This window comes from Bradyrhizobium sp. SZCCHNS3002 (assembly GCF_032377435.1).
Classification (GTDB): Bacteria; Pseudomonadota; Alphaproteobacteria; order Rhizobiales; family Xanthobacteraceae; genus Bradyrhizobium.
Genome location: NZ_JAUHHY010000006.1, coordinates 112,008 through 338,993 on the forward strand (window position 1 = coordinate 112,008; position 226,986 = coordinate 338,993).

Genomic DNA, 226,986 nt, shown 5'->3' on the forward strand with positions numbered 1-226,986 from the left:
TCAACAGTTCTCCTCGACGATCACGAACGCAAGACGTGTCATGCACGACCTTCGGTCGCTGCGGCGCTCCAATAATTCGTTCGCTTTATAAGAAATTTTACTCTACTGCGTCCATCCTGCTTCGCCACAAGGGCGTATCGCGATCGTCACGACACGTGAGGCGGGGAGGCGATGGTCCTACTCACGCCCAGGCCGGAGATATCGCAGCAGCGCGGGTTCGTTCACGCCGGAACCGTCAGCGCCATCGCGGACACGGCTGCAGGCTATGCGGCGCTCAGCATGATGCCCGCGGACCGCGCAGTTCCAACCACCGAGTTCAAGATCGATCTGGTGGCTCCAGCCGTGGGCCAGCGCATCGTCGCCGAGGGCAGGGTTGTCAAATCAGGCCGGACGCTGACGCTCGCCCAGAGCGAGGTTTTCGCCGAGAGCGGCGGCGAACGGCGGCTCGTTGCTCTCCTGACGGCAACCCTCATGGCTATTGAGGGGCGAGACGAGAACTGTGCTCGCAAGATCAGTAGCGCGCGATGGTGCCGGCAATCTCCTGGCCTGAGGAGTATGACGAGATCAAGCGCCAAACCGTCGTGCATGGAGTGTTGGGATGACAACTGAGACCGCGGAGTCCCGCAATCATATGGAACGCCTTTGCGTTCTAACCATTGAGCTGGATCAAAGATAGGGTAGCAATACTAGTGCACGCTAAAATTGAATAGTGACCTGAGTTGTCAGGGAGGCTCCTGCATGGACTTTTCCCTCAAGTCATTTAGCAAACACTGCCGGCTCGCAATAGCGACCCTGGCCTTCGTCGCGCTGCAGTTCCTCCAGCAGCCTGCGGCTCGGGCAGATTCGGGCGAGTATGCTCGCGTTGGCGGGTGGTCAATCAGATACGACGAGACCGAAGAGATAAACGCCTGCTACGCAGGAATCGCCTTTGCAGACGGTACAACCTTATTAGTAACGTTGGCTGTGAGTGATAAAGAATCCGCTTGGTCCCTGGCGTTTGCGAATCCTAAATGGGACGGGGCGCTGGGAAAGCGAAACAAGATCCATCTTTTCATAACGACTACGAGTGAATGGGAGGGAAATTTCGAGGTTTCCGAGAGAGTCATAATGGTTAAGCAACTCAGTGAGGAATTTGTCCAGAGTGTTGCTGATGCGCGGTCAATCTCAATAAAGAACGAAAGTAAGCAGTCAATCGCAATCGTAAGTATGCAGGACTCTGCCAACGCGATCAATGCGATTCGGCGGTGCGTGCATGATCATCCACGAAAGAGCGCCCCGACCAGTGGGTGGTCGCTAGGATACGATCAACAAGCAGGTATCTGTATTGCAAAGGCGACGTTCACGGATGGAACGGCCGTTGGCCTGGGATTCGTTCAAGCTGCTCGAGAGGATGAAAGAGGATTTGGGCTGTTAGTGATCAATCCAAAGTGGAGGGATCTGACCGCGAACAAGACCCAGATTCGTCTTCAACTTGTCACGACGAGGGAGTTCGACGCGACTTTTGACGTCTCAGATGGTGTCCTGAGCGTCGGTCCGCTCAAGGACGAGTTCATGGCAAGTGTGATTACGGCGGGCTTTCTGGGGATTCGGACTGATGCCGGGCAAAGTCTTGCTCTGCTCAACATGCAAGACGCCATCAGTATAGTGAGGTCGATCAAGCAGTGCGTAGAAGATCATCGGTCGCGAGCCAAGCCAAGCGAAGTTTCCGTGATAACGGGAACGGGATTTTTTGTCGCCCGCGGGGTGATCGTTACGGCCAATCACGTTGTGAGCGGCTGCACGAGCCCGATCAAGGTTCGCTATGCCGACAGAGCAGAGTATGCGGCTACGGTGTATGGTCAGGATGATGCGAATGATCTGGCTTTGCTGAGGACCGATATGGGCAATGCCGCTGTTGCTTCGTTCAGCCTCCAGGCGCGTCTTGGAGACAGGGTTGCTGCATTCGGATTTCCGCTTGCAGGCTTGCTCCCGAGCGTTGGCAATTTCACGACTGGGGACGTTACGGCGTTGACCGGCCTAGGGAACGATACGAGGTTCTTGCAGACCTCCGCTCCCGTGCAAAGTGGCAATAGCGGTGGACCGTTGCTCGACATGTCGGGGCGTGTTGTCGGAATCGTGGATAGCAAATTAAATGCATTGGCCATGATGAAGGCTGGAAGGGACATTCCAGAACTAATAAACTTCGCGATTGTATCGCAGATTGTCGTCAATTTCCTCAATCGTCGGGGAGTCTCTCCGGAGATCTCGGCAGCGACGAAAAGTGCTCAGGAGTTGTCATCGGCAGACGTCGCAGAGATTGGTCAGAAGATCAGCGTTCAAGTGTTTTGTTTAGGTAGAACGGATATCTCAGGTTCGGAAAAATAGGGGTGCACCATGCGATCTACAGGACAGTGTTTCGCTGTGGCAGTTGCAACGGTTGCGATGGTTGCCGCTTGTTGGGCTCAAGATGCGGGCAAGTCCGATTTTGCCATGTCATGTGCTCCTTGCCATGGAGCCGATGGTAAGGGGGGCGGACCGGTGAGCACGCAGCTGAAATCGGTTCCGTCCGATCTTACGGCGATTGCCAAGAAGAATAATGGAGTGTTTCCGGTTAGTAGTACCTACGAAGTGATCGATGGCAGGCAGGCAATCCTGGCGCATGGTACGCGAGATATGCCCATTTGGGGGTATCGGTATCGGCCAAGTCAAGCGACGCAGTTGAGCTCTGGAGCCGATGCATCGTCATTTGATCCGGACAGTATTGCGAGAGCGCGAATTCTTGCCATAATAGACTATCTTAATCGGATTCAGGAAAAGTAGAAGTTGCCGACTGGGCAACTATGCCGCTCACTTTGTCGATTGGGGTGGGGCGGGCCACGATCTGTGACGGCAGGAAGTGGACTTCAGGAAACGCTGCAGGCTTCCGATTTTACAGATAGTGGCTATGTCCTTCGCGGGATGGGATGTGGCAGCTGTATGGCGTTGCTCGCAGCTGGCGGTATGGAGCAAACTCTGACCGCCGAGAAGAAATGGCTTTCGCTTTACCAGAAAATGTGCTCTACTGCGTCCATCCTGCTTCGCCACGAGGGGCGTATCGCGATCGTCACGACACGTGAGGCGGGGAGGCGATGGCCGCTTGCCTGCCGCAGCGTGCTTGCACGCGGACGAACGGCAGCTTGCGGACGTGAAGTCGTGTGGTCCTGGCGCCGCGACGCTGGCGCCAAGCTTTCGGGCGATGATCCCGGGGGCGACGGTGGCTAAAGAGCCGTACACCGGGGAGATCACGATATAAGCGTGAAGACCATCGCGCGGGGAATGCCGGGATGTCTCGGCTGAACCTGTGGTTCCTGCCGCCTGCATTTTTTTCGCAGGCGGGCCATGGGGGCGGCCAGCTCCCGGCATTCCCTGCGCCCTCGTGTTTCGCGAGGGTTCGTCGATCCCATCAGCCCGGGCGCGCCGCGTCGCGGGATCGCACCGATGCGCGACTCATGGCCCATCCGGAGGGCGCGACGCGGGCAACGAGCGTGAGAGATAACGACTCGCGGGAGCGGATAGGCGATCGGCTCCAGTGGCGGTTTGCCCAGCGCGCGGGTGCTCGCGCCGCAGCCGGATTTGATCTACACGGGGGCGTTTACGATGGACCATTCATGACGTCTCGCGTGCACCGGCGCAAGGGACAATCCGGAGTTGCATATGTCGCCCAGCCAAGCATCGCCCCTGACACTCGTTGCGGAAACGGCCGAGATCCTGACCTCGCTCGGCGTTGCGCCGGAGCGGCTGCGCGGCGGGACGCGCGCCGCCCGTTCGCCCGTGACCGGCGAGGTGCTGGCCCATGTGCATGACGACAGCAGGGCGGACGCGACCGCGGTGATCGCGCGCGCGCATGCCGCGTTCCTGCAGTGGCGACTCAAGCCGGCGCCGAAGCGCGGCGAGCTGGTGCGGCTGTTCGGCGAGGAGCTGCGCGCCCACAAGGCCGCGCTCGGCCGCCTGGTCTCGATCGAGGCCGGCAAGATCGTCTCCGAAGGGCTCGGCGAGGTCCAGGAGATGATCGACATCTGCGACTTCGCCGTCGGCCTGTCGCGCCAGCTCTATGGCCTGACCATCGCGACCGAGCGCGCCGAGCACCGCATGATGGAGACCTGGCATCCCCTGGGGGTCACCGGCGTGATCTCGGCGTTCAACTTTCCGGTGGCGGTGTGGGCCTGGAATGCGGCGGTTGCGCTGGTGTGCGGCAACAGCGTCGTCTGGAAGCCGTCGGAGAAGACGCCGCTGACCGCGCTCGCGACCGACGCGCTGCTGGCGCGCGCGCTGCAGCGTTATCGCCGCGAGGGCGGCGAGGCCCCGGAGGGGCTCGCAGGCCTGCTGCTCGGCGGCCGCGCGGTGGGCGAGATGCTGGTCGACGATGCCAGGGTGCCGCTGGTGTCGGCGACCGGATCGACGGCCATGGGGCGCGTCGTCGGCGCCTGCCTTGCCGGCCGCTTTGCCCGCGCCATCCTCGAGCTCGGCGGCAACAATGCCGCGATCGTCACGCCCACCGCCGACCTCGATCTCACCTTGCGCGCGGTGGCGTTCGCGGCGATGGGCACCGCGGGCCAGCGCTGCACCAGCCTGCGTCGCCTGTTCGTGCATGCCGACGTCTACGCCCAGCTCGTGCCGCGGCTGAAGCAGGCCTATGCCTCGGTGGCGATCGGCAATCCGCTGGAGCAGGGCACCCTGATCGGACCGCTGATCGACCGCGGCGCCTATGACGCCATGCAGGATGCGCTGAGCGCCGCGCGGGATCACGGCGGCCGTGTGTTCGGCGGCGAGCGCGTCGCGGTCGGCGGCTGCGCGGAGGCCTATTACGTGCGGCCGGCGCTGGTCGAGATCGACGCACAATGCGGCCCGGTCGAGCGCGAGACGTTTGCGCCGATTCTCTACGTGATGCCGTATCGCGATCTCGATGCCGCGATCGAGCTGCACAATGCGGTGCCGCAGGGGTTGTCGTCGTCGATCTTCACCAATGATCTGCGCGAGGCCGAACTGTTCGTGTCGTCGCGCGGCTCCGATTGCGGCATCGCCAACGTCAATATTGGCCCCTCGGGCGCCGAGATCGGCGGCGCGTTCGGCGGTGAGAAGGAGACCGGCGGCGGCCGCGAGTCCGGCTCGGATTCATGGAAGGCCTATATGCGCCGGGCCACCAACACCGTGAACTACGGCCGCAGCCTGCCGCTGGCGCAGGGCGTCAGGTTCGACCTCGGCTGATCGACGTGATGGGTCTTCCTCATCGGCGGAACCGCTTCGATGTGTCGTGCGTTGCGCGCTGACAAGGAGATGCACCATGGCAGTGAAGAAGAAGACATCCACCGCGAAGTCAGCTACCGCAACATCCGGGCGCGGACGCAAGCAGGATCGCGCCCGCGTCGCGGGCGGACAGGACTACGAAGTCCGCTACGAAGCCAAGAAGAGCGGCCGCTCGGCGTCCGCGGTGAAGAAGGCGGTCAAGAAGGTCGGCAACAGCCGCAACAAGGTCGAGCGCAAGCTGACGCGCAAGTGACGTCAATGCTGCTTCGGCCGCTGCGGCGGCCGAAGCGATCCCCTCGCCCAGCCGAGCGCCTTGGGCGAGTGCAGCGGATCGGGCCCGTCGCAGGTTGGACAAACAAGCTGGCGACGTTCGCCCTTGCCCTCGCGCACCGCGAGCGCGCGACCGCAGGTCGGGCACGGCTTGCGCAGCAGCCATGGGACCGGATGCTTCGGCATGATGGCGTCTCCCGGTGGAGGCCTCAGGCTAGGGCATCTTGGGGTAGCCGCGGAATCACTTATTTGAATCGCGGCGGATCTTCCGGCTCTCCGTGCCGTGAACAATCAGGACAGGTGTCGCCGGTCGCAGCCAGGACGTCCTCGATGGCCGCGAGCGCGTCCGAACTGCACAGCCCGGGTGGTGGATCGTCGCGTGCGACGCAAAGCGCCCGCGCCAGCGCTTCCGGGTCGCCGCGTTCGCGCATCCAGCCGTGCCGTTCGCATTCGACGATCGCGCCGGCCTCGCGCAGGGTGGCGACCGCCCAGCGCTCGAGACGCTGGCTCGCGGAGCGGTGTGTGACGGCAGTCGGCATCGGCCATTCTCTCCCGCCGGGAGAATCCATGAATCGGCGGGCGTTTCCAGGCCCGGCCTGCAGAGCAGGGATTCCAAAATGGAGGGACTGGCTGGCCGCGGATTATTCGGCAGCCCGGCTTGAGATCGCCGCGGCCTGGGGCCATCCTTGATGGAGCTCGCGTGAAACGGATGCAGGCAGGAATGCAGATCAGGGCCAACGAGGATTTGCTGCTCATCATCGATGTGCAGAACGATTTTTGTCCCGGCGGTGCGCTCGCCGTGGCCGACGGCGATGCCGTGGTGCCGGTGATCAACCGGCTGAGCCGGATGTTCGATCACGTCGTCCTGACCCAGGACTGGCACCCGGCGGGACACAGCTCGTTCGCCTCGAGCCACCCGGGCAAGGCGCCGTTCGAAAGCGTCACGATGCCCTACGGGCCGCAGACCCTGTGGCCGGACCACTGCATCCAGGGCACGCCGGGCGCCGCCTTCCATGCCGATCTTGCGACCGACAAGGCGCAGCTCATCATCCGCAAGGGCTTTCGCGCCGCGATCGATTCCTACTCGGCGTTCTTCGAGAACGACAAGACCACGCCCACGGGCCTCGCCGGATATCTGCGCGAGCGCGGCCTGAAACGGGTTTTCCTGGTCGGTCTCGCCACCGATTTCTGCGTGCATTATTCGGCGGTCGATGCGCGGCGGCTCGGCTTTGCGGCCATCATCGTCGACAACGCCTGCCGGGGCATCGACCTCGGCGGCTCGATGGCGGCGGCCAAGGCGCAGGGCGCGGAGGCCGGGGTCGAGCGGATCGCCGAGCTGGCGTGATGATCGTGGACTACGCCGCCGCGCCGATGGTCGGCTCGGCGATGGCTCCGGCGACGCGGACGCGGACGCGGAGCGCGTTGCCGGGGAGGTAGGCGATCGGCATGTCCTCGACATCGACCGTCTTGAGCGTGTCGCGGTCGGCGCCGGCCTGCACGGCGCGCACCTCGGCGATGGCCCGCGCCGCCGCGATGGCCTCGTCGCGGGTCATGTCGCGGAAGACCTGGTCGGCCTCGCCGGAGACCTGGGCGATGGCGGCGCCGACCGCATTGGCGCAGTCGCCATGGTCGACGCGGACGATGGTGGAGATGCCGGCGAGGCGCTCCGGCACCAGGAAGGCGCCGCCGCCGACCGCGAGCAGCGGCACGTCGCCCGCCTCGGTCTTCATGCGGTCGATGTCGCCTTCGAGCTTGCGGTGGGCGTCGGCGAGCGCGGCGTCGATCAGGCTTTTCGGCAGATGCGCGACGCGCGATCTGTCGCCGATGTCGATCAGCCCCGCTGCGACCGCGATGTCGGTCGCGGTGAGCTGGTCGCCGCCGAACACCAGCGCGTCGGATGTCAGCCGGTATCCGACGCTGAGCGGGCCGACACGGACCGGATCCTGCGTGACGTGGCTGCCGCCGCCGAGCCCGATCGAGAGCAGATCGGGCATGCGAAACAGCGTGCGGACGCCGCCGACCTCGACGACGGCGTTGGCCTCGCGCGGAAAGCCGTGGCGGAGCTGGCCGATGTCGCTGGTGGTGCCGCCGACGTCGACGACCATGGCGTCGTCGAGGCCGGACAGATACGCGGCGCCCCGCATGGAGTTGGTGGCGCCGGAGGCGAAGCTCATGACCGGGAAGGCGGTCGCGATCTCCGCCTGCATCACGGTGCCGTCGTTCTGCGTCAGGAACAGCGGCGCATCGATGCCGGACTCCGCGATCGCCTTGCGGAAGGCGGCGACCGTCGTGACCGCGAGGTCGTGCAGCGCGGCGTTGAGCAAAGCGGCGTTCTCGCGCTCGAGCAGTCCGATGCGGCCGAGGTCGTGCGAGAGCGTGACGGCCACATCAGGGCAGATCTCGGCGAGGATCTCGCGCGCGATGTTCTCACAGCTCGGATCGAGCGGTGAGAACGACGAGGCGACCGCGACCGCGCGCAGGCCCTTGGCCTTGATCGCGCGCGCGGCGGCCCTCAGGCCGTTGGTGTCGAGCGGCATGAAGGGGCGGCCGTCATAGTCATGGCCGCCTTCGAGCATGAAGGTCTTGCCGCTGACCAGCGCGGCGAGGTCGCCCGGCCAGTCGCAGAACGGCGGCAGCGAGGCGGAGGCCGGCATTCCGATGCGGATCGCGCCGATCTTCTGCAGGTGCCGCCGCTGCACCACCGCATTGATGAAATGCGTGGTGCCGATCACGACCGCATCGACCGGTACGGCCGCTGCGGGATTTTCTCGCAGCGCCTTCAGCGCCGCGAGGATGCCGGAGGTCACGTCGGCGGTGGTCGCAGCCTTGACGGAGTGAACGACCTTGTCGTCGGCAATCAAGACCGCGTCGGTGTTGGTGCCACCGACGTCAATGCCAATCCGCTTCATTCACTATGCTCCAGGGGGCGCAAACAGCGACCGGAAATCGAGGTCATAACCGAAGGCGCGGGGGCCGACGAATTCGAGCCCGCGCGGGCTGGTCAATACGGCGGGCGCGGGCAGCGCGATCACGGTGACGCGCTGGCCGTAGCGCACCGTCTCCGTGCCGATGCCGTGGCCGTTGACGCTGTCGAGCACGCAGATCAGGTCCGGCGACATCGCGATGGCTTCGCCATCGCGCCAGGCCACGATCCACTCGTTCTGGAACGACAGCTTCAGGCGCGTGCCGCGGTCATCGTCGCTGCCCTCCACGACGGCAGAGCCGCGCAAGAAACCTTCGGTGGTGCGGCGCTCGACGTCGACGATCTTGCCGCTGAACAGCCGCTGGCCACCCTCGCAATCGAGGATCGCGGCGATCGGATCCTGGTGGCTCCGGTTGGCGGCCTCGACCGCGCGGCCGATCGTGATGGCCTTGGTGGTCGTGAAATGGATGCCCCAGTCCTTGACCTCGCGGCCCGTGCGCGGCGCCTTGCTGGTCGAGGCGATCGAGCCCATCTCGACGCAGATCTTGCGGCTGGCGCGCTCCATCCACTTCCAGCTCGGCACCTTGGTCACGACGGCCTCGATGCCGCGCGGATCGTAGAGCGTGCAGGGATACGGCTTGAGGTCGCCGATCGCAACCGACGTCATCTGCGCCTCGGGAAAGGCGCGGCCCATGCAGTCGGCGTCGACTACGGGGATGTTCAGATGTGCTGCCGCCATCAGCGCCTGCATGCCATTGCCGCCGCCGATCTCGACCGACATCACGGCGCGAAATGTGATGCCGTTGAGCTCCTCCTGCATGCGCACCGCACGCGCAATGCTGCGGCTGTCGGCGAGCCGTTCCTGCCCGACCAAGGGGGCGCCCATGTTGGAGACCACGGCGACCCAGTCGTCGTCGGCAAGATCGAGCGGCGACATCATCTGCACGCGATGTCCCTCGGCATAGAGCCGACGCAGGTTGAGCAGGCCGAGATAGGGACTGCCGCCGCCGCCGGTGCCGAGGATCCAGGCGCCGACCGCGAGCGCCTCGATGTCGTCGAGGCCGATCGTCTTCAATTCCACCCCGCTCACGACAACAGTTCCTCGACAATGCGGGCGGCTGCGGCGATCGACAGGATCACGGGCCCGGAATAATGGCGGCGGACGCGGGCCTTGTTGGCGCTGGTGTAGCTCATGCAGTCGAGCACGACGAGGTCGGGCTGCTTGGCCGCCATCGCGCGCGCCGCGGCGTCGACGGCTGCGTCATCGGAGCCCGGTTGCAGCGTGACGCCGACCACCTCGACGTGATCACGCTGCCATTTGCCGGCGATCAGCGCGGTCTGCTCGGCCAGCGGCGAGAACACGCCGAGCCGGCCCCTCGGCAGCACGGCTTCCACCATCTTGTGCAGCACTGCCGAGGGCAGGATCACGAGCCCTTCTGGCGCGAGGTTGGGAAACTTGCCCGTGCAGGCCAGCATCGCGACGTCGATGCCGTCCTGCCGAAATTTCGCGAGCTGTGCATTGGCCCGGCCCTCGACCGCCTTCTTGCTGATGCGCACGTTGTCACCGTTCGGCAGCAAGGTGAACAGCGCATCGGCGCCGTCGACCGGCGGGATGCGATCGATCTCGCCGCGGCTCATGCCGTCGAGCGCGCCGCGCAATTCGATGGTCGTGCCGGGAGACAGCACGGCTGCGATCTCGGCTTCCATCGCGGGGCGCGGGCTCTGGCCGATGACGACGACGCCCATGCGCCGTTGCGAAGGGCGATCCGCCACATCGAGGGAAGGGGACGGGAGTATGACGTTCACAATATCAATCCTCGAGAATGACGAGATCGGTCGGCCGCCAGCCGAGCGCGACGGCTTGGCCGGGTGCGTGGAGTGGACCGGCTCCTGAATTCGGCTGCTGAGCCAGCACCCGCTCGCCACCGTCCAGGACGATGCGGTAGAGGACGGCACCGCCAAGGAAGTTCGTGCTCTCGACCGTACCGCGTGCGGACGTGCCCTTGCTCTCGGCATCGACCGGGCCGGCTGGCGACACCATGATCTTCTCCGGCCGCAAGGCGACCGACAGAACCTCGCCACCGGCCGTTGCGGACACATCCGGCAGGGCCAGCACCAGGCCGTTGCCGACCGCGATTCCGGTCCCGTGGTCCAGCGTCACGCGCTGGCCGCGGAAGATATTGGTGTCGCCGATGAAGTCGGCGACGAAGCGGGTTCGCGGCTGGTCGTAGATCTCGACCGGTGTGCCGATCTGCTCGACGCGGCCGGCGTTCATCACCGCGATGCGGTCGGACATCGCCAGCGCCTCCTCCTGGTCGTGGGTGACGAAGACGAGGGTGAGGCCGAGAGTCTTCTGCAGTTGCTTGAGCTCGAACTGCATCTGCTGGCGCAGCTTCTTGTCGAGCGCGCCGAGCGGCTCGTCACAGAGCAGCACGCGCGGCGAGATGACGATGGCGCGGGCGAGCGCGACGCGCTGCTGCTGGCCGCCCGACAATTGTGCCGGCCTGCGGTCCTCCATGCCGGACAGCTCGACCATCGCCAGCGCGGCCGTGACCTTGGACGCGATCGTGGCCTTGTCGGTCTTGCGCATGCGCAGGCCGAAGGCGACGTTCTCCGCCACCGTCCGGTGCGGAAACAGCGCATAGTTCTGGAACACCATCGCCATGTCGCGCCTGTGCGCGGGGACATGGGTGATGTCGGCGCCGTCGACGCGGATCTCGCCGGTGCTGGGGCTGTCGAAGCCCGCGATCATGCGCAGCGTGGTGGTCTTGCCGCAGCCGGACGGGCCGAGCAGCGAGAAGAACTCGCCCGGACGGATGTCCATGGCGACCGCGTCGACGGCGCGTAAGCCGCCGTCATAGACCTTGCTGACGCTGGCGATCTCGATGCTTGCGCTCATGCGCGGAAGATCCGGTTGACCCGGCTGTCGATCGCGTCCTTCTGCGCGTTGTACCACTTCCAGTCGACCTGGATCAGCTTGCTGACCTTTTCCGGAGTGGTCAGCAGCTTGGCGTCGTACTTGGCGTCGAGCTTCACCTTCTTGTTGGCCGGCGAGTACCAGACGGTCTCGGCGAGGCGCTTTTGGACCTCGGGGCGCAGCATGTAGTTCACATAGGCGTTGGCGAGCTCCTTCATCTTGCTGCCGGGTGTGATGCTCAGCACCTGCTCCAGCGACAGCACGCCCTCGCTCGGGGTGACGAAGTCGATCGGCTGGTTTTGTCCGTCATAGCGGTAGATGCCGGAGTCGTGGATCACGCCGAGGCCGACCTCGCCGGACAGGAACAGCTTCTCCATCGCGCCGGTGAAGTCGACGAGCTTGATCGGCTTCAGCTTCTCGAGCCCCGCATAGGCCGCGTCGAGATCGGTCTGCCCCTTTCCGTAGAGAGTGCCGCACATCATCAGGAAAGCCTGTCCCAGGCTGTTGACAGGGATCACATAGCCGCCGCGCACGCCGTTGTACTTCGCGTCCCACAGCTCCTTCCAGGACGTGACGTTGGCGTAGCCCTTGTCGGTGCGCATGCCCAAGCCAATGGCGCTGGTGAAGATGCAGACACCGACGATCTTGTCGCTGACCGCGTAGGGGTAGACGTCGGCCATGTTCGGCGCCAGCTTGGGGTCGACCTTCGGCTCGACGAGGCCCATCTCGACCGCTGCCCACTGCTCGTTGGAGTTGGTGTGCAGCACGTCGTAGATCGGCGCGGAGCGCGAGCTCGCCTGCAGCTTCGGCAGGAACGGCAGCGCAGTGTCGGTCCTGAGCTTGCACTTGAACTCGCTTTCGAAGGCGGGGCCGATCTCGGCCTTCATGACGTCGCCCCATTTGCCGCCCCAGCCGGTGATGTTCAGCACGGGCTCCTCGGCGCGCGCGACGTAAGGCGCCGCGACGACGCCTGCACCAAGCGCAGCAGCCGAAGTCAGCAGGCGCCGGCGGCTCATGGGGAAGCGACGCGATGAGTCGGTCATGTCCGGAATCTCCCTTAGAGTTTGACGTAGGAGCGCAGGCCAACGGTGCGGTCGAGCGCGATGACGACGATGAAGGCGAGCAGGATCGAGACCACCGAGGCCGCGCCGATGGTGCCGTCGAGATCGAACTTCAGATAGTTGAACAGCGTGATCGGCAAGGTCTCGCTGCCCGGCGCGACCAGGAACAGCGACACCGGGAACTGGTCGAACGAGACGATGAAGGCAAAGATCGCGCCTGCCAGAACGCCGGGCTTCACCAGCGGCAGCGTGATCTCGAAGAAGGTCCGGGTGGGGCTGGCGCCGAGATTCTGCGCGGCTTCCTCCAGCCTGACATCGAAATTATGCAACACGGCGAGGGTGGTGCGCACGACGTAGGGAATCGTCACCAGCGTATGGCCGGCGACAAGGCCCCACAACGGGCGCCCGACATCGAGCAGCACATAGGACTGGAACAGTGCAAGACCGGTCAGGATCGCAGGCAGCATCAGGGGCGACAGCATGGTCGCCACGATCAGGCGAGAGCCCGGAAGGTTGCCGCGCGCGACCGCCAGCGCGGCCGACGCGCCGAGCACGGTGGCCGCGACCGTGGTCATCGCTGCGACCTCGATGCTCAAGAGCAGCGCGTGCATGAAGTCGCGCGAGGCGAAGAATTTCTCGAACCAGCGCAAGGAGACGCCGACCGGTGGAAACTGGATGAAGGGCGTCGGATTCAGCGCGAACACGATCACGATCGCGATCGGCGCCAGGAGGAAGGCGAGGATGGCGCTGTTGGCGGCGAGATAGAGCCTGCGGCCCCACCGGAGCGGCGTCGTGCTGCGACGGGCAGGTGCCGCCCCCAGATCGATCGGCGCAGCAAGCGGCGGCTGCGATCCTGGAGCAAGGCTCGTCATCTGCGCCCTCATTGCAGCTCGCGCTGGCCCGAGACGAGGCCGAGCAGGTGATTATACGCGATGACGAGCGAGAGCGAAATGACGAGCAGTACCATGCCGAGCGCAGCCGCGAAGCCGACGTTGAAGTTGGCGGAGATCTGCTGGTAGATCAGGATCGGCAGGGTCATGACCTGGAAGCCGCCGAGCAGGATCGGGGTCACATAGGCGCTGATCGCGAGCGCGAACACGAGCAGCGACCCGGCGAGGATGCCGGGCAGGCTGAGCGGCAGGGTGACTTCGAGAAAAGCGCGCCATGGGCTGGCGCCGAGATTCTCCGCCGCCTGCTCCAGCCGTTCGTCGATGCGGCCGATCACGCCGGTCAGCGTCAGCACCATGAACGGCACATAGATGTGGACGAGGCCGATGACGATGCCGGTCTCATTGTACATCAGCTGCAACGGCCTGGTGACCAGCCCGAGCGAGGTCAGGATCTGGTTGATGACACCCTTGTCGGACAGCAGCGTCATCCAGGCGAAGGTACGCACCACGATGCCGGTCAGCATCGGCGCCAGCACGGCCATCAGCAGCAGCGCGTGGCCGGTGCGGCTCTTGATCCGCGCCATCCAATGCGCGAGCGGATAGCCGATCATGAGCGCGGCCAGGGTCGTCCAGAGGCCGATCCGGATCGTGGTCCAGATCACCTCGAGATAGTAGCCGTCATCGCCCATGCGGGCATAGTGCCTGGCGGTGAGGGCGACGTTCGGCATGACCACGGGGTTGCCGGTCAGGACGCTCATCACCGCCATCAATCCGATCGGCAGGAAGAAGAACAGCGCAAAAAGCAGCGCGCTCGGCAGGATCAACAGCGCCAGGCTGTTGACGCGCGGCGCGCTGCTGCTCGTCATCAGGAGGCCAGTCCGGCCAATTGCTCGATGGTCTGGCCAAGCGGATCGCCGGTCATGCGCCGCAGCTTTGCGGCCATGCTGCCGAGCTCGCGACGGACATTGGCACGCTCGATCTCGGTGGTGGCCTGGACCGAGTAGGAGACGGCGATGCCGATCAGCTCACCGCTCTCGCCGCTCGCCAGCGCAAAGCCCTGCGAGCCGACGCCCTCGATGGCCTCGTCGGCGGCGTCCGAGATACCGGTCCGGCGGATCTCGTTCAGCCGCGCCATCAGCTCGGTAAAGTTCTGCGGCGAGTTGGCCGGGACCTTCGGATAGTCGAGCGGCACGCGCGCCCGGATCTCCTGGTCCGACAGACGCGCCAGCATGGCGCGGCCGTTCGAGGTGATGATGGCCGGCGTGCGCTGGCCCGGCGGGTTGACGACGCGCAGCGGGTTGGAGCCGGGCACGATGCGCAGCACCACCTGCTGATAGCCGTCGAGCACGGCGATGTAGCCGGTGTGTCCGGTGCGCGCGCAGACATCACGCAGCTCGCGCTCGGCGGTGGCGATCAGGTCGTCATGGGCCCGGTGCAGCCGCCCGAGCTCGAAGGTGAGCAGGCCCGGCCGGTAGCGGCGGCTGTGCGGATCCTGCTCGAGCAGGCCGCAATCGCGCAGCGAGCGGAGCAGGCGTGAGGTCGAGCTCTTCGGCTTGCCGGTCAGGACCTGGACGTCGGCAAAGGAGAGGTCGGGCCGCGCGGTCGAGAAGCAGCGCAGGATGTCGATGGCGTTGGTCAGGGCGCTCATGATGATACCGTTTGTTCCATTTTTTGGAACGTAGTCCCGAATTCTAGAAGCGGCAGGGCGACTGCCGCAAGGCGAAATTACTGGCAAGCAGGTGCCCGAATGCGCGTCAGGGTGGTGGGCGGGGCGCCGGGCGCTGAAGGAGCATGCTCGGCCTCACTGCACCGCGGCCGACCTGATGCGACCGATGACGGCGTCCACGTCCGTCCAGGCCGGCTTGTCCGGGGCGAATTGCTGACGGAGATAGGAGACGAGTTCGGCAAGCTGGACGTCGCTGAGATGGTCCTTGAACGCCGGCATGTAGCCGAGATCGGACGAGGCCGGCTTCATGATCCCGTGCAGGATCACCTGGATCAGGTTGTCGGGTGTGGCGCTGTGCAGGTTGCTGTTCAGCGCCAGCGAGGGCCGGCTGCCGAACAGCGGCAGGCCGCCGATCTCGTGACAGACCGCGCAGGCGCCGAGATAGAGCCGGGCGGCCGGAGATGCCGCCGAGGTCACCCTGGTGCGCGCCTCCAACTCCGCTGCCGTCGCCTCCAGCTTCGCTGCCTCGGGCGAGGGCGTCTGGAAGGAGGCGAGATAGACCGCCATGGCCCGAATGTCTGCGTCGGGCAGCGTCGCGAGATCCTTCACGATCGGCGCCATCGGACCGGCGGCCACGCCATGGAGGCGCGACTGACCGGAGCGGAGATAGGTGTAGAACTCGTCCTCGGTCCACGGGATCGGGGCAGTCGAGAGCGCGGTCAGCGCGGGGGCTTCCCAGCCCTCCGCGAAGCCGCCAGCCAGATATGCGTTGCGCTGCTCGGCACCGAGCGCATTGCGCGGCGAATGACAGGCGCTGCAATGGCCGAGGCTTTCGACGAGATAGAAGCCGCGATTCCACTGCTCCGATTGGGTTGGGTCAGGCCTGAACGGCTGGGTGTCATGAAACAGCGCGTTCCATCCGGCGATCAGCGGCCGCAGGTTGAACGGGAAGCGCAGCGCGTTGTCGGGCGCCTGCTGTCTCACCGGCGCCTCTGCCATCAGGTAGGCGTAGAGCGCCTGCAGGTCGGCCTCATCGGTTCGCGCGAAATGCGTGTAGGGAAACGCCGGATAGAGCTGCCGGCCGTCGCGATGCACGCCCTCGCGCATGGCGCGCTCGAAGGCGGGATAGGACCAAGCGCCGATGCCGGTCTCGACGTCGGGCGTGATGTTGGTGCTGAACAGCGTGCCGAACGGCGTCTCCAGCGCACGGCCGCCGGCATTGATCAGGCCGCCATCCGCGGTGTGACAAACCGCGCAATTGCCGAGCGCCGCGAGCGCCTCGCCGCGCGCGATCGTCGCGGCGGAATAGACCGAGGGATCGGGGCGTGTGATCGGTGCGATGGCACGCCAGGGCAACACGGCGGTGGCGACGCCGATCGCCGCGGCGCAGGCCGCGACGGCGCTGGCGATCACGCCGCCCCGCCTGGCAAAGGGCTTGAGCCATGTCGTCGCCGGTCTTTCGGGGGCGGGCAGCGACTGCGGCGCCGGCGTCTCGACCTGTTCGCCGCGCAGCCCTTTCAGAATGCGCTCCGGCGTGAATGGCGGCTCGCGGAAGCGGACGCCGGTGGCGTCGTAGATCGCATTGGCGATCGCAGCGGCGCTCGGCACGGACGCGGACTCGCCGACGCCGAGCGGCGGCTGATCCGGTCTCGGCAGCATCAGCACGTCGATCTCAGGCAAATCGGGGAAGGTGATGATCGGATACGCACCCCATTCCCGGGCCGCGACCTTGCCGCGCGAAAACGGAATCTCCTCCATCAGCGCCCGGCTGGTGGATTGGATGACGTTGCCTTCGATCTGGTGGCGTACGCCGTCCGGATTGATCATCAGGCCGGAGTCCTGGCCTGCGATGACCCGCGTGACGCTGACGTCGCCGGTCGTCGTATTCACCGCGACATCGGCGATCCACGCCGACCAAGCCGCGCCGTAGCCGGGAAACTTGCTGTGGACGTAGAGCGCATAGGCGAAGCCGCGGCCATGGACGACGCCGTTCTCGGGCGTCTTCTCTTCCCTCACGGGGCGCGGCGTCCAGCCGGCGCGTTCGGCCACGGCGTTCACGAGATCACGCGCGCGCTCGTCCTTCAGATAGCGCAGCCGGTATTCGATCGGGTCGACGCCAGCCTCCGCCGCGAGCTCGTCGATATAGGACTCATGCGCGAAGGTGTTGGGCAGCGCCGAGACGCCGCGGATCCAGGACGCACGCACGATCGGCGGCATGTCATGCGCAGTGACGCGCATGTGGTCGTAGTCGTAAGGCGGGATCGCGGTGCGATCGCCCATCTCGAACACCGCAGGCTCCGGCGCGATGCGGCCGGTCAGCAGCAGCGCCAGCGTCGGCGCGCCGTTCGACGGATAGCGCGTGGCGAACTCATAGGCCGCAACCGAGCCATCGGCATTGAGGCCGCCATTGACGTCCATCAGCTGTGCGGTGCCCTTGGGCTCCCACAGATGCTCCTGCTCGCGCGACAATTGCACCCGCACCGGACGGCCGACCGCGCGCGATAGCAGCAGCGCATCGGCGGTGACATCGTCGGCGCAGTTGCGGCCATAGCAGCCGGCGGCCTCCAGCCGGATCAGCTCGATGTGATCCTCGGGACAGTCGATCAGCTTGGCGAGATCGCCGCGCAGGATGTGCGGATTCTGCGTGCCGGAATAAATGCGGGTCTGCCCGTCGCGATAGTCGGCCACCGCGCAGGACGGCCCGATCGAGCCGTGCATCTGGTAGGGCCAGAGATAGGTCCGCCGCATCGGCTTGGCGGCGCCGGCGATGGCGGCATCGACATCGCCCTTGTCGAGCAGCCGACGCGGCTCGGACGGATTGGCGCGCAGCGCGTTCTCGACATCGTCGAGGTCGCGCAAGCTCGGCACCGGCTTCCAATTCGCCTGGAGCCGCTCGGCGGCGAGGATCGCGTTCTCCTCGCGCTCGGCGACGACGCCGATGAAGTCGCCGATGACGACGACGTCAACCAGGCCCGGTACGTCGCGCACCGACTCCCTGTCGACGCCAAGAAGGCTGGTGCCGATGAAGGGGCCGGCATCGACACCGGCATAGGGTGGACGCACGACGCGGCCATGCAGCATGCCGGGGACGCGAACGTCATGGACATAAGTGAGTTCACCGGCCGCCTTTGCCGGCAGATCGACGCGCGGCACCGACCGGCCGACGACCTGATAGTCGTTCACCGACTTGACGACGATATCGTCGGCGAGGGCGAGGCGGAACGTCTCATCGCCGATCAGCTCGCCATAGCTGAGGACGCGGTTGTCGGGACCGCGGACCAGTCCGTCCTCGACCCTCAAATCCACGACGTCGAGGTCGAGTTGCGCTGCCGCCCGCGCCAGGAGGAAGGCGCGGGCCTGCGCCGCAGCCTTGCGCAGCGGCACGGCGGTGATCTGAATTGTCTCGCTGGCGATGGTCGCGCCCTGATTCGGCACGACCGCGGTGTCCCCGAGCACGACCACGACACGGGCGAAGGAGACATCCAGCTCTTCCGCGACGATCTGTCCCAGCGCGGTTCGGATGCCGGTGCCGAGATCGACATGGCCGTTGAAGGCGGAGACCTCGCCTGCGGCCGTGATCCGGATGAAGGTTTCGAACCGGCCATCGTTGCCGGCGATGGGACGTTCGACGACCAGCCAGCCGCGAGGCGTGTCGGCGTCCTTGGTGAGGCGATCGTTCATCAGTCCAGCGCCTCGAGCGTGTGGCCGGCCGCGCGCATCGCCGCGCGGAGGATCTCGACATGGGCACCGCAGCGGCAGAGATTGTAGCGCAGCGCCTGCTTGATCTCGTCGCGTGACGGATCGGGCTTGATCGCCAGCAGCGCCTTGGTCGTCATGATCATGCCGTTGAGGCAGTAGCCGCATTGCGCGGCCTGCTCGGCGATGAAGGCCTGCTGCACCGGATCGGGCGCCTCGCGCGAGCCCAGCCCTTCAAGCGTGGTGACGTCGCGGCCGATGCAGCCTTCCACCGGAATGACGCAGGAGCGGGCGGCACGGCCGTCGATCAGCACGGTGCAGGCGCCGCATTCACCGAGGCCGCAGCCGTATTTCGGACCGTTCAGAGCGAGGTCGTTGCGCAGCACATGAAGCAGGGGCGTGTCCGGCGCGGCCGCAACGTCATGCGCCCGTCCGTTCACGGTCAGCCGAATCGTTGCTGGCGTCATGCCCTTCTGCCGTCCGCTGTGCTATCGTTAACGAGGATGCGATGGTGATCGCTCCGAGCGTATCGTTTGTGTACTAACATGCAAGTGCCACGTTTTGCGCTGCAGCGTGTGCACGATTTGTCGTCATTGTGCAGGGCAAACTGATCGTTTATCCGGCAATCGTGCTTTTCGTTCGCGGTGGCGCTTGACAGTCGGCGGAGGGGCGCGACATCATTCGTATACGAACGAATTGCCGCGGCGTGCGGACGGTTGCCGTCAACTCCGCTTCAAGATGGGCTTCTCTGCATGGTGACTGAGACGGCGAGCGAAGGTGCAGGGGACAAGATCCGCTGCGATGCCTGTCCGGTGATGTGCTACATCAAGCCGGGCGCGGCTGGCGCCTGCGACCGCTATGCCAATCAGGACGGTGTGCTGGTGCGCGTCGATCCGCATATCCTGCTGGAGCGCACGGTGTCGCATGGCGGCAAGCTGGTGCCGTTCCAGGCGAGCGGCGACTGGGACGGCAAGATCGTGCATCAGCCGGAGCTGTTCGTCACCGCGATCGGCGCCGGCACCACCTATCCCGACTACAAGCCCGCGCCGTTCATCGTGTCCTCGCAGGTCGAGGGCGTCGACATGGTCACGGTCGTGACCGAGGGCATCTTCAGCTATTGCGGCGTCAAGGTGAAGATCGACACCGATCGCTATCTCGGCCCGGAAGCGGCGACGGTGCGGGTCGACAGCGAAGCGGTCGGTCACGTCACGACCAGCGAATACGGCTCGCAGATGCTCTCGCTCGGCGGCGTGCATCATCTCACCGGCGGCTCCAAGAAGGAGGGGCGCGTCACCTGCGACGCGCTGATGGACCTCAGCAACCGCAAGGCCGTCGAGCTCGTCGTCGACGGCGGCTCCAGCGTGATCGTGCAGGCGGGGCAGCCGCCTGTTGTCAACGGCGTCAAGGAAGAGCGCATGCGCGTCGGCTGCGGCTCGGCCACGATCGGCATGTTCGCCAAGCAATGGCAGGGCAAGGTCGACGAGGTCGTCGTGGTCGATGATCACATCACCGGCGTGCTGTCGGAGCACCAGGCCGGCAAGCTGCTCGACATTGCCGCGACCGGCATCAAGATGAAGGGACGGCGCTCCACGCCGGGCCGCTACTTCCAGGTGGCGCAGCCCGGAACCGGCTGGGGCGGCACCGACATCTCCGATCCGCTGTCGATTCTCGGGCCGTTCGATGCGAAGACGGCGAAGCCTGGCACGACGCTGCTGATGGTGTCCACGACGGGCGAACATGCCGGCTACTACGTGCTCGACGAGTCGCTCAAGCCGGTGCAGCGCGAGATGCCGCCGGAGCTGCAGTTCTCGGTCGAGCGCATCCAGGAGAACTGCGAGCCGGCACTGTGCACCGTGCTGTTCATGGCCGGTGCCGGCGGCTCGCTGCGCGCGGGCGTCACCGACAATCCGGTGCGGCTGACGCGGTCGGTCAAGGATACGCTGACGCGGGTCACGAGCGGCGGTGCGCCGGTCTATGTCTGGCCGGGCGGCGGCATCACCTACATGGTCGACGTGACCCAGATGCCGGCCGGCGCCTTCGGCTATGTGCCGACGCCGGCGATCGTCGCACCGATCGAGTTCACGTTGAGGCTATCGGACTACGCGGCGCTCGGTGGGCACATGGACTACGTCCAGCCGCTCACGTCGCTCAAGGATGTCAGCAAGGACATTCGTCAGCTGCCGTGGCCGGGCGCATGACCCGGCAGCCACAGATCGCCTTGTTGCCCGAGCGGCGGCTGCATCTGCAGGACGGCCCGATCGATCTGATCATCGGCGCCGACGCCGCCGATGGCGATGTTCGCGCGGCCTATCGTGCGGCGGCCGAGCGTTTCACGGGTCTCTTGGACGAGCTGTGTGCGGAACTGTCCGATCTGCGCAAGGGAGCCGATCACGATCGTTGCCCATTGAAAGGCGTCGTTGCGCGGCGGATGCATGCGGCCGTGTCGCCGTTCGCGCGCGAGATGTTCATCACGCCGATGGCCGCGGTCGCGGGCAGCGTCGCCGAGGAGATTCTCGGCGCCATGCGCGGCGCGGCGAAGCTGACGCGGGCCTATGTCAACAATGGCGGTGACATCGCACTCCATCTGCGGGATGCCGCCACGTTCAGCGTCGGGCTGATGGACCGTCCCGACGGCGCAGGCGTGATGCGCAGGATGACGCTTCGTGCTGCCGATGCGATCGGCGGCGTCGCCACATCGGGCCGCCACGGCCGCAGCTTCTCGCTGGGCATTGCCGACGCGGTGACGGTGCTCGCGCGCAGCGCGGCGCAGGCCGATGCGGCGGCGACGGTGATCGGCAACGCCGTTGACCTTCCGGGTCATCCGGCCGTGCTTCGCCGACCCGCCTGCGAGCTGCAGCCGGACAGCGATCTCGGTGACCGCCTCGTCACATGCGAGGTCGGAGATCTCGGTGATGCCGAGATTGCCCAAGCGCTGGCCGTGGGCGAGCATCGTGCGCAGTCGCTGCTCTCGGCCGGCCTGATCGAAGGCGCCGTACTGCAGCTCCGCGGCAACATTCGCGTTGTCGGTCCGCGCGCGATCGAGATCGTTCGTCGGCCGCAGTTGCGGGCGGCGGCGGCGTGAGGTTTGATGCATGATGTGCAGGAACACGAAGGGTCGACGATGAGCGCCGTCATCAGAAAGATCGTGACCGTGGTCGAGGAAGTCCATCAGGAGATGGGCCGGACCGTGTCGCCGCCGACGCGGCGCGCGGCGGCAGTGGCGGTGATCGAGAATCCGTTTGCCGGCCGCTATGTCGAGGACCTCACGCCGCTGATCGCGATCGGCGAGGAGCTCGGCGAGATGCTCGCCAAGCGCGCCGTGGCCGCGCTCGGCATCGAGGGGCCGGCGGCGCACAGCTACGGCAAGGCCGCGGCCGTCGGCAGCGACGGCGAGCTGGAGCATGCCGCCGCGATCCTGCATCCGAAAATGGGCGCGCCGGTGCGCAAGGTGCTCGGCAAGGGCGCGGCGCTGATCCCGTCATCGAAAAAGCGCGGCGGCGTCGGTTGCACGCTCGACATCCCGCTCGGGCACAAGGACGCCGCGTTCGTGCGCAGCCATTTCGACGGCATGGAGGTGCAGATCAACGACGCGCCACGCGCCAACGAGATCATGGTCGCGCTCGCGGTCACCGACAGCGGGCGTCCCTTGCCAAGGGTCGGCGGGCTCACGGTCGCCGAGATCAAGGGCGACGACGGTCTAAGATAATTCAAATCAAAATTGGAGGCTGAAGGGATGCGACGGAGAACGATGCTTGCGGCAGGCCTGGGCCTTGCCGTTGCCGGATTGACGGGCACGGCGCGTGCCGAGGACGTCATCAAGATCGGCGAGATCAACAGCTACTCGCTGTTGCCGGCGTTTACCGAGCCCTACCGCAAGGGCTGGCAGCTCGCGGTCGAGGAGGTCAACGCGGCCGGCGGCATCAACGGCAAGAAGCTCGTCGTCGTCTCCAAGGACGACAGCGGCAAGCCGGCCGACGCGCAGACCGCTGCCAATGAGCTGGTGTCGAGCGAGAACGTGGCGATGCTCGCCGGCACGTTCCTGTCGAACATCGGTCTGGCCGTCAGCGACTTCGCCAACCAAAAGAAGGTGTTCTTCCTGGCGGCCGAGCCGCTGACCGACGCCATCACCTGGGCCAAGGGCAACAAATACACCTTCCGCCTTCGTCCGTCGAACTACATGCAGGCGGCAATGCTGGTGGAGGAGGCCGCGAAGCTTCCCGCCAAGCGCTGGGCCACCATCGCGCCGAACTACGAATACGGCCAGTCGGCCGTCGCCGTGTTCAAGAAGCTGCTCTCCGAGAAGCGCCCGGACATCCAGTGGGTCGACGAGCAGTGGCCGCCGCAGGGCAAGATCGACGCCGGTCCGGTGGTGCAGGCCGTCGCCGCCGCCAACCCGGAGGCGATCCTCAACGTCACCTTCGGCGCCGATCTCGTCAAGCTGGTCCGCGAAGGCAACACCCGCGGCCTGTTCAAGGACCGCAAGGTCGTCAGCTTCCTGACGGGCGAGCCGGAATATCTCGATCCGCTCAAGGAGGAGACGCCCGAGGGCTGGATCGTCACCGGCTATCCCTGGTATTCGATCAAGACGCCCGAGCACGACGCGTTCCTGAAGGCCTACCAGGCCAAGTACAACGACTATCCGCGGCTCGGCTCGATCGTCGGCTACCAGACCATCAAGTCGGCGGCCGCCATCCTCGCCAAGGCCGGCTCGACCGATACCGACAAGCTGATCGCCGCGGCCGAGGGACTGTCCGTTCCGTCGCCCTTCGGCGAGATCACCTTCCGCAAGATCGACCACCAGTCGACGCTCGGCGCTTATGTTGGCAAGACCGCGCTGAAGGACGGCAAGGGCATCATGGTCGACACCGTCTATCGCAAGGGCTCGGACTATCTGCCGAGCGATGCCGAAGTTTCCAAGCTCCGTCCGAAGGACTGAGTGAGGTCTTCCTGCCTCCTCCTCCCGCGGAGGAGAGCGGGCGGGGTGAGGGCGCGCGACGCCTGATCTACAGGTTCAGGCCGAGATCCCTCACCCCACGCTTGCTCGCCGGCTCATTGACAGGGCACACGAGCTCGAACGCGGCTCATTCGATACAGACGATCTCCTGACGCGGACCGCCCATGGCCTTCTATTTCGTCCAGTTCCTGACCGGCCTTGCCAGCGCAGCCTCGCTGTTCCTGGTGGCGTCGGGACTGTCGATCATCTTCGGCGTGACCCGCATCGTCAATTTCGCCCATGGCGCGTTCTACATGCTCGGCGCCTATGTGGCGTTCTCGCTCACGGAGCGGCTGTCTGGCTCGCTCGGCTTCTGGGGCGGCATCGTCGTGGCGGCGCTCGCGGTCGCGGCCATCGGCGTCCTCGTCGAGATCGTGCTGCTGCGCCGGATCTATCACGCGCCGGAGCTGTTCCAGCTGCTCGCGACCTTCGGCCTGACCCTGATGGTCGAAGATCTCGTGGTGCTGATCTGGGGACCGGACGATCTGGTCGGCCGCCGTGCACCTGGCCTCAAGGGGGCGGTCGACTTCTTCGGTCAGAACATCCCGAGCTACGACCTGTTCCTGATCGCGCTCGGTCCGATCGTGCTCGGGGTGCTGTGGCTGCTGTTCCAGCGCACCCGCTGGGGCATTCTGGTGCGCGCGGCGACGCAGGACCGCGACATGGTCGCGGCGCTCGGCGTCAATCAGAAATGGCTGTTCACCTCGGTGTTCGCGGTCGGCGTCTTCCTCGCCGCGCTCGGCGGCGCGCTGCAGATCCCGCGCGACGCGGTCCATCACGCGATGGACCTGCGCATCATCGTCGAGGTGTTCGTGGTCGTCGTGATCGGCGGCCTCGGCAGCATCCTCGGCGCGTTCGTTGCCGCCGTGCTGGTGTCGGAGCTCAATGCTTTCGGCATTCTCATCTTCCCCACGATCTCGCTGATCCTCGTGTTCCTGGTGATGGCCGTCGTGCTGGTCGTGCGGCCCTGGGGCCTGTTCGGCAAGAAGGAGGCGCCGGCGCGCCGCACGCCGGGCCTGACCGTCATTCCGTGGCGCCCGCTGAGCTCGGTCGAGCGGCTGGCCTCTCTCGTCGCGCTGGCGCTGGCGGCGATGCTGCCCTTCATCGCCGGCAACTACGCGCTGACCGTCGGCGCCGAGATCGCGATCTTCGTGATCTTCGCGGCGTCCCTGCATTTCCTGATGGCGGTCGGCGGCCTCGCCTCCTTCGGCCACGCTGCCTATTTCGGTTTGGGCGCTTACGGCGTCGCCTTCCTTGCCAAGATGGCGGGACTGCCGATGATCGCCTGCCTCTTGCTGGGGCCGCTGCTCGGCGCGCTCGGTGCGGCCGTGTTCGGCGCCTTCGCCGTCCAGCTTTCCGGCGTGTATTTCGCGATGCTCACCTTGGCCTTTGCGCAAATCGTGTGGTCGATCGCGTTCCAATGGGTCGCGGTCACCGGTGGTGATAACGGCATTCTCGGGCTCTGGCCGGAGAAATGGGCGGCGTCGCCGTCGCATTTCTACTGGCTCGCGCTTGGCGTCTCCGCCTTCGTTGTCGGCGTGCTGCGCCTGATCACCTTCTCGCCGTTCGGCTATGCCCTGCGCGGCATGCGGGACTCGCCGTTGCGCAGCGAGTCCATCGGCATCAACGGCAAGCGCATCCAGTGGACGGCCTTCATCATCGCCGGCACCACGGCCGGCATCGGCGGCGCCCTGTTCGCCTATCTCAAGGGCAGCGTGTTTCCGGACAACATGGGCATCTCGCTCTCGGTCGATGCGCTGGTCATGGTGCTGCTGGGCGGCGTGGAGACGGTGCCCGGCGCAATCTTCGGCGCCATCGTCTACAAGGCGCTCAACATCTGGCTGGTCAGCCAGACCGACTGGTCGAAGCTCGTGCTCGGCATCTTCATCGTGCTGATCGTGGTGGTGTTCCCGAAAGGTATCGTGGGTGTGGTCGAAACCGTCATGCATCGGCGTCGCGCACTGGCCCCCAAGGGCGCTTCGCTGTCGGCCAAGATGGAGGGCGCGCAATGAGCCCCAGCGTGTCGCTGCTCTCGGTCGAAGGCCTGTCGAAATCCTATGGCGGCATTCACGCCGTCCGCAACGTGTCGTTCACGCTGCGGGCCGGCGAGATCCTGGCGCTGATCGGCCCGAACGGCGCGGGGAAAAGCACCTGCTTCGACATGCTCAACGGCCAGAACGTGCCGGACAGCGGCCGCATCACGGTGATGGGGCAGGAGACCACGGGGCACAGGCCGCGCGAGGTCTGGCGGCTCGGGGTCGGCCGCACCTTCCAGATCACCGCGACCTATCCGACCATGACCGTGCGCGAGAACATCCAGGTCGCCCTGGTCTCGCATCATCACCGTCTGTTCGATTTCTGGAGCCCGATGATTTCAATCGAGCGCGGCGAGGCCGATCGCCTGCTCGATCTCGTCGGCATGGCCGGCTATGCCGAGCGTCCGTGCGGCGAGCTCGCCTATGGCGACCTCAAGCGGCTGGAGCTCGCGATCGCGCTGGCCAACCAACCGAAGCTCCTGCTGATGGACGAGCCGACCGCCGGCATGGCGCCGCGCGAGCGTGTCGAGCTGATGCGGCTGACGGCTGGAATCGCGCGCGAGCAGTCGATCGGCGTCCTTTTCACGGAGCACGACATGGACGTGGTGTTCGAGCATGCGGACCGCATTCTCGTGCTCAATCGCGGCAGCCTCATTGCCGAGGGATCGCCAGCCGAGGTGCGCGCCAACCGGGAGGTGCAGGCGATCTATCTCGGCGAAGGCCTGCTCTATGATGCCGATCATCGCGAGGGAGCGCCGGCATGAAGCTGTCCGTCGCCAATCTCAACAGCCACTATGGTCCGGCGCATATCCTGTTCGACATCGGCCTCGAGGTCGGCGAGGGCGAGGTGGTGGCGCTGCTCGGGCGCAACGGCGCCGGCAAGTCGACGACCTTCCGGTCGATCGTCGGCCTGGTCGAGCTGCGCGAGGGCCAGATCATGTTCGAGGGGCAGGACATCTCGTCGGCGCCCACCCATGAGATCGTCCGCGCCGGCCTCGGCTACGTTCCGGAGGAGCGCCGCATCTTCACCGAGCTGACGGTGGAGGAAAACCTGGAGGTCGGGCGGCAGAAGCCGCGGCCGAATGCGCCGCAATGGACGCGTGAGAAACTCTATCAGTTGTTTCCCAATCTCGGCGAGATGAAGAACCGCCCGGGCGGCCGCATGAGCGGCGGCGAACAGCAGATGCTCACCATCGCCCGTACACTGATGGGCAATCCGTCGCTGGTGCTGCTCGACGAGCCCTCGGAAGGCCTGTCGCCGAAGATCGTCGAGCAGATGGTCGATGCGATCCTGACCATGAAGAAGGAAGGCGTCTCGCTGGTCGTCTCCGAGCAGAACCTGCATTTCGCCAAGCTGATCTCGGACCGAGCCTACATCATCGAGCGCGGCCGCATCTGCTTCTCCGGCACCATGACCGAGCTCGACGCGCGGCCCGACATCCGCGACGCGCATCTGTCGATCTGAGGCGAGGGAAGATATGGCCAAGAGTCCCCCGCCGAAGCGATCGGCGAAAGCCACGACGAAGACTGCGCCGAGGCCGCAGGCAAAGCCCGCTGCGAAGGCCACGGCCAAGGCGGCGAAATCAAACTACGTGCTCGACGATCAGATCGGCTTCATCCTGCGCCAGGTCTGGCAGCGCCACACCATGATCTTCGCCCGCGACATCGGCAGCAACCTGACGCCGACGCAATGGGCGGCCATGTCGAAGCTGGTCGAGACCGGACCGTGCTCGCAGAACCAGCTGGGACGGTTCACGGCGATGGACGTCGCGACGATCAAGGGCGTGATCGACCGGCTGACCGCACGCGGTCTCACCGAGACCAGCCCGGATCCGCAGGATGGCCGCCGGCTACTGGTGAGCCTGACCCGCGCGGGTCAGCAGCTCGCGGAGAAGACCGCGCCGCTGGCGCTCGCGATCTCCAAGGAGACCTTGGCGCCGCTGGATGCGAGAGAGCGCGAGAGCTTGCTGTCGCTGCTGAGCCGGCTGAAATAGCTGTTGCAAACCGCCCGCGTAGGGTGGGCAAAGCGAAGCGTGCCCACCATTCTCACCGAGAGCGCATCTGCACATGATGGGCACGCGCCGCCTGGCGGCGTCGCTTTGCCCACCCTACTTGTTTGCTCAGTCGCTATGAGCGCAGCCCGATACAGCACCCTCTCCCCTTGTGGGAGAGGGCATCTCCGGTCCATCCACATTCGCGATTGGGTGAGGAGTATCTCTCGGCGAGCGAGACTCGCGGAGAGATACCCCCATTGGCGCTAACTTACCATTTTGCTGCCGGAAATGGATGATTCCTCGGTCGAGTGACTGACGAATCGCTTTCGAACGCCGAATGGCTGCGCACTATCGCTCGGTTGGGCGGCGCTGACCTGCTTGAGTATGAGGCTCGGGAATTTGGGGCTTTCAAACGAGCCCGCAAGGTCGAATGTGCCGTGGATCAGCTGCGGCTGGTGCTCGCGTATTGTTGGGGGACGCGCGGGCTGCGATTGACCGCCGCATGGGCTGAGGCGATGGGACTTGCCTCATTGTCGAATGTCGCGCTTCTCAAGCGGCTACGCAACTCGGCGGATTGGCTCGAACAACTGGTCAGCCGGCTGCTCGTTGGGAGCGCAGGTGAGACCTGCCTGGCCGCGGCGAAAGGCCGACCGGTCCGTCTTGTGGATGCCACGGCGGTGGCAAAAGCCGGCCGCAATGATCGCGAATCCGGCGGCGTATGGCGGATACATTCAGCCTTCGATCTGGCGAGCGAACGCTTCACCGCCTTCGAACTGACGGATGAGAGCGAGGGCGAGGTCATCGATCGCGCCGGTGTCGTGCCGGGCGAAATTCGCGTCGGCGATCGTGCCTATCTGCAGCCCGATCGGGTCGCCAAGGTGCTTGCTGAAAGCGCTGATATCGTAGTGCGCGCCAAATGGAATGGCGCTCGTTGGCTCGACGCCGACGCGAACCGTCTCGATCTCATTGCTCTGCTAAAAAAGTCGCGTGGCAAGGGACTGGTTGATCGGCCCGTCTGGATCAAGGCTTCGGCGAAAGAGCCTATCGCATTACGTCTGGTGGCGATCCGAAAGCCGAAGCAGGCGCGCGATGCCACGATCGAAAAGATCACGCGCCGGGCACGAGACATGGGCCGCAAGCTGCAGCCCGAGACGTTGGTCGCGGCCGAATGGGTCATCATCATCACCTCGCTCGATCGCGATGAATATCCACTTCCAGCAATCAGCAGCCTCTATCGATTGCGGTGGCGCATCGAGATCGCCTTCAAGCATCTCAAGAGCAGTATCGGCCTCGCGCGACCACCGGGCGAGGATCCCAGGAGTGCGAGAGCGCACATCCTCTGTCATCTTCTGCTGGCGCTGCTGACCGAGCCGCTCATCGCGGAACATCTCGGGGACTCTCCCCGCCGGGAGGCCGCGTGAAGAACGGCGTCTGGCGCCTATTGCGCTTGATCGTCGAGGCCCTCGTCGACGCCGTCATCCCCAAACCCGACGTGCAAACGTTGCGGGCCGCTGCGCGGAACATTCAACGCCATCTCCAAGAGCCGCCAAGAAAACGAGAATACCAAGCGTTAATTTAGTAAGTTAGCGCCAATGGAGATACCCCTCACCCGACCGAGATTTCTGCTCCGTCCTGCATGCCCTCTCCCACAAGGGGAGAGGGCGCATTCACGAACACTGCGCTCGCAATGACGAAGCTTGTGGCAACTACTTCGCCACGATCTCCGGAATTTTCGTCGCCGGCGGCGTGTTGCGGCTGCGCTGGGTGCGGACGATGCCGTCGATGATGGTCATCCCGATGCCGGGGAGGTCGCCGAGCTGGACGCTGTCGAGCAGGGTCTTGGCCGGCGAGTGCTGCGCCTTGTCCATGATGACGAAGTCGGCGGAGCGGCCGACCTCGATCAGGCCGCAATCGAGCTCGCGCATCCGCGCGGTGTTGCCGGTGGCGAAGCAGAACGCGATCTCGGCCGGGACATCGCCGAGCGAGGACAAGAGCGAGACCATGCGCAGGATCCCGAGCGGCTGCACGCCGGAGCCGGCCGGCGCGTCGGTGCCGAGGATGACGCGGTGGAGATCGTTCATCTCGCGCGCGGTGCGCAAGGTGAACAGCGCCGAGCGCTCGTTGCCGTTGTGCACCAGCTCGAGCCCCGCCTTGCAGCCCTCGCAGATGCAGCGGATCTGATCGTCGGGCAGCGCGGTGTGGCCGCCATTGATGTGTCCGATGACGTCGGTGCCGGCCTCCAGCACGACGTCCTTGTCGATCAGGCCGGAGCCGGGGATCGACGGACCGCCGGTGTGAATGGTGCTCTGGATGCCGTATTTGCGCGCCCAGCCGACCATCTTGCGCGCGGTCGGGCCGTCCTTGACGCCGCCGAGGCCGACCTCGCCGAGCAGCTTGACGCCGGCGGCGGCGAGCTCCTTGAAGTCGTCCTCGACCATCTCGCATTCGATCACTGGCGCGCCGGCATGCACCTTCACGCCGCCGGGACGGAGCGTCCAGAATGCGCGCTGCGCGAAGATCGCCATCGCCTTCAGGCCGACGACGTCGCGCGGCCGGCCGGGCATGTGCACCTCGCCGGCGGAGATCATCGTGGTGACGCCACCATGCAGATAGGAATCGATCCAGTTGCTCTGGTTCTGCCGCGGCGTCCAGTCGCCGGCGACCGGATGAACATGGCTGTCGATCAGGCCTGGCGCCACCGTCGTGCCATGGGCATCGACGATGGTCGTCGCGCCTTCGGTGTCGACGTCCTTGAAGCGGCCGATTCCCGTGATCTTGCCGTTCTCGGCGACGATCGTGTCGGCATCCAGGATGGGCCGTTCCAGGGCACCGGACAGCATGAGGCCGATGTTGCGGATGACCAGCTTGCTGGGACCGGTTGCTTGCGGCGCGTCATGGGCCATCGGGATATCCTTCTCTCCTGGCAAAGCATTTGCGGCAGTTTGCGCCTGCACGCGGCGCAGCATCAAGCCGGTTTCGGTCATTCGTACACGAATGATCAGGTCCGGCAAGCGGCGGCCTGCACGAAGATTTGGCGCGGGTTGCCTACCCTTCGGACACCGCGCGGGCCCTATGAACGCGGCGATATCCTCGGCTTCGGCCGCGTGTTCGACATCCCCGTCCCCTGTGCTTGTGGCGGTGGTCTCCGCGCTGGTGATGAACCGCACCCTGGACGTTGCTGCCGCGATCCGGCATCACCTCGTGTGATCTCTTTGCGACGAGGGTGACGGCAGATGAGCGACGACCTTCACACGATCGGCGCGGGCGGCATCACCGCCTCGGTCAAGGCTGATGGCGCCGAGCTGTGCTCGCTGAAGACGGCCGGGGGCCTGGAGTTGCTCTGGCAGGCCGGAGGCGCCTGGCCGCGCCATGCGCCATGGCTGTTTCCAATCGTCGGCCGACTCAAGAATGACCAGCTCCACCACCGCGGCCAGACCTATCCGATGACCCAGCACGGCTTCGCCCGCGACCTGCGTTTCACCTGGCTGGAGCGCGGGGCCGAGTCGTGCGTGTTGCAACTGACCGACGACGAGACGACGCGGGTGCGCTATCCGTTCGCCTTCCGTCTCACGGTGAGCTACCGGATCGCCGTTGACGCGCTGGACGTGGCGGTCGAGATCGCCAACCCCGGTGCGGAGATGCTGCCCGCCTCGTTCGGCGGCCATCCCGCCTTCAACTGGCCGCTGCTCCCCGGCCAGCCGAAGGAGAGCTATCGGCTGATTTTTGCAGAGCCTGAGCTGGCGCCGATCCGCCGTCTGACCGGCGGTTTGCTGCGCGAGCGGCCGGAGCCCTCACCGATCGAGGGGCGCGTTCTCCCGTTGAGCGAACGTCTGTTCGACGATGATGCCGTGATCCTCGATCAGCCGGCCAGCCGTTCGGTTCGCCTCGTCGGAACCAGGGGACCGGCGCTTGAGTTAGCCTGGGATAATTTTCGTCAGCTTGGAATCTGGTCGAAGCCCGGCGGCGTGCCGTTCCTGTGCATCGAGCCGTGGCGCGGTTTCGCTAGTCCGCTCAATTTCGACGGCGAGTTCGCGGCCAAGCCCGGCGTCATGCATATCGCGCCGGGCGTCGCCGAGAGGCTACGCTGCCGCATCAGAATCGATTCCTCGAATTAGTATGACTTATCTCGCGAGCGCCCGTTTGCGTGCACAGCGGTAACCGTGATCAGCAGTTTTGGGCCTGGAAATGACGGCGCCGTGACCTACATGAGAGACGAGCGCGGAACTTTGGCTATGATGCGTCGAACGACCGGCGGTTGGCGGGCGCTTTCTCCGAACTGATAACGGTCGATCATCGAACATGATGCGTGGCGCGAACTCAGGCGCTCGCAGCCGGTTCTTGCAGCCGTGCGCCTTTGCCGTCAGCGGGCGCGCGGAGATCTCATGGCAGGGGCGCGCGTAAGTGGGCGTTACGCGGGGGAACGGGAGGATGGGATGGTGTTGAGAGCTGTTGTCGGCACGATTACGTGCGCCGTGTTGCTCGCAGCGACCGATGCTGTGGCAGGGGCCTATCAGCCGGGTGACTTCCTCAAGCTCGATTTGTCGAAGGCCGTGTTGTCGCCGGAGCCGCTCGGCCCCGAGGCGCATTTCGAACCTGTGCCCATCGAAGCCAAAACAGACCGACCTGCGGTCGCGGTCCGTTCTGCTGTTGACCCCGACGTCAGTTCCGGCATCCCGCGCGCCGTCGCCACCCGGCGGACTCATGGCACGAGGACGGCCGAGCGGCCCCGCGGCGCCGCCCGCACCAAGCTCGTCCATCGGCGCGGCAATCCGCTCGACGCGCAGGCGATGGATACGCGCATTCAGACCTGGCCGTGCCGGCCTGGCAGCGGCGGCATCTGCAACTGGCGCTGATCGGCGGGTCTACCCGCGCGCCTGTTGCGTCCAGGAACCTCGCTCCCGACATCTTGATCGAGGTGGATGCCGGCTTGCTTGAACTCGCAAGCGGAGCGAAGGCAAGCTGAGCACTTCCCGCCAAGGTCTTGATGTTTCGAGGCTGCCGCCGGCGCTCGCTGGCGAGCGGCTCGCGCGATTCCAGGAGATTTCATGAACGCCATCGACACCCAGGGTATCCGCCTGCCCAAGCTCGGGCTCGGCACCTTTCGCATGCAGGGCACCGTCTGCCGCGAGGCCGTCGAGAGCGCGCTTGCGCTCGGGTACCGCCACATCGACACCGCCGAGATGTACGCCAATGAGGACGCGATCGGTGCTGCACTTGCGGCGACCAATCTGCCGCGCGCCGAATTGCATGTCACCACCAAGGTCTGGCCGGAGAACCTCGCGCCGGATGCGATCCGCCGTGCCTTCGACACGAGCCTCAAGAAGCTCCGGCTGGAGTTCGTCGATCTCTATCTCATCCACTGGCCGGCCAAGGGGATGAACCTGCCCGCCGCCCTGGAGACGCTGCTGAAGCTGAAGGAGGAGGGGCGCACGCGCGCGATCGGCGTCGCCAACTTCACCGTCGCGCTGCTGAAGCAGGCGGTCGAGGAGATCCAAGCACCTGTCGCCTGCAATCAGGTCGAATATCATGTGATGCTCGACCAGTCGAAGCTGATGGCCTACATGGCGGGCCGCTCGATTCCCCTGGTGGCCTATTGCCCGCTGGCGCAGGGACGGGCCGCCGCCGACGAGACGCTTGGGGCCATCGGCAGGAAGCATGGCGCCAGCGCCGCCCAGGTCGCGCTGAAATGGCTGTTGGACCAGGATGGGGTGGCGGCGATCCCCAAGGCAGCGCGCCCGGAAAGTCAGCGTGCGAACTGGGATGCGATGAAGCTTCAACTCGACGATGAGGATCGCGCCACCATCGCGTCCCTCCCGAAGGACAAGCGCTTCGTCAATCCGGCCTTTGCGCCGGACTGGGACCGCTGACGACCACGCGAAGCCCTGCAAGAACGGGCGTCAGAACGAACGCCACAGAAAATGGCCCCTTGCGGGGCCATTGCTGTGTCGAAGTTGCAGATCAGTCGCGCCGGATGATCACGGTGCGATCGTGATGGCGGTGGAAGGGCCGGACATAACGGTGAGGCCGGTACTCACGATGCATGCGGTATTCGGCGCGGGACCGATCCCAGCCGTGGTGGTAGTGATGGCCGCCACGCTTGATGACCACGGTCTCGGCATTGGCGATCGACGGTGCCGCGAGCGCGACGACCGCCAGGGAAGCGAGCGCGAGAGCGATTTTCTTCATGTTGTCCTCCAGAATGAAAGTGCGGGATCAACTTGAAGTGTGAAAGAACGTTCCGCAGGAACTTCCACGAAGTTGCTGAATGCACGTTCAGATTTGGTCTTCAAGCTCGCGGGCGAATCGCGGCGCCCCCTCGAGCCCGCCGCGTCAGTCGCATTTCCTGAGCGCTGGCGTCGGCTTGCCGTTGGCAACGAAGCGGCCGTCACGAATGGTGTAGCTGTCGTCCTCGCCGCGATTGAACACGGAGCGGATGTTGCCGTCGGCGGTCCGGGTGATCCCGTTCTCTCGCGTCTGGCGCGCTTTGGGCAGCACGATCGAGAGCACCAGCGTCTGGTCCGCCTCGACGCGTGCGCTCGCCACCTGGTTGACGTCGGACGGATCGTGGTCACGACGATAGATCAGGTGACGATCGTCAGTGACTTCGTAGGAGATGATGGCGCCGCGGCCCTTGACCGGCGGTGCGCTGCAGTCGGCGGCCCAGGTTCCGATCAGGCCCCAGGTCCGGGCGACCTCGACGGTGTCGTCGGCCCGGGCGGCAGACGCTGATGATGCGCAGAGGACGATTGCGATGAGAGGGCGGGAGATCGAAATCATGCGGTCTCGCGGGGATGACTGCCGTGACATCTTAATGCACTGCGTCAACGGCGCAACGACAGACCTGCGCCGAGATCGTTGGCACAAAGTCTCATTCTTTCCGGGCCGGCCTTGCTGGCGAGGGGGACAAGGCGCATGCTCCCCGCAACTACAAACAAGCGTGGGGAGGCTGACCATGTCTGCGCTGTCGCGCCGCAAATTCCTGCTGTCGTCCGGAGCGGCCGCCATGGCCGCGCTATCGGGTCCCGCCGGCGCCGCGATGGGGCCGGCCGACAAGTTCGATCTGGTGATCAAGGGCGGCGACGTGATCGATCCCAGCCAGTCGCTCCGAGGCAGGCGCGACATCGGGATCCGCTGGGGCGTCGTCGAAGCGGTCGAGCCCGAGATACCGGCCGAGCGGGCGCTGCGGTCGATCGACGCCAACGGCCGGCTGGTGACGCCGAGCCTGATCGATCTCCACAGTCACGTCTACCCCTATGGTTCGGCGATCGGGATTCCCCCGGACGAACTGGTGCAATTCCAGGGCACCACGACGGTCGTCTCGGCCGGCGACGCCGGTGTGAACAATCTGGCGGCGCTGCGCCGCTTCATCACCGCCCAGTCGCGGGCACGCATCTACGCCTTCGTCCACATCGCCAACAACGGCCTGTCGGCGTTCCCGGTGGCCGAGCTCTACAACATCGACAACGCGCAGGTCGACGCCTGCGCCATGGCGCTGGCGGAGAACCCGGACTTCCTGCTCGGGGTCAAGGTGCGGATGTCGGAGAACGTGATCTTCAAGCACGGGATCGAGCCGCTGAAGCGTGCCATCAAGGCCTGCGAGCTGTGCGGCTGGCCGGCGCGGATGATGGTGCATATCGGTGGCGTCGAGACCGGCGAGCTGATGTCACAGATCCTGGACCTGCTGCGCCCCGGCGACATCCTGACCCATGCCTATTCCGGCGCGCCGAATATGGGCGGCGCCTTCACCAACATCGTCCAGGACGGCAAGCTGCTGCCCGCGGCGCTCGCCGCCAAGCAGCGCGGCGTGCTGTTCGATGTCGGCCACGGCGGCGGCAGCTTCGATTTCACCGTGGCCGAAGTCGCAATCCCCGGCGGCTGCGGCCCGGACACGATCTCCTCCGACATCCATGTGTTCTCCGGCAACAGTCCGGGCATGCCGTTCCTGCCCAACGTGATGGCGAAATTCATCGCGATGGGATTTTCGTTGGAGCAGGTGGTGAGCATGGCCACCTCTGTGCCGGCCAAGATCATCAACCGTGCGCCGAAGATCGGCACGTTGCAGGTAGGCGCGCCGGCCGACGTTGCAATCATGGACCTGGTCGAGGGGCCCGTCAGCTTCGTCGATACCCGCGGCAACAAGCGCGACGGCAAGCTGCAGCTCAAGCCGGTGCAGACGGTGATCAATGGCGTGCCGTTCGGGCGGCCCTATCAGTCGCCCTTTTCGGTGCGGTGAGCGGCGCGCAAATCACTCGATCGCGCGCGTCCGCTCTACATTGGACGAGCGGAGCGGCACGCCGAACTCCTCCCGGCAGACATCGGCGAGCACTGCGATGCCCTCGCGGATCTCCTGATGCGAGGGGCTGGCGAAGCACAGCCGCAGGCGGCTCCGCGCATGCGCGGCGTCGGTGGACCATTCCGGTCCCGGATTGATCGAGACGCCGCGTTTGAGCGCTGCCTGTGACAGCTTCATCGCGTCAACCTGATCCGGCAGCTTGACCCAGAGGAAGATCCCGCCCTTGGGTGGCGCGAACTCGGCGGAGGTGCCGAACTCCGCGTTGAGCGCCTCGATCAGGGTGTCCAGCTTGGCGCGCAGGCCCCGCACCAACTGCGGCACGTGGGTCGCGAAATGCGGTCTGCAATATTCCGCCAGCACCATCTGTTCCAGCGCGCCCGAGCCGGCATCGGTCTTGAGGGCCAGCAGCACCGACATGATCTCCCAGGGCGCGACCAGGAAGCCGACCCGCAGCGCGGGCGCGACCGATTTCGAGAATGAGCCGAGGTGGATCACACCGCCATGATCGGACATGCCGTGGATCGCGCGGGGCCGTTTGCCCTCCCAGATCAGGTCGGCGTAGCAGTCGTCCTCGAACACCGGTACGCCATAGGCGCGCGACAGCCACAGCAGCTCGGCCCGCCGGCTTTCCGGCATGATGGTGCCGGTCGGGTTCTGCACCGTCGGAATGGTATAGATGTATTTCGGCCGGATGCCGCGGTCCTTGAGATCGGCCAGCACCGTCGCCAGCGCATCGGTTCGCATGCCGTCCCGGTCGAGCGGGATGCCGATGACCTTGACGCCCAGTCGCGCCAGCCGCGTCAGCGTGCCCTGGTAATTGTCCTGCTCGACCAGCACGGTGTCGCCGCGCGTGAGCAGCGCCTGGTTGACGAGGTCGAGGCCCTGCAGCGAGCCGGACAGGATCATGATGTCGTCGGCGCGCGCCGACATGCCCGCGTCCCGCGTCAGCTTGGCGGCAAGAAAGTCCCGCAGCGGCCGGTAGCCTTGAGGCCCATGCGCGAGGCCGTAGGTGGCGAGCGCGCGTCCCTCGCGGGCGAGCACGGCGTCGGCAGCCGCGCGCAAGCCCTCCACGGGCACGGCGTCGGCGTCGTTGTTGCCACCGACGAAGCTGTATTTTGCGAGTCCCGTCCAGCGCGCGGCCGGCGTGGGCAGGCCGGGGCTGAGGAGGGGTGCAAAATCGAATGCGGCCATGAGGCGCGGCTCCCTTGTTCTCGATTTGAGGCGACTTTAAACAGATACCAGGGCGCTTGTCCTGGCAGGGCAGGTCCTTTTCCCGGGGAAGGCGACCTTCGCGCGGCGATTCCGCCGCTCTGGCGCGCGCCTGCGATCCCGGCTAAAGCAGCCCGGAAAAGCAGCGAGACTTGCAATGGCCGACTCGATCCAGGAAGTTCTGTACGCCTTCGCCAAGGGCGAGATGGTCGTCGTGACCGATGACGACGACCGCGAGGGCGAGGGCGATCTCATTGTCGCCGCCTCGCTCTGCACGCCCGACAAGATGGCGTTCATCATTCGCCATACCTCCGGCATCGTCTGCGCGCCGATCACGGCCGACGACGCGCGGCGGCTGCGGCTCGACCCGATGGTCGCGCACAATGATTCCAATCACACCACGGCGTTCACCGTCTCGATCGACTACAAGCCGGACGGTGGCACCGGAATCTCGGCCGAGGAGCGTGCCTCCTGCTGTCGCGCGCTCGCCAATCCCAATGCCGGCGCCAATGATTTTGCGCGGCCCGGCCATATCTTCCCGCTGATCGCGCGCGACGGCGGCGTGCTGCTGCGCTCGGGCCACACCGAGGCGGCGGTCGATCTCTGCAAGCTCTCGGGGCTGCCGCCGGTCGGCGTCATCTCCGAGTTGATGAACGATGACGGCACGGTCATGAAGGGCGAGCAGGTCGTTCGTTTCGCCGCGGCCCACAATCTCAAGCATGTCACCATCGCCGATCTCATCTCCTACCGGCAGGCGCGCGAGAAGCTGATCGAGCGGGTGTCGACGTTCACGACCGACAGCCCGATCGGGCCGCTGCAGGGCTTCGCCTACCGCTCGCCGTTCGATCCGATCACCCACGCCGCGTTCGTCTACAACGGCATCGGCGACGGCAAGAATGTGCTGACGCGGCTGCACAAGCCCAACATCGTGAAGGATCTGATCGCGGGCCCGCAGCGTATCCAGGCGGTGCTGCAGCACTTCAAGCAGGCCGGTCGCGGCGTGCTGATCTATCTGCGCGACGGCGCGGCCGGCGTTCCCGTCGAGCCGGTCGAAGAGCCGCATACCGCGGAGGCCGATCGCCATCGGCAGTGGCGCGAGGTCGGCGTCGGTGCGCAGATCCTGCGTGATCTCGGCGTGACCTCGATCCGGAACCTGACGTCGTCAGCGCATGACTACAAGGGCCTGTCGGGTTTCGGCATCGAGATCGTCGCCAACGAGCGGCTTGAAGGCTGAACTTCCAGGATTTAACCTCTAGACTGCTGCGACCCGTGCGCAGCGAGACGCGAAAGGACCATTCATGAGCGCGCGCCCTCAGGCAAAGGACAAGCCGGCCCAGTCGAGCTTCCAGTGGGACGATCCCTTCCTGCTGGACGAGCAGTTGACCGAGGACGAGCGCATGGTGCGTGACACCGCGCGCGCCTATGCCCAGGACAAGCTGCTGCCGCGCGTGACCAAGGCCTATCTCGACGAGAAGACCGATCGCGAGATCTTCAACGAGATGGGCGAGCTCGGCCTGATCGGCATCACCTTGCCGGAGGAATATGGCTGCGCCAATGCGAGCTACGTCGCCTATGGCCTCGTGGCACGCGAGATCGAGCGCGTCGATTCCGGCTACCGCTCGATGAACTCGGTGCAGTCCTCGCTGGTGATGTATCCGATCTACGCCTATGGCGACGAGAGCCAGCGCAAGAAGTACCTGCCGAAGCTCGCCAGCGGCGAATGGGTCGGCTGTTTCGGCCTCACCGAGCCGGATGCCGGCTCCGATCCGGCCGGCATGAAGACCCGCGCCGAGAAGGTCGCCGACGGCTACCGCCTGACCGGCAGCAAGATGTGGATCTCGAACGCGCCGATCGCCGACGTGTTCGTGGTGTGGGCGAAGTCGGCCGCGCATGACAACCAGATCCGTGGCTTCATCCTCGAGAAGGGCATGAAGGGGCTGTCGGCGCCGAAGATCGGCGGCAAGCTCTCGTTGCGTGCCTCGATCACCGGCGAGGTCGTGATGGACGGCGTGGTGGTGCCGGAGAGCGCGCTGCTGCCCAACGTGTCCGGCCTGAAAGGGCCGTTCGGCTGCCTCAATCGCGCCCGCTACGGCATCTCCTGGGGCGTGCTCGGCGCCGCCGAGGACTGCATGCATCGCGCCCGCCAGTACACGCTCGACCGCAAGCAGTTCGGCCGTCCGCTGGCCGCCACGCAACTGGTGCAGAAGAAGCTTGCGGACATGGAGACGGAGATCGCGCTTGGCCTGCAGGCAAGCTTGCGCGTCGGCCGGCTGATGGACGAGGGCAAGATGGCCCCGGAGATGATCTCGATCGTCAAGCGCAACAATTGCGGCAAGGCGCTCGACATCGCCCGCGTCGCCCGCGACATGCACGGCGGCAACGGCATTTCGATCGAGTATCAGGTGATGCGCCACGTCGCCAACCTCGAGACGGTCAATACCTACGAGGGCACGCACGACGTCCACGCGCTGATCCTCGGCCGCGCCATCACCGGCATCCAGGCGTTCTTCTAATCAGGCGTTCTTCTAATTCGCCTGGTCGATCTTGGGGACGGGCCCTGAGTCCTCAACTGTCATCGTCCGCGCAAGCGGACGATCCAGTATGCCGAGACGAGAGTGATCAGCCGATATGCCAGGGCGTACCGGATGCCCCGCCTGCGCGGGGCATGACGCCGGAGGAAGCGGGCCATTCAAGCGCCCGCGCAGAGTTAAGGGCAGCAGATGGCCGAGGAAGACGTCCCATTCAACCGCAACTTCCCGCTTGCAGCTGGAGTCGTCGAGGAGGTGCGTCCGGGCATTCGCCGCGTCCTCTGCAACAATCCGAGCCCGTTCACCTTCACCGGTACCGTCAGCTACATCGTGGGCACCGGTAACGTCGCGATCATCGATCCGGGTCCGGACAACGAGGCCCATGCGCAGGCGCTGCTCGATGCCGTCAGAGGCGAGACCGTCACGCACATCCTGGTGACGCACACCCACCGCGATCACTCGCCGAACACCGGCCGGCTCAAGGCCGCGACCGGCGCCACCGTCTATGCCGAGGGCCCGCATCGCGCGTCGCGGCCGCGCTACGAGAGCGAGAAGCACAGCCCGGAATCCGGCGTCGATCGGGACTTCGCGCCCGATGTCACCGTTGCCGATGGTGACGTGATCGAGGGGCAGGGCTGGCAGCTCGAGGCGCTGGCGACACCCGGTCATACCGCCAACCATCTCGCCTTCGCCTGGGGCGCGCGTAGCACCACCTTCGTCGGCGATCACGTGATGGGCTGGGCCACCTCGATCGTGGCGCCGCCCGACGGTTCGATGGTCGACTACATGGCTTCGCTGGAGCGGCTCGCCGCGCGGCCCGAGGAGCTGTATTTCTCAGGCCACGGACCGGAAATTCCGGAGGGACCGCGCTACACGCGCTTCCTGATGCGCCATCGCCAGGCGCGCGAAGCCTCGATCCTGCATCGCCTCGCCAAGGGCGAGGCCGACATCCCGACCATGGTGCGCGCGATCTATATCGGCATCGATCCGCGGCTCACCACGGCGGCCGGCTATTCCGTGCTGGCGCATCTGGAAGACCTCGTCGCCCGCGGCGTGGTCGCGACGGAAGGCGATCCGGTGATCGGCGGGACGTATCGGCTGGTATAGCGAACAGGGAGGAGCGAATAGCGAGCAGGGCAAGAGCGCGAGCGGGGACCGATTTCATTCCCTATTCGCTCCTCCCTCTTCGCAATTCGCCTCTCACTTCTTCACCGTCTTCGCATTCCCCTTCGCCGCCATGGGCGGCGGCGTCACCTTCTTCACCGGCTTCTGCGCCTCGGCCTCGCCGGCGCTGGAGAGATCCTCGATCAGCTTGGTCACGCGCGCGGCGTTGCTGCCGATATCTGACTCGAAATAGCGCGAGGCGGAGCGGACGTCGACGCGGGAATCCTCGCCGTCGGGCTGGATCCGGATCGAGATGTCCTCGCGAAAGCCCATGATCGGCGTGCGTGCGACCGCCTCGATGCGGCCGACGCGGCGCGGCGGCTGCGGCGCGCGCTCGTCGACCACGAACCATTTGCGCCGGTTGACCAGCTTCAGCGCGATCGCATAGGCACGATCGGGCGGCAGCTCGATCTGCACCGGCTCGATGTCCGGATAGAATTTCTGCTGCTGCTCGGCTGAATACAGCCCGGCATACACGGCCGTGTTGGTGCCGTCGCCGTTGCGCAGCGGCGCCAAGGCCTCGAAGCGCGGCGGATCGATCGGGTCGGTGGTGATGTCGTAGATCTTCGGCAGCTTGCGGTACTGGAGCGCGAGGTAGGCCGGATAGGCCAGCACCACGGCATCGATCATGAAGGCGAGCAGGATCCGGCTCATGCCGCGGCTGCCGTTGCGCCAGATCGCGACGAAGGCCGCGAGCCCGAGCAGGATCGACAGCACGGCAAGCCCCAGCGCTCCGAAGAACGTCGCCAGCGCCGGCTTCATCTCCAGAAAATCGAAGCGCAGGATCAGGATCGAGACCAGCACGGCGACGACCGAGAACACCGCCAGATTGCGGGTCCAGGTCGCGAGGCTGGAGATGGGCTCCGACAGATAGGGGGCGTGAAACCTGCGTGCCATCGTGTCAGGAACTGCCGGGTTGGGCCGCTGCCTGCGTTGCGCCGGGCGGCCGGGTCATCCGTGTGAGACCACGCGGAGGGGCTAAATTCAAGAGGGGTCTGGCCCGGAGAGGGCGGTTGATCCGTTGACTGCGTCAGGCGCTTGGGATGGGGCGGGCGCGCAAGGCCGTCAGCATCAATAGGATGGTTGCGACGGAGAATGCCGCGCCGGTCGCGAACGTCGCCTGCGACCCATAGGCTTGCCACAGCCATCCCGCCAGCAGGCTCGCGACCAGCAGCGCAGCGCCGGTCACAAGGTTGAACAGGCCGAACGCGGTGCCGCGCAGGTCCGGCGGGGCGGTATCGGCGACCATCGCCGACAACAGCCCCTGCGACAGCCCGAGGTAGAGGCCCCACAGCGCGACGCCGATCGCGGTGCCGATCAGGCCGGGCACGAAGGCCAGCGTCAGGTCGGCGGCTGTCAGCACCCCGAGGCCGCAGGTCAGCACGTTGTTGCGGCCGATGCGGTCGGAGAGGATGCCGGCGGGCATGGCGACGCCGGCATAGATCAGGTTCATCAGCACGTAGACCAACGGGATGAGGGAGAGAGCGAGGCCGTCGGCCTGCGCCTTGAGCACCAGGAACGCCTCGCTGAAGCGGGCCAACGCGAACACCGCGCCGATGGCGACCACGATCCAGTAGGCTGATGGCAGCCGGCGCAGCTCGCGCGCATGGACCGGCCAGCCGGGGTGCGGCGCAGGCGCTGTCTCCACCGGCTCGCGCACGCCGAACAGGATCAGCAGCACGGCAAGCGTGGCCGGCAGCGCCGACCACCAGAACACCGCCCGGAAGTCGTTGGCATAGAGCGCCATCAGCGCCACTGCGAGGAGGGGACCGGCAAAGGCGCCGATCGTGTCGAGCGCCTGGCGCAGGCCGTAGCTCGCGCCGCGGATGCCTTCCGGCGTGACGTCGGCGATCAGTGCGTCGCGCGGCGCCTCGCGGATGCCCTTGCCGATGCGGTCGACGAAGCGCGCGGCGAGGATCTGCCAGGATGTGCCGGCGAGCGGAAACACCGGCTTGGTCAATGCCGCCAGCCCATAGCCGATTGCGACCAGCAGCTTGCGCTTTCCGATGCGGTCGGACAGTGCGCCGGAGAACACCTTGGTGATTGCGGCGGTAGCCTCGGACACGCCTTCGATCAGGCCAATGGTCACCGTGGAGGCGCCGACCACGGTGGCGAGGAAGACCGGCAGCAGCGCGTGGATCAGCTCCGAGGAGATGTCCATCAGCAGCGATACCAGCCCGAGCGTCAGCACCGTCGACGGTACGTCGCGCCATGTCGTGGAAGCCGGGACGCGCGCTCTTGAACCCATGCCCATCTTCTAGATGCGGCCGAGACTGCCATCTTGCGCCACGTCAAAGCCGCAGCGGCACAAGCGCCACGGCCCCGCCGAAAGGGAGGGGCCGCGGCTTCCTTGGTCAGGCTGCGCCGGATGCTCAGTGCCCATGCACCAGCGGGCAGGCCGAGTCGGCGAGCTTGCCGAACGCCTCCTCGCCCGACATCGTCTGGATCAGCTTGTAGTAGTCCCAGGGGTACTTCGACTCCTCCGGCTTCTTGACCTGCATGATGTACATCTCGTGCTCCATCAGGCCGTCGGCGCGGATCTTGCCGTTCGACGTGAACATGTCGTCGATCTTCATCTTGCGCAGCTGGTCCATGACCTTGTCGGAGTCGGTGGTGCCGGCCGCCTTCACGGCGTTGAGATAGGTCGTCGTCGCCGAGTAGTAGGCGGCCTGGTTCATGGTCGGCTCGCGCTTGGTCTTTTCGAAGTAGCGCTTGGCGAAGGCGCGGGTCTTGTCGTTGAGATCCCAATACCAGCCGGTGGTGAGATAGAGACCTTGCGCGGTCTTCAGGCCGAGACTGTGGATGTCGCTGATGAAGGCGAGCAGCGCCGCCGGCTTCATCGTCTTGGCGATGCCGAATTCATCCGCGGCCTTGATCGAGTTCGTGAAGTCGTTGCCGGCATTGGCGAGGCCCAGAACCTGCGCGCCCGAGCCCTGCGCCTGCAGCAGATAGCTGGAGAAGTCCGAGGTCGAGAGCGGCACGCGGACCGCTCCGACCACCTTGCCGCCATTGGCCTCGACCACCTTGGACGCGGCTTCCTGCAACTGGGTGCCGAAGGCGTAGTCGGCGGTCAGGAAGAACCAGCTCTTGCCGCCCTGGCTGACCATGGTCTTGGCGGTGCCGTTGGCGAGCGACGTCGTATCGTAGGCGTAGTGGACGGTGTAGGGCGTGCAATCCTTGCCCGTCAGCGAGGCGCCGGCGGCACCGATCGCGATGAACGGTATTTTCTTCTCCTTGGCGGCGGTGGCCATCGCGAGGCTGACCCCCGTGTTGGAGCCGCCGAGGATCATGGTGACGCCGTCGCGATCGGCCCACTCGCGCAATTTCTGGGCGCCGACGTCCGGCTTGTTCTGATGATCGCTCTCCATGAACTCGATCTTGTTGCCGAGCACGCTGCCGCCGAAATCCTCGATCGCCATCTTTGCAGCCTCGACGCCGCCCGGCCCGATCACGTCGGCATAGAGCCCGGACATGTCGTCGATGTCGCCGATCACGACCTTGTTGCCGGCGGCATGAGCGGCCGTGGCGACCAGTGATGCTCCCAGCAGCCAGGGCAGCAGGCGGATTGATTTTCGCATGGTGGCGTTCCCTCGTTTTTTATGGTGCCGGACCTTAGGAACCCGCCCATGGGCTTCCTATTCGCCTTTGGTCGAGGCGAGGGCGATGGAACTTTTTGCGCGGAACGCAAACGGCCCCAGCGGGGGGCGCAGGGGCCGTGAGTCTCGCGCGGAACGGGAGTTGTTGCTAAGCTGCGGCGTTGGGGAAGCGGTAGCTCTTGAACTGGTCGCGCAGCGCGGTCTTCAGGATCTTGCCCGTTGCCGTGTGCGGAATGCCGTCGACGAAGGCGACGTCATCGGGCATCCACCATTTGGCGATCTTGCCCTCCATGTATTTCAGGATGTCCTCGCGCGTCGTCGTCTGGCCGGGCTTCAATTGCACGATCAGCAGCGGGCGCTCATCCCATTTCGGATGATAGACGCCGATGACGGCAGCCTCGGCGACCGCGGGATGGCCGACCGCGAGATTCTCCAGGTCGATCGAGGAGATCCATTCGCCGCCGGACTTGATGACGTCCTTGGAGCGGTCGGTGATGCGCATGTAGCCATGCTCGTCGACGGTTGCGACGTCGCCGGTGTCGAAGAAGCCTTCATCGTCGAGGATGTTGCTGTCGACCTTGTAGTAGGCCTTCGACACCGCGGGCCCGGACACCTTGAGCCGGCCGAAGGTCTTGCCGTCCCACGGCAACTCGGTGCCGGCATCGTCGGTGATCTTCATCTCGACGCCGAACGGCGGGAAGCCCTGGGTCTGCAGCACGTCGAGCTTGGCGTCGCCGTCGGCGGCGAGGAACGGCGGCTTCAGGGTGGCGAGCGTGCCGATCGGGCTCATCTCGGTCATGCCCCAGGCATGGCGCACGCCGATACCCATGTCGAGGAAGGCCTGGATCATCGAGCGCGGCATCGCCGAGCCGCCGCACACCACCATCTTCAGATGCGGCAGTTTGAGGTTATGCGCCTGCATGTGCTGCAGCAGCATCAGCCACACCGTCGGCACGCCGGCGGTGTAGGTCACCTTCTCGGTGTCGAGCAGCTCGTAGACGGACGCGCCGTCGAGCTTGGGGCCGGGCATCACCAGCTTGGTGCCCATCGAGGGAGCGGAGAAGGCAATGCCCCAGCTGTTGGCATGGAACAGCGGAACCACCGGAAGCATTGTGTCTGCTGCGGACGTACCGAGTGAATCCCGGCTATTGGCCATCAACGCATGCAGCACGTTGGACCGATGCGAATACAGCACACCTTTCGGATCGCCCGTGGTGCCGGACGTGTAGCACATCGCGGCCGCGGTGTTCTCGTCGAAGGTGCCCCAGGCGAAGTCGCCGTCGGCCTCGCCGATCCACGATTCGTAGGCGACGGCGTTCTTGAGCGTCGTCTGCGGCATGTGCGCGGCGTCGGTCAGCACGATGTAGCGCTCGACGCTCGGCAGCTTGTCGGCGAGCTTCTCGAGGATTGGCACGAACGTCAGATCGGTGATGACGATGCGGTCCTGGGCATGGTTGATGATCCAGCCGATCTGCTCGGGAAACAGGCGCGGATTGACCGTGTGACAGATCGCGCCGACTCCCATGATGCCGTACCAGACCTCGAGATGACGGCCGGTATTCCAGGCGATCGTGGCGACGCGGTCGCCCAGCTTGATGCCGTCGCGCGTCAGCTTCTGCGAGACCTTGAGAGCGCGGTCGTGGATTTGCCGATAGGTGGTGCGAACGATGGGGCCCTCGACCGAGCGGGTCACGACCTCCTGGGAGCCGTGGATTGTCGCCGCATGCTCGATGATCCGGTGACAAAGCAGGGGCCAGTCTTGCATCAAACCAAGCATCAGGTCGTTCCTCCGGTATTCGCTTGCAGCGAGGGTCTTTTGGTCTCTTTGGTCAATTTTAGCGCGCGCCGCACCCGACGCAAATGGGCTTGTGATGGCCACGACGTCGCGCCGGGCGTGATGGTTAGCGCTGTGGCCGTGGCGATCGCATTGAGCTGGCTCATGGCGGCGCCGGCGGCGGCCGCGAAATCGGCGCACCGCAGCCCGCCCACGGCCGCCGAGGCCGCAGCGAAGCTGGCCGACGGTGTTGCCAAGGTGCCGCTTCCGCAGCCGCGGCCTGCCGATGCGCCGGCGCGGGCAGCGGCCAAGGGGGAGGATGCCGCTCCGCGCGACGCGGCCAGCGCCGGTCCAAAGGTGGATGCCCAAGCCCCGCCGCCGCCTTCGGCCTGCAGGCTGGCCCTGACCGAAGCGGTCGCGATCGCGCCATCGATTCCGCCGATCAAGGGGCCCGGGGGCTGCGGCGGCGAGGACCTGGTGCGGCTGGAGGCGGTGGTGCTGCCTGACAAGCGCAGGGTGGCGCTGACGCCTGCGGCGACCATGCGTTGTCCGATGGCGACCGCGGTCGTCAACTGGGTGCGCAACGATGTGGCGCCGCTGGCCGAACGGCTCGGCAGCGCGGTCACTGCGCTCGACAATTTCGATTCCTATCAGTGCCGCGGCCGCAACAATGTCAGCGGCGCGCAGCTATCGGAGCACGGCCGTGCCAATGCGCTGGACGTCCACGGCTTCAAGCTGGCCGACGGCCGCATGATCGATCTCACCGACCGAAATCAGCCGCGCGATTTGCGCGAGTCCGTGCTGCACGCGGTCTGCACCCATTTCTCCACGGTGCTCGGCCCCGATTCGGATTGGTACCACGAGGATCACATTCATCTCGACCTGATCGAACGCCGCAACAACTACCGCATCTGCCAATGGGACGTGCTCGACCCGCTGCCGAAGGTCGCGCCCCTGATGCCCGCCGCCAGGCCCGACGACGCGCCGTCACGCGAGACCGCGCAGGCTGGCACCGAAAATGTCCGGAAGACCGCGAGCACCGACGCCGAACACAACAGCAGCGGTCGCGCCGGTACCGACGAGAAGGCCGAGCCGCCGGCCACCGCGCAGAGCCCTTCTGCTGACGACCGCTCCGGACGGGCCGATACGGAAGCGCAGCCTCCGGCCGCAAAGCCCGCCGGAACGGTCCGCAATCGGCAGACCGCGTCGAAGTCTGCGCCTGAACAGCAAAAGTCCGGACGCGTCGCCGCAGAGACGCGCGCGCCGACCGTAGCGTCCGACAAGGCACGGAATACAGCCGGGCGGGACCAGCGCGCCCTGAACAGCTCAAGTGGGGAACGGGCTTCGCCATCGAAGCCGGCTCCACGGAAGCGCCATCACGGCCGGCGTGGCTGGGATCCGTTCCGCGGATTGTTCTAGCCCCAAACAAAAAGGCGCCGGGTGACCGGCGCCTTGGAAAGGCTGCTAAACGCGCTTCTCGGCTTTTGAATATCGTACCGGCTTCAGCCGGGGCTCACTGCATCGCAGCGAAGGTGCCGCCGCCCTGCAGCGCCATCTGCGGCTTGTAGGGCGAATCACCCTTCTTCGGATCCAGCACCACGACGATGGTGCCGACCTTCACCCGGTTATAGAGGTCGATCGCATCTTCGTTCGTCAGGCGAATGCAGCCCGAGGAGATCGAGGCGCCGATATATTCCGGCTGGTTGGTGCCGTGGATGCGGAACAGCGTGTCCTTGCCGTTGGCATAGAGGTACATCGCGCGCGAGCCCATCGGATTGTCGGGACCCGGCGCGACGAAGGTCGGAACGCCCAGGCGCTCGATCTCGCCCTTGGTCGGATGCCAGGCCGGCCATTCGGTCATGGCGCCGACCTTCGCGATGCCCGACCACGCCATCGCCTCTTCGCCGACGGTGATGCCGTAGCGAATCGCCTTGCCGCCATCGAGGACGTAATAGAGGTAGTGGCTGTCGGAATCGACGACGATCGAGCCCGGGGCTTCCTTGCGGTGATACTCGACGATCGCGCGCCGATAGGGCTCGGCCACCGGCGTGTTGGTGTAGCGGATCTTCGCGAGAAGCTCCTTGTCCTTCGGCTTGAAGGCCTGCGTGTTGGTCGCCTCGTACGTCGTGGCCTGCATGCAGCCCGACAGCATCAGGCCGGCGGCCAGGAGTCCGAGTTTCACCTTCAGCGACATGTCACCAATTCCAATTGACAGCTGACGTTGCAATGGTACGGCCGCGCCACTGCAGCGCGATTCCACATGTCCCATTATCGTCAAAATCGTTCTCAATTCCAGCCGATACACGCACAGGTCACGCTGCAGCGCCGCGATTGTTGCTTTTTTGCCGCAAAAATGCGGGCAGTCATCCACAGCTGTGCTCCGAATGGCACGATCGTCTCTCCGCCGGGGCGTTACCCTTGAGACCATGGCCTTCGCGAGAAAGCCCATGGACCGGGCTCGCAAGCTGCGTCACAAGGCGGCAGCATCCCGCCGCTACGTCCCCGAAAATTCACGTTTCGCGATTCGGAGTTTTGTCCATGTTCTCGGTGTTCGTTCCGTCCGAAGCCGCGCTGAAGAAGCTGGCGATCACCGATCCCGCGGCTCTGCCCGACAATGCGGTCTGGGTCGACCTCGTGAACCCGAGCAGCGCCGAGGACCGGGCCGTGGAAAAGCTGGCCGGGATCGCGGTGCCGACCCGCGAGGACATGCAGGAGATCGAGATCTCGAGCCGTCTCTACATCGAGAACGGGGCCCGCTACATGACGGCCACGCTGATGTGTCACTCGGACTCCGATATGCCGAGGACCACGGCAGTCACCTTCATCCTGGCGGGCCACCGCCTGGTGACGGTGCGTTACGACCAGCCGCGCCCGTTCGCGGTGGTGGAGGCCAAGCTCGCCCGCAACTGTGCGCCCGGGATCACCGGCGAGATGGTGCTGATGGAGCTGCTCGACGCCGTGATCGACCGCTGCGCCGACATTCTCGAGAAGGTCGGGGCTGATATCGATCAGGTCAGCCACGAGATCTTCGAGCCGAACAATGAGCGTCACGGACACGCCAAGCAATATTCGCAGATTCTGATCGCGATCGGGCGCAAGGGCGACCTGACCTCGAAGGTGCGTGAGAGCCTGGTGTCGATCGGCCGCCTCGTCACCTTCCTGTCTGCGGTGGTCGAAGGCGTGAAGTGGTCGAAGGACATGCGCGAGCAGCTCAAGACCATGCAGCGCGACGTCGCCTCGCTGACCGACCACGCGTCCTACCTCGCGAGCAAGATCACCTTCGTGCTGGATGCGATGCTCGGCGTCGTCAACCTCGAGCAGAACAACATCATCAAGCTGTTCTCGGTGATGGCGGTGGTCCTGATGCCGCCGACCTTGATCGCATCGATCTACGGCATGAACTTCAAGATGATGCCGGAGCTCGAATGGGTGCACGGCTATCCGATGGCGTTGGTGCTGATGCTGATCTGTGCGATCGTGCCGTACTACATCTTCAAATTGAAGAAGTGGCTGTAGCGCAGCCGAGCTGGAATCGCCGGCCGCCCCAGGCCGCTCGCCCGCGCGAAGGCTGCGGCAAAGCGCCATCCGCAGCGCCTCATTCGTGCCCCGTTGTTAGCTGCGTGGGCGACATGTTCGTTGGTCGCGTGCCGCCGACTGATAGTCGCTATGCACTGCAAGTGTCACAAGCGGCAACGTGCAACGCATAACAGAAATACTTGTTAGGCCAGCCGCAACGCCGCTGCAAAGCCGCCCCAATTCCTCAGGTAAAATTTGACGGGAACCCTGAACGTTTGATCGAAACTTCTCTGCGATAAATCTGCTCGTGAGCATGACCGACTACGAGCGTCTCGGCGCGTGGCATGCAAGGCAGAGCTCGAGGGCGCGTTCATCGCGCCTTATCCAAGAGGCGGCAATGGTTGAGAAACGCATAACGGCATCGAACAACGTGATCGAGCTGGCCAACTATCAACGCAGCCGCGCCGACATCGTCGTGGCCCATGCGCTGTCGCCGCGCACCTGCCGCTATTGCGGCGCCGAGCTCGATGACGACGAGCGCGAGGATGATTGCTCCAGCGCCCTCAACGTCGAGTCCGACCGCCTGCGCTGGCGCGCCGCGCAGATCCTTCGTGGCCTGGTGTGCGAAGGCTGAACGACTGTTCTCGGCCGAGCGGTATCCCGGCAATGCCGCCCGAAAGTCCACGATCGGAAATTCAGCAGCCGATGTCATCCCTTGAACAGCGCTCCCTCCGGGAGCGCTGTTTTGTTTGTGGCGGCCGAATCGATCTTCGGAAACGGTGTTAATCGCCGCTTCGCACGGCCATCTGGAACTTGCCGCGCGCGGCAATCCGCCGTGAACCAAACCGGAGACGGGCAGGCCCCTCCGCGGCGACGGTCTCAGACGTGCTGGCCGCCGTTGATATGGATCTCGGCGCCGTTCACGTAGGAGCTGGTCTCGGTGCACAGCACGTAGATGATCTTGGCGACCTCGTCGGGCGTGCCGAGGCGCTGCATCGGGATCTGCTCCTGCACGATCTTCTCGGTGCCGGGCGACAGGATCGAGGTATCGATCTCGCCCGGCGCGATCGAGTTGACGCGGACGCCGACCCGGCCGAAATCCGACGCCATCTCGCGGGTCAGGGCCGCCAGCGCCGCCTTGGAGGTCGCGTAGGCCGCGCCGGCGAAGGGATGCACGCGCGAGCCGGCGATCGAGGTGACGTTGACGACGGAGCCCTTGGCCGCCTTCAGCTCCTTGATCAGGCCGCGCGCCATCATGATCGGCGCGAAGAAGTTGACGCGGAAGACGTGATTCCAGGTGTCGAGGTCGGTGTCGACGGTGCCGAGCCGGGCGCCGCCGGCGCCCTTCGGCGAGATCGCGGCGTTGTTCACCAGCGCATGCAGCTCGCCACTGTCCATGCGCTGTTTGACCTCCTCGATCGCCCGCAGCGTGTCCTCGGGATCGGCAAGGTCGACCTGGATGTGGTCTTCGGGACCTGCGCCCCACGGACATTCCTCGGGGAAGGGATGCCGCGAGCAGGTGATGACGCGCCAGCCGGCGGAGGAGAATCGGATGACGGTGGCATGACCGATGCCGCGGCTGGCGCCGGTCAGCAGCATCGTGCGCCGCGGCTGGTTCGAAGGAGTCGGCATGAACTGGGTCTCTCACGATCCCGGACGGATCAACTTACCACAATGGTTGCAGGTGCGGCGCTCGATTCACGCACGCGCGGGCGATTCGTCCGACAAGGCATCAGACGCCGGCAGCCGGGCGCTAGCGCGCTCGGCGATGTCTCACGGATACATCCGCACCTTGGTCCACGGCTGGTCGGCGGCGTCGCGGCGGAATTCGATGCGGTCGTGCAGGCGGAACGGCCGGTCGTGCCAGAACTCCATGCTGATGGGCGCGATGCGCCAGCCGCTCCATCCCGGCGGCCGCGGCACCTCGCCGATGATGTATTGCGTGGCGACCTTGGCGATCGCCTGCTCGAACGCGAACCGGCTCTCCAGCGGCTGCGACTGCTTGCTGGCCCAGGCGCCGAGCTGCGCCTGCTTCGGCCGGGTCGCGAAATAGGCGTCGGCCTCCTCGTCGCTCACCGGCGTCACGAGGCCGCGGATGCGGACCTGGCGGCGCAGCGACTTCCAGTGAAACAGCAGCGCGGCCTTCGGATTGGCGGCGAGCTCACGGCCCTTCTGGCTGGCCTTGTGGCTGTAGAAGACGAAGCCGTCCTGGTCATAGCCCTTCATCAGCACCATGCGCACGTCGGGCAACCCGCTATCGTCGACCGTCGCCAGCGCCATCGCATTCGGATCGTTGGGCTCGCTCTTGCTGGCCTCCGCAAACCAGTCGGCAAACAGCGCAAACGGCTCGCCGGCCTGGGTAAAATCGGCCGATGTACCGGATGTTAAGGTTGTCTGGTGTTTGATGCTCGTGGGGTCGGTCATGTCTTTGGGGAGTCCGAGTTTTGCGTTCACCCGCGGCCAAGCGCGCGCAAGTCCATCCGGGTCCGGTCCTATATAGGGCATCGGTCCGACTTGGCCTATCCGCGATCGGTCATGCCGGCACCGCTTTGACACTCATTCTAATCGGCCTGTCCGGCGGCGGCTGCAGCCTGTCTCGCCCTGAAACGGCCTTTGCCAAGATGGACGATGCGGAGATCACCGGCGCGGTCAGCCCGCCGCCCGAGCGCGAGCCGACCGAAGCCGATCTCGCTTTTGCCCGCAACGCCGCGTCGGACGTGCTGACCAGGGGGAGCAAGGATTCCAGCCAGCCCTGGCAGAATCCGCAGACCGGCGCTCGCGGCTCGGTGACGCCGATCGCCAAGTCCTACACGGCCGACAACGGCCGCACGTGCCGCGATTTCCTCGCGAGCTACGTCAACGGCAAGACGGAGCGCTGGCTGCAGGGCTCGGCGTGCCGTATCGAGCGTGGGCGCTGGGACATCCAGACGCTCAAACCCTGGCAGCAAAGCTAGCCGGGACCATCAGGAACCCGTTGCAAAAATACAACGGACTCCCCAGATGAAATGCAAAGCGGGCGGGGAGCCCATAGGTTAGTATCTGACTTTCTGTAAGGAGACGTGACGGATGCGCGACCCCTATGAGGTCTTGGGGGTGCCGCGAAGCGCCAGCGCTGCGGCCATCAAGAGCGCCTATCGCAAGCTCGCCAAGAAGCACCACCCCGACAGCAACAAGGATGATCCGAAGGCATCGGCGCGGTTTGCCGAGATCAATTCGGCCAACGAGATCCTGGGCGACGAGGAGAAGCGCAAGCAGTTCGATCGCGGCGAGATCGACGCCGAAGGCAAGCCGCGCTTCCAGGGCTTCCCTGGCGGCGGCGCCGGCCGCGGCGGGCCGGGGGGCGGATTCGAGAATTATACCTTCCGCAGCGGCGGCGGGCCGGGTGGCGGCTTTGGCGGTGGCGGATTCGAGGACATCCTGAACAGCATGTTCGGCGGCGCTGGCCCGCGCGGTGCACGTGGCGGCGGCGGCTCGTTCGAGTTCGACACCGGCGGCGTCGGCCTCGACCTCGATCTGAAGGTTGCGATGTCGGTCTCGCTCGAGGAGTCCGTGAAGGGCGGCGAGAAGCGCGTTCGGCTGCCGTCGGGCAAGGAGCTCAACGTCAAGGTCCCCGCTGGCGTCACCGCCGGCCAGCAGATCAGGCTGAAGGGGCAGGGCGAGAGCGCGCCCGGACACCGGCCAGGTGATCTCCTGATCACGATCCAGATCGCGCCGCATCCGTTCTTCAAGGTCGAGGGCAGCGACCTCAGGCTCGATCTGCCGATCACGCTTTACGAGGCGGTCCTGGGCGCCAAGGTGAGGGCGCCGACGCTCGGCAGCGCGGTCGAGCTGTCGATCCCGAAGAACACCTCCAGCGGCCGCACCTTCCGGCTCAAGGGCAAGGGCCTGCCCAAGAGCGATGGCTCGGTCGGCGATCTGTTCGTCACCACCCGGATCGTGCTGCCCGACGGCAACGATGCCGAGCTCGAAGCCCTGATGACCAAATGGCGCGACCGCCATCCCTACAATCCGCGCAGCAACCTCTCCTGAGGTTGCGCGTTGTAGGTCACTCGGCTTAAAGTTGAGGGGGCGAGCTGGAAAGCTGAGAGAAAAAGTGCGGCCTCGAAAGGGGGACCAGCGCGGTACAAAACCCCGATCGAGGCCGCTTCCGTGTCGATCGGCGGATCGAACACTCCTCATTTTTTCGTGAACATTTGGCGCTATATTGAGACGTGCCGGTGACCTGATTCCAGATTTCCGGTGACCGAATTGCGGCGCCGACCTTGGCGTGTCTCCCGCCCGGGCGAGGCGGGGATCGGTACGCTTTCGCGCAGCGTTTGCGGCCATCCTGCAAACGCTTCTGATCACGGCCGTAATCGCGCCGAGGCCGGCACCTCGCGAAATCGGGCAATGGTCCGCCGCTAGCCGCCCGCCCGTTCGGACTGGTCATAAACAAGGCGCGCGACCTGGGTGAGACGCGTCCGGTCGCTGCTGCCACTGACGACGTAGCTGACGCCGCGCTCCGCCCAGGACAGTGCAGCGGTGTTGCCCTGCGCCGTATAGCGCATCTCGGCCGCCTCGATCCCGACCTTGGTCGCATACACTGTGAAGCGCTCGCCGGAGGTGCTCTCGTACATCAGGAAGGACGCCGGACCGGTCGGCCCCGGCAGCAGCCGGCCGCCGACGAGCTTCAGTCCGGTGGTTTCCAGCTCCGGCGCCTGCACGGTGCGGCCGCAGCGCCGCGTCAGCCATTGCTGCAGATGGGCCTTCTCGTCGCCGGGGACCTCAACCGGATGGCGCACCTCCACGACGTAGAGTCGGTGCGCATCGAGCGCCTCGCCGGCGAGGGCCTGCAGCGGCGACGGCGAGGACGCAGCGCCACGCGCGACCCAGCCGACCGCGCCGCCGGCCGCGAAGGCCGCCACGCTTGCCGCCATGGCTGCGACGACCCAGCGCCGCGGCCGGCGCTCCAGACCGTCGAGGTCGAGCCGCGGCGGCACCGGCTCGTTGACGATCGAATCGTAGCGGGCATGGAGCGCCTCAGCCAAGCTGCGCCAGGATTGCACGCGCTCGGCGTCCGCCGGATGCGCGGCCAGCCAGCGCTCGACGTCGCTGCGGCGCTCGGCCGGCAGCTCGTTGTCGACGTAGGCGTGCAGCTCGTCTTCGGTGACGGGAATGGTCGGCTCGGTCATCATCGGGATCTCGTTGCAATCGAGCGGCTGCGGCGATGCGCGGTCGCTGCAGGCTTGGGCAGCCGAACATGGCAGGGCGGCTTTTGTGCAGTGGTCATTTCACCCTCCGCAGCGCCGGCCGCTCGCCCTCGAGCACGGCACGGACATGGGCGCGGGCGCGGGCGAGGCGGGACATCACGGTGCCGATCGGGACACCCTGGATGTCGGCGACCTCGCGGTAGCTCATGCCTTCGAGCACGACGAGGAGAAGCGCCGCGCGCTGCTCCTCCACCAGGGTCGCCAGCGCGCGCTCGATGTCCCGGCCCTCGGCCTCAGTGCCGCTGGCGTCGGCATTGTCGTCCTGGAGCGGCATGAAGTGAGGTCGCCGTGCCAGGGAGCGCCGGCGGTTCTTGTTCAGATTGGTCAGGATCGTGTACAGCCAGCTCCTGATGTCGCCGCCCAGGAACAGCCGTTCCGAGCGCAGCGCCCGCACCAGCGTGTCCTGGACCAGCTCGTCGGCCGCGTCCATGTCGCGCGCCAACGCCCGGGCATAACGGCGCAGTGCCGGAATCATGGTCTCGACGCTCTGGCGGAACGCATTCATGGACTGCCCTGCGGCTGTTCGCTGCGATGACAAGGGCGCAGGCCGCAGCCGGCGCCTTGCAAAGATCATAACCCCGCGATCTCAGGCCTATTCCAGCCGGGCAAGCTGGCTGGGCGTTTGCCACAGAGCGGGCGGAATGGGGCTGTACCGGGCCAGACCGGTGGTGTACGTCCAGTCCTCAGAGCATGATGCGCTTCCACGGAAACGCATGATGCTCATCTCCTTGTTTGAGCATGATCTTTCGGAAAACCGGTTTCCACTTTTCCGGATCATGCTCTCATAATCAGTTCGATGGGAAGCCGCATGGCGCAGATTTCAGGTTTGATGCAGGGCAAGCGCGGGGTGGTCCTCGGCGTGGCCAACAACCGCTCGATCGCCTGGGGCATTGCCAAGGCCGCGCGCGCGGCCGGCGCGGAGATCGCGTTGACCTACCAGGGCGACGCGCTGAAGAAGCGCGTCGAGCCGCTGGCGGCTGAGCTCGGCGGCCTCGTGCTCGGCCATTGCGACGTCACCGATCCATCGACCATCGATGCCGTGTTCGACGTGCTCAAGGAGAAGTGGGGCAAGATCGACTTCGTCGTCCACGCCATCGCCTTCTCCGACAAGGACCAGCTCGACGGCCGCTACATCGAGACCACGCAGGACAATTTCTCCAAGAGCATGCTGATCAGCTGCTACTCGCTGACCGCGATCGCGCAGCGCGCCGAGAAGCTGATGACCGACGGCGGCTCGATCATCACCCTGACCTATTACGGCGCCGAGAAGTGGATGCCGCACTACAATGTGATGGGCGTCGCCAAGGCCGCGCTGGAAGCCAGCGTGCGCTATCTCGCCGCCGATCTCGGCGAGAAGAGCATCCGCGTCAACGCGATCTCGGCCGGCCCGATCAAGACGCTGGCCGCGTCGGGCATCGGCGACTTCCGCTATATCCTGAAGTGGAACGAATACAACGCGCCGCTGCGCCGGACCGTGACCATCGACGAGGTCGGCGACAGCGCGCTGTATCTCTTGTCCGACCTGTCGCGCGGCGTCACCGGCGAGGTGCATCACGTCGATTCCGGCTATCATGTCGTCGGCATGAAGCGGCCCGAGGCGCCCGACATCTCGCTCAGCAATTCCGTCGGCGCCAAGGACTAACGTCAACACGCGATGCCACGGCCCACGATCTACTACATCCGCCACGGCGAGACGGAATGGAATGCGCTCGGCCGGCTGCAGGGCACGCAGGACATTCCGCTGAACGCGCTCGGGCGGGTGCAGGCGGTCCAGGCCGGCAACCTCCTGGCCGAGCTCGCTGCGCGCAACGGCCATGATGCGGCGCGCCTGCCCTACGTCGCGAGCCCGCTCAGCCGCGCCCGCGCGACCATGGAGCTGGTGCGTGAGACCCTGGGGCTGCCAGCCGAGGGCTATGCGCTCGATGCCCGGCTGCGCGAGATCGGCTACGGCAAATGGGAAGGGGCGACGCTGCCGGAAATGCAGGCGGCCGATCCCGCCTTCTATGCCCGGCGGCTGACCGACAAATGGTCGCTGGCGCCCGAGGGCGGCGAGACCTATGCCGACGTCGAGCGCCGCGTGCGCGACTGGTACGATGGGCTGTCTGGCGATATCGTGGCGGTCGCCCATGGCGGCACGGCGCGGGCGCTGATGGTCGCGCTGGGCTTCGAGACGCCGCACGGCGCCGTCGACCTGCCGATCCAGCAGGGCGCGGTCTATGTGTTCGGCGAGAACGGCTTCGAGAAGTACAGTTAGTTTGTCCCCGTCATTCCGGGGCGCGTCGTGAGAGGCGAAACCGGAATCTCGAGAGTCCGGGTCTGGTCCTTCGGACCGTCCCGGAATGACGGTTTTTCCGATTGGGTGATCAGCTCATGTCCTTCAACACCTTCGGCCACATGTTCCGCGTCACCACCTTCGGCGAGAGCCATGGCGTGGCCATCGGCTGCGTGGTCGACGGCTGTCCGCCGCGGATCCCGCTGCAAGCGGAGGAGATCCAGCGTGATCTCGACCGCCGCCGTCCCGGCCAGTCGCGCTTCACCACCCAGCGCCAGGAGCCGGACCAGGTGAAGATCCTGTCCGGCGTGATGGCCGATCCAGACACGGGAGCGCAGGTCACCACCGGCACGCCGATCGCGCTCCTGATCGAGAACACCGATCAGCGCTCCAAGGACTATTCCGGGATCAAGGACAAGTTTCGTCCCGGCCATGCCGACTTCACCTACGAGGCCAAATACGGCCTGCGCGACTATCGCGGCGGCGGCCGGTCCTCCGCGCGCGAGACCGCGACGCGCGTTGCGGCCGGCGCGATCGCGCGCAAGGTCCTGCCCGACGTGAAGGTGCGCGGCGCGCTGGTGCAGATGGGGCCGCACAAGATCGACCGCGGCAACTGGGACTGGGACGAGGTCGCGCGCAATCCCTTCTTCTGCCCCGACAAGGACAAGGCAGCGTTCTTCGAGGACTATCTCGACGGCATCAGGAAGTCCGGCTCGTCGATCGGCGCCGTGCTCGAGATCGTCGCCGAGGGCGTGCCGGCGGGACTTGGCGCGCCGCTCTACGGCAAGCTCGATGCCGATCTCGCCGCGGCGATGATGAGCATCAACGCCGTGAAGGGGGTCGAGATCGGCGCCGGCTTCGGTGCGGCCGAGCTGACCGGCGAGGAGAATGCCGACGAGATGCGCTCGGCCAATGACGGCACGCGCTTCCTCTCCAACAATGCCGGGGGCATTCTCGGCGGCATCGCCACGGGACAGCCGATCGTGCTGCGCTTCGCGGTCAAGCCGACCTCGTCGATCCTCACCCCGCGCCAAACCGTCGACCGCTCAGGCCAGGAGACCGAGATCCTGACCAAGGGCCGTCACGACCCCTGCGTCGGCATCCGCGCGGTTCCCGTCGGCGAGGCGATGATGGCTTGCGTGCTCGCCGATCACCTGCTGCGCCATCGCGGCCAGGTGGGGTAGGTTAATCGTTCTCGCCGTACACATACGACGCCTTCAGCCCGAAGGTCACGATCGAGAGCGTGACCCACAGCCGCAGCATCGCGAACGAGAAGATGAACACGAAGAACACCAGGTTCTTGGCGAACTGACTGGCCTCGGTCTGCCCGAACGTCCAGATCAGGCCACGGACGGCATTCTGGCTGTGGCCCAGTCCGATGTTGACCAGGCCCAGCACCAGCACGGCTGTCCCGAGCCATAGCCCGCGCCGGGCGAACTCACCGAGTGCGGGGAAGAACGCGGTCCGGCCATTGTTGCGCTCGGCCTGCAGGATCATCAGCAGCACCAGCGCTGCGATGAATGCGCTCCAGAACCGGCCGAGATGCGTGAACTGGTCGAAGGCCATGCCATCCAGTCCGGCCATCAGATGGGGGCTCTGTCCCGCATAGGGCGTGAACACCAGGGCTAGCGCAGCCGCGATCATCAGCAAGGCGATCCGCCATAGCACGGCCAGGGACAATCGAAGCTGGTCGGTGACGCTCAGCTCGCCGAGGTTCGTCTGGCCGCCGCTTGCCTCGATACAGCGCTGCGCCGTGACGATGAAGGCGTGCAGCACGGCGACCGCGGCCACGACCAGAGCGGGCAGGCTGGCCGGTCCGCCGGCAAACGCGATCACCCGCATTGCCGCGGCGAGGATGAGCCATGGCAGCGCCGGCAGTAGCCGCAACGGTCCGAACGAGGTCTGAGGAACAATGGTGGATGATACGCTGCGGGGGGTCTCTCTCATCGTGTCAGGATACCGCGCGGAGCTGAATGGCCTTCCTCGCAAATGGCTAAAATTGCCGCCACGCCGCGTGCGTCTCGCTGTCTCCATGAGCTGTCACGAAGAGCCTCACCAAGGGCCATCACGACCCCTGCGTCGGCAATCCGCACGGGCCCGGTGGGCGAGGCGATGATGGCCTGCGTGCTCGCCGATCATCTGCTGCGCCATCGCGGCCAGGTCGGTTGGTCGCGCAAGGAGTACCTGTTTACTGTTGTCACGTCCGTCGCTTAATCTCAGCCCATGGACACTTCCAAGCTGCGGGACATCAAGGACTGGCTGGTCGATGGTGCGCGCTCCGCGGCGACGCCGAGCCAGATGATGTCCGAATGCTGCGAGCGCCTGGTCGGGCTCGGCATCCCGTTGTGGCGCGTCGGCGTGTTCGTCCGCACCCTTCATCCCGATATCGCCGGCCGCAGCTTCATCTGGCGCCAGGGCGCCGAGGTCGAGATGGGCACGGTCGATTTCGGTTTCGAGAGCACCCCGGCCTACACGGACAGTCCGCTCGCGCTCGTGTTCGAGCATGGCAGGGAGTTCGGGGCCGATCCTCGCCATCCGCAGGCGGAGCGTTTTCCGATCCTGATGGATCTGCGTGCCGAGGGCGTGACCGACTATCTCGCCTTGCCGATGACCTTCATCGATCGCGCGGTCCATGCCTCGAGCTGGACCACCAAATCTCCAAGAGGCTTCACCGACGCGCAGCTGAACGCGATCCGGTCGCTGATGCCTGCGCTCGCACGCTACACCGAGATCGTCACGCTGCGCCGGACCGCCTCGATGCTGCTCGACACCTATGTCGGCAACAGCGCCGGCGAGCGCATCCTCGGCGGCCAGATCCGCCGCGGCCACACCGATACGCTCGATGCGGCGATCTGGTTGTCGGATCTGCGCGGCTTCACGCCGCTGTCGGACCGGCTGCCGGCCGAGAACGTCGTCGACATCCTCAACCAGTACTTCGACTGCCAGGTGGATCCGATCCGCGAGCAGGGCGGCGAGGTGCTCAAGTTCATGGGCGACGGCCTGCTCGCGGTGTTCCCCATTCGCGCGCAGGGCGGCGATCCGAGCGAGGTCTGCGGCCGCGTGCTCACGGCGGCGCGGGCGTCGCGCGCCCGCGTCGACGCGCTGGAATATGCGGTCGGCGACATCGGGGAGCGGTTTCGTTTCGGCGTGGCGCTGCATGTCGGACGGTTGCTCTATGGCAATATCGGCGGCGGCAACCGGCTCGACTTCACCTGCATCGGCCCCGCCGTCAATCTCGCCGCAAGGCTGGAGAAGATGGCCGCGCAGCTGAAGCGCACGGTGGTCGCGTCCGAGGCCTTTGCCGGCGCCTGTCCCGAGCCGCTGACCGATCTCTGGACCGATCTCGGCGAATTTCCGATCGCTGGCCTCGCGACCGCGCAACGCGTGTTCGGGCTGCGCGAGGAAGGGAATTAGTTCGCCGGCTCAGGTCTCCGGCTCGGTGGTGAACAGCAGCGGATATCCCTTGGCGCGGCCGGCATCGGTCGCGCGCGTCGCCTTGGTCTCGGCGACGTCCTTTGTGAACACCGCCACCACGCAGACGCCGAGCTTATGGGCCGTGATCATGACCTTGTAGGCCTGGTCCTCGGTCATGCGGAATTCCGCCTTCAGGATCATCACCACGAAATCGCGCGGCGTGAAATCGTCGTTGACGAGGATCACCTTGTAGAGCCGCGGACGCTCGGTCTTGGTGCGTACCTTCGTCTTGGGCTTGGTGACGGCATCGTTCATTTGAAGGGCGCGCCTGTGTTCCTGATGCGGCAGTCACGCCACGATACAGGCTTCGAACGCTCCGGGAAACCACGGGCTGCATGCCTTGCGCGATGGGCGCACGCGGCTGCCTGACATCCGGGAAATCCAGGGGACTAACCGGAATGTGAATGGATGTGTGCGTTCCCGCTTTGCGCTCTGCGGATTGCATGTCACCATCATCAGACGCGATTGGAGGGCAGCTCATGCGCTGGTGGATCTCGATCGGGGTGGCGTGTCTGGCGGGCGCCTTGGCTGGCGGCGACGTCGCCAGCGTCGTGGCCGCGCCGAGGACCCAGCCGGCGCAGCAACTGAGCGAGAAGGAAGCCTCCGTCGACGTTGAGCTCATCCTCGCCGTCGACGTGTCCTACTCGATGGATCTGGACGAGCTGGCGATCCAGCGCGAAGGCTACGCCCAGGCGCTCAGCTCGCGCGAGTTCCTGCAGGCGCTGAAGAACGGCGTGCACGGCCGCATCGCCGTGACCTATTTCGAATGGGCGGCCTCGAGCGACCAGAAGATCATCATTCCATGGCGCCTGATCGACGGACCGGAAAGTGCCGACGCCGTCGCCGCCGAGATCATGAAGACGCCGATCCGCCGGGCGTCGCGCACCTCGATCTCGGGCGCGATCTACTTCGCCATGCCGTTGTTCGATGAGAACCCCTATCGCGGGCTGCGCCGCGTCATCGACATCTCCGGCGACGGGCCCAACAACAACGGTCCCTCGCCGGTGACGATCGCGCGCGACGAGGCCGTCAACAAGGGCATCACGATCAACGGCCTGCCGATCATGGTCAAGGAGCCGTCCTACTCGACCATGGATATCGAGAACCTCGATCTCTACTACAAGGATTGCGTCACCGGCGGCCACGGCTCGTTCGTGGTCACGATCAAGAGCCGCGAGGAGTTCAAGGAGGCCATCCGCACCAAGCTGCTGATGGAGGTCGCCGGACGGGCACCGCCGCCGCGCATCGTGCCGGTCGCCGATGACGCCGACAAGGAGCCGCGCGTGTCCTGCACGATCGGCGAGAAGATCTGGCAGGATCGCTGGGGCCGGTGACCCGGGCTGCGCCACACCGGCGCCCCTGATCCGCCATCGACCGGCGCGCAGCGCTTCACACCGCCTGTCCTGGTCGGAGGCGTGCACTGCGCACCCATCGGACGCGTGTCGGGTGCAAGGATTGGTATCCCGATCTCGTGTGGAAAAACCCCGTCCTGTTGCCGATCCGGCGAATCTGTGACCTCACAGCCACACATGATCTTAAAACCAGGGGTTGCATGGCGCCAAAATTCTCTTTGCCACTGTGCCGCCGCGATTGGGCCGCGACCATGAGCGGGTTGAGGCGGAGGCGCACAGAACATGCGTATCATCGACCGGACAGCAGGTCCCTCGTCAGTCGTCCATGGCCCGGGTGCAGGGCTCGCATCCCAACTTCTGAGGCCAGCGCTGCTGTGTGCGGCGGCGGCTTCGCTCGCCGCCTGCGCGCAATCGTCGGCGGTCCGGCAGGCGCGCTGGGCGGCGCCGACGAAGCAAGCTGCCGCCGAATTCCGGCCGCAGGTGCAGCGTGCGGAGACGGCGCCGGAGTCGGTGGTGCGCGTCCAGCAGGCCGAGCTCAGCCCGCCTCCAGCCCACGCCACCTCGTCGGGCCTCGCCAGCTACTACTCGGAAGGCCGCAAGACCGCGAGCGGCGAACGCTTCGATCCCTCCGAGCTGACGGCCGCCCATCGCAGCCTGCCGTTCGGCACCCGTTTGCAGGTCACCAACGTCAAGACCGGCCGCTCGGTGGTGGTGCGTGTCAACGACCGTGGACCGTTCGTGCAGGGCCGGGTGGTGGATGTGTCCTACTCCGCCGCCCAGGCGCTCGGCATGATCCACACCGGCGTCGCCCCGGTGAAGGTCAGCGTGGTGCGGTAGCAGTCATAGACACGGCAGCGCCGCTGCTTGACCTCTCGTGTTTCTTGAGTGGCCGGGATCTCGCAGCGGCGGCAGTGCACCTCACCCCGCTTGCGGGGAGAGGTCGGATTGCATCGAAGATGCAATCCGGGTGAGGGGGACAGGTCTATCCACGCACACACCCGGTGCGTTTGCCCCTGCTGACACTTCCCGTGCGGCTGCCTCTCACCCCAACCCTCTCCCCGTAAGAACGGGGAGAGGGTGCGCACCGTTCGTGCCGAGCAAGCTCTGCGCTCAACTAATAGGCATCCCGCATCACCGCCTCACCGCACCAGCCGCGCCACCAACTCCACATGCGGCGTGTGGCGGAACTGGTCGACGGGGACGACCGTCTCGAGCTTGTAGCCGCCGTCGATCAGCATGCGGACGTCGCGGGCGAAGGTGGTGACGTTGCAGGACACCGCGACGATCACCGGCGCCTTGCTGGCCGCGAGCTGCCTGGCCTGGGCCTGCGCGCCCTGGCGCGGCGGGTCGAACACGACGGCATCGATGTCGCGCAATTCCGGCGGCATCAGCGGGCGGCGGAACAGGTCGCGCGCCTCGGCCTTGATCGGCTTGAGGCCGGGCGTCCCGGCCGCCTTCTGCAGCGCCGCGATCGCGCCGGCATCATTGTCCATGGCGGTGACGCGCGCCCGCGTGGCGAGCCGCAGCGCGAACGGGCCGACGCCGCAGAACAGGTCGGCGACGTGCTTGGCCTTGCCGGTCCGCTCCATCACGAGCTGCGCCAGCGTCTCCTCGCCTTGCACGGTGGCCTGCAGAAACGAGCCGGGCGGCAGCGTCACCTGCGCCGTGCCCATCGTGACAACTGGCGCATTGCGCATCAGCACCAGCTCGCCGTGGCGCGTCAGCCGCGCCAGTCGGTGCTGTTCGGCGAGGCGGGACAGGGCCGCGATGCGCGGCGGCGGCAGCGGGCCGGAGCCGCGGATGTCGATGTCGAGGCCGTTGCTGGTCGCGGTCGCCTGGATGTCGAGCGGCTTGCCGGTCGGCTTCAGCGCCTCAGCCAGGGCCCATGCGGCTTCCAGCGCACCGTCCAGAGCAGGATCGAGGATCGGGCAGCGGTCGATCGGCACGATATCGTGGCTGTTCGCGGCCGAGAATCCGACCCTGAGAACGTCGTGCGTGCCCATCCGGGCGTGGAAGGTGGCGCGGCGCCGGCCGGCGCCGTGGGCATCGATCAGATCGGCCACGTCGCAGTCGACCTTGGCGGCCCGTAGCGTCTCGACGATGATGTTGCGCTTCCATTGCTGATAGGGCCCGGGCATCCAGTGCTGGATGGCGCAGCCGCCGCACACGCCGAAATGCGCGCAGAACGGCGCGATCCGCTCGGGACTCGCCGTCTCCACCGCGAGCAGCTTGCGGCGATCGGGATGGCCGGGCACGACGGCCGTCTCCACGGTCTCGCCGGCCAGCGTGTAGGGCACGTACAGCGCCTCGCCCGATGACAGCGACACGCCATCGCCGCGATGGCCGACCTGGTCGATGACGAGACGTTCAACCATGGCGGCGCGCTCCCAGGAAGAATTCGGCGTTGCCGTCGCCGCCCTTGATCGATGACGGAAAGATCGCGATTTCGCTGCAGCCGAGCGAGGCGGCGAAGGCGGCGATGTCATCGCACACGGCTTGATGGACGGCTGCATCCTTGATGATGCCGCCCTTGCCGTGCTTTCCCTGCGCCTCGAATTGCGGCTTGATCAGCGCCAGCAGGCTCATCGGCGAGGCGGCGAGCGATAGCGCGGCCGGCAGCACCGCCTTGAGCGAGATGAAGCTGCAGTCGATCACGACGATGTCGGGGCGCTGCGCCAGCCGCTTGCCGTCGTAGCTGCGGATGTCGGTCTGCTCCATCGAGATGATCTTCGGGTGATTGCGCAATGACGGGTGCAACTGGTCGCGGCCGACGTCGACCGCGAACACGAGCGCCGCGCCATTCGCCAGCAGCACCTCGGTGAAGCCGCCGGTGGAGGCGCCGACATCGAGGCAGACATGGTCCTCGACCTCGATGCCGTAATGCTCCAGCGCCGCCGCCAGCTTGACGCCGCCACGCGACACCCAGGGATGCGCCGGCTCGGCCTGCAGGACGGCGTCGGCGGGAATGCTCTCCGAGGCTTTGCCGACCTGCTTGTCGTTGGCGAACACGAGCCCCGCCTCGATCGCCGCCTGCGCCCGCGCGCGGCTCTCGAACAGGCCGCGTTCGACGAGGAGGATGTCAGCGCGTTTGCGGGCAGGGGTCATGGGCGGTTTGATGAATGGTCATGAGTTGTGGAGTGGTCATGAGTTGTGGAGGTCGCGCAACCATTCCGGTGTCGTCCCGGGCAAGCACTGGCGCGCATCGCGCGTCGGTGCGCCGACCCGGGACCCATAACCACAGGACGTAGTTTGTAGGAAGATGGCAACTACGTGTCTGCCCAACACACCGTCCTGTGGTTATGGGTCCCGGCTTTCGCAGGGACGACATGGGAGTTCGTGTCATCGATCGTGCCACCACGCGAGACTCGTAGGGTGGGCAAAGGCGCGTGCACCGGTGTTTCCGCAAGCTCGTATCGCAATTGACGCGCCGTGCCCACCATCTCGATTGCAGAGCGTGGATGGACGGTGGGCACGCTGCACCTGGCGGCGCCGCTTTGCCCACCCTACGAGACCGTGGCCAGCCGCTCCGCCGCTAGCTTCACGCACAGCTCGAACGCCGAGAGATCGTTCCAGACATTCGCCGGCCGCTCGCGCGGCAGCACCAGTGGATGGCCGCGCAGCTCGAGCGCGTGGATCATCATGAGATTGTCGGGCAGGCCGAAATCCTCGACCGTCAGGCCTTCGCCATCGACCAGGCGGCCGTCCTGCTCCGTCACCGCCGTGAAGCGCCGGGCTCGATCGGCGTAGATGGCCGGGTCGTTGCAGTAGCCGAGACACAGCTTGCCGGATCCGGCCATGTAGCCGAACTCATAGACCGTGCCGGCATCGGCGCCGGGGCCGCGGAACGGCGTGAGATTGGCGATGATGGCATCGGCGTCGTCCATCATCGCCTCGTTGCCATGGAAGATCTGGCGCGAGGCGTCGGAGGAGGCGAGGTCGATGCTGTTGTCGAGGGGGTAAAGGCCGATCAGGCCGTGGCGGTCGCAGATCGCGGCCTTCCGCCGGCCGATTTCAATGGCATCCGGCAGGAACACGTCGGGACCTGCCAGATAGATCTTCATGGCTCACCGCTGCGGGACGCAAGCCCGCCCTCAGGCGAGCTTGACCGACTCGGTCGCGTAGTCCTTGCCGAGCGCCTCGAACACCTTGCGGACGATGCCCTTGGCGTCCAGCCCGGCGCGGGCGTACATCGCCGCCGGCGTGTCGTGGTCCTGGAACTCGTCGGGCAGCACCATCGAACGCATCTTCAGGCCGCCGTCCAGCATGCCCTGGTCGGACAGATACTGCATCACGTGCGAGCCGAAGCCGCCGATCGAGCCTTCCTCGATCGTGATCAGGATGTCGTGCTCGCGGGCGAGCTTCATCACCAGCTCCTCGTCGAGCGGCTTCATGAAGCGCGCATCGGCGATCGAGGCGGAAAGGCCATGGGCGGCGAGCTCGTCGGCCGCCTTCTCGCACTCGGCCAACCGGGTGCCGAACGAGAGCAGAGCGACCTGCTTGCCCTGGCGGATCATGCGGCCCTTGCCGATCGGCAAGGGAACGCCAACCTCGGGCATTTCCACGCCGCGGCCTTCGCCGCGCGGATAGCGCACCGAGCTCGGCCGGTCGTTGATCGCGACCTGGGTCGCCACCATGTGTACCAGCTCGGCCTCGTCGGAGGCCGCCATGATCACCATGTTCGGCAGGCAGCCGAGATAGGCGTTGTCGAACGAGCCGGCATGGGTGGCGCCGTCGGCGCCGACCAGGCCGGCGCGGTCGATCGCGAAGCGCACCGGCAGGCTCTGGATGCAGACGTCGTGGACGATCTGGTCGTAGCCGCGCTGCAGGAAGGTCGAGTAGATCGCGCAGAACGGCTTGTAGCCTTCCGCCGCGAGGCCGGCGGCGAAGGTCACCGCATGCTGCTCGGCGATGCCGACGTCGAAGGTGCGCTTCGGGAACGCCTTGGCGAAGATGTCGATGCCGGTGCCCGAGGGCATCGCGGCCGTGATGCCGACGATCTTGTCGTCCTTCTCGGCTTCCTTGACCAGGCTCTGGCCGAACACGTTCTGATAGGCCGGCGCGTTCGGCTTGGCCTTGGCCTGGGTGCCGGTGGCGATGTCGAACTTGGCCACCGCGTGATATTTGTCGGCCGCCGCTTCCGCGGGCGAGTAGCCCTTGCCCTTCTGGGTCACGACGTGGACCAGGATCGGGCCGGTCTCCATGTCGCGGACGTTCTTCAGCACGGGGAGCAGATGGTCGAGGTTGTGGCCGTCGATCGGGCCGACGTAGTAGAAGCCGAGCTCCTCGAACAGCGTGCCGCCGTCCATCATGAAGCCGCGCGAATATTCCTCGACGCGGCTGGCGCGGTTGGCAATCACCTTGGGCAGATGCTGGCCGAGCTGCTTGGCGGCATCGCGCAGGGTACGGTAGGTCTTGCCCGAGTAGAGGCGGGACAGATAGGCCGACATCGCGCCGACCGGCGGCGCGATCGACATGTCGTTGTCGTTGAGGATCACGATAAGGCGGGAGTTCATCGCGCCGGCGTTGTTCATCGCCTCATAGGCCATGCCGGCGGACATCGCACCGTCGCCGATCACGGCGATCACGTTGTTCTTGCCGCCCGACAGGTCGCGCGCCACGGCCATGCCGAGGCCGGCGGAAATCGAGGTCGACGAGTGCGCAGCGCCAAACGGATCGTAGTCGCTCTCGGCGCGCTTGGTGAACCCGGACAGGCCGCCGCCGGTGCGCAAGGTGCGGATGCGGTCGCGGCGTCCGGTCAGGATCTTGTGCGGATAGGCCTGGTGGCCGACGTCCCAGATCAGGCGGTCGCGCGGGGTGTCGAATACGTAATGGATGGCCGTGGTCAGCTCGACCACGCCGAGACCCGCGCCGAAATGGCCGCCGGTCACCGAGACCGCGTCGATGGTCTCCTGGCGCAATTCGTCGGCGACCTGCCGGACCTGCTCGACCTTCAGCCGGCGCAGATCTTCCGGGGTCTTGATGGTGTCGAGAAGCGGCGTCTTACTAAATGTGGTCACGGTGACATTCCAATTTTGCAGGTCGGGTTCAAGGGCCGACATCTGAGAGGTTCATCGTAACGGGCGGCGAAACCTGAGGTCTTGAAGGTCACATCCGCGCGGATCGAAGCCGCAGTCCGAAGACTAGCCGGGTTTGGGATCGATCTATGTGATGTAAGTCACTCTTGGTGGCCTTGCCGTCCTCGTTAGTCGCCCAAGATCGCCAAGTCGTTCAGCCAAGTCAGTTTTGCTAGCTCTTGCAAGCGCTTAGATTCCTCTCTCTGGAGAGGATGGACACTTCCAAAAACCCGCAGTTGCGAGAAGCTTTACACCAAAGTGCGTCTTAAAGCCAACCCGGCGGGCGTTGGCAAGCCCGCAAACGGTACCTTTGCGCCACGTCTCAACCGCGGCGGCGTGCCGGAGGTTCCAGTGCGCTGCTCAAATCGACGGCAGCCAGCGCTCCGCAATAGACCGGGGACGCGAGCTCGGTCCAGGCTTTTTCCCGCGGCACAGAATCCGCCGATGCGGCGATTGCGCGCGCCGCGGCGCGGTGAGCCATGCGTTCGCGTAAGGGGATCGGTCCGCGGACGATCATGAAGAAGTCGCCGGCGTGCGGCCTTTCGTGGGCCGTCACGAAGCGGACGCGGAAGGCCTATGAGCGCAGCACGTTGTCATGATCGGGCCCGGACGCTTGCAGCCGTGGACCGGCGCGATCATGGGATCGGGGACGCCATGGTCGAACGGCCAGGATCCAATCGTGTCGCATGGTAAACGAAGCACGTAGCGGCGGCTCTCGATCGGTGAACGCGGGGCAGAGACTTCGCCAGGGGGCACTTGGCGGCCAAGCCCGTCGACAATGCAGCTGCTCCGATGTGCGGCCGAATTGCACGATTGAGAGGCGCTCCGACCGCGCGTGAAAGTCGCGCCGGACGGCAGCGAAATAAATCCGGACTGTTGCCCGGAGAGGCCCGCCGCTAGCCGCTATTGCACGTCGAGCGGTACGGTTCCCGCCGCATGGCCGCTGGCGTCGGTCGTGATCTTCTCGACCCGGGCCTCGGCCTGGCGCAGCAGTTCCTCGCAGCGCCGCTTCAGCGCCTCGCCGCGCTCATAGATCGTCACCGACTCCTCGAGCGGCACCTTGCCGTCCTCGAGCCGCTTCACGATCGTTTCCAGCTCCTCGATCGCGCGCTCGAACGACAGCTTCTTGACGTCGGTTACGGTGTTGTCCGCCATGCGGGTTCCCTGCAGCTCACTCAACTCCGGGGCCGTGCTTTTACACCCCGCTCGCGGCCCTGTCAGGCCCTGCCGGGGTGGATCGGCCGGAACCTGGGGATTACGCCCCGGTCAGCGCCGCGACGTGGGCCGCGACGGATTCCTTAAGCCCCTGAAGGTCATAGCCGCCCTCCAGGACCGAGACGACGCGGCCGCCGGCGGTCTTGTCAGCCAGATCCATCAGCTTGCGGGTGACCCAGCCGAAATCCTCGGCCCGCAGGTTGAGCGACGCCAGCGGATCGCGATAGTGGGCGTCGAAGCCGGCCGAGATGATCACGAGCTCCGGGCTGAACTTAGTGAGCTGCGGCAGGATCAGGTTCTCGAAGGCGGAGCGGAACTCGAGGCTGCCGTCCTCGGAGGCCAGCGGCGCGTTGACGATGGTGTCGTGCTCGCCGCGCTCGCCGCGGGCGCCGGTGCCCGGGAACAGCGGCATCTGGTGGGTCGAGCAGTACATCACGCTCTTGTCGGCCCAGAAGATGTCCTGGGTGCCGTTGCCATGGTGGACGTCGAAATCGACGATGGCGGCGCGCGCGATGCCGAAGGTGCGCTGGGCGTAGCGCGCGGCGATCGCGACATTGTCGAAGAAGCAGAAGCCCATCGGCTTGGCGATCTCGGCATGGTGCCCGGGCGGGCGCACCGCGACGAAGGCGTTGCGGTGGCGGCCGGACATCACCGACTCGGTCGCCGCGACCGCGCCGCCGACGCCGCGCATCACCGCTTCCCAGGTGCCCGGCGACATCGAGGTATCGCCGTCGAGATAGATGATCCCCGAGGTCGGGGCCATATGGCGCAGCTCGGTGACGTAGTGCTCGTTGTGGCAGAGCAGGGCGAGCTCGATGTCCGCCTCCGGGGCCTCGTCGCGATCGAGCAGGGCGAAGCGCTCCTCGGTCAGGGCCTCCTCGACCGCGCGCAGCCGGTCGGCGCGCTCGGGGTGGCCGGACGGCGTGGCGTGATCGAGGCAGGCTTCATGAGAGAGATACAGCGTCGACATCAGGGCTCTGCCACTCGCGCGTTGCGGGAGTGCCCAATCTATGCGCTGAACGCAGCCTCGGAAAGAGCCCCGCGGGCGATATGACCGGCTTTCCGCCCAGCGTGCGGGGCGTCACGAGGCCTTGTTGACGATGCGGCCGCGCGGCGGCGGGGCCAGCGGGTTGTTGGCCTTGAGATAGGTGAACAGCGCCTCGTCGTCATAGGGGCCGGTGATCGGATCGCGCCCGCTCTTGAACGCGGTGAAACCGTCGCCGCCGAGCGCGAGGTAGTTGTTGATGGTGACCCGGTAGGACGCGGCGGGATCGATGGCCCTGCCGTCGAGCATCATGCTGGCGGCATCGATCCGCGCGCCGGCGGATTGCTTGGCATCGAAGGCATAGGAGAAGCCGCTGGAGACCTGCAGGATGCGCGGCCGCGCCGGGTCGAGCCATTGCTGCTCCAGCGCGGCCTTGATCTCGGCGCCGGTCAGGGTGACCGTCATCAGCTGGTTGCGAAACGGCTGGCTCGCGAACACGTCGGCATAGGTCACCGCGCCGTCGTCGCGGCGGACGAGATCGGTGCGGATGCCGCCGGGATTGGTCATCGCGATCACCGCGGCGCCCTTGTCGGCCGCCCGCGTCGCCGCGAGCTGGGCATCGGCGACGACGTCGCCCAGCACGCTCTCGCCGGACGCATCGGGCATCCGCGACAGCGTTGCGCTGAGCACGCCGGCGGGCCGGTTGGCGTAGGGCGCGGCGAGCTTCTCATAGGCGTCGATCAGCGCGGTCTGTGCCGGATCCTTCGGCAGCGTGGTGTCGACGACGATGTTGGTGGCGGTCGCGCTGATCACGTCGCGCGTGGTGCGGTCGAGCTTGACGTCGATCGCGGTCACCAGCGTGCCGAACTTGTCGCCCGAGGTGACGAGCCGCTTGTCGATGGTGCAGACATAGGCCTGGTGGGTGTGGCCGGAGATCACGATGTCGACCGCGCTGTCGAGGTCCTTGACGATGTCGACGATCGGCCCCGACAGCCCGGGACATTCGTTCATGCCGCCGGACGGCCAGCCGCCCTCGTGGATCAGCACGACGATCGCCTGCACGCCCTTGGCCTTCAATTCCGGGATCAGCGCGTTGACGCTCTCGGCCTCGTTGCGGAAGTCGAGGCCGGCCGCGCTCGCCGGCGAGATGATGCCCGCGGTCCCCTTCAACGTCAGCCCGATGAAGGCGACCGGGATGTCCTCGAAGGTGCGGATCTCGTAGGGCGGAAACACCGTCTTGTCGGTGCCGGCGAGGAACGTCGACGCCGCGAGATAATGGAATTTGGCGCCGGTGAACGGCTGCGGCCCGCGGCAGCCGTCGGTCGGATGACAGCCGCCGTTCTGCATCCGCAGCAGCTCGGCCTTGCCCTCGTCGAACTCGTGGTTGCCGACCGCCGACAGCGCGAGCCCCATCTGCGACATCGATTCGATGGTCGGCTCGTCGTGGAACATCGCCGACAGGAACGGGCTCGCGCCGATCAGGTCGCCGGCGGCGACGAAGATCGTGTTGGGCTGGCCGTCGGCGAGCAGCTTGACGAGGCTCGCCATCTGCTCGGCGCCGCCGGCTGGAACCACGGTGGTCTTGGTCGGGTCGGCGGGATCGGCGACGCGGATCCCGGAGGAGGGCGGCTTCAGATTGCCGTGGAAGTCGTTGATGGCGAGGATGCGCAACGCCACCGGCTCGTCCTCGGCCGAGGCGGGCGGGCCGGCGATGCTTGCAACGGCGGCGCCGGTCAGCAGGCAGGCAAGCGCAAAGCGGGACAGACGGCTCATGGCAGGGTCACGTGTGGTGCAGGTCCGACGGCCGAAGCGCGATTGCCCCGCCGCGGTCGCAATGACATAAAAAGATTGCATAACGACAATACATCGGGAGGCCGGAATGAAAAGAATGATGCTGCTCGCGGCGACATTGTCGCTGGCCGCCGGCTCCGCTGCAGCGCAATCGCTGCCGGACCTGATGAAGCAGATGGTCGCGGCGTGGAATAAGCCGACCGAGCCGTTCAAGGTGATCGACAACGTCTACTACGTCGGCACCAACGGGCTGGCCTCCTACCTGATCACGACACCGCAGGGCCATATCCTGATCGATACCGTGATGCCGGAATCGACCGCGCAGATCGAGGCCAGCATCGGCAAGCTCGGCTTCAAGGTCGCCGACATCAAGTACATCCTCAACACCCACGCCCATATCGACCATACCGGCGGGCTCGCGCAGATCAAGCAGGAGACCGGGGCGCAGATGGTGGCGGGCGCCAAGGACGTGCCGCTGCTCGAAGGCGGCTTCTATCCGGGCCGCGAGGAGGAGCGCTATCTCGGCTTCCCGCCGGTCAAGGTCGACCGCGCCGTGCGCGAGGGCGACACCGTCACGCTCGGCGGCGTGACGTTGACGGCGCACGAGACGCCGGGCCATTCGCCGGGCTGCACCAGCTGGACGACCGACGTGAAGGACGGCGACGCCACCCGCAGCCTGATCTTCTTCTGCAGCGCCACCGTGGCGCTGAACCGGCTGGTCGGCCGTCCCACCTATCCGGGCATCGTCGACGACTACAAGAAGACCTTCGCCTGGGCCAAGACGGCGCATCCCGACATCCTGCTGGCGCCCCATCCGGAGATGTACGACATGGCCGGCAAGCGGGCGAAGATCGCGGAAGGCGCGGCCAACCCGTTCGTCAAGCCGGGCGAGTTCAACGCCTATCTCGACAAGCTGGAGGCGCAGTTCAACGAGGGGCTGGCCAAGCAGACGGCGGCGCTGCAGTCCGGCAAGTAGTCAGGCCGGATCGGCGGCGGCCAGCCGGTCCAGCGTGAAGCCGGAGAGATCGACCCTCGGTGTCTCGCCCCGGGCCATCGCGGCGAGCGCCTCGCCGACCGCCGGCGAATGCTTGAAGCCATGGCCGGAGCAGGCCGAGGCGTAGATCACGTCCGCATCGCCGGGATCGCGGTCGATGATAAAGCGGCCGCCCGGCGCGTTGGTATAGAGGCAGACCTCGCTGCGCAGGCAGCGCGGGCCGAGATCCGGCACGAAGGGGCGGACATAGGTCTCATAGGTCGCGGCGATTTCGTCCGGCGTGACCTCGCGCGCGACGTCGTCCGGATCGGTCTCGCCGGTCAGCACTTCGTTGGCGATCTTGACGCCATTGTCAGGCGAGCCCAGCCACGGAAAGCCGTAGATGTCGGAGGCCGCGCGGTCGCGGCCGGTGACGTCCCAGATGAAGACCGGCGCATCCGGACCGAAGCGCTCCGGATGGGACAGCACCTCGAACCAGTACAGCACCTGGCGGGTGACATTGACGCGGCGGCGCAGCGGCGCGATCAGCTCGGTGATCCACGGCCCGGTGGTGACGATCAATGTGTCCGCCGAGGCCGTCGCGCCGTCGTCCAGGGTCACGACGAGGGCGCCCGCGGCACGGCGAAACGCCGCCACGCGCCGGCCGGTCACGAGCTCCGCGCCATGGCGCGCGGCCACCGCAAGCTCGGCGCGCACGCAGTCCTCGACCATGAGATAGCCGCCCTCGCGATCGAGGAAGGCGCGGTCGTTCGCCGCGGTGGCAAACGCCGGAAAGGCGGCGCGCAACTGCTCTGACGACAGCGTCTCGCCGTCGACGCCGTGCAGCCGCGCCGCGGTTTCGATGTTGGCGAAGAACTGCGCGCTGCTGACGCCGTGGACCTCGCCGCCATCCTGGCTCGGGATGAACAGGCAGCCGCATTGTTCGAACAGCCGTGCGCCGGTCTCGCGCTCCAGCTCCCGCCACAGCACGTGCGAGCGCTGCGCCAGCGGCGTGTAGTCGACGCCTTCGCCGATCGCCGCGCGGGTGATGCGGGTCTCCCCATGGGTCGAGCCGAATTTGTGCGGCGGCTGGAAGCGGTCGATGCCGAGCACGCGCTTGCCCGCCTTGGCGAGATGCAGCAATGCGGCGCTGCCGACGGCGCCGCAGCCGATCACGATGACATCAAACTGCGCCATGCGCGCCCGCCGCGGCTCCGCTCATTTCTTCTTCTTGCGCGACAGGAACGCCTTGAACGCGCCGACCGCCTCCTCGGAGGTCATGCGCTCGGCGAACAGATAGGCCTCCTGGTCGATGCGGCGGGTCAGCTCGTCCGGCGCGGTGCGGATCAGCCTGCGCCCGATCGCGACCGCCTCGGCCGGCAGCCGGCAGATGTCGCGCGCCACCTTGTGCGCCTCGACCTCGGTATGGCCCGGCGCCACCACCGTATTGACGAAGCCCGCGATCTGCGCATCCTCCGCGGTCATGGTGCGCCCCATGACCAGCATCGCGAACGCGCGCTGATAGCCCATGGTCTGCGGCATCAGCAGGCTCGAGGCGCCCTCCGGCACCAGGCCGAGATGGATGAAGGGCGTCGAGAACGTCGCCGTGGTCGACGCCAGCACGTAGTCGCAATGGAACAGCATCGTCGTGCCGATGCCGATCGCGACGCCGTCGACCGCGGCGATGATCGGCTTGACGTTATGCGCCAGCGAATACAGGAACTTGGTCGCCGCCGACGTGCGCGCGGCGTCGCTGCCGGCATTGCCGGCATGCAGGAAATCCTCCAGATCATTGCCGGCCGTGAACACGCCGGAGCCGCCGGTGATGATGATGCATCGCACCAGCGGGTTGTTCTGCGCGGTGTCGATCGCATCGCTCATGCCGAGATACATGGCCTGGGTGATGGCGTTCTTCTTCTCCGGCCGCCGGAGCTTGATCGTCCGGGTCTCGCCCTCGTCGGTGACGATCAGATGGTCGGTCATGGGCCCCTCATGCGTGTGCGCCGGCCGCTGCGTTGCCGCCGGCCATTTGTCCAGTCCTGCATCTCACCGCAGCCTACATCATCCGCTGGTCGCGCCAAGGGCTGAAGCGGTCATTGGTCGCGAAGGGAATGCGGGCGTGACCGCAGGCGAGCGTACGCCATGAGTCTCGCCGTGGTTTACGACTGGTTTGCAACAGTATCGGCGTCCGCTATCGTCCCGCGCAGAACTGCGATGTTTTGCAAGGCAATTCGATGACCAAGCTCTTTTCAGTACTGCTGTCGCTGCCGCTGCTCTGTCAGGTCTTCCCGGGGATCGCTGAGGCTGCCGCCACCGACCGCGCGCTGCTGTCGCTGTTCTGCGCGCCCGGCGCGATCGCGGGCACCACCTGCAAGCGCGCCAGATCCTATCCCGACTCCGAGGGGCGCCGCTGTGACGTCACCCTGAAGCCGGAGCGGCAGCAGGGACGTTTCCTGGCCTCCAGCAATCCGCTGCTGCTCGTGAGCTATGGCAGCGGCTGCGAGCCGCACGCGACCGATTTCGGCGGCGCGATCGTGTTCGAGCAGGTCGGCGGCGCCTACAAATTTCGCGGCTTCCAGCCGGGCATGCAGGTGGATGAATGCGTCATCTCCACCACCAGGAACGAAGCGCAGGACGTGCTCGTCTGCCTGACCGGGCATATGGGGCAGGGGGTGGTCGAGACGGGCGTGGCGCGCGTCGGCTTCGCCAATGCCAGCGGCGGGTCCATCGAGATGTCCTATGATTTTCTGCTGCAGGCCGAGGACACGACGGGAGCCTACCTGACCAACATCGTTACCTGTTCGGAGCAGCTCAAATATTTCGATCTGTCGAAGCTCGCGGCCGGGCCGAGCCCCGGAACGGTCGTTGCGGACGTGAGCTACGCCGACCGCGAGACGATCGAGACAGCCTGTGGCAAAGGCTTTCCGAAGCCGAAGGATGCGGAAGACATGCGCGAGCCCGCGGCGGGCGAGGGCTCGGTGCCGCAGGGTTACGCCAAGACCGGCAGCGTTGTCATCGACATCGCGAGCCGCGCGGCCAGGCTGCGCTGAGGGCCGACGGCGACGCCAAGCGCACTGTCTCACGCGGCGATGCGGCCGCCGCTGAGCGTTCCCCGGGCGGTGTAGGTCTGCAGCCCCGTGCTCGGCGGCGCTGTGGAGACCGTCACCCCGGTTGTGCCGTCCGAATAGGTGGTCGTGGTGATGATCTCGCCGGCGACCGTGATCGAGACCTTGCTGATCACGATCCTGCTCGCCGTCGGGACGCCGGCCGTGCTGACCGCGGAGCGCGATCCCGTTCGCGCCAGGGCGGTCGCCGCCGGGGCTGCTGACGTCGTGGTGACGGAGCCGATGGCATTGATGGGCATGGCTCGCCTCGCTCGGATGTGAGGCCGATGCGGGCTGCGGATCCGGTGCTGACGTCCGCACCCTGCGACGGGACTGTCGTCGCCTTTGGCCTCGTGCGTGAGGTCCGCCGCGAGGCTCGCGCCGCCGGGTTAACAATGTCTCAACGCGCCTCGCGGCGTTTGGGCGCGCCGCAGGGCCCGCGGGCGTCGGGCTGCCCCGTCGTGGCGCGACCGGCCGCACGCGATCGATCCGCCTCTGCCGCCTATTTGGCGCCGTCGGACCGGGGGACGGGCGCTGCGCGCGAGGCAGCGGCCGGAGCCTGCTGCCGGACGGCCTCGCGCCGCAGGGCCTGCTCCAGCACCACCAGCCGCGTCGCCATGCGCGTCAGTTCGTCATGGACCGAGCCCTGAACGCCCTGCACGGCGTGCTGCACTTCGCGCAGTGCGTCGCGCTGGGTCTCGGCCTTGAGCACCCTGAACTCGGCCTCGATCGAGGTCAGGCGCTGGTTCACCGCCCGGATCGCCTCGGCGATCTCCTTCTGGCCGTCCTGCAGCGCGCGCACGTGATCGACCAGCCGCAGATGATCGGTCAGCTCCTCGACCGTCTTGCCGATGTTGCTGCGGCCCCACATCCTACTTCACCGACCTCAGCAGGTTCCTGATCGTCGCCAGATGATCCTCCGGCGATCCGAGTCGCGCCGAGATCGCGCTCATCAGATCCTTGCGCAGCTCCGACAGCTCGTCCTCCGGCACGATCCGCTCGGCTGGCTCATCATAGGGCATCCGCCGCGGCTCGACCTCGACGGGGCGTGGCGCGACGTCGAAATAAGGCGGCCGCTCGTAGACCGGGATGTGCGGCGCCTGACGCGATGAGGTGATGCGTGCCAGACCTGGAAATCGCGGCGGCGGCGTCCGCGCGGGACGTTCGATCTGGTCGATCAGCGCCGCCAGCGCGACATCCATGTTGCTGTCGTCAGGCTCCTCTTCGACGACGTAGGAGGGCTTCCGCACTGTCGCCCCATTCGCGGGCGATGATAGCGTAAACGACGATGCGTGGTCGCGGAGTCGCTCGATGACCCGGCGGACTCGCTCGCCGAGACCTGGCTTCTCCCTGGCCGGTGTTCGCATCAACATGTCACTCTCCAGCGGAACAGCTTAGGCGAGCAGGGAAAACCTTAGCAAGAGGCCATCGTTCAGCTGCCAACAGGATGTCGCGCAGTAGCCGGCGCCCGGCGGCGCATGCGCTGACCCCCGGCAGGTTCCTCTTGCGGATCCCTGGCACGAACGCGCGAAGCGCCGATGACGCCGGCAACCCAGGTGTGAAGTGCGTTCCGGCGTGCATATGGACCTGGCCGGCGGGGGAGCTGGTTTGACGCGGCCCCCCGACCCTTCGTGCCGTGGCCGGTCTGCCGGGCCGCGCGGCCGGCGGGAACGCGCAAGGCCATCAGTCGGAGGTAAGGAACAACCGTGATGCCCGGCCGTTCGGACCTTGCTTGCCGTCCCCGCAAACGTCCGAGGCCTTCCATGTATCACCACGTCAAGAAGCTGATGTTCACCGTCCGTGTCGACGAGCCCGATCCGCGCTTCGGCAACATGCTGCTGGAGCAGTTCGGCGGCGCCAATGGCGAACTCGCCGCCGCCATGCAGTACTCGATCCAGGGCCTCAATTGCGAGGACCCCGATCGCAAGGACCTGTTGATGGACATCGGCACCGAGGAGCTGAGCCATCTCGAGGTCGTCGGCACGCTCGCCCGCATGCATCTCAAGCCCGCCAAGTTCGACCGCGAGGCGGCCGAGGCCGATCCGCTGATCGCGATCGCCGGCGGTGGCGGCGTCAACCTGTTCAACTCGCAGGGCAGCGCCTGGACCGCGGACTATCTCAAGATCACCGGCGAGCTCGACGTCGACCTGCGCAGCAACATCGCCGCCGAAGCCCGCGCCAAGATCGTCTACGAGCGGCTGATCAATTTCACCGACGATGCCGGCACGAAGGACGCGCTGCAGTTCCTGATGACGCGCGAGATCACCCACATGAAGGCGTTCGCGCTGGCGTTGGAGAGCATGAACAAGCCGGCCTTCAGCATCGGCCGCATCGCGCCGACGCCGGGCCTGGTCGATCAGTTCTTCAACGATTCCACCGGCACCGGCGACCACGGCGAGATCGACACCCGCGGTCCCTGGAACGAGGGCGGCGACTGGGTGTTCACGGAATCGCCGGCGATCCAGGCCGAGAACGGCGCGGCCAATGCGATCGTCACCGAGAGCTCGCCGCCGGCCGACGAGGCCGGCCTCGGCGATCTCCTGATCGAGGAGCTGCGCGACATCCTCCACGCCGAGAAGCAGCTCACCAAGGCGCTGCCGAAGATGGCGGAGGCCGCGCGCTTCGATCAGCTCCGCGAACTGTTCGAGCAGCACCTGGCCGAGACCGAGGCGCAGATCGAGCGCATCAACGAATGCTTCGAGCTGCTCGGCAAGACGCCGCGGGCAAAACCCTGCAAGGGCATGATGGGCCTGGTCGAGGAAGGCCAGGAGATCATCGCGCAAGGCGAGGACAAGGAGGATGCCGCCGCCGATCTGGCGCTGATCGGCGCCGCCCAGCGCGTCGAGCATTACGAGATGTCCGGCTACACCACCGCGCGCAATCTCGCCCAGCAGCTCCGCCACAGCGCCGTCGTCGCCCTGCTGTCGAAGTCGCTGGCCGAGGAGGAGAACGCCGATCAGCTCCTCAACCAGGTCGCCCGCTCGCTGATGTCCGTCGCCAAGATGCCTGCCGCGATCGAGCAGGCGTGATTGGGAGTAGGGCGGATGAGCAAGCGTCATCCGCCGTTTTCCAGCGAAGATGGCGGGTTACGTCTTCGGCTAACCCGCCCTATTTTCTACGCAGCGGCCGACCTCCCTGGAGGCAAGGCTCGCGTCGAACATCGCAGCTATGTGCTCGTCTCCCTCCACGTCGTCATGGCCGGGCTTGTCCCGGCCATCCACGTCATACCGCGCGCTGAGAACCGCGTGGATGCCCGGGACAAGCCCGGGCATGACGGAGTAACCAACGCTGCGATCGCGTGCCGCAGCGGCTCGACTTATTCTGCGGACGTCCGCCACCGCTCCGCGCGCCGGGCATGCACCGGCGTCAGGCAGCGCCGGGCACGGTTGATCTGCGCGTCGGTGGCGCCGCGGCTGCGCGCATACATCTCGGCGACCTCGGCCGTGTACTTCTCGACGTAGTAACGGACATCTGAGCACGACATCCGCGTCTCCGCACCTGACTCGCCCGCCGCCTGAAGCTCCGATCCCATCGCCAGGATCAGCAGCCCCCCAGCCATCACGCCCCGCAACATCGACATCCCCCCTGATTGCCTTGCTTGCTAACAGCAGTGAATCGTGCCGGCGGCGCAAATTAACAATCGCCCGATCGCGAAGTCTGACGCGCAGTGTTGCTTGGCGGCGTCACCGCAGTGTCACGGCCGACTGCCGATACGCCACGGTTCCGCGCGGGAACTGTTAGTCAGGCCATCGCGGATGCACGACGGCTCACACCGTCATGCTCTGGCTTGACGTGCCGGTGCCGCCGCTCGTGCCGTTTCCGGAAGCGCCTTGTGCATTGTAGCCTTGCGCATTGTAACCCTCCGCGCCCTTGCTGCTGCTGTCCGATGCGGCTGCGGTCTTGGTCACCTCGGTCGATCCGTCGGAATAGGTGATGGTTGTCGTGGTGACGCCATCGAGCGTGATCGACACCTCGCTGACCACTGCCTTGCTCGAAGACGAGCCACCGCTGCGGGAGGAACTTTGCGATGCGCCGTCGGCCGGGCTCGTGGCCGACGACGAGGCCGTGGCGGTCGTCGACGAAGTTGCTGTGGTGGACGATGGGGCGGTGGTGGCCTGGGCCGAGACCGTGGAGAGAGGAGAACTGACGGAGCTGATCGACATGGGACTCTCGCGTGAAGAGGGACCAACCGCGCGAGCCGCGCGGCTTGCTTCTTCAACGCAACGAGAGCGCGGAGCTGGCGCGACGAGTTGCGTCTGATTGTGTCCGTGCCCCGCTGCGCTGTCGCCGAACTGGCGATTGCCAAACGCCTTGGGTGCGCTCTAATCTCACGCGCGTATGACCGTCGAGTTCTCCTCTCTCCAGAAGTCCCGCTTTGCTGACGCCGGTGCGGTGCATTTGCCGGCGTCGCTCGATGCGTCGGCGTTGCGCGGACTTGTCGCGGCCTTGTCCGGCCACGCACCAGCGCAGGCCGGCACGCGTCTGCACGGCGTGGCAGCGTTGACACCCTTTCTCGCCAATGACGGTCCGGTCGGCCGCGCCGCCGCCGCCGTTCTTGGGGACGCGACGCGCCCGGTTCGCGCCGTTTATTTCGATAAGACTGCGCAGGCCAACTGGGCGGTGCCCTGGCATCAGGACCGCACCATCGTGGTCCGTGACCGCATCGAGGTCGCAGGCTTCGGCCCCTGGACGATCAAAGGCGGCCTGCAGCACGTCGCGCCGCCTTATGAGGTGCTCGCGCGAATGGTCACCCTGCGCGTCCATCTCGACGCCGTCCCTGACGGCAACGCGCCGCTCCTGATCGCCCCCGGCTCGCACCGCCTCGGTCGCATCCCGGAAGCCGATGCGCCCGTCGTCGTCGCGCGCTGGGGCACCGCCGTATGCCGCGCCGAGCCGGGCGACATCTGGCTGTATGCGACACCGATCCTGCACGCGTCGGAGCCGTCCGTGCAGCCCGGACATCGTCGCGTGCTGCAGGTCGACTTTACGGCGGACGAGTTGCCGGGTGGGCTGATCTGGTTGGGCGTATGAGCCGTCCCGACGGAGCAGGGGCATAAGCGCAGCGTCATCCGCCGTTCGAGGAGCGGCGAGACGGCGGATTACGCTGTCGCTAACCCGCCCTACGCCGCCTGCTTCAGCAATTCGTCGATGGCCTGTTACTTGCCGAGAATCTTCTCCGCGGCCGTCACAATGCTGACCGAGGGATGCTCGGCGCAATAGGTGCCGAACTTCTTGGCGTTGGCGACGAACTCCTCGGTGTCGAACAGCGCTTCGTCCTGGTCGCCCTTGTACCAGCCGTCCAGCCAGATCAGCACCATCTTGATGGTGTCGTCGCCGCTTTCGACGAACTGCTTGCAGCTCATGGTCGAGAGATCGAGCACGACGGCGGAGGCCGGAGCAGGGGACAGCAGAACGGCCGCGGTGAACAGAGGAGCGACGAGCGATTTCATGGGGCGTCTCCAAACGGATATGATGAAAACAATGAACTATGCAGAGCGTTACCAATCCCTTCGCAGACCGAGCTGAAAGACGTGGTCCCGGTCGCGGCGAGCGGCAGTGGTAGCACTGGCCGGAGCGCGCTCAGAAGTCAAGGATGCGGCGGTTGGGTGCGGCGATCCGATGCGCCCGTCGGGCAACTCACCTCGATCCGAAGCCGTGGTGTCAATGGATTCCGAAAAACATAAATCGCTTGGCGGCTTCCCCAAATCAGCATTATGGTCCGCGCATCCCGTTGCACGGTAGGGGACGGTTCGCGGTCGTCACGGACGTTTGCAGCGGGATGCGGTGGACGCGGGCGGGCGGCGTGCTGATAGCACGGACGAACGTCAGGCTCGCGGACGGTGAAGGCGTGTGGTTCTGATACTCCGATGCTAGTATCCAGCGCGATGCGCGAGAGCGCGTCGTCGCGACATGGTGGCCAGAAAGCCCGGTGCACCAGGAAGAGCGCGCTATAGCCCGTTAAAACCATCGCGCGGGGAAGGCCGGGTCTGTCCGGCTGTACCTGTGGTGACTGCCGCCTGCTTTTTTTCTGCAGGCGGGCCACGGGCCTCAGCCGAGGTCCGGCCTTCCTCGCGCCCTCCATCTGGAGAGGGCGGGACTCAAGGGGATCACTCGGGCGCGCAGCGCGTCGCGAGAGCGCGGATGCTCATCTCATCACGAGCTCATCTGATGCGGCATTTTGTATGGCAGTGTGGATCGGGACTGTGCGCCTGGCGTCATTGCGAGCGCAGCGAAGCAATCCAGAGTCCTTGCTCGACCCTAGATCGCTTCGCTGCGCTCGCGATGACGGAATTCCGAGTAGACGGCCTGCGCAAGAAACGACCTTCATCGCCACAAAGTTTGCAATGACGTAGTGCGGGGCAGGGCGCGGCCACAACCTCAACTGTCGTCCCGGCCTTGAGCCGGGACCCATAACCCCAGGGAGGAGTGCGGGGCACGATGGAGGAGCGATTGGGCCAAGCCATGACCGCCGGTGAGTCTGGGTCCCGGCTCAAGGCCGGGACGACACCTTTTGTGTGGCGCATGTCGCGCCACCAGCACATTGTGTGGCTCGAGTCCTCACGCCACCAGCACGGCCTCCGCGGCGAGCACGGCGTCGGCGCCATCGGTGACGGTCTTTTCCAGCGACGGCGCCTGCACCGCGAACGTCTCGGCGAAGAAGCGGGCCAGCGCGACGTGGCGGGCGCCGTCGGTCTCGTTCTCGCTGCGCGCGGCCAGCGCCTCGTTGGCGAGCATGCAGCCGCCGAGCGCGGAGCCGAACAGGCGCAGGTAAGGCGTGGCGCCGGCGAGCGCGTCGTTCGGCGCGGTGCCGAGCTTGTCCAGCAGCCAGCGGCTGGAGCGGTCGAGCGCGCCCAGCGCGTCGCGCAGCTTGGCGCCGGTGGTGCCGAAGGCCGGATCGTTCGAGGCCTCGACGCGGCGGACGATCTCGGTGAGCTCGTCGAGCAGCTTGAACACCGAGGCGCCGCCATTGGCGCCGAGCTTGCGCGTCACCAGGTCGATCGCCTGGATGCCGTTGGTGCCCTCGTAGATCGCGGTGATGCGGGCGTCGCGATAGTGCTGTGCGGCGCCGGTCTCCTCGATGAAGCCCATGCCGCCATGGATCTGCACGCCGAGATAGGCGACCTCGTTGCCGATGTCGGTGGAGAAGGCCTTCGCGATCGGCGTCAGCAGCGCGCCGCGCGCGGCGGCCTCGGCACGGACGGCCGGATCCTTGGCGCGCACGGCGACATCGAGCGCGACGGCGGTGGCGTAGCAGATCGAGCGCGAGGCGGCGGTCAGCGAGCGCATCTGCATCAGCATGCGCTTGACGTCGGGATGGGCGATGATCGCATCGGAGCCGGTGCCTTTGCTGCCGACGGCGCGGCCCTGTTTGCGCTCCTGCGCATAGGCCAGCGCCTGCTGATAGGCGCGATCGGCGACGCCGACGCCCTCGAGGCCGACGCCGAGCCGCGCCTGGTTCATCATCGTGAACATGCAGCGCATGCCGGCATTCTCTTCGCCGACGAGATAGCCGATGGCGCCGCCATGGTCGCCCATCGTCATGGTGCAGGTCGGCGAGGCGTGCATGCCGAGCTTGTGCTCGATGCCGCTGGCATAGATGTCGTTGCGGGCGCCGAGCGAGCCGTCGGCGTTGACGAGGAATTTGGGGATGAGGAAGAGCGAGATGCCCTTGGTGCCGGCCGGCGCGTCCGGCAGCCGCGCGAGCACGAAATGCACGATGTTGTCGGTCATGTCGTGATCGCCATAGGTGATGAAGATCTTCGAGCCGGTGATGCGGTAGGTGCCGTCGGCGGCGCGCTCGGCGCGGGTGCGCAAGGCGCCGACATCGGAGCCGGCCTGCGGCTCGGTCAGCTGCATGGTGCCAGTCCACTCACCGGAGATCAGCTTGCCGAGATAGATGTCCTTCAGCTCGTCGCTGCCATGCGCGTCGAGCGCCTCGATGGCGGAGAGTGTCAGCAGCGGACACAGGCCGAAGGCGACGTTCGAGGCGCTCCAGATCTCGGTGCAGGCGGCGTTGATGGCGAGCGGCAGGCCCTGGCCGCCATGCGCCTCGGGGCCGGACACCGCGTTCCAGCCGGCCTCGGTCCAGCGCTTGTAGGCATCGGGCCAGCCCGGCGCGGTCGTCACCTTCTTGTCGGCGAGCTTGACGCCGTTCCTGTCGCCGATCGTGTTGAGCGGGGCGAGCACGTCGGTGGCGAACTTGCCGGCTTCCTCGAGCACGGCGGCGGTGATGTCGGGGTCGAAATCGCCGTAATGGCCGGCCTCGACCGCCGCCTTCAGCCCGGCGCCGTGGTTGAGGGCGAGCAGCATGTCGTTGAGCGGGGCGCGATAGGTCATGGCGTGTCCTCGGGGGTCGAAATTTGCCGGTTTGGCCGCCGTCATCCCATGAAACCGGCCGGGTCTCAACTTTTTCGCAAGTCGTTGCGGCAGGCCGCCGCGGCGGCTCGGGACGGGCGGGATAAGAGCTTGTCCAAATTGACGAATTGGCGGCAGCCCCGGATCACTTGGGCGCGCCGTAAAATTCCTGCCGCCCGGCGGTTGAAATGGGCGGGCGCGCTCTGTAGACCACGGACGCCGATCCGGAATCGCCGGGCGTCTCCACGCTACGCCGATCCGCCGAGCCTGATGGGGCGTAGCCAAGCGGTAAGGCAGCGGATTTTGATTCCGCCATTCGGAGGTTCGATCCCTCCCGCCCCAGCCAGGCTAGTCCCATGATGTTGTTGCATAAAATCACATGCGGCCGGCTTGCGCGCTCGCGCATTTGGAAATTCGGTACCCCCCTCATTTGGAAATTCTGTGCTGGTTTCGTTTTTCGCCCGAGCTCGCCCCCCCAAGGCAGCGCATTCAACACGCGCGTCCGCGTTACGCGGTCGCCGTCGAGATGGACGTCTTGGGCATGCTGCGGGTGATGATGGGGCGCCTGCGCGCTGAAGTTGCCGTTGGTCCGCGGCTATCAGCGGCGATCGGCCTTCCGGTTCGCTGTCGTGCCGAGGGGCGCCGCGCCAAGCTCCACAGCCTCTTCGTCTCGCACGGGGCTGATAGGGTCGAGCTGCTTCTGCGTCAGCAAATGCGCATGTCTCTTGCGGGTCGCGGCGAGGGCGCGCTGCATCGTTTCCTTGGCATAGCCGCGATAGGCCTGTGCCGTCTTGTGACCCGAGAGCGCGCGGCCCTGGCCATCAGTCAGTTCTGCTTCCTCGAGTTCGGTCATGCCGCCATGACGACAAGCATCGAGCGTGAACAGCTCCGAGACCCCATCGATCTTCTTGCGCATCTGCTGCACAAGCTTCTCCATGCCGGGGTAGGACCAAACTTTGGCGTTGCCTTTGCCTTCGCCTCGCTGGATCCGGCGCATGATCATTGGAACGCCGATCTTCGGCAAGTGACTCAGGATCTCCTCGGCTTCGGAGTAGAACCTGATGGTCTCGCCATCGACCACTTCTTCGAGTGGGTGCCAGACCAGTGCCTTGTTCTTGTGGTGCTCGATGCGCACGGCGTTGGGCCACTGCTTGCTGCGATAGTCCGGCCACGTCAGGAAGCCCGCCACGACGTTCTCAGGCCTTTGCAGCCACTCGAAGCAGATCACCGCGACGGCCGCCGGCTCGGGCCGACCTTCTTTGACGCAGCCCCAGGCGAATTTATAGACCTCCTCGCGCGTGACCGCATGCTTCCTGGTCTTCGTACGGCTTCTGAGGGTGAAGTCGTCCCAGGGATTTGGATGCTTCTTGTCGAACAGCTCGGGGTGCAGTCGACGCATGATGCGCCAGACCTTGCGGCAGAGCCCGACGACCTTCTCTCCTTGGCGAAGCCTCAGGCCGTTCGGGCCATCGATGATCTTTTCGTAGATCTTGTCGGCAGCTCTCGGTGTCACTTCGATGATCTGTCGTTCGCCGACCCGGCGGCCGCTCTTGCCGACCGTGTCGCAGATCATCTGCATGATGCGCTCATAATCGGGCCGCGACCGGGGCGATACTTTCTCGGTGTAGGCCTTCTCCGTCTTGTATTGCCTGAACAGCCAGTCGATCGTGCCATAGCGCGCGATCTTTCCCTGTTCGCTCGGCTCTCCTTTGCGCTGCGCGTTCCACTCGTCGAACAAGCCGTTGAGGGCAGAAGCGCGTCCGCCTTTTCCGTCTTCTCCGCAGGCGACCTCATATCTCGTCCCCAGCGGTTCATTGGCCATGCTGCAGCCCATCCCGCGATAATAGGTCGGAATCCGGAAGTAGAATGCGAGCGAGCCGTCGACGAGCCGACGCGTTTCCACGAAACGCGGCAACGGACGTTCCAACGTCACAAATCCTCGGCGAGGTCGGCCGGCACCAGATCCGGTGCGATCGCTCGGTCCAGATCGTCTCGCAACCACAGCTGACGTCTCCCATCCTTGACCCGTGGTCGAGGATACTCCGAACCGACTCGCTTGAGAAATGCTTCGACGGTCGGCTCGCCGCAATATCCGGCCGCAATTGCAGCGGGCATGCGGCGTGGCCAAGACCCCGCTGGAATTATGGCAGCCCGACCCATTGCCACTGTTCTCCGTCGCCGATTTGCCGGACGAGACGTCCTCTAAGCGCAATGGCAGATGACGCGAGCAACGCAATGGCGGTCGGGAGCAGTCGAAGAATTGGATACGTTAGAGTTGAAACGAAGGGTGCTAAGTCAACTGCTGGTGCGAGGCGTGAAGCAAGCTCCGCAGACGGCCGCCCCGCGGACGCTTCCTGTTGCGGTGGAGAATGGCCGAGCGTGGGCGGTGATTGCCGCGGCGAACCGGATCGCCGCCAGACGGAGAAGCTGACTACGAATCTGAGGGTCGGACGTTCGAATCGTTCCGGGCGCGCCATTCAAATCAAGCACTTAGCCAAAATCACCGTTTGAGTTTTGAAAACTAAAACGGTTTTTCAAACGGTTGAAATGTTGCTCTTCGGATCCGGGGGGCGGCAATGGCACCCGGCGAGCGTGGCTGCCAGGATGCAAATCCAAAGGCAGCGCGAACCTTTGGACGGCAGCTTCCCAAGCTGCATACGAGGGTTCAATTCCCTTCGCCCGCTCCAGTCCACTTTCTCCTGTAAAATAGGGCGGCTCCTCGACGTTCCGCGTCGCGGATTCTCGCGTTCGCGAAAATCTTGTACAAGCCCCGTACAAGAATCGTCCCGGAATCTAGCGGATGGCGCGCCGGCAGGTCCGGCGAGCGGATGATCGTCGCGGCGATGATCGCCGCCGGCATCGTCGACGCCACGCCGGCATCGGCATCATCATGCTGACGATGACGATGCCGACGATGATGATCGCGGTCCGACCTTGGCGGCTACGCGGCCCGTCTCGACGAGATGTTGAAGTAGGCGTTCGGCGAGCCGGCGTGGGTCCGCTCGGCGGAGAAGCCCAGCGCCAGCGCCGCGGCGATCAGCATGCCGTTCGCGACATAGTCTCCCGCCTCGCGCTCGGCGTCGTGCTTCAGCCCGTAGCTGCTGCGCTTGCGGTTCATCGACTTGCGTCGGCCGAACTTCGAGAAGAACACGGCGGCGCGGATGAACTCGTCGAAGCTGTGGTCGCCGAGCATCTCCGCGCGGTTCTTCAGGAAGCGCGCCTCCGCCTCTTCGGGCGTCTCGCCGCGGTCCCGCGTCACGCGGTACCCGAAGCCGCTGAGCTCAGGCGCGAGGTCCATCGCCCTCCGGAGACCGGCCTGCGCGAACGCCTGCAGCAGCGCACCGCTCGGCGCGTCGAACGAATGCTGGCGCAGGTAGTCGAGAAAGGCGCCTTCGTCCGGAGCGGTCTCCGCCGCCGCCGCCGCCAGCGCCGCGCGCATCGATGCGTTCGTCGCCCAGCCGAGGCCGCGCGCGAGCGCCTCGACGCGGTGGGACGACTTGACGTCGGGGAGCGATGCCCCGAGGGCATCCTTCATATATTCGATATCGTTGAGAGTGATGATCGACTTCATCTGCAATCCTCGGTACGGGCACGGGGGTCGCCGATTAAGCCAAGTGCCGCGGTCCGAAAGGATCGGGATGGTCGATGTGGAAGCCGTTTGACCCGGCGACAGGTCGGAGGTGGCGAGCCCGCGCAGACTATAGCGATCGCCGTGAGTCGCCGCAAGGCCGCGGTCCGTCGGCGAACCGCTCGTCGTGGACGGTCCGCCGCTAGGGCTCCTTCTGCTGCGTGGCCTGCGAGACGGCACCATCCTTCTTCGCAACGCGGACGGTGAAGGCGTTGCCGGTCGTCGGCACCGTGAATGTGACGACGTAGGCGTCGCTGTCGGTTTCCATCCTGTCGAAATGGATCATGTCGGCAGTGAGCTTCGTCTCCTTGGCGACGAAGCCGGTGGCGGTCGTGACCGCGCCTTCGGGCGTGGTCGGCGGCGCGAACAGCCGGTTGACCGCGAACGTGACCGTACCGGCCAGCGCCACCGAAAGCGCGATGATTACGACGCGCGCGTGATCGCGTACGCCCTTCGAATATTTTTCGACATCCTTCGTATTCCGAGGGACCTTCGCGCTGACGGTCAGCAGATTGGCGTAGGCCGAGAGTCCCATGACGGCGAAGGCCACGATGAAGACCAGCCCGGCGCCGGCCAGCACCAGCACCCACTTCGAGAACGTGTCGCTCGGAACGCGCGACGGGTCGGTGAAGAGCACCGCCACGCCGCCGATGCCGGCGAGCCCGAGCGTGAGCGTCTGCTTGAGGAACTCGAACCGGCCGGAGTTCGCGTCGATCGTGTCTTTGATCGGCGGGAAAGGCGGAGGCGCTGCATCGTTCATGGCCGGCTTAGACCGGCCAGCAAGTGCAGCCCGAGAGGCTTTCCCACAGCCTCATGTTCTGGAGGACGAAGACGCCGCCGATCGTGTGCTTGGACGTCTCGACCTTGTTGCGCTTGTCGGCCTTCCTCGCGAGATCGAACAGAAACTCGGGCAGGGCGTCGATGACCCGATGGACGATGGGAGCCCGGTCGACGGCCACGGCGAAATCCCCGAGGCCGAGCGTATCCACATGGACCGCCTCGAGACCCTCCTTTAGGATGTTCTTCGCCTGCTGGCTTAGCGTCCAGCCCGACTTCTTCTCGAAATCCAGGAAGATGCTGTCGAGCGGATGGGGGGCGGCGGACTCGATCATGACCATGGATCACCTCAGGGGTCGCGCATGCGCGGGAATGCAACTGGAAGGCTACCATAAGCCGGCCAGGTGGCAACCGTTCGGCGTCGCGCCAAAACGGCGATCAAGGTTCGATGAACGCCCGCCGCCCCCGGATCACACCCGGTCGGCCCTTGACCAAATCGAACCACCGATTTGAGGTGCAGTTGCGCGCTCCAGTCGATCCGCAGTTGATTGATCGGGTCGGGCCGCGGTAGCCCTGCGGGATTCATGACAGTTATTTGGTCATCGGATTCCGGCGTCCGGACGGGCGTCGACGGCGTCCATCGGGGTCACGCCGACGTCGTCGATGATCCTCGGCGCGGCGCGTTCACGCCGAGTATTGCTGCACGATCGCTTTGCCGCGCGCGGAGATTCCGTCCAGCATCGTGTCAAGCACCGGTTCTTTCAGGCCCTCGACCCTCGCCTCCTTCACGACGTCGCTCAGCGCGTCGGGAATCTTCTCGCCGAGCGCCACCAATCGCGCGATCATCTCGTCGGGATCCATTTTCATTAGTTCGGCCTGCCGTCTCCAATGCCGCGGCATGACTTCTGAGAACTTGTAATAGCCGCCGACCTTCATCGCCATGCGCAACCGCCGCCGCTCATGTTCGTCGTCGTCGTAAGGCACGAAGCTCAGGACGTCGTAGAGCGGCGCAAGAAACATTCGCCTCCCCGGAAGGTGGATGACGGAGAAGTTCTTCGCGTGCGCGTCGGTACCGAGCACCAGGAAGTTGAAAGCGATCATGTCGGCGAACGCCGCCTTGTCCGCTTCCGGATCGCTGGCGTAGCGCAGCACGTCGTTGGAGATCTGTTCGATCGAGGGGCCTCCCTCGCTCTGGTACTTGACGGCGGGATGCACGCCGAGCGCCTGGCACATGTCTTCCTGGTGGAATCGTCTGACGACGCCGTCCTTGTCGATCTCGCGGTCGTAACGGGTGACGACGATTGCGACCTCTTCGCCAAACTTTCCGACCTTCACTTCAGCCGCTGTGATCCCGACGTAGTTCGCGAGACGCAGGCACGCGTACTCGTTCTCGGTCGTGCCTCGCAGGTGAGGCATTGGCGGCTTGAGGATGTGCGTGGTCGCCCGGCGGCCGCTCGGTACGCCCCACTGCTTTCCGTCGAACAGTAAGGCCATCTTCGGCTGCGCGCCGGCGAGACTGAAATGCCCCCGGTCGCCGTCGCGACGTCCCGTCCAGGTCCTCTCCTCGCGCAGGCGCTTGAGGCGATTCGCGACCTCCGCCTCGTCGATCCACTGGACCTCTCCGGGCGAATTCGCGTTGGCGGCCATCCACTCGTCGGTGACGATCTGGATCGCGCCCGCGCAATCCTCTCCGACCTTCGACAGCAGAGCGAACGCGCTGTTCGGCGACACGCCGTAGATCTGTCCCCATTTTTGCAGGGTCTGCTCGTTGTCCGGAAGCAGATTCCAGAGATAGTTGGCCACCTTCGCGCCGGAGTGCTTCTTGGCGGCGAGAGGCAGGGACATCGAAAGCGGAATCTGGACCTTGTCGGCTGCGAGCCAACGATCGGCGTACTCGATGGCGAGGACGCCGGTATCCATCTGCTCGAGACGGCCGATCGGGACGCCGCCCATAAGGACGTTCATAAATTTGCTCATCGCCGCCGTCCCTTGAGGAAGCTCGGCTCGTCAAGCGCGAGATCACCAGTGTCCAAGTCGCCGTTCCGGACCGATCCCGACAGACTGTCGGTGTTCAGGTCGATCCCCAGCGTGGCGAAGGCCTTTAGCACCGTTCCGAGGCTCGGGTTCTCCAGGCGGCCGGTCTCGAACTGCGAGATCCACTCCTGGGTGGTCCCCAGCTTCTTGGCGAGTTGCTTCTGGGTCAGCTTCCGTCGATGGCGGGCTTCCCGGACAGCCAATCCTAAGTCGCTGATTGTCTTCAAAATCATACCGATCGTCCCATATGAGGTTTAAGACATATAGGACGGGTATGATTTTTACGCAATCTCCGCGCGATATTAGTTTTACATAATAAAGTACAGATATGAGTTAAAACACATAAAGGTACGATCGGCGGCTCGGCTTTGCCGCGCCGTCGAAGCTCGTCGTCGCGACGCGGATCGCCGGCGAACGACTTTCCGTCATGCCACCAGCGAGAATCCATGCTTCGGCTTCGCCGCCCAACGCTGGATGTCCTTCTCGCCGACCTTGACCTCAGTGGCCTTGGCCAAGCGCAGCCACCGATCGTCGGTGCGGTAGAAATCCGGTCGTTCGTCCTTGTCGAGGATGAGGTTCGACTGGTCGGCGAAGAGGACGAGCGCGGTGGCGGCATGGAGCCGCGAACTGTTGTAGCGGATGCCGTCGATCTTCCGCTTTCCGATCTTGACCGCGGTCCGGACGTATTCGGTCACGATCTGGGTCGGGACGTACTCTACGTGAACCCGGTCGTCGCGTGCGATCGGGCGCGAGATGTCCCTGCTGATGCTGTGGAGGAATCCGAGTTGCGGTCGCGGGTCGCCCATGGTGTCGGGAAGTTCGGCGAACACGCTGGGCACCTCAGGCAGGCGCGTGAGATCGAGGATCAGCAGCTCGCGATCGTTGACGAACTTGCCCACCGCATATGTGCCGGGCGCATCGGCCGTTTCGGCGAGCGCGGTGTCGCGGTCCTCGGCGGCATAGGTCATGACGACGCCCGGAGGGCTCATCCGATTGGTCTTGATCGCATGATCGACCGGCGGCGGCCCGAGCGTACCGGCCGTGACGTAGTGCTTTCCCTTGTCCTGCCAACGTGCGCGGTAGAGCGCCGTGCTCGCCGACAGCGGCACGAATGCGCCCGCGCGTTCGGCGAAGGAGAAGATGGCGCGCAGGATCTCGGCGGGAGAGTAAAGTTCGTCGTTGTTAGGCCACTGCTTCTTCTTCTTTTCTTCGTGCAGGAAGAAGTAGCGGCGCTGGTGCTTCACCATCTCGCAGAAGCGCTCCCAACTGAACTTGAGCTGCTGCGTCGGCGACAGCGCGTAGGGTTCGGCTTCGCTCCACAGATCATTGTCGAGGCCATTGGAGATCGCGTTGTGAAGCCGGCTGTCGACGTCCTGCGGGAAGTCGAGCCCCAACTCGTCGAAGATCTCATAGGTGCACCAGGTCTGCCCCTGCCAGCCACCCTCGGCGGATTCGTAGGGCAGGCCCGAGTTCGCTGGATCGTCGTAATAGCGGTAGATGGTCGCCTTAATGTGGTCGATCACCTCATCGAGCGGCGCGGCGATCGGCTCGTCGCCGGTCGCGTCGCAGAAGTCGCATTCTGTGCGCTCGGCGTGGTTCGAGCAGAAATCCTTCATGCCCTGATCGCCGAAACATTCTCCGCAGACGAATTCGTCGTTACTCCGGTAGCGCGGCAAGAAAGCCTCCCGTCATGTCACCGCCGTGGCCGAAGTGCTCGACGGAGCATGTATGTAGTAATTCGCGCGCACGGATCAACTCGAATCCGCTGGCGCGTCATGTCGTGAGCTCGGTGCGCTCCCTTCTGCCCGCCTCGGAAGACCGGATATCGCCCGCCATCGCCGCCGAGCCGGTAACTCGCGTCAGGATGAACTGAAGAACTCGACGATTTCGCGAGCGGCCAGTTCCGGCTTGCGCGAGGAGCATTCCCAGACGACGAGCACCCGGTAGCCAAGTTCTTCCAGCCGTCTTAGGTGTTCGAGATCGCGAGCCTTCGTCCTGTCCAGCTTCGGCCGCCAGTATCCGCGGTTCGATTTGGGATCGGACGCCAGCGCGCAGCCTTCATGAGAGTGCCAGAAGCACCCGTGAACGAAGATCGCAAACTTGCGGGTCTTGTTCGCGAAATCGGGCTTGCCCGGAAGGTCGCGGACGTTCAGCCGGTATCTGATCCCGGCGAGAGACAAGAGTTGCCTGACGACGCGCTCCGGAGCCGTGTCGGTCGACCGAATCCGGGACATGGATTGGCTCCGGGTCAGGGCCGCACGTTTGTACCGAGGAAGAAGCTTGCGGAGTTTGGCCATCTAAATGATCGGTGCCCTAGGCTGCGAGGAGATTCAAGGCCCGGCCAGGCTAATGCCGATCGCCGGGACGCGATCCGACGGCACCAGGAGCGTCGGCCAGTCGGCGATGAGGCGCCCGTCGCGCCGTATGCCCGCTCCAACGATTCTGCAGCCGGAGCCGACGCTGCTCGCGGGCAAGGCTCCGTGGATGGAGCGGCGGGTCACTACGCTCACGGTGGTCATCCCCGGCACCGTCGAAACGGCGCCTGCCAGAGTGACGGTCTGCAGATCTCCATCGTTGCCGAGTTGCACCGAATTCACTTGGCCGCTGACGGCAACGGGCGTTTCCAGCGCGGCGCCGTTCGGACTTCGCCGCGCGAGCCACTCCCAGAATGCCGGACATACAAGCTGGAAGCGGCATGACGCGCAGGAATTTTCCGATGGACTCGCGAAGTCCGCGGCACGCGCCACGGACGATAGCGCGCCGTTCCACGCGTCGAGATCCGCGATCGCGGCATCGGCTTCCGCGTCGCATTCGGCCCAGCTTGGGTTCAGGCAAGGACTTTCCGAGAGGCGTGTCGACTTGAACGGGTAATACGGCCAAGACCTGTGTGCCGCGCGGCTTGAGCTCGGCTCGGAGACTTCGGGTCAAAGCGAGAGCCGCTGATTTCGACGCCGAATAGGTTCCTTCTTGCGGAATCGTAACGAGTGCCACGAAGCTCAGAATGTTGACGAGCGCTCCGCCCTTCAGGGCCGGCGTTTCCTTGAAGGCTTGGGCGATCGCCAGGGGGCCGAAATAGTTGACCTCCATTTCCTGTCGAGCCCGTGCCAAATCGTCTGCAGAGAGCGGGCCGCGTCCGCCTAGAAAGCCTGCATTGTTGACCAGCAGGGTGACGTCGGCCGCTGCCGTAGCCGCGTTCGCAATCTGATCGGACCTGGTGACGTCAAGTGGAAGGGCAACGAGGCGCGAGTGGTCGGCGAACGAAGTTGCGAAAGAACTGGGATCGCGCATGCCGACGTAGACCTTTGCCGCTCCCCTATGTATCAGTTCGTCCACCAGCGCTCGGCCGATGCCGCCATTTGCTCCGGTGACCAACGCGATCGATCCCTGCACTTTCATTCCGAACCTCCAGTCCATCCTTCAGAAGCGAATCCACGACTTTAGTCTTCGCGTGACTGCAGTAACCCAGCCGTCGCGAAATCGGTTATTCAATTCCGAATAGGGATGTGTCTGTAAGTTCGACGGGGTGCGCGCGTGGGGGTCCCTTGTATGTCCGTCGGCTGACCCCATCGGCACTGGCGGTTGTCCGGCTAGGTCATGCTACCCGGAATGAAGCAGCGGACGATAGGGTGCCCGTCCAGATAATAGGGCCAGACCATGGTCTTGCCGAAAAGGTTGGGCTGTTTGAGGACCGCGTCGTCTGGAACATCGACCCATTCTCTAGCGATATAGACGCTGAAATGCTTGCCGTCCTTGCTCGTCCTCCACTCCACGTCCTTTATCACGATCCCGTCCGCGTCCGAGCAGCACGGCCCTCTTGCGGACTCAAGGCTCTCAAACCAATCGTGGAGCGGCGAATGGCGATAGCGACCATCCGGGTCGCGTGCCGATGCGGGTCCGATACCGAGCGAGAGCGCCAGGAAAAGCAAGAGGAGCGCCAAGCGGCCTATCGCGTGCGTAGAGAGCATTGCGAAAAGCTCCTCTCATTCCGATGCCTGTCCAGATCGAGCAGGCTGCGCATGTCCGCGGTCGTAAGCGGGAGGGCGTTCGCTCCGATCATGGTCGCTCACGTCCGGAGGAGTGCATGATCTCGAGAATGAAGCAAGTTCAACGATGAATAGCACAAGCACAACTTTGTTGTGGCCCATCGTTAGTCGATCGCCTGACGTTGTAGATGGTCATCTGGCTCTTCGGACGGTGCGCCCGGAAGCGGTGGCCAGATCGGGCCGTGGCGAGGCCGGTTGATACGCCGCACACCGTAGTCCCGCGCCGGCCGCGGCAGTTGATGTCTATCGATCCAACGATATGAAAGTCAGTTCAATAAAGGAATTAAAGATTCTTAGGTCGACATCAGCGGAGCCGTAGCTGCCGACGCCGCTCGGTAGCATCAGAGCGGACTTCGATGCCGCGCTGATGCTCCGACAGACGAAACGGAATCGCTTGACGAGTTTGAAAAAAGAACTGTAGTCTTGCATCGACAGCGAAGGAGCAGTGGCCGCGGGCGGTTCGATTGAGGGCTTCCGCGCTCGATCGGCTTCGCGTTGCCACCGTGCCCGCTCGAACAGGGGCGGCGAATGCAAATCACAATGACGTACCCAAAGAGGTGCGCGTCAGGGAGGTGGTGAATGTCGGTCACGTGGAGAGGGCTTGCGGTCCTGTCGTTGCTTATGAGCACCCCCGCAATCGCCGACGAGCCCGGAGTATCCGCAACCGAGATCAAGATCGGCGGGGTGTTCCCGTTTAGCGGACCAGCGTCGTCGATTGGCCTCGTCGGCAAGGGTCTGATGGCTTATGTTCAGTCGGTCAATGATCGCGGCGGGATCAATGGTCGTAAGATCAACTATATCGCCTATGACGACGCCTACAGCCCTCCGAAGGCGGTGGAGCAAGTCCGCAAGCTCGTCGAGAGCGATGAGGTGGCGTTCATGTTCGGCCAGCTCGGAACGCCCGGACTTTCCGCGACGGCGAAATATCTCAGGACGAAAGGCGTGCCCAGCATCGCGATCGTCAGCGGTTCGTCGAAGTTCACTGACGTCACCAGCTACCCGCTGACGACGACGGGCCTCGTCAGCTACGAAACCGAGGGGAAGATTTATGCCAAGTATCTGACCAAGGCGCTGCCGAACGCCAAATATGCCATCCTGTATCAGAACGATGATCTCGGCAAAGACTACGTCAACGCCTTCAAGTCCTTTCTCGGCAAGGACTACGATCGACGGGTGTTCAGCGCCTCTTACGAGGTTTCCGAGCCGACCGTGGACTCGCAGATCACGACGCTGAAGAGCTCGGGCGCTGAAGCCCTGATGATCGCCGGAACGCCGAAGTTCGCTGCGCAGGCGATCCGGCAGGCTTCCGTGATCGGCTGGAAGGCGACCGTGATCGTCAATTTTCCGTCCGGCTCGGTCGGCGGCACGCTCGCGCCGGCCGGTCTCGACAAGTCGGTGGGCGTGATTGTTGGAACCATCAACAAGGATGTTGTGGATCCACGCTGGAAGGATGATCCGGCCATACAGGCCTACCGTGCCTTCGTCGACAAGTATTTGCCCGGCGTCGATGTCACCAACGGAAGCTATTTGACAGGCTACCAGCAAGGCATTCTGCTGGAGCAGATCCTGAGACAATGCGGAGATGATCTGTCCCGCAAGAACGTTCTTGCGCAGGCCAAGAACCTCAGGGATTTCGTTGTCCCGACTGCATTGCCGGGAATCAAGGTGAATACCAGCGAAGCTGAGAACATGATTTGGACCCAGATGCGGCTGCAACGATGGAGTGGCTCGACCTGGGAAGCGTTTGGCGAGGTGCTGGACGCGAAGTCCGAGTGAAATCAGGCCGCCGGGGTGCCACAACGTGGCACCAGTGCCGGCGGCGGGGAGGGGGGCGGTAGACCGTCGCAGGTCATAACCTGAACGCCACCCGCATGCCGCGGCCATCAGCAATTCGGGAGATCATTCGATGTCGACGACGGCCCTGACGTTCGCGCCTCGTGAGGTATCCATCGAGCGCAGGATGGACGGCACTCTGATCTTGGGATCGCCACTTGAATGGACGCCCTGCGATTGGCGTGTCACCGATTTTCTTCCGCGCTGGGCGAGCGCCGAGCCCGATCGTGTTTTTCTCGCCCAGCGAGATGCCGAGGGAGGCTGGGACGAGATCAGCTATGGCGATGCGTGGTCGCAGGTGCAAGCCGTTGGCCAGAGCCTGATCGACATGGGGGCCAAGCCTGCGGACAGACTTGCCGTTCTGACCGGAAACTCGATTGAGAACGCGGTGATCTCATTTGCGGCCATGTCGATCGGGGTCGTTCTGGCCCCGATATCGCCGAACTATACGCTGATGCCTGGGGGACTCGCGCGTCTCAAGGACATCGCGGAAGTGCTGCGCCCGCGCTTCGTTTTCGTGCAAAGTGGACGCGACTTTTCCGCAGGGCGGGCGATCCCCGAATTGGCCGCCGCAACCTGGATCAGCGTAGATGGGGCGCCCGATACGGTTCCTTTTCGGTCCCTGACGGCGCGAACCAGCGGCGATGGCTTCCAGCAGGCGTCGGGAGAGGTGTCCTGCGATGACGTTGCGAAAATTCTGTTCACGTCCGGTTCGACCGGTTTTCCCAAAGGCGTGCTGAACACCCATCGGATGATGGCGAGCTCGTTGCAAATGGGAAGCATGCTGGTATCGCCACCGGTTGCGCCGGTCCAGGTGGAGTGGCTGCCCTGGCATCATACGATGGGCAGCAATGTCATTCTCCACAGCATCCTCAAGAATGGCGGGACGCTCTATATCGACGATGGGCGGCCGATGCCGCAGCTGTTTCACAAGACGATTGCCAATCTCAGGGAGATTTCGCCGACGGCCATGTTCAACGTGCCCGCCGGTTACAACATGCTCTGCGACGCGGTCGAAAGGGACCCCGATCTCGGCGCCAGCATCTTCAGGCGAATGGACCGCTTGAGCTATGCGGGAGCTGCAATCTCTCACGGCACCCTCGATCGATTGTATCGGCTGACGTCCTCGATCACGGGGCGGCGGATTCCCGTGATGTCGGGCTACGGCACCACCGAAACCGCTCCGACGATCAGCACGACGCATTGGGCGACGGATCAACCGGGCGAGATCGGTCTTCCCGCGCCAGGACTTCAGTTGAAGTTGATTCCCGTGTCAGACACCTACGAGGTCAGGGTGAAGGGACCCAACGTGACCTCAGGTTATCTCGGCAAGCCGGACTTGACGAGGATGGCCTTTGACGAGGAGGGCTTCTATCGAATCGGCGACACCGTCTCGTTTCTCGATCCGCAGAGGCCCGAGCGTGGGCTGCGCTTCACCGGCAGGATCTCCGAGAATTTCAAGCTCGCGAACGGCACATGGGTTGCGATCGGCAATCTGCGCGCGGCAATTCTCGCCGCCACCGGCGGCGTCTTGCTGGACATTGTTATTGCAGGCGAAAACCGCGAGTCATGCGCTCTGCTCTGCTGGTTGAACCTGACCGAGGCGGCCAGGATTTCGTCAGCGCCCGCTTCCGATCTTGTCTGCGACCCGCTCGTCATTCGGTTTCTGACGGATCGTCTTCGCAACTACAATAAAAACGTCGGAAGCAGTGAACGAATTTGCTCCTTCTCATTGCTGAAGGACCCGCCGTCAATGGCAGCAGGAGAGATTACCGACAAGGCTTATGTCAACCAGCGCGCCGTGCTGAAGGTTCGCTCCGACCAAGTCGAGCGCCTCTATGCGAGCGAGCCGGACCTGGATGTCGTGCGCTTGTGACCGCAGTCTCGATCTCGCCCGTCTGCTGCAGAGGTCTTGCGCTCGCCAGGCGGTTACCGAAGCGACTTGATTGCAGGTTGGGGGAGAGCCCGCAAGCGTCCAGCTCAGGCGGCGCGCGTGCGCGCCTTGGTCTTGCGTGCTGCCGGCGTCTTGCGGGCCTCAGGCATCTTGCTGATCTCCGTCTCCGACGGCGCGCCGCGAGCGCCCGGCCCCGGGTGGGTATGAACCTCCTTGGCCGACAGGGGCTCACCGCATTCGGAGCAAACCATCACAGGATCGAAGTCCTTTCCGCATTTGCGGTGCTGGTGCAGCAAGGGGCGGCCGCGCTCGTCGACCATATGAACGTCGCCCCAATGCACGATTGCCATCATGATGGGGTAGAGATCGAGGCCCTTCTGGGTCAGGATGTATTCGTGGCGCTTCGGCGAGTCCTGGTACGGAATGCGACGCAGGATACCTTGTCGGACCAGCTTTTTCAGGCGCTCGGCGAGCAACGCGCGCGTAATCCCAAGTGCCGACTGAAATCCCTCGAAACGGCGCGTCCGCAGGAAGCACTCGCGCAGGATCAGAAGGGTCCAGCGATCGCCGATCACGCCGATGGTTCGCGCCATTGAGCACGGCTCGTCCTCAAGTTCTTTCCATTTCATTCACGCACTCCAAATCCGCTCGCCTAGTGTGCCGTCAAGTGTCGAATTCGAATCGTCCGATTAGCCGGCACCGCAGCGCTGCATTCTAGATAGGTATCAATTTTCAAACAATCCCCCTGCAAATTGGCTAATCCCGCCTGATATCGTCGAAATTGACAGTTCAATTTCAGAACTTTAGTGTCGAGCTGGCCAAGGCTGGCGGCGGGGTGGCCCGAGTCCGCCATGCGATCCCCCGGAGAATCCGCGATGACCCTGAAGGTTGAATTTCAGTTCGATTTCGGCAGCCCCAACGCTTATCTGGCGGAGGTGGCCATTCCGGGCATCGAGCAGCGTACCGGTGTGAAATTTACCTACGTGCCTGTTCTGCTCGGCGGCATCTATAAGGCAACCGGCAATATGTCGCCGTTCGACTCGCTTCGAGGAATCAAGAACAAGCCGGAATATCAGGCGCTCGAGACCCGGCGGTTCATTCGCCGTCACAACATTACGAAATTTCAGCCGAACCCGTTCTTTCCGGTCAATACCCTGATGCTGATGCGCGGGGCGGTCGCCGCCGAGTTCGAAGGTGTGTTCGAACCCTACTTCCGCGCCGCTTATCATCACATGTGGGAAGAGCCGAAAAAGATGGACGATCCCGAGATTTTCCGTAGCGCATTTGCGGCGTCGGGCATTGATGTCGGTCGGCTGATGGTGCGGGCGCAACAGGATGACGTCAAGAAGAGGCTGATTGATTCAACCAACGATGCCGTCAATCGGGGGGCATTCGGTTCTCCGACATTCTTCGTCGGGCAGGAAATGTTCTTCGGCAAGGACCAGCTCCGTGATGTCGAGGACTCGATCATGGAGCAGATCGGGCAGGCTGCTTCCAAAAAGTCCTGACGAAGACAGGCGGCCTATGACAGAGACTCCTGCCATCGGACCAGAAGCGGCAGCGGATTTCGGAAGAATGGTGCTGCCCGCGGTCGTGCGGGCGGGTTTTCTGACCGATCCTAAGATCCAGGGTCCAATGTGATGAGTTCGAATTTTAAATGTAAGGCCATGACCGTCTGACTCATCGATGCACGCGGTATTCAACCGCATCGCTGTTGCGCGAGAGGCGACTTTTCGATTGACGAGTTCTAAAAAAGAACTATTAATCGATGCCGGGATGTACCGCATAATCCGATGGTGCATCCAAGGTTGGCGGCGGCCATTCAAGTTGGGTGGCCATCGCCATAAGTCCGAGAACCGCCAGCGAATTCCGGATTGCCCGGCTGTCTCAGCGACCGGCGGGGTGGCTGCATAAGATCTAACGGGAGGGGAGATCAGTCTTGCAAAAGAGAAACGCAACAGTTGCGGTGATCGGTGCCGGCGACTACATCGGCGGCGAGATCGCGAAGAAGTTTGCCTCTGAGGGCTTCACGGTCTTTGCGGGACGTCGGAACGGTGCCAAGCTGGAGCCGCTCGTCAAGGAGATCGAGGCGGCCGGAGGCGAGATTCAAGCCCGATCGCTCGATGCCCGAAAGGAGGACGAAATCACGTCCTTCCTCGGCGAGGCCGACAAGCGCGCCCCGCTCGAAGTCTGCATCTTCAACATCGGCGCCAACGTCAACTTTCCGATCCTGGATACGACCGAGCGCGTCTTCCGCAAGGTGTGGGAGATGGCCTGCTGTTCCGGGTTTCTCGCCGGACGCGAAGCTGCGCGCCTGATGCTTCCACGCGGCAAGGGCAACATCTTCTTCACCGGTGCGACGGCGAGCCTCCGCGGCGGTGTGGGCTATGCCGCCTTTGCCAGTGCCAAGTTCGGTCTGCGGGCCGTTGCTCAGGCGACGGCGCGGGAATTGGGGCCGAAGAACATTCACGTCGCGCATCTCATCATCGATTCCGGCGTCGACACGGAGTGGGTGCGCCAGCGGCGCCTTGAAGCTCTTGGCCCGAATGCGCTGGACAATCCTGATCTCCTGATGCCGCCATCGTCGGTCGCGGAGTCCTACTGGCAGCTCTACCAGCAGCCGCGCAGCGCCTGGACCTTCGAGCTCGAGATCCGCCCCTTTGGCGAGAAGTGGTAGCGGGACGGGCGCCATGGAGCTCAATCTTTCGCGCGAGGAAGCCGCGTTTCGGGATGAGGTGCGCACTTTCATTGCGGAGAACTATCCGCAGGAGATGCGCGTTCTCAATCCCGAGACCGATCTGACGAAGGAGCAGTCGCTGCTATGGCATCGGAGTCTCCACAAGAAGGGCTGGATCGCGCCGCTTTGGCCTCAGGAGCATGGCGGTCCGGGCTGGTCGATTACCCAGCGGTTCATCTTCGAGCAGGAGACCTCCCGCGCCGGGACACTGCCGCCGCTCGCCTTCAGCGTCACCATGGTGGGGCCTGTGATCTACACGTTCGGCAACGAGGCGCAGAAGAAGCGATTTCTGCCTCGGATTCTGTCCGGTGAGGATTGGTGGTGCCAGGGCTATTCGGAGCCAGGCTCTGGCTCGGATCTTGCGACAGTCAGGACGAAGGCCGTTCGTGACGGCGATCATTACATCGTCAACGGTCACAAAACGTGGACGACGCTGGCTCAGCATGCCGATTGGATCTTTTGTCTCGTCCGCACCGATCCGAAGGCGAAGCCGCAGTCCGGTATCTCCTTTCTCTTGATTGACATGAAATCGCCCGGCGTCACCGTGCGTCCGATCATCACGATCGATGGCAGTCACGAGGTCAACGACGTCTTCCTTGAGGACGTCCGCGTGCCGGTCGAGAACCTCGTCGGTGAGGAAAACAGGGGCTGGACCTACGCCAAGTTCCTGCTCGGTAACGAGCGCACCAGCATGGCCGGAATCGGCCGTTCGACGCGCTATATCCATAAGCTGAAGCAGATCGTGAAGGCTGAGATCCCGGCGGACGATCCGGCACATCTCGAATTCCTGCGGGACATCGCGCGCATCGAGCTCGACGTGTTGGCGCTGGAGGCGACCGAGCTGCGCATCGTGGCTCAGATGGCGCGCGGTATCGATCCCGGGCCGGCGGCCTCGCTGTTCAAGATCCGCGGCACCGAGATCTTCCAGGCCATCACCGAGCTCACCCATCGCGCGATCGGCAATTACGGCCTGGCCATTCGGGAGCATCCTGTCAGCGCCAATCGCTTCATGCCAGGATCCGATCACGGGCACACCGCGTCGGAGAAATACCTGAACTCGCGCAAGCTCAGCATCTACGGCGGGTCCAACGAGATCCAGCGCAATATCATCGCCAAGGCCGTGCTCGGCCTGTAGCGCGGCGGATGGGGAGGATTGGATGGACATTCAGTTCACGGAGGAGCAGGAACTGCTCCGATCCAGCGTGCAGCGGCTGCTGCGCGATCAGTATGACTTCGAGGCACGAAGCAAGATCCTCGCGAGCGAGGACGGCTTCAGCCGCAAGCGATGGGCTGCCTTTGCGGAGCTCGGTCTTCTCGCCGCCCCGTTTTCCGAGAGGGTCGGCGGTCTCGGTGGCGGTGCGTTGTCGACCATGATCATCGCGCACGAGTTCGGCCGTCACCTTGTGGTCGAGCCCTTCATCGAAACAGTCGTGCTGGCGGGAGGGCTGATCGAACACAATGGAACACCGGAACTCCAGCAGGAGTTCATCCCTGGCATCATCGACGGCAGCAAGCTCTGGGCGTTGGCCTGGACCGAGACGGCATCACGTTTCGAGCTGGCGAAGGTCACGACGACGGCACGACACGAGGGAGGCGACTACCTTCTGACCGGCACGAAGACCATGGTGATCGCCGGGCCGTGGGCGGACCATCTGATCGTTTCGGCGCGAACCTCCGGCAACGACGGCGACCGTTACGGCGTGAGCCTATTCGTGGTGGACCGTCACGCTAGCGGCATCGATCTCCAGAGCTTCAAGACGATAGATGGTCGCCGGGCGGCCGAGATCACCCTCCGCGACGTCGCCGGCCGATTGCTTGGACGGGAAGGCGAAGGCGTTGCCGCGCTCGAAGCCTGTCGCGACCGCGCCATCGGCGCGCTCTGCGCGGAAGCCGTCGGCGCCGTTGGCGAGCTGAACTCGGCGACGCTGGAATATTTGAAGACTCGCAAGCAGTTCGGCACCACGATCGGCTCCTTTCAGGTGCTCCAGCATCGGATGGTCGACATGTTCATCGGGCATCAGGAGGCTCTCTCCCTGATGCAGCATCTCAATCTCAGCCTCGACTCCGGCGACTCCGGCCTGTCACGACTCGCCTCTGGCGCCAAGTCGAAGATCGGCTATGTGGGCCGCTTTGTCGCAGACCAGGCGGTGCAGCTTCATGGCGGCATGGGAATGACGGACGAGCTCAATGTCGGTCACTATTTCAAGCGCATCTCGTCGATCAACATCCAGTTCGGCGATCCGGCCTTCCACGTGTTGCGCTACGCGCAGCTCGATGCGGCCGCGTAACGTGAAGAGGTCAGCATGACAACCGAAGCAGTGATCGTCTCCACCGCAAGGACGGCGGTCGGCAAGGCCTATCGCGGCGCGCTCAACAACACGGATGGCCCGACCTTGGCCGGGCACGTGATGGCCGAGGCGGTGAGGCGCGCGGGCATCGCCGTCGGCGAAGTGGAAGACGTGGTCATGGGCTGCGCCATGCAGCAAGGCACCATGGTGATGAACGTCGCGCGCAAGGGCGCTATCCGCGCCGGACTGCCGGTGACGGTCGCCGGCACCACCATCGATCGGCAATGCGCGTCCGGCCTTCAGGCCATCGCCGTGGCCGCGCGCTCGGTCATGCTCGACGGGGTCGAAGTCGCGATCGGCGGCGGCATCGAGTCCATCAGCCTGGTGCAGAACGAGCATATGAACAGGTTTCATGCCGTCGATGACGAGCTGATGGCAATGAAGCCGGACATGTATATGTCCATGCTCGACACCGCCGAAGTGGTCGCAGAACGCTACAAGATCGGACGTGACAAGCAGGACGAATACAGTCTCGAGTGTCAGCGGCGCGTCGGCGCCGCTCTTCAGGCGGGACGGTTCGACGACGAGATCGTGCCGTTCACGACCAAAATGGCGGTCGTCGACAAGGAGACCAAGGAGCTCACTTATCAGCAGGTGACGCTCACGAAGGACGAGGGCCCCCGTCCGGAAACAACGGCTGAGGGTCTCGCCAAGATCAGGCCTGTATTCGAGGGCAAGACCATCACTGCCGGCAATGCCAGTCAGCTTTCCGATGGTGCGTCTGCCTGCGTGATCATGAGTGACAAGATTGCTGCAAGGAAGGGGCTGAAGCCGCTCGGCGTCTTCCGTGGCTTCGTTGCCGTTGGCGTCGAGCCCGACGAAATGGGCGTTGGCCCTGTAGCCGCGATCCCGCGCCTGCTCAAGCGGCATGGCCTCAAGATCGACGACATCGACCTGTGGGAGCTGAACGAAGCCTACGCCGTGCAGGTCATCTACTGCCGCGATAGGCTCGGCATCGACCCCGAGAAGCTCAATGTCAACGGCGGCTCGATCGCGATCGGACATCCCTACGGCATGACCGGAGCACGACTGACCGGCCACATCCTGGTCGAAGGGCGGCGACGCAAGGCCAAATACGGCGTGGTGACCATGTGCATCGGTGGCGGCATGGGCGCGGCCGGTCTGTTTGAAATCGTCCATTGAACCGGAATCGCGGGAGATCATCGTGAAGACAGCGATCACTGAACTGTTCGGCATCGAGCATCCGATCATCCAGGGCGGCATGCACTATGTCGGCTTCGCCGAACTCGCGGCCGCGGTGTCGAATGCCGGCGGGCTCGGCGTCATCACCGGCCTCACGCAGCGGACGCCGGAGCTCCTTGCCAAGGAGATCGCGCGTTGCCGCGACATGACCGACAAGCCGTTCGGCGTGAACCTCACGTTCCTTCCGACCTTTAGCGCGCCGCCTTATCCGGAATATATCGCCGCCATCAGGGAGGGAGGCGTCCGGATCGTCGAGACGGCCGGGCGTAGCCCGGAACAGTACATGCCGGCCCTCAAGGCTGGTGGCATCAAGGTCATCCACAAATGCACCTCGGTCCGGCATTCGTTGAAAGCCGAGCAGATCGGCTGTGATGCTGTGAGCGTGGACGGATTTGAGTGCGGCGGTCATCCGGGAGAGGACGATATGCCGAACATGATCCTGTTGCCGCGCGCGGCCGAGGAGCTAAAGATCCCGTTCGTCGCCTCCGGTGGCATGGCCGACGCCCGCAGCCTGGTTGCCGCGCTTGCCATGGGCGCGGCGGGCATCAACATGGGCACGCGCTTCATTGCCACCAAGGAGGCGCCGGTCCACCAGAACGTCAAGAACGCGCTCGTCGCGGCCTCGGAGCTCGACACCCGGTTGGTGATGCGGGCGCTCCGGAACACCGAGCGGGTCCTGAACAACAAGGGCGTCGAACACCTGCTCGAGATCGAGCGCGAGAAGGGCAACAGCCTGAAGATCGAGGACATCCATGATCAGGTGGCGGGCGTCTATCCGAAAGTGATGGTCGATGGCGATATGGACGCGGGCGCATGGAGCTGCGGCATGGTTGTCGGGCTCATCCGCGATATTCCCAGCGTGAAGGAGTTGATCGACCGCATCATGACGGATGCCGAGCGGATCATCAGGGGCAGGCTCACAGGGTTTCTCGACGCAGACCGCGACGCTGCCGTCAAGGTTGCGTGAGGTGTGTCCGGCGATCTGCGCTCGACCGTGGTTTCGCCCTACGCGTCTGGCGGGACCTCCCGGTCGATGATATGATGATCATCAGTCCTATTCTGGATCATCGATGCCATGCGCTATTTGAAGGATCGTAAGCAGCAGACCCGTAGACGCATTGTCGAAAATGCGTCTTACGGTCTTCGCCGCAGCGGTATCGACGGCATGAGCGTGGCTGGCCTGATGAAGCTCGCAGATCTGACGCATGGCGGTTTCTACTGCTACTTCAAGTCGCGTGACGCGCTGGTGCTTGAAGCGCTCGTGTTAGCCATGGATCGAACGGCCGCCGATTGGCGGGATCGCACGAAGGGCTTGCCTGCCGAAAAAGGGTTTGAGGTGATCGTGGAGTCTTATCTTGGTGCCAATCATCGCGACGATCCGGCGCGCGGTTGTGCGCTTCCGGCTCTGGCCACGGATATCGGGCGCTCTGGCGTGAGGGCGCGACGGGCCCTCACAGGCGGGCTTCAGAAGATGATCGACGTCCTCACCCAGTTAATCCCGGCGCGGTCGTCGTCAGATGCAAGGCTGGATGCAGCAGGCGCGATCGCGACCATGGTTGGCTCGATCGTGCTTGCGCGTGCGGTCGCCGACAAGCATCTGTCGGACGCCTTTCTGGACGCCGGTCGTCGAACTTTGCAGCGGTAGGGCAGGAGCAACGGCATCGGCAGTGTCGTCGCGGTCCGCAGAAGCGGCCTTCGCCAGCGAATTCACGTCATCGCCAGCGTCGAAAAATGACGCTCGCGTTCACGCCGCCGAAGCCGAAGCCGTTGGAGATCGCATGCTCGATGGGCATGTGCCTCGCCTCACGGCCGACGATATCGACGCCCTCGGCTGCGGCGTCGGCATGCTCGAGATTGAGCGTCGGAGGGGCCACCTGGTCCCGCAACGCAAGAATGGTAAAGATCGCCTCGGCCCCGCCGGCCGCGCCGAGAAGGTGACCCGTGGCCGACTTGGTCGCGCTCACGGCGATCTTTCCATCGCGGCCGAACACAGTCTTGATCGCTTCGAGCTCGGAAATGTCGCCAACCGGCGTCGAGGTCGAATGTGCGTTGAGATGCTGGACATCGCCCGCACTGAGGCCGGCCTGTCGCAATGCGCCCTGCATGGCACGCCGCGCCCCATCGCCGTCTTCAGGGCCCGACGTGATGTGGTAGGCGTCGGCCGTCGTACCGTATCCGACGATTTCGGCCAGCGGTTTCGCTCCGCGCCGGAGCGCATGCTCCAGTTCCTCGATGACGAGAATGCCGGCGCCTTCGCCCATGACGAAGCCGTCGCGACCGCGATCAAACGGACGAGATGACCGGGCCGGCGTTTCGTTGAAACCGGTTGAAAGCGCCCGAGCTGCGGCAAAGCCGCCAAGACTCACGAGATCGATACACGCCTCCGCGCCGCCGCAGACTGCAATGTCGGCGTCTCCGCTTCGAATGAGTCGCGCTGCATCGCCGATCGCCTGCACGCTCGCGGCACATGCTGTCACCGGCGTGCCGATCGGGCCCTTCAAGCCGTAGCGTATGGAGACATGGCCGGCCGCGAGGTTTGCCAGGAAGGATGGCACGGTGAAAGGTGAGAGCCGCCTCACGCCGCGCTGATCCGACGTGCGAACCGCCTCGACGATGGCCGGAAAGCCTCCGATGCCGGAGGCAATCACGGTTGCCGTGCGTTCCTTGGAATGCGCGTCGGAAGGCACCCACGCCGCCTGGGCCATGGCCTCGGATGCGGCGGCGAGCGCGAACAGGATGAATCGATCCATCCTGCGCTGATCCTTCGGGGCGACGACGGAATCGGGATCGAAGCCCCCATCCGGATCGTCGGCTTGCGTCGGGACGATCCCACCGACCCGTGCCGGAAGCACGCGAGCCCATTCCGGCAGCGCGACGAGTCCCGAGCGACCGGCGAGCAGTCGCGACCACGCGAGTTCGCTGCCGCATCCGAGCGGGGAGATGAGACCCAGTCCTGTAACGACGATGCGGCACATGATTGTTGACCTGGCAGCCGTCGGGACTAGCGAGCCGAGGTCGAATATCTCGTGGCCGGTCGGCCTGACGACGTCAGCGCACGGATCAACGTCGCACGTGCGTCCTCAAAAGCTGTCCACAACGTCATGTCTTCCAAAGCGGGAAGGCAGACGAGCTCCCCCTGATCCAGGGCCGCAAGAGCGCTGTCGACCAGCTCGGGTGCGGACATGAAGAGCTCATCGGGAAACGGCGCCTCGGTGAGGCCGGATGCTTCAAAGAACTCCGTTCGAACCGGGCCGGGGAGCACGGCTTGCACCGTAACACCGGTCTTTGCGAGCTCCATCTGCAGCGAGCGGCTGAAATTCAGGACATATCCCTTGGTGCCCGAGTAGCCTGCCCCAGAGGGCGTCGGCATCAGCGCGATGATCGAGGCGATGTTGACGACCGTTCCGGAATTGCGCCGCAGGAAGCCCGGCAGCACTGCGTGTGTCAGTCGTGTCAATGCCAGGACGTTGATCTTGACGAGGTTCTCCAACGCGGACGCAGGCACCTTCGACGTCGGTCCAAGCGCGCCGAGCCCGGCATTGTTGATCAGGACCTCGATGTCATCCCGTTCGGTCAGCAGCGTCTCCAGGCGCAGCAGGTCTGCCGCATTGCCGAGATCTGCGCTCACGACTTCTACCGTTCGCGCTGTCTTGTTCCGAATCCGACCTGCAATCTCTTCGAGCCGGTCGCGCCTGCGGGCGACCAGAATGAGATGAAAGCCACGCTCAGCCAGTCGCTCGGCATAGGCGAAACCTATTCCCGACGAGGCACCGGTGACGACTGCGAAACGATCGCGATTGCTCATCCTGATATGACTCCGAAATCAGCTGCTAGACCGGATCTTCAATGGGATACGGCACCGGTCTGTTCTCCTCGACCCATCGCTTTTCATGCTCGGAATGCGGCGGGGGCGGGGGCATGCCCTGAATCTGCCAGAGATCAAACGGGGTCTCGTCGATGTGGATTTCCCATTCTCGGCCGCGGTCCTTGATGTAGGGCGCCAGTGCCGCCTCCGCGCGAGCCATCCACTTTGCCTTCACCTTCTTATCGGGCGGGAACGACCGAGCGATATGGTCGACCCAGACGCGAATGAAGTTATGCGCCTCCTCGCCGCCGATATAAAATGACTCGGGGGCGACCTCCTGAAACACGACGATGACGTAGAATTTCGGAAGTCCGCGATACAGCTCCGTGATCCGTTGCGACAGCGCGCGCTTGTCCTCGGCGCTGAAGGCGCCGATCGGATGATAGATCTTCCACAGCGGCATTGGTCCTCCTCATCGGCTTTTTGATTGCTCTATTATGATGATCATCATCATTATTGATGATCTTCATCATCGCTTCCGGATGTTGTCAATGCCTTATGATGACATGTATCCTCAAAAAGGATGCAGAAGCTGGGAGTCACCCTTGCGAATCACTGAGAGCCAAGCCGAAAAGAACCGTCAGAAGGTTGTCGTGCGCGCGTCGAAGCTGTTTCGAGAGACCGGTTTCGACGGCATTTCGGTCAGCGACCTGATGAAATCCGCCGGTTTCACGCACGGCGGGTTCTACAATCACTTCGAATCGAAGAGCGCATTGGCGAGCGAGGCTCTCGATCATGCATTTCGCCAGATGGACGGCGTGCGGCAGCAGATGCACGGTCTTGACGAGTTCGTGACCTCTTATCTCTCGGAAGAGGCAAGGAAGGCACCCGGCTCCAGTTGCCCGGCCGCTGCGCTCGCGGGCGATGTTGCCCGACAGCCGGATGGCATCAAAGCTGTCTTTGCCGAGGGCGTAGAGCGGATGATCCTGTCGATCATGGAGCAGCTGCCTGAAACTCCGGCCGCGCGCGCCAAAGCGATAGATCTGGTTTGTCGTATGGTCGGAGCGCTGGCTTTGGCGAGAGCGATGCCTTCCCCTAGCAGTCTTGGTCGCGAGTTGCTCGCAACGGCGACCGAGCGCTGCAGAAAGGATGTGACACCGTCCGTCCGCTCCCATCAGAGAGCACGCAATTCGAAAGTCTAGCCTGCACGCTCATGGCATGCGTGCAGAAGCCCTCACATTCTCAGGAAGCGTAGAATGTGATTCAGAACGGCATCGGTCTGCTCGAGATGCAGAAAATGTCCAACGCCCGGCATGATAACGCGTTCGAGCCCGTTCGTGAACATGGCGTCCATCCCTTCGCTCAAATGTGCGGATATGCAGCCGTCGTCCGCTCCGTGCAAGTAGAGCGATGGGATGGAGATTGAACGGCTGGCGAGAGTCTCGAGAGCTTGCATCGCAGGATCGGATGGCGGGGTGAACAATTGCCGATAATAGGCCAGAGCTTGAGCGAGTACACCTGGCTGGCGGAAGGTCTCGTTGAGTGCAGAACGATCGGAACTCGCTAATTCGTATCCCGGCGACCATTCCCGCCAGAGGCGGTGGAGAAAGGCAAAATCATTGAGTTCAATGGCCGTCTCTGCCAGGCGCGTCTGAAAGAAGAACATGTACCAGCTTCGTCGCTGTTGATCGCCGTCAGCGAAGAACGCAGTCGCCAACCCCTTTCCGTAAGGTACCGCCAGTCCGACCAGCTTTGCGATGCGAGACCCATCGAGGCTCGCAGCGGCGTAGGCTGCCCGTGCTCCCAGATCGTGCCCGACGAGCACGGCTTGCTGTGCTCCCAGCGACTCGATGAGCGCCAGTACATCCTGACCAGTCGCCGCGGCGCGGTACGAGCCGTCGGGAGCGGCACCGCCGACCCAGTACCCCCTAAGCGCGGGTGCGACCGCCCAGTAGCCCGCTCGCGCGAGACGGACGAGAAGGGGACACCAGCTCCGTGCGTGATCAGGAAAGCCGTGCAGGCAGAGCACGAGCGGACCGTTTCCAGCTTCCAGAATCGGAAAGTCAAGCCCGTTGGCTTGAATCCTCCGGCTACGAATCTGGCTTGCGGCCAGCGGGCTCTCTGTTATGTGCGCTGAGCCGACGGTGACGGCTCGGTCGGCCGGCGGCGGAGGCGTAACTATTGCCATTCAAGTTGCCTTATGAGCTGACGAACGCCGGCTGAAAGCTCTGTACTGGGCGAGGCAGGTCCTGTGCGCTCCTGCCTCGCCCGTGCTCCAGCTACGCAGCGGCTCGCAGCAGTCCAACGATATCGGCTGCGTCTTTGAAGGGGCGCGGATTGGCCTGAACGAAGCGATGATTGATGGCGATCCTGCTGATCTGGTCGAACTTGTCTTCGCCGATGCCGACCTCGGCAAGTCTGCTTGGGAGTCCAAGCCGGCCGATGAAATTCGCAAAAGCATCCGCGGCTTCGCTGCCCGGAGCGCCCAAGGCGGCCGCCAAGCGTGTCTGTGCCTCTTCGGTGAACGGCTTGTTGTAGCGCAACAGGCTCGGCATGATGACAGGTGTGCAATAGTAATGGGGAACGCCGAAGGTCCCGCCAAGGACATGGCCGATACCGTGGCTTGCGCCCATGGGAATGCGCGCCTGCAGGCCGAAGGCTGCGAGCCATGAGCCATACTGCGACAGCCGACGCGGTTCGAGAGCGTCTGGCTCTTCCAAGGTTCGAAGCATTCCCTCACGCAGCGAGCGGATACCGGCCAGGACGACCTCGTCGGCCAAGGGCGTTCCGGCCGGCGAGCACAAGGCCTCGATCCCGTGATCCATGGAACGTGTTCCCGATCCCATCCAGAGCTTCATCGGGGTATGAAGCGTGAGGGCGGGGTCGAGAATGATTGATACGGGCATCATCAGCGGATGAAAGAAGATCTGCTTCAGCTTCTGGCGCTCGTCGGTGACGAGCGCTCCGGCATTGTATTCGCCGCCATTCAATGTCGATGGGACCGCGATCTGCCGCACTGTCGGCGCGCGGAAGGGAGATGAGCTCACGCCTGGACCCATCGGGAAGGGATCGAAGCCAGCCTCATCGCGGATGTCGTGCTCCATCGCCATGATCACGATCTTGGCGAGGTCGATCGCGGAGCCGCCGCCGACCGCCACGACGAGATCGGCTCGAGCCTCCTTCGCCTGCAGGGCGACCTCCGCAGCCTGCTTCCGCGTCGTATGCTGTGAGATTCCGTCGAAAGTCGCGGCGTGCCTGTCGCCTAAAGTATGCCGGATCTTTTCGATCTCGTCGGTCTGCGAGTTCAAGGTTCGACTGACGATCAGGAAGACGCGCTTCGCATCTAGCCTGATCGCTTCGTCGCCGATGGCCTCAGACGCAGCTTTGCCGTAAATGACACGGTCGATCGCTGGAAAGTTGTGTATCCCAGACTTGCGCATGTCTCGTTCTCCCATTTGAGCGTCGGTTCATGCCGATGCACTTCATTATATGTCGTTCATAATTCCATCTGCTTGAGCGACTTCGGAGCACCTGTCGGCCGAGGCAGAATGAGAGCAGATCTATCGCGGCAGATTGCTGCCGCGATCGACGAAGTTCAGTGATGCAGTCGGCGAATACGGTCCTGGACCGACCCAGTCGTCTCCGGTTCAGGCATGGTTCCTAGCCCTTCGATCGCGCGCTCGAGCCTTGAGACGCGATCTTCGAGCCGGATCAGGTAGTCACCGTGCGGGTCGTCCATGTTGAGGGCCGCGGCCCAGTCGTTCATTCTCTGCCAAAAGCGCTTGAACATCGCAGAGCACTCCTGCGGACGCCGTTACGTTTGCTCGGCTGCCAGTATCGCGCGAGCCAGCCCGGATGGGTTTTCCACGGCCGAGAAATGGCCGGTTTTTTCGAGCGTCACCATCTGCGAGGCAGATGTCAGCGCACGCGTGCGTTCGCGTTCGTCCGGCCGGGACCAATCGCTGTCACCGTAGATCAGGGTCACGGGGCATGAGATGTGCCGATAGTGATCGCGAGCCTTGCTCCAGGATCGCCAGCCCGCGAGCACCTTGCGGGCCGTCCGCTTGTACCCGGAGCGCTTGGCGACGTCATCGAATTCGGCGAGAAGATCGTCGGGCAGCTTGCGGGGATCGTGATATCCACCGCCCATGATCTTGCCCAGGACGATCTTGTTCTCCATCGATGCGTTGAACGCGCCGAGAACCGGGATCTGCAAGCTTCCGATGATGAAGTTCGCAAACCAATTGCCGCGTCGAATGCCGTCGCCGTAGCGGGTCTCGTAATCATAGGTGTTGATCGCAACGACCCGCTTTACCCGGTGCGGAAGCGACGCCGCCACCGTGAGGGCCAGCGTTCCGCCGATCGATTCGCCCACGAGGGTCAGGTCAGAGAGGTCCAGCTCCTCGATGAGGCCGATCACGGCTCGCCTGAAGTAGGGTTCGTCAAAGCTCGCGCTCTGATCGATCGGGGAGTGGCCGTGGCCCGGGAGATCGATTGCGTAGACTGTGTGCGATCGGGCGAGAAAAGGCACGAGATCGCCGAAATATTCCAGCTGTGTTCGGATCGTATGGAGGAGGAGCAGTGGAGGCCCGCTGCCGGTTCTTCGGAAGCGCATGCTGAGCTTGTCGGATATCTTGAGCAGGCTTGCTTTGGGTTCGGTCATGCTGAGCATCGATCTCTCCGTGGTTCGAGCGGACACGTTTTCAAGCGGCGGTAGCGTCGCGCACCTGCTGCGCCGCCGCTTCCAAAAGGTCCTGAGCGAGGTTGGGGTTGTTCACGATCCGCGCGAGCGTCACAGCGCCGACCATCGTCGCGAGAATGGCCATGGCATTGTTGCGGGAAGCGTTGCCGCCCGTCCCAGCGAGGAACTGACAAAGTCTCTCGATATGGGCTTCGATCCCGGCTTCGAACTGCGCCTTCACGGCGGGGCCCTGTCGGGCGGCATCTGAACCGAGTGCCACGATCGGGCAACCGTCCATCTTCTCGTCCCGGTGTTCTCTGCTGAGATAAAAGGACAGCACTGCGGCTAGCGGATCATCGGGATTTCGCTCCGCTGCATTTGCCCATCGGTCAGATGCGTGCTCCAGCGCGCGCTTGGATGCTTCGACAGCCAAGTCGTCCTTCGAGTCGAACTGCTTGTAGAAGGCGCCTTGGGTCAGCCCGGCGCCCTTCATGAGATCTTTGAGCCCGATGCCATCGAAGCCGCGCTCTCGGAAGAGACGACTTGCCGTGTTGATCACGGTCTGGCGGTTCTCGGCTGCCTGAGTGCGACTCACTCGCATTACTGGTCTCCAGTTGGATTTCGATTGACATCTATATTTGAATTGGCGTTCGAGTGCAATCTAATTATTGCTCAGCGGAATGCCGGCCGGCGAAGCTGCGGGCGTTTGGAGGAGATTAGCGCTTTCTTGATCACGTTCCTGTTAGAGCCGCAGTATAGATTGTGATTGAAATCTAAATGGCATATAGATGTCGTCCGAAATCTAAACTCGCATGGGAGACCGTCGTGATGAGAGGTATTGCAGTGCTGGCCGGCATTTTAGTCCCTGCAGGGGTGGCGACTTTCGTGGCGCTCGCAATTCCCGCGCATGAAGCCTCAGCGATCAGCGATCCAAGGCAGGAGCCGCCGATGGTTCGCTTAGTGACGGCTGCACGTGTCAGTGGCTCCGAACGTGGCTTCACCGGAACCGTGGGCGCGAGGGTCGAGAGCAATCTGGGTTTTCGCGTCGCCGGGAAGATCGTCGAGCGGCTCGTGAATGTCGGCGAGCAGGTGAGGTCTGGGCAGCCTCTCATGCGGATCGACGAAACTGACCTCCGTCTGGCGGTTGCAGCGAAGCGCAACGCCGTCGCCGCGGCGCGCGCCGTCGTCGTTCAGACGGACGCAGATGAGCGGCGCTACGCCAATCTGGTGAACGACGGATGGACGTCGAAGCAGCGCTATGAGCAGGCGAAGGCTGCATCGGACACCGCCAAAGCGCAGCTTGCCGCGGCAGAGGCGGATGCTGGGGTCGCCGAAAACCAGGCGACGTATTCCGTCCTTGTTGCGGATGCGGACGGAACGGTCACCCAAACGCTTGCCGAGCCTGGACAGGTGGTCTCGGCTGGCCAAGCCGTCGTTCGGCTCGCTCAGTCTGGTCCGCGCGAGGCTGTGGTGACTCTGCCTGAAACAATCCGGCCGACGATCGGTTCGCTTGCCGACGCAAGTCTGTATGGCAGCGACGGGCGCCGCTACACCGCACATCTTCGACAGTTATCGGATTCCGCCGATCCCCAGACGCGCACCTACGAAGCACGCTATGTGCTCGATGGCGAGGCCGCAGGGGCTCCGCTTGGCGCGACAGTCACCATTCGGCTCGCGAGCCAGGCGGGCCAGCCGGAAGTGCAGGTGCCGCTCGGAGCCGTGCTCGATGACGGCAAATCGACGGGCGTTTGGGTCTTCGACAGTGCGACCTCTACGGTCCGCTTGCAGCCCGTCAAGCTCGTGCGTGTGACCAGCGAAGCAGCCATTGTCTCTGGATCGAACCCCGGCGACCAGATTGTGTCCCTCGGCGCTCACCTTCTTCACGAGGGCGCACGCGTCAAGATCGCGTTGGGGAGCAACCGATGAGCTTCAATCTCTCGGCGATCGCTGTTCGCGAGCGTGCCGTCACGCTGTTCTTCATCCTCCTGCTAGCGGCTGCGGGCGTCTACGCCTTTCTGATGCTGGGACGGGCGGAGGATCCTTCATTCACCATCAAGAACCTCACGGTCACGGCGGCGTGGCCGGGTGCGACCGCGCGCGAGATGCAGGATCTCGTCGCCGAACCGCTCGAGAAGCGGCTTCAGGAGCTGAACTGGTACGACCGGGTTGATACGACGACCCGCCCCGGCTATGCGTATATGACGCTGTCGCTCAAGGACAGCACGCCTCCATCAGCCGTTCAGGGCGAATTTTATCAGGCTCGCAAGAAGCTCGGGGACGAAGCCCGCAACCTGCCGCCCGGCGTACTCGGACCTTTCGTCAACGACGAATATGCAGACGTGAGTTTCGCGCTCTATGCCCTCAAGGCCAAGGGCATGCCGATGCGCGAACTGGCACGGCAAGCCGAGGTCATTCGCCAGGATCTCTTGCGTGTCGCGGGCGTCAAGAAGATCAACATTCTTGGTGAGCGCCCCGAACAAATCTTCGTCGAGTTCTCCTACGCCAAGCTCGCGACGCTCGGCGTGTCGGCGCGAGATATCGTTTCTGCCCTGCAGCGGCAGAACACGGTGACGCCCGCGGGCTCGATCGATACCAAGGGGCCGCAGGTCTTCATCCGGATCGACGGCGCCTATGACAGCGTCCAGGCGATCGCCAATACGCCGATCGTTGCCGCAGGGCGGACCTTGAAATTGTCGGACGTTGCCGAGATCCGTCGCGGCTATGAAGACCCACCGACATTCATCATCCGGCATGAGGGCGAGCCGACCATCATCCTCGCTGCTGTCATGCAGGAGGGCTGGGATGGTCTCGCGCTTGGGCGCGCGCTGAAGGATCGGTCCGCGGCGATCGCCCAGACCCTCCCGCTCGGGATGACGCTCGACAAGGTCACCGACCAGGCCGTCAACATCAGCTCGGCAGTCGACGAGTTCATGATGAAGTTCGCGATGGCGCTCGGAGTGGTGTTGCTCGTGAGCCTCCTCAGCCTCGGTTGGCGCGTCGGCATTGTCGTTGCGGCAGCCGTCCCGCTGACCCTCGCCGTCGTCTTTCTCATCATGCTGGAAACTGGCCGGTTCTTCGACCGCATCACGCTGGGCGCTTTGATTCTTGCGCTTGGTCTTCTGGTGGACGACGCCATCATCGCGATCGAGGTGATGGTCGTGAAAATGGAAGAGGGCATGGACCGCATCAAGGCGGCTGCCTATGCATGGAGCCATACGGCGGCGCCGATGCTGTCTGGAACGCTCGTGACGATTGCCGGATTTCTTCCTGTCGGCTTCGCACCGTCCACCGCGGGCGAGTATGCCGGCAACATCTTCTGGGTGGTCGGCTTCGCCCTGATTGTTTCCTGGATCGTCGCGGTCGTCTTCACGCCCTATCTCGGCGTGATGATGCTGCCCGACATCAAGCCGGTCGCAGGCGGCCATCATGCGATCTACGACACGCCGAATTATCGTCGCCTGCGTCGGCTGATCTCTTTTGCGGTCCGCCACAAATTCATGACCTGCTCCATCGTGGGCGTTTCCTTCTTGCTTGCGGGGGCGGGAATGGGGGCTGTCAAGCAGCAGTTCTTTCCGACATCCGACCGCCCCGAGGTATTGGTGGAGGTACGCCTGCCGGAAGGCACCAGCATCGAAACGACCACCGGAGCCGTCCAGAAGCTCGAATCCTGGCTGCGAGAGCAGTCGGAGGCTCACATCGTCACGAGCTATATCGGCCAGGGCGCTCCGAGATTCTTTCTGGCGCTGTCCCCCGAACTGCCTGATCCAGCGTTTGCAAAGATCGTCGTTCTGACCAAGAACGCCGAGACCCGCGAGATCCTGAAAAAGCGGCTTCGGGATGCGGTCGCCCATGGGCTCGTCCCGGAGGCTTATGTGCGCGTCACGCAGTTCGTCTTCGGCCCCCCCTCCGTCTTCCCGGTGGAATTCCGGATCATGGGCCCCGATCCTGCGCAGCTCTACGCCATTTCAGACAAGGCCCTAGACATCATGCGTGGCGTCTCGGACGCGCGCGAGGTCAACCGCGACTGGGGAAACCGCACACCCGTGCTTCGTTTCGTCCCGGACCAGGATCGTCTGAACCTCATTGGCCTTTCGCCGACCGAGGTGGGCCAGCAGCTCCAGTTCCTGCTCACCGGCATTGCGGTCACGCAGGTCCGCGAGGACATCCGCAATGTGCCGATCATGGCACGCAGTGCTGGCGGCGAACGCCTCGATCCTGCACGTCTGGCGGATTTCTCGCTCACGAGCCGTGACGGACGCTCCATTCCGCTCGACCAGATCGGTCATGCGGAAGTCCGCCTTGAGGAGCCGATCCTGAAACGTCGCGATCGCACGCCGGTCATCACCGTCCGCTCGGACCTCAACGAGGCAACGCAGCCGCCAGAGGTGTCCAAGCAGGTCGTGAAGGCCCTCGAGCCCCTGATCGCGTCGCTTCCGGCCGGTTACCGGATCGAAATGGGCGGATCGATCGAGGAGGCCACCAAGGCAAACGACGCCTTGGCCAAGATCTTCCCGGCCATGATAGCGGCCACGCTCATTATCATCATGCTGCAGGTGCGGTCCTTCTCGATGATGGCCATGGTCATGCTGACCGCGCCCCTGGGCCTCGTCGGCGTCGTACCGGCATTGCTCGCCTTCAACCAGCCATTCGGCTTCAACGCGATCCTCGGTCTGATCGGACTGGCGGGCATCCTGATGCGCAACACGCTGATCTTGACAGAGCAGATCAAGGAGAACCTTGCCGCCGGCCTGGACGACTATCACGCTGTCATCGAGGCCACAGTGCAACGCACGAGGCCGGTGATTTTGACTGCTTTGGCTGCCGTGCTGGCTTTCATTCCTCTTACACATTCCGTGTTCTGGGGATCGATGGCCTATACGCTGATCGGCGGCACCGCCGTCGGAACAGTCATGATCCTGCTGTTCCTTCCGGCGCTCTATGCCGCGTGGTTTCGGATCAAGCCGACGGCAGATAATCAGCATGAGGAACCGAACGATAAGCCGGAACTGCGCCCCGCGCTAGCAGCCGAGTAGGCAGCTGTTGCTCCAATGGATCGTTCGATCCGAACAGGGAAAGAATCCGACGACGTACGTGCGCGGATTCTGGCAACGGCAGAGGGCCTCTTTCGCCGCGTCGGTCACCACCGAACCTCAGTGGCGGACATCGCCGCTGAGCTCGGCATGAGCCCGGCGAACATCTACCGCTTCTTCCCGTCCCGGGTTGCGATCGAGGAATCCATCTGCGGACATCTGCTGAACGAAATCATCGAAGTTGCCTCTTCAATCGCTCGCACGGACATGCGGGCGGCGGAGAAGCTCGCACAACTGCTGACCACAGTTCACCATCACACCACAACGATGCTGATCGAGGCAAAGCCGATGCACGATCTCATCGTCATTGCCATTCAGGAGAATTGGCCGGTCGTTCAGACGCACGTCCGGCAAATTCTGGTGATCTTGGAGGCGATCATACGCGAAGGTGTTGAAGCAGGCGAATTCGATGTCCAAGACGCGACGCAAGCTGCGCAACAAGTCAGGTTTGCGTTTATGTTCTTCTTCTATCCAGCTGTTGTAGAACTCCATGCCGGGCGAGAGACGGACATCCAAGCGAGCATGATAGCCCAGATTTCGTTTATTTTGAAAGCGTTGGGCGACGCAGGCGAAGTGATGCGCGGCGGCTACGGACAGGTGTGATTGACAAGGGCCCGCGGCGGAACATCGCTGCGGGCCCTTCTAGTTGGGCGTGGGGATCGTCCATGTTTCTAGCCGAGCATGCAACTGGAGCTGAAGACCCCACAGGACTGTGCTCAAACGCGAGGAAGGTACGATGCTTCACGAAGCGGAGCGACGGACTTGAAATCCTTAGCGCCTTTGCCGAGGCGACGATCGCTGGGGGCTTCCGCCGCTGTTCGAGCTTGCTCGTACCGATACGATGGCTGCGAGCTCTATGGCCAGATGGCAGGATGAAGAACCTCGCGTCGCGGGCGATGTGACCAGCCACAACTCCATTGCGCCCGCTGCCCCAATCGCAAGCTTAGCGTCGTGCGGAGCGCCTCTGCTTGATCGTCCAGCAGGTGCGTTTTGGCGACCTGGGGTCAACGAGACCGTGACGATCGCCGACATTTGCGTGTGCCCGGATTGTGCCCCGGCAAAATGGGGCACATCGTTAGGGAAATGGTCGGCTAGTTATTGAAATTCTTGACTTAATGGTGGGCGCACAAGGGATCGAACCTTGGACCTCTCCCGTGTGAAGGGAAGCGGGAATCCATGGCAGCCAAGCGGCCCAAGGGTGCGGAGGTGGGTGCCGGCCGCCACCTCATGTGGCGGCAGGCGAGTGTCGCTACCCGTGATTGGGCCTCCCTGATCTTTTGTCGGAGAGTTTACGTTGAAGGCGCGTGCATGTGTGACCTCGGTAAAAACTGCGGCGGCTTGCGGCGCACGGTTAGCGCGCGAGATCGGCAAAGCCGCCCTCCGGTAAGACAACAGCGCCCCATTGTGGTTGGTTTAGCCGACTGCCTTGAGCTAAATCCAATTTGGAAATGCCAGCTAAGCTATTGATAATCTTGGTAGCCAATACGGCCATTTTTTCCAAACGCGCATTGGGATCATTGAATAATCAGCCTGATTTTGATTCCGCCATTCGGAGGTTCGATCCCTCCCGCCCCAGCCAGATTTCTGCTGCCCGGTCAGTATCTTACATTTTCACGATTTTGTTGTTCTGAAACTCGCCAGAGACCGCATTCTGAAACTCCGTTTGCGTTGTGTTCGCCAAGACGTGAGCTCGTCGTTTGCGTGTGGCCGCAAGGATGCGCGGAGCTGTGCGCTCGGCATAGCCGGCGTAACTTTCCTTTGTGCAGTGTGCCGACAGGGCGCGCCCCTGTCCCTCCGTAAGTTCGGCTTCCTCAAGCTCGGTCATCCCGCCGTGTCGGCAGGCGTCGAGACTGTCAGCAAACCCTACTCGTTCTCCGGCATGCAGAAGCTCGTTCAACGGATGCGGAAGGAAATTTGGTCTGCCCGTCACGTTCACACCCGACGGCGAATTCGGCCGGGTATAGTCGGTGAACTACGCGCCATGCCTTGCGGCATAGACCGACGAGTTTTTCGCCGCGCCGAAAGAGGACACTTTCGCCCGCGCTATTCGCGGCGCGCGGGGTGATACTCTTGATCGGCAGCGATCCGATGCGCTCACCTTTTTTGTTTCGCAGATCGCAGACGGCTTGCATGCTGTGCTCATAGCTTGGCCACGACCGCTTCGAGACCTTCTCAAGATACGCCTTCGTCTGCTTATATTCGCGGAAAAGCCAGTCAAGCGACCCGACGCGCGCTATAGAAGCTTTCGCGTAGATCACACCCAATCTCGCTCGAAGAGCGCCATTTTCCGCTCGCCGTGACAATTGGTGATTGTAAGATCGTCACCGGAGAACCGGACACTCATTGATCTGTGTCAAGAAACGAAGCCTATCGAGAGGACAAGGTTGTGGCCTCTACCGAGGAGCCGCTTTATCGATGGCACAGGTAAGAAGTGACACCCACGACATCCGGATCCCGCCGATTGGTCTTGCAGGAGTGTTGCATGTCCCGGGAGATGCCTATGCAATTGTCGCCTTCGTACATGGGAGTGGTTCAAGTCGGTTGAGTCCGCGAAACCGGGCGGTCGCAGACGCATTGAACACCCGGGGTATGGCGACGCTTCTATTCGATCTTCTCACCGACGATGAAGAGGATGATCGGGCCAACGTCTTCGATATCTCGCTGCTAGCGGACCGGCTCGCTGGCGTTGTCAGCTGGCTGGATGCACAGCCGTCTCTCGCAAGACTTCCCCTGGGCCTGTTTGGGGCCAGCACTGGAGCTGCGGCTGCACTCGTTGCGGCCGCGAAATTTCCCCGCCGCGTGAGGGCTGTCGTATCGCGGGGCGGCCGTCCGGACCTTGCTGGTGACTTCCTTGATGAAGTTCGGGCCCCCACCCTCCTTGTTGTGGGAGGAGCGGATGTCGGCGTGATCGAACTCAACGAGGAGGCGTTGGCACGGCTGCAGGGTTTGAAGGCCTTGGAAATCATTCCGGGTGCCAGCCACCTGTTTCCCGAGCCGGGAGCGCTGGAGGCGGTTATTGAGCATGCTGCTCGCTGGTTCGAACATTATCTCGGGGCTGGCTCGGAGAAGTCGGCGCCCGGTATCGGGACCGAAAACGAGCGCAAGGGATCGTAGCGCCGTTCGAGAGCCGATTGGAGACGAGATGGATCGTTTTCGTCTCCGGCCACATGCGACCTGCCTCAGCCGAACGTGAACAGCCAGTCCGTGACGGCACGACGATCACGACGCTGGGCGCAAGCCTGACAAGCTTCTGCGATTCGCTGCCAAGTAACAACGATGCAGGCACGCGACGTGTCATGACCAGCCCTGCGCAGAAAGGCAGTTTGAAGCAATGCTGGATATCGCCGATCCGCTCCAGCCTCGCAACCTCCGTGGCTGGATTGACGTTTCTCTCAAGCCGCCTGCCTGGTCGTCAGACCTTTGATTTACCTCATGGCACCCGTCTGTCCATGGGGCTGGATATGACAAGCATCTCCGAGCGGAGTCATGTCGGATGAATCCTATGGACAGCGGAACCATCACAGTCCAGCAAGGAGGCGCGTCTGTCCGCCCCGAAGCGAAGGGCCGTCACTATCAGAGGATCATTGAGCAAGCGGAAGGCCTGCAGCCCCTCCGCACGGCCGTCGTCCATCCAGTTGATGCCCTGTCTCTCAGCGGTGCCATCGAAGCAGCGCGAGCGGGCTTGATTCTGCCCGTGATGGTCGGGCCCGAGGCGAAGATACGGGCGGCGGCCGAGCAGGCCAAGCTCGATTTGACCCCTTACGAACTCGTTCCGGCTGAGCACAGCCATGCGGCCGCTGTACAGGCGGCCGCCCTCGCCCGCGACCGCAGGGTGGAAGCGCTGATGAAGGGCAGCCTGCATACAGATGAATTCATGATGCCGATCCTGGCTGAGGAGAAGCTGCGGACCGAGCGCAGGATGAGCCACATATTTGTCATCGACACCCCGCTCTATCCGCGGCCGCTTTTCGTGACCGACGCAGCCATCAACATCTATCCAAATCTCTCCGACAAAAGGGATATTGTGCAAAACGCAGTTGACCTTGCGCATGCGCTTGGCAATCCGTCGCCTCACGTCGCAATTCTCTCGGCAATCGAAACTGTTACCGAGAAGATTCGCTCCACGATCGATGCGGCGGCACTCTGCAAGATGGCGGATCGCGGTCAGATCACTGGAGCCGTCATCGACGGGCCACTCGCCTTCGATAATGCCGTTTCCAGGGAGGCGGCGACGAGCAAAGGCATCGTCTCTCCGGTTGCCGGACGGGCCGATATCTTTGTTGTGCCCGACATCGAGGCGGGTAACATGCTGGCAAAGCAACTCGAATATCTCGCCGGCGCGGACGTTGCGGGCGTTGTGATCGGTGCTCGCGTTCCCATCATTCTGACGAGCCGGGCCGACAAATCACTGGCGAGACTCGGATCTTGTGCAATCGCGTTGCTGTGGGCACGCTATCGCGTGCCGACTGCCTAGCAGAAACAGGACTTCTCGTCCTTAGTCTGGTTGCCCAGCACCAATGTCCGCTTTTCTCGCGGTTGGAGCAGCTCGAACGCTGGTAGCATGGTCTGTGAAGAATTTGCGACAGAGCCCAGCATCGCTCCGACCGGGGGGCGCGCGCCGCCGCCCGTTGCATCCTGATTCAAGGGGCCGGCGATTGAAGTTGCCGGGCAAGGCTCAGAACTCGCAATTCCCGCGGGCGCAACCAACTTACTCCTTGGCCGATTCCAGTTTGGCTCTGAGATAGGCGATCATTCCGGAGAGAGTAACGAGTTTGGGATAGTCGATCTCCGGAATATCGATGCCCGTCCGGTGATGCAGGGCGGTCACGAGGTTCAGGAAGTCTATCGAGTCAATATCGACGGTCTCGCGCAAATCAGCTGCTGGATCAATGTTTGCCAGATCGACTTCTGGCGCGATGTTGTTAAGCTCCTGCTTGACGATTTCGCTGAGCTCACCCTGCGTGATTTTGCGAATCTCGATCTCGGTCATAGCTTTTCAGGCTCCTGCAAAAGTCTGCCGATCTCGGCCAGAAACAAGGCGCCGGCGTGTCCATCGGTCACGCGATGATCACCTGCCAGCGTCATGGTCACCACGGAACGGGGGCCGATCACGCCATCGATGATCCAGGGACGCGTAACGACCTTACCAAAGCCAACGATCGCGACCTGGGGTGGATAGATGATGGCATAGAGAGCTTCGACTCCGCGCTCGCCTAGGCTGGATACTGTGATCGTCGGATCTGACAGTTCCGAACTGCGAATCCGCCCCGAGCGCGTTCGTTGCACCAGGTCGCGTAAGCTGCTCATCAAGTCGTGGAGCGGCAGTCGGTCCGCGTCATGCAGAGCCGGCGCCGCCAAGCCGCCGCCGCGGATCGCAATGGCAACCCCGACATGCACCGCCTTTGACGGCTCGAATTTGTTGTCGCGGTAGAAGCCGTTGAAGGCTGGAAAGCGACGAATCGCCAGCGCGACCGCCTTCAGCGCAAGCGCGCCGATCAAAAGGCGGCTGTCGGGCGGAAGCGCCACGTTTTGGTCGGCCAGCCAGTGTTCGCATGGCGTGACGTCGATCTGATGTTCAAGATAATAGTGTGGGATCTCCCGCTTCGACCGGGCCATTGCGGCCGCGATGGCTGTCCGCATCGCCGCGAGATCAAGCCAGCCCGCGCGCCTCTTTTCGGTTGGTGGCGGGGTTGCGCCGGACTGTCGCTCCACGTCGACGTAGACGATTGCTCCGCCCGGTCCGCTGCCGGTGATGGTGGAGAGATCGACGCCGCGTTCTGCGGCGAGCCGTCGTGCGGCAGGCGAAGCGGGAAGCCGTCCCACGACAGCAGCCGCAAGCGGTGGCGGCATTGGCGCGCCGATCGGCGTGGGCGGTGGTTGGGAGGGCACCGCAATCGGGGGATGCGCGGTTGGCAGAGGTAACGGCGGTGGCACCGGTGCTGTGACGGCGGCTCTTTCTTCACCGTCGGTACGGATCAGTGCTAGCGGCGTTCCGACTGGCACCTTGCTGTGAAGATTGACGAGGAATTTTTCGATTTCGCCGGCCAGGAAGGTTTCGATCTCGATCGCACCCTTCTGTGTCTCGACCACCGCAACAATATCGCCGCGTTTGACCCGGTCTCCCGGCTTCACCAGCCATTCCACCAGCGTGCCGGCTTCCATATCGGCGCCGAGAGAGGGCATGAGGAATTCGGCCACGGCCCGCCTCACGTCCGGCCGAGCGCCGTTTTCGCAGCGGTCACGATCTTCGCTGTCTGTGGCAGTGCCGCGTTTTCGAGGTGGTGAGGGTAGGGGATCGGCACCTCCTCGCTGCAAACCCGCCCGATCGGCGCGTCGAGCGACCAGAAGGCTTGTTCGACGATGCGCATGCCGATCTCTGCCGCCAAGCTCCCGGAACGCCAGCCTTCGTCGACGATGACGGCACGCCGGGTCTTGGCCACCGAAGTCATGATCGTGGCGTCGTCGAGCGGCCGCAGACTGCGCAGATCGATCACCTCGGCATCGATGCCATCGGTTGCGAGCGCGGTCGCAGCCTCGAGCGTCTTCCAGAGCGACCCACCATAGGTGATGAGAGAAATATCGCGGCCCTGGCGGCGCACGGCAGCCTTGTCGATATTGACGGCTCCGGCACCGGACGCGAGCTTGCCCGACATGTTGTAGAGCATGACGTTCTCGAAGATCAGCACCGGGTCGGGTTCCTGTAGGGCGGTCCACAGCATGCCGCGGGCATCTTCCAAGGTTGCCGGCGCGAGCACCTTGATGCCGGGAATATGTGCGTACCAGCCTTCAAGGCTGTGGGAATGTTGGGCTGCCAGCTGGCGGCCGGCACCGGTGGCCATGCGGATCACAAGCGGCACGCCGAACTGATTGCCCGACATGTGGCGCACCGTCGCTGCATTGTTGAGGATCTGATCGAGCGCGAGCAGGCTGAAATTGACCGTCATCAGCTCGACGATCGGCCGCATGCCAGCCATTGCTGCGCCAATGCCGGCGCCGGTAAAGCCTGACTCCGAGAGCGGCGTATCGCGAATCCGCTGCGGCCCGAATTCGGCGAGCAGTCCGTGACTCACCGCGTAGCAGCCGCCATAGCGACCGACGTCCTCACCCATCAGAAAGACGCGGTTGTCGCGGCTGAGCGCGTCCCGAAGCGCTGCACGCACCGCCTCGCGATAGGTCATCTCGATTGCATTGGTCCTGGGTGCCACCTGCTGCATGAAACCTCACATCCCGGTGGGGACCGCTCTGTCTGCATAAACAAAGCGGCTCAGTTGCTCGGTCGGCTCCCATGTCCCGGCCTCAGCAAAAACGACTGCTTCAGCGATTTCGGCATCGATCTCGGCCGTCATGCGGGACACCTCGTCCGGATGGACCATGTGATTGGCCTCGAGCCATCCCTGGAAACGCACAATCGGCTCCCGTGGACGCCACGACTCGACCTCGGCCTTATCGCGGTAGAGCTGGGGATCGAACATTGAATGCGCGCGCAGCCGATAGGTGCGGCATTCCAGAAAATAGGGCATGCGCGTTTTGCGCACCGCCTGGACCGCGCGGCGGGCCGCCGCCTCGACCGCCACCACATCCATGCCATCGACGGCTTCCGAAGTGATCCGGTAGCATGCCGCCTTGCGCTGGATGTCAGTTTCGGATTCCGAAAGGGCGAGCGCGGTTCCCATGGCGTAGAGATTGTTTTCGCACACGAACAACACCGGCAACTGCCAAAGCTCCGCCAGATTCAGGCTTTCGTGGAATTCGCCTTCGGCCACCGCGCCGTCTCCGAAGAAGCATGCCGTGACGAGATCATCGCCCTGCATATGGGAGGCGAGCGCAAGGCCGATCGCCAACGGCAGGCCGCCACCGACAATGGCATTGCCGCCATAGAAATTGGTCGCGGCGTTGAACAAGTGCATCGAGCCGCCACGTCCGCGGCTGCAGCCTTCCTGCTTGCCGTACATCTCGGCCATCACGGTTGTCATCGGCACGCCGCGCACCAGGGCCTGCCCGTGCTCGCGATATGTCGCCACGATCCGATCGCGTTTTTCCAGCGCGGTTATCACTCCGACAGCGACCGCTTCCTCGCCGTCGTAGAGATGCATGAAGCCGCGGATCTTCTCCTGAGTGTACAATTCGGCACATTTCTCCTCGAAGCGGCGGATGCGGATCATGTGCTTGAGCAGACCCAGCATGTGCTCGCGCGACAAATGCGGCTTTGTGGCTGCAACCGTCATCGTTCCTCGCTTTCGAGAGTGGAGAGGTCGCCTTCGGGCAGACCGAGTTCGCGGGCCTTGAGGAGGCGCCGCATGATCTTGCCGCTGCGAGTCTTCGGCAGGTTCTGGCGGAACGCGATGTCCTTTGGCGCGACCGCCGGTCCGAGCCGCTGCCGCGCGTGGCCGAGGAGCTCCTTTCGCAGCGCGTCGCTCGGCGCAAAGCCCGGGTTGAGCGCCACGTAGGCCTTGACCACCTCGCCGGCAGTGGGCTCCGGGATGCCAATCACGCCGGCTTCCGCAACGGCCTTGTGCTCCATCAGGGTGCTCTCCACCTCGAAAGGTCCGATCAGATGGCCGGAGCTCTTGATGACGTCGTCGGCGCGGCCGACGAACCAGTAATAGCCATCGCTGTCGCGCATCGCGAGGTCACCGGTGAGATACCAGCCGCCTGCAAAGCACTTCTTGTAGCGCGCCTCCTCGTTCAGGTAGCCCCGCATCATCGACGGCCAGCCCGGATGCAAGGCCAATTCGCCCATGGCCATCGGCTTGGCAATCTCGCGCAGCCCGCCGCCTTCCAATCGTTCGACGATGCCGGCCTCGATGCCGGGTAGTGGTCGGCCCATCGACCCCGGCTTCACGTCCATCGACAGAAAATTCGTGATCATGATGCCGCCGGTCTCGGTCTGCCACCAATTATCGTGGAACGGCTTGCCGAAAGCCTCCATGCCCCACATCACGGCTTCCGGATTGAGCGGCTCGCCGACGCTGGCGAGCAGGCGCAGCGTCGACAGGTCGAACTTCTTGGCAAATTCGGCGCCGGCCTTCATCAACATGCGGATTGCGGTCGGCGCGGTGTACCAGACCGTGATTTTCTGATCCTGCAGAATGCGGTACCAGCGCTCGGTGTCGAACTCGGCCTGGTCGATGACCATGGTCACGCCATTGGTCAGTGGCGAAATGATTCCGTAAGAAGTCCCGGTGACCCATCCCGGGTCTGCGGTGCACCAGAAAATATCGTCGGGATGAAAGTCGAGCACGAGCTTGCCGGTCACATTGTGGGCGATGACCGCCTCGTGCACATGCACCGCTCCCTTGGGCGTGCCGGTCGTGCCGCTGGTGAAATGGAGCAGCGCCATATCCTCAGGGAGGGTCCGCACCGTCTCGAAGACTTCAGAGGCCTCCGCAAGCGCCGCAGCAAGGTCGATCGTATCGGGCGGCAAAGTGGCCGAGCATTCAGTCAGGAACACTCTTTCCAGGCTGGCGAGCTCCCTGCGCCAGGGCTCGATCTTGCGGCGATAGAAGGCTTCGGTGGTGATGAGCGCCTTGGCTCCGCCGATCGTCATGCGCGCCTTGATGGGCTCGGGTCCGAACGCCGAGAACAAGGGTGAAAACACGCCGCCATTCTTCAACGTGCCGAGGGCTGCGATGTAGAGTTCCGGCACCCGCCCGAGCAGCGAGAAGACCCGGTCGCCCTTCCTTATCTCGTGCCGGGCCAGGGTGTTGGCGAAGCGGTTCACCTGGGCGCCGAGCGCGGCATAGGTGAAATCGCGAGTGCTGTCGTCGCGGCCGATCCAGCGCAGCGCAAGCTTGTCGCCGCGACCGGCCTTCATATGGCGGTCGATGGCCTCATGGGCGATGTTGAGACCGCCGCCGGGAAGCCCGTCGAGCAAGGCTCGCGCATCGGCCCATGAGAAGGTCCGCCTGGCCTGATCATAATCGATCAGGTTTGCGCCGACGTAGTCTTGCGGGCGCTTGCGGATTCGTTCCCATTGCTGCTCGGTCTGAGCTTCACTCCCGCCGCGGGAGTTCGCCGCGTCCGTGGTGGTCATGATTGGCTCCGGTTCATTGCGAACGCGCCCGACGCGTCGCTGTACCAGCTAAAATTTGGTCCGAGCGCGCGGACGCTCGTTGATCTGCGTCAACAATGAGCCCCGCGGTCTGCCGGTTTGGCACCGTGTGACCTGTCCCCGAAGTTTCATCCAGCCGCAATTGGAGTCCTGTTGGGTTTGCAGTGACGACGCAGGTGCGGTGCCCGCGTTTGGAGGCGCATATGAGCTGACGGTCATTGTCGATGACACCAGGCGAGCGAGCCGGAGATCCAGTTCGAGGGCCGCGATCACGCCACCATAGTCATATCAATGGGGGCGCGTCTCGCGAGCTTCTTGCCGATGCCCGACACGCGCGCTTTGCCGCAGATTGACAATGGGTCATGTTTCTATGCGCTCAGGTTGGCAGCGCTATCTCTCATAGCGGCCGACAAGAACCGCTTCCGCGAGCGCAAATTTGCGTGCCTCGCGCTCGACATCCCGGCAGGACGCGTTTGCCTTGGCCCTGACATGGTCGGTCGAAAGCGCGAGCAGCCGAAAATGATAACGATGCGGCCCATGGCCATGTGGAGGGCAGGGCCCGCCATAACCGGTCTTGTGGAAATCGTTGACCGCTTCCTTGATGATCGCATTCGTGGCATCCTCGGCAAGCTCCGTCTTCGTGAACGGAATGTCGTAGGCCGCCCAGTGGTGCCAAGTGCCGGCGGGCGCGTCGGGATCGTCGCAGAGCAGCACGAAGCTCCGCGTTCCCGCTGGCGCACCGAACCACTGTAGAGGAGGCGAAACGTTGTCTCCGTCACAGGTAAAGTGCCGCGGAATGACCGCTCCGTCGGCAAAGGCGCTGGAAACGAGCTTCATGGCTCTCTCCTTCAGGCTGCGGGGGACATCGGCTCGGGCTTGACGAGTTCTTCCAGATCCGGCTCGCCGCAACGAGCGAGCATCCATTGTCGCACTTGGTCGCGCAGCCGAATGATGGATTGAAAATCGATGCCGCCGGGCTGGATCGGATCGCCGATCTCGATGCTGACAGCGCTGTTGCGCGGGAACCACTGATCGCTGCGCAACATTGTCCGTGTGCCGGCGATGATGCCCGGCAGAACGGGAAGATCGGCTTCTGCCGCGGTCTTGAAGGCGCCGAGATAGAAGCCGGACAACCCGGCCCTGCGGGTGAACGTTCCTTCTGGAAAGAAGACGAGAAGCCGCCGGTCGCGGGCTAGCGCACCCAGTCGCGCGGCATCCGTCAGGCTGCCCGAGACGTCGTAACGTTCGACGAAGGGAATATCGAGCCGGCGCAGGATTGGTCCTGCGACAAGCTGCTCGGCCAATTCACGCTTTGCGACGATCGCTGGCTCCCCGGGGAGTGTCGCAGCCAGAGCAAAGGCGTCCATATAGCTGGAATGGTTGAATACGAGTACCGCCCCTTGCGCAGGGATTTTCTCCAGGCCCTTGATCGCAAGCGGAACGCCCATCCCTGCGAGCGCAATGCGACCGATCTGCCTGAGCGCCGACCAGCGCGATCTCGGCGTCGGAAGGATGAGCACGGCAAGATATCCCGCAGCGAAGGCGCCGCCGAGCATGATCCACCACCATGCTGCATAGATGTCCTCGTAGAGCAGTCGGCCAAGCCGACCGGCCCGAGTCGCCGCGCTGGCAAGGGCAAGACGCAACAACTGCAAACCAAGTGTGCCCTGGTGCGTATCGATATCGCCTCTTTGGTATAGCTCCCGGGCCGCACTGCGGCGAATCTTTCCGCTCGATGTCTTCGGCACTGTGCGGGGCGGCGCCAACACGATCTCGTCGGGTGGCGTGCCTGCGACGTCCGTCACAACCTCCTGGGCGCGCGCCTGCAACTCGAGGCGGCGAGGTTGGTCGGACTCACGGGTTTCGACCAGCACGACGACGCGCTCCGTCCCCGAGACGCGATCGGGTACGCCGAACACCGCGACGCCGCCTTTGTGCACGCCCGGGATATTGGCAACTGCTTGCTCGATCTCTTGGGGATAGAGATGCCTGCCGGCTCGTATGATGATGTCCTTGACTCGTCCCGTCACGAAGATGTCGCCCCCAACCATGTAGCCGCGGTCGCCGGTGTCGAGCCAATCTCCATGGAACAGTTCGCGCGTCTTCGTCTCGTTGCGGAAATAGCCGCTTGTCGCCGATGGGCCGCGAAACTCGATCCGTCCTTCCCGCCGTTCGCCCAGCTCGCGGCCGGTCGCGTCAACCACGCGGATTTCATGGCCGGGAAGCGGCTGGCCGCACGCCGGAATCTCCAGGACCGCTGTATCGCCAGGCGGTGCCGGCTTCGCGATGCCGTGAATACTCAGTTCGTCGCGATTGATGCGATCGATGACCGGCCCGCGGCCGAGCGGCGGAAAAGCCAGGCCGACGGAGTTTTCGGCCAGGCCATAGACCGGCGCCATCGCCTTTGCGGGAAAGCCGTGACGGCCGAACCGCTCGGCAAACTGGCGCAGAGTCTGGACGCTGACCGGTTCGGCGCCGTTGGCGACCATGCGCAGCGAGCCCAGATCGAGTCCCTCGAGATCATCATCGCTGATCTTGGCAAGGCATAGCTCGAAACCGAAATTGGGCGATGCTGAAAACGTTGCGTGATACCGATGCATCGCCCACAGCCAGCTCTGCGGTCGGATCAGAAAACTCAACGGCGACATCACGTAGAGCGGTGCTGCATAATGCATGCAGCCGAGCCACGCGCCGATCAACCCCATGTCGTGATACAGCGGCAGCCAGCTGACGAAGACGTCGGCGGAACCGGCTTCCATCACCGTGCCCATCGCTCTGATGTTGGCGAGCAGCTTCGCATGGCTGAGCACCACGCCTTTCGGGTCACCGGTGCTGCCTGACGTATACTGGATCAGGGCCGTTGCACTCGCATCCTTCAAATGGGGTAGCGGCGCCGGCGCCGCGGAGGCTTCGATGTCGGCGACACTGGCGACGCTGACCAGGCTTTGCACCAGACTGCGAAGCAGGCCGGCTAATCGCCGTCCTTCCGGCATGGTGATCAGCATCCGGGTGCCGGCATTGCGCAAAATCATGGTCTGGCGCCGTAGATGGTCCTCAAGCTGCGACAGGCGCATCGGCGGGTAGATCGGGACCGGTATCGCGCCGGCGTAGAGAATGCCGAAGAAGGCGACGAAAAAATCGATGCTGGTGGGGAGCATCAATCCAATCCGGTCTCCTGCCGTGATGTCTCGCGCGATCAGACCGCGGGCCACCTGCCGGGCTTTCGCCGCAAGTTCTCCATAGCTGAGCGTCCCGAGCGTCGTCGCCTCGTCCTGCAATACTGTCAAATGCAGCCGGTCGGCGTGTCGCGTGGCGTGCCAGTCCAGCACCTCGATCAAGGTGCGCGCCTCGCTTGCGGCCGGTACGGCCGGAAGCGCCGAAACCGGGCGCCCGACTGAGACCGGGCGGTCCAGCGTCGGGCCGGCCCGTTCGAGCGCGCGGACCAGATCCTCGACGGTTTCTGCCTCGCCGACCGCCTGCGCCGGAAGGCGAACGTGGAAAGCCCGCTCGATGCGCAGGATCAATTCAGTGCGCGCGAGGCTGTCGATCCCGAGGTCTCGCTCGATGCGACTCGAAGGCTCGACCTCCATGAACCGGCCGCGCTGAGGATGAAGCTCGTGGACGAGATCCTTCACGAGCGCGATCAAGGCGCGACGACGCTCGAGAGTGCCTGGCGCAAAATCATCCATGACATCAGGTAGCTCGAATAGCTCACGCGACTATTGAGCAATGTCAATTCGGCCATGCGCAGATGCGGCACTGGCAACCGCCAGCAGTTGCCCGCCGCATCCATGTCGCAACCAGCGTCGCCACCATGACCGACGCATTGCGTCAGGTGCGTCTGTTCCTGTGCGGGGACGTCACCGGAACGCACTTGGCGGAGCTGGTGCCAAGCCTCGGCCGCTCGCGCGCTATGGTTCCTTCACAGCCGAGAGGTGTGCCTTCAGCCCTGCGGCCCCGACCGCCCCGGGGACTATGCTGTCGCCGACGACATAACCCGGCGTGCCATTGATGCCGAGCGCCGAGGCAAGGCGCGTGTTCTGCTGCAGGGCCTCGTTCACCTCGACGCTCGCCGCATCCTTCTCGATCTCGCCTGCGTTGAAGCCGAGATCTGCGGCCACCTCAAGCGCCGCGGCACGATCGACCCTTCCCTTCTTCGCCAGCAGGCGGCGATGAAACTCCAGGGATTCCCCGGCACTGGGATGATGCATCTGCAGCGCGATCGCGACCTTCGCGGCTTCGACGGAGTCCGGCCCGAGAATCGGAAGCTCTTTGAGCACGATGCGCACGTTCGGTTCGTCGGCGATCAGCGCAAGGGTGTCGCCGAGCGCCTTGCGGCAATAGCCGCAGTTGAAGTCGTAAAATTCGACCACCGTCCTGGTGCCGTCAGCGGCGCCGAGTGTCGTCTGCAACGGCGCGTTGTACAGCGCCTTGGCGTTGTCACTGATCGCCTGCTTGACGCTGGCCGCCGCAGCCGCGGGCGCGGTCTGGGCGACAGCGTTGCGCTTGGCAATCAGCGCCATCAGGGCAGTGCGCACCGCCTCCGGGTGATCAGCCAGGTATTTCTCGATTGCCGGCCCCAGGGCTTCCGGGTGCGCGGCGAGATATTGCTGGATCGCCTGGTCGATGTCCGCGCGCTGCCACTCAGCCTGGGCTGTCCTGGGTACGGCGATCGCCGCGGCAACGAGCGTGACTGCTGTGATGGCACGAATACGAATGCGCGAGAGCTTCGGCATGTCAGTTACTCCAATCATCCCTCAGTTCCTTCCACTCGTGTTCTTCACCACGACAAGCGAGCACTGCATCATCATCGGCACCACACAAAGCTCCTAGCGACCTCTCTCGAGCGGCGGTGGTGCAGTCCAGCGAGGCGCAAGCGGCGCAATGCGACCACGTGCGGCCGGCCAGCAGCGCTTGCCGAGTGGCCCGGGAACCATGCCGGGCGGGCAGGTGATCGGGCCTGTGTTCAACGGCGCGCGCTTGTCTGGAACCTTGGGTATCGAGGGACGTCGCGGTGACGGCCCGGGCACGACAGGCACAGGCGAGGGTTTTCGCGCCACGCAAACGCCCTCGTCGTCGCGAACTTTGCCCGCGGCGCAGGGCTCTTGCGGAACGGACTTCTTCTGGGCTGGCGCAACACATCGCGAGCGATCCTTCGGATTGACGGCGGCCGGACAGCACTCGCCGCTCGTCGTCAGGTTTGCGGTCGCGCAGCACTTGCCCGCCGCGGTCGGGACGTAGCCTGCGGCACAGCAAAGCGAGATCTTGGGAATCTTGAACGTTGGCTGGCACTGTGTCCCGTCGGCGCTCGGCGTCTGTCCGATCGGACAGCAAACCCCTTTCGAAGTCGCCTGGCTTTTCAGGCAGCATTTGCCCGCGATCTTCACATAGCCGGGCGAACAGCAATCCGGGCACTTTCCGTTTGGGATTTTCGGAATGGAGGGCTCGCAAACGCCATTCACGAGAGCGCTCAGGCAGCAAGCCTGAACGCCACCCGGACCGGAATAGATGTGATCGTTGTTGCAGCACTCCTGCTTGGGGCCGATCGCCGTCTGGGTGACCCCGCACATCGGTTTGGCAATGTCAGTCGATGGAATCGAGCCGCTCGAACAGGCACCGCCGGGTCCGAGGTCGGCAGGTGAACAGCACCTGCCGCCCAGGAGGATTTCAGGCGGCGCGCAGTTCGACGCGCAAGCGCCCTTGCTCCACACCTGATTGATCGGACAGACCGGGAAACCCGGGGGACCGCACACATGCGTCTGACAGGCGCGGAAACTCGGCGGTGGCAGCGGCACGCCGGCCGGGAGCGGGCCCGGGAGCAGCTCCGCCGGCTGCTCCGCGCAGATCCGCAGGATAGCAATGTCTCCCAGATGCCCCCGGGCCGACAGATCGGGCGGCGCATCGGCATAATCGATGAAATAGCTCATCCGCGGCGGCGCATCGCCACGACGGATGCGCCAAGCTGGATTTCCCTGCAGGCCGTCGATTGCGAGCATGTCCGTGTGACCAAGCTCTGCGGAGAGCTTGGGGTCGGTCGTGTAGCGCAACTGTTCTCCGGTGATCCAGACGAAGCCGCCGCAGGAGCGGGGATTGATGTTGCCGCGCTCATCGTAGCTGTAGCCGATGGCGACGCCGCCATTGTCGTTGCGGAAGGTCTCGGGGAAGCCCACCGCATATTCGTCCGGCACGGCCTGCCAGATCGGCTGTTGGGCCTCGGTGACGCCGATCATGGTATAGCGCAGCGCGCGACCGATCGATGGCGCCGACAGCGCCTCGAAATCCTGCGCGCCAGTCGGCGCCGGCCGCTCGGCAAGATACATCCGCCCTGCATCATCGAAGGTGATGCGCGAGATTTCGGTCGGGCCGGCCGCGGGTGGCACTGCGACCTCGATCCTGATGTCCGAGCCGAACGAACCATCCGGCTTGAGGCCGACCGACCAGATGCGCAGTCCGTCGGCGACAGCGTAATAGAGACGACGATCGCGTATCGCGAGACCGAACACGCGCCGTGCCGTCGCGGCATAGCCCCAGGTCTCGGGGCGGGCGCTATCAAACTGTGGGCTCGCGAGATTAATGCCGGCCCCGCCAGCAGCGGGCATCGGCGCAAGCCCGACGGCGGCCGTGCCGGCGGTGCCGTGATCGTAGACGCCGAGATCCGCGCCGTTCGGGTCGAGGCGATGGATCAGGCCGGTCTCGCGGTCGGCGACGAACAGCGACTTCGTGGCAGAATCATACGCGAGCGCGCCGAGCGCTGCGCCCGAGTTCGCCTTTCCCTCAGTGAGGACGTTCGCAAATAGCTTCACCTCGCCGGTAAGGCCGTTGATCTTCCAGATCGACCCAGGGCCTCCTCCGGGGCCCCACTGTGCCGGCATGAAGACTGCACCGGTCCTCCCGGATCTGATGTGCTGCGGCTTGCCATCCGATCCGGGTGCGACGATGGGCAGCCCATAGGCCGATGTCGCCGCGACATAGATGTTGGGGGGCGACTGGTCGTCCAGCGCAACACCGAACACCTGTCCGATCCACTTCGCGCTCACCGTGAACGGTTTCGGAGCGCCGACCACCTGTGCTTCCGGCGGCCCGCCCATGCGGCTGAGATCAACGACGCGCAGCGACGGTCCGTCTGGATTAATGAAGGAGTTCAGATCGGGGTCCTGGCCGGGCTCGATCTCGAACGGACGCAGACCGCCGGAGAAGCCGGTGACGACCGCCTGGCCCGGCGCGTAGATGCTCCGGGGGGCCTGAGCCGATGCCGTGCTGACGAGCGCGAGTGCCAAGCTCGACACGATGACGATGCGCAGCATCGCACGGGCGGCGATAGCCAACGAGGTATGACGACAATATTCCATGATGCTCTGTCGCCTCATTTCGGGGGCTCAGGTCGCGGAACGCAGGTGCCGCTCTTCGGGTCGGGGATGGTGTCCGGCGGGCAGCATTGCCCGCAGGAGGTCATCTGGGCCGGATTGCAGCAACTCCCATCGAACGCCATGCCTTGGCTCGGATCGGCGCATGGCGTGATGCAGTCGCCGATGCCGCCGATGCGAACCTGTCCGGTGGGGCACGCCGGCGGCGGACACATGCCGAACGGCGCAAAGCCCAAGTTGGCGGGCTGGTTCGTGTTGTCACACAGACATGACGAGATCCCGCTCGGCATCATGGCGCCGGGATGCGTGCCGTCCGGGCACTCGCACGCGAAGGCGTATCGATGATCGCCTGAATCAGGATTGGGGACTTCCTGCCAGTCAGCCTTCATCGGCGACGGGCAGAAGCAATACTGCACTCCTTCGCAACCTGTACCCTCAGCGGAAGGGGGCAACTGCTCGATGAGTGTTCCCTCGGCAGTCGTCGTGCATGCCAATGTCGGCTGCCACGGCTCCATGTAGCTCCCCGTGCTCTGGCAGCTCGGGATGGAGTGGCCGATCGAGCCGGGCGCAACACATGCAGGGTCATGCATTCTGGTGAGGAAATCCTTGCCTTCACACTTCTTCAGGTCGATGGCAGCGCAATTGGCGAAACGGGGCGGTGGTCGCGTGCAATCGCAAGCGCCGAGACCAATCTCTTCCTGAAGCCAGCACAGCGCGTCCTCCATGCATTGCCCGATGTCCGAGCCAAGGGAACCCGCCCCCTGCTCGGTTGAGCAGGCGCATTGCATGACCTTCGCGGGCGAACCGACGGCGGACAGCACATTGGCGAGCTCCCCGAGCAGGCCCTGTCCAATCTTCGAGCCGCCCGCCGACTGCAGTTGGGCGAGGATCTGGGTGAGGTTTCCCTGTACTTTGCTGCAGAACGAGTTGACCGCGCCTTGCCCCGCAGCGCCGGCGACCTCGGTGAGGACCCCGGTGGCTGCAGCCGCCGCAGCGCACCCAGCTCCGTCCGCGCAGGCATCCGCGCAACTCGACAGTCCGCCCACCGTCTGTTTGGCAGCATTGAATATGTCGCTTGGGTTGCAGCCTGCTCGCGCCGGCGACGCTAACAGCAGCATTGCGGCGGCGATCGCTGCGCCGTGGAACCACCAACTTCCTCGAAGTTGCATGACCATCGCCCGCCACTGACTTGGCCCGATAGAGATAACCGAACCCGCGTCCATTGAATTTGAGATGCGTCAATCGATAGACGGCCGATCGTGCCGGCCGTGGCGTCACGACGCCAATCTCATTTCACCGCCTGCTTCGGCACACAGGTGCCGCTGTTCGGGTCAGGTATCGTGCCCACCGGACAACATTGCCCGCAGGACGTCATCTGCGCGGGATTACAGCAACTGCCATCAAACGCCATGCCCTGGGTTGGATCGGAGCACGGTGTCACACACGCACCAGTCAGGCCCATACGCGTCTGTCCCGCGGGGCACGCCGGCGGCGGACACATGCCGAACGGCGCAAAACCCAGGTTCGCCGGCTTACCCGTGTTGTCGCAGAGGCACTGAGACAAGCCGCTCGGTAGGATCGGGCCTGGGTGTGTTTGATGATCCGGATTGTTGGCCTCATATGGACAATCGCAGGCGAATAGCCAGCGATGCACGTCGCTGTTCGGATTGGAGATCTCGTGCCAGGCCGGCACCATCGGCTTGGGACAAAAGCAAGATATGACCGGGTCACAGCCCGTATCCTCTTGCGTGGGAGGTAGTTGAACGGCCAGCGTTCCCTCCGCCGACTCAATCCTCTCCACCGTTGGGATATTGTCGCCGTAGCCGCACTTCTGCCACTTGTCATTGCAGTTCGCAATCGAGCTGTAGGGAACGCAGGCGGGGTCCTTCATCTGATCGAAGTGACCTTCCGTCTGGCAATGCTTGACGTCGACCGATCCGCAATAAGCCATCTGAGGCGGTGGCCGCGAGCAATTGCAGCCGATCCCCAGCCCCCCGCACAACGCATCTTGAATGCACGCGCCGATATCGGCGCCGATCGAATTCGTGCTCTGCTCCGTTTCACAGGCGCACTGCACAACCTTGGCAGCTGAGCCCACGGCTGCGAGCTCAGTTGACAAATCGCCGAGCACTTCCTTCGCGATTGCATTGCCGAATATCGTGTTCAGCGCACCGACGATATCCTTTCCCTTCACTTTGGCTTCCGCGCAGAATTGATCGACCAGCCCTTGTCCTTTTCCGGTGTCCGATCCTTCGAGGGCGACCCCCGCAAGAGCTATTTCAAGTGCGACCGCGGCAGCGCAGGATGCGTCATCCTCGCAAACAGACTTGCAGTCCGATGTTGCCTTGAGCGTTCCGCAGAACGCGTTGGCAACGTCCTCGAAGCTGCATCCTGCGCGCGCAGAGGAGCCGAGCAGCGCGACTGCCGCCATGATGGCGACACCTTGGATCCACCAGCCCGTGGGAAATGTCATCGTCGTCGTCCCAGCCCGGATACCTCCAGCTTAGGCAAAGTCCAATCTATTGAAATTGAGATGCCTCAATCGACGCGGCATGCTCGTCACGTCATCGACGACGGCGCCTTCAGCTTTCCTTGTACGCGTGGCCCCGAAGACAGCGGGGCGAAACCGCCCGTCGCAGCGGACCCGAATTCGACCCTCCAAGATCCTTCGCCTTCGCGCTGACGATGACTGCGACCCGTCCAGCTTCATCTGACGCATCTCGGAAGCTCATTGAGCAGCAGGCCTCGCGGTCGGCCGAGGATTATGTGGTCCTTGCCGAGCAGGCGAGCGGCCCCATTTCGCGGCGCAATGCACCATCCTACATCTGGGGCGCCGCCCTGGACGAACTCGCGCGCATGCAGCCGGATGCACGGATCGTCAATCTCGAAACGGCCGTGACCCACAGTAACGACGGGGCTCACAAGGGCATCAACTACCGCATGAGCCCAGAGAACGCGGACTGCCTCATCGCAGCAGGAATCGACCGCTGTGTCCTGGCCAATAACCACGTGCTCGACTGGGGCTACGCCGGCCTGGACAGCGCTGAGCTGTGACAGCGAAGAGATCGTCGAGGCCGTAAGCCGGAGAGGGATGCGTGATTATGTACGATCGGTGATCGAAGCGCGACGGCAGGTCCCATCGCGCATTGCTACGATAGCCAAGGATCCATCGAGCTATGATCTCGTTGTTGTCGGCACGCCGGTGTGGGCCTGGTCGCTTTCGTCGCCCGTCCGCGCCTTCCTGCTGGCAAGCAGGTCAAGACTTCCTGCGGTGGCGTTCTTTTGTACGCTGGGCGGGGCAGGCAGCGACAGAGCCTTCGGCCAGATGCAGGAACTCGCGGGCAAGCCTCCAGTCGGATGTCTCGCAATCACGGCACGTGAGGTCGCATCGGCTACGTACCAAGCGAAGGTCGTAATGTTTGCGGAGGCCCTGCAGCGCAGTCTGGCCGAGCAGCGTGAAAGAGCGGCGCCAACTGCGGCCTGAATGGCTGCGTGCTGATAGGCAGCCTGCGACATTTCAGCGAAGCGCGCCGAGCAGATCGCTCCGCGATACGGTTGGGCTGCGGCGAGGTGTGTCAACCGGCGTGCAAGATATTGGACGCCGGTGGGCATCGAAAGTGCGCTCGGCAAGGGTGTGAGCGCCGGCCGTCTGTCTTGGCGGGTGTCATCTTGAGACGGTGACCGTCTCGGCGAGATCCTGGGATGCTTCGGCATTGCCCGGCGCAGCATCCATGAGACGCGAGCAGTCATACCTCGGCCGCAGAAGCGGTCGAGTTCAGGATTCGACGGAGACGAACGGCCGGTCCGGCGGGCGAACGACAAGCACCGGCACGTTGCTGTGTGTCAGTACTTTGTTCGTTTCGCTTCCGAGCATGATGGCGGTGATCCCGCGCCTGCCGTGCGATGCCATGACGATCAGGTCGCATGACCTCGCTTTCGCCATGTCGACTATGGCCAGATAAGGATGATCATGTTCGACATGCACGGCCTCGCAGCCGACGCCAGCGGCCAACGCGACCTCCTTGGCCGCATCGAGGTACTTCGTGGCAAGGGCCGCGACCTGCTTCGCGTACTGCGCCGGCGTGTCCGTGACCATTGCCGGCTCAACGGCAAAGGTGTGGAAGGGGGGGGATACGGTCAATATCGTGACCTTGGCGCTAGCCGACTTGGCGAGGGCGATGCCGTACTCAACCGCAGCCTGCGACAACGTCGAGCCGTCCGTCGGGATTAGAATATGTTTATGCATGCGGCATCCTGACTGTGAAACCATTGCGGCCCGACCGATGCAGTTCTCGACCACAGCTCCGCGTGCCGCAAAGCGGAGCCGCTAAAGAAAGCGTAGGCACTTGCAGCAACCGTGATGACAGGCTGCTATTGTTTCGATCTTGCAGGCGGGGAGGTTGATTTCCATCAAGCTCCAACACCAAGGCTGGTCCTGCATCCAGCCGGAGGGGTGTCAGACCCGCTTGCCGGAGTCGGGATCGAACAGCTTCGCCTTGTCCATGTTGACCTCGAAAGAATAGAGGCTGCCGACAGGCGCCTTGTCCTCGGGGTGGACGCGCGCGATCATCTCTACACCGCCCAGATCGAACACGATCATGGTATCGGGTCCGGTCGGTTCGACCACATCGACTGGACGTTGGAACGTGCAGAGCAACCCGCTCGGCTTCTGGGTGCCCTGACGGGTGATGATTTCCGGCCGGAGTCCCAGTTTCAGATGGCGCCCGACATGAGCGCCAATCGAGGCTGACGCTCCCGGCGGAACGGCAAGTCGCACATTGCCGCGCGCGTCTTCCACTTCGAGCCAGATTCCATCACCCTGAACGACGCGTGCCGGCACCAGGTTCATCGCCGGCGAGCCCATGAAACCTGCAACGAACAGGTCCGCCGGCTGCTCATAGACGGTTTCCGGCGCGGCGAACTGACGGATCCGCCCATTGTCCATCACGGCGATGCGTGAAGCCAGCGTCATCGCCTCCACCTGATCATGAGTGACATAGATGATGGTCTGCCCGAGCCGGGCGTGCAGCTTCTTGATCTCGGTGCGCATCTCCACCCGCAGCTTGGCATCGAGATTGGACAAAGGCTCGTCGAACAGAAAAACATCGGGCTCGCGCACCAGCGCCCGTCCCATGGCGACGCGCTGGCGCTGTCCGCCGGATAGCTGGCCGGGCTTGCGCTGCAGTAGCTGCTCAATATGCAGCAGTTCGGTCACGCGCGCGAGAGCCTGCTGCTGCTGCACCTCCGGGATTCGCCGCGTCACCATCCCGAACAGGATGTTGTCGCGGACGGTCTTGGTCGGATAGAGCGAATAGGACTGAAACACCATTGCGATGTTTCGATCCTTTGGCGGTACATCATCGACGATCCGGTCGCCGATCCGGACCCGGCCTTCCGACAATGTCTCGAGCCCGGCCACAACGTTGAGCAGGGTCGACTTGCCGCAGCCCGAAGGCCCGACCAGCACGACGAATTCGCCATCGGCGATTTCGAGGTCGATGCCGTCGAGCACCGCAGTTGCGCCGAATTGCTTGTAGACCTTGTCGAGACATACAGAAGCCACGGTCAACCTTTCACGGCACCAGCGGAGAGCCCGCGCAAGAAATAGTTTCCGGCGATGATATAGACGGCCAGCGTGGGCAGAGCAGCGATGATGGCCGCCGCCATGTCGACATTGTATTCCTTGACGCCCGTCGAGGTCGCGACCAGATTGTTCAGCGCAACCGTGACCGGGTTGCTGTCGCCGGCCGTGAAGGCCACTCCAAACAGATAGTCGTTCCAGATCTGGGTGAACTGCCAGATCACGGTCACCACGATGGTCGACGGCGCGAGCGGGAGCACGACCTGGAAGAAGATCCGGAAGAAGCCCGCGCCGTCGATCTTGGCCGCATTCATGATGCCGTCCGAGACGGTGACGAAGAAGTTGCGGAAGAACAGCGTCGTGAACGGAATTCCATAGATCACGTGGACCAGCACCAGTCCGGGAATGGTGCCGGCCAGATCGAGGATGCCGAGGGTACGCGCCATCGGCACCAGAACGACCTGAAAGGGAATAAAGGCGCCGAACAGGATCAACCCGAACAACGTCTCTGAGCCGGGAAACCGCCACTTCGCCAGGGTATAGCCGTTGACGGCGCCAAGCATGGTGGAGAGGCATACCGACGGAACGACCATCAGAACCGAATTCCAGAGATAGGGCTTGAGACCGGCGCAGCGTACCCCGACACAGGCGGATTCCCAGGCTTTCGGCCACGCCTCGAAGGTGACGGCGCGTGGAAGGCTGATCAGCGATCCGGTACGGATCTCCGCGAGCGACTTCAATGATGTCGCCACCATCACCAGCAGTGGCAGCAGGTAGTAGAGAACGAACAGGCCGAGGATCGCGAACAGGACGCCGCGCAGCACCGTGGTTCGGATACCGGTCGGGCGGACGATGCCGGGCGCGCGCGAGCGGATCATTGGCGCTCCGTCCGCAGCTCGGACCATAGATATGGCACCATGATCGCCACCACGGTCGCCAGCATCATGGTTGCGCTCGCCGCCGCGGTCCCGAGCTCGCTGCGCTGGAATGCGAACGAGTACATGAAGGTCGCAGGCATATCGGTCGCATAGCCTGGCCCGCCGTTCGTCAATGCAATGACGAGGTCGAAGCTCTTGATCGCGAGATGGCTCAGCACGACAAATACTGACAGAAAGATCGGCCGCAGCATCGGCAGCACGAGCTGGATATAGAGGCGGAACGGACCGGCACCATCGACCGCCGCGGCCTTGAGAACATCGTCGTCGATCGAGCGCAGGCCCGCGAGAAATAGCGCCATGGCATAGCCGGAAGATTGCCAGATGCCGGCAATCACGACGGTGTAGATTGCCATGTCCGGATTGACCAGCCAGTCGAAGCGAAAGCTCGTGACGCCGAGCGACTGCACCATCTTTTCCAGTCCGAGACCAGGGTTGAGGATCCATTTCCAGGCGGTGCCGGTGACAATGAACGACAATGCCATCGGGTAGAGATAGATGGTGCGGATCACGCCTTCGACGCGGATGCGCTGGTCGAGCAGGATCGCCAGCATGATGCCGATAACGGTGCAGCCGCCCATGAACAGGGTGGTGAAGATGAACAGGTTGGCGATCGCCACATACCAGCGCGGCGTCGCCCACAGCCGCGCGTATTGGACGAGCCCGGCAAAGCTGTAATCGGGCAGGACGCTGGACCGGGTGAACGAGATGTAGATCGTCCAGGCAATGAACAGATACACGAACACGAACACGGCCGCGCCGGACGGACTTATGACCAGGCGCGGCAGCCAAGTGTCGACACGTCGCAGGAATCGATGGAGCGCTGCGTGGGGCATGGCGATGGTACTGCTCGACGGACATGAGGCGCTGCAGACGGCAGCGCCGTTCGTCTTATGACCTCGCGCGCCTGATCGCCTCCATCAATCGTTTGACAGCGTCCTGCGAGCTCATGTCCGAATTGAAATGGTTGGTCACGACGTCCAGGATCTCGCCGCGTACCGAACGCGACACCGCCATTTCATGCGCCATGCTTGGAACCAGGGTATTCGCCTTGGTGTCCGCAGCCAGATCGTCCATCGATTTCCGCGCGCAGGAATCGAACTTGTCGCGCGGCACGCCGAGCCGTGCGGGGATCGACCCCTTGTTGAGGCTGAACGTCTCTTGGAAACCCTCCGACATGATCAGGCTGGCAAGCACCTTCTGACCCTCCAGCTTGTCGACACCGTTCACCTTGAACATCGCGATGCTGTCCGAATTCAAGATGAAGCCCGGCAGGCCCGGCGCCGGAATGCACAAGAAATCCTGGCCAGCCACTTTTCCGGCCGCCACGAACTCGCCTTTCGCCCAATCTCCCATCAGCTGGAAGCCAGCCTGGCCGTTCATGATGGTGGCCGTGGCGAGGTTCCAGTCGCGGCCGGAGAAATCCGGGCTGACATAGGAACGCAGCTTTCGCATCTGGTCGAACACCTTGATCATCGTGCTGCTGGTGATCGCTTTTTCGTCGAGTTCGACCAGCGCTTTGCGATAGAAATCCGCGCCACCCAACCCGAGCACGACCGTCTCGAACAAGGTCGCGTCCTGCCACGGTTGGCCACCATGCGCCAGCGGCGTGATCCCCGCGGCTTTGAGCTTGTCCGCTGCGGCGTTGAACTCGTCCCAGGTTGTCGGCGGCAAGACGCCCGCTTTGGCAAGCACCGCCGGGTTGGCCCAGATCCAGTTGACCCGATGGATGTTGACGGGGGCGGCCACGTATTTGCCGTCGAACTTCATGATCGACGCAAGCACCGGCGGCAGCAGCTCGTCCCACTTTTCCGCCCGAGCGACCGCATCGATATCGGTGAGTACGCCCTGGCGCGCCCATTCCTGGATATTCGGTCCTTTGAGTTGGACCGCGCTCGGCGGATTGCCGGCAACAACGCGCGCTCGCAAGGCGGTCATGGCGGCGTCGCCACCCCCGCCAGCGACTGGAGAATCGATCCATTTGCCGCCTTGGGCTTCGAAGGCGCTCTTCAGCGTGGCGATCGCCTTGGCTTCGCCACCGGATGTCCACCAGTGCAGCACCTCGACGGTGCCGCCGGCCTGGCAGACGCTGGGGAAGGCGAGGACGCCAAGCAACATGCCTAGTGCTGCAGTATGACCGCCGAGCCGCATGGGAAGTCTCCTCATCCTTCTCGCTAAGTTTTGGTCCCGATTGACCTGAAGTTGTAAAAAGCTGACATGTCCATCGCCAAGAGCGTTGACCTGCGTCAACAATGTCGACGGTCGCTTGAGAGCTGGTAGATCGGCAGCAACTCGACAACGTCCAAGCCCTGGCTGTCGCGCTGGGTGTTGAGCCTTCCGATCTGCTGAAGCCGCCTCTCTAAAAGAGGACGTTTGGAAAGATAGCTGGCGAACCGGCACGGTCAGCAACAGCGATCCTGCAATATCGGATCACCGGCACGTTGCACCTCGGCGTTCGGGCGTCCGTCAGCGCGGAAGCATAGCGTTCAAGGCGAAACTCAGAAGAGCCGGACGATCTCGGGGCCAAGATCGTCGTCTGGTTGCGCTTCGCTTGCCGGCAGTTGGAGAGTCGTGCGCGGACGGGCAGGGGCTACGTCCCATGCTGGTGGCATTCACCTTCGGCGGGCTATCGAAGCGCCCAGAAGGAACGCGAACAGCAGAGAAGCAAGCGGGGCCCGGCGGGCGGCGTTGCTTAGGACGCTGAGCGGCATGCCTGGCTTGCGCCCGGACTCCACGGCGCTGCGCACCTGCTTCGCAGCCTGCTTTACGAGACCAGCGAAGGAGCCAAAGGCGGTCTTCTTGTCCTCGGCAGGATAGAGCCCTTCATAGATGAACGGCGGGAGCGATGGATCGTCTCTCATGGTCGTTTTCTCGTTTTGCGGGATGCGCTTGTTTGCCTGTTGGCATCAATGGCGCGGAATTAGAGATGGTTCCGCGCCTCCCCCTTGGGCGCGGTTGTGATCCTGAGGCCGTGGCTTTGGCGGGTCGTCCTAGCCCAGCCCAACCATTGGACGGTGCGGGCGCCGCTAAAATTTCCCATTTGAGATCAAGGCGCCTCAATAGAAGGAGGGGTGCATAAGCCATTGATCTCATTTCTGGCCTTTCGCCCCTGTCGTGCCCCACACGACCGGAGGCTGCGGGCAAAGGCCTGTTCTCTCTCCGTCCATCTAGCCTCCAGAGATGGGGCGCTCAAATGAACGGCCTCAGCGCGTCCACAGTCGCGACATAGCGGTCCAAGGTCGAAATATTGCGCTGAGGCGGGTCAGGACTGGTGCCGCCTCGTGATCGCGATGCGCGTCGCCTGGCCGTACAGCCCCGCCATCTGGTCAAGCTGAGCCGCTGTCGCGGCGCAGCCGTCGATCCAGCCGGGTAGGCCGTCGAACATCGGCGGCAGGGTTGCCGCGCGCAAGGCCGCATAATCCTCGGTGACGGCGCGGCCGCGTGTCGTGGCGCGGTAGCGTGTCTCCTTGCGTGAGGAACGGCCTTCGGTCTCGATCAGCCCGGCGCGGACCAGCTTGCGCGTCGCATATTGCAGATTGGGCACGTCAACGCGGTTGAGCAGTTGGCCAACCTCGGCGAGCCGCTTCGGCTCGTCGCCCATGCGTACGACATTGAGGACGGCGACATCGTCGCCGGTCAGCGGCACCTCGCAAACGGCGGCGAGGCAGGAAGCCTTCCAGCGATAATAGGACTGGGCCAGCCGCTCCAGCGCGAATTCAAAGTCGGACAGCCGTCGCTCGGTGTCATTGCGCGCAAGATGCCACGCTCCCTTCGCGTCGCCTTTGCTGCCGCTCTCGGCCTCATCGCGAGCCGCCTCTGACCGTGACCGCGCCTTGCCGCCCGCCACTCTCGCCTTCACCGCCACGGTCTTGCGCCTCGCCCCAGCGCTCGTCGTCCTCTTCAATAGCCCGTCTCCCGATGCCGCTCCGCACAATGCGTGTGCAGCGCATGCTCAATCTCTGCTGTTTACATCCAACGTTTTTACATTAAAAATTCAATGAAGAAAATACATCAGGCGCGGCGTCACCGTGGACGTCGGCCGGCAGAACCGGGGAGCACGACAGTGGCTGGTCAGTGGATCGACATCGCCGCCGCCGATGGCGGCACGTTCAAGGGCTATCTGGCGGTGCCCGCGTCAGGCTCCGGTCCCGGCATCGTGCTCCTGCAGGAGATCTTCGGCGTCAACGCCTCGATGCGCGCGGTCGCCGACTATTATGCTGAGGAAGGGTATGTGGTGCTGGCGCCGGACCTGTTCTGGCGCTTCGAGCCGGGCATCGAGCTCGGCTATGGTGAGGCGGATTTCGGTAAAGCCTTCGGCTACTACCAGCGCTTCGACGTCAATCTCGCGATCAAGGACACGGCCGACGCGCTGAAGGTGCTGCGCGCGCGTCCCGAGTGCAGGGGCAAGGTCGGCGCGCTCGGCTTCTGCCTCGGCGGCAAGCTCGCTTATCTCACCGCCGCCCGCACCGACGTCGATTGCGCCGTCTCCTATTATGGCGTTGGCATCGAGGCCGATATCGCCGAGGCCAAGAACATCAAGGGCCCGATCGTCTTCCACTTCGCCGAGCTCGACAAGTTCGCGCCCGCCGAGGCGCGCGAGGCGGTCAAGGCCGGCTTTGCCGGCCGCGACGATGCCGAGTTCTATCTCTATCCAGGCTGCGACCACGCCTTCGCCGCGCCGGAGCGCGCCAGCTTCGACAAGCCGGCGACCCTGATGGCGCATTCGCGCTCGATCGCGCTGTTCCGGAAAGTGCTCGGCCCGCACTACGATCTGTCGTCGCTGTGGGACCGTCACACCGAGCTCGAATTCGCCACCCGCTCGGCGGAGGCGACGATGGGCACGATGGTCGCCGAGCCCTACGTCAACCACATCCCGACCATGACCGGCGGCGTCGGCTACAAGGATCTCTTGAGGTTCTACGCCAACCATTTCATTCCGAAGACGCCGGCGGACACCAAGCTGGTGCCGATCTCGCGCACCATCGGCGCCGACCGCGTCGTCGACGAGATGCTGTTCTGCTTCACCCACGACATCGAGATCGACTGGATGCTGCCCGGCATCCCGCCGACCGGCAAATATGTCGAGATTCCGCTGGTTGCGATCGTCCGCTTCCGCGGCGACAAGCTCTACAACGAGCACATCTACTGGGATCAGGCCTCGGTGCTGGTGCAGATCGGCCTGCTCGATCCGGCGAAGCTCCCGGTCGCCGGCATCGAGACGGCGAAGAAGCTGGTCGACGAATCCCTGCCCTCGAACACGCTGATGAAGCGCTGGGCCGAGAGCGCGCCGAACTGATCAATTCGTCCGGCGGCGTCGGCAGGGACGTCGCTTCTCTTCGCTCATCGTCCTTCGTCCATGCGGAGTTGCATCACCATGCGTGACCATCAGATCTCTCGTCGTACGATGTTGCAGCTCGCAGGCGCAGCTGCGTTGCCACTCGCCACCGGCCTGCCGCTGCGCCCCGCCAGTGCCGCGCCGGGCACGCTGACCATCGCCTACAACGTCAACCTGCCGTCGTTCGATCCGACCGTCGGCGTCTCGGCGGTCAATCCGACCATCCAGTCGATCTACCAGGCCATCTTCGATCCCTATATCGGCCAGGCCGCCGATCTCTCGTTCAAGCCGGGCCTCTTGACGAAGTGGGGCTGGAACGAGGACCGCACCAAGGTCACGATGGAGCTGCGCTCCGACGCGACCTGGCATGACGGCTCCAAGGTGACGCCGGAGGACGTGGTGTGGTCGCTGACCCGCGCCGCCGATCCGAAGGGCGGCAACCCGATCCAGTTCGTCTGGTCGAAGATCAACAACTTCAAGATCGACGGCCAGACCATCACGGCCGACGTGGTCGAGTTCGAGCCGGTGCTGTTCAAATGGATGGCGTTCCTCACCGGCTACGTGCTGCCCAAGGCCTATTACGAGAAGGTCGGCGCGGAGGGCTTTGAGAAGGCGCCGATCGGCTCCGGCCCGTACAAGGTCGATGCCTTCGAGCGCAACGCGTTCCTGCGGCTGAAGGCGCATCCCGGCTATTGGGGGCCGAAGCCGGCGTTCGAGACCGTCGTCTTCAAGTTCGTCACCGATCCGACCAGCCGCGTCGCCGAGATCGAGTCCGGTGGCTCCGACATCACCTTCGAGATTCCCTATGAAGAGTTCGACCGCCTCAAGGCCAAGCCGAATTTGGCAGGCCTGACGCAGCCGATCTCCGACATCGGAATGATCTTCCTCACCGACATCGATCCGATGCTCGACCGCAACATCAGGCTCGCCGCCAACCACGCCATCGACAAGAAGGCGATCGTCGACAAGCTGCTGCGCGGCTATGGCGTGCCGATCGATACCTTGGAAGCTCCGGGCTACGCCGCCTTCGATCCCTCGATCAAGGTCGCCTATGATCCGGAGCTCGCCAAGAGCCTGCTCGCCCAGAGCGGCTACTCGGCCGCTAAGCCGGTCAAGTTCACCATCCAGACCACGCGCGGCTTCAAGCCGAAGGACTACGAAATGGTCCAGGCGATCGCCGGCATGTGGCGCAAGGTCGGCATCGAGGCCAACATCGAGGTCTACGAGATCGCGCAGCATTTCGAGCTGCGCGCCCGCCACGCGCTGGCGCCGGCGGCGTTCTACAATTGGGGCAACGCGATCGGCGATCCCACGACCTCGACCGGCTTTGCGATGTTCGGCCCGTCGCCACATTCAGCCTGGAAGGGCAAGGACCTGATCGAGCGCATCGGGCCCTTGTGGGGCGAGAAGGACGAGGCCAAGCGCATCGCCGGCTGGAAAGCGGTCGACAAATACATCGCCGAGGAGGGTGAGGTGATCCCGCTGCTGCAATACGTCCAGCCGATCGTGCACAAGAAGGGCCTCAAGGTGGTGCCGCAGGCCAACGGCATGATCCTGCCGCAGCTCGTGACCCAGGGCTGAGACGGAGTCGGGCGATGCGCTGGAGCGCCATTCTCAAGCGCCTCGCTCTGATCCCGCCGACCCTGCTCGGCGTCGGCGCCATCGTGTTCGTGCTGCTGCGCGTGGTGCCCGGCGATCCCATCGCGATGATGATCCCGCCCGGCGCCTCGCCGGCCGACATTGCGCGGCTGCGCGCGCTCTACGGCCTCGATCAGCCGCTGCTGTCGCAGTTCATCACCTGGCTTGGCCAAGTCGCGTCGGGCGATTTCGGCCGCTCGATCAGCCTGCGCCAGCAGGTGTTCGAATTGGTCGGCGCGCGGCTGCCGGCGACCCTTGAGCTCGCAGCGCTCTCGGTGATCATGGCGCTCGTGATGGGCGGAGCCGTGGCGCTGGTCGGCAGCCTCACGCGCGGCACCCGCGCCGAATGGCTGCTCGACACCGCCAACGGCTTCTTTCTCGCCATTCCTGATTTCCTGTGGGCCCTGATCCTGCTGCTCGGCTTCGGCGTGCTGCTGCCGCTGCTGCCGATTTCCGGCCGGCTCGATCCGCAGCTTGCCGTGGCCTTCCGCACCCACTTCTATCTGATCGAGAGCCTGCTCACCCTGCGCCTCGACGTCGCCGCCGATCTCTTGCGCCATATGTTGCTGCCGTCGCTGGCGCTCGCGCTGCCCTTCGCCGCGCTGGTCGCGCGTCTCCTCAAGGCGCAGCTCGCAGAGGCCGAGGACCAGGACTACGCCCAGATCGCCCGCACCCGCGGATTTTCGCGCACCACGATCCTGCAGCGCGAGGTGTTCCCCAACGCGCTGATCCCGACGGTCGCGCTCTCAGGCGTGCAGATCACCCTGTTGCTCGGCGGCACCGTGCTGGTCGAGCGCATCTTCTCCTACGAGGGCATCGGCAACATGGCGATCGATGCCGTCATCAACCGCGACTTCCCGCTGATCCAGGGGCTGATCCTGACCTTCGCCGTCCTGTTCATCGCTCTCAATCTCGCCGTCGACCTGCTGGTGGCGCTGCTCGATCCGAGGCTGCGCCATGGTTGACCTGGTTCTTTCTGGCCCGATCACGGCCCAGCCGTCGCGCTGGCGCAGCGCTCTCTCACGCGGCGGCGCGCGGCTGTGGATCGGCGGCGGCCTTGTGGCGCTGCTGCTGCTCATCGCGCTGTTCGCCCCGGTCATCGCGCCGCATGATCCGGCCGAGCAGGATCTGATGTCGGCGCAGCTGCCGCCGGCCTTCATGCGCGGCGGCGAGGCGGCGTTTCCGTTGGGCACCGACAGCCTCGGCCGCTGCGTGCTGTCGCGCCTGATATATTCCGCGCGTACTGCGGTCTCCGTCGCGCTGATCGCCTCGCTGCTCGCTGCGGTCATCGGCATCGCACTCGGCCTGATTGCCGGCGCCTTCGGCGGCTGGATCGATCAGCTGGTGTCGCGGCTGATCGACGTCTGGATGGCGTTCCCGCCGGTGCTGCTGTCGATCGTGCTCGCCGCCGTCATCGGCGCCGGCCTCACCTCGGTTATTGCTGCGATCGTGGTCGTCGACTGGACCCGCTTCGCCCGCATCACCAGAGCCGAAACGCAGGCGCAGCTCGCGCGCGACTACGCCGCCGCGGCCCGGGTGCTCGGCCTCACCCGCGCGCAGGCGCTGCGGCTCGAGATCCTGCCCAACCTCGTGCCGCTGATCGTCACGTTGCTGGCGGTCGAGATGGGCATAGCTATTCTGGTCGAGGTCATCCTGTCCTTCGTCGGCATCTCCGTCACCGGCGACACCGCGAGCTGGGGCGGCATGATCACCGAGGGACGGCAGATCGTCTACCAGGCGCCCTGGATCATGGCGCTGCCGATCGGCGCCGTCATCGTCAGCGTGATCGGCTTCAACCTGCTCGGCGACGGCCTGCGCGCCGCGCTCGATCCGGTGCAGCGCCGATGAGTGCCGTGCTCGACATCGACAATCTCCACGTCGCGATCGGCGCCGCCAATGTGCTGCGCGGCGTCTCCTTGCGCGTCGAGGCCGGCGAGGTCCGCGGGCTCGTCGGCGAATCCGGTGCCGGCAAGTCGATGGTCGGCCGCACCATCTTCGGCCTGCTGCCGGCGAAGGCCGCCATCACGGCCGGCCGCGTGAGCTTCGAGGGGCGCGACCTCCTGGCGACGCCGGACAAGCAGCGCCGCGACCTGCTGGGACGGCGCATCGCGCTGATCCCGCAGGATCCGATGACGTCGCTCAACCCGGTCCGGCGTATCGGCGCGCAGATATGCGCGGTGTTGCAGCTGCATCTGAAGCTGTCGAAGCGTGCCGCGCGCGATCGCGCCGCCGAGCTGCTGAGCGAGGTCGCGATCCGCGATCCCGCTGGCGTCCTCGCACTCTATCCGCACGAGCTCTCCGGCGGCATGCGCCAGCGCGTGCTGATCGCGATGGCCTTCGCCTGTGACCCGTCGCTCGTCATCGCCGACGAGCCGACCACCGCGCTCGACGTCACCGTGCAGCGCCAGGTGCTGCAACTGGTCGAGCGGATGCGCCAGCGCCACGGCGCGGCGATCCTGTTCGTCACCCACGATCTCGGCGTCGTCGCCAAGGTCTGCCGCAGCATGACCGTTCTGCATGCCGGCCGCGTGCTCGAGGATGGATTGACCTCGGACGTGCTGGTGAAGCCGCACCACGCCTATACGCGCGCGCTGCTGGCGGCAACGCCGCGCGCCGACCGTCCCGCGGATAGTTTAAAGCCGGTGCCTCCGGCGCTGATCGAAAGCTTGTGGGCCGAGGCGCACAGGCTCGATCAGCTCGCGGCGGGGAGGCCGGCATGAGCGAGATCCTGCTGCGCGCCGGCCAGCTCGGCTTCGCCTATCCGGCGCGATCGAAATCGCTGTTCGGCAAGCCGGTCATGCGCGACGTCATCAAGTCGGTCGATCTCGCCGTTTCGCGCGGCGCGGTGCTCGGCCTCGTCGGCGAATCCGGTTCGGGCAAGACCACACTGGGCCGGCTGCTGGTGCGGCTCTTGGAGCCGACGTCGGGCGGCATCCAGTTCGACGGCGTCGAGATCAGCCGTCTGTCCGAAGCCGCGCTGCGCCCCTTGCGCGCGCGCATCCAGATGATCTTCCAGGATCCGCAATCCTCGCTCAATCCGCGCCTGCCGCTCGCGGTCACCTTGACGCGCCAGCTCGAGGTCTATGGACAGTTGAAAGGCCGGCGCGATCGCCGCGACCGCGCCGCCGCGCTGCTCGATCTCGTCGGCCTGCCGACAGCCTTCGTCGACCGTTATCCGCACGAGCTCTCCGGCGGCCAGCGCCAGCGCGCCGGCATCGCACGCGCGCTGGCGCTGCAGCCTGACTTCATCGTCGCCGACGAGATCGTCTCCGGGCTCGACGTCTCGACCCAGGCGCACATCCTGATGCTGTTGAAGGAGCTGCGCGCCAGGCTCGGGCTGACCGTGGTCTTCATCAGCCATGATCTCTCAGTGATCCGCGTGCTCTGCGACGAGGTCGCCATTCTCAAGGGCGGCGAGGTGGTCGAGCACGGCCCGGTCGGCCGCATCTTCTCCCATCCGCAACACGCCTATACGCGCCAGCTCCTGGCCGCCATTCCGCTCCCCGATGTCGAGCCGGGCTGGCTCGACGACACCTCGCCCCGTGAGCAACCCCAGCAGCAGGGATCAGCCGCATGAGTGCCTCGATCAAGGACTCCGTCGTCGTCATCACCGGCGCCACCGGCGCCATCGCGAAGGCGCTCATCGCCGAGCTGCTCGCCCGCGGCGCTGCGAAGATCTATGCCGCCGCCCGCGACGTCTCCGCGCTCACGGCGTCCGACAGGGTCGTGCCGTTGAAGCTCGACGTCACCAGCGATGGGGACGCGGCAGCCGCCGCCGCACAGGCTTCCGACGCGACGCTGCTGATCAACAATGCCGGCGTCAATCACAACACTGCGTTCATGCTCGCGCCCGATCTCGCCATCGCCACGGAGGAGATCGAGATCAACTACCTCGCGCCGTTGCGGCTGACGCGCGCCTTCGCGCCGGTGCTGATCAAGAACCAGGGGGCCGTGCTCAACATCCTGACCATCCTGGCGCGGGTGAACCTGCCGCTGATGGGCTCCTATTGCGCCTCGAAGGCCGCGGCGCTGAGCCTCACGCAAGGACTGCGCGGCGAACTGACGCCGAAGGGCGTCCACGTCGCCGGCGCGCTGCCCGGTGCCGTCGACACGCGCATGACGGCCGGCCTGCCGATCCCGAAGATGACGCCGGCCGAGGCCGCCAAGGAAATTCTCGACGGCTACGAGACCGGCGAGGAGGACATCTATGTCGGCGACATGGCCAAGGGCATCGCCGCCGGCCTCGCGCAGGATCACAAGGCGGTGGAAAAGCAATTGGCGTCGGGCTAGCACGAACGCCCTGATAAAAGTCGCACCCGGAGCAGCGACGCGAGAAGGTCGACGCGGCAGAGCGCGCGAGGCCTGGAACCGAGATTTCTGCCGCGACGAGGCGTCAGTTCTTCCGATCCCGAAAACTATAGGTGACAGGCCCCAGCGCGGGCCCAGGAGACTGAGACGACTGGCATTGGCTTCCCGAGGCACCGGTTTCCTTTGAAGCCTGCCAGGCGTACGTAAAGGCCAGGGAGCGGCCCGAGAGCGTGGCCGAAGTGCGACAGTCTGCCGTTACTCGCTTCTCCGAAGACGGCCGGCCCCTAGGCAGGTTGCAGGAACTGGGTGACGTCCGCCATTTGTTGGGGAACGCGCCTTTTGCCAAGCTCGAAAAGGTCATCGTAGCGCAGCGCGGAAGGAACGCTGCCCTATGGGAGCAGATCGAACCAAGGCGTCGTGAACGAGGGCGGCTGCTTGAGGCCCGGTATAGACCAGGCGTTGCCCGCCTAAGGTCAGATTGATTGAAGCCCCTGGCTCACCCGCCGAGCTTGTCACCCCTAAATGGAGGTGCGGCATGCCCCGGAAGTCAAATACGCCTGGTGAGGCCCGTAACGAGTTCGTGCAGCTCGCGCTTGTCCCGAACGCCAACATTCAGAGCCTTTGTCGGCGGGGATCACCGTTCAATGAGAATACGCGCAGCGGGCGATAACACGCGCCTTTGCCCACGGGACATGAGCGCAGCGCTCGCATCTGAGTTTCAGAGGGAGGATAGTTCCCCAAGCAGTTTCACAGTCAGATCGTCACCAAGTGTGGTTATCAGCGCTGGCCATCGCCCATCAACGGCTTCATGGGCTCCCCATCTGGACTATAGGACGACACGCCGTCTCCGACGGAAAAGGACATCAGGTCGTGTCCGATAACTAATGGACCCTGGTACGTCGCGCGGGTGCGCCGAAGCAGCGCCTCCTCGGGCACATCCTGCACCGGCTTCACCGTCGCGAATACGACATGCGAATAGACCGCCAGCTTCGGCTTTGCGAGCGAGAAGATCCGCCCGGCTTCCTCTGGTGAAGTGTGATGGGCTTCGATAGCACGATAAGAGGGATAATCCTTCACGAGATCAGGTTCGATGATTGCGACCTCGTGAACCAGCAGATCGGCGCCTTTCGCGGCGTTCACGATTCGCTCGTCATATTTGGTGTCACCCGATAGAACGACTTTCTTGCCGCCGTACTCGATCAGGTAGCCGAAGGCTGGCTTGATCTTCTCACCGTGGTTGACCTCAATCGCCGTGACCTTCACGCCGCCCTTCTCATAGACGAGTCCGGGCTGAATGTCGTGCGCATTAAATGCCACGCCTTCCGGCGGCAGATGTTCGTCATCCTCGCGAATGCGAATATCCTCCGAGAACGCCTTGGTCAGGTTTTGCGTCATTGCGACGGTTCCGGCCGGCCCGAAGATCACCATCGGTGATTTTCGTGAGGCCCAGGGCGTTCCGATCCAGCCGCTGAGCCACATATCAGGCAAGCCGACAATATGGTCGGAGTGGAGATGCGTGATGAAATGAGCGGTGATGGCGCCGAGCGGAATTCGCTTCTGGAAGAGGCGAATGGTCGAGCCCCGCCCCATATCAAACAGCAATTTCTCGGGTCCGGCCTCGACGAGTGTTGACGCACTGAAGCTTCCGATCCGTGGGGTCGGTGTGCCGGTTCCGAGCAAAGTCACCTTCATCTCATCTGCCGCGGATGGATGTCCCCACAGCAGAACACAGGCCGCAATTGTAGAGGCAACTAGTCTCACTATGCCAGTTTCGATTGCTTGCATCTGAACACCGAACATTTTCGAGGTTGCTGATAGCAGGGGGGCCTGTGGCCGTCGCCACCTTTATCAGCTTGGTCCATTTAGGGACGCGGCTCGATCGTTGATGTGTGTCTTTCGGCTCAGCGTCAATGGTCGACGAACGTTTGACGAAATCAAATGTGTTCTGCGATGCACAATGCTGCTGTTGGAGATTGTCAAACGACGGTATGTTTCGAAAACGTCACCTCATCCGCCATCCTCCACCCTCAGCCGGAACGTCATGAGCAATTTGAAGGATCCGTCAAACATTGACGAGTATCTCGCGTTTCGTATCTATAATCTTGGAAAGCTCGCCGCGCGGGGCGCGGGCATCATGCTACGGCGGGAGTTGGGGATCGGTCGGCGCGACTGGCGCATTCTTGCTTACGTCGCGCAACGTCCTGGCATGAGCCTGAGCGAACTCGCCGAAGTCGCCGACATCGAGCTGGAGCCTGCAAGTCGAGGGGTTGGTAGGCTCGTGGGCAGCGGAATCATTGCGAAGACAAGGCTCCCCAAAAATAAGCGACGTTTGGCACTTTCGCTGACGGACACTGGACAGGCCCTGTACGAGCAGGCGCAACGGATAACCAAGGCGTACAATAGAGATTTGGCAGCGTGTCTGAGCGATGAAGACGCACATATGTTGGACATGCTGCTGAGGAGACTCTCGGAACGAGCTACGGAGCTCACTGATCTGCAGGCAGCCGCGGGCGGCGAAGAAGATATCGTCGAATAGGGTATTCGATGCCGTCATGCCCCCCGGCTGCTGCCATTAGTCGAACCGACGCCAGCTGGAAGCGAGTTCAGCGCATGCGGACAATGCAGGGGGCGCGCCCGAAAACGTCATGAGCTCGAGGAAATTGCGGCGATCGCATCGATGATCATCGTCAATCCGCCGGTATAGTCGTTGGGTTTGTCCGAAAGAGGTTTCAGCAGCATTGGCCGCAGCACGCTTGAGCGAGCAACTGGAACGACGTCGCCAAACTCGCAGGCCCAAGTCACTCCAAATGGCACCGGCTATTTGCCTGCGAGCCCGGCGGCCTGAATGATCGGCGCCCACCTCTCGCAGTCTTCCATTTGAATCGCGCCAAGCTGCGGCGGCCGTTGGCGATGTTGCATCTTTGGCCATCGATCGCTCCACTTCACCTAAGAGCCCTTCTATGCCGAACGCCGCAGTCCGCCGGGCGATCGCTGCCGAATAGGTCATCTTTCTGTGCTTCGGCAGCGCATGCCGCCTTACTACGAATTCATCTCACCGACAGGATGAATTAATTCGTCGGACAGGACGTAGTAATCTGACCAGCGTTACTCCTTCGTGCAACGCCGTGAGGCGCAACATCTCGAAGGAGACAATCCATGTCGGACAGCAATCAGCAACCTCGCCGCAGGATCATGCCCGCGCGGCGCCTGACTCTGCTCGGATCGGCTGCCGTGATCGGTTCGGCGATCGCGCTGTCGGGACCGCTCGGCTATGGCCGCCTGATCGATCAGGCATGGGCGGCGGCGCCTTCCCAGGGCGAGCAGGGCCCCACTGGCTTCGCCGATCTGGTCGCCAAGGTGAGGCCCGCGGTGATCTCCGTCCGCGTCAGTGTCGACGAAGGTGACGAGACCGACATGCTTGGGCCGAACGGGGAGCCGTTCATGCAGGGTACGCCGTTCGAGAAGTTCTTCCGCCAATACGGATTCGCCGACGGCCCGCAAGGCAAGATGCGTCGCCACCAGTTGATTACGGGAGTTGGCTCCGGATTCTTCATTTCGGCCGACGGCTACGCGGTGACCAACAACCATGTCGTGGACCACGCGAAGTCGGTGCAGGTCACCACCGACGACGGCAAGACCTACACCGCCAAAGTCATTGGGACCGACCCGAAGACCGACGTCGCGCTGATCAAGGTCGAAGGCAAGTCGGACTTCACCTATGTCAACCTGGACAGCAAAACGCCGCGCGTCGGTGACTGGGTCGTGGCGGTCGGCAATCCCTATGGCCTCGGGGGCACCGTCACGGCGGGCATCGTCTCGGCGGAAGGCCGCGAGCTCAGCTCAAGCCCCTATGACAACTACATCCAGATCGACGCGCCGATCAACAAGGGCAATTCGGGCGGTCCCACCTTCGATACCAACGGCAATGTTATCGGCGTCAACACCGCGATCTATTCGCCCACAGGCGGCTCGGTCGGAATCGGCTTCGATATACCTGCGCCGACGGTCAAGATGATCGTTGCCCAGCTTAAGGACAAGGGCGTGGTGACCCGGGGCTGGCTCGGCGTGCAGGTCCAGCCGGTGACCGCAGGCATCGCAGAAGGCCTCGGCATGAAGAACGCCGCGGGCGCGCTGGTCGACGAAGCAAAGCCGGATACGCCGGCGGCGAAAGCCGGGATTGAACCTGGCGACGTCATTACGGCCGTCAACGGTGAAGCCATCAAGGACTCGCGCGCCCTGGCGGGCCGGATTTCGGCGATGGCCCCCGGAAGCTCTGCAAAGCTCGACATCCTTCGCAAGGGTGAGTCCCGGACCATCGCTGTGACGCTTGCGAACATGCCGAACCAGCAGGAGAAGCAGGCCAGTTCCGACGATCACGACAACGGCTCGGCTCGCGGCGTGCCACATCTCGGTCTGTCGGTCGCGCCCGCAGAGGACGTGGCGGGCGCCGGAAACAAGGGTGTTGTGGTCACCGCCGTGGATCCCGACGGCCCGGCGGCGGAGCACGGTATGCAGTCCGGTGATGTGATTCTCGATGTCGGCGGCAGGACCGTCGGCACCGTCGCCGAACTGCGCAGCGCGTTGTCGGAGGCAAGGTCCGCCGGCAAGCGCGACGTGCTGATGCGGGTCAAGTCCGCCGCCAATACCCATTTTGTTGCGGTCCCGATCGGCTGACGCGCCGATACGGAGCCTGCTGCCGGTGCTCTCCCCATCGCCGGCAGCAGGCCACGCGTTGTGTGCGGGATGAACGACGGACATGCGGCGAGCCCCGTGCCGACCCGACGTCTCGGCGAGGGGCGACTCCGCAAAATCGTTGCGGCGGACGGCGCGTCCTGTGGCCACATCTGACGCATCCGGTACTGAAACGGTAACCGGATGTCGCGAAGTGCGTTTCACGTCAGGGGGCGACCAACGGTGGGGAGTCAGCACTCATGGGTATGGTCAACAAGGAAACACCAACCGAGCGCCTTCCGGCCCGCGCGAAGACGGATCGACTGCATCCGCACGTTACCGGATCCCGGCCGGACTTCCGGCCTGGCTGGACGTCTCGGTCTGTAGGGCGCAGTCGGAGGACAGCGAGATGATGTCGCGGGTGCCGTCGACTGGCTGCAAGTCGGTGGCGAGATGGTGCCGTTTCGCGATCGAGGGACAGCAGCCGGGATACCGGCCGGCAGGATCAAGATCCAGCGCGGGCCTTGGATATGACGGTCGCTCGGACAAGCGCGCAGAGAGACTGACGCTAAAGCTACCGAGCCGGTGCCAGATCCGCCAAACCAGTCTCTGCAAGGTCGAGATCGCAGGGTCAAGATCGAGTGCGTCGTGATCGAACCCCTCGGTTTCACAACAAAACGACAGGAGGACGCCATGATCGAGCAGCTCACGAACTTTCCAGACCAGGTCCTCGGGTTCCGCTGCAGCGGCCGGGTGACGAAGGAGGACTATGACAAGGTGCTGGCGCCCGCCGTGCTCGCCGGACTTCAAGCCAACCGGACTCTTCGATTATACTACGAGACCGGCAAGGATTTCACGCTCGATGCCGGCGCAATGTGGGAAGACTTCAAGATCGGCATCGAGCATCTGATGCGCTGGGACAGGATCGCGGTCGTGACCGACATCGAATGGATCCGGACGGCGGTACGTCTCTTCGCGTTCATGATGCCGGCAACGACCAGGGTGTTTTCGCTGTCCGAGGCGGCCGAGGCCCACGCCTGGATCGCCGCATGACCAGAGGAGCAGGGTGAGGGGACGCCGCTGCGCGCACCTATCTCACCGCGATGTTCGGCCAGCACGCGACCTACCGACGCGTGGACATGTTCCTCAAGGCCGGCCCGATCGTTCTCGACTTTCTCGAGCGGAAGACGGGCGTCCTGTTCGCGGCGCATCCGGTCCACCTCGCTGGACCATTGAGGCATGTCCTCGGTCTTCTCACCCGCTATGCGATGGACCGGATCGGCGACACACGGAACACGCCTGGTCATGGGAAACGCACTCGTCGCACGACTTCTCGACAGCATCCATCGCCTTGCCATCGACCTGCGCTTCGACGCCCGCACCGACTTAGAACGATCAGTTCACCTCCATGCGGAAAGATATCCGCAGGAAATGTGCGTTCCCAACCCGAGACCGATCTGACAAAGGAATAATCGCTGGGCTGGATCGCGCCGCTTTGGCCCAAGGAGTCTGGCGGCCCGGGCTGATCGATCTTGTTGTGGCTTCGTCGAGCACGACCACGCGGACCGAACCTCATCGCGGACGGGCGATACCTGCTCGTGATCACCGGCGGGGCCGGTCGGGCCACGGCGTGCCGGCCCGTCCGGTTCTTCGGGCGCCGGCCGGGGCCATTTTCCGAAAGTCCAGACGCGGCGCCGCGAGGGCCCTGGCCCAGCGGGAGTGATGGTTCACAAATCGCAGCAAACTGAAGGACATGCAGATGCCTCACGCCGCACCGTTCGGCTGGCACGATTGCTGCTTACTGAGCCGCCAAACGAGCGCCAGCTCCAGAACAACAGATGCGAGGGGACGTCCGGATGCCAGCCTACAGCTCATTCCTCACCTGAGACCCGGTGACGGGCGATCCCGACTGCGCAGCTTAGCGGGTCCGCCTCGCGCGGCCCGCGTCCAGACGCGCGACGTTGCCCCGGCACGCAATGGAGCCGGCGCGGAAGCGGGTCCTAGGCAGGCCAGAGAGATAGACCGAGTAAGATCAGGGAGAGAAGATACGATGTCTGCAACCATCACAGCGGCCGCGGCGCCGCAGAAGCCGTTCTACCGGATCCTCTATGTGCAGGTCCTGTTCGCGATCGTGCTCGGTGTCGTCGTCGGCTGGCTCTGGCCCGAGCTCGGCAGGAACGAATGGATCAAGGCGCTCGGCGACGGCTTCGTCAAGCTGATCAAGATGGTGATCGCGCCGGTCATCTTCTGCACCGTCGTGTCGGGCATCGCGCATGTCTCCGAGGTGAAGAAGGTCGGGCGCGTCGCCGTCAAGGCACTGATCTATTTCGAGATCGTCTCGACCTTCGCGCTTGCGCTCGGGCTCATCGTCGGCAATTTCATCCAGCCTGGGGCGGGGTTCCAGGGCCAGAGCAACGCCGGCGCCGCCGCCGTCGCCAACTACGCCAAGCAGGCGAGCGAGATGAAGTCGGTCGACTTCGTGCTTCACATCATCCCGGACACGGTGGTCGGAGCGTTCGCGCAGGGCGAGATCCTGCAGGTGCTGCTGTTCTCGATCCTGTTCGGCATCTCGCTGATGGCGCTCGGCGAGCGCGGCCACACGATGCGCGCCTTCGTCGACGACGCCGCGCACGCGATCTTCGGCGTCATCGCTCTCGTGGTGAAGGCCGCTCCGATCGGCGCCTTCGGCGCCATGGCCTTCACCATCGGCCGCTATGGGCCGCAGGCGCTCGGCAACCTCGCCGGCCTGATCGCGACCTTCTATCTCACGGCGATCGCTTTCGTCGTGATCGTGCTCGGCATCATCGCCCGCATCGCCGGGTTCTCGATCTTCAAGTTCCTCAAATACATCAAGGACGAGCTGCTGATCGTGCTCGGCACCTCGTCGTCCGAGAGCGCGCTGCCGCAGATGATGGAGAAGCTGGAGCGGCTCGGCTGCTCCAAGCCGGTCGTCGGCCTGGTGGTTCCGACCGGCTACTCGTTCAATCTCGACGGCACCAACATCTACATGACGCTGGCGACGCTGTTCATTGCGCAGGCGATGAACGTTCACCTCTCCTTCGGCGAGCAGATCACGATCCTGCTGGTCGCGATGCTGACCTCGAAGGGTGCCTCGGGCATCACCGGCGCAGGCTTCATCACCCTGGCCGGAACACTTGCGGCCGTGCGGCCGGAGCTCGTTCCCGGCATGGCAATCGTGCTCGGCATCGACAAGTTCATGAGCGAATGCCGCGCACTGACCAACCTGTGCGGCAACGGCGTCGCCTGCGTGATCGTGGCGTGGTGGGAAGGCGAGCTGGATCGCGACAAGCTGCGCATCGCGCTCGATCGCGATATCGATCCGGCCGATGTCGAGGTCGCCGTCACGACGGGATAGGCCTGCGGTCGCGGGTGGCGCTGCTGTCGCATTCCAGCGTCAGTGGCGCCGTCGTGCCAAAATGTGGCATGCCCGCTTCGTCATCGTCAGGGCCCGGCGCATCAGTCGGTCAAGCCCAATCGCGATGCCGCCAACATCTCGGATAATCTGCTAGGGTGGCAGCGGGCAGGGGCTCACCGTGGAGGCATCCTGCCTGGCGCCGCAAGGCCGCGCATTCCGACGTGATGACGCAACCGGAGTGACATCGCAGTCCCTCCGTCGCGGCGCGGTCACCCTTGGGGAGGTTGGATGATGGCCGTCGCGCAGTCTGGTGTTCCTCGCATCGTGATCGTCGGCGGCGGTGCCGGCGGCCTGGAGCTCGCGACCCGGCTCGGAGACGGATACGGCCGCAAGGGGAAGCTCGACGTCACCCTGGTCGAGCGCAACCGCACCCATGTCTGGAAGCCGAAGCTGCACGAGATCGCCGCGGGCAGCATGGACCTCTCGGCGCATGAGGTTGACTATCTCGCCCAGGCCTATTGGCACGGCTTCCACTACCGCATCGGCGACATGATCGGCCTCGACCGCGACAAGCGCGAGGTGCTGGTGGCGCCCTATCTCGATGCGGAGGGGCGCGAGGTCACGCCGCGGCGGACCATCCCCTATGACGTGCTCGTCATGGCCATCGGCAGCCAGAACAATGATTTCGGCACGCCCGGTGTCGTCGACCACGCGATCAAGCTGGAATCGCAGCACGACGCCCGGCGTTTCCACGAGCGCATGGTCAACGCCTGCATCCGCGCCCACTCGCAGTCGTCGCCGATCGCCCCGCACCAGCTCAAGGTGGCGATCATCGGCGCCGGCGCGACCGGCGTCGAGCTGGCCGCCGAGCTGCATCGGACGACCCGCGAGGTGGTGGCCTATGGCCTCGACCAGGTCGATGCCGAGAAGGACATCCGGATCACGCTGATCGAAGCCGCGGGCCGGGTGTTGCCGGCCTTGCCCGAGCGGGTGTCGCGCGAGACCGAGAAGCTGCTCGCAAGGCTCGGCGTCGAGGTGCTGGTCGGCGCCAAGGTCGCCGAGGTCGGGCCCGACAAAGTGAGCCTCGCCGACGGCCGTGTCATCCCGGCCGAGCTGATCGTCTGGGCCGCGGGCGTCAAGGCGCCCGACTTCCTGAAGGACATCGCGGGGCTGGAGACCAACCGCATCAACCAGCTCGTGGTCAGGCAGACGCTGCAGACCACGCGCGACGAGCGCGTCTTCGCGATCGGCGACTGCTCGGCCTGCTCCTGGGGCGAGCGCGGCAACGTGCCGCCGCGGGCGCAGGCCGCGCATCAGCAGGCCTCGCACCTCTACAAGCAGATCCCGCGCTTCGTCAGGGGCGAGCCGCTGGCGGACTACCGCTATCACGATTTCGGCTCGCTGGTGTCGCTCGGCGAGTTCAGCACGGTCGGCTCGATGATGGGCGCGCTGGTCGGCGGCAATCTGGTGTTCGAAGGCCTGTTCGCGCGGATGATGTATCTGTCGCTCTACAAGATGCACGAATACGCGCTGCACGGCTTCGCCAAGGTGACCCTGGACACGCTGGCGCGGCTGATCACCCGCCGCACCGAGCCGCACGTCAAGCTGCACTGACGAGGGTGCCCAGGGCGCCGGCGTGGCCGATTTTGTTGTCGCCTATGGCCCGGCAAGGCCTTAGACTTGCAGCACAATTGCGGATACGGCAGGCGCGGCCCGGTGCATGGGCCTGGGAGCGATGGGCCTGGAAAAGGGAATGACGGACCTTCCATTCCGGATCGGCCTCGAGCGACATCCCGACGTCACTGCGGTGGTCCGCAGGCGCGCGGGATTGGTCGTTCGCGGAGTGATGGCGGCTGCGCTGGTCGGCGTCGCGGCCTGGTTCGGCTATGCCATTGCCTTTTCCCGCGGGCTCGATCAGCGGCACGCCACGGCCCAGCAGCGGCTGGCGGTCGAGGCCGCGCAGCTCGACGGCTACCTCTCGCGCTTCGAATATCTGCCGTCGCTGCTGGAGACCTCGCCCGATGTCTTCCGGCTGCTCGGCACGCCGGACGATCGCGCGCTGCAGCAGAGCGTCAGCCTGCATCTGAAGTCGATCAATCTGCTGGCCGGCGCCGACAACCTCTATGTCCTCACCGTCGCCGGTGATGCGATCGCCGCCGCCGATTTCGACCAGCCGGGCACGCCGGTCGGCAGCAACCTGTCCTACCGGCCTTATATGCGCCAGGCGCTGGCGACCGGCCGCGGCGCGTTCTTCGGCATCGGCATCACCAGCGCGCGCGCCGGCTATTACCTGTCCTATGCCGTCAAGCAACAGGGACGGACGATCGGCGTCGCCGTCGTCAAGGTCAATCTCGATGCCTTCGAGCGCGAATGGCGCAACCGCGGTGCCGACATGCTTCTGGTCGACGCCCGCGGCGTCACCATTCTCGCCTCGCGCGACGAATGGCGCTTCCGCCCGCTGACGCCGCTCTCGGTGGATGCGCTCGAGGAAATCGCGACGTCGAAGCCCTATGGCAGTTCCAGCCTCGCGCCGCTCGGCTGGACCTTCATGGAGAGGACCGATCGCGGCGGTCAGGTCGCGACCGAGCGTGGCGCGGTCTACAGCGTCGACGAGCGTCCGCTCAACGGGCGGCAATGGCAGCTGCTGCTGCTCGACGACGAGGCGCCGATCCGGCGGACGGCCTTGATCATCGGCACGCTCTCGGGTCTCGCCAGCATCGTGGCGCTGCTGGCGTTCGGCCTGCTGGCGCAGCGACGCCGCGAGATCCGGCAGCGGCTGGCGAGCCAGGCCGCGCTGCAGGCCGCCAATGACAGGCTGGAAATGCGGGTGCAGGAGCGCACCGCCGAATTGCGCGCCGCGCAGGACGAACTCGTCCATGCCGGCAAGCTCGCCGTGCTCGGCCAGATGTCGGCGGGCATGGTGCACGAGATCAACCAGCCGCTCGCGGCGCTGCAGACCGCCTCCGACAATGCCGTGCAATTCGTCGATCGCGGCATGATCGGCGAGGCCCGCGGCAATCTCATCCGCATCGGCGAGCTGGTTCGCCGTCTCGCGCGCCTGACCGGCCAGTTTCGCGTGTTCGCCTACAAATCGAACGCGCCGCTCGATGCCGTCGCGGTCGAGCAGGCGCTGTCCGAGACATTCAAGATCCTCGGCGCGCGGGTGAAGGACGGCCATGTCGACGTGACCATCGATCTCGCGCCCGAGCTTCATGTCAGGGCCGAACAGATCCGGCTCGAGCAACTGCTCTGCAACATCATCGCCAACGCGCTCGATGCCGTCGAGGGCGCCGCGCGGAAGTCCATCCACATCCACGCCGTGCGTGAGGAGGGGCAGTGCCGGATCGCCATCGCCAACAGCGGCCCGGTGATCGCCGCCGATGTCCTGCCGCACCTGTTCGAGCCCTTCGTCACGACCAAGCCGGCCGGCAAGGGCCTCGGGCTTGGGCTCGTCATCGCCAACCACATCGCACGGTCATTCGGCGGCGAGCTGCGGGCGCGGAATCTCGAGCCGGCCGGCGCCGAGTTCATCGTGCTGCTGCCGCTGGCCGATTGAAGAGGTCCCCGCATGACTCCTGAGCAACCGGTCGGCGTGATCTATGTCGAGGACGACGAGGATGTCCGCATCGGCGCCGTCCAGGCGCTGCAGCTCGCCGGCCTCCCGGTGACGCCGTTCGCCTCCGCCGAAGCCGCCGGCGGAATCGTCCGCGCCGACATGCCGTTCGTGGTGGTGTCCGACGTGCGGCTGCGGGGCAAGAGCGGCACCGAGTGGCTGTCCGAGCTGCACCGGCTCGATCCCGACCTGCCGGTCATCCTGGTCACCGGCCACGGCGACATCTCGATGGCCGTGGACGCGATGCGCAACGGCGCCTACGACTTCATCGAGAAGCCCTGTTCGTCGGAGCAGCTCGTCTCGGTGGTGCGCCGCGCCCTCGACAAGCGTCGCCTGACGCTCGAAGTCCGCACCTTGCGCTCGGCGCTCGCCGACCGCCAGGGCATCGAGGCGAGCCTGCTCGGGCGCTCGCCGCAGATCCAGGAGGTGCGCCGCCTCGTCGCCAATCTGGCCTCGACCAATGTCGACGTGACGATCTATGGCGAGACCGGCACCGGCAAGGACGTCGTCGCCCGTTGCCTGCACGCCCACAGCGCCCGGCGCGGCGGCAACTATGTCGCGGTGAATTGCGGCGGCCTGCCGGAATCGCTGGTCGAGAGCGAATTGTTCGGCCACGAGGCCGGCGCCTTCACCGGCGCGACCAAGCAGCGGATCGGCAAGATCGAATACGCCCATGGCGGCACGCTGTTCCTCGACGAGATCGAGAGCATGCCGCTCAGCGTGCAGGTGAAGCTGTTGCGGGCGTTGCAGGACCGCTCGGTCGAGCGCGTCGGCTCCAACAAGCCCGTGGCGGTGGATTGCCGCGTGGTGGCGGCCAGCAAGGCCAATCTGTTCGAGCTCAGCGAGCAGAAGCTGTTCCGCGCCGACCTGTATTATCGCCTCGGCGTGGCCTTCATCGAGCTGCCCCCGTTGCGCGAGCGCCGCGAGGACATCCCGATCCTGTTCGAGCATTTCACGCTCGAGGCAGCCAAGCGGTTCGAGCGCGATGCGCCGATCGTGAACGAGCAGACCATGTCGCTGCTGCTCGGCTATTCATGGCCGGGCAATGTGCGCGAGCTGCGCAACGTCGCCGACCGCTTCGTGCTCGGCGTGCTCGACCGCAAGGTCCTCGACCGCTCGGGCGCCGCAGCCTCCGAGCTGTCGCTGCCACGGCAGTTGGAGAACATCGAGCGCTCGATCATCGAGGATGCGTTGCGCCGCAAGCTCGGCGACGTGCCGGCGACCGCGGCGCTGCTGAGCATTCCGAAGCAGACGCTCTACGACAAGATCAAGCGGCTCGCCGTAAAGGTCGACGGCATCCGCGAGGGCGCGCCGCTGCGGCCGCAGTCCTGACCGCGGCCTCATCGCCACCGTCGACGCCCGACCACCACTGCGCTCACCTGGGGCACGAAGGCCTCCGTTCCATGCCGGCGATCAGGAACGAATGCCGGAGGACGCTTGTTGAAAGATCATGACAGGCAGAGACACGCGCGACCTGCGCTCCGGCGCCTACGACCCCGTCAGCAAGGACGGTCTGCCGCAGCCGCAACAGGTCAAGGATGAAACGACGCCCCGCCAGCAGGAGCAGTGGGGCGCCGACGTGCGGGCCGAGCCCTTGCCCGGCACCGAGCCGGTGCTTCCCGAAGGGCTCAGGCGCGAGCGGCGTGATCCGCTCAATCGCAACACTGGTCGCCGCGACACCGCCTAGGGCGCGGCGACCCAGCGTCTACTTCGCCGCGATCACCATGATCTCGACGGTGTATTGCGGCGCCGCAAGTCCGGCCTCGACCGTGGCGCGAGCCGGGGTGTTGCCGGCCGAGACCCAGCCATCCCACACGGCGTTCATTTCGCCGAACGTCTTGATGTCGGTGAGGTAGATCGTAGCCGACAACAGCTTCGACTTGTCGGTGCCGGCCTTGGCGAGGTGGCCGTCGATGATCGAGAGAATCTCCTCGGTCTGCTTGGTCACGCTTTCACCGGCCGTCTTTTGCGCGACGACTCCGGCGAGATAGACGGTATTGCCGTGAACGACGACCTGGCTCATGCGCGGGCCAATTTCGAAACGCTGGATCGACATCGAAGAACTCCTCAAAAGGTCAATTCGGGGCCTCTCCCTAGCGCGTGCGGCGCGGCAACGCCAGTCGGCTGAGGCAGGGCAGGGGTGGCAATCGAGCCTCTTTCCCGCCCCCTTTTACAACGTCGTGGCTGGCAATGTGCCCTCCATCGTCCTTCGAGACGCCCGCCTTTGCGGGCTCCTCAGGACGAGGCCGGAATTCGCGGCGCGGTCCATCTATCCTGCAGCACGATGCATCTCCTCATGGTGAGGAGCGCCGCTAGCGGCGCGTCTCGAACCATGAGGCCTCGACACGACCTTGCGTTGCCGGCATATCCGCAGCACACGGCCAGCGACGTTTCCGCATGACGCCGCTTCACCGCGCTGCAAAGCGGGGTTGCCCATGGGGCAGGCAAGCATGGGGCGTTTTCCGCGCTTGCACGGATATTTGAGACATGAAACATTCTCCGCGAGGTTCCTTTTTTGATGAGGCGGAGGGGCGTGATGCGGAAACGGTTGATGCTGGCGGCACTCGCGGCGATGACTTTGGTGACGAGCGCGGGGCCGACATTCGCACAGCAGACGATCCGCGTCGGCTGGACCATCCCGGCGGAAGAATCCAAATACTGGATGATGAAGCGGCCCGCCGAATTTCCGGATATCGGCAAGACCTACAACATCGAGTGGACCCAGTTCCAGGGAACGGCACCGATGACGCAGGCGCTCGCCGCCGGCGCGCTCGACTGCGCCACGCAGGCGCCGCTGTCACTCGCCAACGGCGTGGTCGGCGGCGGCCTCAAGGCCTACATCGTCGCCCAGCACGTCTATGAGAAGCCGGGCGGCTTCTCGGTCTACTGGGCGGTCAAGGACGATTCGCCGATCAAGACCATCGCCGATCTCAAGGGCAAGACGGTCGGCATCTCCGTGATCGGTGGCGGCACGCAGGGGCCGTTCAACATGCTCTTGAAGAAGGCCGGGCTCGATCCCGCCAAGGACATCAAGCTGGTCGAGGTCGGTTTCGCGGTGTCGGAGGATGCGCTGCGCCAGGGCCGTGTCGACGCCGTCAACATGAATCAGCCGTTTGCAGCGCGCGCCGAGGCCAAGGGCGGCACCCGTAAGCTGTTCTCGCTGTCCGAGGCGATGCCGAACATCGTCCACATCCTCGAGGCCTGCCGCGCCGATTTCGTCGACAAGAACCCTGAGCTGGTGAAGGCCTATGTCCGCGACATCACCGCCGGCATGAAGAAGGCGCTCGCCAACCGCGACGAGACCTTGAAGGTGGTGTCGGAGGTCATGAAGGCGCCGGTCGCCGTGATCGATACCTATCTGCTGAAAGACAACGATTTCGGCCGCGACCCGGTCGCCGCGCCGAACTTCCCGGCGATCCAGAAGATGCTCGACATCTACGCCGAGACCGGCATGCTGCCGAAGCTCGACGTCGCCCAGTTCAAGCATCCGACGATCGTCGCGCCGATCCAGTAGGCGGCTGGCGCGGAGCTCGTGTCGATGAGGAAGCTGCGCTCGCGCGTGACGGTGGAGGGGCTCGACCGCGCCCCGCACCGCGCCTTCATGCGCGCGATGGGGCTGGATGACGCCGACATCGCCAAGCCGATGATCGGTGTCGTCAGCCAGAAGGGCGAGCAGACGCCCTGCAACATGACGCACGACTTCCAGGTCGACGCGGCGAAGACGGGCATCTCGGAGGCCGGCGGCACGCCGCGCGAGTTCGCCACCGTCTCGGTCTCCGACGGCATCAGCATGAACCACGAGGGAATGAAGTTCTCTCTGTTCTCGCGCGAGCTGATCGCCGATTCGATCGAGGCCGTGGTCCACGGCCTCGCCTATGACGCGCTGATCGGCTTCGGCGGCTGCGACAAGACCTTGCCCGGCGTCATGATGGGCATGGTCCGCTGCAACGTGCCGTCGATCTTCATCTATGGCGGCAGCGCTCTGCCCGGCAAGTACCAGGGCAGGACGCTCACGGTGCTCGATTCGTATGAAGCGGTCGGCAGCTACATGACCGGCGAGATCGATGCACAGACGCTCGAGGGCATCGAGCGGTCCTGCCTGCCGACGATCGGCGCCTGCGCCGGACAATTTACCGCCAACACCATGGGCATGCTGTCGGAGGCGATGGGCCTGTCGATGCCCAACGTCTCGATGATCCCAGGCGTCTATGCCGAGCGCGCCCACGTGGCGCGGCAGGCCGGACGCCTGATCATGCAGATGCTCGCGCGTGGCGGTCCGCTGCCGCGCGATATCGTCACCCGCAAATCCCTTGAGAACGGCGCGGCGATCGTCGCGGCCACCGGCGGCTCTACCAACGCGGCGCTGCATCTGCCGGCGATCGCCAATGAGGCCGGCATCCGCTTCACGCTCGACGATGTCGGTGAGGTGTTCGCGCGCACGCCGCTGATCGGCAATCTCAGGCCGGGGGGCAAGTACACCGCCAAGGACGTCTACGACATCGGCGGCGCCGCCGTGGTGATCCGCGCGCTGATCGAGAGTGGGCACATCGACGGCTCCTGCATCACGGTGACCGGCCGTACGCTCGCCGAGGAATACGGCTCGGCCAACCTGCCGGACGGCGAGGTCGTGTTCGGCCCGGCCAGGCCGATCATGGCCGACGGTGGTGTCGCCGTGCTCAAGGGCAACCTCGCGCCCGATGGTGCCGTCATCAAGGTCGCCGGCCTCAAGAACCTGGTGTTCGAAGGGCGCGCGCGGGTGTTCGAGGACGAGGAGGCCTGCGTCGCCGCTGTCCGCGCGCGCAACTACCAGGCCGGCGAGGTGCTGATCATCCGCAACGAGGGACCGGTCGGCGGGCCCGGCATGCGCGAGATGCTCGGCGTCACCGCGTTGATCTATGGCCAGGGCATGGGCGAAAAGGTCGCGCTGATCACCGACGGCCGCTTCTCCGGCGCCACCCGCGGCCTATGCATCGGCTATGTTTCGCCGGAAGCTTTCGTCGGTGGTCCGCTCGCGCTGGTGCAGGATGGCGATCCGATCCGCATCGATGCGAAGGCGCGCACGCTCGATGTGCTGCTCGATGAGCGCGAGCTCGCCGCGCGTCGCAGCGTGTGGTCGCAGCGGCCGCCGCGGCACAGGGCGGGGGCACTGGCGAAATACGCGAAACTCGTTGGGCAGGCACCGCTCGGCGCCGTGACTCACGAGGGGCCGGCCGAATGGCCCTGGTTCGATCAGGACCGGGAATGATCCGCGCGTGGCGACGATTGGCAGGTTTCTTGCTAATCTGCGGCAGTCTGTCTTGCCTGATTTCACAGAGCGTTTGAGCGTGCTGCATCGGAAAGAGAAGCCGACATGGGCGTGACCCCGATCCGACCCGGCCAGCTTGCGGGCACGCCGCTCGGCCGCCGCGCGGCCACGCCGATCATCGAGATCGATCACGTGTCGCAGGTGTTCAAGACCTCGTCGCGCCGCGACCACACCGCGCTGTCGGACATTTCGCTGACGGTGGGCGAGGGCGCCTTCGTCTCGATCCTCGGGCCCTCCGGCTGCGGCAAGTCGACCTTGCTCTACATCGTCGGTGGCTTCGTCAGCCCGACCAGCGGCACCGCGAAGATGAAGGGCAAGCCGATCACCGGTCCCGGCCCCGATCGCGGCCCGGTGTTCCAGGAGTTCGCGCTGTTCCCCTGGAAGAGCGTGCTCGGCAACGTCATGTATGGTCCGCTGCAGCAGGGCAAGAAGCCGGCGAAGGCCGAGGCGCTCGCGCGGACGTTGCTCGCCATGGTCGGCCTCACCGGCTTCGAAAAATTCTATCCCAAGGAGCTCTCCGGCGGCATGAAGCAGCGCGTCGCGCTGGCGCGCACGCTGGCCTACGGGCCGGAGGTGCTGCTGATGGACGAGCCGTTCGGCGCACTCGACGCGCACACGCGCACGCGGCTGCAGAACGACCTGCTCGACATCTGGGAGCGCGACCGCAAGACGGTGCTGTTCGTGACCCACTCGGTCGAGGAAGCCGTGTTCCTGTCCGACAAGGTCGTGATGATGTCGCGCTCGCCCGGCCGCATCCGCGAGGTGATCGACATCGATCTGCCCCGGCCGCGCCGCCGCGAGGAGCTGCTGCTGGACCCGCGCTATCAGAAATACATCGTCGACATCGAGCGCATGTTCGACGATTCCGGTGACAACGAGCTGCCGTCATGAATGGACTGTCGAAGCCGCTCGCGCCGGTGCTGGCTTGCTGCGGTCTGCTCCTGGCCTGGCAGCTCGCCTCGCTCGGGCTGAAGAACGACAGCTTCCCGACCGCGCTGGAATCGCTGCGCGCGATCCCGCCGATCCTCACCGACAAGGAATCCCTGATCAACATCCTGGCCTCGCTGCGGCGGATGGCGATCGGCTTCGCGCTGGCGCTCGCCTTCTCGATTCCGCTCGGGTTGCTGATGGGGCGCAGCCGGTCGACCGCCGCCTTCTTCAATCCGCTGCTGATGCTGATCTACCCGGTGCCGAAGGCGGCGCTGATGCCGATCATCATGCTGTGGCTCGGCGTCGGCGACATTTCCAAGACGCTGGTGATCTTCCTCGGCGTCAGCCTTCCGGTGATCTACCACAGCTTCGAGGGCGCCAAGGCGGTCGAGGAGAAGATGCTGTGGTCGGGAGCGGCGATGGGTCTGTCGCCGGCCGAGCGTCTGCTGCGCATCGTCCTGCCTGCGGCCTTGCCGGAGATCCTGACCGGCTGCCGCACGGGCCTGGTGCTGGCGCTGATCACGATGGTCACCAGCGAGATGATCGCGCGGCAGTCCGGCGCCGGCAACATCCTGTTCAACGCGCTCGACATGGGCCAGTACGACACGGTGTTCGCGATGATCATCATCATCGGCGCCATGGGTATCTGCCTCGATGCGGCGTTCGAGGTCGTCAGGCGCTGGCTGGTTCGCTGGTCCGAGCCGCAGTTCGACATGCCCTTGAGCTTCTCATGACGCGCACCTCCAACGACATCCTGCTGGGCGCCGCGCCGATCGTGCTGGTCCTGCTGCTGTGGCAGGCGCTGGTGTCGTTCGGCTACGCGCCGCCGACCCTGCTGCCGCCGCCGGGGCAGGTGTTCCTGCGCATGGGTCAGCAGCTCTCGAGCGTCACCTTCCAGCAGGACATCGTGGCGACGCTGTTCCGGCTGTTCGCCGGCTTTGCGATCGCCGTGGTGCTCGGTGTTTCCCTGGGAATTGCCGCTGCGGTGAGCCCGCCCGTCAACGCCGCCGTCAAGCCCATCGTGCGCGTGCTGGCGCCGCTGCCGAAGGTCGCGCTCTATCCGGCCTTCCTGCTGCTGCTCGGCTTCGGCCACGAATCCAAGATCATGCTGGTGGCGGCGGATGCGCTGTTTCCGATCCTGCTGTCGACCTATTACGGCGCCACCACGGTCGAGCAGAAGCTGATCTGGTCGGCACTCGCAGCCGGGACGCCGCCGCGCGACGTGCTGTGGAAGGTGGTGCTGCCGGCCGCGATGCCGTCGATCCTGACCGGCTGCCGCATCGGCCTCGTGATCTCCTGCATCGTCGTGTTCCTCGCCGAGATGATCACCTCGACCGACGGGCTCGGCCATGTGCTGGTGACCGCCGCGCGCACCTTCCAGGCCGTCGACATGTTCGTGCCGCTGATCACGATCTCGCTCCTGGGCCTCATTCTCAACGCCCTGCTGCAGGGCCTGCGCGCTTACCTGCTGCGCGGCTTCCCCTCGGTCTGATACAGACAACGACAACAATCGGGAGAACGACCATGCTGGCGGATCGCATCGAGGCGAAATGGATCGACGCATTCTGCGAGATCTTCGAGCGCTGTGCCGTGAAGGCCGGCGATACCGCCGCCATCCTCTCGGAGACGCAGTCGCGCCCGCTCAACGTGCACATCGCCGAGCTGGCGCTGCTGCGCATGGGCGCGCGTCCGTTCCACGTCGTGGTGCCGACCCCGCGCAACCCCCACCCGGTGCCGGTGCGCTCGACCGGCGCGTCGGAGGCGATCGGCAAGCTCGGCCCCGTTGTGACGGCCTTGCAGCAAGCGGGCTTCGTCGTCGACTGCACCATCGAGGGCCTGATGCACGCGGTGGAGACGCCGGAGATCCTCAAAGCCGGCGCGCGCATTCTCGTCATCTCCAATGAGCATCCGGAAGCGCTCGAGCGCATGCGGCCTGACTCGGCGCTGGAGAAGCGCGTGCGGGCCGCCGCCAAGATGCTGCGCGGCACGAAACGCATGCGCGTGACGTCGAAGGCCGGCACCGATCTCGACGTCGTCATGGAGGGCGCCTCGACCGTCGGCGTTTGGGGCTGGACCGACCGTCCCGGCACGCTGGCGCATTGGCCGGGCGGCATCGTCGTCAGCTTTCCCAAGAGCAAATCGGTCAACGGCACCATCGTCATGGCGCCGGGCGACATCAACCTCACCTTCAAGCGCTATCTCTCATCGCCTGTCACGATGACGCTGCGCGACGACTACATCACCGACCTGGCAGGCGAGGGCGCCGACGCCGCGATGATGCGTGCCTATCTCGCCTCCTGGGGCGACCGCGAGGCCTATGCGGTGTCGCATGTCGGCTGGGGCATGAACCCCGGCGCGCGCTACGAGGCGCTGACCATGTACGACCAGCGCGACACCAACGGCACCGAGCTGCGCGCCGTCCCCGGCAACTTCCTGTTCTCCACCGGCGCCAACGAATTCGCCGGCCGCTACACGGCGGGCCATTTCGACCTGCCGATGATGGGCACCACGATCGAGCTGGACGGCGTCGCCGTGATCAAGGAGGGCGTGCTGCAGGACGTGTTCGGCTGAACTCCTGCGCATTGCGCGCGAGGGGCCCGCCACCGCGGCAGTGCATCCTCCTCCCCCTTGCGGGGAGGGGTTGGGGGGTGGAGGTGCCCAGGCGCTGAATGCCATTGTGAGCAAAACTGCTCCTTCAAATCTCCCCATCAGACCCGCATGGTCCGGCACGACGCGACCGCTTGATCGACACCGCGCTCTTCCGCGCCTCACTGCAAGCACGGCTCGTGGGACCCCCACCCCCGGCCCCTCCCCGCAAGGGGAGGGGAGCGCACCGTCATCGCGGGGCTGACCCAAATGACCATTCGCTCGCAGCTCCGTACGGAATCTCTTGCTTCTGTTAAAAATAATCGACTTGCTATTTTTTCGGAAATCGTGGTTCTCTCTCTGCATCCCGCCTCACCGCAGAGGGGCGTAGCGCGCGATCGTCACGACACGCGAGGTGGGGATGCGATGGCCGCGATCAAGCCGCAGCGTGTCTTCGGATGCGCGGACGAACGGCTTGGCGCGGACGTGAAGTCGCAGCGTCCTGACACCCCGACGCTGGTGTCACCCGCGCGATGCGCAAGCATTGTCGCGGCATGGTGGCCAACAAGCCCGGCGCACCAGGGAGACTGCGTATAAGCGTTAGACCCATCGCGCAGGGAATGCCGGCGTGTTCGGCTTTGCCTGTGGTACCTGCCGCCTGCATTTTTTTCGCAGGCGGGCCATGGGTGAGGCCTTCACCCGGCATTCCCTGCGCCCTCTGCATGTGAAGAGGGACGAACTAATCAGCAGCCTCGGACGCAAATGCGTCGCGAGACCGCGTCCGCATGTCGATCGCTGTTTGAACCGTGAATCCGCTGGATGTTGCCGAACGTGCATCTTCGACTCAAAACATCTCGGCCGGCGCGCTGCTCGATACATCGCCCTCTCCCCTTGTGGGAGAGGGCATCTCCGGCATATCAACAAACGCGGTCTGGTGAGGGGTCTCTCTCCGCAGGCAAACCTCGTCGAGGCATACCCCTCACCCAACCGAGCCAGCCGCGCTGTCCTACATGCCCTCTCCCGCAAGGGGAGAGGGCCCATTCACGAGCAGTCGCCCCGTCTATTCTCCGCATCCGTAGGGCGGGCAAAACGGCCGCCCGCAGGGCGGTTGCGTGCCCACCGTAGATCCACGCACTCGGCGCGAATGGTGGGCACGGCGCGCGCGAGATCCTCATGATCCGGCGACGGCGTGGCGCGCCTTTGCCCACCCTACGGCTCCGTCGCTGCGACGTGCTCCGCCTCAATCCACCACCGGCGGCCGGGCCAGCTTGAAGTGACGCAGCATGTCGACCAGCGCTCCCAGCCGCTGCTCGCGATAGGCGGCGACGTCCATGCCGGAGTAGTCGAGGAAGCCCGAGCCGGTGCGCAGGCCGATGCGGCCCTCCGCCATGTTGCGCTCGATCACCTCCGGCGCGCGGTAGCGATCGCTACCCAGCGCGCCTTCGAGATAGCGGCTCGCGTAATAGAGGATGTCGCCGCCGCCCCAGTCGATGAATTCGAGCAGGCCGAGCACGGCGTAGCGGAAGCCGAAGCCGTAGCGGATCGCCTTGTCGATCTCCTCGGCGCTGGCGACGCCTTCGCCGACCATGCGCGCCGCCTCGTTCATGGCGAGCGCCTGGATGCGCGGCACGATGAAGCCCGGCGTCGCCGCGCAGACCACCGGCACCTTGCCGATGTCTTCCAGCAGGGCCTTCAGCCGCGCCGTGACGTCGGGATCTGTGGCCTTGCCCGGCGAGATCTCGACCAGCGGGATCAGATAGGCCGGGTTGAGCCAATGGGCATTGAGAAAGCGCTCGGGCCGCTCGACCGCACCGGAGAGATCATCGACCAGGATGGTCGACGTCGTCGAGGCGATGATCACGTCCGGCGCGACCGCGCGCGACGCCGCAGCCAAGACCTCGCGCTTGAGGTCGACGATCTCCGGCACGCCTTCGAAGACGAGCGTGGTCTGCACCAGCACGTCGCTGCTCGCGCCGGCCGGAGCCACGCTGATCTTCGCCATCAGTCTGTCGGCATCCGCGGCCTGCAGCATCCCGAGCCGCGTCAAGGTCGCGAACGTCGCGCTGATCTCGCCGAGCGCCTCGCGCCGCAGCCTGTCGAACTCGGCCGCCGTGCGCGGCTTGATGTCGATCATGGTCACGGGATGGCCGGCATAGGCGAAAGCCACCGCGATCCCGCGCCCCATGCGACCGGCGCCGAGGCAGGCAATATGACCGCGCGTGCTCATGCCGCGAACCCGTCGCGCAGCAGCGCCTGCAAGGCGGTTCGATCGAGACCGCTAAGGCCGAGGCTGGCGAGCGTGCGTCCCGTCGCCCAAAAATCCTCGCCGCAGATTGCGCCGCCGATGGCAAGGAAAGCGCGGGCAAGCGGCACCGGCGTGCCGCTCAGCTCGGCCGCCGAGATCAGGAACGACAGGCCGAGCCGGAGATCCTCGCGCATGTAGCGGTGCTGCGTCAGCACGAGCTGCTCGCGCCAATCGCCGGAATCGGTGAGCCGATCGTGCGAGCCGCGGCCATACATCCAGATCTCGCCCTCCTTGGCGTAGTGATGCGCCAGCGGGAAATGCGGCGCGCCATAGCCGAGCGCTTCGCGCACCGCAATCCGCTCCGCATCGAGCGCATCGGTCACGCGGCGGATCGACGGTTGCGTGCCCTCCTTGTGGATGTCCCAGCGTTCGAAGTGCTCGATCGGCCCTGCATTCATCACGATCAGCGGCGGATGAATGATGCAGCCGGCATTCATCAGTGCGCCCGACAGAGCATCGCCGCACGACTCGATCACGCCAGGGAAGGCGCGGCCGATCACCGCGAGAGCGCGGTCCGCCGTCCTGAGAGGAAACACGCCGACGGGCAGCCGCTTGGCGCGGATGGTGATCGCCACTTCGAACGGGCCATGCTTGCGGGTCAGCCAGGGCAGGGTGCCGGTCTCGGCATAGCTGGCGCTGGCTTTGTTGCCGGCATCGCGTGCGGCCGCCGCGAAGATCATGGTGCCGAAGGTCGCCGGCGGCAGGAATACGACCTGGCCGTCGGTCAGATGCGGCGCCAGACGGCGCGCGATGTCGGCCTGTGCGAAGGCCGGCGCCGGGCAGAGGATCAGCTCGGCACCATGGACGGCCTCGCCGATGTCGGTCGTGACCAGCGCGAGCCTGGCCTCATGCCGGCCATTGACGTCCTTGACGACGATCGTCGAGCCCGCCGCTCGATGCTGCGCGACAGCGTCCGCATCGCGGCGCCACAGCCGGACCTCGTGACCTCCGAGCGCGAAATCGCCTGCCGCTGCAAAGGAGCCGTTGCCGCCGCCGAGCACTGCAATTTTCAAGAGCGCGTCTCCGTCTCGCTTATTTCGGGGTCATCGATCTGGCGCAGCAGATGGTGCTGCACCTTGCCGAGCGCGGTGCGCGGCAGGTCGTCGACGAAAACGATGTCCCGCGGCACCTTGAAGCGCGCGAGCTGCGACTGCAGATGCGCGCGCAGGGTCTCGGCCTCAAGCGCGCAGCCCTGGCGCTTGACCACGAAGGCGACCGGCACCTCGTCCCAGCGCGGATCGGGCCGGCCGATCACGCCGCAGTCGACGACGTCGGGATGCTCGCTGAGCACGCGCTCGATCTCGGCCGGATAGACGTTCTCGCCGCCCGAAATGATCATGTTGTTCTTGCGCTCGAGCACGAAGAAGTACCCCTCCGCATCGCGCTGGGCGATGTCGCCGGTGCGATACCAGCCGTCATGGATCGCCTGCTGCGTGGCTTTGGCGTTGCCCCAATATTCGAAGAACAGATTGGGCCCGCGCACGGCGATCTCGCCCGCTTTGCCCGCCGGAAGCTCGTCGCCGTCTTTGTCGATGATCTTGGCCTCGCAGCACAGCCCGGGCAGGCCGGTCGAGCCTGCGCGCGAGAGGTTGCCGCCGAGCCGCGTGTAGACTGCGATCGGACAGGTCTCGGTCGAGCCATAGACCTGCAGTACCGGCACACCGCGCGCCGTGATACGCGCGATCAGCGCCGGCGGCACGATGCTCGAGCCGGTGGCGACGGCCTTGAGCGACGACAGGTTCGCGGCGGCCCAGCCCGGATGCTCGGTGACGGCCTGGATCGTTGCAGGCACCAGCACGGTCAATGTCGGCCGGTCGCTGACGATCGCGGCCAGCGTCGAATCCGGGGTGAAGCGGGCGTGCAGCGTGACGGTGGCGCCGTGATGCAGCGCCGGCGTGGTCTGGATGTTGAGCCCGCCGACATGGAACAGCGGCAGCACCGTCAGCACGTGATCGTCGGAGGTCAGGCCATGCATGTGCTGGCTCATCACCCCGTTCCACAGCAGCGCCTCCTGCCGCAGCACCGCGCCCTTCGGCCGGCCCGTGGTGCCCGAGGTGTAGACGATCAGCAGCGGGCAGGAGAGATCGATGTGCGGATTGCGGTCGTCGCCGCGGCCGCGCGCTAGGAGATCGTCGATCTGCAATCCGTTAGCCGGCGTGAAATCGATGCCGACCGGCACTGTCTCCGGGTGCTGCTCCGCTAGCACCGGCAGCACCGGCGCAAACGCCTGCTCGAGCACCAGAACCTTGGCCGCGGCATCGGAAAGAATGAAGACCTGCTCGGCCACCGCAAGCCGCCAGTTCAGCGGCACCAGGATCGCGCCAAGCCGCGCGCAAGCATAGAGCAGGACCAGATAGTCCGGCCGGTTGAGACTCAGGATCGCGACGCGGTCGCCGCGCCCGACGCCGAACTCCGATTTCAGCGCCCGCGCCATCAGAGCGATGCGCGCGCTGAAATCGGCATAGCTCAGCGTCACGCCTTCGAAGTGGATCGCCGGCTTGTCCGGCGTGAACGTCGCATTGCGCTCGATCAGGTTGCAGAGGTCCACGCTCAGTCGTCCGTCTCGCCGGGCTCGTACAGTGCCTCGCGGCCGATGCGGTCGAGGCACAATTCGGCGGTCCAGGGCAGCATCAGGGAGCCGCAACGGCTGTCGCGATAGATGCGCTCCAGCGGCAGCGTCTTGAGCATCGACTGTCCGCCGCAGGTGCGGATGGCGAGCGCCGCCAGGTCATTGGCCCCCTCCATCACCGAGTATTGCGCCGCATAGGCGCGCAGCACCTGCTCCTTGGTCGGATTGGCGCGCGCCTCGGTGACCGCCTGGAACCAGATGCCCTTGATCTGCTCCAGCTTGATCTGCATCTGCGCCACCGCGATCTGCTTGGTCGGATACATCCGCCGCTTGACCGGCGGCATGCCCGGCACCTCGCCGCGCAGATATTTGACGGTGAAGTCATAGGCCGCCTGCGCCAGGCCCATATAGGTCGGCGACAGCGTCATGAACATGTGCGGCCAGCGCATGGCCGCCTGGAAGTAGACGCCGCGCGGCATCAAGGCGGCGCCTTCCGCGACGAAGACATCCTTGAACAGCAGCGTGCGTGACACCGTGCCGCGCATGCCCAGCGGATCCCAGTCGCCGACGACGGAGACGCCCTCCGTTTTCGCCGGCACCGCGAGATAGAGCGTGTTGCGGCGGGACGCCTTCTCGCCCTCGCTGACCTCGGTGCATAGCACACCATAATAATCCGCGTGTCCGGCAAGCGAGGCGAAGATCTTCTTGCCGTTGATCAGCCAGCCGCCATTGACCGGCTTGGCCTCGGTGCCGAAGGCGACGCCGCCCGCCGCGGCTGCGCCGCCTTCCGAGAACGGTTGCGAGTAGATCGCGCCGTCCTCGACGATGCGCTTGTAGTGGATCGCGCGCCGCCGCTCATGCTCGGCGCGGACGTCGTCCTCCATGTCGAGGTCGTCGGCGAGCGGTCCGGACCATAAGGTCGAGCAAACGTGCATGTTCCAGGTCAGCGCGGTCGCGCCGCAATAGCGGCCGATCTCGGCGGCGGTGAGTGCATAGGTCTGGTAGCCGGCGCCGAGGCCGCCGAGAGCCTTGGGAACGGAGATGCCGAGCAGGCCGGCGCGATGCAGGTCCTTGTAGTTCTCAGTCGGAAAGCTCGCCTCGCGATCCCAGGTCGCGGCGCGGCCCGCCAGCACGCTCTGTCCGAGTTGCCGAGCGCGAGTGATGATGTCGGCCTGCTCAGCGGTCAGCCGGTACGCGGCCGGATCGAACATCGGGGCGTCGAGCGCCTCACGGGATGCCGTCGCCGTCTTCTGGACCTGAATGGTCATTGTGCCTCCGCTGCCGTCGTTGTCGCGTGCGCCCTCAGAAAGGCGTCGAGCGCAGTGTTGAATTCGCCGGGCCGTTCGAGATTGACGAGATGGCCGGCGCCTTGGATCTCGACATAGTTCGACGCGGGAATGAAGCTCGCCATCTTCTCCATCATCGGCGCCGGTGCGTTGCGATCCTTCGATCCCGAGAGCACCAGCGTCGGCACCTTGATGTCCCTCAAGGCTTGTCGCCGGTCGAAACCGAGCAGGGCCAGCATGCTCGAGCGATAGCTTGCCTCGGGCACGCCGGCCATGCAGGAGGTCGCAATTTCAAGGCCGTGCGGATCGGGATCGTCGCCGACCAACTCCTCGACCAGGCCCGACGCCAGTGACGCCATCGTCGCTCCGCGATCCAGCGGGCCGAGGCGGGCCTCGATGAACGATTTCTGCCAGTCGCCGTCGGCCTTGCCGAAGGCCGGGCTGGTCTGAGCCAACACCACGGCCGACGCGGCCTGTGGATGCATCGTCAACCATTCCTGTACGATCATTCCGCCGATGGAATGACCAACGAGGATCGGCTGCTTGGCGCCGATCTGAATCAGGAAGTCTTGGAGCGCAGCAGCGAGCGTGGTGATGCTGACCATGTCGAGCCGGGCGGATCGGCCATAGCCCGGCATGTCCCAGGCCACCGCATGGCAGCGCTCGCCGAAATAATCGAGCTGACCACGCCAGGCGCGCGCGGCGCCACCGATGCCGTGCAGGAACACAACGCTCTGTTGCTCGGGCGTCCCCGATGCCTCGTAGCCGAAGCGGCCGTCCTTCGTGGTAACGATTTGCGACGCAGGCACGCAGACCTCCGAGATATGCCCGAGGCCGCTACGTTGCTCGCTCCAGGCCCTTGAACGCTAGTCGCGGTAAACGAGGTGTCAAGCCGCTTCCGGCGTGTTGTTGCAAAAATTTGAAGTTTAAAATAACTTCTCTGTCGAGACGAGCCAACGAAATCAGAGGAGGCGCACGCATGTCCGGACTTCCGCAAGCCGCGCATGCGATGGTGACCGGGGGCGGGCGCGGCATTGGCCGCGAAATCGCGCGCGCCTTGAAGCTTGCGGGCGCAACCGTGACGATCGTCGGTCGCAACCGCGCAACGCTCGATGAGGCCATCGCGGCCGGATGCGCAGATCATGCCGCAATCGCCGATGTTGCCGATCCGGCGGCGCTCAATGCCGCAGCCGCAAGCGCCGCCGCGCATCAGCCGATCGACATTCTGGTCGCCAATGCGGGAAGCGCAGAATCGGCGCCGTTCCTGAAATCCGACACCGCGTTGTTCCACCGCATGATGGACATCAACTTCATGGGCGTCGTACACGCCGTGCAGGCGGTGCTGCCGGCAATGAAGGGCAGGCCCTATGGCAGGATTGTCGCAGTGGCGTCTACCGCGGGCCTCAAGGGCTATCCCTATGTCAGCGCGTACACCGCGGCCAAGCATGCGGTCGTCGGCCTCACGCGATCGCTGGCGCTGGAGCTGGCCGCGACGCGCGTCACGGTCAATGCCGTGTGTCCCGGCTTTACCGATACCGATCTTGTCGCGGAAAGCGTCGACAACATCATGAAAAAGACCGGCCGCAGCCGGGAGCAAGCGATCGCCGAGCTTGCCAAGCACAATCCGCAGGGGCGTCTCATCATGCCGCAGGAGGTTGCCGACACTGTGCTGTGGCTGTGCGGCAGCGGTGCCGGTGCGATCACGGGGCAGGCGATCGCGGTTGCCGGCGGCGAAGTGTGAGCCGCAGCGCCCTGGCCTAACGAAAACAGTTGAACAGAGGGAACTTACATGTCGAGACCGGCCAACCCCGTCACCGTGCCGCTGGCGGACTACAAGCCCAGCCATTTCCTGCTTACGGTCAAGGATCGCGTCGCGACCGTGACGTTGAACCGGCCCGAGCGCAAGAATCCGCTGACGTTCGAGAGCTATCGCGAGCTGACCGATTTCTTCCGGGCCTGTGCCTTCGACGATGAGGTCAAGGCGGTGGTCGTGACCGGCGCCGGCGGCAACTTCTCGTCCGGCGGCGATGTGTTCGAGATCATCGGCCCGCTGGTGAAGATGGACACCAAGGGTCTCACCGCCTTCACCCGCATGACCGGCGACCTGGTCAAGGCGATGCGCGCCTGTCCGCAGCCGATCGTCGCCGCGGTCGAGGGCATCTGCGCCGGTGCCGGCGCCATCGTCGCGATGGCCTCCGACATTCGTCTCGCAGCGACCGGCGCCAAGGTCGCGTTCCTGTTCAACAAGGTCGGTCTTGCCGGCTGCGACATGGGCGCCTGCGCGATCCTGCCGCGCATCATCGGCCAGTCGCGTGCGTCCGAACTGCTCTACACTGGCCGCTTCATGAGCGCGGACGAGGGCGAGCGCTGGGGCTTCTTCAGCCGCACCGTCGCGCCCGCCGACGTGCTGGGGCAGGCCGTGACACTGGCAACAGAGATCGCGAACGGCCCGACCTTTGCCAACACGATGACCAAGCGCATGCTGGCGATGGAATGGGCGATGTCGGTCGAGGAGGCGATCGAGGCGGAGGCAGTTGCCCAGGCCTTGTGCATGACGACAGAGGATTTCAACCGCGCCTTCGAAGCGTTCGCCGCCAAGTCCAAACCGGTCTTCCAGGGCAATTGAGCGGCCGCGGGAACCAAAGGGACTTGCCAGGAGATATTTTAGGTCTAAAATAATTTTCATTGGCTCGGCTCTCCAGCGGAGGCGCTCATGAAGATCGCGATCATCGGCGGCGGACCTGCCGGTCTCTATGCGGCGATATTGCTCAAGAAGCAGCGGCCCAGCGCCGACATCGCGGTCTACGAGCGCAACCGTGTCGACGATACGTTCGGCTTCGGCGTGGTGTTCTCGGACGCCACGCTCGACAATTTCGAGAAGCACGATCTGCCGAGCTACCAGCGCATCACCCAGGAGTTCGCCTACTGGGATGATATCGCCGTGCACTTCCGCGGCACGGTGCATCGCGTCGGCGGCAACGGCTTCTGCGGCTGCTCGCGCCGCACGCTGCTGCGCATCCTGCAGGAGCGTGCCCACGAGCTGGGCGTCGCTCTGCACTTCGAGGTCGATCTCGAGGACGAGACGCAATTCGCTGATGCCGATCTCCTGATCCTGTCGGATGGCATCAACAGCCGCTTCCGCCAGAAGTATGTCGATCACTTCCAGCCCGAGGTCGACCTGCGCGCCAACAAGTTCGCGTGGATGGGCTCGACCAAGCCGCTCGATGCCTTCACCTTCATCTTCCAGGAGACGGAGTGGGGCCCGTTCATTGCGCACGCCTATCAGTATGAGGCGGGGCACTCGACCTGGATATTCGAGACGGATCCCGAGACCTTCGAGCGCGCCGGCCTGACCGGGCTGGACGAGCGGCAGTCCGCCGATCGCATGAAGGAGATCTTCGGCTGGTTCCTCGGCGACCATCCGCTGCTGATCAACCGCTCGATGTGGCGCAATTTCCCGATGATCCGCAACAAGCGCTGGGTCAGGGACAACATGGTGCTGCTCGGTGACGCCAAGTCGACCGCGCATTTCTCGATCGGTTCGGGCACCAAGCTTGCGATGGAGGACGCGATCGCGCTGGCCGACGCCATGCAGCGCGCGCCCAACATTCCAGCGGCGCTCGATCTTTACGAGCATGGCCGGCGCGAGGAGGTCGAGAAGACCCAGCACGCCGCCGACGTGTCGCTGGTCTGGTTCGAGCATGTCGACCGCTTCTGGGATTTCGATCCGGTTCAGTTCGCGTTCGGCGTGATGACGCGCTCGAAAGCGATCACCTACGACAATCTCACTCTGCGCGCGCCGGACTTCGTGGCCGAGGTTGACAAGGCCTTCGCGCGCCAGGTCCGCGCCAAGGGTTTTGATGTCGATGTCGAGAAGCCCTTGGCGCCGATGTTCCAGCCGCTCAAGCTGCGCGAGATGATAATCGTGAACCGCGCGGTGCTGTCGCCGATGTGCATGTACTCGGCGGAGGAAGGTGTCCCTGGCGATTTCCACTTGGTGCATTACGGCTCGCGCGCGATCGGCGGCGCGGGTCTGCTGTTCACCGAGATGACCTGCGTCAGCCGCGGTGCCCGCATCACGCCCGGCTGTGCCGGTCTGTGGAACGACGCCCAGGAGGCGGCGTGGACGCGCATCGTCGATTTCGTCCATGCGAACTCGCGGGCGAAGTTCGCGCTGCAGCTCGGCCACGCCGGCCGCAAAGGCGCGACCAAGCTGATGTGGGACGGCATCGACCGGCCGTTGGAGCAGGGCGGCTGGGACGTGGTGTCGGCGTCGCCATTGCCGTATTTCCCGGACAGCCAGGTGCCGCGCGAGCTCGACCGCCAGTCGATGGATGCGATCAAGACCGACTTCGTCGCTGCGGCCGAGCGCGGCAACCGCTGCGGATTCGACATGCTCGAACTGCACTGCGCCCACGGCTATCTGCTCGCGAGCTTCATCTCGCCGCTGACCAACAGGCGCACCGATGAGTACGGCGGCTCGCTGGAGAACCGGCTGCGCTTCCCGCTGGAAGTGTTCGCGGCGATGCGCGCGGCGTGGCCGGCGCACAAGCCGATGTCGGTGCGCATCTCCGCCACCGACTGGGCCGAGGGCGGCATCACTGGTGACGACGCGGTGCTGATCGCCCGCGCCTTCGGCGAGGCGGGCGTCGATCTCGTCGACGTCTCGACCGGGCAGACCGTGCGCGAGGCCAAGCCGATCTACGGCCGCATGTTCCAGACGCCGTTCTCGGACCAGGTCCGCAATGAGGCTGATGTCGCCACCATGTGCGTCGGTAACATCACTTCGGCCGACCAGGTCAATACCATCCTCGCCGCCGGCCGCGCCGATCTCGTCGCGCTCGGCCGTCCGCATCTGGTCGACCCCGCCTTCACGATGAAGGCCGCGGCCTGGTACGGCGCCGACATGTTCTGTCCGCCGCAATATCTGCCGGGCAAGGAGCAGATCTTCCGCAACAGCGTCCGCGACCGGCAGGATTTCGAGGAGCTGAAGATTAAGGCTAAGCCGAAAACGCGGGCCGAGCTGAAGGCCGAGGCTGCGAAGCCGCTTGCGGCGGAGTGAGCCGCTGTGCAACGCTGCCGCCCGGTATGCGAAGTACGAGTGGAGTAGGGGACGATGAAGGCGATCATCGTAGGCGGCGGTATCGGCGGATTGACCACGGCTCTGATGCTGCGGGCGCGCGGCATCGACTGTGAGCTGTTCGAGCAGGCGGATGCAATCCGCGAGCTCGGTGTCGGCATCAACACCCTGCCGCACGCGATCCGCGAGCTCGCCCAGCTCGGGCTGCTCGACCGGCTCGACGAGGTCGCCATCCGGACCTATGAGCTGTTCTACCTGACCCGGCGCGGCCAGGAGGTCTGGCACGAGACCCGCGGGCTCGATGCCGGCCATGACGTGCCGCAATTCTCGATTCACCGCGGCCGTCTGCAGAGCGTGATCCATCAGGCGGTGATGCAGCGGCTCGGGCCTGAGAAGGTCCACACCGGCTGCCGGCTCGGCGCCTTCACCCAGGATGAGGGCGGGGTCACCGCGTATTTCTTCGACCGCACCGGCGCCCATGTCCACACCGCCCGCGGCGACGTGCTGATCGGCGCCGACGGCATCCATTCCAAGGTCCGGCAGACGCTGTTCCCGAACGAGGGCGCGCCGTGCTGGAACGGCCTGATGCTGTGGCGCGGCGCCACCGACTGGCCGGTGTTCCTGACCGGGCGTTCGATGATCATCGCCGGCGGCCTCAACGCCAAGGCGGTGATCTACCCGATCGCCGAGGGCTCCAGCCCCGCGACCCGGCTCACCAACTGGGCGGTGCTGGTGCGCATCGGCGATGCCAACACCGCGCCGCCGCGGCGCGAGGACTGGTCGCGGCTCGGCAAGGCCGACGAGCTGATGCCGCATGTCAACGGCTTCTCCATTCCCCAGGTCGACTTCGCCGCGATGGTGCGGGCGACGCCGGAGTTCTGGGAATATCCCTGCTGCGACCGCGATCCCTTGCCTTACTGGTCGAGTGGCCGCGTCACGCTGCTGGGCGACGCCGCGCATCCGATGTACCCGGTCGGCTCCAACGGCGCCTCGCAGGCCATTCTCGATGCCCGAGCGCTCGCCGATGCCTTGGCCCGCTCCGAGCATCCGCGCCAGGCGCTGATGACCTATGAGCAGAAGCGGCTGCCGATGACGGCCGAGATCGTCGCGTCCAACCGTCGCGGCGGCCCCGAGGGCGTCATCGATGCCGTCGAGCAGCTCGCGCCGCAGGGGTTCAGCGACATCAACACCATCCTCAACTACGAAGCCCGCGAAGGCATCGTGCGCGGCTATGCCAGCCGGGCTGGATTTGCCGCGCGGATGGTGACGCGACAGGCGTCGTAAGTCAGCGTCGAGCACCGTTTTCCGGGCTGCCCCTCACCCCAGCCCTCTCCCCGTAAGAACGGGGAGAGGGAGCCGCCTGCATTCTGCGGTATAGTTCGAACCCAAGCACCAGCCCGGCTCACGCCCCCGGAGGCGGGGGCAGGAAGTGGATGTTGTGCTCGGCGGCGAGCTTCACGACGTCGTCGGGGTTCTGCTCGCGCATGTTGTGGATCGCCCAGAACAGCTCGTAGAGCCGCCGCGTCGGCGACACCCAGAACAAGGTCTTCGCCGTCTGCTGCGACTTGTTGAAGATGCCGTGCGGCTTGCCCATTGGCAGCCGCACCGTGTCGCCGGCGGTGGCGTATTCCTCGGCGCCGTCGAGGAAGAAGTCGAGCCGGCCCTCGAGGATGTAGAGATACTCGTCCTGGTCGGGATGGATGTGCGGCGGCACGAAGGTGCCGACCGGGAACGTCGCATGCCAGGAGAAGCTGTGCTCGGTGCGGCTCTTCGGCACGTAGACCTGGCCGAGGATGTTCCAGGAGATGCCCTGGATGCCCTCATTGGCCCGGGTGATGCCGGCGATTTCCGGATGGCTCATGTTGGTCTCCCTCTCTGTCGTTACTTGGTCGCGCAGTCCTTGGCGTAGCGGTCGGCGTAGTTCTCGAACACCTTCTGCACGATTTCGGTCTGGAACTTGCCGTCGGGCCGCTTGGCGACCTTGGTCAGATAGAAGTCCTGGATCGGGTAGCCATTGGTGTTGAACTTGAAGTTGCCGCGCAGCGAGGCGAAATCGGCCTTCTTCAGCGCCGCGGCCACCGCATCCTTGTTGCTGAGGTCGCCATTGACCGCCTTCACGGCGCTGTCGATCAAAAGCGCGGCGTCATAGGCCTGCATGGCGTAGGTGCCGGGCACGCTGTTGTAGGCGGCCTCGTAGCCGGCGACGAACTTCTTGCTTTGCGGATTGTCGAAATTGGGCGCCCAGTTGGCGCCGCCGAACATTCCGACCGCGGCGTCCTGCTGCGCAGGCAGCGTGGATTCGTCGACCGTGAAGGCCGAGAGCACCGGAATGGTGTCGGCAAGGCCGGCCTGCTTGAACTGCTTGACGAGGTTCACGCCCATGCCACCCGGCATGAAAGTGAACACGGCGTCCGGCTTCTGCGAGGAGATCTTGGACAGTTCAGGCTGGAAATCGAGCGTGTTGAGGGGGACGTAGGACTCCTCGACGATCTCGCCCTTGTAGTCGAGCTTGAAGCCGGCGACGGAATCGCGCCCGGCCTGGTAGTTCGGAACCAGCAGATACATCTTCTTGTAGCCGCGGTCCTGCGCGACCTTGCCGAGAACGGCATGCACCTGGTCGTTCTGGTACGAGGTCACGTAGAAGTAGGGGCTGCACTCCTTGCCGGCGTAGCTGGACGGACCGGCATTCGGGCTGATCAGGAAGGTCTTGTTCTCGGTGACCGGCCGGTGGATCGCCTGCAGCATGTTGGAGAAGATCGGACCGACGACGAAGTCGACCTTGTCACGCTCGAGCAGGCCCTTGACCTTGGTGATCGCGGCGTCCGGCTTGAGCTCGTCGTCGGCGACGACCACCTCGACGTCCTTGCCGCCCATCTTGCCGCCGAGGTCCTTGATGGCAAGGTTGAAGCCGTCTCGGACCTGGCCGCCGAGCGCGGCGGCGGGGCCGGAGAGGGTGACGATGACGCCGATCTTGATCTTGTCGGCGGCCAGCGTCGGCTGGGCGAGCAGGCTCGCAGCAATGCCAAGACCGACGCCGAGACCGGCCAGCTTCGAACTCATTTTCATGACAACTCCCCCGGGATGCGGAATTTCAGGTTTATGTTTTTTGCACCTGACCAAACGATGGGCCAGACCGCAGCTTGGTCACAAGCCTAGTCTGATGACGCCCTCAGCTGCAAGCGAGCTGCTTGCGGAAAGGGCAGTTTCGGCACGCATGCAAGCGCCGCGCCAATTGCTTGAAGGTTAAAGGAATTGCCGCCTCATCGTCCTGCGCAAAATGACGGTACATTTTTCCTTGCTCCCGGGAGGTCCTGAAGGTCAAACTCACGAGCCTCGCCCGACGAGGCTGAACGTGCCCAAGTGATTCCGTCATGACGCTTGATTCCGAGACCAAGGCCGTCGAGCTGCCCGAGGACCATGCCGAGGAGCTGCGGCTGTGGCTGCGCCTGCTCACCTGCACGACGCTGATCGAAGGCGAGATCCGCAGCCGGCTGCGCGAGCGTTTCGACGTGACCCTGCCGCGTTTCGACCTGATGGCGCAGCTCGACAAGGCGCCTGATGGCATGACCCTGTCCGACGTCTCCAAGCGCATGATGGTCTCGAACGGCAACGTCACCGGACTGGTCGAGCGCCTCGTCGAATCCGGCCATCTGGATCGCCGCACCTCCGATACCGACCGCCGCGTCCAGGTGATCCGGCTGACCAAGCTCGGCCGCGCCGAATTCCGCAAGATGGCGGCCGAGCACGAGACCTGGATCGCGGATATCTTCGGCGATCTCACGGAGAAGGACGTGCGCGAGTTGATGCGGCTGCTCGCCAAGACCAAGGGGTCGGCGCAGAAGGCCGTGCAGCGCCGGCAGGATTGAAGCGGGCCTGACAGGACGTCGCACGCCACGCTGCCACGCGCGGCAAACGCTCAAACAATTTGCGGGCAGTGCACAATCTTCGGCTATCTTCGGCTCTTGCGTCCAGATGTTTTAAGTCTAAAATGTTTAGGACTGAAACGTGCCGGGCGTTCTTCCCTTCAGACAGGAGCGTGTGATGGCCACTGCCGCCAAGGTTCAGCAGCCGGAGAGCGCCAGTGCGCATGCGCACAGCGCTCACGTCGACACCTTCGCCCAGGACAATCTGCCGCCACGCGAGCTGTGGCCTGACTTCGTCTTCAGCCGGCCCGAATTCCAATATCCGCCGCGGCTGAACTGCGTGACGCATTTCGTCGATCGCTGGGTGAATGAGGGGCGGGGCGATGCGCCGTGCATCATCAGCGCTGACATCGGCTACACCTATCGTGAGCTGCAGGCCCTGGTGAACAGGATCGCCAACGTCCTGGTCGGCAAGCTCGGCCTCGTGCCCGGCGGCCGCGTGCTGCTCCGCTCCGCCAACAATCCGATGATGGTTGCCACCTATCTGGCCGTCATCAAGGCCGGCGGCATCGTGGTCGCCACCATGCCGCTGCTGCGTGCCAAAGAGCTGTCCTATCCGATCCAGAAGGCGCAGATCGCGCTGGCCTTGTGCGACGGCAAGCTCGCCGACGAGATGGAAAAGACCCGCCCGATCGCGCCGGCGCTGAAGCAGGTGGTCTATTGGGGCAACGGCCAGCCCAGCGCGCTGGAAGCGCTGATCGCCGATGCCAGCCCGGAGTTCACCGCAGTCGACACCGCCTCCGACGATCTCTGCTTGATCGCCTTCACTTCCGGTACGACCGGCGATCCCAAGGGCACCATGCATTTTCACCGCGACATGCTCGCAGTGTGCGACGGCTACGCCCGCAACGTGCTGCGCGCCAGCCAGAGCGACCGCTTCATCGGCACCGCACCGCTCGCCTTCACCTTCGGCTTCGGCGGCGTGCTGTTTCCGATGCATATCGGGGCATCCTATGTCGTGCTGGAAAAGACCTCGCCGGACGATCTGCTCGCGGCCATCGAGCGCACCAAGGCCACGATCTGCTTCACGGCGCCGACCGCCTATCGGGCGATGCTGAGCAAGCTCGAGGGGCGCGACATCTCCTCGCTGCGCAAATGCGTTTCCGCCGGTGAGACCCTGCCGAAGCCGACCTTCGACGCCTGGCTGAAGGCGACCGGGCTGAAGCTGATGGACGGCATCGGTTCGACCGAGATGCTGCACATCTTCATCAGCGCCATCGAGGACGAGATCCGCCCCGGCGCCACCGGCAAGCCGGTGCCGGGCTACGAGGCCAAGATCGTCGACGACGAGGGCCGCGACGTGCCGCCGGGCACGATGGGGCGGCTCGCAGTGCGCGGTCCCACCGGCTGCCGCTATCTCGCCGACGAGCGTCAGCGCAAATATGTTCAGAACGGTTGGAACGTCACCGGCGACACCTATGTGATGGATGAGGACGGCTACTTCTGGTACCAGTCGCGCTCCGACGACATGATCGTATCCTCGGGTTACAACATCGCCGGCACTGACGTGGAAGCGGCGCTGCTGACGCATCCGGCGGTTGCCGAGTGCGGCGTTGTCGGTGCTCCCGACGACGCGCGCGGCATGGTCGTGAAGGCCTATGTCGTGCTGGCGCCGGGAGCCGAAGGCACGCCGGCGCTGGTGGCCGAACTGCAGGAGCATGTCAAACGCGAGATCGCACCGTACAAATATCCGCGTGCGATCGAGTTCGTGACACAGTTGCCCAAGACCGAGACCGGCAAGCTGAAGCGCTTTGCCCTGCGGCAGCTGGCGCAAGGCGTGGCCGCGCCGCCGTCCGGCGCTGACAATCGATAAGGAGGCACAGTCGTGAGCACGACCAAGGCGCCCACGCTGGCCGTGGTGAAGCAGGATGAGGCCGAGGGCATGCGCGTGCTGCAGCCGAGCGGCTGGCCGATGCCAAAGGGCTATGCCAACGGCATCAGCGCCGAGGGGCGCATCGTCGTCACCGGCGGCGTGATCGGCTGGGACGCGAGCGAGACGCTCGCCGACGGCTTCGTCGCGCAGGTGCGGCAGGCGCTGGAAAACATCTCCGCAATCCTGGCCGAGGGCCATGCGCGTCCGGAGCACCTGGTGCGCCTGACCTGGTATGTCGTCGACATGGATGAGTATCTCGGCCATCTGAAGGAGCTTGGGAAGATCTATCGCGAGATCTTTGGCAGTCATTATCCCGCGATGGCCCTGGTGCAGGTCGTCAGGCTGGTCGAGAAGGCCGCGCGGGTGGAGATCGAGGCGACTGCGGTGGTGCCGCGCTGAGGGCGGGTGCTGCCGGCAGGGGCCCGTCTTTGATCGGTCGAATCTGGAATATGACATCGCGCTCTCGCGGCTGGTCGGCCCGAGCTTTGCTGGTCGATCACCCCCGGCGAAAATCGAGGGCGCAGGGAAGGCCGGGTGTCCACCACACCCGCGGCCCCCGTGCGATCAAAAATGCACGGGGCAGGAACCAGAGGTGGGCCGAACATGCCGGCCTTCCCTGCGCGATGTTTGACGGCTTATACGTGGTCTCCCTGGTGCGCCGGGCTTGTTGGCCACCTCCGCGCGAGGCGAAGCCTCGTCGCGTTCGCGACAACGCGCGTAGCGCGTTGCGCAGGTGATACCAGCGTCGGGGTATCAGGACATCACGACTTCACCGTACGCCACGACATCACTCGTCCGCGCAACAAGCGCATGATGCAACGGCGTCCACCGCAGCCTGCCCCACGTATCGTGACGACGCGTACGCCCCTCTTCGCCGGAGCAGGTTGGGCGCAAGCATCGTCGTGATTTGCCCGACGACACAAGGCTCGAGCGCTGCGACATGGTAACGCGACGGGCAGTCACACAGCACATCACAGTTCGCAGGCATCGCGCTTCGTTCGTCGAACAATTGTGGTCGTCTGATGCGCCCTCTGTCGAACGATGGACGCGAGATCGCCATGTCGCGGCCACCAACCTGTTCGAGCGTGGCCGCCCAGGGGCGGATGAGAGCAGGGGGGCGGACTTGGATTGGAAACTCTTCGTGACGACGGCGCTGGCCGCCGGCATCGGCGCTGCGGCCGGCGCGCTGGCATTGGCGAGCGCCGGTGGCGGCGGCATCGAGCATCAGGCCGATGCCAAGATGCTGGAGATCGGCGTCGCCATTCTGCGCGAGCCGGCGCGGGTGGATGACGATCCGATGCGGTCGTGGGCGGTGCGCGTGGTGGAGAAGAAGTCGGGGGTGAGTTTTACGGACCAGCAGCGTGCGGCATTGTTGAAGCGGGCGGCGGGGGCAAGGTAGCTCCGCCGACGGTGCGTAGGGTGGGCAAAGGCGCGCCCGCAATGCGATTGTTTGTCCGTGTTACATGTTCGCGCCATGCCCGCCGTCTTGCGCGGATGGACTGTCGGTGGGCACGCCATCGCGCGGCTTGCGCCGCACGACGGCTTTGCCACCCTACGAATTTTCGGCGTCATGGTGAGAAGCGCAGCGACGAAGCAATCCAGAGTCCTTGCTCCACCCCTGGATTGCTTGCTTCGCTCGCAATGACGGGGTGAGAGCGGTGGCCTACTGATAGGCCGAGACGATGTCGCTCACGGCGCGCTCGAGCTGCTGGGCCGTCGCGCAGGGGCGGACGACGTTGCAGAAGGTCTGGTAGCGCGGCATCTCTGAATCGCCCCAGCCCCAGGTCATGCGGCCCTCTGGATTGAGCCACACCACGCGCTTGGCGCGCTCAGAGATCGCTTTCAGGATGTCGGCGCGCGGGGCGAGCTTGTTGCTGCGGGCATCACCCAGAATGATCACGGTGGTCTGCGGCGTCACCGAGGCCATGAACTGCTTCTCGAAATCGACCAGTGACGAGCCGTAGTCGGACGAGCCGAAGCCGACCTTGTGCATGATCTCGGCCATGGCCTCCTCGGCCGGCTTCTGCTCCAGGATATCGCTGACCTCGATCAGGTGGCCGGAGAATGCGAACGAGCGGACGTCGCTGACGACGTCGTGCAGGCTGTGGATCAGCAGCAGGAAGAAGTCCGAGACGCGGGCGACCGAGCCGGAGACGTCGCACAGCGCGACGATCTTCGGGCGGTCGCGGTGCCGTCGCTTCCACGCGGTGAGGAAGGGCACGCTGCCCCAGGCGGCGTTGCGGCGGAGCGTGCGGCGGACGTCGAGATGGCCGCGGCGCTGGCGCTTGCGCGGCTTCGCATAGCGCTCGCGCAGGCGGCGCGCGATCTGCCGGATCAGCGCCCGCATCGCCGCGACCTGGCGCGGCTCGATGCGCGAGAGCTGGGCATTGCGCAGGATCTCGTGGCGCAGATTCTCGGTCTCTTCTCGGCCGTACAGCGCCAGCGCCTGCGCGACGGCATCGCGCACGGTGTCGCGCAGGCCGTCGAGCCCGGCCTGCAGCCGCTCCGCCAATGCCGGATTGGTTTCGGTGAGCGTATCCAGATCGTCGCGCAGCCGCTGGATGCCCATCGTCTCCAGCATGCGGCTGGAGAACAGGCCGCGCTGGGTGAAGTAGCGGATCTCCGACAGCCCGACGGCGCTGGACGCGTTGGCGATCGCGGCCGAGATGTCAGCCGTGTTCTGCGTCAGCAGCATCTGGGCGAGGGGCCCAAGCTCTGCATCCGCCTCGGCGCCGGCCGGCTGTCCCGATGATGGCGGAGCTGCCTGGGCCTCCTTCGACGCCGCGTCCTGCCGCGTCTCGTCATTCGCCTCGGCCTGCGCCGGATCGACATGGGCGAAGAACAGGTCGAAGCAGGCGCCGAGCGCCTTCTTCTCGTCCTCGCTCTTGGCGAGCGTCAGCAGCAGGCTGTCGCGCAGCACCGTGCGGTCGGCGAGACCGACGCTCGCCACCGCGCGCATGGCGTCGATGCTCTCGGCCGGCGAGACGTGCACGCCGGCGCCGCGCGCCGCCCGGAAGAACCGATGCAGGTTCTCCTGCATGGCGCCTACCCGAAGATGTTCTGGCGCTGCGCCTTGGCGACGAAGGTCGTCACCTGCGGCAGCGCGACCTCGATGTCCGATTCGTATTTCAGCAGCACGTTGAGCGTGTCCTTGACCACCTCGTGGCCGAGTTCAGCGGCCTGCAGCAGCACCAGCACGCGCGCCCAATCGATGGTCTCGCTCACCGAAGGCTGCTTCTTCAGGTCGAGCGTCCTGACGTCGTGGATGAAGGCCACGAGCTGCCGGCGCAGATTCTGCGCGATGCCGGGCACGCGGCTCTCGACGATGCGCTCCTCCAGCTTCTGCTCGGGGAAGCCGATGTGCAGATGCAGGCAGCGCCGCTTGAGCGCGTCGCCGAGATTGCGCTCGGAGTTGGAGGTCAGGATCACCGTCGGCGGCTTTGCGGCGGCGATGCTGCCGAGCTCGGGGATCGTAACCTGGAAATCGGAGAGGATCTCCAGCAGCAGCGATTCGAACTCGGCGTCGGATTTGTCGATCTCGTCGATCAGCAGTACGCAACCGTTTGGCTCGAGCAGCGCCTGCAGCAGCGGCCGCGGCTCGACGAACTCCTTGGAGAAGAACACGTCGCCGAAATCATGCAGCTGGCCGAGCGCGGCATGCAAGGTCTGGGCGCCGCCGAGCACCTCGCCGAGCTTGTCCTTCAGGATCTGGGTGTAGAGCAGCTGCTTGGCGTATTTCCACTCGTACAGCGCCTTGGCCTCGTCGAGACCCTCATAGCATTGCAGCCGGATCATCTTCAGGCCGCGCCAGGCGGCGATCGCCTTGGCGAGCTCGGTCTTGCCGACGCCGGCCGGCCCCTCAACCAGGATCGGCTTGTCGATCGCCTGCGACAGGTAGACGGCGGTGGCGATCTGGCGGCTGGCGATATAGCCCTGCGCGGCGAGGCCGGCTTCGACGGCCGCGATCGAGGCGATGGCTGAAGGGGAGGCCGGGGAATCAGCCACTGACGAAACTCCGTTTCCTGGTATCAGGACCCGGCGCAGATGTGATCGGCGTTCCGGTCCCTGGACGTTGGTATCAGGGCGAAAACCCTGACTTTTCCTCGCATTGTGTTATGTCCTGGCTACGCGCACCCGGCAGCCCTGTCCAGTGCGTGCGTGGGTGCCCAAGCCGCATGGCTGCCGGTCGCCAGCGGACGGACCGAGAACCTCCTCCTGTAAATCACGCCGAGCGGAATATGAACCGATCCATCCTGCATCTCCTCGTCCTGCTGGTCCTCGTGGTCGGAGGCGGCTGGATCATCGGCGCCTCCAACATGCCCGGCGCCTGGTACGGCTCGCTCAACAAGCCCTGGTTCACCCCGCCGGGCTGGCTGTTTCCGATCGCCTGGACCGTGCTCTACATCATGATTGCGGTCGCCGGCTGGCGCACCTATGAGCGGGTCGAAAGCGGCGCTGTGATGCAGGTGTGGTGGGGACAGCTGGTGCTGAACTTCGCCTGGTCGCCGGTGTTCTTCACCGCGCATCTGATGTGGGTCGCGTTCGCGATCATCGCCAGCATGTTCGTGCTGATCGTGATCTTCATCGTGATGCAATGGCGCGAGGATCGGATCGCCGCGTTGCTGTTCGTGCCCTATGCGTGCTGGGTAGGGTTTGCGTCGGTGCTGAATTTTTCGGTGAACGTGTTGAATTGAGATGAGGCGGGTTTGATGAAAGCTCGCTGTCAGATGAGAACAACGGTGCGCTCCCTCTCCCCGCTCTTACGGGGAGAGGGTTGGGGTGAGGGGCAGCCGCGCGGGGGGTGTTCGCGGATAGACCTGTACCCCCTCACCCGGATTGCATCTGACGATGCAATCCGACCTCTCAGCGCGAGCGAAGCTCGTCGCGGCCCCGCAAGCGGGGCGAGGTTGCAGCGCGCTTGCGGCTCCGAGTTCGCGTCACACCACGGGCATTCGCGGGGCCACCGCCCATGAACCTCAAGCAGCTCGAATACTTCGTCCAGGTCGCCGAGCTCGGCTCGTTCAGCAAGGCCGCGTCCGTGCTCGACGTGGCGCAGCCGGCGCTGTCGCGGCAGGTGCGGGCGCTGGAATCGGAATTGAAGCAGCAGCTGTTCGCGCGCAACGGGCGCGGCGTCGAACTGACTGAAGCGGGGAAGCGGCTGCTCGACCACAGCGTCGGCGTGCTGCAGCTGGTGGCGCATGCGCGCGAGGATCTCGGCGCCAGCCGCGATGCGCCGGTCGGCCGCGTCACCATCGGCCTGCCGCCGAGCATCGCGCGGCAATTGACCTTGCCGCTGATCGACCGCTTCCGGAAGGAATATCCGGCCGCGCGCCTCGCCGTGGTCGAGGGCCTGTCGACGCATGTGGTCGAGTGGGTCACCACGGGCCGCATCGATGTCGGCATGGTCTACAATCCCGAGGCGCAGGCCGGCATCGAGATCACGCCGGTGCTGCAGGAGCCGCTCGCCCTCGTCAGCCACGCGCCGAAGGGCAAGCGCCGCGTCACCGCGCCGCTGCCGATGGCCGAGCTGTCGCGCTACAGCCTGATCATGCCGGAGCGGGTGCACGCGATGCGGCGCCTGCTGGAGACGCAGGCCGCGCTCGCCGGGATCAAGCTCGACATCGCCTGGGAGGTATCGAGCGTGCCTTCGATCATCGATCTCGTCTGCGCCGGCTACGGCCACGCGGTGCTGACCCCGAGCGGCGTCGCCGCCTCGGGCCGCGCCGGCGAGCTCGCGATCCGGCCGCTGACCGAGCCGGCCCCGACAAGCGTGCTGTGCTTCGTCACCTCGGCGCACAAGCGCCCGACGCCGCTGGCGCAGCAGACGATCAAGCTGGCGACCGCGTTGATCAGGAAGCTGCCGCGCTGAGCGCTGCGTCAGTTCGGTTCGGGCGGTGCCATTGTCCTCTGGAGGTTCAAGGCGGGCATGTGAAGATATCGGACTCCTGGGACGAGCAACCCCGCCAGTGAGTTACTCCGTCATGCCCGGGCTCGTCCCGGGCATCCACGTCATTCCCAGGATGCCGACCAACGTCGATGGCCGGGACAAGCCCGGCCCTGACGACTTGGAGACACGCGAGCGCAAAGCTCCGATCTTCAAGTGTAGCAGCGTCGCCTGGGGAGGTGGAGGTGTGAGCCTCGACGTCGCGCCCAAGCGGCTGTGGCGGCCTCTCCAGACCCATTCTAAATTCAGCATGGCTCATGTGACATTTTATGCCGTTTCGGAATAGCTGATAGAAGCCGCCGGGCGCTGGTGCGCGCTGTCCCTGTCCGTCACATAGCCTGTCAAGCTGCCGAAGCTGCAAGACCCGACCACGCGAGGAACGGGCGTCTGCGGACCTCGGTTGATGCGCCAGAACAGCACCCCAAGGAAGCAGAAGCGATGCCAACGACCGCCCGTGTCGACGTCCAGGCCTTTCTCGACGACCACCCGTTTTCCGGCTTCCAGTGGCTGATCTTCGCGCTCGGCTTCGTCATCGTGCTGCTCGACGGCTTCGACACCGCGGCGATCGGCTTCATCGCGCCGTCGCTCCTGAAGGAGTGGGGCATCGAGAAGTCGGCGCTGGGACCGGTGCTGAGCGCGGCGCTGTTCGGCCTTGCCGGCGGGGCGCTGTTCGCAGGGCCTATCGCCGATCGTCTCGGCCGCAAGCTGGTGCTGGTCGGCTCCGTGCTGATCTTCGGCATCGCCTGTCTTGCCTCGGCGTTCGCGAGCAACCTCACCGAGCTCACCGTGCTCCGCTGCGTCACCGGTATCGGCCTCGGTGCCGCCATGCCGAATGCCGTGACCCTGCTCAGCGAGTATTGCCCGGGCCGGCTGCGCGCGACCATGACCAATTTGATGTTCTGCGGCTTTCCGCTGGGCGCGGCATGCGGCGGCTTTCTCGCGGCGTGGATGATCCCGCAATGGGGCTGGCGCAGCGTGCTGGTGCTCGGCGGCGTCACCCCGCTGGTGCTGACGGTGCTGCTGATCGCGATCCTGCCGGAATCGGTGCACTATCTGTTGTCGCGAGGCGCCAGTGTCGACCGTGTCCGTAAGGTCATGCGCAGGGTCTCCTCTGCCGCCTCCGAAGTCGGCCAGTTCGTGATGCTGGAGCCGGAGCATGCCGAGACCACCCGGCGCGTCAATGCCACCGGCATCGGCATGGTGCTGTCGCCGGTGCTGCGTGTGGGCTCGCTGATGCTGTGGGTCACCTATTTCATGGGCCTGGTGATCTTCTATTCGCTGATCAACTGGATGCCGATCCTGTTCAAGGATGTCGGGCTGAACCCGCAGACCGCGACGCTGATCTCGGCGCTGTTCCCGCTCGGCGGCGTCGGGGCGGTGTTCTTCGGCGTGCTGATGGACCGCTTCAACGCCAACCGCATCGTCGCGGTCGGCTATGCGCTGACGGCGGTCACGATCTTCCTGATTGGGCAGGCGGCTGGCAACATGGGCTTCCTGGTGGTGATCGTGTTCGTCGCCGGCGTGGTCATGAACACGGCGCAGTCGTCGCTGCCGGCGCTGGCCGCGGCGTTCTATCCGACCCAGGGCCGCGCCACCGGTGTCGCCTGGATGATGGGCATCGGTCGCTTCGGCGGTATCGCCGGGTCGTTCCTGGTCGCCGAATTGACCGCGCGGCACCTGACCTTCAGCGAGATTTTCACCGTGATCGCAGTTCCCGGCTTGATCGCGGCGCTCGCCCTTGTGGTAAAGCAGGTCGTGGGACCGGGAGGCCGCGCCAGCGGCAAGGATGTCGGCGCCCCCGTGGCGGCGCATTGAAGGCGCTAGCTGGCTCGCGAGACAATCTGAGGGAGAGACTGACGTGATCATCGACGTGCACGGCCATTACACGACGGCTCCGAAGGCGCTCGAAGAGTGGCGCAACCGGCAGATCGCGGGCATCAAGGATCCCTCCGTCATGCCCAAGGCGTCGGAGCTTTCGATCAGCGACGACGAGCTGCGCGAGAGCATCGAGAGCAACCAGCTCAAGAAGATGAAGGAGCGCGGCAGCGACCTCACCGTGTTCTCGCCGCGCGCGAGCTTCATGGCCCACCATATCGGCGACTTCCAGGTGTCCTCGACCTGGGCTGGGATCTGCAACGAGCTCTGCTACCGCGTCAGCAAGCTTTTCCCGGACAATTTCATCGGCGTCGCGATGCTGCCGCAGTCGCCGGGCGTGGACCCCAAGACCTGCATTCCCGAGCTCGAGAAGTGCATCAAGGACTACGGCTTCGTCGGCATCAATTTGAACCCGGACCCGTCCGGCGGCCACTGGACCTCGCCGCCGCTGTCGGACCGGCACTGGTATCCGATCTACGAGAAGATGGTCGAGCTCGACATCCCCGCGATGATCCACGTCTCGACCAGCTGCAATGCCTGCTTCCACACCACCGGCGCGCATTATCTCAACGCCGACACCACCGCGTTCATGCAGTGCCTGACGTCGGACCTGTTCAAGGACTTCCCGACCCTGAAGTTCCTGATCCCGCATGGCGGCGGCGCGGTGCCGTATCACTGGGGCCGGTTCCGCGGCCTCGCCCAGGAGCTGAAGAAGCCGCTGTTGAAGGACCATCTGCTCAACAACATCTTCTTCGACACCTGCGTCTATCACCAGCCGGGCATCGACCTCCTGACCGGCGTGATCCCGATCGACAACATCCTGTTCGCGTCGGAAATGATCGGCGCCGTCCGCGGCATCGATCCGGAGACCGGCTTCTACTACGACGACACCAAGCGCTACATCGAGGCCGCCAAGCTGACCCCCGAGCAGCGCCACCAGATCTACGAAGGCAATGCGCGGCGCGTGTTCCCGCGTCTCGACGCCGCGTTGAAGGCCAAGGGCAAGTAATCTAAAGGGCAGGCGATATGAGCACCCCCATGAACAATCTCGGCATCGTCAAGACGAAGATCAACCGCGCCGACAAGGCGGCGGTGGAGAAGCTGTCGAAGTTCGGCGTCGCCACCATCCACGAGGCGATGGGCCGCGTCGGCCTGATGCAATGCTACATGCGCCCGATCTATCCGACCGCCAAGATGTGCGGCACGGCCGTCACCGTGCTGCTGCAGCCCGGCGACAACTGGATGCTGCATGTCGCGGCCGAGCAGATCCAGCCCGGCGACGTCGTCGTCGCGGCCTGCACGGTCGAGAACACCGACGGCTTCTTCGGCGATCTCCTGGCGACCAGCTTCCGCGCCCGCGGCGCGCAGGGCCTCGTCATCGACGGCGGCGTCCGTGACGTCGCCGATCTCACCGACATGCAGTTCCCGGTGTTCTCGCGCGCGATCTCCGCGCGCGGCACGGTCAAGGCCACGCTCGGCTCGGTCAACATCCCGATCGTCTGCGCCGGCGCAGCCGTCAATCCCGGCGACGTGATTGTCGCCGATGTCGACGGCATCGTCGTGGTGCCGGCTGCTGTCGCGCACCAGGCGGCGGATGCGGCCGCGGCGCGCGAGGCCAACGAGGCCGACAAGCGCGAGAAGCTGGCGTCGGGCGTGCTCGGCCTCGACATGTACAAGATGCGCGAGCCGCTGGCGAAGGCCGGGCTCAAATACATCGATTGAGCAGCGATGACCGCGGCGTCGAACCAGTGGCATGTCGGGCTGATCGGCTACGGCGAGGTCGGCAAGATACTCGCCGAGGATCTGCGCAAGGATGGCGTGCGCGTCTCGGCCTATGATGTGAAGCTTGCCGACAGCCGCGGCGACGCCATGCGCAGCCATGCCGACGGCATCGGCGTGACGCTCGCGGCCTCGCATGCCGAACTGGCGGCGCAGGCCGACTTCATCGTCTCGGCGGTGACCGCCAGTCAGGACGTGGCGGTGGCGGAAGCCTGCGCTCCGAAGATCAAGCCAGGCGCGTGGTTCCTCGACTTCAACTCGGCTTCGCCCGGCGCCAAGCAGCGCGCGGCTGCGCTGATCGACGGAGCCGGCGGCCGCTATGTCGAAGGCGCGGTGATGACCTCGGTGCCGCCCTATCGCATCAAGGTGCCGCTGCTGCTGGGAGGCGCCGGCGCGCGCGAGCTGGCCCCGCTGCTCAACGATCTCGGCTTCGCCGCCAAGCCCGCCAGCGACAAGCTCGGCGTGGCCTCGGCCACAAAGATGTGCCGCAGCATCATGATCAAGGGCCTGGAGGCGATGGTGATCGAGAGCTTCACCACCGCCCGCGCCTATGGCGTCGAGGACGCGGTGCTGGCCTCGCTGAAGGAGACCTTTCCCGGGATCGACTGGGAGAAGCAGGGCGCCTATTTCTTTCAGCGGGTCATCGAGCATGGCCGCCGCCGCGCCGAGGAGGTGAGGGAGGTGGCCGAGACCGTACGCGACATCGGGCTGACGCCGTGGTCGGCGGACGGCACCGCCGAGCGCCAGGCCTGGGTCGCCGATCTCGCCGATGAGGGCCTGTTCGGCACGCGCGGCACCAAGGAGTTCGCGCGCAGCCCGGACTGGCGCACCGAGGCCGATCGTATCATTAACAAGATCAAGTCCAAGGAGTAGGGAACCTCATGGAGTTCCAGAAGACCCCGGGATGGCTCGACTGGTACGACGGCCCGTCGAAGCCGCGCTTCAAGGTGCCGGCCGGCAGCGTCGACGCGCATTGCCACGTGTTCGGCCCTGGCGCCGAATTCCCCTATGCGCCCGAGCGCAAGTACACGCCCTGCGACGCCTCCAAGCAGCAGCTCTACGCGCTGCGCGACCATCTCGGCTTCGCCCGCAACGTCGTGGTGCAGGCGACCTGCCACGGTGCCGACAACCGCGCAATGGTCGATGCGCTGGCGCATTCGAACGGCAAGGCGCGCGGTGTCGCCACCGTCAAGCGCAGCGTCACCGACGCCGAGTTGCAGGCGATGCACGACGCCGGCGTGCGCGGCGTCCGTTTCAACTTCGTGAAGCGCCTGGTCGACTTCACGCCCAAGGACGAGTTGGTCGAGATCGCCAGCCGCATCAACAAGCTCGGCTGGCACGTCGTGATCTATTTCGAAGCCGTCGACCTGCCCGAGCTGTGGGACTTCTTCACGTCGCTGCCGACCACCGTCGTCGTCGACCACATGGGTCGTCCTGACGTGACCAAGCCGGTCGATGGCCCGGAGTTCGAGCTGTTCGTGAAGTTCATGCGCGAGCATTCCAACGTCTGGTCCAAGGTGAGCTGCCCGGAGCGTCTCTCGGTCAAGGGACCGCCGGCGCTGAACGGCGAGCAGAACGCCTATCGCGACGTGGTGCCGTTCGCGAAGCGCATCGTCGAGACGTTCCCGGATCGCGTGCTGTGGGGCACCGACTGGCCGCATCCGAACCTCAAGGACCACATGCCCGATGACGGCCTGCTGGTCGACTTCATTCCCCACATCGCCGTCACCGCGGAGCTGCAGCAGAAGCTCCTGGTCGACAATCCGATGCGGCTGTACTGGCCCGAAGAATCCTGAAGGAGGGAAGCGATGTCGCTCGACAAACCCTATACCGACGTTCCCGGCACGACCATCTTCGACGCGGACATGTCGCGGATGGGTTATCACCTCAACCAGTTCTGCATGTCCTTGATGAAGGCGGAGAACCGCGCCCGCTTCAAGGCCAACGAGCGCGCCTATCTCGACGAATGGCCGATGAGCGAGGAGCAGAAGCAGGCCGTGCTCGACCGCGACCTCAACCGCTGCATTGCGCTTGGTGGCAACATCTACTTCCTGGCCAAGATCGGCGCGACCGACGGCAAGAGCTTTCAGCAGATGGCCGGCAGCATGACCGGCATGACCGAAGAACAGTATCGCGAGATGATGATCAAGGGCGGCCGCTCGGTTGAGGGCAACCGCTACACCGGGGAGAAGAAGTAAATGGCAAAAATCTCCGCAAGCGTTTTCACCTCGCACGTGCCGGCGATCGGCGCAGCTCTCGACCTCGGCAAGACCGGCGAGGACTATTGGAAGCCGGTGTTCGCTGGCTACGACTTCGCCAAGCAGTGGGAGAAGGAGCAGAAGCCTGATGTCGTGTTCCTGGTCTTCAACGACCACGCGACCGCCTTCAGCCTGGACATGATTCCCACGTTCGCGATCGGCACTGCGGCCGAGTATCAGCCGGCCGACGAGGGCTGGGGCCCGCGCCCGGTGCCCAAGGTGATCGGGCATCCGAAGCTCGCCGCGCATATCGCGCAGTCGGTGATCCAGGACGATTTCGACCTCACCATCGTCAACAAGATGGACGTCGACCACGGCCTGACCGTGCCGCTTAGCCTCGTGTTCGGCCAGGTCGATGCCTGGCCGTGTCCGGTGATCCCGTTCGCCGTCAACGTCGTGCAATATCCGGTGCCGTCGGGCCGCCGCTGCTTCATGTTGGGCAAGGCGATCCGCAAGGCGATCGAGAGCTATGACGAGCCGCTCAACGTGCAGATCTGGGGCACCGGCGGCATGAGCCATCAGCTGCAGGGCCCGCGCGCCGGCCTGATCAACCGGGAATGGGACAACATGTTCCTGGACAAGCTGATCAACGATCCCGAAGGCCTGTCCAAGGTGCCGCACATCGACTACGTCCGCGAGGCCGGCAGCGAGGGCATCGAGCTCGTGATGTGGCTGATCGCGCGCGGCGCCATGAGCGACGTCAACGAGACCAAGAAGGGCAACGCGCCGACCGTGCGCCACCGCTTCTATCATGTGCCGGCCAGCAACACCGCGGTCGGCCATCTCATCCTGGAGAACAACTAAATGGCCAAGACGATCAAGGTCGCGCTCGCCGGCGCCGGCGCCTTCGGCATCAAGCATCTCGACGGCATCAAGAACATAGATGGCGTCGAGGTGGTGTCGCTGGTCGGCCGCCGCTTCGACCAGACCAAGGAAGTCGCCGACAAATACGGCATCAAGCACGTCGCGACTGAGCTCGCCGACAGCCTCAAGCTGCCGGAGGTCGACGCCGTCATTCTCTGCACGCCGACACAGATGCATGCGGCGCAGGCGATCGACTGCCTCAAGGCCGGCAAGCACGTGCAGGTCGAGATTCCGCTCGCCGACTCCTTGAAGGACGCCCAGCAGGTGGTCGAGCTGCAGAAGGAGACCAAGCTGGTCGCGATGTGCGGTCACACCCGCCGCTTCAATCCGAGCCACCAGTTCGTGCACAAGAAGATCAAGGCCGGCGAATTTCACATCCAGCAGATGGATGTGCAGACCTACTTCTTCCGCCGCACCAATATGAATGCGCTGGGCCAGCCGCGCAGCTGGACGGACCATCTGCTGTGGCACCACGCCGCGCACACCGTCGACCTGTTCGCCTACCAGGCGGGCTCGCCGATCGTGAAGGCCAATGCGATCCAGGGACCGATCCATCCGACCTTGGGCATCGCGATGGACATGTCGATCCAGCTCAAGGCCGCCAATGGCGCGATCTGCACCTTGTCGCTGTCGTTCAACAATGACGGCCCGCTCGGTACCTTCTTCCGCTACATCGGCGACACCGGCACCTACATCGCGCGCTACGACGATCTGGTGAACGGCAAGGAGGAGAAGATCGACGTCTCCAAGGTCGATGTCTCCATGAACGGCATCGAGCTGCAGGACCGTGAGTTCTTCGCCGCGATCCGCGAGGGCCGCGAGCCCAACGCGTCCGTTGCCCAGGTGCTGCCCTGCTACCAGGTGCTGCACGACCTCGACGCGCAGCTCGCGAAGGGCTGAGCCGATTCCCTCCTCGCGTCTCGGCGCGCGGGGAGGGGACCCTCGGCGGCGCCTGGAAGATCCGCCGACGAGCGTTGCACTCGTATGGCGGCTTCGCTTACCATCGGCTTCAGCAAGATGAGGCCGCCCTTGACCGTGCAATCGCCGCAACCGTTCCAGACCGAAAGCTTTACCGACGCGGCCGCCGCGGTGGCCCGGCTCGAGGAGATCTACGAGCGCAACACGGCGTTCCTGCGCGGCCATTTCGAGGCCTATGCCAACGGCCTCGTGCCGGCGACACGGATCCGCGCCACCTATCCCTTCGTGCGGCTGACGACCGCAAGTCATGCCCGGCTCGACTCGCGTCTGGCCTATGGCTTCGTCGCAGGGCCCGGCGTGCACGAGACCAGCGTGACGCGGCCAGACCTGTTCCGTTCGTATCTCACCGAGCAGATCCGTCTGCTGGTGGAGAACCACGGCATGCCGGTCGAGATCGGCGAGTCGGCCGAGCCGATCCCGGTGCATTTCGCCTATCGCCGCGACATCAACATCGAGACGGCGCTTCCGCACCACGAGAGCCCGTTGGTGACGCGCTCGCTGCGCGACGTGTTCGACGCTCCGGATCTCGCGACCATGGACGATGCGATCGCCGACGGCACGCTCGAGCTGAAGCCCGGCATGCCGGAGCCGCTGTCGCTGTTCCGCGCCGCGCGCGTCGACTACTCGCTGCGTCGGCTCTATCACTACACCGGGACCGACCCGGACCATTTCCAGAATTTCGTGATCTTCACGAACTATCAGTTCTATGTCGACGCCTTCGCCGATTGGGGCCGCCAGCAGCTGGCGGCCGCGCAGGGGGCAGCCGAGGCCTTCGTCGAGCCGGGCAATGTGATCACGCGAACCGCGCGGCTCGGCGGCGGCACCACGGGCTCCGCGCCGGCGCGCACGCCACAGATGCCGGCGCTTCATCTGGTCGAGCCAGGCCATCAGGGGATCACACTGATCAACATCGGCACCGGCCCGTCGAATGCGCGCAACGTCACTGACCACATTGCGGTGCTGCGGCCGCATGCCTGGCTGATGGTCGGCCACTGCGCGGGACTGCGCAACACTCAGCGGCTCGGCGACTACGTCCTCGCGCACGGCTACGTCCGCGAGGACCACGTGCTCGACCAGGAGCTGCCGCCCTGGGTGCCGATCCCCGCGCTGGCCGAGGTGCAGGTCGCGCTCGAAGAGGCCGTGGAGACGGTGACCGGCTATTCCGGCTTTGAGCTGAAGCGGGTGATGCGGACCGGCACGGTGGCCAGCGTCGATAACCGCAATTGGGAGATCTCCGGCCCTGGGGTGATCCGCCGCTTGTCGCAGTCGCGCGCCGTCGCGCTCGACATGGAGTCCGCCGCCATCGCCGCCAACGGCTATCGCTTCCGTGTGCCCTACGGCACCTTGCTCTGCGTCTCCGACAAGCCGCTGCATGGCGAGATCAAGCTCGCCGGCATGGCCGGCGACTTCTACCGGCAGCGCGTCGGCCAGCATCTCCAGATCGGGCTGAAGGCGCTGGAGCTCCTGAAGCACCAGGAGTCGGAGCGGCTGCATTCGCGCAAGCTGCGCAGCTTCGCCGAAGTCGCCTTTCAATAGCGGTCTGCGACCGCCGCCGATCAGCGGCCGCGGCGCTCGTCGAAGGCCTGACGCGCCTGCTCGACCTCGGGCATCTTGGCGATGGTCCAGGCGTAGAGCGCGCGGAATGGCGGCTGCAGGGTCCGGCCGAGCGGCGTGATCTCGTACTGGACGGCAACGGGCGAGTCCGCGATTACCTCCCGCGCGACGAGGCCGTTGCGCTCGAGCCGGCGCAGGCATTGCGTCAGCGCCTTCTGGGTGACGCCCTCGAGCTGCTTCTTGACCGCGTTGAAGCGCAACGGCCCGCCGTCCAGCACGGCCAGCACCATCATCGACCATTTGTCGGCGATCTGGTCGATCAGCACCCGGCTCGGGCACTCCGACGAGAAGTGCTGCGGCTTGCAGCGGAGCGGGGCGGTCTCTGATGTCGACGCGACGGTCACGACGCGGTTTCCTCTGATATACCTGAGCGACTTCGGGTGCCTGATTGACTTCAGGTTTACGAAGTATACTGGAGCGGTTCCGAACGCAATGGAGCCCTCTGAATGTCCGACCTCGATACCAGCGTGCTGTTTCGTCCGTTTCGCCTGAAGTCGCTGGAGCTGAAGAACCGCATCGTCATGGCGCCGATGACCCGCAACGCGGCGCCGAATGGCGTTCCCGGCGAGGCCAATGCCGCTTATTACCGTCGCCGCGCCGAAGGCGGCGTGGGGCTGATCCTGACCGAGGGCACTGTCGTCAACCGTCCGGCCTCGCGCAACGAGCCCAATATTCCCTTCTTCCACGGTGACGCAGCCCTGGCCGGCTGGCGGAGCGTGGCGAGCGCCGTACACGCGGCCGGCGGCCGCATCGCGCCACAGATCTGGCACACCGGCTCGACCAAGGGCATGAGCCGCTGGGAGCCTGATGCGCCGGTCGAGAGCCCGTCCGGGCTGGTTGCGCCTGGCAAGCCGCGCGGCAACGCGATGACCGAGAACGACATCGCCGACACCGTCGCCGCATTCGCGCAGGCCGCGGCCGACGCCAAGCGCACGGGCTTCGACACCCTCGAGATCCACGGCGCCCACGGCTATCTGATCGACGAGTTCTTCTGGTCCGGCACCAACAAGCGCGAGGATCGCTATGGCGGCGCCAGCATCAAGGAGCGCTCGCGCTTCGCCGGCGAAATCGTCGCCGCGATCCGCAAGGCGGTGGGGCCGGATTTTCCGATCATCCTGCGCGTCAGCCAGTGGAAGCAGCAGGACTATGCGGCGCGCCTCGCCGAGACGCCGGCGCTGATGGCCGACTGGCTGCAGCCGCTGGTCGCGGCCGGCGTCGACATCCTGCACTGCTCGCAGCGCCGTTTCTGGGAGCCGGAATTCCCGGACGTCGACGGCGAGAAGGGCCTGAACTTCGCCGGCTGGGCCAAGAAGATCACGGGCGCCGCGACCATCAGCGTCGGCTCGGTCGGCCTGTCCGACGAGTTCTTCTCGGCGTTCGCCGGCAAGCCGTCGACGACAGCCGATCTCGATGCGCTGCTGGAGCGCATGGCCAAGGAGGAGTTCGACCTGATCGCAGTCGGCCGCGCGCTGATCAGCGATGCCGAATGGGTCGCCAAGATCAAGTCCGGCGACAAGGCCGGCCTGAAGGGCTTCAGCGCGGCGGATCTCGGCGCGCTGGTTTGAGCTCTGGTAAACCGGTTGGCGCCTCCCTCGCCCCGCGCAAGCGGGGCGAGGGAGCGTACCGTCCGCGAGGTGCGTGCTCGAGCCCGCCATCCCGTCCTTGCGACCGACTAATGAGCCGTCAGCTCCAGGTACATCGGGCTGCGGAAGGTCGATGACGGCATCCAGGGCAGTTGCTCCTGGGTGCGGCGATAGTCCGGCACGACCTTGTGCAGCTCGTCGAACGCGATCCTGATCGCCATGCGCGCGATCGCCGATCCCAGGCAGGCATGCACGCCGCCGCCGAAGCCGAGGTGGCCGCGCGGCTTGCGCGTGATGTCGTAGACGTCGGGATTGGGAAACTGCCGCTCGTCGCGATTGGCGGAGCCGTAGGCGAGGCAGACGAAATCGCCCTCGCGCATGGTCTGGCCGTGCAGGGTGAGATCCTTCTGCAGGCAGCGGCGGAAACGCTGCGCCGAGGTGTTGAAGCGCAGCGACTCCTCGACGGCGTCCGCCAGCAGATCGGGATTGGCGACGACCGCACGGCGGGCGTCGTCGTGATCGGCGAGATTGTAGGCCAGCATCGTCATGAAGCCGCCGAGAGACTCGATGCCGGCCATGATCAGCGTGGTCGTCGTCAGCAGCACCTCGCGCTCGTCGAGCTTGTCGCCGTCGATCTCGGCCATGCTGAAATGCGAGATCAGATCGTTCTGCGGCCGCGCCCGGCGCTCCGCGATGATGCCGGCCGCATAGTCCTGCATCCAGTTGTAGGCTGCGATGTGCTGCGGTCCCTTGGCGCGGCTCACCGGATCGCTCTGCACCATGAGCACCGCCTTGTCGCGCACCGTCTGCTCGTCGCCGAGCGGCAGGCCGAGTGCGGCGAACAGCACGCGCACCGTGAACTTCGACGAGAAGGCGTCGATGAAGTCGAACCGGTCCTGGCCGCGCAGCGCCTCGGCGCTGTCGCGCGCGATGTCGCGGATCGGGCCTGACAGGCTCTCCAGATTGCGCTTCATGAAGGCATGCTGGACGAGGCCACGCAGCCGGTCATGGCGCGGCGGATCGGTGGTGCCGAGCGTCGCGCCGGCGCGGTTCGGCAGCTCGGTCATCAGGTTGCCCTTAGCCGACGAATAGGTCTGCCAGTTCGTGCCCGCCGCTGCCACGTCGGCATAGCGCGACAGGATCCACATCTGGGCTTGCTGGCTCCAGAAGCAGGGGTGCTCGTCGCGCAGCGTCTTGTAGAACGGGAACGGGTCGGCATCGACCGCCGGCGAATACGGGTCGAACGTGAACATGTCGGGCCTCCTCTCCATTGAGTGTGGTCGTTGTTGTTCTTTTCACCGATCTAGCCGAGCCGTGGCCGCGGCGTGAGACACGAAAGCCGGTCAAGACTTGTACTTTTCCGACATTCGGGGTTAGCTCTCGCTCATGCCCCGCTTTCGCACCAAGCCGTCGATCCCGGCCTTCGCGCTGTACGGCGAAGCCTCCGCCGCGCAGCCGGACATGCTGCATGTCGAGCCGATCCAGGTGCGCAGCAAGCTGTATCGCTGGGAAATCGAGGCGCATACGCACCAGGGCCTGCATCAGATCCTCTGGGTCGCCTCCGGCCCGGCCGAGATCGCCTTGGACGAAAGCCGCGAGCGCTGCACCGGCCCGGTCGCGGTGATCATTCCGCCCGGCGTGGTCCATGCCTTCCGCTTCTCGCGCGAGACCGACGGCTACGTGCTCACCTTCAATCCGCGGGCGGTGGTGGAGGGCGACGTGCCGGCGACCGGCGAGGCGCTGCGCGACCTGTTTGCAGCGCCACAAATCCTGCATCTGGAGCCGCAAGCCGTTGCGACGGGCCGGATCGGCACGCTGTTCGTCGACCTCGCCGACGAGTTCGCCGCGGCCGATTCCGCGGCCTCCCCGGTGCCGCACTGGCTCGGGCGCTCGATCGTGTGGCGGCTGGCGCAGCAGAGCGCGCGGCAGTCGCAAGGCGCGCGGCGCGGCAGTGGGCACGCTGATCTGTTCACCCGCTTCATCGTGCTGGTCGAGGCGCATCACCGCGATCACTGGTCGGTGGCGCGCTACGCCGACGAGCTCGGCATGACGCCGGAGCGGCTCAATCGGTTGACGCGGGCCGAGACCGGCCAGTCCGCGCTCGATATCGTGCATGCGCGTCTGGCCCGTGAGGCCTGTCGTCGGCTGACCTATATTGCAGCGCCGGTGTCGAAGCTGGCGTTCGAGCTCGGCTTCAAGGACCCGGCCTATTTCTGCCGCTTCTTCAAGCGCCACACCGGGGCGAGCCCGCGCGACTATCGGCGCGCAATGGGTGTCGGAGACGGCGCGGCGCCGCCGGCCGGCTGACCGGCGCCGCCCGATACCGCCGCCGCATTCGTTTTGCGTCGCGGCATGGTGTTGGAAAAGTACAAGAGAATGCCGCGTCCATCCAAGTGATCCCTGCGCATTCCTTGGTAAAATCCGCGACTGCAAAGCATACCCAATAAGCCTGCGTCTGCGAATCCGGGAGAACACGCCCATGAAAGTCCAAGTCTGCATCATCGGCGGAGGCCCGTCGGGGCTGATGCTGTCGCAGCTCCTGCATCTGCAGGGCATCGATACGATCATCCTGGAGAAATCCAGCCGCGACTACGTGCTGTCGCGCATCCGTGCCGGCGTGCTCGAGCACGGCTTTGCCGAGCTGATGCGCGAGGCGCAGTGCGGCGAGCGCATGGATCGCGAGGGCGAAATCCATCACGGCTTCTACATCGCCCATGACGGCAAGCTCGACCGCGTCGACCTGCACAAATATTCCGGCGGCAACTCGGTGATGGTCTACGGCCAGACCGAGCTGACGCGCGATCTCTACGAGGCCCGCGACAAGCTCGGCGGCAAGGTCGTGCACAACGCGGCCGACGTCACGCCGCACGACATCGCCTCCGACAAGCCCTACGTCACCTATCGCAGCGGCGAGGAGGTGATCCGCGTCGACTGCGACTACATCATCGGCGCCGACGGCTTTCACGGCGTCAGCCGCAAGTCGATCCCGCACGACAAGCTGACGGAATACGAGCGGGTGTACCCGTTCGGCTGGCTCGGCGTGCTGTCGCGCACCAAGCCGGTGTCGCCGGAGCTGATCTATGCCAAGCACGAGCGTGGCTTCGCGCTGTGCTCGCTGCGCTCCCAGGTGCTGAGCCGCTATTACGTCCAGGTGCCGCTCACCGACAAGGTCGAGGACTGGAGCGACGATGCGTTCTGGGAGGAGCTGAAGCGCCGCCTGCCCAATGAGATCGCGGCCAAGCTGATCACTGGCCCGTCGATCGAGAAGAGCATCGCGCCGCTGCGCAGCTTCGTCGCCGAGCCAATGCGCTACGGCCGGCTGTTCCTGGCCGGCGACGCCGCCCACATCGTGCCGCCGACCGGCGCGCGCGGGCTGAACTCGGCGGCGTCCGACATCTACTATCTCTATCATGCGCTGCTCGATCACTACAAAAAAGGCGACGACGCCGGCATCGACGGCTACTCCCAGCGCGCGCTGGCGCGGATCTGGAAGGCGCAGCGCTTCTCGTGGTGGATGACGACGCTGCTGCATCGCTTCCCCGACCGGCTGTCCTACGACGACAGACTGCAGGACACCGAGCTCGCCTATCTGTTCTCGTCCGAGGCCGCGCAGCGGTCGCTGGCGGAGAACTATGTCGGGCTGCCGTTCTAAGGTCTTGCACAGTCCGTAGGGTGGGCAAAGGCGCGCCAACGATGCGAGTTGGCTGCCTCACTGCATCGCGCGCGCCGTGCCCACCATTCTCTCCGTGCATGCGGATGCACGGTGGGCACGCGACCGCCCTGCGGGCGTCCGCTTTGCCAACCCTACAAGGCCGCGCATCGACCATCCCCGCTTCAACAAACACCGCTGTCGTCCCGGCCTTGAGCCGGGACCCATACCCCCAGGGAGCGCTTTGGGGCACGCTGGCAATTGGCTTTTGTGCCCATCACGACCGCCGCGGCGTATGGGTCCCGGATCGGCGCTGCAGCGCGCTTCGCGCGTTGCAGCTTGTCCGGGACGACGGCGGAGGGTGGGGCGGATTTACGGTTCAAACAGCGAAGTCATCATCAAACAGCGAAGTCATAAAGAGAGACATGGCATCACGTTCTCGCGGCATCTGATGCCCGAGGTCTGCCATCAACTCGTCCCTCGCAAGCATGAGAGGGCGCAGGGAATGCCGGGTGAAGGCCTCACCCATGGCCCGCCTGCGAAAAAAATGCAGGCGGCAGGTACCACAGGTGCAGCCGAGCATCCGGCATTCCCTGCGCGGTGTCTTCACGCTTATACGCAGTCGCCCTGGTGCGCCGGGCTTGTTGGCCACCATCCCCAACGCAATGCGTTAGCATTGCGCCAGGTTGACACCAGCTTCGGGGTGTCAGGCCGCTGCGACTTCACGTCCGCAAGCGATCGTTCGTCCGCACCCTCGTGAAAGAGAATGCTGCGATCTCTCGCGGCCACCGCATCCCCGCCTCGCGTGTCGTGACGATCGCGCGCAACGCCCCTCTCGTTGAGGCGGGATGGCGGGAGATAATCACGAATTCGGATAAATGGCAAGATGATTATTTTTATCGGAAGATGGCGCCGGCTGGCCGGCCGATGGCAGGCAGGCCGGCCCTCGGGCGGTTCCCCCGCCGGACGTCGTGCTTCCTGTTAGGAATTTGCTCATTCTCCTCCTAAATCCGGCGTTAAGTCCCTCCGCGAGAAGCTGTCGGCGAGGAGTTGCCGATGTCAGCCGACCACCACGACGATGCCCGCCGCCTGGAAGCCCTTGCCGAACTCGACATCCTTGATACACCCAGCGAGCTCGCCTTCGACCGTCTCACCGGCCTGTGCCGGAAGGTCTTTGGCGTCCCGATGTCGACACTCACCCTCATCGACGGCCATCGCCAATGGTTCAAGGCGGCCACAGGGATGGCCGACCGTGAGGGCGAGCGGCGGCCCGCGCTGTGCAACTATGCCATTCAGGAAAGCGAGCCGCTGATCATCCCCGACACGCATCAGGATGCGCGGCTGGTGGACAACGTCCTCGTCCATGGCAAGCCGTTCATTCGGTTCTACGCTGGTGCGCAGCTTCGCATCTCCGGCGTGAACGTCGGCACGCTATGCGCGATGGACACGGCGCCGCGCGAGTTCAGTGCGCACGATGTCGACATGCTGAAGGATCTCGCCGCGATCGCCGTCGACGAGCTGATGCTGCGCAAGCTGAGCATGCGCGACGCTCTCACCGGCGCGCTGTCGCGCCGCGCCTTTCACAACGAAGGCGAGCGGTTGCGGGCGCTGGCCGAGCGTCACGGCCACAAGCTGACATATGCGATGGTCGACATCGATCACTTCAAGTCGGTGAACGACACTTACGGCCACGCCGTCGGCGATCTCGTCCTGTCCAGGCTGGTCGAGACCTGGCGGTCGGTGCTGCGGAGCTCCGACGTCATCGGCCGTCTCGGGGGCGAGGAGTTCGGCATCCTGCTGCCGCATACGGGCCTGCACGACGGGCTGGCGGTGCTGGAGAAGATGCGGTCGGCGGCTGCCGGCCTGTCGATCGACACGCCATGCGGACCGATCAGGGTCACCGCCAGCTTCGGCGCCGCGGATCTGACTTCCCGTCTGGGCTTCGATGCCATGCAGGAGCGGGCGGACATGGCGATGTACTCCGCCAAGAACAACGGCCGCAATCAGGTCATCGCCTGGGTGGAGGCGTCACCGTCGATCGCGCCTGCGCTGCGCCGCGTGTTCAAGGCGGGGCAGATCGCGTTCAACGCCGGACGTTCGACGTTCGACTGCACGGTCCGTGCACTGTCCGAACACGCGGCTGCACTGGACGTGATCTCGACGGCGGAGTTGCCGGAGCACTTCAAGCTCGCGATCGCCAGCGACGGCTTCTCACGCGCCTGTCGCATGACGGCGCGGTCCGACAAGCGGATCGAGGTCGCTTTCGTCTAGCTCCCTCGGGGCTTCCAGGCGCGGCCGGGCGCGCCGCCCCTCAAAAATGAGTTGCGCACCTCAAAAACCGCGTTATGGTCCTCAACCCAAAGGGGAGGACCATGAACGCGCCGCTGACATTGCGGGACATTGCGCGACAGGCGGGCGTGAGCCTCGCCACCGTCGACCGCGTGCTGCACAACCGGCCGGGCGTGCGCCCGGACACGGTGCGACGCGTCAAGGACGCCATGGCGCGTAGCGCGTTCCAGCCGCATGCGGCGGCCTCCGAGCTCGCCCGTGCCCGCGCGCGGCGCTTTGCCTTCGTGATGCCGTCCGGCATCAATCCCTTCATGCAGCAGATTCAGGCGCATCTCGGCGATCTGGCGAGCTGGATGGCCGCGCGCCGGCTCACGGTCGATGTCGTCACGACCGACGTGTTCGATGCCGCCGTGCTGGCCGCGAAGCTCGAGCAGCTCGTCGGTCAGGTCGACGGCGTCGCGGTGGTGGCGCTCGATCATCCGGGCGTGCGCGCGGCGATCAACGATCTGGTCGAGTCCGGCGCCAAGGTGGTGACGCTGGTGTCGGACGTGCCATCGTCGCGGCGGCAGCATTATGTCGGCATCGACAACATCGCCGCTGGCCGCACCGCGGGGGCGCTGGTCGGACGCTTCGCCGGCGGCAAGGCGGGGCGGATCGCGATCATGGCGGGCTCGCAAGGCCTGCGCGATCATGCCGAGCGCATCTTCGGCTTCGGCCAGGTTCTCGCGGCGGAGTTTCGGCAACTTGAGGTTTTGCCGGTTGCTGAGGGGCATGACGTGGACGATCGCTCAGAGCACCTCATGCGCAAGCTGCTGACCGAGCACCGCGACATCGTCGGGCTCTACAATGTCGGCGCCGGCACGGCCGGCGTCGCCAAAGCGCTGACCGAGTCGGGGCGCGCCGACGACATCGTGTTCGTCGGCCACGACGTGACGGCACTGACGCGCAAGCTGCTGTTGAACGGCGTGATGGACGCGGCGATTTCGCAGAACCCGGGCCACGAGGCGCGCTCCGCGGTGCGCGTGCTGCTGGCGCTGGCGCGCGGCGAGCCGATCCTGAGCGAACAGGAGACGATCCGCATCGACATCGTGATGCGGGACAATCTGCCGTGAGCGGGCGGCCGCGGTGACGCGGTCGTTTGCGTACGGAACGAGAAAGACCGAGGTGCTGGTTTCGAGGCGACAGCAGATCGCCGAAGCGCCTGGCGGTCGGTGGGAGGAGTGGAGTCGTGTTTCTCGGACTGGATGTCGGCACATCCGGCGTGAAGGCCGTGCTGGAGGACGAGGCGGGCGCGCTGATCGCAAGCGCCGGGCGTCCGCTGGCGCTGTCGCATCCGCAGCCGCTGTGGTCCGAGCAGAACCCGGATCACTGGGTCGAGGCCGTCATCGGCGCGGTCGATGATCTCGCGCGGGCGCGTCCGCGCGAGACCGCTGCCGTCAGCGGCATCGGCCTGTCCGGCCAGATGCACGGCGCGACGTTGCTGAACCGCGACGGCCGGCCGCTGCGGCCGGCGATCCTGTGGAATGACGGCCGCTCGCAAGCCGAATGCGCCGAGCTCGAACGCCGCTGCCCCGAACTGCATGCGATCGCCGGCAACCTCGCGATGCCCGGCTTCACCGCGCCGAAGCTCGTCTGGGTGGCGAAGCACGAGCCGAGGATATTTGCCGAGGTCGCGAAAGTGCTGCTGCCGAAGGCCTATGTGCGCTATCGGCTGTCCGGCGAGATGGTCGAGGACATGTCGGATGCGGCCGGCACCCTGTGGCTCGACGTCGGCGCGCGGCGCTGGTCGGAGAAACTGCTGGCGGCGACCGGGCTCGGTCTCGATCACATGCCGCGCCTGGTCGAGGGCAATGAGCGCAGCGCCGTGTTGTCGCCCGAGCTGGCGCGGCGCTGGGGCATGGGCGCTGACGTCGTGATCGCGGGCGGCGCCGGCGACAACGCGGCGAGCGCGATCGGGCTCGGCGCCATCACGCCCGGCGATGCATTCCTGTCGCTCGGCACATCGGGCGTGCTGTTCCGGGTGACCGACCGCTTCGCGCCGGTGCCGCAAGCGGCCGTGCATGCGTTCTGCCATGCGCTCGGCGGTCTCTGGCATCAGATGGGCGTGATGCTGTCGGCCGCGGCCTCGCTGGCGTGGCTGGCGCGCATTCTCGAGACGCCGGAAGCCGCGCTGCTGGCGCCGCTCGGTATCAGCGTCGAACGTCCGAGCCCGGTGCAGTTCCTGCCTTATCTCGACGGCGAGCGCACGCCGCACAACGATGCCCATGCCGCCGGCGCCCTGGTCGGGCTGCGCAGCGCCGCCGGCCGCGCTGATCTCGTGCAGGCGGTGCTGGAGGGCGTGGCGTTCGCCTCACGCGACATGTTCGCCGCGCTCGCGCGCAGCGCGCAGCCGATCACAGAGCTCGATCTCGTCGGCGGCGGCTCGCGCTCTTTGTTGTGGGCGCAGATCATGGCCGACGTGCTCGGCGTCACCGTGCATCGCGTCGAGGAGGGCGAGGTCGGCGCCGCCATCGGTGCGTCCAGGCTCGGCCGTCTGGCCGCGACCGGCGAAGCCCCGGCCGATGTCTGCCGCAAGCCACAGCGGCTGCAGAGTTTCGAACCCCGCGCGCCGCAGCGCGCCGCCTACGACGACGCCTACGCGCAATGGCGCAAGCTCTATCCCGCTCTCAAGGAGTGCATCTCGTGAACGTCCAGGCTCCCTTCTTCCAGACCGGCGCGACCGTCAGCTATGTCGGGCCCGAGTCACGCAGCCCGCTGTCGTTCCGCTGGTACGACAAGGACCGTGTCATCCGGGGCAAGCGGATGGAGGATCATCTGCGCTTCGCGGTCTGCTACTGGCATTCGTTCTGCTGGCCGGGCAGCGATCCGTTCGGCGGCGAGACCTTCCTGCGGCCGTGGCAGCATGGCGACGATGCGCTGGCGATGGCGCGCGCCAAGGCCGATGTCGCGTTCGACTTGTTCCGGCTGCTCGACGTGCCGTTCTTCACCTTCCACGACGTCGACGCGGCGCCGGAAGGCGCGACGCTGAAGGAGTCGGTCGCCAATCTCAATGCGATCGGCGACCTGTTCGAGCAGAAGATGGCGTCTGCCAAGGTACGGCTGCTATGGGGCACGGCCAATCTGTTCTCGCACCGCCGCTACATGGCGGGCGCCGCGACCAATCCGGATCCCGATGTCTTCGCCTATGCCGCCGGGCAGGTGCGCGCCGCGCTCGAGCTGACGCACCGCCTCGGCGGCGCCAACTACGTGCTGTGGGGCGGCCGCGAGGGCTACGAGACCCTGCTCAACACCGACATGAAGCGCGAGCTCGACCAGCTAGGCCGCTTCGTCTCGCTCGTGGTCGAGCACAAGCACAAGATCGGCTTCAAGGGACCGCTGCTGATCGAGCCGAAGCCGAAGGAGCCGACCAAGCACCAGTATGATTTCGATGTCGCCACCTGCTACGGCTTCCTGCAGCGCTATGACCTGCTCGACGACGTCAAGCTCAACATCGAGCAGAACCACGCCATCCTCGCCGGCCATTCGTTCCAGCACGAGATCGCACTGGCGCAGGCGCTCGGCGTGTTCGGCTCGCTCGACATCAACCGCGGCGACGATCTCTTGGGCTGGGACACCGACCAGTTCGCGATGAACGTGCCGGAGCTGGCGCTGGTGTTCCACGACATGCTCAAGGCCGGCGGCTTCACCACCGGCGGGCTGAACTTCGATGCCAAGATCCGGCGGCAGTCGATCGATCCGGATGATCTGCTGCACGCCCATGTCGGCTCGATGGACGCCTGCGCGCGGGCGCTGATCGCGGCCGACGAGATGCTGACCGACAGTGCGCTGACGGCGCCGCTCGCAGCCCGCTACGCCGGCTGGGACGGCGAGGAGGGGCAGGCGATCCTCGCCGGCCGCCGCTCGCTTGCCGAACTCGCCGACCGCGCCGCCGACACCGGCCTCGATCCGCAGCCGCGCTCCGGCCGGCAGGAATATCTCGAAAGCGTGGTGAACCGCTATGTCTGACGACAGCAGCCTGCGCATGTCCACGAACGAGGTTGGGCGCGCCGCGATGAGCACCGCCGCGCAGCCGGTGCTGGAGCTGAAGGGCCTCGGCAAGCAGTTCGGCGCGATCCGCGCGCTGCAGGGCGTGGATCTGACAATCGGCGCCGGCGAGGTTGTCGGCCTGATGGGCGACAACGGTGCCGGCAAGTCGACCCTGGTGCGTATCATCGCCGGCAACTTTCCGCCGAGCCAGGGCGCCATCCATTTCGGCGGCCGCGAGGTGCATTTCCATCGCCCGATGGATTCGCGCAGCGTCGGCATCGAGGTCGTGTACCAGGATCTCGCGCTCGCCAACAATCTCACCGCCGCCGCCAACGTGTTTCTCGGCCGCGAGCTGAAACGCAGTTTCGGTCCCCTCGTGCTGCTCGACCACAAGGGCATGGAGGCGCGCGCGCTGGAGCTGTTCCGCGAGCTGCGCTCCGAGACGCGGCCGCACGATCTCGTCAAGGACATGTCGGGCGGCCAGCGCCAGGCGGTGGCGATCGCGCGCACGCGGCTGTCGAACGCCAAGCTGGTGATGATGGACGAGCCGACCGCGGCGATCTCGGTGCGCCAGGTCGAGCAGGTGCTGAGCCTGATCCATCGGCTGAAGGAGCAGGGCATCGCGGTGATCCTGATCTCGCACCGCATGCCCGACATCTTCGCGGTATGCGATCGCGTCGTGGTGATGCGCCGCGGCGAGAAGAAGGCCGACAAGCCGGTCGGCGAGACCAGCCCCGAGGAAGTGACCGCGCTGATCACCGGCGCCAAGGAGGCGGCGTGATGTCCGTTCCATCCGAGACCAGCTCCGCCGGCACCGACGTCACCTTCACCAATGTCGGCGCCATCAGATGGTGGCATCGCGGCGTGTTCGCCTCGCAGACGGCCTACGTCACGCTGGCGCTCATCGCCCTCATCATCGTGATGAGCTTCGCCAGTCCCTATTTCCTCACCGAAGGCAATCTGCAGAACGTCGCCAAGAACTTCTCCTTCATCGCCATCGCGACGCTCGGCATCACCTTCGTGATCATCACCGGCGGCATCGACCTGTCGGTCGGCTCGATGATGTGCTTCGCGGCGATGATCACCTCGATGGTGATGACGACGCTGTCGACGCCGGGCATGCCGTTGTCCTCGCTGTTCGTGCATCTCGCCGCGGACGGCAAGACCGTCGTCGCCAACGTGCCCGGCCTGATCCTGATCGTCTCGGTGCTGGCCGGCCTTGCGGTCTCGCTGGTCGTCGGCCTCATCAACGGCGTCTGCATCGCCTTGCTCGGGCTGTCGCCGTTCGTGACCACGCTCGGCATGCTGTCGATCGTGCGCGGCCTGAGCTACGTGATCTCGAACGGCAAGGGCAGCTTCCCCGGCGGGCCGGACGCCGATTATTTCTACGCGCTGACGCAGGGTGACGTGTACGGCGTGCCGGCGCCCTTCATCTATCTGATGGCGCTGGCGCTGGTGATGGCGCTGGTGCTGCACCACACCGCGTTCGGCCGCCACGTGTTCGCGATCGGCGGCAACGAGAAGGCCGCGGAGCTCACCGGCGTCTCCGTGCCCCGCGTGAAGATCGAGGTCTATGTGATCGGCGCGCTGGCAGCCGGGCTGCAGGGCATCATCATCTCCGGCTGGCTCGGCTCGGCGCCTGCCAACATGGCAACGTCCTACGAGCTCAACGTGATCGCGGCGGCCGTGATCGGCGGCGCCAACCTCGCCGGCGGCCTCGGCGGCCCGCTCGGCGCCATCGTCGGCTGCGTGCTGCTCGAGGTGATCCGGAACGGCCTGGTGCTGGCGCAGGTCAACTCCTACTGGCAGCAGACCCTGGTCGGCGTGATCATCATCGCCGCCGTGCTGGTCGACCGCATCCGCGCCCGCCTGCTGTGACGAATACTGGCCGGGATGACAATCACGTCTATCCTCACCCGGAACAGACAATCATCAGGGATAGACATGGAGGAGGGAACCCATGAAGAAGCTGCTCTTTGCGGTCGCGTCGCTCGCGATCATGCTGGCCCCGGCGCAGGCCGAGACCAAATATCGTTTCGCCATCGTGCCGAAGGCGATGAACAACCCGTTCTTCGACGTCGCGCGCGACGGCTGTTTGAAGCGCGCCAAGGAGCTCGGCAATGTCGAGTGCATCTACAAGGGCCCGGTCGAGCACGAGCCGGCCACGCAGGCGCAGATCATCCAGGACTTCATCACCCAGAAGGTCGACGGCCTCGCCATCTCGGTCGCCGACGTTCCATCGATGACGAAATCGATCGAGGCGGCAACCGCCGCCGGCATTCCCGTCATCACTTTCGACGCCGATGCGCCGGGCTCCAAGCGCCTCGCCTATATCGGCACCAACAACAAGGACTTCGGTCTCGCGCTCGGCAAGCAGCTGCGGGAGCTCCGGCCTGACGGCGGCAAGTACGCCATCGTCTCCGGCGGTCCCGGCGCCAAGAACCTCGCCGAGCGTGTCGACGGCGTGCGCGAGGCGCTGAAGGGCTCGAAGTGGACGGAAGTGGCCGGTTCGCCGACCTTCTGCAACGACGATCCCGCGCTCGCCGTGCAGCAGATGGCCGACCTGCGCACCGCGACGCCGGACCTCGGCGCGATCGTGCCGATCGGCGGCTGGCCGATGTTCGCACCCGAGGGCTACAAGGCCTTCGTCAACAAGAACAAGAAGGACATCGACGCCGGCAAGCTGACGCTGGTCGTGGCCGACACGCTGAAGATGCAGCTCGAGCTGCTGCGCGACGGCTACTCCAACGCGCTGACCGGCCAGCGTCCGTTCGAGATGGGCGAGAAGGCGATGGACACGCTGCTCGCGATCAAGAAGGGCGAGAAGGTGCCGGAGGTGATCTACACCGGCCTCGACCTCGTCACCAAGGACAACGTCGCCAAGCTTCTGAACTGAGTTCCTCCCGGGGAAAACCTGGCGGTCCGGCATCCGGCCTCGGCCGGCGGCTGGGCCGCCCTTTTTGTTTGCAGTCGGCGTGATTGTCTCCGCGTTGACATCGCGAGATGTCTGACTTAAGTCAGGTATCATGCTGGACCCAATCTCCCGCGTCCGCCGCTTCAACCGCGCCGTCACCTCGGAGGTCGGCGCGCTCGACACCTCGTTCCTCGGACGCGGTCGGCCGCTCGGCGCGGCCCGCGTGCTCAACGCGATCGGCCATGGCCGTAGCGACGTCGCCGAGCTGCGCGACTATCTCGCGCTCGATTCCGGGCTGATGAGCCGGCTGCTGCGCGGCCTGGAGGAGGAGGGGCTGGTAACGACCCGGCCGCATCCCGACGACGCGCGCCGCCGCGTCGCCAGGCTCACGGCCGCCGGCCGGCGCGAATTCGACGCCTATGAGACGCTCTCCAATGCCCAGGCGGAATCGATGCTGGCGCGCCATGGCCAGCCCCAGGCGTTGCTTGCCGCGATGGACATGGTTGCGGCCGCGCTCGGGCGCAGCCGCATCACCATCGAGGAGACCGATCCCAGGAGCGAGCAGGCGCGCTACTGCCTCGGCGAATACTACGCCGAGCTGTCACGCCGTTTCGAGCGCGGCTTCGATGTTTCGCTGTCGCGCGATCCCGACGCCTTGGACATGATGGCGCCGCGCGGCGCCTTCTTCGTCGCGTTGTCGGACGGCCTGCCGCTCGGCTGCGTCGGGCTGAAGGGCAGCGGCGGCGATGCCGCCGAGATCAAGCGGCTCTGGGTCGCGCCCGCCGCGCGCGGCCTCGGCCTCAGCCGCCGCCTGATGGATGCGGCCGAAGCGGCTGCCCGCAAGCTCTCGATCAGCCTCCTTCGCCTCGACACCAACAGCGCGCTCGCCGAGGCCATGCAGCTCTATCGCCGCACCGGCTGGACCGAGATCGACCGCTTCAACGACGACCCCTATCCGGACTTGTTCTTCGAGAAGCGGATTTCAGATTGATCTCGCGGCGCCTGCGCCTTGCGGTTCTCCAGGCCGAGCCACGGACCCGATCGCCCTGTTCGGCGTTAAGCGATGGGCAACCGGTGGGGTGGTGGAATGCGGGTCTTGGGGGCGTGCGACGGAAGGGCGCGTCCCAAGTCCGATTCGTTGCCCGATCCTGCCCCAATTGCGGCGAGCGGAAAGCCGATGACATCAGGACGCGCCTTCGCCTCACTTCACCCCAAGACATGATCGAGCGTATAGATCGTCCTGCGCCGATCGCGCCGGCGGAACAGCAATGACGATTCGGGAAACAGCATGGCGACACGATCCACGGCGGCTCAGAACCTTGCAGCGATGCGGCGTCGGGGAGCGCTCCTGACGACTCTCGCGGCTGCCACCGTGCTGGCGCTGGCCGGATCCGAGGCCGGTGCACGGCAGGCGCGTCCGGCGCCGGTGACCGAGGCGACGGCGCCGCGCGCGCATGGCGATCCGATCATGGCGATCGTGTCGATCAAGGCGCAGAAGGTGACGTTCTACGACGCCGATGGCTGGATCTGGCGCGCGCCGGTCTCGACCGGCGTCTCCGGCCGCGAGACGCCGGCCGGCGTGTTCGCCATCATCGAGAAGGACAAGGACCACCACTCGACGCTCTACGACGATGCCTGGATGCCGAACATGCAGCGCATCACCTGGAATGGTGTGGCGCTGCACGGCGGGCCGCTGCCTGGCTATGCCGCCTCGCATGGCTGCGTCCGCATGCCCTATGGCTTTGCCGAGAAGCTGTTCGACCGGACCTGGATCGGCATGCGGGTGATCATCGCGCCGGGTGACCCGGCGCCGGTCGAGTTCTCCCATCCCGCCTTGTTCGTACCAAATGCGCAGGCGCTCGCCGCGGTGCCGTCGCGGGCCGCGACGCTTGGCCACGAAGCCGAGGACGCCGCCAAGAGCGCCGACGAGGCCAAGGCGGCGGCCGCCGCGGCCGAGCGCGAGGCCAAGGCGCTGAAGACGTCCTTGCGCAAGCTGGAGCAGGCCAAGGCACGCGCCGAGGCCGAGCTCAAATTCGCCGACAGGAAGCTGGCTGCCGCCAAGACCGATCAGGCCAGGACGCTGGCCGAGGATGCGAAGCAGAAGGCCGCCGCCAAGGCGACCGACGCGGCAGCGCAGCTCGAGGCCGCGAAGTCGGACGCGACCGTGAAGCTCGCAGCGGCGACCTCGACCAAGGACGCCGCCAAGGCGGCGGCGGCCAGGAAGACCGAGACGAGCAAGGCCGCGACCGACGCCAGGCTCGCGACCGAGCCGGTCTCGGTCTATATCAGCCGGTCGACGCAGATGCTCTATGTCAGGCGTAACACGCACAAGCCGGCCCCCGATGGCGGCGGCGAGGTGTTCGACACCTCGATCGAGGCCCCGGTGACCATCCGTGATCCCGACCGGCCGATCGGAACGCATGTGTTCACCGCGGTGGCGCAGGACGGCGCGGGGCTGCGCTGGACGGCGGTGACCATCGACGACGGCGACACCGCCAAGGACGCGCTCGACCGCATCACCATTCCGAAGGACGTGCTCGACCGCATCGCGCCGACGGCGGTGCCGCGCTCCTCGATCATCGTCTCGGACGAGCCGCTGTCGAGCGAGACCAACTACCGGACCGAGTTCGTGGCGGTGCTGAGCAACCAGCCGCAGGGCGGCTTCATCACGCGGCGGCCGACGACCAATGCCGATGTCGTCGCCAGCGGCGACGAATATGACGACGGCTTCGGCAGCTTCTTCCAGCGCAGCTGGGATGGCCAGCCCGTCGCGGCTCCGCGTCGTCGCGGGCCGCCTCCGACCTACTACCGGCCGGTGCAGCCGGGCTGGTGGTGACCAGCCGGGCTGATGCCTGACCGCGATTCGCGGGTCAGGCCGGGTGGCACTTCAAATCAGTTGCGGCCTGCGGGGAGGACGCCGGGCCACTGCATCAGGAAGGGCTGCGGCTCGTGCTGCGCCTCGGCCGCGCGCGCTACGCGCCTGACACGGTGAGGCCTGCGGGAGATCGAGCTGGTCGCTTCGCGCGCGGTCTCGATGCGCGCCAACTGCTGACGCATCTCGCCGGTGGAGGTCCGGAGCTGCTCGATGGACATGTCGCTGTTCGCGGCGGCGGTGCGCAGCCCGCTCAGCTCGGTCGCCGCATCTTCCTGGGCGCCGCGGAGGCGGACCGCCTGGCGCTTCAGCAGCGCGAGATCGGACTCGATCTTGTCGGCCGTATCGCGGCGGCGCGCCTCGGTCTCGTCGGCGGCGGTGCGCAGAGTGGCCAGGCCGGTCTCGGTCGTGGTGAGGCTGGCGCGCAATTGCATGAGCTCGCCGGAGGTGTCGCTCTGGCGGTCGCGCAACTGGGCGGTCTCGGCCTTGAGCTGGGCCAGCTCCGATGTCAGCGTGGCGACGCGGGTCTCGAGCGAAGGCGCTCCGTTACCGAAGGAGAAGCTGTTGGCGCCGCCGCTGCTCCACCACATCGCGCCGGCGCTGGCAACGAGCGCCAGGCTCAGGACAATTCGTAGAGAGGCCGTGCCGCTGCTCGGCGGGGCGTCCGGCGTCTTGGTGGATCTGCGCATCGACGGGGTCTCCGGGATTTGATGGAGACAATTATGATCATATTAAGGTTGCCAATGTTCTAAGCGCGCCGCGCCGGTGGAACATTTCATCCACGTAGTTTTGCGGAATGCGGTCCCGGCGCCGAGCTGCAAGGCCGTGCGGTGCGCGCTGCTGCACGTCGGTCTCGCGGCGCGCGTCGTGAACGTGGTCGGCGGTGCAGAACGGTGCAGAGGCGGGAGCAGCGGTGGTCCGGGGCGGATCGTTCGCACACAAAGCAGATGTGCCGGAAAAAGACTTCGTGCCTCCGTGCGATCATGCTCTAAATCGCGCATGTCCCACATTCCGCCCACCGCCGCACCGCCGGCATTCGACGCGCTCGCCGGGGCCATCAGGAATCGCCGCTCGGTCTATGGCCATATCAGCGGGCTCAGGATGGACCGGTTCGCGCCCGGCGAGGCCTGGTCGACCCTGCCTTATCGTCCCGTGTTCGTCGGCGACAGCGAGACCGGCGTCATCCATGGCGGTGTCGTCACCGCCATGCTCGACGAGAGCTGCGGCATGGCGGTACAGCTCGCGCTCGACGGCAGCCGGGCGATCGCCACGCTCGACCTGCGCATCGACTATCAGAAGCCGGCGACCCCCGGGCTCGACATCAAGGCGCATGCCGTGTGCTTCCGCGTCACGCGCTCGATCGCCTTCGTGCGCGCCACCGCCTATCAGGAGGAAGAAAGCGAACCGGTCGCGACCGCGACGGCCTGTTTCATGATCGGCGCCAACCGCACCAACATGCTGACCGATCGCCCGGCGTTCAACGGCGCGCCGCCACCGCTCGAGGCGCCTGAGGATCCGACGGGGCCGTTCGCCACCAGTCCGTTCGCGCGCTGTCTCGGCATTCGTCTCGCCGAGAACGAGACGCTGATGATGCCGTTCTCGCAGCAGATCATCGGCAATCCCGTGCTGCCGGCGATCCACGGCGGCATGACCGGCGCATTCCTCGAAACCGCGGCGATCATCACCGTGATGCGCGAGCTCGGCGCGTCGGCGCCGCCGAAGCCGATCGGCCTCACCATCAACTATCTCCGTTCGGGGCGCGCGCTCGACAGCATCGCGTCGGCGTCGATCGTCAAGCAGGGCCGCCGCGTCGTCGCCTTCGAGGCCCGCGCCTGGCAGGACGATGATACGAAGCCGATTGCCACCGCATTCGGGCATTTCATGCTGCGGCAGGCGCCGGGGCAGGAGCAGGACTGAGGCTTGGGTTTGCACGACCGCCGCCGCGCGCTTGGCGCTCACGGCGTGCGCAGGATCTTGTCCATCGCCTTTCCGCGCGCCAGCTCATCGACCAGCTTGTCCAGGTAGCGGATCTCGCGCATCGTCGGCTCCTCGACGTCCTCCACGCGGACGCCGCAGACCACGCCCTTGATCAGGGAGCGCGCCGGATTCATGGCCGGCGCCCGCGTAAAGAAGGTCTCGAAGTCCGTCTGTCGGTCCACCTCGGCGTCGAGCTGTTTCTGATCGTAGCCCGTCAGCCAGCAGATGATCTGATCGACCTCGGCCTTGGTTCGTCCTTTCTTTTCCCCCTTCGCGACGTAGAGCCGGTACACGCTCGCGAAGCTCGTCGTGTAGATGCGGTGTTTCGCCATGAGTGCTCCCTGTCCGTCATTGGTATCATGATGCAGCCCCTTCGTGCACCGGGGAAACCGGAGCGCTAGCCCGGCAGGAACATCGGGAACGACACGCCGAGCGACCACGCCAGGATCAGGCCGAGACCGATGCCCTCTGCCATCGGCGAGCCGGCCCGGCGGCCGACGCAGCCGCCGATCAGTCCGAACACGACGAAGAACAGCACGATCACCGGGACGATGATGAGCAGGAAGAACAGCCGCCTGAAATCGAGCGCGACCGCGCCGCCGAGCGAGGCCAGCAACGCGGTCCGGATCCACACCGTGCGCCACACCGCGGCGTGCCCGCCCTGGTTGGCGATGCTGTCGGCCAGCATGCAGGGCACTGCGCCCACGGCGATCGCCGCGATGATCGGCAGGCGGGCGGCGATCGGCATGAACGAGGCGACGTAGCGGTCGAGCGCGCCACCGAAACCGAAGATGCCATAGGCGGCCAGCACCAGCGCCGCGAGCCGGGCTACGCGGCCGAAGCGAACACCCTGCATGCGCAGCAGCGACAGCGACAGCGCGCCGTATACGAAGAGATGAACGGCGAGGTAGTCGGCGACGAGCACGGGCA

General features: G+C 65.0%; 204 protein-coding genes, 2 tRNA genes and 1 pseudogene (1 of these 207 cut by a window edge). 111 read left to right on the top strand and 96 right to left on the bottom strand.

Annotated features, from left to right (window positions below; genetic code table 11):
* The first annotated feature begins 171 nt into the window (after window positions 1-171).
* From QW845_RS14625 to QW845_RS14645, 5 genes are all read left to right on the top strand, one after another.
* Window positions 172-609, top strand: a complete 438-nt coding sequence (locus QW845_RS14625; RefSeq protein ID WP_315802264.1) for a PaaI family thioesterase — start codon at window positions 172-174, stop codon at window positions 607-609.
* A 129-nt stretch (window positions 610-738) separates the two neighbouring features.
* On the top strand, window positions 739-2,364 hold the full coding sequence (locus QW845_RS14630; protein WP_315802265.1) for a serine protease: 1,626 nt from the start codon (window positions 739-741) through the stop codon (window positions 2,362-2,364).
* 105 nt (window positions 2,365-2,469) lie between these two features.
* Window positions 2,470-2,799, top strand: a complete 330-nt coding sequence (locus tag QW845_RS14635) for a hypothetical protein (protein ID WP_409997924.1) — start codon at window positions 2,470-2,472, stop codon at window positions 2,797-2,799.
* An 873-nt stretch (window positions 2,800-3,672) separates the two neighbouring features.
* Window positions 3,673-5,223, top strand: a complete 1,551-nt coding sequence (locus QW845_RS14640; protein WP_315802266.1) for an aldehyde dehydrogenase family protein — start codon at window positions 3,673-3,675, stop codon at window positions 5,221-5,223.
* Window positions 5,224-5,299: 76 nt separating this feature from the next.
* Window positions 5,300-5,515, top strand: coding sequence for a DUF3606 domain-containing protein (locus tag QW845_RS14645; protein ID WP_315802267.1), 216 nt, complete (start codon window positions 5,300-5,302; stop codon window positions 5,513-5,515).
* 2 nt (window positions 5,516-5,517) lie between these two features.
* Here the strand turns inward: QW845_RS14645 and QW845_RS14650 are convergent, their stop codons facing one another.
* Both QW845_RS14650 and QW845_RS14655 read right to left on the bottom strand, forming a co-directional pair.
* On the bottom strand, window positions 5,518-5,718 hold the full coding sequence (locus QW845_RS14650; RefSeq protein WP_315802268.1) for a hypothetical protein: 201 nt from the start codon (window positions 5,716-5,718) through the stop codon (window positions 5,518-5,520).
* Window positions 5,719-5,777: 59 nt separating this feature from the next.
* The gene (locus QW845_RS14655) at window positions 5,778-6,071 is read right to left on the bottom strand and encodes a hypothetical protein (protein WP_315802269.1); all 294 of its coding nucleotides are present in this window, start codon (window positions 6,069-6,071) and stop codon (window positions 5,778-5,780) included.
* Window positions 6,072-6,241: 170 nt separating this feature from the next.
* Between QW845_RS14655 and pncA the strand changes: the two genes are divergently transcribed.
* Complete coding sequence (gene pncA / locus QW845_RS14660) at window positions 6,242-6,877, top strand: bifunctional nicotinamidase/pyrazinamidase (RefSeq protein ID WP_315802539.1); 636 nt, start codon at window positions 6,242-6,244, stop codon at window positions 6,875-6,877.
* A 10-nt stretch (window positions 6,878-6,887) separates the two neighbouring features.
* On the opposite strand, the gene QW845_RS14665 is transcribed toward pncA, so the two are convergent.
* The 10 genes from QW845_RS14665 to QW845_RS14710 all read right to left on the bottom strand — a co-directional run bounded on the left by QW845_RS14665 (window position 6,888) and on the right by QW845_RS14710 (window position 19,152).
* Complete coding sequence (locus tag QW845_RS14665; RefSeq protein ID WP_315802270.1) at window positions 6,888-8,441, bottom strand: hydantoinase/oxoprolinase family protein; 1,554 nt, start codon at window positions 8,439-8,441, stop codon at window positions 6,888-6,890.
* Window positions 8,442-8,444: 3 nt separating this feature from the next.
* On the bottom strand, window positions 8,445-9,545 hold the full coding sequence (locus tag QW845_RS14670; protein ID WP_315802271.1) for a DUF917 domain-containing protein: 1,101 nt from the start codon (window positions 9,543-9,545) through the stop codon (window positions 8,445-8,447).
* The gene (locus QW845_RS14675; RefSeq protein WP_315802272.1) at window positions 9,542-10,201 is read right to left on the bottom strand and encodes an AroM family protein; all 660 of its coding nucleotides are present in this window, start codon (window positions 10,199-10,201) and stop codon (window positions 9,542-9,544) included. The genes QW845_RS14670 and QW845_RS14675 overlap by 4 nt, the downstream gene beginning before the upstream one ends.
* A gap of 64 nt (window positions 10,202-10,265) precedes the next feature.
* Complete coding sequence (locus QW845_RS14680) at window positions 10,266-11,354, bottom strand: ABC transporter ATP-binding protein (protein ID WP_315802273.1); 1,089 nt, start codon at window positions 11,352-11,354, stop codon at window positions 10,266-10,268.
* Window positions 11,351-12,415: an extracellular solute-binding protein gene (locus QW845_RS14685; RefSeq protein ID WP_315802274.1), complete on the bottom strand. Its 1,065-nt coding sequence runs from the start codon at window positions 12,413-12,415 to the stop codon at window positions 11,351-11,353. The genes QW845_RS14680 and QW845_RS14685 overlap by 4 nt, the downstream gene beginning before the upstream one ends.
* Before the next feature lie 14 nt (window positions 12,416-12,429).
* Window positions 12,430-13,305: an ABC transporter permease gene (locus QW845_RS14690; protein ID WP_315802275.1), complete on the bottom strand. Its 876-nt coding sequence runs from the start codon at window positions 13,303-13,305 to the stop codon at window positions 12,430-12,432.
* An 8-nt stretch (window positions 13,306-13,313) separates the two neighbouring features.
* Window positions 13,314-14,189 carry an ABC transporter permease gene (locus tag QW845_RS14695; RefSeq protein WP_315802276.1) on the bottom strand — a complete coding sequence of 292 codons (876 nt, stop codon included), beginning with the start codon at window positions 14,187-14,189 and terminating at the stop codon, window positions 13,314-13,316.
* Complete coding sequence (locus QW845_RS14700) at window positions 14,189-14,971, bottom strand: IclR family transcriptional regulator (RefSeq protein WP_315802277.1); 783 nt, start codon at window positions 14,969-14,971, stop codon at window positions 14,189-14,191. Before QW845_RS14700 ends, QW845_RS14695 begins: the two co-directional genes overlap by 1 nt.
* Window positions 14,972-15,124: 153 nt before the next feature.
* Window positions 15,125-18,670: a molybdopterin cofactor-binding domain-containing protein gene (locus tag QW845_RS14705; RefSeq protein WP_315802278.1), complete on the bottom strand. Its 3,546-nt coding sequence runs from the start codon at window positions 18,668-18,670 to the stop codon at window positions 15,125-15,127.
* Entirely contained in the window at window positions 18,670-19,152 is a 483-nt protein-coding gene (locus tag QW845_RS14710; protein ID WP_315802279.1) for a (2Fe-2S)-binding protein, read from the bottom strand. The genes QW845_RS14705 and QW845_RS14710 overlap by 1 nt, the downstream gene beginning before the upstream one ends.
* Before the next feature lie 285 nt (window positions 19,153-19,437).
* Here QW845_RS14710 and QW845_RS14715 point away from each other — a divergent pair, with 285 nt between their 5' ends.
* From QW845_RS14715 to QW845_RS14755, 9 genes are all read left to right on the top strand, one after another.
* On the top strand, window positions 19,438-20,883 hold the full coding sequence (locus QW845_RS14715; protein ID WP_315802280.1) for a 6-hydroxynicotinate reductase: 1,446 nt from the start codon (window positions 19,438-19,440) through the stop codon (window positions 20,881-20,883).
* Entirely contained in the window at window positions 20,880-21,767 is an 888-nt protein-coding gene (locus QW845_RS14720; protein ID WP_315802281.1) for a UPF0280 family protein, read from the top strand. Before QW845_RS14715 ends, QW845_RS14720 begins: the two co-directional genes overlap by 4 nt.
* Window positions 21,768-21,806: 39 nt before the next feature.
* Window positions 21,807-22,391 (top strand): amino acid synthesis family protein, encoded by a 585-nt coding sequence (locus tag QW845_RS14725; protein ID WP_315802282.1) that lies wholly within the window; start codon window positions 21,807-21,809, stop codon window positions 22,389-22,391.
* 27 nt (window positions 22,392-22,418) lie between these two features.
* Window positions 22,419-23,621: an ABC transporter substrate-binding protein gene (locus tag QW845_RS14730; protein WP_315802283.1), complete on the top strand. Its 1,203-nt coding sequence runs from the start codon at window positions 22,419-22,421 to the stop codon at window positions 23,619-23,621.
* A 182-nt stretch (window positions 23,622-23,803) separates the two neighbouring features.
* Window positions 23,804-25,690 carry an ABC transporter permease gene (locus QW845_RS14735; RefSeq protein ID WP_315802284.1) on the top strand — a complete coding sequence of 629 codons (1,887 nt, stop codon included), beginning with the start codon at window positions 23,804-23,806 and terminating at the stop codon, window positions 25,688-25,690.
* Window positions 25,687-26,478: an ABC transporter ATP-binding protein gene (locus QW845_RS14740; RefSeq protein WP_315802285.1), complete on the top strand. Its 792-nt coding sequence runs from the start codon at window positions 25,687-25,689 to the stop codon at window positions 26,476-26,478. Before QW845_RS14735 ends, QW845_RS14740 begins: the two co-directional genes overlap by 4 nt.
* Entirely contained in the window at window positions 26,475-27,179 is a 705-nt protein-coding gene (locus tag QW845_RS14745; protein WP_315802286.1) for an ABC transporter ATP-binding protein, read from the top strand. The genes QW845_RS14740 and QW845_RS14745 overlap by 4 nt, the downstream gene beginning before the upstream one ends.
* A 13-nt stretch (window positions 27,180-27,192) precedes the next feature.
* Window positions 27,193-27,708, top strand: coding sequence for a MarR family winged helix-turn-helix transcriptional regulator (locus QW845_RS14750; RefSeq protein WP_315802287.1), 516 nt, complete (start codon window positions 27,193-27,195; stop codon window positions 27,706-27,708).
* A 308-nt stretch (window positions 27,709-28,016) separates the two neighbouring features.
* Window positions 28,017-29,129, top strand: a complete 1,113-nt coding sequence (locus QW845_RS14755; RefSeq protein ID WP_315802288.1) for a transposase — start codon at window positions 28,017-28,019, stop codon at window positions 29,127-29,129.
* 285 nt (window positions 29,130-29,414) lie between these two features.
* Here the strand turns inward: QW845_RS14755 and QW845_RS14760 are convergent, their stop codons facing one another.
* Window positions 29,415-30,611, bottom strand: coding sequence for an amidohydrolase family protein (locus QW845_RS14760; RefSeq protein WP_315802289.1), 1,197 nt, complete (start codon window positions 30,609-30,611; stop codon window positions 29,415-29,417).
* Window positions 30,612-30,941: 330 nt separating this feature from the next.
* Here QW845_RS14760 and QW845_RS14765 point away from each other — a divergent pair, with 330 nt between their 5' ends.
* The 3 genes from QW845_RS14765 to QW845_RS14775 all read left to right on the top strand — a co-directional run bounded on the left by QW845_RS14765 (window position 30,942) and on the right by QW845_RS14775 (window position 33,575).
* A complete protein-coding gene (locus QW845_RS14765; protein ID WP_315802290.1) occupies window positions 30,942-31,823 on the top strand; it encodes an aldose 1-epimerase family protein in 882 nt (293 codons plus the stop codon).
* Window positions 31,824-32,141: 318 nt separating this feature from the next.
* On the top strand, window positions 32,142-32,561 hold the full coding sequence (locus QW845_RS14770; protein WP_315802540.1) for a hypothetical protein: 420 nt from the start codon (window positions 32,142-32,144) through the stop codon (window positions 32,559-32,561).
* A gap of 192 nt (window positions 32,562-32,753) precedes the next feature.
* A complete protein-coding gene (locus QW845_RS14775; protein WP_315802291.1) occupies window positions 32,754-33,575 on the top strand; it encodes an aldo/keto reductase in 822 nt (273 codons plus the stop codon).
* Window positions 33,576-33,666: 91 nt separating this feature from the next.
* Here the strand turns inward: QW845_RS14775 and QW845_RS14780 are convergent, their stop codons facing one another.
* Both QW845_RS14780 and QW845_RS14785 read right to left on the bottom strand, forming a co-directional pair.
* Window positions 33,667-33,894: a hypothetical protein gene (locus QW845_RS14780; protein WP_315802292.1), complete on the bottom strand. Its 228-nt coding sequence runs from the start codon at window positions 33,892-33,894 to the stop codon at window positions 33,667-33,669.
* 144 nt (window positions 33,895-34,038) lie between these two features.
* Entirely contained in the window at window positions 34,039-34,485 is a 447-nt protein-coding gene (locus QW845_RS14785; protein ID WP_315802293.1) for a hypothetical protein, read from the bottom strand.
* A gap of 175 nt (window positions 34,486-34,660) precedes the next feature.
* Here QW845_RS14785 and QW845_RS14790 point away from each other — a divergent pair, with 175 nt between their 5' ends.
* Window positions 34,661-35,941: an amidohydrolase/deacetylase family metallohydrolase gene (locus tag QW845_RS14790; RefSeq protein WP_315802294.1), complete on the top strand. Its 1,281-nt coding sequence runs from the start codon at window positions 34,661-34,663 to the stop codon at window positions 35,939-35,941.
* Between the two features lie 12 nt (window positions 35,942-35,953).
* Here QW845_RS14790 and QW845_RS14795 read toward each other — a convergent pair whose 3' ends face one another.
* Window positions 35,954-37,192 (bottom strand): PLP-dependent aminotransferase family protein, encoded by a 1,239-nt coding sequence (locus QW845_RS14795; RefSeq protein ID WP_315802295.1) that lies wholly within the window; start codon window positions 37,190-37,192, stop codon window positions 35,954-35,956.
* A 175-nt stretch (window positions 37,193-37,367) separates the two neighbouring features.
* Between QW845_RS14795 and ribB the strand changes: the two genes are divergently transcribed.
* The 3 genes from ribB (at window position 37,368) to QW845_RS14810 (ending at window position 40,845) form a co-directional block, all read left to right on the top strand.
* Complete coding sequence (gene ribB / locus QW845_RS14800) at window positions 37,368-38,444, top strand: 3,4-dihydroxy-2-butanone-4-phosphate synthase (RefSeq protein ID WP_315802296.1); 1,077 nt, start codon at window positions 37,368-37,370, stop codon at window positions 38,442-38,444.
* Between the two features lie 64 nt (window positions 38,445-38,508).
* Complete coding sequence (locus QW845_RS14805; protein WP_315802297.1) at window positions 38,509-39,723, top strand: acyl-CoA dehydrogenase; 1,215 nt, start codon at window positions 38,509-38,511, stop codon at window positions 39,721-39,723.
* Between the two features lie 207 nt (window positions 39,724-39,930).
* Window positions 39,931-40,845: an MBL fold metallo-hydrolase gene (locus QW845_RS14810; protein WP_315802298.1), complete on the top strand. Its 915-nt coding sequence runs from the start codon at window positions 39,931-39,933 to the stop codon at window positions 40,843-40,845.
* A gap of 93 nt (window positions 40,846-40,938) precedes the next feature.
* On the opposite strand, the gene QW845_RS14815 is transcribed toward QW845_RS14810, so the two are convergent.
* The 4 genes from QW845_RS14815 to QW845_RS14830 form a co-directional block, all read right to left on the bottom strand.
* A complete protein-coding gene (locus tag QW845_RS14815; RefSeq protein ID WP_315802299.1) occupies window positions 40,939-41,799 on the bottom strand; it encodes a DUF1499 domain-containing protein in 861 nt (286 codons plus the stop codon).
* 133 nt (window positions 41,800-41,932) lie between these two features.
* Window positions 41,933-43,156, bottom strand: coding sequence for an MFS transporter (locus tag QW845_RS14820; protein WP_409997913.1), 1,224 nt, complete (start codon window positions 43,154-43,156; stop codon window positions 41,933-41,935).
* Between the two features lie 118 nt (window positions 43,157-43,274).
* Window positions 43,275-44,480 carry an ABC transporter substrate-binding protein gene (locus tag QW845_RS14825; RefSeq protein ID WP_315802301.1) on the bottom strand — a complete coding sequence of 402 codons (1,206 nt, stop codon included), beginning with the start codon at window positions 44,478-44,480 and terminating at the stop codon, window positions 43,275-43,277.
* A 166-nt stretch (window positions 44,481-44,646) separates the two neighbouring features.
* The gene (locus QW845_RS14830) at window positions 44,647-46,275 is read right to left on the bottom strand and encodes a fatty-acid--CoA ligase (protein ID WP_315802302.1); all 1,629 of its coding nucleotides are present in this window, start codon (window positions 46,273-46,275) and stop codon (window positions 44,647-44,649) included.
* 150 nt (window positions 46,276-46,425) lie between these two features.
* Between QW845_RS14830 and QW845_RS14835 the strand changes: the two genes are divergently transcribed.
* Entirely contained in the window at window positions 46,426-47,691 is a 1,266-nt protein-coding gene (locus tag QW845_RS14835; protein WP_409997914.1) for an extensin family protein, read from the top strand.
* Between the two features lie 94 nt (window positions 47,692-47,785).
* Here the strand turns inward: QW845_RS14835 and QW845_RS14840 are convergent, their stop codons facing one another.
* Entirely contained in the window at window positions 47,786-48,466 is a 681-nt protein-coding gene (locus QW845_RS14840; protein WP_315802304.1) for a L,D-transpeptidase, read from the bottom strand.
* A 344-nt stretch (window positions 48,467-48,810) separates the two neighbouring features.
* On the opposite strand from QW845_RS14840, the gene QW845_RS14845 reads away from it, so the two are divergent.
* Window positions 48,811-49,788 (top strand): magnesium transporter CorA family protein, encoded by a 978-nt coding sequence (locus tag QW845_RS14845; protein ID WP_315802305.1) that lies wholly within the window; start codon window positions 48,811-48,813, stop codon window positions 49,786-49,788.
* 313 nt (window positions 49,789-50,101) lie between these two features.
* Window positions 50,102-50,422 (top strand): hypothetical protein, encoded by a 321-nt coding sequence (locus QW845_RS14850; RefSeq protein WP_409997915.1) that lies wholly within the window; start codon window positions 50,102-50,104, stop codon window positions 50,420-50,422.
* A gap of 245 nt (window positions 50,423-50,667) precedes the next feature.
* Here the strand turns inward: QW845_RS14850 and QW845_RS14855 are convergent, their stop codons facing one another.
* Window positions 50,668-51,420: an SDR family oxidoreductase gene (locus tag QW845_RS14855; RefSeq protein WP_315802306.1), complete on the bottom strand. Its 753-nt coding sequence runs from the start codon at window positions 51,418-51,420 to the stop codon at window positions 50,668-50,670.
* 141 nt (window positions 51,421-51,561) lie between these two features.
* Window positions 51,562-52,212 (bottom strand): pyridoxamine 5'-phosphate oxidase, encoded by a 651-nt coding sequence (gene pdxH, locus QW845_RS14860; RefSeq protein ID WP_315802307.1) that lies wholly within the window; start codon window positions 52,210-52,212, stop codon window positions 51,562-51,564.
* A 125-nt stretch (window positions 52,213-52,337) separates the two neighbouring features.
* Here pdxH and QW845_RS14865 point away from each other — a divergent pair, with 125 nt between their 5' ends.
* The gene (locus QW845_RS14865; protein ID WP_315802308.1) at window positions 52,338-52,742 is read left to right on the top strand and encodes an RT0821/Lpp0805 family surface protein; all 405 of its coding nucleotides are present in this window, start codon (window positions 52,338-52,340) and stop codon (window positions 52,740-52,742) included.
* A gap of 112 nt (window positions 52,743-52,854) precedes the next feature.
* On the top strand, window positions 52,855-53,817 hold the full coding sequence (locus QW845_RS14870) for a DnaJ C-terminal domain-containing protein (protein WP_315802309.1): 963 nt from the start codon (window positions 52,855-52,857) through the stop codon (window positions 53,815-53,817).
* Between the two features lie 371 nt (window positions 53,818-54,188).
* Here QW845_RS14870 and QW845_RS14875 read toward each other — a convergent pair whose 3' ends face one another.
* Window positions 54,189-54,962: an anti-sigma factor gene (locus QW845_RS14875; protein WP_315802310.1), complete on the bottom strand. Its 774-nt coding sequence runs from the start codon at window positions 54,960-54,962 to the stop codon at window positions 54,189-54,191.
* A 91-nt stretch (window positions 54,963-55,053) separates the two neighbouring features.
* Window positions 55,054-55,542, bottom strand: coding sequence for a sigma-70 family RNA polymerase sigma factor (locus QW845_RS14880; RefSeq protein ID WP_315802311.1), 489 nt, complete (start codon window positions 55,540-55,542; stop codon window positions 55,054-55,056).
* A gap of 303 nt (window positions 55,543-55,845) precedes the next feature.
* Here QW845_RS14880 and fabI point away from each other — a divergent pair, with 303 nt between their 5' ends.
* The 3 genes from fabI (at window position 55,846) to aroC (ending at window position 58,493) form a co-directional block, all read left to right on the top strand.
* Complete coding sequence (gene fabI, locus QW845_RS14885) at window positions 55,846-56,679, top strand: enoyl-ACP reductase FabI (RefSeq protein WP_315802312.1); 834 nt, start codon at window positions 55,846-55,848, stop codon at window positions 56,677-56,679.
* A 12-nt stretch (window positions 56,680-56,691) separates the two neighbouring features.
* Window positions 56,692-57,291, top strand: coding sequence for a histidine phosphatase family protein (locus QW845_RS14890; protein WP_315802313.1), 600 nt, complete (start codon window positions 56,692-56,694; stop codon window positions 57,289-57,291).
* Between the two features lie 116 nt (window positions 57,292-57,407).
* Entirely contained in the window at window positions 57,408-58,493 is a 1,086-nt protein-coding gene (gene aroC, locus QW845_RS14895) for a chorismate synthase (protein WP_315802314.1), read from the top strand.
* Window position 58,494: 1 nt separating this feature from the next.
* Here the strand turns inward: aroC and QW845_RS14900 are convergent, their stop codons facing one another.
* Complete coding sequence (locus tag QW845_RS14900; RefSeq protein WP_315802315.1) at window positions 58,495-59,256, bottom strand: hypothetical protein; 762 nt, start codon at window positions 59,254-59,256, stop codon at window positions 58,495-58,497.
* Between the two features lie 95 nt (window positions 59,257-59,351).
* Here QW845_RS14900 and QW845_RS14905 point away from each other — a divergent pair.
* Window positions 59,352-59,523: pseudogene (locus QW845_RS14905) on the top strand (chorismate synthase); the annotation flags it as partial.
* Between the two features lie 9 nt (window positions 59,524-59,532).
* Window positions 59,533-60,723, top strand: a complete 1,191-nt coding sequence (locus QW845_RS14910; RefSeq protein WP_315802316.1) for an adenylate/guanylate cyclase domain-containing protein — start codon at window positions 59,533-59,535, stop codon at window positions 60,721-60,723.
* Between the two features lie 9 nt (window positions 60,724-60,732).
* Here the strand turns inward: QW845_RS14910 and clpS are convergent, their stop codons facing one another.
* Window positions 60,733-61,038, bottom strand: coding sequence for an ATP-dependent Clp protease adapter ClpS (gene clpS / locus QW845_RS14915; RefSeq protein ID WP_035654766.1), 306 nt, complete (start codon window positions 61,036-61,038; stop codon window positions 60,733-60,735).
* 224 nt (window positions 61,039-61,262) lie between these two features.
* Here clpS and QW845_RS14920 point away from each other — a divergent pair, with 224 nt between their 5' ends.
* Both QW845_RS14920 and QW845_RS14925 read left to right on the top strand, forming a co-directional pair.
* Window positions 61,263-62,117 carry a DUF1194 domain-containing protein gene (locus QW845_RS14920; RefSeq protein ID WP_315802317.1) on the top strand — a complete coding sequence of 285 codons (855 nt, stop codon included), beginning with the start codon at window positions 61,263-61,265 and terminating at the stop codon, window positions 62,115-62,117.
* A 300-nt stretch (window positions 62,118-62,417) separates the two neighbouring features.
* A complete protein-coding gene (locus tag QW845_RS14925) occupies window positions 62,418-62,972 on the top strand; it encodes a septal ring lytic transglycosylase RlpA family protein (protein ID WP_315802318.1) in 555 nt (184 codons plus the stop codon).
* A 302-nt stretch (window positions 62,973-63,274) separates the two neighbouring features.
* On the opposite strand, the gene QW845_RS14930 is transcribed toward QW845_RS14925, so the two are convergent.
* The 7 genes from QW845_RS14930 to QW845_RS14960 form a co-directional block, all read right to left on the bottom strand.
* Window positions 63,275-64,510, bottom strand: a complete 1,236-nt coding sequence (locus tag QW845_RS14930) for a class I SAM-dependent RNA methyltransferase (RefSeq protein ID WP_315802319.1) — start codon at window positions 64,508-64,510, stop codon at window positions 63,275-63,277.
* Window positions 64,503-65,240 (bottom strand): TlyA family RNA methyltransferase, encoded by a 738-nt coding sequence (locus tag QW845_RS14935; protein WP_315802320.1) that lies wholly within the window; start codon window positions 65,238-65,240, stop codon window positions 64,503-64,505. The genes QW845_RS14930 and QW845_RS14935 overlap by 8 nt, the downstream gene beginning before the upstream one ends.
* Before the next feature lie 398 nt (window positions 65,241-65,638).
* On the bottom strand, window positions 65,639-66,196 hold the full coding sequence (locus QW845_RS14940; RefSeq protein ID WP_315802321.1) for a nucleoside 2-deoxyribosyltransferase: 558 nt from the start codon (window positions 66,194-66,196) through the stop codon (window positions 65,639-65,641).
* 30 nt (window positions 66,197-66,226) lie between these two features.
* Window positions 66,227-68,152: a 1-deoxy-D-xylulose-5-phosphate synthase gene (gene dxs, locus QW845_RS14945; protein ID WP_315802322.1), complete on the bottom strand. Its 1,926-nt coding sequence runs from the start codon at window positions 68,150-68,152 to the stop codon at window positions 66,227-66,229.
* A gap of 960 nt (window positions 68,153-69,112) precedes the next feature.
* Window positions 69,113-69,364, bottom strand: a complete 252-nt coding sequence (locus QW845_RS14950; protein WP_315802323.1) for an exodeoxyribonuclease VII small subunit — start codon at window positions 69,362-69,364, stop codon at window positions 69,113-69,115.
* A gap of 100 nt (window positions 69,365-69,464) precedes the next feature.
* The gene (locus QW845_RS14955) at window positions 69,465-70,394 is read right to left on the bottom strand and encodes a histone deacetylase family protein (protein ID WP_315802324.1); all 930 of its coding nucleotides are present in this window, start codon (window positions 70,392-70,394) and stop codon (window positions 69,465-69,467) included.
* 111 nt (window positions 70,395-70,505) lie between these two features.
* Complete coding sequence (locus QW845_RS14960; RefSeq protein WP_315802325.1) at window positions 70,506-72,182, bottom strand: bifunctional metallophosphatase/5'-nucleotidase; 1,677 nt, start codon at window positions 72,180-72,182, stop codon at window positions 70,506-70,508.
* 106 nt (window positions 72,183-72,288) lie between these two features.
* Here QW845_RS14960 and bla point away from each other — a divergent pair, with 106 nt between their 5' ends.
* A complete protein-coding gene (bla, locus tag QW845_RS14965; protein ID WP_315802326.1) occupies window positions 72,289-73,176 on the top strand; it encodes a subclass B3 metallo-beta-lactamase in 888 nt (295 codons plus the stop codon).
* On the opposite strand, the gene solA is transcribed toward bla, so the two are convergent.
* Window positions 73,177-74,370: an N-methyl-L-tryptophan oxidase gene (gene solA / locus QW845_RS14970; protein WP_315802327.1), complete on the bottom strand. Its 1,194-nt coding sequence runs from the start codon at window positions 74,368-74,370 to the stop codon at window positions 73,177-73,179.
* 21 nt (window positions 74,371-74,391) lie between these two features.
* Window positions 74,392-75,156, bottom strand: a complete 765-nt coding sequence (locus QW845_RS14975) for a crotonase/enoyl-CoA hydratase family protein (RefSeq protein ID WP_315802328.1) — start codon at window positions 75,154-75,156, stop codon at window positions 74,392-74,394.
* Window positions 75,157-75,407: 251 nt separating this feature from the next.
* Between QW845_RS14975 and QW845_RS14980 the strand changes: the two genes are divergently transcribed.
* Window positions 75,408-76,223, top strand: a complete 816-nt coding sequence (locus tag QW845_RS14980; protein WP_315802329.1) for a hypothetical protein — start codon at window positions 75,408-75,410, stop codon at window positions 76,221-76,223.
* Window positions 76,224-76,252: 29 nt separating this feature from the next.
* On the opposite strand, the gene QW845_RS14985 is transcribed toward QW845_RS14980, so the two are convergent.
* From QW845_RS14985 to QW845_RS14995, 3 genes are all read right to left on the bottom strand, one after another.
* Window positions 76,253-76,537 (bottom strand): hypothetical protein, encoded by a 285-nt coding sequence (locus QW845_RS14985; protein ID WP_315802330.1) that lies wholly within the window; start codon window positions 76,535-76,537, stop codon window positions 76,253-76,255.
* A gap of 242 nt (window positions 76,538-76,779) precedes the next feature.
* The gene (locus QW845_RS14990) at window positions 76,780-77,148 is read right to left on the bottom strand and encodes a hypothetical protein (RefSeq protein ID WP_315802331.1); all 369 of its coding nucleotides are present in this window, start codon (window positions 77,146-77,148) and stop codon (window positions 76,780-76,782) included.
* Window position 77,149: 1 nt separating this feature from the next.
* Window positions 77,150-77,527 carry a hypothetical protein gene (locus QW845_RS14995; RefSeq protein ID WP_315802332.1) on the bottom strand — a complete coding sequence of 126 codons (378 nt, stop codon included), beginning with the start codon at window positions 77,525-77,527 and terminating at the stop codon, window positions 77,150-77,152.
* A 513-nt stretch (window positions 77,528-78,040) separates the two neighbouring features.
* On the opposite strand from QW845_RS14995, the gene QW845_RS15000 reads away from it, so the two are divergent.
* Entirely contained in the window at window positions 78,041-79,306 is a 1,266-nt protein-coding gene (locus QW845_RS15000) for a DUF892 family protein (protein ID WP_315802333.1), read from the top strand.
* 287 nt (window positions 79,307-79,593) lie between these two features.
* Here the strand turns inward: QW845_RS15000 and QW845_RS15005 are convergent, their stop codons facing one another.
* On the bottom strand, window positions 79,594-79,851 hold the full coding sequence (locus QW845_RS15005) for a hypothetical protein (RefSeq protein WP_315802542.1): 258 nt from the start codon (window positions 79,849-79,851) through the stop codon (window positions 79,594-79,596).
* Between the two features lie 193 nt (window positions 79,852-80,044).
* A complete protein-coding gene (locus tag QW845_RS15010) occupies window positions 80,045-80,248 on the bottom strand; it encodes a hypothetical protein (RefSeq protein ID WP_315802334.1) in 204 nt (67 codons plus the stop codon).
* Between QW845_RS15010 and QW845_RS15015 the strand changes: the two genes are divergently transcribed.
* Window positions 80,238-80,537 carry a hypothetical protein gene (locus QW845_RS15015; protein WP_315802335.1) on the top strand — a complete coding sequence of 100 codons (300 nt, stop codon included), beginning with the start codon at window positions 80,238-80,240 and terminating at the stop codon, window positions 80,535-80,537. The two genes, QW845_RS15010 and QW845_RS15015, sit on opposite strands and share 11 nt — an antisense overlap.
* 78 nt (window positions 80,538-80,615) lie before the next feature.
* Window positions 80,616-81,308 (top strand): phytanoyl-CoA dioxygenase family protein, encoded by a 693-nt coding sequence (locus QW845_RS15020; RefSeq protein ID WP_315802336.1) that lies wholly within the window; start codon window positions 80,616-80,618, stop codon window positions 81,306-81,308.
* Between the two features lie 125 nt (window positions 81,309-81,433).
* On the opposite strand, the gene QW845_RS15025 is transcribed toward QW845_RS15020, so the two are convergent.
* Together QW845_RS15025 and QW845_RS15030 are read right to left on the bottom strand one after the other, a co-directional pair.
* Window positions 81,434-81,727, bottom strand: coding sequence for an HdeA/HdeB family chaperone (locus tag QW845_RS15025; RefSeq protein WP_315802337.1), 294 nt, complete (start codon window positions 81,725-81,727; stop codon window positions 81,434-81,436).
* 1,108 nt (window positions 81,728-82,835) lie between these two features.
* Window positions 82,836-84,614, bottom strand: a complete 1,779-nt coding sequence (locus QW845_RS15030; protein ID WP_315802338.1) for an acyl-CoA dehydrogenase — start codon at window positions 84,612-84,614, stop codon at window positions 82,836-82,838.
* Between the two features lie 289 nt (window positions 84,615-84,903).
* Here QW845_RS15030 and QW845_RS15035 point away from each other — a divergent pair.
* Window positions 84,904-84,978 (top strand) — tRNA-Gln (locus tag QW845_RS15035).
* Window positions 84,979-85,230: 252 nt separating this feature from the next.
* On the opposite strand, the gene QW845_RS15040 is transcribed toward QW845_RS15035, so the two are convergent.
* Window positions 85,231-86,559, bottom strand: coding sequence for a hypothetical protein (locus QW845_RS15040; RefSeq protein ID WP_315802339.1), 1,329 nt, complete (start codon window positions 86,557-86,559; stop codon window positions 85,231-85,233).
* Window positions 86,560-87,218: 659 nt separating this feature from the next.
* Here QW845_RS15040 and QW845_RS15045 point away from each other — a divergent pair.
* Window positions 87,219-87,319 (top strand) — tRNA-Gly (locus QW845_RS15045).
* Between the two features lie 254 nt (window positions 87,320-87,573).
* Here QW845_RS15045 and QW845_RS15050 read toward each other — a convergent pair.
* The 9 genes from QW845_RS15050 to QW845_RS15085 form a co-directional block, all read right to left on the bottom strand.
* The gene (locus tag QW845_RS15050; RefSeq protein WP_315802340.1) at window positions 87,574-88,203 is read right to left on the bottom strand and encodes a hypothetical protein; all 630 of its coding nucleotides are present in this window, start codon (window positions 88,201-88,203) and stop codon (window positions 87,574-87,576) included.
* Between the two features lie 199 nt (window positions 88,204-88,402).
* Complete coding sequence (locus QW845_RS15055; RefSeq protein WP_315802341.1) at window positions 88,403-89,020, bottom strand: hypothetical protein; 618 nt, start codon at window positions 89,018-89,020, stop codon at window positions 88,403-88,405.
* A 7-nt stretch (window positions 89,021-89,027) separates the two neighbouring features.
* The gene (locus QW845_RS15060) at window positions 89,028-89,378 is read right to left on the bottom strand and encodes a hypothetical protein (protein ID WP_315802342.1); all 351 of its coding nucleotides are present in this window, start codon (window positions 89,376-89,378) and stop codon (window positions 89,028-89,030) included.
* Between the two features lie 343 nt (window positions 89,379-89,721).
* A complete protein-coding gene (locus tag QW845_RS15065) occupies window positions 89,722-90,990 on the bottom strand; it encodes a type II toxin-antitoxin system HipA family toxin (protein ID WP_315802343.1) in 1,269 nt (422 codons plus the stop codon).
* Window positions 90,991-91,010: 20 nt separating this feature from the next.
* A complete protein-coding gene (locus QW845_RS15070; RefSeq protein ID WP_315802344.1) occupies window positions 91,011-91,304 on the bottom strand; it encodes a helix-turn-helix transcriptional regulator in 294 nt (97 codons plus the stop codon).
* Between the two features lie 192 nt (window positions 91,305-91,496).
* Window positions 91,497-92,687 carry a HEPN-associated N-terminal domain-containing protein gene (locus QW845_RS15075; protein WP_315802345.1) on the bottom strand — a complete coding sequence of 397 codons (1,191 nt, stop codon included), beginning with the start codon at window positions 92,685-92,687 and terminating at the stop codon, window positions 91,497-91,499.
* Window positions 92,688-92,930: 243 nt separating this feature from the next.
* Window positions 92,931-93,368 carry a very short patch repair endonuclease gene (locus QW845_RS15080; protein WP_315802346.1) on the bottom strand — a complete coding sequence of 146 codons (438 nt, stop codon included), beginning with the start codon at window positions 93,366-93,368 and terminating at the stop codon, window positions 92,931-92,933.
* Window positions 93,369-93,417: 49 nt separating this feature from the next.
* A complete protein-coding gene (locus QW845_RS34140) occupies window positions 93,418-94,485 on the bottom strand; it encodes an SDR family NAD(P)-dependent oxidoreductase (protein ID WP_409997916.1) in 1,068 nt (355 codons plus the stop codon).
* A gap of 173 nt (window positions 94,486-94,658) precedes the next feature.
* Entirely contained in the window at window positions 94,659-95,036 is a 378-nt protein-coding gene (locus QW845_RS15085) for a hypothetical protein (RefSeq protein ID WP_315802347.1), read from the bottom strand.
* Window positions 95,037-95,693: 657 nt separating this feature from the next.
* Here QW845_RS15085 and QW845_RS15090 point away from each other — a divergent pair.
* Window positions 95,694-96,890, top strand: coding sequence for an ABC transporter substrate-binding protein (locus QW845_RS15090; protein ID WP_315802348.1), 1,197 nt, complete (start codon window positions 95,694-95,696; stop codon window positions 96,888-96,890).
* Between the two features lie 130 nt (window positions 96,891-97,020).
* Window positions 97,021-98,823: an AMP-binding protein gene (locus tag QW845_RS15095; RefSeq protein WP_315802349.1), complete on the top strand. Its 1,803-nt coding sequence runs from the start codon at window positions 97,021-97,023 to the stop codon at window positions 98,821-98,823.
* 104 nt (window positions 98,824-98,927) lie between these two features.
* Here QW845_RS15095 and QW845_RS15100 read toward each other — a convergent pair whose 3' ends face one another.
* Window positions 98,928-99,470: a helix-turn-helix domain-containing protein gene (locus QW845_RS15100; protein WP_315802350.1), complete on the bottom strand. Its 543-nt coding sequence runs from the start codon at window positions 99,468-99,470 to the stop codon at window positions 98,928-98,930.
* A gap of 246 nt (window positions 99,471-99,716) precedes the next feature.
* Here QW845_RS15100 and QW845_RS15105 point away from each other — a divergent pair, with 246 nt between their 5' ends.
* The 7 genes from QW845_RS15105 to QW845_RS15135 all read left to right on the top strand — a co-directional run bounded on the left by QW845_RS15105 (window position 99,717) and on the right by QW845_RS15135 (window position 106,774).
* Entirely contained in the window at window positions 99,717-100,349 is a 633-nt protein-coding gene (locus QW845_RS15105) for a 2-hydroxychromene-2-carboxylate isomerase (RefSeq protein ID WP_315802351.1), read from the top strand.
* 431 nt (window positions 100,350-100,780) lie between these two features.
* Window positions 100,781-101,518, top strand: coding sequence for an SDR family oxidoreductase (locus QW845_RS15110; protein ID WP_315802352.1), 738 nt, complete (start codon window positions 100,781-100,783; stop codon window positions 101,516-101,518).
* 13 nt (window positions 101,519-101,531) lie between these two features.
* Window positions 101,532-102,713 (top strand): acyl-CoA dehydrogenase family protein, encoded by a 1,182-nt coding sequence (locus QW845_RS15115; protein ID WP_315802353.1) that lies wholly within the window; start codon window positions 101,532-101,534, stop codon window positions 102,711-102,713.
* Between the two features lie 22 nt (window positions 102,714-102,735).
* Complete coding sequence (locus QW845_RS15120; protein WP_315802354.1) at window positions 102,736-103,866, top strand: acyl-CoA dehydrogenase family protein; 1,131 nt, start codon at window positions 102,736-102,738, stop codon at window positions 103,864-103,866.
* A gap of 15 nt (window positions 103,867-103,881) precedes the next feature.
* Window positions 103,882-105,069: an acetyl-CoA C-acyltransferase gene (locus tag QW845_RS15125; protein ID WP_315802355.1), complete on the top strand. Its 1,188-nt coding sequence runs from the start codon at window positions 103,882-103,884 to the stop codon at window positions 105,067-105,069.
* Window positions 105,070-105,091: 22 nt separating this feature from the next.
* Window positions 105,092-106,096: a nitronate monooxygenase family protein gene (locus QW845_RS15130; RefSeq protein ID WP_315802543.1), complete on the top strand. Its 1,005-nt coding sequence runs from the start codon at window positions 105,092-105,094 to the stop codon at window positions 106,094-106,096.
* Between the two features lie 108 nt (window positions 106,097-106,204).
* Complete coding sequence (locus tag QW845_RS15135) at window positions 106,205-106,774, top strand: TetR/AcrR family transcriptional regulator (RefSeq protein WP_315802356.1); 570 nt, start codon at window positions 106,205-106,207, stop codon at window positions 106,772-106,774.
* Between the two features lie 67 nt (window positions 106,775-106,841).
* Here the strand turns inward: QW845_RS15135 and fabF are convergent, their stop codons facing one another.
* Genes fabF through QW845_RS15150 form a run of 3 tightly spaced genes read right to left on the bottom strand, consistent with a single transcriptional unit; the run spans window position 106,842 to window position 109,397 of the window.
* Window positions 106,842-108,104, bottom strand: a complete 1,263-nt coding sequence (fabF, locus tag QW845_RS15140) for a beta-ketoacyl-ACP synthase II (RefSeq protein WP_315802357.1) — start codon at window positions 108,102-108,104, stop codon at window positions 106,842-106,844.
* 26 nt (window positions 108,105-108,130) lie between these two features.
* Window positions 108,131-108,934 carry an SDR family oxidoreductase gene (locus QW845_RS15145; protein WP_315802358.1) on the bottom strand — a complete coding sequence of 268 codons (804 nt, stop codon included), beginning with the start codon at window positions 108,932-108,934 and terminating at the stop codon, window positions 108,131-108,133.
* Between the two features lie 25 nt (window positions 108,935-108,959).
* Window positions 108,960-109,397: a tautomerase family protein gene (locus tag QW845_RS15150; RefSeq protein WP_315802359.1), complete on the bottom strand. Its 438-nt coding sequence runs from the start codon at window positions 109,395-109,397 to the stop codon at window positions 108,960-108,962.
* A 34-nt stretch (window positions 109,398-109,431) separates the two neighbouring features.
* Between QW845_RS15150 and QW845_RS15155 the strand changes: the two genes are divergently transcribed.
* On the top strand, window positions 109,432-110,136 hold the full coding sequence (locus QW845_RS15155) for a TetR/AcrR family transcriptional regulator (RefSeq protein ID WP_315802360.1): 705 nt from the start codon (window positions 109,432-109,434) through the stop codon (window positions 110,134-110,136).
* 32 nt (window positions 110,137-110,168) lie between these two features.
* Here the strand turns inward: QW845_RS15155 and QW845_RS15160 are convergent, their stop codons facing one another.
* From QW845_RS15160 to QW845_RS15180, 5 genes are all read right to left on the bottom strand, one after another.
* A complete protein-coding gene (locus tag QW845_RS15160) occupies window positions 110,169-111,122 on the bottom strand; it encodes an alpha/beta hydrolase (protein WP_315802361.1) in 954 nt (317 codons plus the stop codon).
* Window positions 111,123-111,213: 91 nt separating this feature from the next.
* On the bottom strand, window positions 111,214-112,374 hold the full coding sequence (locus QW845_RS15165; RefSeq protein ID WP_315802362.1) for an iron-containing alcohol dehydrogenase: 1,161 nt from the start codon (window positions 112,372-112,374) through the stop codon (window positions 111,214-111,216).
* Window positions 112,375-112,529: 155 nt separating this feature from the next.
* Window positions 112,530-112,724 carry a hypothetical protein gene (locus QW845_RS15170; protein ID WP_315802363.1) on the bottom strand — a complete coding sequence of 65 codons (195 nt, stop codon included), beginning with the start codon at window positions 112,722-112,724 and terminating at the stop codon, window positions 112,530-112,532.
* A 24-nt stretch (window positions 112,725-112,748) separates the two neighbouring features.
* Window positions 112,749-113,606: an alpha/beta hydrolase gene (locus tag QW845_RS15175; RefSeq protein WP_315802364.1), complete on the bottom strand. Its 858-nt coding sequence runs from the start codon at window positions 113,604-113,606 to the stop codon at window positions 112,749-112,751.
* 31 nt (window positions 113,607-113,637) lie between these two features.
* Window positions 113,638-114,216 carry a TetR/AcrR family transcriptional regulator gene (locus tag QW845_RS15180; RefSeq protein WP_315802365.1) on the bottom strand — a complete coding sequence of 193 codons (579 nt, stop codon included), beginning with the start codon at window positions 114,214-114,216 and terminating at the stop codon, window positions 113,638-113,640.
* Between the two features lie 227 nt (window positions 114,217-114,443).
* Here QW845_RS15180 and QW845_RS15185 point away from each other — a divergent pair, with 227 nt between their 5' ends.
* The 5 genes from QW845_RS15185 to QW845_RS15205 all read left to right on the top strand — a co-directional run bounded on the left by QW845_RS15185 (window position 114,444) and on the right by QW845_RS15205 (window position 123,179).
* Window positions 114,444-115,541 carry an efflux RND transporter periplasmic adaptor subunit gene (locus tag QW845_RS15185; protein ID WP_315802366.1) on the top strand — a complete coding sequence of 366 codons (1,098 nt, stop codon included), beginning with the start codon at window positions 114,444-114,446 and terminating at the stop codon, window positions 115,539-115,541.
* Window positions 115,538-118,648, top strand: a complete 3,111-nt coding sequence (locus QW845_RS15190; protein ID WP_315802367.1) for an efflux RND transporter permease subunit — start codon at window positions 115,538-115,540, stop codon at window positions 118,646-118,648. Before QW845_RS15185 ends, QW845_RS15190 begins: the two co-directional genes overlap by 4 nt.
* A 15-nt stretch (window positions 118,649-118,663) precedes the next feature.
* Window positions 118,664-119,308: a TetR/AcrR family transcriptional regulator gene (locus QW845_RS15195; RefSeq protein ID WP_315802368.1), complete on the top strand. Its 645-nt coding sequence runs from the start codon at window positions 118,664-118,666 to the stop codon at window positions 119,306-119,308.
* Between the two features lie 1,986 nt (window positions 119,309-121,294).
* Window positions 121,295-121,819, top strand: coding sequence for a dienelactone hydrolase family protein (locus tag QW845_RS15200; protein WP_315802369.1), 525 nt, complete (start codon window positions 121,295-121,297; stop codon window positions 121,817-121,819).
* A 388-nt stretch (window positions 121,820-122,207) separates the two neighbouring features.
* The gene (locus QW845_RS15205; RefSeq protein WP_315802370.1) at window positions 122,208-123,179 is read left to right on the top strand and encodes a bifunctional enoyl-CoA hydratase/phosphate acetyltransferase; all 972 of its coding nucleotides are present in this window, start codon (window positions 122,208-122,210) and stop codon (window positions 123,177-123,179) included.
* A 234-nt stretch (window positions 123,180-123,413) separates the two neighbouring features.
* On the opposite strand, the gene QW845_RS15210 is transcribed toward QW845_RS15205, so the two are convergent.
* The 11 genes from QW845_RS15210 to QW845_RS15260 form a co-directional block, all read right to left on the bottom strand.
* Window positions 123,414-123,695, bottom strand: a complete 282-nt coding sequence (locus QW845_RS15210) for an acyl carrier protein (protein ID WP_315802371.1) — start codon at window positions 123,693-123,695, stop codon at window positions 123,414-123,416.
* Window positions 123,692-124,903 carry a dihydrolipoamide acetyltransferase family protein gene (locus QW845_RS15215; RefSeq protein ID WP_315802372.1) on the bottom strand — a complete coding sequence of 404 codons (1,212 nt, stop codon included), beginning with the start codon at window positions 124,901-124,903 and terminating at the stop codon, window positions 123,692-123,694. Before QW845_RS15215 ends, QW845_RS15210 begins: the two co-directional genes overlap by 4 nt.
* An 8-nt stretch (window positions 124,904-124,911) precedes the next feature.
* Window positions 124,912-125,919 carry an alpha-ketoacid dehydrogenase subunit beta gene (locus QW845_RS15220; RefSeq protein ID WP_315802373.1) on the bottom strand — a complete coding sequence of 336 codons (1,008 nt, stop codon included), beginning with the start codon at window positions 125,917-125,919 and terminating at the stop codon, window positions 124,912-124,914.
* A 6-nt stretch (window positions 125,920-125,925) separates the two neighbouring features.
* Complete coding sequence (gene pdhA, locus QW845_RS15225; RefSeq protein ID WP_315802374.1) at window positions 125,926-126,930, bottom strand: pyruvate dehydrogenase (acetyl-transferring) E1 component subunit alpha; 1,005 nt, start codon at window positions 126,928-126,930, stop codon at window positions 125,926-125,928.
* A complete protein-coding gene (gene acsA, locus QW845_RS15230; protein ID WP_315802375.1) occupies window positions 126,927-128,738 on the bottom strand; it encodes an acetate--CoA ligase in 1,812 nt (603 codons plus the stop codon). The genes pdhA and acsA overlap by 4 nt, the downstream gene beginning before the upstream one ends.
* Before the next feature lie 408 nt (window positions 128,739-129,146).
* The gene (locus QW845_RS15235; protein WP_315802376.1) at window positions 129,147-129,593 is read right to left on the bottom strand and encodes a YbhB/YbcL family Raf kinase inhibitor-like protein; all 447 of its coding nucleotides are present in this window, start codon (window positions 129,591-129,593) and stop codon (window positions 129,147-129,149) included.
* An 11-nt stretch (window positions 129,594-129,604) separates the two neighbouring features.
* On the bottom strand, window positions 129,605-132,445 hold the full coding sequence (locus QW845_RS15240) for an AMP-binding protein (protein WP_315802377.1): 2,841 nt from the start codon (window positions 132,443-132,445) through the stop codon (window positions 129,605-129,607).
* A gap of 222 nt (window positions 132,446-132,667) precedes the next feature.
* On the bottom strand, window positions 132,668-133,492 hold the full coding sequence (locus QW845_RS15245) for a DsbA family protein (protein ID WP_315802378.1): 825 nt from the start codon (window positions 133,490-133,492) through the stop codon (window positions 132,668-132,670).
* 93 nt (window positions 133,493-133,585) lie between these two features.
* The gene (locus QW845_RS15250) at window positions 133,586-136,123 is read right to left on the bottom strand and encodes a hypothetical protein (protein WP_315802379.1); all 2,538 of its coding nucleotides are present in this window, start codon (window positions 136,121-136,123) and stop codon (window positions 133,586-133,588) included.
* Window positions 136,120-137,289 (bottom strand): hypothetical protein, encoded by a 1,170-nt coding sequence (locus tag QW845_RS15255; RefSeq protein ID WP_315802380.1) that lies wholly within the window; start codon window positions 137,287-137,289, stop codon window positions 136,120-136,122. Before QW845_RS15255 ends, QW845_RS15250 begins: the two co-directional genes overlap by 4 nt.
* A 119-nt stretch (window positions 137,290-137,408) precedes the next feature.
* Entirely contained in the window at window positions 137,409-138,593 is a 1,185-nt protein-coding gene (locus QW845_RS15260; protein ID WP_315802381.1) for a hypothetical protein, read from the bottom strand.
* Window positions 138,594-138,805: 212 nt separating this feature from the next.
* Between QW845_RS15260 and QW845_RS15265 the strand changes: the two genes are divergently transcribed.
* The gene (locus QW845_RS15265) at window positions 138,806-139,174 is read left to right on the top strand and encodes a CapA family protein (protein ID WP_315802382.1); all 369 of its coding nucleotides are present in this window, start codon (window positions 138,806-138,808) and stop codon (window positions 139,172-139,174) included.
* Window positions 139,175-139,211: 37 nt separating this feature from the next.
* Window positions 139,212-139,604 (top strand): hypothetical protein, encoded by a 393-nt coding sequence (locus tag QW845_RS15270; protein ID WP_315802383.1) that lies wholly within the window; start codon window positions 139,212-139,214, stop codon window positions 139,602-139,604.
* A 291-nt stretch (window positions 139,605-139,895) separates the two neighbouring features.
* Here QW845_RS15270 and QW845_RS15275 read toward each other — a convergent pair whose 3' ends face one another.
* The 7 genes from QW845_RS15275 to QW845_RS15305 form a co-directional block, all read right to left on the bottom strand.
* Window positions 139,896-140,366 (bottom strand): universal stress protein, encoded by a 471-nt coding sequence (locus tag QW845_RS15275; protein WP_315802384.1) that lies wholly within the window; start codon window positions 140,364-140,366, stop codon window positions 139,896-139,898.
* A gap of 210 nt (window positions 140,367-140,576) precedes the next feature.
* Window positions 140,577-141,683, bottom strand: coding sequence for an ABC transporter ATP-binding protein (locus QW845_RS15280; protein WP_315802385.1), 1,107 nt, complete (start codon window positions 141,681-141,683; stop codon window positions 140,577-140,579).
* Window positions 141,684-141,685: 2 nt separating this feature from the next.
* Window positions 141,686-142,579 (bottom strand): carbohydrate ABC transporter permease, encoded by an 894-nt coding sequence (locus QW845_RS15285; protein ID WP_315802386.1) that lies wholly within the window; start codon window positions 142,577-142,579, stop codon window positions 141,686-141,688.
* Entirely contained in the window at window positions 142,576-143,472 is an 897-nt protein-coding gene (locus tag QW845_RS15290; RefSeq protein WP_315802387.1) for a sugar ABC transporter permease, read from the bottom strand. Before QW845_RS15290 ends, QW845_RS15285 begins: the two co-directional genes overlap by 4 nt.
* Window positions 143,473-143,527: 55 nt before the next feature.
* Window positions 143,528-144,787, bottom strand: a complete 1,260-nt coding sequence (locus QW845_RS15295; protein WP_315802388.1) for an ABC transporter substrate-binding protein — start codon at window positions 144,785-144,787, stop codon at window positions 143,528-143,530.
* 461 nt (window positions 144,788-145,248) lie between these two features.
* The gene (locus QW845_RS15300; RefSeq protein ID WP_315802389.1) at window positions 145,249-145,497 is read right to left on the bottom strand and encodes a hypothetical protein; all 249 of its coding nucleotides are present in this window, start codon (window positions 145,495-145,497) and stop codon (window positions 145,249-145,251) included.
* A 401-nt stretch (window positions 145,498-145,898) separates the two neighbouring features.
* Window positions 145,899-146,540, bottom strand: coding sequence for a MarR family transcriptional regulator (locus QW845_RS15305; RefSeq protein ID WP_315802390.1), 642 nt, complete (start codon window positions 146,538-146,540; stop codon window positions 145,899-145,901).
* A 159-nt stretch (window positions 146,541-146,699) separates the two neighbouring features.
* Here QW845_RS15305 and QW845_RS15310 point away from each other — a divergent pair, with 159 nt between their 5' ends.
* The 7 genes from QW845_RS15310 (at window position 146,700) to QW845_RS15340 (ending at window position 153,899) form a co-directional block, all read left to right on the top strand.
* Window positions 146,700-147,932, top strand: a complete 1,233-nt coding sequence (locus QW845_RS15310; RefSeq protein ID WP_315802391.1) for a dienelactone hydrolase family protein — start codon at window positions 146,700-146,702, stop codon at window positions 147,930-147,932.
* A gap of 78 nt (window positions 147,933-148,010) precedes the next feature.
* Window positions 148,011-149,552 (top strand): ABC transporter substrate-binding protein, encoded by a 1,542-nt coding sequence (locus tag QW845_RS15315; protein WP_315802392.1) that lies wholly within the window; start codon window positions 148,011-148,013, stop codon window positions 149,550-149,552.
* Window positions 149,553-149,566: 14 nt separating this feature from the next.
* Window positions 149,567-150,574 carry an ABC transporter permease gene (locus QW845_RS15320; RefSeq protein ID WP_315802393.1) on the top strand — a complete coding sequence of 336 codons (1,008 nt, stop codon included), beginning with the start codon at window positions 149,567-149,569 and terminating at the stop codon, window positions 150,572-150,574.
* Window positions 150,567-151,457 carry an ABC transporter permease gene (locus QW845_RS15325; RefSeq protein WP_315802394.1) on the top strand — a complete coding sequence of 297 codons (891 nt, stop codon included), beginning with the start codon at window positions 150,567-150,569 and terminating at the stop codon, window positions 151,455-151,457. The genes QW845_RS15320 and QW845_RS15325 overlap by 8 nt, the downstream gene beginning before the upstream one ends.
* A complete protein-coding gene (locus tag QW845_RS15330; RefSeq protein ID WP_315802395.1) occupies window positions 151,454-152,329 on the top strand; it encodes an ABC transporter ATP-binding protein in 876 nt (291 codons plus the stop codon). The genes QW845_RS15325 and QW845_RS15330 overlap by 4 nt, the downstream gene beginning before the upstream one ends.
* The gene (locus tag QW845_RS15335; RefSeq protein ID WP_315802396.1) at window positions 152,326-153,186 is read left to right on the top strand and encodes an ATP-binding cassette domain-containing protein; all 861 of its coding nucleotides are present in this window, start codon (window positions 152,326-152,328) and stop codon (window positions 153,184-153,186) included. The genes QW845_RS15330 and QW845_RS15335 overlap by 4 nt, the downstream gene beginning before the upstream one ends.
* On the top strand, window positions 153,183-153,899 hold the full coding sequence (locus tag QW845_RS15340) for an SDR family oxidoreductase (protein ID WP_315802397.1): 717 nt from the start codon (window positions 153,183-153,185) through the stop codon (window positions 153,897-153,899). Before QW845_RS15335 ends, QW845_RS15340 begins: the two co-directional genes overlap by 4 nt.
* Window positions 153,900-154,694: 795 nt before the next feature.
* On the opposite strand, the gene QW845_RS15345 is transcribed toward QW845_RS15340, so the two are convergent.
* Window positions 154,695-155,609, bottom strand: a complete 915-nt coding sequence (locus tag QW845_RS15345) for an MBL fold metallo-hydrolase (RefSeq protein WP_315802398.1) — start codon at window positions 155,607-155,609, stop codon at window positions 154,695-154,697.
* Between the two features lie 349 nt (window positions 155,610-155,958).
* Between QW845_RS15345 and QW845_RS15350 the strand changes: the two genes are divergently transcribed.
* The 8 genes from QW845_RS15350 to QW845_RS15385 all read left to right on the top strand — a co-directional run bounded on the left by QW845_RS15350 (window position 155,959) and on the right by QW845_RS15385 (window position 167,264).
* Window positions 155,959-156,453, top strand: coding sequence for a MarR family winged helix-turn-helix transcriptional regulator (locus QW845_RS15350; RefSeq protein ID WP_315802399.1), 495 nt, complete (start codon window positions 155,959-155,961; stop codon window positions 156,451-156,453).
* Between the two features lie 620 nt (window positions 156,454-157,073).
* Window positions 157,074-158,591, top strand: a complete 1,518-nt coding sequence (locus QW845_RS15355; RefSeq protein ID WP_315802400.1) for a Do family serine endopeptidase — start codon at window positions 157,074-157,076, stop codon at window positions 158,589-158,591.
* Between the two features lie 690 nt (window positions 158,592-159,281).
* Window positions 159,282-159,641 (top strand): STAS/SEC14 domain-containing protein, encoded by a 360-nt coding sequence (locus QW845_RS15360; protein WP_315802401.1) that lies wholly within the window; start codon window positions 159,282-159,284, stop codon window positions 159,639-159,641.
* Between the two features lie 997 nt (window positions 159,642-160,638).
* A complete protein-coding gene (locus tag QW845_RS15365) occupies window positions 160,639-161,964 on the top strand; it encodes a dicarboxylate/amino acid:cation symporter (RefSeq protein WP_315802402.1) in 1,326 nt (441 codons plus the stop codon).
* A gap of 291 nt (window positions 161,965-162,255) precedes the next feature.
* On the top strand, window positions 162,256-163,578 hold the full coding sequence (locus QW845_RS15370; protein WP_315802544.1) for an NAD(P)/FAD-dependent oxidoreductase: 1,323 nt from the start codon (window positions 162,256-162,258) through the stop codon (window positions 163,576-163,578).
* A 139-nt stretch (window positions 163,579-163,717) separates the two neighbouring features.
* Complete coding sequence (locus QW845_RS15375) at window positions 163,718-165,520, top strand: ATP-binding protein (protein WP_315802403.1); 1,803 nt, start codon at window positions 163,718-163,720, stop codon at window positions 165,518-165,520.
* A gap of 12 nt (window positions 165,521-165,532) precedes the next feature.
* Window positions 165,533-166,909, top strand: coding sequence for a sigma-54 dependent transcriptional regulator (locus tag QW845_RS15380; RefSeq protein WP_315802404.1), 1,377 nt, complete (start codon window positions 165,533-165,535; stop codon window positions 166,907-166,909).
* A gap of 118 nt (window positions 166,910-167,027) precedes the next feature.
* The gene (locus tag QW845_RS15385; RefSeq protein WP_315802405.1) at window positions 167,028-167,264 is read left to right on the top strand and encodes a hypothetical protein; all 237 of its coding nucleotides are present in this window, start codon (window positions 167,028-167,030) and stop codon (window positions 167,262-167,264) included.
* An 18-nt stretch (window positions 167,265-167,282) separates the two neighbouring features.
* Here QW845_RS15385 and QW845_RS15390 read toward each other — a convergent pair whose 3' ends face one another.
* The gene (locus QW845_RS15390) at window positions 167,283-167,633 is read right to left on the bottom strand and encodes a RidA family protein (RefSeq protein ID WP_315715601.1); all 351 of its coding nucleotides are present in this window, start codon (window positions 167,631-167,633) and stop codon (window positions 167,283-167,285) included.
* 480 nt (window positions 167,634-168,113) lie between these two features.
* Here QW845_RS15390 and QW845_RS15395 point away from each other — a divergent pair, with 480 nt between their 5' ends.
* From QW845_RS15395 to QW845_RS15420, 6 genes are all read left to right on the top strand, one after another.
* A complete protein-coding gene (locus QW845_RS15395; RefSeq protein WP_315802406.1) occupies window positions 168,114-169,091 on the top strand; it encodes an ABC transporter substrate-binding protein in 978 nt (325 codons plus the stop codon).
* 24 nt (window positions 169,092-169,115) lie between these two features.
* Window positions 169,116-170,822: a dihydroxy-acid dehydratase gene (ilvD, locus tag QW845_RS15400; protein WP_315802407.1), complete on the top strand. Its 1,707-nt coding sequence runs from the start codon at window positions 169,116-169,118 to the stop codon at window positions 170,820-170,822.
* 105 nt (window positions 170,823-170,927) lie between these two features.
* Window positions 170,928-171,773, top strand: a complete 846-nt coding sequence (locus QW845_RS15405) for an ABC transporter ATP-binding protein (RefSeq protein WP_315802408.1) — start codon at window positions 170,928-170,930, stop codon at window positions 171,771-171,773.
* The gene (locus QW845_RS15410; protein WP_315802409.1) at window positions 171,770-172,546 is read left to right on the top strand and encodes an ABC transporter permease; all 777 of its coding nucleotides are present in this window, start codon (window positions 171,770-171,772) and stop codon (window positions 172,544-172,546) included. Before QW845_RS15405 ends, QW845_RS15410 begins: the two co-directional genes overlap by 4 nt.
* Entirely contained in the window at window positions 172,543-173,304 is a 762-nt protein-coding gene (locus QW845_RS15415) for an ABC transporter permease (RefSeq protein ID WP_315802410.1), read from the top strand. The genes QW845_RS15410 and QW845_RS15415 overlap by 4 nt, the downstream gene beginning before the upstream one ends.
* 32 nt (window positions 173,305-173,336) lie before the next feature.
* On the top strand, window positions 173,337-174,383 hold the full coding sequence (locus tag QW845_RS15420) for a peptidase M29 (protein WP_315802411.1): 1,047 nt from the start codon (window positions 173,337-173,339) through the stop codon (window positions 174,381-174,383).
* 1,255 nt (window positions 174,384-175,638) lie between these two features.
* Here QW845_RS15420 and QW845_RS15425 read toward each other — a convergent pair.
* From QW845_RS15425 to QW845_RS15445, 5 genes are read right to left on the bottom strand one after another with little or no spacing between them, the layout of a single operon-like run.
* Window positions 175,639-176,625 (bottom strand): 3-hydroxybutyryl-CoA dehydrogenase, encoded by a 987-nt coding sequence (locus tag QW845_RS15425; RefSeq protein WP_315802412.1) that lies wholly within the window; start codon window positions 176,623-176,625, stop codon window positions 175,639-175,641.
* Window positions 176,622-177,716 carry an NAD/NADP-dependent octopine/nopaline dehydrogenase family protein gene (locus QW845_RS15430; protein ID WP_315802413.1) on the bottom strand — a complete coding sequence of 365 codons (1,095 nt, stop codon included), beginning with the start codon at window positions 177,714-177,716 and terminating at the stop codon, window positions 176,622-176,624. Before QW845_RS15430 ends, QW845_RS15425 begins: the two co-directional genes overlap by 4 nt.
* On the bottom strand, window positions 177,713-179,251 hold the full coding sequence (locus QW845_RS15435; RefSeq protein ID WP_315802414.1) for a class I adenylate-forming enzyme family protein: 1,539 nt from the start codon (window positions 179,249-179,251) through the stop codon (window positions 177,713-177,715). Before QW845_RS15435 ends, QW845_RS15430 begins: the two co-directional genes overlap by 4 nt.
* 2 nt (window positions 179,252-179,253) lie before the next feature.
* Window positions 179,254-180,540, bottom strand: coding sequence for an acyl-CoA dehydrogenase family protein (locus tag QW845_RS15440; protein WP_315802415.1), 1,287 nt, complete (start codon window positions 180,538-180,540; stop codon window positions 179,254-179,256).
* Window positions 180,537-181,367 (bottom strand): alpha/beta hydrolase, encoded by an 831-nt coding sequence (locus tag QW845_RS15445; RefSeq protein ID WP_315802416.1) that lies wholly within the window; start codon window positions 181,365-181,367, stop codon window positions 180,537-180,539. The genes QW845_RS15440 and QW845_RS15445 overlap by 4 nt, the downstream gene beginning before the upstream one ends.
* A 170-nt stretch (window positions 181,368-181,537) precedes the next feature.
* Between QW845_RS15445 and QW845_RS15450 the strand changes: the two genes are divergently transcribed.
* From QW845_RS15450 to QW845_RS15465, 4 genes are all read left to right on the top strand, one after another.
* On the top strand, window positions 181,538-182,299 hold the full coding sequence (locus QW845_RS15450) for an SDR family oxidoreductase (protein WP_315802545.1): 762 nt from the start codon (window positions 181,538-181,540) through the stop codon (window positions 182,297-182,299).
* A 48-nt stretch (window positions 182,300-182,347) separates the two neighbouring features.
* Window positions 182,348-183,184, top strand: a complete 837-nt coding sequence (locus QW845_RS15455; protein WP_315802417.1) for an enoyl-CoA hydratase family protein — start codon at window positions 182,348-182,350, stop codon at window positions 183,182-183,184.
* Window positions 183,185-183,271: 87 nt separating this feature from the next.
* Window positions 183,272-185,620, top strand: coding sequence for a bifunctional salicylyl-CoA 5-hydroxylase/oxidoreductase (locus QW845_RS15460; RefSeq protein WP_315802418.1), 2,349 nt, complete (start codon window positions 183,272-183,274; stop codon window positions 185,618-185,620).
* Between the two features lie 54 nt (window positions 185,621-185,674).
* Window positions 185,675-186,922: a flavin-dependent oxidoreductase gene (locus QW845_RS15465; RefSeq protein WP_315802419.1), complete on the top strand. Its 1,248-nt coding sequence runs from the start codon at window positions 185,675-185,677 to the stop codon at window positions 186,920-186,922.
* 118 nt (window positions 186,923-187,040) lie between these two features.
* Here the strand turns inward: QW845_RS15465 and QW845_RS15470 are convergent, their stop codons facing one another.
* Entirely contained in the window at window positions 187,041-187,499 is a 459-nt protein-coding gene (locus tag QW845_RS15470) for a cupin domain-containing protein (protein ID WP_315802420.1), read from the bottom strand.
* Window positions 187,500-187,519: 20 nt separating this feature from the next.
* Window positions 187,520-188,704 (bottom strand): ABC transporter substrate-binding protein, encoded by a 1,185-nt coding sequence (locus tag QW845_RS15475; RefSeq protein ID WP_315802421.1) that lies wholly within the window; start codon window positions 188,702-188,704, stop codon window positions 187,520-187,522.
* 305 nt (window positions 188,705-189,009) lie between these two features.
* On the opposite strand from QW845_RS15475, the gene QW845_RS15480 reads away from it, so the two are divergent.
* From QW845_RS15480 to QW845_RS15495, 4 genes are all read left to right on the top strand, one after another.
* Complete coding sequence (locus tag QW845_RS15480) at window positions 189,010-189,504, top strand: MarR family transcriptional regulator (protein ID WP_315751998.1); 495 nt, start codon at window positions 189,010-189,012, stop codon at window positions 189,502-189,504.
* 175 nt (window positions 189,505-189,679) lie between these two features.
* Window positions 189,680-191,374 carry a benzoate-CoA ligase family protein gene (locus QW845_RS15485; RefSeq protein ID WP_315802422.1) on the top strand — a complete coding sequence of 565 codons (1,695 nt, stop codon included), beginning with the start codon at window positions 189,680-189,682 and terminating at the stop codon, window positions 191,372-191,374.
* 12 nt (window positions 191,375-191,386) lie between these two features.
* Window positions 191,387-191,833 (top strand): RidA family protein, encoded by a 447-nt coding sequence (locus QW845_RS15490; RefSeq protein ID WP_315802423.1) that lies wholly within the window; start codon window positions 191,387-191,389, stop codon window positions 191,831-191,833.
* Between the two features lie 724 nt (window positions 191,834-192,557).
* Window positions 192,558-192,833 carry a hypothetical protein gene (locus QW845_RS15495; RefSeq protein ID WP_315802424.1) on the top strand — a complete coding sequence of 92 codons (276 nt, stop codon included), beginning with the start codon at window positions 192,558-192,560 and terminating at the stop codon, window positions 192,831-192,833.
* 264 nt (window positions 192,834-193,097) lie between these two features.
* Here QW845_RS15495 and QW845_RS15500 read toward each other — a convergent pair whose 3' ends face one another.
* Together QW845_RS15500 and QW845_RS15505 are read right to left on the bottom strand one after the other, a co-directional pair.
* The gene (locus QW845_RS15500) at window positions 193,098-194,474 is read right to left on the bottom strand and encodes a vWA domain-containing protein (protein WP_315802425.1); all 1,377 of its coding nucleotides are present in this window, start codon (window positions 194,472-194,474) and stop codon (window positions 193,098-193,100) included.
* A 5-nt stretch (window positions 194,475-194,479) separates the two neighbouring features.
* Window positions 194,480-195,439, bottom strand: coding sequence for a MoxR family ATPase (locus QW845_RS15505; RefSeq protein ID WP_315802426.1), 960 nt, complete (start codon window positions 195,437-195,439; stop codon window positions 194,480-194,482).
* Between the two features lie 275 nt (window positions 195,440-195,714).
* Here QW845_RS15505 and QW845_RS15510 point away from each other — a divergent pair, with 275 nt between their 5' ends.
* The 11 genes from QW845_RS15510 to QW845_RS15560 all read left to right on the top strand — a co-directional run bounded on the left by QW845_RS15510 (window position 195,715) and on the right by QW845_RS15560 (window position 206,668).
* Window positions 195,715-196,128 carry a TspO/MBR family protein gene (locus QW845_RS15510; RefSeq protein ID WP_315802546.1) on the top strand — a complete coding sequence of 138 codons (414 nt, stop codon included), beginning with the start codon at window positions 195,715-195,717 and terminating at the stop codon, window positions 196,126-196,128.
* A gap of 275 nt (window positions 196,129-196,403) precedes the next feature.
* A complete protein-coding gene (locus tag QW845_RS15515) occupies window positions 196,404-197,303 on the top strand; it encodes a LysR substrate-binding domain-containing protein (protein ID WP_315802427.1) in 900 nt (299 codons plus the stop codon).
* A gap of 513 nt (window positions 197,304-197,816) precedes the next feature.
* Window positions 197,817-199,193: an MFS transporter gene (locus QW845_RS15520; protein WP_315802428.1), complete on the top strand. Its 1,377-nt coding sequence runs from the start codon at window positions 197,817-197,819 to the stop codon at window positions 199,191-199,193.
* Window positions 199,194-199,236: 43 nt separating this feature from the next.
* Entirely contained in the window at window positions 199,237-200,262 is a 1,026-nt protein-coding gene (locus QW845_RS15525; protein WP_315802429.1) for an amidohydrolase family protein, read from the top strand.
* A 17-nt stretch (window positions 200,263-200,279) separates the two neighbouring features.
* The gene (gene ligK / locus QW845_RS15530) at window positions 200,280-200,975 is read left to right on the top strand and encodes a 4-carboxy-4-hydroxy-2-oxoadipate aldolase/oxaloacetate decarboxylase (protein WP_315802430.1); all 696 of its coding nucleotides are present in this window, start codon (window positions 200,280-200,282) and stop codon (window positions 200,973-200,975) included.
* 6 nt (window positions 200,976-200,981) lie between these two features.
* Entirely contained in the window at window positions 200,982-201,905 is a 924-nt protein-coding gene (locus QW845_RS15535) for an NAD(P)-dependent oxidoreductase (protein WP_315802431.1), read from the top strand.
* Between the two features lie 8 nt (window positions 201,906-201,913).
* Entirely contained in the window at window positions 201,914-202,828 is a 915-nt protein-coding gene (locus tag QW845_RS15540) for an amidohydrolase family protein (protein WP_315802432.1), read from the top strand.
* Window positions 202,829-202,840: 12 nt separating this feature from the next.
* Window positions 202,841-203,230 carry a protocatechuate 4,5-dioxygenase subunit alpha gene (gene ligA / locus QW845_RS15545; protein ID WP_006609598.1) on the top strand — a complete coding sequence of 130 codons (390 nt, stop codon included), beginning with the start codon at window positions 202,841-202,843 and terminating at the stop codon, window positions 203,228-203,230.
* Entirely contained in the window at window positions 203,231-204,094 is an 864-nt protein-coding gene (locus QW845_RS15550) for a class III extradiol dioxygenase subunit beta (RefSeq protein WP_315802433.1), read from the top strand.
* Window positions 204,095-205,054, top strand: coding sequence for a Gfo/Idh/MocA family oxidoreductase (locus tag QW845_RS15555; RefSeq protein ID WP_315802434.1), 960 nt, complete (start codon window positions 204,095-204,097; stop codon window positions 205,052-205,054).
* Window positions 205,055-205,171: 117 nt separating this feature from the next.
* The gene (locus QW845_RS15560) at window positions 205,172-206,668 is read left to right on the top strand and encodes an AMP nucleosidase (RefSeq protein WP_315802547.1); all 1,497 of its coding nucleotides are present in this window, start codon (window positions 205,172-205,174) and stop codon (window positions 206,666-206,668) included.
* A 20-nt stretch (window positions 206,669-206,688) separates the two neighbouring features.
* On the opposite strand, the gene QW845_RS15565 is transcribed toward QW845_RS15560, so the two are convergent.
* Window positions 206,689-207,012 (bottom strand): winged helix-turn-helix transcriptional regulator, encoded by a 324-nt coding sequence (locus QW845_RS15565; protein WP_409997925.1) that lies wholly within the window; start codon window positions 207,010-207,012, stop codon window positions 206,689-206,691.
* A 180-nt stretch (window positions 207,013-207,192) separates the two neighbouring features.
* Here QW845_RS15565 and QW845_RS15570 point away from each other — a divergent pair, with 180 nt between their 5' ends.
* A complete protein-coding gene (locus QW845_RS15570; RefSeq protein ID WP_315802436.1) occupies window positions 207,193-208,311 on the top strand; it encodes an NADH:flavin oxidoreductase in 1,119 nt (372 codons plus the stop codon).
* A gap of 107 nt (window positions 208,312-208,418) precedes the next feature.
* On the opposite strand, the gene QW845_RS15575 is transcribed toward QW845_RS15570, so the two are convergent.
* Entirely contained in the window at window positions 208,419-209,582 is a 1,164-nt protein-coding gene (locus tag QW845_RS15575) for a cytochrome P450 (RefSeq protein WP_315802437.1), read from the bottom strand.
* Window positions 209,583-209,715: 133 nt separating this feature from the next.
* On the opposite strand from QW845_RS15575, the gene QW845_RS15580 reads away from it, so the two are divergent.
* The 11 genes from QW845_RS15580 to QW845_RS15630 all read left to right on the top strand — a co-directional run bounded on the left by QW845_RS15580 (window position 209,716) and on the right by QW845_RS15630 (window position 224,043).
* Window positions 209,716-210,636, top strand: a complete 921-nt coding sequence (locus QW845_RS15580; RefSeq protein WP_315802438.1) for a helix-turn-helix domain-containing protein — start codon at window positions 209,716-209,718, stop codon at window positions 210,634-210,636.
* 172 nt (window positions 210,637-210,808) lie between these two features.
* Window positions 210,809-211,981 carry a 4-hydroxybenzoate 3-monooxygenase gene (pobA, locus tag QW845_RS15585; RefSeq protein WP_315802439.1) on the top strand — a complete coding sequence of 391 codons (1,173 nt, stop codon included), beginning with the start codon at window positions 210,809-210,811 and terminating at the stop codon, window positions 211,979-211,981.
* A gap of 1,053 nt (window positions 211,982-213,034) precedes the next feature.
* Window positions 213,035-214,249: a sensor domain-containing diguanylate cyclase gene (locus QW845_RS15590; RefSeq protein WP_315802440.1), complete on the top strand. Its 1,215-nt coding sequence runs from the start codon at window positions 213,035-213,037 to the stop codon at window positions 214,247-214,249.
* Between the two features lie 101 nt (window positions 214,250-214,350).
* The gene (locus QW845_RS15595) at window positions 214,351-215,379 is read left to right on the top strand and encodes a LacI family DNA-binding transcriptional regulator (protein ID WP_315802441.1); all 1,029 of its coding nucleotides are present in this window, start codon (window positions 214,351-214,353) and stop codon (window positions 215,377-215,379) included.
* Between the two features lie 116 nt (window positions 215,380-215,495).
* Window positions 215,496-216,953 (top strand): xylulokinase, encoded by a 1,458-nt coding sequence (xylB, locus tag QW845_RS15600; RefSeq protein ID WP_315802442.1) that lies wholly within the window; start codon window positions 215,496-215,498, stop codon window positions 216,951-216,953.
* Window positions 216,950-218,272: a xylose isomerase gene (gene xylA, locus QW845_RS15605; RefSeq protein ID WP_315802443.1), complete on the top strand. Its 1,323-nt coding sequence runs from the start codon at window positions 216,950-216,952 to the stop codon at window positions 218,270-218,272. The genes xylB and xylA overlap by 4 nt, the downstream gene beginning before the upstream one ends.
* A 16-nt stretch (window positions 218,273-218,288) precedes the next feature.
* On the top strand, window positions 218,289-219,074 hold the full coding sequence (locus QW845_RS15610) for an ATP-binding cassette domain-containing protein (protein WP_315802444.1): 786 nt from the start codon (window positions 218,289-218,291) through the stop codon (window positions 219,072-219,074).
* The gene (locus QW845_RS15615) at window positions 219,074-220,171 is read left to right on the top strand and encodes an ABC transporter permease (protein ID WP_315802445.1); all 1,098 of its coding nucleotides are present in this window, start codon (window positions 219,074-219,076) and stop codon (window positions 220,169-220,171) included. Before QW845_RS15610 ends, QW845_RS15615 begins: the two co-directional genes overlap by 1 nt.
* Window positions 220,172-220,253: 82 nt before the next feature.
* Complete coding sequence (locus tag QW845_RS15620) at window positions 220,254-221,189, top strand: sugar-binding protein (protein WP_315802446.1); 936 nt, start codon at window positions 220,254-220,256, stop codon at window positions 221,187-221,189.
* A gap of 130 nt (window positions 221,190-221,319) precedes the next feature.
* The gene (locus QW845_RS15625; protein WP_315802447.1) at window positions 221,320-222,198 is read left to right on the top strand and encodes a bifunctional helix-turn-helix transcriptional regulator/GNAT family N-acetyltransferase; all 879 of its coding nucleotides are present in this window, start codon (window positions 221,320-221,322) and stop codon (window positions 222,196-222,198) included.
* Between the two features lie 297 nt (window positions 222,199-222,495).
* Window positions 222,496-224,043: a L,D-transpeptidase gene (locus QW845_RS15630; protein ID WP_315802448.1), complete on the top strand. Its 1,548-nt coding sequence runs from the start codon at window positions 222,496-222,498 to the stop codon at window positions 224,041-224,043.
* Between the two features lie 56 nt (window positions 224,044-224,099).
* Here QW845_RS15630 and QW845_RS15635 read toward each other — a convergent pair whose 3' ends face one another.
* Window positions 224,100-224,768, bottom strand: a complete 669-nt coding sequence (locus tag QW845_RS15635; RefSeq protein ID WP_315802449.1) for a hypothetical protein — start codon at window positions 224,766-224,768, stop codon at window positions 224,100-224,102.
* A gap of 310 nt (window positions 224,769-225,078) precedes the next feature.
* On the opposite strand from QW845_RS15635, the gene QW845_RS15640 reads away from it, so the two are divergent.
* On the top strand, window positions 225,079-225,996 hold the full coding sequence (locus QW845_RS15640) for a PaaI family thioesterase (RefSeq protein WP_315802450.1): 918 nt from the start codon (window positions 225,079-225,081) through the stop codon (window positions 225,994-225,996).
* 38 nt (window positions 225,997-226,034) lie between these two features.
* Here QW845_RS15640 and QW845_RS15645 read toward each other — a convergent pair whose 3' ends face one another.
* Both QW845_RS15645 and QW845_RS15650 read right to left on the bottom strand, forming a co-directional pair.
* The gene (locus tag QW845_RS15645) at window positions 226,035-226,388 is read right to left on the bottom strand and encodes a DUF2200 domain-containing protein (protein ID WP_315802451.1); all 354 of its coding nucleotides are present in this window, start codon (window positions 226,386-226,388) and stop codon (window positions 226,035-226,037) included.
* A gap of 65 nt (window positions 226,389-226,453) precedes the next feature.
* A protein-coding gene (locus tag QW845_RS15650; RefSeq protein ID WP_315802452.1) for an alpha/beta hydrolase crosses the window boundary here: on the bottom strand, window positions 226,454-226,986 show its final stretch. Its footprint extends 994 nt past the window's final position; only the last 533 of its 1,527 coding nucleotides appear in the window; the start codon falls outside the window, past its right edge; the stop codon is at window positions 226,454-226,456.

What these genes read in the sequence shown, in the direction of transcription:
- QW845_RS14735 (WP_315802284.1), top strand. Translation starts at nt 23,804, where the DNA reads ATGGCCTTCTATTTCGTCCAGTTCCTGACCGGCCTTGCCAGCGCAGCC.
- QW845_RS15020 (WP_315802336.1), top strand. Translation starts at nt 80,616, where the DNA reads ATGACCGTCGAGTTCTCCTCTCTCCAGAAGTCCCGCTTTGCTGACGCC.
- QW845_RS15390 (WP_315715601.1), bottom strand. Translation starts at nt 167,633, where the DNA reads ATGTCGATCCAGCGTTTCGAAATTGGCCCGCGCATGAGCCAGGTCGTC.
- QW845_RS15285 (WP_315802386.1), bottom strand. Translation starts at nt 142,579, where the DNA reads ATGATCCGCTCGCGCGCGCCCGGCATCGTCCGCCCGACCGGTATCCGA.
- QW845_RS14635 (WP_409997924.1), top strand. Translation starts at nt 2,470, where the DNA reads ATGTCATGTGCTCCTTGCCATGGAGCCGATGGTAAGGGGGGCGGACCG.
- QW845_RS14925 (WP_315802318.1), top strand. Translation starts at nt 62,418, where the DNA reads ATGCGTATCATCGACCGGACAGCAGGTCCCTCGTCAGTCGTCCATGGC.
- QW845_RS14680 (WP_315802273.1), bottom strand. Translation starts at nt 11,354, where the DNA reads ATGAGCGCAAGCATCGAGATCGCCAGCGTCAGCAAGGTCTATGACGGC.
- QW845_RS15550 (WP_315802433.1), top strand. Translation starts at nt 203,231, where the DNA reads ATGGCAAAAATCTCCGCAAGCGTTTTCACCTCGCACGTGCCGGCGATC.
- QW845_RS15375 (WP_315802403.1), top strand. Translation starts at nt 163,718, where the DNA reads ATGACGGACCTTCCATTCCGGATCGGCCTCGAGCGACATCCCGACGTC.
- QW845_RS15275 (WP_315802384.1), bottom strand. Translation starts at nt 140,366, where the DNA reads ATGCATAAACATATTCTAATCCCGACGGACGGCTCGACGTTGTCGCAG.
- QW845_RS14790 (WP_315802294.1), top strand. Translation starts at nt 34,661, where the DNA reads ATGTCTGCGCTGTCGCGCCGCAAATTCCTGCTGTCGTCCGGAGCGGCC.
- QW845_RS34140 (WP_409997916.1), bottom strand. Translation starts at nt 94,485, where the DNA reads ATGGACTGGAGGTTCGGAATGAAAGTGCAGGGATCGATCGCGTTGGTC.
- QW845_RS15240 (WP_315802377.1), bottom strand. Translation starts at nt 132,445, where the DNA reads ATGGATGATTTTGCGCCAGGCACTCTCGAGCGTCGTCGCGCCTTGATC.
- QW845_RS14985 (WP_315802330.1), bottom strand. Translation starts at nt 76,537, where the DNA reads ATGCCCATCAATGCCATCGGCTCCGTCACCACGACGTCAGCAGCCCCG.
- QW845_RS15580 (WP_315802438.1), top strand. Translation starts at nt 209,716, where the DNA reads ATGCCCCGCTTTCGCACCAAGCCGTCGATCCCGGCCTTCGCGCTGTAC.
- QW845_RS14920 (WP_315802317.1), top strand. Translation starts at nt 61,263, where the DNA reads ATGCGCTGGTGGATCTCGATCGGGGTGGCGTGTCTGGCGGGCGCCTTG.
- ligK (WP_315802430.1), top strand. Translation starts at nt 200,280, where the DNA reads ATGAGCACCCCCATGAACAATCTCGGCATCGTCAAGACGAAGATCAAC.
- QW845_RS15410 (WP_315802409.1), top strand. Translation starts at nt 171,770, where the DNA reads ATGAATGGACTGTCGAAGCCGCTCGCGCCGGTGCTGGCTTGCTGCGGT.
- QW845_RS14910 (WP_315802316.1), top strand. Translation starts at nt 59,533, where the DNA reads ATGGACACTTCCAAGCTGCGGGACATCAAGGACTGGCTGGTCGATGGT.
- QW845_RS14780 (WP_315802292.1), bottom strand. Translation starts at nt 33,894, where the DNA reads ATGAAGAAAATCGCTCTCGCGCTCGCTTCCCTGGCGGTCGTCGCGCTC.
- QW845_RS14715 (WP_315802280.1), top strand. Translation starts at nt 19,438, where the DNA reads ATGGTGACTGAGACGGCGAGCGAAGGTGCAGGGGACAAGATCCGCTGC.
- QW845_RS14875 (WP_315802310.1), bottom strand. Translation starts at nt 54,962, where the DNA reads ATGATGACCGAGCCGACCATTCCCGTCACCGAAGACGAGCTGCACGCC.
- QW845_RS15055 (WP_315802341.1), bottom strand. Translation starts at nt 89,020, where the DNA reads ATGAACGATGCAGCGCCTCCGCCTTTCCCGCCGATCAAAGACACGATC.
- fabI (WP_315802312.1), top strand. Translation starts at nt 55,846, where the DNA reads ATGGCGCAGATTTCAGGTTTGATGCAGGGCAAGCGCGGGGTGGTCCTC.
- QW845_RS15290 (WP_315802387.1), bottom strand. Translation starts at nt 143,472, where the DNA reads ATGCCCCACGCAGCGCTCCATCGATTCCTGCGACGTGTCGACACTTGG.
- pdxH (WP_315802307.1), bottom strand. Translation starts at nt 52,212, where the DNA reads ATGACCGACCCCACGAGCATCAAACACCAGACAACCTTAACATCCGGT.
- QW845_RS15405 (WP_315802408.1), top strand. Translation starts at nt 170,928, where the DNA reads ATGGGCGTGACCCCGATCCGACCCGGCCAGCTTGCGGGCACGCCGCTC.
- QW845_RS15635 (WP_315802449.1), bottom strand. Translation starts at nt 224,768, where the DNA reads ATGCGCAGATCCACCAAGACGCCGGACGCCCCGCCGAGCAGCGGCACG.
- QW845_RS15185 (WP_315802366.1), top strand. Translation starts at nt 114,444, where the DNA reads ATGAGAGGTATTGCAGTGCTGGCCGGCATTTTAGTCCCTGCAGGGGTG.
- QW845_RS14950 (WP_315802323.1), bottom strand. Translation starts at nt 69,364, where the DNA reads ATGGCGGACAACACCGTAACCGACGTCAAGAAGCTGTCGTTCGAGCGC.
- QW845_RS15135 (WP_315802356.1), top strand. Translation starts at nt 106,205, where the DNA reads ATGCGCTATTTGAAGGATCGTAAGCAGCAGACCCGTAGACGCATTGTC.
- QW845_RS15415 (WP_315802410.1), top strand. Translation starts at nt 172,543, where the DNA reads ATGACGCGCACCTCCAACGACATCCTGCTGGGCGCCGCGCCGATCGTG.
- QW845_RS14855 (WP_315802306.1), bottom strand. Translation starts at nt 51,420, where the DNA reads ATGCCGACTCCTTCGAACCAGCCGCGGCGCACGATGCTGCTGACCGGC.
- QW845_RS15560 (WP_315802547.1), top strand. Translation starts at nt 205,172, where the DNA reads ATGAGGCCGCCCTTGACCGTGCAATCGCCGCAACCGTTCCAGACCGAA.
- QW845_RS15465 (WP_315802419.1), top strand. Translation starts at nt 185,675, where the DNA reads ATGAAGGCGATCATCGTAGGCGGCGGTATCGGCGGATTGACCACGGCT.
- QW845_RS15100 (WP_315802350.1), bottom strand. Translation starts at nt 99,470, where the DNA reads ATGAAATGGAAAGAACTTGAGGACGAGCCGTGCTCAATGGCGCGAACC.
- QW845_RS14935 (WP_315802320.1), bottom strand. Translation starts at nt 65,240, where the DNA reads ATGACCCCTGCCCGCAAACGCGCTGACATCCTCCTCGTCGAACGCGGC.
- QW845_RS15190 (WP_315802367.1), top strand. Translation starts at nt 115,538, where the DNA reads ATGAGCTTCAATCTCTCGGCGATCGCTGTTCGCGAGCGTGCCGTCACG.
- QW845_RS14805 (WP_315802297.1), top strand. Translation starts at nt 38,509, where the DNA reads ATGAGCGCGCGCCCTCAGGCAAAGGACAAGCCGGCCCAGTCGAGCTTC.
- QW845_RS15125 (WP_315802355.1), top strand. Translation starts at nt 103,882, where the DNA reads ATGACAACCGAAGCAGTGATCGTCTCCACCGCAAGGACGGCGGTCGGC.
- QW845_RS15440 (WP_315802415.1), bottom strand. Translation starts at nt 180,540, where the DNA reads ATGACCATTCAGGTCCAGAAGACGGCGACGGCATCCCGTGAGGCGCTC.
- QW845_RS15270 (WP_315802383.1), top strand. Translation starts at nt 139,212, where the DNA reads ATGCGTGATTATGTACGATCGGTGATCGAAGCGCGACGGCAGGTCCCA.
- QW845_RS14625 (WP_315802264.1), top strand. Translation starts at nt 172, where the DNA reads ATGGTCCTACTCACGCCCAGGCCGGAGATATCGCAGCAGCGCGGGTTC.
- QW845_RS15340 (WP_315802397.1), top strand. Translation starts at nt 153,183, where the DNA reads ATGAGTGCCTCGATCAAGGACTCCGTCGTCGTCATCACCGGCGCCACC.
- QW845_RS15025 (WP_315802337.1), bottom strand. Translation starts at nt 81,727, where the DNA reads ATGAAATCGCTCGTCGCTCCTCTGTTCACCGCGGCCGTTCTGCTGTCC.
- pobA (WP_315802439.1), top strand. Translation starts at nt 210,809, where the DNA reads ATGAAAGTCCAAGTCTGCATCATCGGCGGAGGCCCGTCGGGGCTGATG.
- QW845_RS15115 (WP_315802353.1), top strand. Translation starts at nt 101,532, where the DNA reads ATGGAGCTCAATCTTTCGCGCGAGGAAGCCGCGTTTCGGGATGAGGTG.
- QW845_RS15590 (WP_315802440.1), top strand. Translation starts at nt 213,035, where the DNA reads ATGTCAGCCGACCACCACGACGATGCCCGCCGCCTGGAAGCCCTTGCC.
- QW845_RS15295 (WP_315802388.1), bottom strand. Translation starts at nt 144,787, where the DNA reads ATGCGGCTCGGCGGTCATACTGCAGCACTAGGCATGTTGCTTGGCGTC.
- QW845_RS14645 (WP_315802267.1), top strand. Translation starts at nt 5,300, where the DNA reads ATGGCAGTGAAGAAGAAGACATCCACCGCGAAGTCAGCTACCGCAACA.
- QW845_RS14845 (WP_315802305.1), top strand. Translation starts at nt 48,811, where the DNA reads ATGTTCTCGGTGTTCGTTCCGTCCGAAGCCGCGCTGAAGAAGCTGGCG.
- QW845_RS15200 (WP_315802369.1), top strand. Translation starts at nt 121,295, where the DNA reads ATGGCGACGCTTCTATTCGATCTTCTCACCGACGATGAAGAGGATGAT.
- QW845_RS15460 (WP_315802418.1), top strand. Translation starts at nt 183,272, where the DNA reads ATGAAGATCGCGATCATCGGCGGCGGACCTGCCGGTCTCTATGCGGCG.
- QW845_RS14870 (WP_315802309.1), top strand. Translation starts at nt 52,855, where the DNA reads ATGCGCGACCCCTATGAGGTCTTGGGGGTGCCGCGAAGCGCCAGCGCT.
- QW845_RS15005 (WP_315802542.1), bottom strand. Translation starts at nt 79,851, where the DNA reads ATGTTGCGGGGCGTGATGGCTGGGGGGCTGCTGATCCTGGCGATGGGA.
- QW845_RS14655 (WP_315802269.1), bottom strand. Translation starts at nt 6,071, where the DNA reads ATGCCGACTGCCGTCACACACCGCTCCGCGAGCCAGCGTCTCGAGCGC.
- QW845_RS14815 (WP_315802299.1), bottom strand. Translation starts at nt 41,799, where the DNA reads ATGGCACGCAGGTTTCACGCCCCCTATCTGTCGGAGCCCATCTCCAGC.
- QW845_RS14675 (WP_315802272.1), bottom strand. Translation starts at nt 10,201, where the DNA reads ATGGGCGTCGTCGTCATCGGCCAGAGCCCGCGCCCCGCGATGGAAGCC.
- QW845_RS15150 (WP_315802359.1), bottom strand. Translation starts at nt 109,397, where the DNA reads ATGCCGCTGTGGAAGATCTATCATCCGATCGGCGCCTTCAGCGCCGAG.
- QW845_RS15520 (WP_315802428.1), top strand. Translation starts at nt 197,817, where the DNA reads ATGCCAACGACCGCCCGTGTCGACGTCCAGGCCTTTCTCGACGACCAC.
- QW845_RS15325 (WP_315802394.1), top strand. Translation starts at nt 150,567, where the DNA reads ATGGTTGACCTGGTTCTTTCTGGCCCGATCACGGCCCAGCCGTCGCGC.
- ilvD (WP_315802407.1), top strand. Translation starts at nt 169,116, where the DNA reads ATGAGGAAGCTGCGCTCGCGCGTGACGGTGGAGGGGCTCGACCGCGCC.
- QW845_RS15245 (WP_315802378.1), bottom strand. Translation starts at nt 133,492, where the DNA reads ATGCCGAAGCTCTCGCGCATTCGTATTCGTGCCATCACAGCAGTCACG.
- QW845_RS14890 (WP_315802313.1), top strand. Translation starts at nt 56,692, where the DNA reads ATGCCACGGCCCACGATCTACTACATCCGCCACGGCGAGACGGAATGG.
- QW845_RS15090 (WP_315802348.1), top strand. Translation starts at nt 95,694, where the DNA reads ATGTCGGTCACGTGGAGAGGGCTTGCGGTCCTGTCGTTGCTTATGAGC.
- QW845_RS14900 (WP_315802315.1), bottom strand. Translation starts at nt 59,256, where the DNA reads ATGAGAGAGACCCCCCGCAGCGTATCATCCACCATTGTTCCTCAGACC.
- QW845_RS15260 (WP_315802381.1), bottom strand. Translation starts at nt 138,593, where the DNA reads ATGACATTTCCCACGGGCTGGTGGATCCAAGGTGTCGCCATCATGGCG.
- QW845_RS15050 (WP_315802340.1), bottom strand. Translation starts at nt 88,203, where the DNA reads ATGAAGTCGATCATCACTCTCAACGATATCGAATATATGAAGGATGCC.
- QW845_RS15425 (WP_315802412.1), bottom strand. Translation starts at nt 176,625, where the DNA reads ATGAGCACGCGCGGTCATATTGCCTGCCTCGGCGCCGGTCGCATGGGG.
- QW845_RS15555 (WP_315802434.1), top strand. Translation starts at nt 204,095, where the DNA reads ATGGCCAAGACGATCAAGGTCGCGCTCGCCGGCGCCGGCGCCTTCGGC.
- solA (WP_315802327.1), bottom strand. Translation starts at nt 74,370, where the DNA reads ATGGCGCAGTTTGATGTCATCGTGATCGGCTGCGGCGCCGTCGGCAGC.
- clpS (WP_035654766.1), bottom strand. Translation starts at nt 61,038, where the DNA reads ATGAACGATGCCGTCACCAAGCCCAAGACGAAGGTACGCACCAAGACC.
- QW845_RS15160 (WP_315802361.1), bottom strand. Translation starts at nt 111,122, where the DNA reads ATGGCAATAGTTACGCCTCCGCCGCCGGCCGACCGAGCCGTCACCGTC.
- QW845_RS15145 (WP_315802358.1), bottom strand. Translation starts at nt 108,934, where the DNA reads ATGAGCAATCGCGATCGTTTCGCAGTCGTCACCGGTGCCTCGTCGGGA.
- QW845_RS15570 (WP_315802436.1), top strand. Translation starts at nt 207,193, where the DNA reads ATGTCCGACCTCGATACCAGCGTGCTGTTTCGTCCGTTTCGCCTGAAG.
- QW845_RS15455 (WP_315802417.1), top strand. Translation starts at nt 182,348, where the DNA reads ATGTCGAGACCGGCCAACCCCGTCACCGTGCCGCTGGCGGACTACAAG.
- QW845_RS15615 (WP_315802445.1), top strand. Translation starts at nt 219,074, where the DNA reads ATGTCCGTTCCATCCGAGACCAGCTCCGCCGGCACCGACGTCACCTTC.
- QW845_RS15330 (WP_315802395.1), top strand. Translation starts at nt 151,454, where the DNA reads ATGAGTGCCGTGCTCGACATCGACAATCTCCACGTCGCGATCGGCGCC.
- pncA (WP_315802539.1), top strand. Translation starts at nt 6,242, where the DNA reads ATGCAGGCAGGAATGCAGATCAGGGCCAACGAGGATTTGCTGCTCATC.
- QW845_RS15610 (WP_315802444.1), top strand. Translation starts at nt 218,289, where the DNA reads ATGTCCACGAACGAGGTTGGGCGCGCCGCGATGAGCACCGCCGCGCAG.
- QW845_RS14830 (WP_315802302.1), bottom strand. Translation starts at nt 46,275, where the DNA reads ATGCTTGGTTTGATGCAAGACTGGCCCCTGCTTTGTCACCGGATCATC.
- QW845_RS15535 (WP_315802431.1), top strand. Translation starts at nt 200,982, where the DNA reads ATGACCGCGGCGTCGAACCAGTGGCATGTCGGGCTGATCGGCTACGGC.
- QW845_RS14695 (WP_315802276.1), bottom strand. Translation starts at nt 14,189, where the DNA reads ATGACGAGCAGCAGCGCGCCGCGCGTCAACAGCCTGGCGCTGTTGATC.
- QW845_RS14940 (WP_315802321.1), bottom strand. Translation starts at nt 66,196, where the DNA reads ATGAAGATCTATCTGGCAGGTCCCGACGTGTTCCTGCCGGATGCCATT.
- QW845_RS14640 (WP_315802266.1), top strand. Translation starts at nt 3,673, where the DNA reads ATGTCGCCCAGCCAAGCATCGCCCCTGACACTCGTTGCGGAAACGGCC.
- QW845_RS15315 (WP_315802392.1), top strand. Translation starts at nt 148,011, where the DNA reads ATGCGTGACCATCAGATCTCTCGTCGTACGATGTTGCAGCTCGCAGGC.
- QW845_RS15640 (WP_315802450.1), top strand. Translation starts at nt 225,079, where the DNA reads ATGTCCCACATTCCGCCCACCGCCGCACCGCCGGCATTCGACGCGCTC.
- QW845_RS15575 (WP_315802437.1), bottom strand. Translation starts at nt 209,582, where the DNA reads ATGTTCACGTTCGACCCGTATTCGCCGGCGGTCGATGCCGACCCGTTC.
- QW845_RS15265 (WP_315802382.1), top strand. Translation starts at nt 138,806, where the DNA reads ATGACTGCGACCCGTCCAGCTTCATCTGACGCATCTCGGAAGCTCATT.
- QW845_RS15645 (WP_315802451.1), bottom strand. Translation starts at nt 226,388, where the DNA reads ATGGCGAAACACCGCATCTACACGACGAGCTTCGCGAGCGTGTACCGG.
- QW845_RS15345 (WP_315802398.1), bottom strand. Translation starts at nt 155,609, where the DNA reads ATGAAGGTGACTTTGCTCGGAACCGGCACACCGACCCCACGGATCGGA.
- QW845_RS15175 (WP_315802364.1), bottom strand. Translation starts at nt 113,606, where the DNA reads ATGCTCAGCATGACCGAACCCAAAGCAAGCCTGCTCAAGATATCCGAC.
- QW845_RS15365 (WP_315802402.1), top strand. Translation starts at nt 160,639, where the DNA reads ATGTCTGCAACCATCACAGCGGCCGCGGCGCCGCAGAAGCCGTTCTAC.
- QW845_RS14795 (WP_315802295.1), bottom strand. Translation starts at nt 37,192, where the DNA reads ATGGCCGCATTCGATTTTGCACCCCTCCTCAGCCCCGGCCTGCCCACG.
- ligA (WP_006609598.1), top strand. Translation starts at nt 202,841, where the DNA reads ATGTCGCTCGACAAACCCTATACCGACGTTCCCGGCACGACCATCTTC.
- QW845_RS14775 (WP_315802291.1), top strand. Translation starts at nt 32,754, where the DNA reads ATGAACGCCATCGACACCCAGGGTATCCGCCTGCCCAAGCTCGGGCTC.
- QW845_RS15085 (WP_315802347.1), bottom strand. Translation starts at nt 95,036, where the DNA reads ATGCTCTCTACGCACGCGATAGGCCGCTTGGCGCTCCTCTTGCTTTTC.
- QW845_RS15300 (WP_315802389.1), bottom strand. Translation starts at nt 145,497, where the DNA reads ATGAGAGACGATCCATCGCTCCCGCCGTTCATCTATGAAGGGCTCTAT.
- fabF (WP_315802357.1), bottom strand. Translation starts at nt 108,104, where the DNA reads ATGTGCCGCATCGTCGTTACAGGACTGGGTCTCATCTCCCCGCTCGGA.
- QW845_RS14770 (WP_315802540.1), top strand. Translation starts at nt 32,142, where the DNA reads ATGGTGTTGAGAGCTGTTGTCGGCACGATTACGTGCGCCGTGTTGCTC.
- QW845_RS14825 (WP_315802301.1), bottom strand. Translation starts at nt 44,480, where the DNA reads ATGCGAAAATCAATCCGCCTGCTGCCCTGGCTGCTGGGAGCATCACTG.
- QW845_RS14955 (WP_315802324.1), bottom strand. Translation starts at nt 70,394, where the DNA reads ATGTCGACGCTGTATCTCTCTCATGAAGCCTGCCTCGATCACGCCACG.
- aroC (WP_315802314.1), top strand. Translation starts at nt 57,408, where the DNA reads ATGTCCTTCAACACCTTCGGCCACATGTTCCGCGTCACCACCTTCGGC.
- QW845_RS14960 (WP_315802325.1), bottom strand. Translation starts at nt 72,182, where the DNA reads ATGAGCCGTCTGTCCCGCTTTGCGCTTGCCTGCCTGCTGACCGGCGCC.
- QW845_RS15095 (WP_315802349.1), top strand. Translation starts at nt 97,021, where the DNA reads ATGTCGACGACGGCCCTGACGTTCGCGCCTCGTGAGGTATCCATCGAG.
- QW845_RS15170 (WP_315802363.1), bottom strand. Translation starts at nt 112,724, where the DNA reads ATGTTCAAGCGCTTTTGGCAGAGAATGAACGACTGGGCCGCGGCCCTC.
- QW845_RS15385 (WP_315802405.1), top strand. Translation starts at nt 167,028, where the DNA reads ATGACAGGCAGAGACACGCGCGACCTGCGCTCCGGCGCCTACGACCCC.
- QW845_RS15450 (WP_315802545.1), top strand. Translation starts at nt 181,538, where the DNA reads ATGTCCGGACTTCCGCAAGCCGCGCATGCGATGGTGACCGGGGGCGGG.
- QW845_RS15080 (WP_315802346.1), bottom strand. Translation starts at nt 93,368, where the DNA reads ATGGCCAAACTCCGCAAGCTTCTTCCTCGGTACAAACGTGCGGCCCTG.
- QW845_RS14630 (WP_315802265.1), top strand. Translation starts at nt 739, where the DNA reads ATGGACTTTTCCCTCAAGTCATTTAGCAAACACTGCCGGCTCGCAATA.
- QW845_RS15180 (WP_315802365.1), bottom strand. Translation starts at nt 114,216, where the DNA reads ATGCGAGTGAGTCGCACTCAGGCAGCCGAGAACCGCCAGACCGTGATC.
- QW845_RS15060 (WP_315802342.1), bottom strand. Translation starts at nt 89,378, where the DNA reads ATGGTCATGATCGAGTCCGCCGCCCCCCATCCGCTCGACAGCATCTTC.
- QW845_RS14990 (WP_315802331.1), bottom strand. Translation starts at nt 77,148, where the DNA reads ATGTGGGGCCGCAGCAACATCGGCAAGACGGTCGAGGAGCTGACCGAT.
- QW845_RS15420 (WP_315802411.1), top strand. Translation starts at nt 173,337, where the DNA reads ATGCTGGCGGATCGCATCGAGGCGAAATGGATCGACGCATTCTGCGAG.
- QW845_RS15075 (WP_315802345.1), bottom strand. Translation starts at nt 92,687, where the DNA reads ATGAAGGATTTCTGCTCGAACCACGCCGAGCGCACAGAATGCGACTTC.
- QW845_RS14685 (WP_315802274.1), bottom strand. Translation starts at nt 12,415, where the DNA reads ATGACCGACTCATCGCGTCGCTTCCCCATGAGCCGCCGGCGCCTGCTG.
- QW845_RS14665 (WP_315802270.1), bottom strand. Translation starts at nt 8,441, where the DNA reads ATGAAGCGGATTGGCATTGACGTCGGTGGCACCAACACCGACGCGGTC.
- ribB (WP_315802296.1), top strand. Translation starts at nt 37,368, where the DNA reads ATGGCCGACTCGATCCAGGAAGTTCTGTACGCCTTCGCCAAGGGCGAG.
- QW845_RS14820 (WP_409997913.1), bottom strand. Translation starts at nt 43,156, where the DNA reads ATGGGCATGGGTTCAAGAGCGCGCGTCCCGGCTTCCACGACATGGCGC.
- acsA (WP_315802375.1), bottom strand. Translation starts at nt 128,738, where the DNA reads ATGACCACCACGGACGCGGCGAACTCCCGCGGCGGGAGTGAAGCTCAG.
- QW845_RS15470 (WP_315802420.1), bottom strand. Translation starts at nt 187,499, where the DNA reads ATGAGCCATCCGGAAATCGCCGGCATCACCCGGGCCAATGAGGGCATC.
- QW845_RS15255 (WP_315802380.1), bottom strand. Translation starts at nt 137,289, where the DNA reads ATGCAACTTCGAGGAAGTTGGTGGTTCCACGGCGCAGCGATCGCCGCC.
- QW845_RS15370 (WP_315802544.1), top strand. Translation starts at nt 162,256, where the DNA reads ATGGCCGTCGCGCAGTCTGGTGTTCCTCGCATCGTGATCGTCGGCGGC.
- QW845_RS15335 (WP_315802396.1), top strand. Translation starts at nt 152,326, where the DNA reads ATGAGCGAGATCCTGCTGCGCGCCGGCCAGCTCGGCTTCGCCTATCCG.
- QW845_RS14840 (WP_315802304.1), bottom strand. Translation starts at nt 48,466, where the DNA reads ATGTCGCTGAAGGTGAAACTCGGACTCCTGGCCGCCGGCCTGATGCTG.
- QW845_RS14730 (WP_315802283.1), top strand. Translation starts at nt 22,419, where the DNA reads ATGCGACGGAGAACGATGCTTGCGGCAGGCCTGGGCCTTGCCGTTGCC.
- QW845_RS14700 (WP_315802277.1), bottom strand. Translation starts at nt 14,971, where the DNA reads ATGAGCGCCCTGACCAACGCCATCGACATCCTGCGCTGCTTCTCGACC.
- QW845_RS15165 (WP_315802362.1), bottom strand. Translation starts at nt 112,374, where the DNA reads ATGCGCAAGTCTGGGATACACAACTTTCCAGCGATCGACCGTGTCATT.
- QW845_RS14750 (WP_315802287.1), top strand. Translation starts at nt 27,193, where the DNA reads ATGGCCAAGAGTCCCCCGCCGAAGCGATCGGCGAAAGCCACGACGAAG.
- QW845_RS14765 (WP_315802290.1), top strand. Translation starts at nt 30,942, where the DNA reads ATGAGCGACGACCTTCACACGATCGGCGCGGGCGGCATCACCGCCTCG.
- QW845_RS15070 (WP_315802344.1), bottom strand. Translation starts at nt 91,304, where the DNA reads ATGATTTTGAAGACAATCAGCGACTTAGGATTGGCTGTCCGGGAAGCC.
- QW845_RS15105 (WP_315802351.1), top strand. Translation starts at nt 99,717, where the DNA reads ATGACCCTGAAGGTTGAATTTCAGTTCGATTTCGGCAGCCCCAACGCT.
- QW845_RS14975 (WP_315802328.1), bottom strand. Translation starts at nt 75,156, where the DNA reads ATGACCGACCATCTGATCGTCACCGACGAGGGCGAGACCCGGACGATC.
- QW845_RS14930 (WP_315802319.1), bottom strand. Translation starts at nt 64,510, where the DNA reads ATGGTTGAACGTCTCGTCATCGACCAGGTCGGCCATCGCGGCGATGGC.
- QW845_RS14745 (WP_315802286.1), top strand. Translation starts at nt 26,475, where the DNA reads ATGAAGCTGTCCGTCGCCAATCTCAACAGCCACTATGGTCCGGCGCAT.
- QW845_RS14705 (WP_315802278.1), bottom strand. Translation starts at nt 18,670, where the DNA reads ATGAACGATCGCCTCACCAAGGACGCCGACACGCCTCGCGGCTGGCTG.
- QW845_RS14850 (WP_409997915.1), top strand. Translation starts at nt 50,102, where the DNA reads ATGACCGACTACGAGCGTCTCGGCGCGTGGCATGCAAGGCAGAGCTCG.
- QW845_RS15350 (WP_315802399.1), top strand. Translation starts at nt 155,959, where the DNA reads ATGAGCAATTTGAAGGATCCGTCAAACATTGACGAGTATCTCGCGTTT.
- QW845_RS15120 (WP_315802354.1), top strand. Translation starts at nt 102,736, where the DNA reads ATGGACATTCAGTTCACGGAGGAGCAGGAACTGCTCCGATCCAGCGTG.
- QW845_RS14810 (WP_315802298.1), top strand. Translation starts at nt 39,931, where the DNA reads ATGGCCGAGGAAGACGTCCCATTCAACCGCAACTTCCCGCTTGCAGCT.
- QW845_RS15210 (WP_315802371.1), bottom strand. Translation starts at nt 123,695, where the DNA reads ATGACCGAGATCGAGATTCGCAAAATCACGCAGGGTGAGCTCAGCGAA.
- QW845_RS15595 (WP_315802441.1), top strand. Translation starts at nt 214,351, where the DNA reads ATGAACGCGCCGCTGACATTGCGGGACATTGCGCGACAGGCGGGCGTG.
- QW845_RS15250 (WP_315802379.1), bottom strand. Translation starts at nt 136,123, where the DNA reads ATGAGGCGACAGAGCATCATGGAATATTGTCGTCATACCTCGTTGGCT.
- QW845_RS14710 (WP_315802279.1), bottom strand. Translation starts at nt 19,152, where the DNA reads ATGACGCCAGCAACGATTCGGCTGACCGTGAACGGACGGGCGCATGAC.
- QW845_RS15360 (WP_315802401.1), top strand. Translation starts at nt 159,282, where the DNA reads ATGATCGAGCAGCTCACGAACTTTCCAGACCAGGTCCTCGGGTTCCGC.
- QW845_RS15030 (WP_315802338.1), bottom strand. Translation starts at nt 84,614, where the DNA reads ATGACCTATCGCGCCCCGCTCAACGACATGCTGCTCGCCCTCAACCAC.
- QW845_RS14880 (WP_315802311.1), bottom strand. Translation starts at nt 55,542, where the DNA reads ATGAATGCGTTCCGCCAGAGCGTCGAGACCATGATTCCGGCACTGCGC.
- QW845_RS15540 (WP_315802432.1), top strand. Translation starts at nt 201,914, where the DNA reads ATGGAGTTCCAGAAGACCCCGGGATGGCTCGACTGGTACGACGGCCCG.
- QW845_RS14980 (WP_315802329.1), top strand. Translation starts at nt 75,408, where the DNA reads ATGACCAAGCTCTTTTCAGTACTGCTGTCGCTGCCGCTGCTCTGTCAG.
- QW845_RS14725 (WP_315802282.1), top strand. Translation starts at nt 21,807, where the DNA reads ATGAGCGCCGTCATCAGAAAGATCGTGACCGTGGTCGAGGAAGTCCAT.
- QW845_RS14740 (WP_315802285.1), top strand. Translation starts at nt 25,687, where the DNA reads ATGAGCCCCAGCGTGTCGCTGCTCTCGGTCGAAGGCCTGTCGAAATCC.
- pdhA (WP_315802374.1), bottom strand. Translation starts at nt 126,930, where the DNA reads ATGACGGTTGCAGCCACAAAGCCGCATTTGTCGCGCGAGCACATGCTG.
- QW845_RS15155 (WP_315802360.1), top strand. Translation starts at nt 109,432, where the DNA reads ATGATGATCATCATCATTATTGATGATCTTCATCATCGCTTCCGGATG.
- QW845_RS14690 (WP_315802275.1), bottom strand. Translation starts at nt 13,305, where the DNA reads ATGACGAGCCTTGCTCCAGGATCGCAGCCGCCGCTTGCTGCGCCGATC.
- QW845_RS15515 (WP_315802427.1), top strand. Translation starts at nt 196,404, where the DNA reads ATGAACCTCAAGCAGCTCGAATACTTCGTCCAGGTCGCCGAGCTCGGC.
- QW845_RS15480 (WP_315751998.1), top strand. Translation starts at nt 189,010, where the DNA reads ATGACGCTTGATTCCGAGACCAAGGCCGTCGAGCTGCCCGAGGACCAT.
- QW845_RS15195 (WP_315802368.1), top strand. Translation starts at nt 118,664, where the DNA reads ATGGATCGTTCGATCCGAACAGGGAAAGAATCCGACGACGTACGTGCG.
- QW845_RS15625 (WP_315802447.1), top strand. Translation starts at nt 221,320, where the DNA reads ATGCTGGACCCAATCTCCCGCGTCCGCCGCTTCAACCGCGCCGTCACC.
- QW845_RS15620 (WP_315802446.1), top strand. Translation starts at nt 220,254, where the DNA reads ATGAAGAAGCTGCTCTTTGCGGTCGCGTCGCTCGCGATCATGCTGGCC.
- QW845_RS15475 (WP_315802421.1), bottom strand. Translation starts at nt 188,704, where the DNA reads ATGAAAATGAGTTCGAAGCTGGCCGGTCTCGGCGTCGGTCTTGGCATT.
- QW845_RS15235 (WP_315802376.1), bottom strand. Translation starts at nt 129,593, where the DNA reads ATGAAGCTCGTTTCCAGCGCCTTTGCCGACGGAGCGGTCATTCCGCGG.
- QW845_RS15395 (WP_315802406.1), top strand. Translation starts at nt 168,114, where the DNA reads ATGCGGAAACGGTTGATGCTGGCGGCACTCGCGGCGATGACTTTGGTG.
- QW845_RS15065 (WP_315802343.1), bottom strand. Translation starts at nt 90,990, where the DNA reads ATGGGCGGCGTCCCGATCGGCCGTCTCGAGCAGATGGATACCGGCGTC.
- QW845_RS15500 (WP_315802425.1), bottom strand. Translation starts at nt 194,474, where the DNA reads ATGCAGGAGAACCTGCATCGGTTCTTCCGGGCGGCGCGCGGCGCCGGC.
- QW845_RS15205 (WP_315802370.1), top strand. Translation starts at nt 122,208, where the DNA reads ATGGACAGCGGAACCATCACAGTCCAGCAAGGAGGCGCGTCTGTCCGC.
- QW845_RS15220 (WP_315802373.1), bottom strand. Translation starts at nt 125,919, where the DNA reads ATGCAGCAGGTGGCACCCAGGACCAATGCAATCGAGATGACCTATCGC.
- bla (WP_315802326.1), top strand. Translation starts at nt 72,289, where the DNA reads ATGAAAAGAATGATGCTGCTCGCGGCGACATTGTCGCTGGCCGCCGGC.
- QW845_RS15320 (WP_315802393.1), top strand. Translation starts at nt 149,567, where the DNA reads ATGCGCTGGAGCGCCATTCTCAAGCGCCTCGCTCTGATCCCGCCGACC.
- QW845_RS14760 (WP_315802289.1), bottom strand. Translation starts at nt 30,611, where the DNA reads ATGGCCCATGACGCGCCGCAAGCAACCGGTCCCAGCAAGCTGGTCATC.
- QW845_RS15630 (WP_315802448.1), top strand. Translation starts at nt 222,496, where the DNA reads ATGGCGACACGATCCACGGCGGCTCAGAACCTTGCAGCGATGCGGCGT.
- QW845_RS14785 (WP_315802293.1), bottom strand. Translation starts at nt 34,485, where the DNA reads ATGATTTCGATCTCCCGCCCTCTCATCGCAATCGTCCTCTGCGCATCA.
- QW845_RS15000 (WP_315802333.1), top strand. Translation starts at nt 78,041, where the DNA reads ATGTATCACCACGTCAAGAAGCTGATGTTCACCGTCCGTGTCGACGAG.
- QW845_RS14720 (WP_315802281.1), top strand. Translation starts at nt 20,880, where the DNA reads ATGACCCGGCAGCCACAGATCGCCTTGTTGCCCGAGCGGCGGCTGCAT.
- QW845_RS15380 (WP_315802404.1), top strand. Translation starts at nt 165,533, where the DNA reads ATGACTCCTGAGCAACCGGTCGGCGTGATCTATGTCGAGGACGACGAG.
- QW845_RS15355 (WP_315802400.1), top strand. Translation starts at nt 157,074, where the DNA reads ATGTCGGACAGCAATCAGCAACCTCGCCGCAGGATCATGCCCGCGCGG.
- QW845_RS15485 (WP_315802422.1), top strand. Translation starts at nt 189,680, where the DNA reads ATGGCCACTGCCGCCAAGGTTCAGCAGCCGGAGAGCGCCAGTGCGCAT.
- QW845_RS14650 (WP_315802268.1), bottom strand. Translation starts at nt 5,718, where the DNA reads ATGCCGAAGCATCCGGTCCCATGGCTGCTGCGCAAGCCGTGCCCGACC.